Annotated in this window: 236 protein-coding genes, 4 tRNA genes and 1 pseudogene (1 of these 241 running past the window's edge); 124 read left to right on the top strand and 117 right to left on the bottom strand. The window is 69.6% G+C overall.

Features of this window, described 5'->3' with window-relative positions; genetic code table 11:
• Nucleotides 1-4: 4 nt before the first annotated feature.
• The 6 genes from G9C83_RS11780 (at nt 5) to G9C83_RS11805 (ending at nt 7,441) form a co-directional block, all read left to right on the top strand.
• Nucleotides 5-1,405 (top strand): aspartate aminotransferase family protein, encoded by a 1,401-nt coding sequence (locus G9C83_RS11780; protein ID WP_167246334.1) that lies wholly within the window; start codon nt 5-7, stop codon nt 1,403-1,405.
• Between the two features lies 1 nt (nt 1,406).
• The gene (locus G9C83_RS11785) at nt 1,407-2,411 is read left to right on the top strand and encodes an NrpR regulatory domain-containing protein (RefSeq protein ID WP_167246335.1); all 1,005 of its coding nucleotides are present in this window, start codon (nt 1,407-1,409) and stop codon (nt 2,409-2,411) included.
• 151 nt (nt 2,412-2,562) lie between these two features.
• The gene (locus G9C83_RS11790; RefSeq protein WP_167246336.1) at nt 2,563-3,681 is read left to right on the top strand and encodes a substrate-binding domain-containing protein; all 1,119 of its coding nucleotides are present in this window, start codon (nt 2,563-2,565) and stop codon (nt 3,679-3,681) included.
• Nucleotides 3,681-4,760 (top strand): ABC transporter ATP-binding protein, encoded by a 1,080-nt coding sequence (locus G9C83_RS11795; protein ID WP_167246337.1) that lies wholly within the window; start codon nt 3,681-3,683, stop codon nt 4,758-4,760. Before G9C83_RS11790 ends, G9C83_RS11795 begins: the two co-directional genes overlap by 1 nt.
• Nucleotides 4,761-6,620, top strand: coding sequence for an ABC transporter permease subunit (locus G9C83_RS11800; protein ID WP_167246338.1), 1,860 nt, complete (start codon nt 4,761-4,763; stop codon nt 6,618-6,620).
• Nucleotides 6,617-7,441, top strand: coding sequence for a nitrilase family protein (locus G9C83_RS11805; RefSeq protein ID WP_208288707.1), 825 nt, complete (start codon nt 6,617-6,619; stop codon nt 7,439-7,441). Before G9C83_RS11800 ends, G9C83_RS11805 begins: the two co-directional genes overlap by 4 nt.
• On the opposite strand, the gene G9C83_RS11810 is transcribed toward G9C83_RS11805, so the two are convergent.
• Nucleotides 7,438-8,475, bottom strand: coding sequence for an NrpR regulatory domain-containing protein (locus G9C83_RS11810; protein ID WP_167246339.1), 1,038 nt, complete (start codon nt 8,473-8,475; stop codon nt 7,438-7,440). The two genes, G9C83_RS11805 and G9C83_RS11810, sit on opposite strands and share 4 nt — an antisense overlap.
• Nucleotides 8,476-8,689: 214 nt before the next feature.
• Here G9C83_RS11810 and speB point away from each other — a divergent pair, with 214 nt between their 5' ends.
• From speB to G9C83_RS11825, 3 genes are all read left to right on the top strand, one after another.
• On the top strand, nt 8,690-9,697 hold the full coding sequence (speB, locus tag G9C83_RS11815) for an agmatinase (RefSeq protein ID WP_167246340.1): 1,008 nt from the start codon (nt 8,690-8,692) through the stop codon (nt 9,695-9,697).
• Nucleotides 9,698-9,779: 82 nt separating this feature from the next.
• On the top strand, nt 9,780-10,871 hold the full coding sequence (locus tag G9C83_RS11820; RefSeq protein WP_167247211.1) for a pyridoxal phosphate-dependent aminotransferase: 1,092 nt from the start codon (nt 9,780-9,782) through the stop codon (nt 10,869-10,871).
• A 2-nt stretch (nt 10,872-10,873) separates the two neighbouring features.
• Nucleotides 10,874-11,986, top strand: coding sequence for a class II histone deacetylase (locus G9C83_RS11825; RefSeq protein WP_167247213.1), 1,113 nt, complete (start codon nt 10,874-10,876; stop codon nt 11,984-11,986).
• A gap of 4 nt (nt 11,987-11,990) precedes the next feature.
• Here the strand turns inward: G9C83_RS11825 and G9C83_RS11830 are convergent, their stop codons facing one another.
• Nucleotides 11,991-12,632 (bottom strand): cyclase family protein, encoded by a 642-nt coding sequence (locus G9C83_RS11830; RefSeq protein WP_167246341.1) that lies wholly within the window; start codon nt 12,630-12,632, stop codon nt 11,991-11,993.
• A gap of 162 nt (nt 12,633-12,794) precedes the next feature.
• Between G9C83_RS11830 and G9C83_RS11835 the strand changes: the two genes are divergently transcribed.
• The 6 genes from G9C83_RS11835 to G9C83_RS11860 all read left to right on the top strand — a co-directional run bounded on the left by G9C83_RS11835 (nt 12,795) and on the right by G9C83_RS11860 (nt 21,996).
• A complete protein-coding gene (locus tag G9C83_RS11835) occupies nt 12,795-14,138 on the top strand; it encodes a sodium-dependent transporter (protein ID WP_167246342.1) in 1,344 nt (447 codons plus the stop codon).
• Between the two features lie 139 nt (nt 14,139-14,277).
• Nucleotides 14,278-15,711 carry a sodium-dependent transporter gene (locus tag G9C83_RS11840; protein ID WP_167246343.1) on the top strand — a complete coding sequence of 478 codons (1,434 nt, stop codon included), beginning with the start codon at nt 14,278-14,280 and terminating at the stop codon, nt 15,709-15,711.
• Nucleotides 15,712-15,792: 81 nt separating this feature from the next.
• Nucleotides 15,793-17,337, top strand: coding sequence for an acyl-CoA carboxylase subunit beta (locus G9C83_RS11845; RefSeq protein ID WP_167247215.1), 1,545 nt, complete (start codon nt 15,793-15,795; stop codon nt 17,335-17,337).
• A complete protein-coding gene (locus G9C83_RS11850) occupies nt 17,337-17,594 on the top strand; it encodes an acc operon protein (protein ID WP_167246344.1) in 258 nt (85 codons plus the stop codon). Before G9C83_RS11845 ends, G9C83_RS11850 begins: the two co-directional genes overlap by 1 nt.
• Nucleotides 17,595-17,743: 149 nt before the next feature.
• On the top strand, nt 17,744-19,576 hold the full coding sequence (locus G9C83_RS11855) for an acetyl-CoA carboxylase biotin carboxylase subunit (RefSeq protein ID WP_167246345.1): 1,833 nt from the start codon (nt 17,744-17,746) through the stop codon (nt 19,574-19,576).
• Nucleotides 19,577-19,914: 338 nt separating this feature from the next.
• Complete coding sequence (locus G9C83_RS11860; RefSeq protein ID WP_167246346.1) at nt 19,915-21,996, top strand: hypothetical protein; 2,082 nt, start codon at nt 19,915-19,917, stop codon at nt 21,994-21,996.
• Here G9C83_RS11860 and G9C83_RS16180 read toward each other — a convergent pair.
• A complete protein-coding gene (locus G9C83_RS16180) occupies nt 21,993-22,127 on the bottom strand; it encodes a hypothetical protein (protein WP_279587170.1) in 135 nt (44 codons plus the stop codon). The two genes, G9C83_RS11860 and G9C83_RS16180, sit on opposite strands and share 4 nt — an antisense overlap.
• Nucleotides 22,128-22,327: 200 nt before the next feature.
• Between G9C83_RS16180 and G9C83_RS11865 the strand changes: the two genes are divergently transcribed.
• Nucleotides 22,328-23,278 (top strand): biotin--[acetyl-CoA-carboxylase] ligase, encoded by a 951-nt coding sequence (locus G9C83_RS11865; protein WP_167246347.1) that lies wholly within the window; start codon nt 22,328-22,330, stop codon nt 23,276-23,278.
• Here G9C83_RS11865 and G9C83_RS11870 read toward each other — a convergent pair.
• From G9C83_RS11870 to G9C83_RS11880, 3 genes are all read right to left on the bottom strand, one after another.
• Nucleotides 23,275-23,718, bottom strand: coding sequence for a universal stress protein (locus G9C83_RS11870; protein ID WP_167246348.1), 444 nt, complete (start codon nt 23,716-23,718; stop codon nt 23,275-23,277). The genes G9C83_RS11865 and G9C83_RS11870 overlap by 4 nt on opposite strands.
• Before the next feature lie 70 nt (nt 23,719-23,788).
• Entirely contained in the window at nt 23,789-24,805 is a 1,017-nt protein-coding gene (locus G9C83_RS11875; RefSeq protein ID WP_167246349.1) for an amidohydrolase family protein, read from the bottom strand.
• A gap of 117 nt (nt 24,806-24,922) precedes the next feature.
• Nucleotides 24,923-26,149, bottom strand: a complete 1,227-nt coding sequence (locus G9C83_RS11880) for an HD domain-containing protein (protein ID WP_167246350.1) — start codon at nt 26,147-26,149, stop codon at nt 24,923-24,925.
• 123 nt (nt 26,150-26,272) lie between these two features.
• On the opposite strand from G9C83_RS11880, the gene G9C83_RS11885 reads away from it, so the two are divergent.
• The 11 genes from G9C83_RS11885 to G9C83_RS11935 all read left to right on the top strand — a co-directional run bounded on the left by G9C83_RS11885 (nt 26,273) and on the right by G9C83_RS11935 (nt 35,642).
• On the top strand, nt 26,273-27,055 hold the full coding sequence (locus G9C83_RS11885) for a hypothetical protein (RefSeq protein ID WP_167246351.1): 783 nt from the start codon (nt 26,273-26,275) through the stop codon (nt 27,053-27,055).
• 51 nt (nt 27,056-27,106) lie between these two features.
• Nucleotides 27,107-28,114, top strand: a complete 1,008-nt coding sequence (cofD, locus tag G9C83_RS11890) for a 2-phospho-L-lactate transferase (RefSeq protein ID WP_167246352.1) — start codon at nt 27,107-27,109, stop codon at nt 28,112-28,114.
• Nucleotides 28,114-28,845 (top strand): tRNA-dihydrouridine synthase, encoded by a 732-nt coding sequence (locus tag G9C83_RS11895; RefSeq protein WP_167246353.1) that lies wholly within the window; start codon nt 28,114-28,116, stop codon nt 28,843-28,845. Before cofD ends, G9C83_RS11895 begins: the two co-directional genes overlap by 1 nt.
• The gene (locus G9C83_RS11900; protein ID WP_167246354.1) at nt 28,842-29,678 is read left to right on the top strand and encodes a triphosphoribosyl-dephospho-CoA synthase; all 837 of its coding nucleotides are present in this window, start codon (nt 28,842-28,844) and stop codon (nt 29,676-29,678) included. Before G9C83_RS11895 ends, G9C83_RS11900 begins: the two co-directional genes overlap by 4 nt.
• Entirely contained in the window at nt 29,671-30,249 is a 579-nt protein-coding gene (locus G9C83_RS11905) for a DUF447 domain-containing protein (RefSeq protein ID WP_167246355.1), read from the top strand. The genes G9C83_RS11900 and G9C83_RS11905 overlap by 8 nt, the downstream gene beginning before the upstream one ends.
• A gap of 59 nt (nt 30,250-30,308) precedes the next feature.
• Nucleotides 30,309-31,169 (top strand): hypothetical protein, encoded by an 861-nt coding sequence (locus tag G9C83_RS11910; RefSeq protein WP_167246356.1) that lies wholly within the window; start codon nt 30,309-30,311, stop codon nt 31,167-31,169.
• Nucleotides 31,170-31,215: 46 nt separating this feature from the next.
• Nucleotides 31,216-32,058: a hypothetical protein gene (locus G9C83_RS11915; protein WP_167246357.1), complete on the top strand. Its 843-nt coding sequence runs from the start codon at nt 31,216-31,218 to the stop codon at nt 32,056-32,058.
• A 74-nt stretch (nt 32,059-32,132) separates the two neighbouring features.
• Complete coding sequence (locus G9C83_RS11920; RefSeq protein ID WP_167246358.1) at nt 32,133-33,119, top strand: deoxyhypusine synthase; 987 nt, start codon at nt 32,133-32,135, stop codon at nt 33,117-33,119.
• A gap of 395 nt (nt 33,120-33,514) precedes the next feature.
• Nucleotides 33,515-33,694 (top strand): 30S ribosomal protein S17e, encoded by a 180-nt coding sequence (locus G9C83_RS11925; RefSeq protein ID WP_167246359.1) that lies wholly within the window; start codon nt 33,515-33,517, stop codon nt 33,692-33,694.
• A 49-nt stretch (nt 33,695-33,743) separates the two neighbouring features.
• Nucleotides 33,744-34,775, top strand: coding sequence for an aspartate-semialdehyde dehydrogenase (asd, locus tag G9C83_RS11930; protein WP_167246360.1), 1,032 nt, complete (start codon nt 33,744-33,746; stop codon nt 34,773-34,775).
• Between the two features lie 45 nt (nt 34,776-34,820).
• Entirely contained in the window at nt 34,821-35,642 is an 822-nt protein-coding gene (locus tag G9C83_RS11935; protein WP_167246361.1) for a hypothetical protein, read from the top strand.
• On the opposite strand, the gene G9C83_RS11940 is transcribed toward G9C83_RS11935, so the two are convergent.
• Complete coding sequence (locus tag G9C83_RS11940) at nt 35,639-36,586, bottom strand: D-2-hydroxyacid dehydrogenase (protein WP_167246362.1); 948 nt, start codon at nt 36,584-36,586, stop codon at nt 35,639-35,641. The genes G9C83_RS11935 and G9C83_RS11940 overlap by 4 nt on opposite strands.
• Before the next feature lie 101 nt (nt 36,587-36,687).
• Between G9C83_RS11940 and G9C83_RS11945 the strand changes: the two genes are divergently transcribed.
• Nucleotides 36,688-36,915 (top strand): hypothetical protein, encoded by a 228-nt coding sequence (locus G9C83_RS11945; protein WP_167246363.1) that lies wholly within the window; start codon nt 36,688-36,690, stop codon nt 36,913-36,915.
• Nucleotides 36,916-37,720: 805 nt separating this feature from the next.
• Entirely contained in the window at nt 37,721-38,020 is a 300-nt protein-coding gene (locus G9C83_RS11955; RefSeq protein WP_167246364.1) for a DUF4242 domain-containing protein, read from the top strand.
• Between the two features lie 138 nt (nt 38,021-38,158).
• Here the strand turns inward: G9C83_RS11955 and G9C83_RS11960 are convergent, their stop codons facing one another.
• Nucleotides 38,159-38,758: a hypothetical protein gene (locus G9C83_RS11960; RefSeq protein WP_167246365.1), complete on the bottom strand. Its 600-nt coding sequence runs from the start codon at nt 38,756-38,758 to the stop codon at nt 38,159-38,161.
• A gap of 280 nt (nt 38,759-39,038) precedes the next feature.
• On the opposite strand from G9C83_RS11960, the gene G9C83_RS11965 reads away from it, so the two are divergent.
• Nucleotides 39,039-40,676: a SufS family cysteine desulfurase gene (locus tag G9C83_RS11965; RefSeq protein ID WP_167246366.1), complete on the top strand. Its 1,638-nt coding sequence runs from the start codon at nt 39,039-39,041 to the stop codon at nt 40,674-40,676.
• Between the two features lies 1 nt (nt 40,677).
• Here the strand turns inward: G9C83_RS11965 and G9C83_RS11970 are convergent, their stop codons facing one another.
• A complete protein-coding gene (locus tag G9C83_RS11970) occupies nt 40,678-41,964 on the bottom strand; it encodes a methyl-accepting chemotaxis protein (RefSeq protein ID WP_167246367.1) in 1,287 nt (428 codons plus the stop codon).
• A gap of 99 nt (nt 41,965-42,063) precedes the next feature.
• Between G9C83_RS11970 and hisD the strand changes: the two genes are divergently transcribed.
• Together hisD and G9C83_RS11980 are read left to right on the top strand one after the other, a co-directional pair.
• Nucleotides 42,064-43,338, top strand: coding sequence for a histidinol dehydrogenase (hisD, locus tag G9C83_RS11975; protein ID WP_167246368.1), 1,275 nt, complete (start codon nt 42,064-42,066; stop codon nt 43,336-43,338).
• A gap of 60 nt (nt 43,339-43,398) precedes the next feature.
• Nucleotides 43,399-43,764, top strand: a complete 366-nt coding sequence (locus G9C83_RS11980; RefSeq protein WP_167246369.1) for an iron-sulfur cluster assembly accessory protein — start codon at nt 43,399-43,401, stop codon at nt 43,762-43,764.
• Here G9C83_RS11980 and G9C83_RS11985 read toward each other — a convergent pair.
• The 3 genes from G9C83_RS11985 to G9C83_RS11995 are packed head-to-tail and all read right to left on the bottom strand — an operon-like array spanning nt 43,761 to nt 45,552.
• Nucleotides 43,761-43,961: a dodecin gene (locus G9C83_RS11985; RefSeq protein WP_167246370.1), complete on the bottom strand. Its 201-nt coding sequence runs from the start codon at nt 43,959-43,961 to the stop codon at nt 43,761-43,763. The genes G9C83_RS11980 and G9C83_RS11985 overlap by 4 nt on opposite strands.
• Nucleotides 43,962-44,021: 60 nt before the next feature.
• On the bottom strand, nt 44,022-44,951 hold the full coding sequence (locus G9C83_RS11990; protein ID WP_167246371.1) for a metal-dependent hydrolase: 930 nt from the start codon (nt 44,949-44,951) through the stop codon (nt 44,022-44,024).
• A gap of 55 nt (nt 44,952-45,006) precedes the next feature.
• Nucleotides 45,007-45,552, bottom strand: coding sequence for a mechanosensitive ion channel domain-containing protein (locus G9C83_RS11995; protein WP_167246372.1), 546 nt, complete (start codon nt 45,550-45,552; stop codon nt 45,007-45,009).
• 87 nt (nt 45,553-45,639) lie between these two features.
• Here G9C83_RS11995 and G9C83_RS12000 point away from each other — a divergent pair, with 87 nt between their 5' ends.
• Nucleotides 45,640-46,824: an alanine--glyoxylate aminotransferase family protein gene (locus tag G9C83_RS12000; protein ID WP_167246373.1), complete on the top strand. Its 1,185-nt coding sequence runs from the start codon at nt 45,640-45,642 to the stop codon at nt 46,822-46,824.
• A 13-nt stretch (nt 46,825-46,837) separates the two neighbouring features.
• Here G9C83_RS12000 and G9C83_RS12005 read toward each other — a convergent pair whose 3' ends face one another.
• Together G9C83_RS12005 and G9C83_RS12010 are read right to left on the bottom strand one after the other, a co-directional pair.
• The gene (locus G9C83_RS12005) at nt 46,838-47,143 is read right to left on the bottom strand and encodes a hypothetical protein (protein ID WP_167246374.1); all 306 of its coding nucleotides are present in this window, start codon (nt 47,141-47,143) and stop codon (nt 46,838-46,840) included.
• A 118-nt stretch (nt 47,144-47,261) separates the two neighbouring features.
• Complete coding sequence (locus G9C83_RS12010; RefSeq protein ID WP_167246375.1) at nt 47,262-47,498, bottom strand: DUF5816 domain-containing protein; 237 nt, start codon at nt 47,496-47,498, stop codon at nt 47,262-47,264.
• A 91-nt stretch (nt 47,499-47,589) separates the two neighbouring features.
• Between G9C83_RS12010 and G9C83_RS12015 the strand changes: the two genes are divergently transcribed.
• Genes G9C83_RS12015 through G9C83_RS12030 form a run of 4 tightly spaced genes read left to right on the top strand, consistent with a single transcriptional unit; the run spans nt 47,590 to nt 51,901 of the window.
• Nucleotides 47,590-48,936, top strand: a complete 1,347-nt coding sequence (locus G9C83_RS12015; RefSeq protein ID WP_167246376.1) for a 5'-nucleotidase C-terminal domain-containing protein — start codon at nt 47,590-47,592, stop codon at nt 48,934-48,936.
• Between the two features lie 40 nt (nt 48,937-48,976).
• Nucleotides 48,977-49,741 (top strand): PAC2 family protein, encoded by a 765-nt coding sequence (locus tag G9C83_RS12020; RefSeq protein WP_167246377.1) that lies wholly within the window; start codon nt 48,977-48,979, stop codon nt 49,739-49,741.
• A 59-nt stretch (nt 49,742-49,800) separates the two neighbouring features.
• Nucleotides 49,801-50,796 carry a hypothetical protein gene (locus G9C83_RS12025; protein WP_167246378.1) on the top strand — a complete coding sequence of 332 codons (996 nt, stop codon included), beginning with the start codon at nt 49,801-49,803 and terminating at the stop codon, nt 50,794-50,796.
• Nucleotides 50,797-50,845: 49 nt separating this feature from the next.
• On the top strand, nt 50,846-51,901 hold the full coding sequence (locus tag G9C83_RS12030) for a TrmB family transcriptional regulator (RefSeq protein ID WP_167246379.1): 1,056 nt from the start codon (nt 50,846-50,848) through the stop codon (nt 51,899-51,901).
• A 16-nt stretch (nt 51,902-51,917) separates the two neighbouring features.
• Here G9C83_RS12030 and G9C83_RS12035 read toward each other — a convergent pair whose 3' ends face one another.
• Together G9C83_RS12035 and G9C83_RS12040 are read right to left on the bottom strand one after the other, a co-directional pair.
• Nucleotides 51,918-52,769 carry a translation initiation factor eIF-2B gene (locus tag G9C83_RS12035; protein WP_167246380.1) on the bottom strand — a complete coding sequence of 284 codons (852 nt, stop codon included), beginning with the start codon at nt 52,767-52,769 and terminating at the stop codon, nt 51,918-51,920.
• A gap of 166 nt (nt 52,770-52,935) precedes the next feature.
• On the bottom strand, nt 52,936-53,091 hold the full coding sequence (locus G9C83_RS12040) for a hypothetical protein (protein ID WP_167246381.1): 156 nt from the start codon (nt 53,089-53,091) through the stop codon (nt 52,936-52,938).
• Nucleotides 53,092-53,186: 95 nt separating this feature from the next.
• On the opposite strand from G9C83_RS12040, the gene G9C83_RS12045 reads away from it, so the two are divergent.
• The 3 genes from G9C83_RS12045 (at nt 53,187) to G9C83_RS12055 (ending at nt 56,638) form a co-directional block, all read left to right on the top strand.
• Entirely contained in the window at nt 53,187-53,606 is a 420-nt protein-coding gene (locus tag G9C83_RS12045; RefSeq protein WP_167246382.1) for a hypothetical protein, read from the top strand.
• A gap of 90 nt (nt 53,607-53,696) precedes the next feature.
• A complete protein-coding gene (locus G9C83_RS12050) occupies nt 53,697-55,058 on the top strand; it encodes an NAD-dependent succinate-semialdehyde dehydrogenase (protein WP_167246383.1) in 1,362 nt (453 codons plus the stop codon).
• Nucleotides 55,058-56,638, top strand: coding sequence for an acetolactate synthase large subunit (locus G9C83_RS12055; RefSeq protein WP_167246384.1), 1,581 nt, complete (start codon nt 55,058-55,060; stop codon nt 56,636-56,638). The genes G9C83_RS12050 and G9C83_RS12055 overlap by 1 nt, the downstream gene beginning before the upstream one ends.
• A gap of 20 nt (nt 56,639-56,658) precedes the next feature.
• Here G9C83_RS12055 and G9C83_RS16285 read toward each other — a convergent pair whose 3' ends face one another.
• The 4 genes from G9C83_RS16285 to G9C83_RS12075 are packed head-to-tail and all read right to left on the bottom strand — an operon-like array spanning nt 56,659 to nt 60,633.
• Nucleotides 56,659-57,546 (bottom strand): DMT family transporter, encoded by an 888-nt coding sequence (locus tag G9C83_RS16285; RefSeq protein WP_167246385.1) that lies wholly within the window; start codon nt 57,544-57,546, stop codon nt 56,659-56,661.
• A 54-nt stretch (nt 57,547-57,600) separates the two neighbouring features.
• Complete coding sequence (locus G9C83_RS12065; protein WP_167246386.1) at nt 57,601-59,100, bottom strand: RtcB family protein; 1,500 nt, start codon at nt 59,098-59,100, stop codon at nt 57,601-57,603.
• A 45-nt stretch (nt 59,101-59,145) separates the two neighbouring features.
• Nucleotides 59,146-60,171 (bottom strand): DoxX family protein, encoded by a 1,026-nt coding sequence (locus G9C83_RS12070; protein WP_167246387.1) that lies wholly within the window; start codon nt 60,169-60,171, stop codon nt 59,146-59,148.
• Nucleotides 60,172-60,222: 51 nt separating this feature from the next.
• Complete coding sequence (locus G9C83_RS12075) at nt 60,223-60,633, bottom strand: archease (protein WP_167246388.1); 411 nt, start codon at nt 60,631-60,633, stop codon at nt 60,223-60,225.
• A 116-nt stretch (nt 60,634-60,749) separates the two neighbouring features.
• On the opposite strand from G9C83_RS12075, the gene G9C83_RS12080 reads away from it, so the two are divergent.
• From G9C83_RS12080 to G9C83_RS12100, 5 genes are all read left to right on the top strand, one after another.
• Nucleotides 60,750-61,229, top strand: coding sequence for an N-acetyltransferase (locus tag G9C83_RS12080; RefSeq protein WP_167246389.1), 480 nt, complete (start codon nt 60,750-60,752; stop codon nt 61,227-61,229).
• A gap of 432 nt (nt 61,230-61,661) precedes the next feature.
• Complete coding sequence (gene priS, locus G9C83_RS12085; protein WP_167246390.1) at nt 61,662-62,837, top strand: DNA primase small subunit PriS; 1,176 nt, start codon at nt 61,662-61,664, stop codon at nt 62,835-62,837.
• Nucleotides 62,834-63,709 carry a hypothetical protein gene (locus G9C83_RS12090; protein ID WP_167246391.1) on the top strand — a complete coding sequence of 292 codons (876 nt, stop codon included), beginning with the start codon at nt 62,834-62,836 and terminating at the stop codon, nt 63,707-63,709. The genes priS and G9C83_RS12090 overlap by 4 nt, the downstream gene beginning before the upstream one ends.
• Nucleotides 63,710-63,828: 119 nt before the next feature.
• Complete coding sequence (locus tag G9C83_RS12095) at nt 63,829-64,506, top strand: helix-turn-helix domain-containing protein (RefSeq protein ID WP_167246392.1); 678 nt, start codon at nt 63,829-63,831, stop codon at nt 64,504-64,506.
• Nucleotides 64,507-64,565: 59 nt separating this feature from the next.
• Entirely contained in the window at nt 64,566-64,991 is a 426-nt protein-coding gene (locus tag G9C83_RS12100) for a HalOD1 output domain-containing protein (RefSeq protein WP_167246393.1), read from the top strand.
• Nucleotides 64,992-65,146: 155 nt separating this feature from the next.
• On the opposite strand, the gene G9C83_RS12105 is transcribed toward G9C83_RS12100, so the two are convergent.
• Together G9C83_RS12105 and G9C83_RS12110 are read right to left on the bottom strand one after the other, a co-directional pair.
• Nucleotides 65,147-67,420, bottom strand: coding sequence for a CDC48 family AAA ATPase (locus G9C83_RS12105; RefSeq protein ID WP_167246394.1), 2,274 nt, complete (start codon nt 67,418-67,420; stop codon nt 65,147-65,149).
• Nucleotides 67,417-67,668: a hypothetical protein gene (locus G9C83_RS12110; RefSeq protein WP_167246395.1), complete on the bottom strand. Its 252-nt coding sequence runs from the start codon at nt 67,666-67,668 to the stop codon at nt 67,417-67,419. The genes G9C83_RS12105 and G9C83_RS12110 overlap by 4 nt, the downstream gene beginning before the upstream one ends.
• Nucleotides 67,669-67,807: 139 nt before the next feature.
• Between G9C83_RS12110 and G9C83_RS12115 the strand changes: the two genes are divergently transcribed.
• Nucleotides 67,808-68,596, top strand: a complete 789-nt coding sequence (locus tag G9C83_RS12115) for an alpha/beta hydrolase (protein ID WP_167246396.1) — start codon at nt 67,808-67,810, stop codon at nt 68,594-68,596.
• Between the two features lie 186 nt (nt 68,597-68,782).
• Here G9C83_RS12115 and panB read toward each other — a convergent pair whose 3' ends face one another.
• On the bottom strand, nt 68,783-69,595 hold the full coding sequence (gene panB, locus G9C83_RS12120) for a 3-methyl-2-oxobutanoate hydroxymethyltransferase (protein WP_167246397.1): 813 nt from the start codon (nt 69,593-69,595) through the stop codon (nt 68,783-68,785).
• Between the two features lie 91 nt (nt 69,596-69,686).
• On the opposite strand from panB, the gene G9C83_RS12125 reads away from it, so the two are divergent.
• The gene (locus G9C83_RS12125; protein WP_167247217.1) at nt 69,687-69,923 is read left to right on the top strand and encodes a DUF5822 domain-containing protein; all 237 of its coding nucleotides are present in this window, start codon (nt 69,687-69,689) and stop codon (nt 69,921-69,923) included.
• On the opposite strand, the gene G9C83_RS12130 is transcribed toward G9C83_RS12125, so the two are convergent.
• Genes G9C83_RS12130 through G9C83_RS12150 form a run of 5 tightly spaced genes read right to left on the bottom strand, consistent with a single transcriptional unit; the run spans nt 69,924 to nt 73,719 of the window.
• Complete coding sequence (locus G9C83_RS12130; protein ID WP_167246398.1) at nt 69,924-70,445, bottom strand: HAD-IA family hydrolase; 522 nt, start codon at nt 70,443-70,445, stop codon at nt 69,924-69,926.
• A 48-nt stretch (nt 70,446-70,493) separates the two neighbouring features.
• Nucleotides 70,494-70,778, bottom strand: coding sequence for a purine-nucleoside phosphorylase (locus G9C83_RS12135; protein WP_167246399.1), 285 nt, complete (start codon nt 70,776-70,778; stop codon nt 70,494-70,496).
• A 42-nt stretch (nt 70,779-70,820) separates the two neighbouring features.
• Complete coding sequence (locus G9C83_RS12140; RefSeq protein WP_167246400.1) at nt 70,821-71,945, bottom strand: acyl-CoA dehydrogenase family protein; 1,125 nt, start codon at nt 71,943-71,945, stop codon at nt 70,821-70,823.
• Nucleotides 71,946-71,990: 45 nt separating this feature from the next.
• A complete protein-coding gene (locus tag G9C83_RS12145; RefSeq protein WP_167246401.1) occupies nt 71,991-73,184 on the bottom strand; it encodes a DHHA1 domain-containing protein in 1,194 nt (397 codons plus the stop codon).
• A 40-nt stretch (nt 73,185-73,224) separates the two neighbouring features.
• Nucleotides 73,225-73,719, bottom strand: coding sequence for a multiprotein-bridging factor 1 family protein (locus tag G9C83_RS12150; RefSeq protein WP_167246402.1), 495 nt, complete (start codon nt 73,717-73,719; stop codon nt 73,225-73,227).
• An 85-nt stretch (nt 73,720-73,804) separates the two neighbouring features.
• Between G9C83_RS12150 and G9C83_RS12155 the strand changes: the two genes are divergently transcribed.
• The 5 genes from G9C83_RS12155 (at nt 73,805) to G9C83_RS12175 (ending at nt 77,112) form a co-directional block, all read left to right on the top strand.
• The gene (locus tag G9C83_RS12155) at nt 73,805-75,073 is read left to right on the top strand and encodes a hypothetical protein (protein WP_167246403.1); all 1,269 of its coding nucleotides are present in this window, start codon (nt 73,805-73,807) and stop codon (nt 75,071-75,073) included.
• 62 nt (nt 75,074-75,135) lie between these two features.
• Nucleotides 75,136-75,294 carry a hypothetical protein gene (locus tag G9C83_RS12160; RefSeq protein ID WP_167246404.1) on the top strand — a complete coding sequence of 53 codons (159 nt, stop codon included), beginning with the start codon at nt 75,136-75,138 and terminating at the stop codon, nt 75,292-75,294.
• Between the two features lie 109 nt (nt 75,295-75,403).
• The gene (locus G9C83_RS12165) at nt 75,404-75,859 is read left to right on the top strand and encodes a pyridoxamine 5'-phosphate oxidase family protein (protein ID WP_167246405.1); all 456 of its coding nucleotides are present in this window, start codon (nt 75,404-75,406) and stop codon (nt 75,857-75,859) included.
• A 98-nt stretch (nt 75,860-75,957) separates the two neighbouring features.
• Nucleotides 75,958-76,602, top strand: coding sequence for a helix-turn-helix domain-containing protein (locus tag G9C83_RS12170; RefSeq protein ID WP_167246406.1), 645 nt, complete (start codon nt 75,958-75,960; stop codon nt 76,600-76,602).
• Nucleotides 76,603-76,695: 93 nt separating this feature from the next.
• Nucleotides 76,696-77,112, top strand: coding sequence for a winged helix-turn-helix domain-containing protein (locus G9C83_RS12175; protein WP_167246407.1), 417 nt, complete (start codon nt 76,696-76,698; stop codon nt 77,110-77,112).
• A gap of 306 nt (nt 77,113-77,418) precedes the next feature.
• Here the strand turns inward: G9C83_RS12175 and G9C83_RS12180 are convergent.
• A tRNA-Leu gene (locus G9C83_RS12180) sits at nt 77,419-77,503 on the bottom strand.
• 121 nt (nt 77,504-77,624) lie between these two features.
• On the opposite strand from G9C83_RS12180, the gene G9C83_RS12185 reads away from it, so the two are divergent.
• Nucleotides 77,625-78,188 (top strand): DUF420 domain-containing protein, encoded by a 564-nt coding sequence (locus G9C83_RS12185; protein ID WP_167246408.1) that lies wholly within the window; start codon nt 77,625-77,627, stop codon nt 78,186-78,188.
• 14 nt (nt 78,189-78,202) lie between these two features.
• Here the strand turns inward: G9C83_RS12185 and purF are convergent, their stop codons facing one another.
• The 4 genes from purF to G9C83_RS12205 form a co-directional block, all read right to left on the bottom strand.
• Nucleotides 78,203-79,672, bottom strand: a complete 1,470-nt coding sequence (purF, locus tag G9C83_RS12190) for an amidophosphoribosyltransferase (RefSeq protein ID WP_167246409.1) — start codon at nt 79,670-79,672, stop codon at nt 78,203-78,205.
• A 231-nt stretch (nt 79,673-79,903) separates the two neighbouring features.
• The gene (locus tag G9C83_RS12195; protein WP_167246410.1) at nt 79,904-80,080 is read right to left on the bottom strand and encodes a 50S ribosomal protein L37e; all 177 of its coding nucleotides are present in this window, start codon (nt 80,078-80,080) and stop codon (nt 79,904-79,906) included.
• Nucleotides 80,077-80,259, bottom strand: a complete 183-nt coding sequence (locus G9C83_RS12200; protein WP_167246411.1) for an LSM domain-containing protein — start codon at nt 80,257-80,259, stop codon at nt 80,077-80,079. Before G9C83_RS12200 ends, G9C83_RS12195 begins: the two co-directional genes overlap by 4 nt.
• Before the next feature lie 85 nt (nt 80,260-80,344).
• Nucleotides 80,345-81,403, bottom strand: a complete 1,059-nt coding sequence (locus tag G9C83_RS12205) for a M20/M25/M40 family metallo-hydrolase (RefSeq protein WP_167246412.1) — start codon at nt 81,401-81,403, stop codon at nt 80,345-80,347.
• A 96-nt stretch (nt 81,404-81,499) separates the two neighbouring features.
• On the opposite strand from G9C83_RS12205, the gene G9C83_RS12210 reads away from it, so the two are divergent.
• Genes G9C83_RS12210 through G9C83_RS12220 form a run of 3 tightly spaced genes read left to right on the top strand, consistent with a single transcriptional unit; the run spans nt 81,500 to nt 83,030 of the window.
• The gene (locus tag G9C83_RS12210; protein ID WP_167246413.1) at nt 81,500-81,763 is read left to right on the top strand and encodes a hypothetical protein; all 264 of its coding nucleotides are present in this window, start codon (nt 81,500-81,502) and stop codon (nt 81,761-81,763) included.
• Nucleotides 81,764-81,805: 42 nt separating this feature from the next.
• Nucleotides 81,806-82,765: a zinc-dependent metalloprotease gene (locus G9C83_RS12215; RefSeq protein ID WP_167246414.1), complete on the top strand. Its 960-nt coding sequence runs from the start codon at nt 81,806-81,808 to the stop codon at nt 82,763-82,765.
• Between the two features lie 31 nt (nt 82,766-82,796).
• Nucleotides 82,797-83,030, top strand: a complete 234-nt coding sequence (locus tag G9C83_RS12220; RefSeq protein ID WP_167246415.1) for a glycine zipper 2TM domain-containing protein — start codon at nt 82,797-82,799, stop codon at nt 83,028-83,030.
• A gap of 101 nt (nt 83,031-83,131) precedes the next feature.
• Here G9C83_RS12220 and G9C83_RS12225 read toward each other — a convergent pair whose 3' ends face one another.
• Nucleotides 83,132-83,680 carry a hypothetical protein gene (locus tag G9C83_RS12225; protein ID WP_167246416.1) on the bottom strand — a complete coding sequence of 183 codons (549 nt, stop codon included), beginning with the start codon at nt 83,678-83,680 and terminating at the stop codon, nt 83,132-83,134.
• A gap of 182 nt (nt 83,681-83,862) precedes the next feature.
• On the opposite strand from G9C83_RS12225, the gene G9C83_RS12230 reads away from it, so the two are divergent.
• The 8 genes from G9C83_RS12230 to G9C83_RS12265 are packed head-to-tail and all read left to right on the top strand — an operon-like array spanning nt 83,863 to nt 89,946.
• Nucleotides 83,863-84,156: a 50S ribosomal protein L21e gene (locus G9C83_RS12230; protein WP_167246417.1), complete on the top strand. Its 294-nt coding sequence runs from the start codon at nt 83,863-83,865 to the stop codon at nt 84,154-84,156.
• A gap of 1 nt (nt 84,157) precedes the next feature.
• Complete coding sequence (locus tag G9C83_RS12235; RefSeq protein ID WP_167246418.1) at nt 84,158-84,517, top strand: RNA polymerase Rpb4 family protein; 360 nt, start codon at nt 84,158-84,160, stop codon at nt 84,515-84,517.
• A gap of 60 nt (nt 84,518-84,577) precedes the next feature.
• Nucleotides 84,578-85,147 (top strand): DUF655 domain-containing protein, encoded by a 570-nt coding sequence (locus tag G9C83_RS12240; RefSeq protein WP_167246419.1) that lies wholly within the window; start codon nt 84,578-84,580, stop codon nt 85,145-85,147.
• A gap of 51 nt (nt 85,148-85,198) precedes the next feature.
• On the top strand, nt 85,199-86,038 hold the full coding sequence (locus G9C83_RS12245) for a 16S ribosomal RNA methyltransferase A (RefSeq protein ID WP_167246420.1): 840 nt from the start codon (nt 85,199-85,201) through the stop codon (nt 86,036-86,038).
• The gene (locus tag G9C83_RS12250; protein ID WP_347877800.1) at nt 86,035-87,225 is read left to right on the top strand and encodes a mechanosensitive ion channel family protein; all 1,191 of its coding nucleotides are present in this window, start codon (nt 86,035-86,037) and stop codon (nt 87,223-87,225) included. Before G9C83_RS12245 ends, G9C83_RS12250 begins: the two co-directional genes overlap by 4 nt.
• Complete coding sequence (locus G9C83_RS12255) at nt 87,218-87,796, top strand: HemK2/MTQ2 family protein methyltransferase (RefSeq protein ID WP_167246421.1); 579 nt, start codon at nt 87,218-87,220, stop codon at nt 87,794-87,796. The genes G9C83_RS12250 and G9C83_RS12255 overlap by 8 nt, the downstream gene beginning before the upstream one ends.
• A 54-nt stretch (nt 87,797-87,850) precedes the next feature.
• Nucleotides 87,851-88,840 carry a 5-methyltetrahydropteroyltriglutamate--homocysteine methyltransferase gene (locus G9C83_RS12260; RefSeq protein ID WP_167246422.1) on the top strand — a complete coding sequence of 330 codons (990 nt, stop codon included), beginning with the start codon at nt 87,851-87,853 and terminating at the stop codon, nt 88,838-88,840.
• Nucleotides 88,837-89,946 (top strand): methionine synthase, encoded by a 1,110-nt coding sequence (locus tag G9C83_RS12265; protein WP_167246423.1) that lies wholly within the window; start codon nt 88,837-88,839, stop codon nt 89,944-89,946. Before G9C83_RS12260 ends, G9C83_RS12265 begins: the two co-directional genes overlap by 4 nt.
• On the opposite strand, the gene G9C83_RS12270 is transcribed toward G9C83_RS12265, so the two are convergent.
• Entirely contained in the window at nt 89,943-90,215 is a 273-nt protein-coding gene (locus G9C83_RS12270) for a hypothetical protein (RefSeq protein ID WP_167246424.1), read from the bottom strand. The genes G9C83_RS12265 and G9C83_RS12270 overlap by 4 nt on opposite strands.
• A gap of 172 nt (nt 90,216-90,387) precedes the next feature.
• Between G9C83_RS12270 and G9C83_RS12275 the strand changes: the two genes are divergently transcribed.
• Together G9C83_RS12275 and G9C83_RS12280 are read left to right on the top strand one after the other, a co-directional pair.
• Nucleotides 90,388-90,660 carry a hypothetical protein gene (locus G9C83_RS12275; RefSeq protein ID WP_243838030.1) on the top strand — a complete coding sequence of 91 codons (273 nt, stop codon included), beginning with the start codon at nt 90,388-90,390 and terminating at the stop codon, nt 90,658-90,660.
• 100 nt (nt 90,661-90,760) lie between these two features.
• A complete protein-coding gene (locus G9C83_RS12280) occupies nt 90,761-92,218 on the top strand; it encodes a sulfatase (RefSeq protein WP_167246425.1) in 1,458 nt (485 codons plus the stop codon).
• A gap of 102 nt (nt 92,219-92,320) precedes the next feature.
• Here G9C83_RS12280 and G9C83_RS12285 read toward each other — a convergent pair whose 3' ends face one another.
• The gene (locus tag G9C83_RS12285) at nt 92,321-92,674 is read right to left on the bottom strand and encodes a hypothetical protein (RefSeq protein ID WP_208288717.1); all 354 of its coding nucleotides are present in this window, start codon (nt 92,672-92,674) and stop codon (nt 92,321-92,323) included.
• Nucleotides 92,675-93,193: 519 nt separating this feature from the next.
• On the opposite strand from G9C83_RS12285, the gene G9C83_RS12290 reads away from it, so the two are divergent.
• Nucleotides 93,194-95,575: a bifunctional alpha,alpha-trehalose-phosphate synthase (UDP-forming)/trehalose-phosphatase gene (locus G9C83_RS12290; RefSeq protein ID WP_167246426.1), complete on the top strand. Its 2,382-nt coding sequence runs from the start codon at nt 93,194-93,196 to the stop codon at nt 95,573-95,575.
• Nucleotides 95,576-95,677: 102 nt separating this feature from the next.
• Here the strand turns inward: G9C83_RS12290 and ndk are convergent, their stop codons facing one another.
• The 4 genes from ndk to rpl7ae are packed head-to-tail and all read right to left on the bottom strand — an operon-like array spanning nt 95,678 to nt 96,935.
• Entirely contained in the window at nt 95,678-96,160 is a 483-nt protein-coding gene (gene ndk / locus G9C83_RS12295) for a nucleoside-diphosphate kinase (protein ID WP_167246427.1), read from the bottom strand.
• Entirely contained in the window at nt 96,157-96,339 is a 183-nt protein-coding gene (locus tag G9C83_RS12300; protein WP_167246428.1) for a 50S ribosomal protein L24e, read from the bottom strand. The genes ndk and G9C83_RS12300 overlap by 4 nt, the downstream gene beginning before the upstream one ends.
• Entirely contained in the window at nt 96,339-96,566 is a 228-nt protein-coding gene (locus G9C83_RS12305) for a 30S ribosomal protein S28e (protein ID WP_167246429.1), read from the bottom strand. Before G9C83_RS12305 ends, G9C83_RS12300 begins: the two co-directional genes overlap by 1 nt.
• A gap of 6 nt (nt 96,567-96,572) precedes the next feature.
• Nucleotides 96,573-96,935, bottom strand: a complete 363-nt coding sequence (gene rpl7ae / locus G9C83_RS12310; RefSeq protein WP_167246430.1) for a 50S ribosomal protein L7Ae — start codon at nt 96,933-96,935, stop codon at nt 96,573-96,575.
• Between the two features lie 204 nt (nt 96,936-97,139).
• On the opposite strand from rpl7ae, the gene tmcA reads away from it, so the two are divergent.
• Genes tmcA through G9C83_RS12325 form a run of 3 tightly spaced genes read left to right on the top strand, consistent with a single transcriptional unit; the run spans nt 97,140 to nt 101,159 of the window.
• Nucleotides 97,140-99,371: a tRNA(Met) cytidine acetyltransferase TmcA gene (gene tmcA, locus G9C83_RS12315; protein WP_167246431.1), complete on the top strand. Its 2,232-nt coding sequence runs from the start codon at nt 97,140-97,142 to the stop codon at nt 99,369-99,371.
• 48 nt (nt 99,372-99,419) lie between these two features.
• A complete protein-coding gene (locus G9C83_RS12320) occupies nt 99,420-100,640 on the top strand; it encodes an MFS transporter (protein WP_167246432.1) in 1,221 nt (406 codons plus the stop codon).
• 45 nt (nt 100,641-100,685) lie between these two features.
• Nucleotides 100,686-101,159, top strand: coding sequence for a DUF456 domain-containing protein (locus G9C83_RS12325; RefSeq protein ID WP_167246433.1), 474 nt, complete (start codon nt 100,686-100,688; stop codon nt 101,157-101,159).
• Here G9C83_RS12325 and G9C83_RS12330 read toward each other — a convergent pair.
• Together G9C83_RS12330 and G9C83_RS12335 are read right to left on the bottom strand one after the other, a co-directional pair.
• Nucleotides 101,156-102,913: a glutamate--tRNA ligase gene (locus G9C83_RS12330; RefSeq protein WP_167246434.1), complete on the bottom strand. Its 1,758-nt coding sequence runs from the start codon at nt 102,911-102,913 to the stop codon at nt 101,156-101,158. The genes G9C83_RS12325 and G9C83_RS12330 overlap by 4 nt on opposite strands.
• A gap of 49 nt (nt 102,914-102,962) precedes the next feature.
• A complete protein-coding gene (locus tag G9C83_RS12335; protein ID WP_167246435.1) occupies nt 102,963-103,319 on the bottom strand; it encodes a hypothetical protein in 357 nt (118 codons plus the stop codon).
• 169 nt (nt 103,320-103,488) lie between these two features.
• Between G9C83_RS12335 and G9C83_RS12340 the strand changes: the two genes are divergently transcribed.
• Complete coding sequence (locus tag G9C83_RS12340; protein ID WP_167246436.1) at nt 103,489-104,391, top strand: NAD(P)/FAD-dependent oxidoreductase; 903 nt, start codon at nt 103,489-103,491, stop codon at nt 104,389-104,391.
• A gap of 142 nt (nt 104,392-104,533) precedes the next feature.
• On the opposite strand, the gene G9C83_RS12345 is transcribed toward G9C83_RS12340, so the two are convergent.
• Together G9C83_RS12345 and G9C83_RS12350 are read right to left on the bottom strand one after the other, a co-directional pair.
• The gene (locus G9C83_RS12345; RefSeq protein ID WP_167246437.1) at nt 104,534-105,580 is read right to left on the bottom strand and encodes a polyprenyl synthetase family protein; all 1,047 of its coding nucleotides are present in this window, start codon (nt 105,578-105,580) and stop codon (nt 104,534-104,536) included.
• A complete protein-coding gene (locus G9C83_RS12350) occupies nt 105,581-106,927 on the bottom strand; it encodes a ribonuclease J (protein ID WP_167246438.1) in 1,347 nt (448 codons plus the stop codon). It lies immediately after the preceding gene.
• 226 nt (nt 106,928-107,153) lie between these two features.
• Here G9C83_RS12350 and G9C83_RS12355 point away from each other — a divergent pair, with 226 nt between their 5' ends.
• Nucleotides 107,154-107,339 (top strand): HVO_2922 family protein, encoded by a 186-nt coding sequence (locus G9C83_RS12355; protein ID WP_167246439.1) that lies wholly within the window; start codon nt 107,154-107,156, stop codon nt 107,337-107,339.
• Here the strand turns inward: G9C83_RS12355 and G9C83_RS12360 are convergent.
• Both G9C83_RS12360 and mvk read right to left on the bottom strand, forming a co-directional pair.
• Nucleotides 107,336-108,073: an isopentenyl phosphate kinase gene (locus G9C83_RS12360; protein ID WP_167246440.1), complete on the bottom strand. Its 738-nt coding sequence runs from the start codon at nt 108,071-108,073 to the stop codon at nt 107,336-107,338. The two genes, G9C83_RS12355 and G9C83_RS12360, sit on opposite strands and share 4 nt — an antisense overlap.
• Nucleotides 108,070-109,056: a mevalonate kinase gene (gene mvk, locus G9C83_RS12365; RefSeq protein ID WP_167246441.1), complete on the bottom strand. Its 987-nt coding sequence runs from the start codon at nt 109,054-109,056 to the stop codon at nt 108,070-108,072. The genes G9C83_RS12360 and mvk overlap by 4 nt, the downstream gene beginning before the upstream one ends.
• A 108-nt stretch (nt 109,057-109,164) precedes the next feature.
• On the opposite strand from mvk, the gene G9C83_RS12370 reads away from it, so the two are divergent.
• Nucleotides 109,165-109,665: a hypothetical protein gene (locus tag G9C83_RS12370; protein WP_167246442.1), complete on the top strand. Its 501-nt coding sequence runs from the start codon at nt 109,165-109,167 to the stop codon at nt 109,663-109,665.
• A 73-nt stretch (nt 109,666-109,738) separates the two neighbouring features.
• Nucleotides 109,739-110,554, top strand: a complete 816-nt coding sequence (locus G9C83_RS12375; protein WP_208288718.1) for a VOC family protein — start codon at nt 109,739-109,741, stop codon at nt 110,552-110,554.
• Nucleotides 110,555-110,612: 58 nt separating this feature from the next.
• Here the strand turns inward: G9C83_RS12375 and rpsB are convergent, their stop codons facing one another.
• From rpsB to moaA, 14 genes are all read right to left on the bottom strand, one after another.
• Nucleotides 110,613-111,359, bottom strand: a complete 747-nt coding sequence (gene rpsB / locus G9C83_RS12380) for a 30S ribosomal protein S2 (protein ID WP_167246444.1) — start codon at nt 111,357-111,359, stop codon at nt 110,613-110,615.
• Nucleotides 111,356-112,552 (bottom strand): phosphopyruvate hydratase, encoded by a 1,197-nt coding sequence (gene eno / locus G9C83_RS12385; protein WP_167246445.1) that lies wholly within the window; start codon nt 112,550-112,552, stop codon nt 111,356-111,358. The genes rpsB and eno overlap by 4 nt, the downstream gene beginning before the upstream one ends.
• Nucleotide 112,553: 1 nt before the next feature.
• Nucleotides 112,554-112,733, bottom strand: a complete 180-nt coding sequence (locus tag G9C83_RS12390) for a DNA-directed RNA polymerase subunit K (protein WP_167246446.1) — start codon at nt 112,731-112,733, stop codon at nt 112,554-112,556.
• Entirely contained in the window at nt 112,733-112,933 is a 201-nt protein-coding gene (locus tag G9C83_RS12395) for a DNA-directed RNA polymerase subunit N (protein WP_167246447.1), read from the bottom strand. The genes G9C83_RS12390 and G9C83_RS12395 overlap by 1 nt, the downstream gene beginning before the upstream one ends.
• A 12-nt stretch (nt 112,934-112,945) precedes the next feature.
• Nucleotides 112,946-113,344, bottom strand: a complete 399-nt coding sequence (locus G9C83_RS12400; RefSeq protein WP_167246448.1) for a 30S ribosomal protein S9 — start codon at nt 113,342-113,344, stop codon at nt 112,946-112,948.
• Entirely contained in the window at nt 113,338-113,775 is a 438-nt protein-coding gene (locus G9C83_RS12405) for a 50S ribosomal protein L13 (protein WP_167246449.1), read from the bottom strand. The genes G9C83_RS12400 and G9C83_RS12405 overlap by 7 nt, the downstream gene beginning before the upstream one ends.
• On the bottom strand, nt 113,772-114,125 hold the full coding sequence (locus G9C83_RS12410) for a 50S ribosomal protein L18e (RefSeq protein ID WP_167246450.1): 354 nt from the start codon (nt 114,123-114,125) through the stop codon (nt 113,772-113,774). The genes G9C83_RS12405 and G9C83_RS12410 overlap by 4 nt, the downstream gene beginning before the upstream one ends.
• 33 nt (nt 114,126-114,158) lie before the next feature.
• Nucleotides 114,159-114,243: transfer RNA gene (locus G9C83_RS12415), tRNA-Leu, on the bottom strand.
• Nucleotides 114,244-114,368: 125 nt separating this feature from the next.
• Complete coding sequence (locus G9C83_RS12420; RefSeq protein WP_167246451.1) at nt 114,369-115,112, bottom strand: DNA-directed RNA polymerase subunit D; 744 nt, start codon at nt 115,110-115,112, stop codon at nt 114,369-114,371.
• A gap of 2 nt (nt 115,113-115,114) precedes the next feature.
• On the bottom strand, nt 115,115-115,498 hold the full coding sequence (locus G9C83_RS12425) for a 30S ribosomal protein S11 (RefSeq protein WP_167246452.1): 384 nt from the start codon (nt 115,496-115,498) through the stop codon (nt 115,115-115,117).
• 6 nt (nt 115,499-115,504) lie between these two features.
• Nucleotides 115,505-116,017, bottom strand: coding sequence for a 30S ribosomal protein S4 (locus G9C83_RS12430; RefSeq protein ID WP_167246453.1), 513 nt, complete (start codon nt 116,015-116,017; stop codon nt 115,505-115,507).
• Nucleotides 116,017-116,523: a 30S ribosomal protein S13 gene (locus G9C83_RS12435; protein ID WP_167246454.1), complete on the bottom strand. Its 507-nt coding sequence runs from the start codon at nt 116,521-116,523 to the stop codon at nt 116,017-116,019. Before G9C83_RS12435 ends, G9C83_RS12430 begins: the two co-directional genes overlap by 1 nt.
• A gap of 22 nt (nt 116,524-116,545) precedes the next feature.
• Nucleotides 116,546-116,628 (bottom strand) — tRNA-Ser (locus G9C83_RS12440).
• Nucleotides 116,629-116,779: 151 nt separating this feature from the next.
• Nucleotides 116,780-117,742 carry a GTP 3',8-cyclase MoaA gene (moaA, locus tag G9C83_RS12445; protein ID WP_167246455.1) on the bottom strand — a complete coding sequence of 321 codons (963 nt, stop codon included), beginning with the start codon at nt 117,740-117,742 and terminating at the stop codon, nt 116,780-116,782.
• A 152-nt stretch (nt 117,743-117,894) separates the two neighbouring features.
• Here moaA and G9C83_RS12450 point away from each other — a divergent pair, with 152 nt between their 5' ends.
• Together G9C83_RS12450 and G9C83_RS12455 are read left to right on the top strand one after the other, a co-directional pair.
• The gene (locus G9C83_RS12450; protein ID WP_167246456.1) at nt 117,895-118,938 is read left to right on the top strand and encodes an Mrp/NBP35 family ATP-binding protein; all 1,044 of its coding nucleotides are present in this window, start codon (nt 117,895-117,897) and stop codon (nt 118,936-118,938) included.
• Nucleotides 118,939-118,947: 9 nt separating this feature from the next.
• Nucleotides 118,948-119,163: a hypothetical protein gene (locus tag G9C83_RS12455; protein ID WP_167246457.1), complete on the top strand. Its 216-nt coding sequence runs from the start codon at nt 118,948-118,950 to the stop codon at nt 119,161-119,163.
• Nucleotides 119,164-119,166: 3 nt separating this feature from the next.
• Here the strand turns inward: G9C83_RS12455 and G9C83_RS12460 are convergent, their stop codons facing one another.
• Nucleotides 119,167-120,099: a hypothetical protein gene (locus G9C83_RS12460; RefSeq protein ID WP_167246458.1), complete on the bottom strand. Its 933-nt coding sequence runs from the start codon at nt 120,097-120,099 to the stop codon at nt 119,167-119,169.
• Nucleotides 120,089-123,400 (bottom strand): PKD domain-containing protein, encoded by a 3,312-nt coding sequence (locus G9C83_RS12465; RefSeq protein WP_167246459.1) that lies wholly within the window; start codon nt 123,398-123,400, stop codon nt 120,089-120,091. The genes G9C83_RS12460 and G9C83_RS12465 overlap by 11 nt, the downstream gene beginning before the upstream one ends.
• 201 nt (nt 123,401-123,601) lie before the next feature.
• Here G9C83_RS12465 and G9C83_RS12470 point away from each other — a divergent pair, with 201 nt between their 5' ends.
• The 6 genes from G9C83_RS12470 to G9C83_RS12495 all read left to right on the top strand — a co-directional run bounded on the left by G9C83_RS12470 (nt 123,602) and on the right by G9C83_RS12495 (nt 129,038).
• The gene (locus tag G9C83_RS12470; RefSeq protein WP_167246460.1) at nt 123,602-125,485 is read left to right on the top strand and encodes a 2-oxoacid:acceptor oxidoreductase subunit alpha; all 1,884 of its coding nucleotides are present in this window, start codon (nt 123,602-123,604) and stop codon (nt 125,483-125,485) included.
• Between the two features lie 3 nt (nt 125,486-125,488).
• The gene (locus G9C83_RS12475) at nt 125,489-126,427 is read left to right on the top strand and encodes a thiamine pyrophosphate-dependent enzyme (protein ID WP_167246461.1); all 939 of its coding nucleotides are present in this window, start codon (nt 125,489-125,491) and stop codon (nt 126,425-126,427) included.
• A gap of 190 nt (nt 126,428-126,617) precedes the next feature.
• Nucleotides 126,618-127,046 carry an HTH-type transcriptional regulator LrpA1 gene (gene lrpA1 / locus G9C83_RS12480; RefSeq protein ID WP_167246462.1) on the top strand — a complete coding sequence of 143 codons (429 nt, stop codon included), beginning with the start codon at nt 126,618-126,620 and terminating at the stop codon, nt 127,044-127,046.
• Nucleotides 127,047-127,092: 46 nt separating this feature from the next.
• Nucleotides 127,093-127,569 (top strand): SRPBCC family protein, encoded by a 477-nt coding sequence (locus G9C83_RS12485; RefSeq protein ID WP_167246463.1) that lies wholly within the window; start codon nt 127,093-127,095, stop codon nt 127,567-127,569.
• A 31-nt stretch (nt 127,570-127,600) separates the two neighbouring features.
• Nucleotides 127,601-128,155 carry an FAD-dependent oxidoreductase gene (locus G9C83_RS12490; protein WP_167246464.1) on the top strand — a complete coding sequence of 185 codons (555 nt, stop codon included), beginning with the start codon at nt 127,601-127,603 and terminating at the stop codon, nt 128,153-128,155.
• A gap of 142 nt (nt 128,156-128,297) precedes the next feature.
• On the top strand, nt 128,298-129,038 hold the full coding sequence (locus tag G9C83_RS12495) for a histidine kinase (protein WP_167246465.1): 741 nt from the start codon (nt 128,298-128,300) through the stop codon (nt 129,036-129,038).
• Here G9C83_RS12495 and G9C83_RS12500 read toward each other — a convergent pair whose 3' ends face one another.
• From G9C83_RS12500 to G9C83_RS12510, 3 genes are read right to left on the bottom strand one after another with little or no spacing between them, the layout of a single operon-like run.
• The gene (locus G9C83_RS12500; RefSeq protein ID WP_167246466.1) at nt 129,039-129,437 is read right to left on the bottom strand and encodes a thioesterase family protein; all 399 of its coding nucleotides are present in this window, start codon (nt 129,435-129,437) and stop codon (nt 129,039-129,041) included. It lies immediately after the preceding gene.
• A 43-nt stretch (nt 129,438-129,480) separates the two neighbouring features.
• Entirely contained in the window at nt 129,481-131,295 is a 1,815-nt protein-coding gene (locus tag G9C83_RS12505) for a DEAD/DEAH box helicase (RefSeq protein WP_167246467.1), read from the bottom strand.
• Between the two features lie 45 nt (nt 131,296-131,340).
• A complete protein-coding gene (locus G9C83_RS12510; protein WP_167246468.1) occupies nt 131,341-133,275 on the bottom strand; it encodes an aldehyde ferredoxin oxidoreductase family protein in 1,935 nt (644 codons plus the stop codon).
• A gap of 187 nt (nt 133,276-133,462) precedes the next feature.
• Here G9C83_RS12510 and G9C83_RS12515 point away from each other — a divergent pair, with 187 nt between their 5' ends.
• From G9C83_RS12515 to G9C83_RS12525, 3 genes are read left to right on the top strand one after another with little or no spacing between them, the layout of a single operon-like run.
• The gene (locus tag G9C83_RS12515) at nt 133,463-133,849 is read left to right on the top strand and encodes a hypothetical protein (protein WP_167246469.1); all 387 of its coding nucleotides are present in this window, start codon (nt 133,463-133,465) and stop codon (nt 133,847-133,849) included.
• Entirely contained in the window at nt 133,846-134,130 is a 285-nt protein-coding gene (locus G9C83_RS12520) for a ubiquitin-like small modifier protein 1 (protein WP_167246470.1), read from the top strand. Before G9C83_RS12515 ends, G9C83_RS12520 begins: the two co-directional genes overlap by 4 nt.
• Nucleotides 134,127-134,393, top strand: a complete 267-nt coding sequence (locus G9C83_RS12525) for a hypothetical protein (protein WP_167246471.1) — start codon at nt 134,127-134,129, stop codon at nt 134,391-134,393. Before G9C83_RS12520 ends, G9C83_RS12525 begins: the two co-directional genes overlap by 4 nt.
• Here G9C83_RS12525 and G9C83_RS12530 read toward each other — a convergent pair.
• The gene (locus tag G9C83_RS12530) at nt 134,390-134,749 is read right to left on the bottom strand and encodes a hypothetical protein (protein ID WP_167246472.1); all 360 of its coding nucleotides are present in this window, start codon (nt 134,747-134,749) and stop codon (nt 134,390-134,392) included. The two genes, G9C83_RS12525 and G9C83_RS12530, sit on opposite strands and share 4 nt — an antisense overlap.
• Before the next feature lie 99 nt (nt 134,750-134,848).
• Here G9C83_RS12530 and G9C83_RS12535 point away from each other — a divergent pair, with 99 nt between their 5' ends.
• On the top strand, nt 134,849-135,250 hold the full coding sequence (locus tag G9C83_RS12535; RefSeq protein WP_167246473.1) for a MoaD/ThiS family protein: 402 nt from the start codon (nt 134,849-134,851) through the stop codon (nt 135,248-135,250).
• Here the strand turns inward: G9C83_RS12535 and msrB are convergent.
• Nucleotides 135,247-135,675: a peptide-methionine (R)-S-oxide reductase MsrB gene (gene msrB, locus G9C83_RS12540; RefSeq protein WP_167246474.1), complete on the bottom strand. Its 429-nt coding sequence runs from the start codon at nt 135,673-135,675 to the stop codon at nt 135,247-135,249. The genes G9C83_RS12535 and msrB overlap by 4 nt on opposite strands.
• A gap of 48 nt (nt 135,676-135,723) precedes the next feature.
• Nucleotides 135,724-136,359, bottom strand: a complete 636-nt coding sequence (locus tag G9C83_RS12545; protein WP_167246475.1) for a dienelactone hydrolase family protein — start codon at nt 136,357-136,359, stop codon at nt 135,724-135,726.
• A gap of 144 nt (nt 136,360-136,503) precedes the next feature.
• On the opposite strand from G9C83_RS12545, the gene G9C83_RS12550 reads away from it, so the two are divergent.
• Nucleotides 136,504-136,866: a helix-turn-helix domain-containing protein gene (locus tag G9C83_RS12550; protein WP_167246476.1), complete on the top strand. Its 363-nt coding sequence runs from the start codon at nt 136,504-136,506 to the stop codon at nt 136,864-136,866.
• Nucleotides 136,867-136,903: 37 nt separating this feature from the next.
• On the opposite strand, the gene G9C83_RS12555 is transcribed toward G9C83_RS12550, so the two are convergent.
• Entirely contained in the window at nt 136,904-138,418 is a 1,515-nt protein-coding gene (locus G9C83_RS12555) for a Na+/H+ antiporter NhaC family protein (RefSeq protein WP_167246477.1), read from the bottom strand.
• A 470-nt stretch (nt 138,419-138,888) separates the two neighbouring features.
• Between G9C83_RS12555 and G9C83_RS12560 the strand changes: the two genes are divergently transcribed.
• On the top strand, nt 138,889-139,272 hold the full coding sequence (locus tag G9C83_RS12560; RefSeq protein WP_167246478.1) for a DUF5820 family protein: 384 nt from the start codon (nt 138,889-138,891) through the stop codon (nt 139,270-139,272).
• On the opposite strand, the gene G9C83_RS12565 is transcribed toward G9C83_RS12560, so the two are convergent.
• Nucleotides 139,269-139,718: an AAA family ATPase gene (locus tag G9C83_RS12565; protein ID WP_167246479.1), complete on the bottom strand. Its 450-nt coding sequence runs from the start codon at nt 139,716-139,718 to the stop codon at nt 139,269-139,271. The two genes, G9C83_RS12560 and G9C83_RS12565, sit on opposite strands and share 4 nt — an antisense overlap.
• Before the next feature lie 452 nt (nt 139,719-140,170).
• Complete coding sequence (gene rqcH, locus G9C83_RS12570) at nt 140,171-142,294, bottom strand: ribosome rescue protein RqcH (protein ID WP_167246480.1); 2,124 nt, start codon at nt 142,292-142,294, stop codon at nt 140,171-140,173.
• Between the two features lie 212 nt (nt 142,295-142,506).
• Between rqcH and G9C83_RS12575 the strand changes: the two genes are divergently transcribed.
• Nucleotides 142,507-142,713 carry a hypothetical protein gene (locus G9C83_RS12575; RefSeq protein WP_167246481.1) on the top strand — a complete coding sequence of 69 codons (207 nt, stop codon included), beginning with the start codon at nt 142,507-142,509 and terminating at the stop codon, nt 142,711-142,713.
• A gap of 4 nt (nt 142,714-142,717) precedes the next feature.
• Here the strand turns inward: G9C83_RS12575 and G9C83_RS12580 are convergent, their stop codons facing one another.
• Nucleotides 142,718-143,524, bottom strand: a complete 807-nt coding sequence (locus tag G9C83_RS12580) for a ZIP family metal transporter (RefSeq protein WP_167246482.1) — start codon at nt 143,522-143,524, stop codon at nt 142,718-142,720.
• Between the two features lie 99 nt (nt 143,525-143,623).
• On the opposite strand from G9C83_RS12580, the gene surE reads away from it, so the two are divergent.
• A complete protein-coding gene (surE, locus tag G9C83_RS12585) occupies nt 143,624-144,400 on the top strand; it encodes a 5'/3'-nucleotidase SurE (protein ID WP_167246483.1) in 777 nt (258 codons plus the stop codon).
• 609 nt (nt 144,401-145,009) lie between these two features.
• On the opposite strand, the gene G9C83_RS12590 is transcribed toward surE, so the two are convergent.
• The 6 genes from G9C83_RS12590 to G9C83_RS12615 all read right to left on the bottom strand — a co-directional run bounded on the left by G9C83_RS12590 (nt 145,010) and on the right by G9C83_RS12615 (nt 151,000).
• Nucleotides 145,010-146,656, bottom strand: a complete 1,647-nt coding sequence (locus G9C83_RS12590; RefSeq protein WP_167246484.1) for a tRNA uridine(34) 5-carboxymethylaminomethyl modification radical SAM/GNAT enzyme Elp3 — start codon at nt 146,654-146,656, stop codon at nt 145,010-145,012.
• A gap of 43 nt (nt 146,657-146,699) precedes the next feature.
• Entirely contained in the window at nt 146,700-148,778 is a 2,079-nt protein-coding gene (locus G9C83_RS12595) for an OB-fold nucleic acid binding domain-containing protein (protein WP_167246485.1), read from the bottom strand.
• An 81-nt stretch (nt 148,779-148,859) separates the two neighbouring features.
• A complete protein-coding gene (locus tag G9C83_RS12600) occupies nt 148,860-149,123 on the bottom strand; it encodes a hypothetical protein (RefSeq protein WP_167246486.1) in 264 nt (87 codons plus the stop codon).
• Nucleotides 149,124-149,147: 24 nt separating this feature from the next.
• Complete coding sequence (locus G9C83_RS12605) at nt 149,148-149,786, bottom strand: YIP1 family protein (RefSeq protein WP_167246487.1); 639 nt, start codon at nt 149,784-149,786, stop codon at nt 149,148-149,150.
• 1 nt (nt 149,787) lies between these two features.
• A complete protein-coding gene (locus tag G9C83_RS12610) occupies nt 149,788-150,375 on the bottom strand; it encodes a thymidine kinase (protein WP_167246488.1) in 588 nt (195 codons plus the stop codon).
• A gap of 52 nt (nt 150,376-150,427) precedes the next feature.
• A complete protein-coding gene (locus tag G9C83_RS12615) occupies nt 150,428-151,000 on the bottom strand; it encodes an NAD(P)H-dependent oxidoreductase (protein WP_167246489.1) in 573 nt (190 codons plus the stop codon).
• Nucleotides 151,001-151,073: 73 nt separating this feature from the next.
• On the opposite strand from G9C83_RS12615, the gene G9C83_RS12620 reads away from it, so the two are divergent.
• Nucleotides 151,074-151,505 (top strand): universal stress protein, encoded by a 432-nt coding sequence (locus G9C83_RS12620; RefSeq protein WP_167246490.1) that lies wholly within the window; start codon nt 151,074-151,076, stop codon nt 151,503-151,505.
• Between the two features lie 25 nt (nt 151,506-151,530).
• Here G9C83_RS12620 and G9C83_RS12625 read toward each other — a convergent pair whose 3' ends face one another.
• Together G9C83_RS12625 and G9C83_RS12630 are read right to left on the bottom strand one after the other, a co-directional pair.
• Nucleotides 151,531-152,538: a sodium:calcium antiporter gene (locus G9C83_RS12625; protein WP_167246491.1), complete on the bottom strand. Its 1,008-nt coding sequence runs from the start codon at nt 152,536-152,538 to the stop codon at nt 151,531-151,533.
• 78 nt (nt 152,539-152,616) lie between these two features.
• Nucleotides 152,617-153,534 (bottom strand): A/G-specific adenine glycosylase, encoded by a 918-nt coding sequence (locus tag G9C83_RS12630; RefSeq protein ID WP_167246492.1) that lies wholly within the window; start codon nt 153,532-153,534, stop codon nt 152,617-152,619.
• 110 nt (nt 153,535-153,644) lie between these two features.
• On the opposite strand from G9C83_RS12630, the gene G9C83_RS12635 reads away from it, so the two are divergent.
• From G9C83_RS12635 to G9C83_RS12645, 3 genes are all read left to right on the top strand, one after another.
• Complete coding sequence (locus G9C83_RS12635) at nt 153,645-154,385, top strand: DUF6612 family protein (protein ID WP_167246493.1); 741 nt, start codon at nt 153,645-153,647, stop codon at nt 154,383-154,385.
• A gap of 50 nt (nt 154,386-154,435) precedes the next feature.
• On the top strand, nt 154,436-154,747 hold the full coding sequence (locus G9C83_RS12640) for a hypothetical protein (RefSeq protein ID WP_167246494.1): 312 nt from the start codon (nt 154,436-154,438) through the stop codon (nt 154,745-154,747).
• 69 nt (nt 154,748-154,816) lie between these two features.
• A complete protein-coding gene (locus tag G9C83_RS12645) occupies nt 154,817-155,233 on the top strand; it encodes a plastocyanin/azurin family copper-binding protein (RefSeq protein WP_167246495.1) in 417 nt (138 codons plus the stop codon).
• Between the two features lie 6 nt (nt 155,234-155,239).
• Here the strand turns inward: G9C83_RS12645 and G9C83_RS12650 are convergent, their stop codons facing one another.
• Nucleotides 155,240-156,616 carry an aspartate aminotransferase family protein gene (locus G9C83_RS12650; protein WP_167246496.1) on the bottom strand — a complete coding sequence of 459 codons (1,377 nt, stop codon included), beginning with the start codon at nt 156,614-156,616 and terminating at the stop codon, nt 155,240-155,242.
• Nucleotides 156,617-156,681: 65 nt separating this feature from the next.
• The gene (locus tag G9C83_RS12655; protein WP_347877801.1) at nt 156,682-157,986 is read right to left on the bottom strand and encodes a DUF4010 domain-containing protein; all 1,305 of its coding nucleotides are present in this window, start codon (nt 157,984-157,986) and stop codon (nt 156,682-156,684) included.
• A gap of 83 nt (nt 157,987-158,069) precedes the next feature.
• Here G9C83_RS12655 and G9C83_RS12660 point away from each other — a divergent pair, with 83 nt between their 5' ends.
• The gene (locus G9C83_RS12660) at nt 158,070-159,227 is read left to right on the top strand and encodes an AI-2E family transporter (RefSeq protein ID WP_167246497.1); all 1,158 of its coding nucleotides are present in this window, start codon (nt 158,070-158,072) and stop codon (nt 159,225-159,227) included.
• Nucleotide 159,228: 1 nt separating this feature from the next.
• On the opposite strand, the gene G9C83_RS12665 is transcribed toward G9C83_RS12660, so the two are convergent.
• Both G9C83_RS12665 and G9C83_RS12670 read right to left on the bottom strand, forming a co-directional pair.
• Nucleotides 159,229-159,477 (bottom strand): hypothetical protein, encoded by a 249-nt coding sequence (locus tag G9C83_RS12665; protein WP_167246498.1) that lies wholly within the window; start codon nt 159,475-159,477, stop codon nt 159,229-159,231.
• A 2-nt stretch (nt 159,478-159,479) separates the two neighbouring features.
• Nucleotides 159,480-159,758 carry a PadR family transcriptional regulator gene (locus tag G9C83_RS12670; protein ID WP_157502918.1) on the bottom strand — a complete coding sequence of 93 codons (279 nt, stop codon included), beginning with the start codon at nt 159,756-159,758 and terminating at the stop codon, nt 159,480-159,482.
• A gap of 165 nt (nt 159,759-159,923) precedes the next feature.
• Here G9C83_RS12670 and G9C83_RS12675 point away from each other — a divergent pair, with 165 nt between their 5' ends.
• Both G9C83_RS12675 and G9C83_RS12680 read left to right on the top strand, forming a co-directional pair.
• The gene (locus tag G9C83_RS12675) at nt 159,924-160,169 is read left to right on the top strand and encodes a hypothetical protein (protein WP_167246499.1); all 246 of its coding nucleotides are present in this window, start codon (nt 159,924-159,926) and stop codon (nt 160,167-160,169) included.
• Between the two features lie 59 nt (nt 160,170-160,228).
• Nucleotides 160,229-161,821, top strand: coding sequence for a DASS family sodium-coupled anion symporter (locus G9C83_RS12680; protein WP_167246500.1), 1,593 nt, complete (start codon nt 160,229-160,231; stop codon nt 161,819-161,821).
• Between the two features lie 233 nt (nt 161,822-162,054).
• Here G9C83_RS12680 and G9C83_RS12685 read toward each other — a convergent pair whose 3' ends face one another.
• From G9C83_RS12685 to G9C83_RS12695, 3 genes are all read right to left on the bottom strand, one after another.
• Nucleotides 162,055-162,201: a hypothetical protein gene (locus tag G9C83_RS12685; protein ID WP_167246501.1), complete on the bottom strand. Its 147-nt coding sequence runs from the start codon at nt 162,199-162,201 to the stop codon at nt 162,055-162,057.
• A 58-nt stretch (nt 162,202-162,259) separates the two neighbouring features.
• Nucleotides 162,260-163,081: an alpha/beta fold hydrolase gene (locus tag G9C83_RS12690; protein ID WP_167246502.1), complete on the bottom strand. Its 822-nt coding sequence runs from the start codon at nt 163,079-163,081 to the stop codon at nt 162,260-162,262.
• 176 nt (nt 163,082-163,257) lie between these two features.
• Nucleotides 163,258-163,671 carry a hypothetical protein gene (locus G9C83_RS12695; protein ID WP_167246503.1) on the bottom strand — a complete coding sequence of 138 codons (414 nt, stop codon included), beginning with the start codon at nt 163,669-163,671 and terminating at the stop codon, nt 163,258-163,260.
• A gap of 205 nt (nt 163,672-163,876) precedes the next feature.
• On the opposite strand from G9C83_RS12695, the gene G9C83_RS12700 reads away from it, so the two are divergent.
• On the top strand, nt 163,877-164,788 hold the full coding sequence (locus G9C83_RS12700; protein WP_167246504.1) for a glycosyltransferase: 912 nt from the start codon (nt 163,877-163,879) through the stop codon (nt 164,786-164,788).
• Nucleotides 164,789-164,790: 2 nt separating this feature from the next.
• Here the strand turns inward: G9C83_RS12700 and G9C83_RS12705 are convergent, their stop codons facing one another.
• The gene (locus tag G9C83_RS12705; RefSeq protein ID WP_167246505.1) at nt 164,791-166,086 is read right to left on the bottom strand and encodes an alpha/beta fold hydrolase; all 1,296 of its coding nucleotides are present in this window, start codon (nt 166,084-166,086) and stop codon (nt 164,791-164,793) included.
• A gap of 103 nt (nt 166,087-166,189) precedes the next feature.
• Here G9C83_RS12705 and G9C83_RS12710 point away from each other — a divergent pair, with 103 nt between their 5' ends.
• Nucleotides 166,190-166,903 (top strand): TFIIB-type zinc ribbon-containing protein, encoded by a 714-nt coding sequence (locus tag G9C83_RS12710; RefSeq protein WP_167246506.1) that lies wholly within the window; start codon nt 166,190-166,192, stop codon nt 166,901-166,903.
• A gap of 10 nt (nt 166,904-166,913) precedes the next feature.
• Here the strand turns inward: G9C83_RS12710 and G9C83_RS12715 are convergent, their stop codons facing one another.
• The 4 genes from G9C83_RS12715 to glyA all read right to left on the bottom strand — a co-directional run bounded on the left by G9C83_RS12715 (nt 166,914) and on the right by glyA (nt 170,313).
• A complete protein-coding gene (locus G9C83_RS12715; RefSeq protein WP_167246507.1) occupies nt 166,914-167,153 on the bottom strand; it encodes a hypothetical protein in 240 nt (79 codons plus the stop codon).
• Between the two features lie 60 nt (nt 167,154-167,213).
• Nucleotides 167,214-168,107, bottom strand: a complete 894-nt coding sequence (locus G9C83_RS12720) for a tetrahydrofolate dehydrogenase/cyclohydrolase catalytic domain-containing protein (RefSeq protein WP_167246508.1) — start codon at nt 168,105-168,107, stop codon at nt 167,214-167,216.
• 75 nt (nt 168,108-168,182) lie between these two features.
• Nucleotides 168,183-168,983, bottom strand: a complete 801-nt coding sequence (locus G9C83_RS12725) for a YihY/virulence factor BrkB family protein (protein ID WP_167246509.1) — start codon at nt 168,981-168,983, stop codon at nt 168,183-168,185.
• 82 nt (nt 168,984-169,065) lie between these two features.
• Complete coding sequence (glyA, locus tag G9C83_RS12730) at nt 169,066-170,313, bottom strand: serine hydroxymethyltransferase (RefSeq protein WP_167246510.1); 1,248 nt, start codon at nt 170,311-170,313, stop codon at nt 169,066-169,068.
• 104 nt (nt 170,314-170,417) lie between these two features.
• On the opposite strand from glyA, the gene G9C83_RS12735 reads away from it, so the two are divergent.
• From G9C83_RS12735 to G9C83_RS12745, 3 genes are all read left to right on the top strand, one after another.
• The gene (locus G9C83_RS12735) at nt 170,418-172,514 is read left to right on the top strand and encodes a hypothetical protein (protein ID WP_167246511.1); all 2,097 of its coding nucleotides are present in this window, start codon (nt 170,418-170,420) and stop codon (nt 172,512-172,514) included.
• Between the two features lie 75 nt (nt 172,515-172,589).
• Nucleotides 172,590-173,408, top strand: coding sequence for a DUF5821 family protein (locus tag G9C83_RS12740; RefSeq protein ID WP_167246512.1), 819 nt, complete (start codon nt 172,590-172,592; stop codon nt 173,406-173,408).
• 73 nt (nt 173,409-173,481) lie between these two features.
• Nucleotides 173,482-175,179 carry a YcaO-like family protein gene (locus tag G9C83_RS12745; protein WP_167246513.1) on the top strand — a complete coding sequence of 566 codons (1,698 nt, stop codon included), beginning with the start codon at nt 173,482-173,484 and terminating at the stop codon, nt 175,177-175,179.
• 219 nt (nt 175,180-175,398) lie between these two features.
• Here the strand turns inward: G9C83_RS12745 and G9C83_RS12750 are convergent, their stop codons facing one another.
• The 7 genes from G9C83_RS12750 to G9C83_RS12780 form a co-directional block, all read right to left on the bottom strand.
• Nucleotides 175,399-176,535, bottom strand: coding sequence for a DUF63 family protein (locus tag G9C83_RS12750; protein ID WP_167246514.1), 1,137 nt, complete (start codon nt 176,533-176,535; stop codon nt 175,399-175,401).
• Nucleotides 176,536-176,583: 48 nt separating this feature from the next.
• Nucleotides 176,584-177,033 carry an Lrp/AsnC family transcriptional regulator gene (locus G9C83_RS12755; RefSeq protein WP_167246515.1) on the bottom strand — a complete coding sequence of 150 codons (450 nt, stop codon included), beginning with the start codon at nt 177,031-177,033 and terminating at the stop codon, nt 176,584-176,586.
• Between the two features lie 51 nt (nt 177,034-177,084).
• Nucleotides 177,085-177,873, bottom strand: coding sequence for an inositol monophosphatase (locus tag G9C83_RS12760; protein WP_167246516.1), 789 nt, complete (start codon nt 177,871-177,873; stop codon nt 177,085-177,087).
• Between the two features lie 46 nt (nt 177,874-177,919).
• Nucleotides 177,920-178,294 (bottom strand): group 1 truncated hemoglobin, encoded by a 375-nt coding sequence (locus tag G9C83_RS12765; RefSeq protein ID WP_167246517.1) that lies wholly within the window; start codon nt 178,292-178,294, stop codon nt 177,920-177,922.
• Between the two features lie 122 nt (nt 178,295-178,416).
• Nucleotides 178,417-178,501 (bottom strand) — tRNA-Leu (locus tag G9C83_RS12770).
• Between the two features lie 58 nt (nt 178,502-178,559).
• Nucleotides 178,560-180,848, bottom strand: a complete 2,289-nt coding sequence (locus G9C83_RS12775) for a cbb3-type cytochrome c oxidase subunit I (RefSeq protein WP_167246518.1) — start codon at nt 180,846-180,848, stop codon at nt 178,560-178,562.
• A gap of 107 nt (nt 180,849-180,955) precedes the next feature.
• Nucleotides 180,956-182,101 (bottom strand): acyl-CoA dehydrogenase family protein, encoded by a 1,146-nt coding sequence (locus tag G9C83_RS12780; RefSeq protein ID WP_167246519.1) that lies wholly within the window; start codon nt 182,099-182,101, stop codon nt 180,956-180,958.
• Between the two features lie 108 nt (nt 182,102-182,209).
• Between G9C83_RS12780 and G9C83_RS12785 the strand changes: the two genes are divergently transcribed.
• On the top strand, nt 182,210-183,211 hold the full coding sequence (locus tag G9C83_RS12785; protein ID WP_167246520.1) for a pyridoxal-phosphate dependent enzyme: 1,002 nt from the start codon (nt 182,210-182,212) through the stop codon (nt 183,209-183,211).
• 68 nt (nt 183,212-183,279) lie between these two features.
• Nucleotides 183,280-183,882: a superoxide dismutase gene (gene sod, locus G9C83_RS12790; RefSeq protein ID WP_167246521.1), complete on the top strand. Its 603-nt coding sequence runs from the start codon at nt 183,280-183,282 to the stop codon at nt 183,880-183,882.
• Between the two features lie 178 nt (nt 183,883-184,060).
• Here sod and G9C83_RS12795 read toward each other — a convergent pair whose 3' ends face one another.
• From G9C83_RS12795 to G9C83_RS12805, 3 genes are read right to left on the bottom strand one after another with little or no spacing between them, the layout of a single operon-like run.
• The gene (locus tag G9C83_RS12795; RefSeq protein WP_167246522.1) at nt 184,061-184,288 is read right to left on the bottom strand and encodes a hypothetical protein; all 228 of its coding nucleotides are present in this window, start codon (nt 184,286-184,288) and stop codon (nt 184,061-184,063) included.
• Nucleotides 184,289-184,345: 57 nt separating this feature from the next.
• A complete protein-coding gene (locus G9C83_RS12800) occupies nt 184,346-185,368 on the bottom strand; it encodes a halocyanin domain-containing protein (protein WP_167246523.1) in 1,023 nt (340 codons plus the stop codon).
• A 9-nt stretch (nt 185,369-185,377) separates the two neighbouring features.
• Complete coding sequence (locus tag G9C83_RS12805; RefSeq protein WP_167246524.1) at nt 185,378-186,526, bottom strand: multicopper oxidase domain-containing protein; 1,149 nt, start codon at nt 186,524-186,526, stop codon at nt 185,378-185,380.
• A gap of 140 nt (nt 186,527-186,666) precedes the next feature.
• On the opposite strand from G9C83_RS12805, the gene G9C83_RS12810 reads away from it, so the two are divergent.
• Nucleotides 186,667-187,089 carry a helix-turn-helix domain-containing protein gene (locus G9C83_RS12810; protein WP_167246525.1) on the top strand — a complete coding sequence of 141 codons (423 nt, stop codon included), beginning with the start codon at nt 186,667-186,669 and terminating at the stop codon, nt 187,087-187,089.
• On the opposite strand, the gene G9C83_RS12815 is transcribed toward G9C83_RS12810, so the two are convergent.
• Nucleotides 187,044-188,123: a TIGR04053 family radical SAM/SPASM domain-containing protein gene (locus G9C83_RS12815; RefSeq protein ID WP_167246526.1), complete on the bottom strand. Its 1,080-nt coding sequence runs from the start codon at nt 188,121-188,123 to the stop codon at nt 187,044-187,046. The two genes, G9C83_RS12810 and G9C83_RS12815, sit on opposite strands and share 46 nt — an antisense overlap.
• 161 nt (nt 188,124-188,284) lie before the next feature.
• Here G9C83_RS12815 and G9C83_RS12820 point away from each other — a divergent pair, with 161 nt between their 5' ends.
• Nucleotides 188,285-188,536: an Htur_1727 family rSAM-partnered candidate RiPP gene (locus G9C83_RS12820; RefSeq protein WP_167246527.1), complete on the top strand. Its 252-nt coding sequence runs from the start codon at nt 188,285-188,287 to the stop codon at nt 188,534-188,536.
• Nucleotides 188,533-189,750, top strand: coding sequence for a TIGR04347 family pseudo-SAM/SPASM protein (locus G9C83_RS12825; RefSeq protein ID WP_167246528.1), 1,218 nt, complete (start codon nt 188,533-188,535; stop codon nt 189,748-189,750). Before G9C83_RS12820 ends, G9C83_RS12825 begins: the two co-directional genes overlap by 4 nt.
• Before the next feature lie 12 nt (nt 189,751-189,762).
• Here G9C83_RS12825 and G9C83_RS12830 read toward each other — a convergent pair whose 3' ends face one another.
• The 4 genes from G9C83_RS12830 to nirK all read right to left on the bottom strand — a co-directional run bounded on the left by G9C83_RS12830 (nt 189,763) and on the right by nirK (nt 191,940).
• Nucleotides 189,763-189,993: a DUF2249 domain-containing protein gene (locus G9C83_RS12830; protein ID WP_167246529.1), complete on the bottom strand. Its 231-nt coding sequence runs from the start codon at nt 189,991-189,993 to the stop codon at nt 189,763-189,765.
• Nucleotides 189,994-190,043: 50 nt separating this feature from the next.
• Nucleotides 190,044-190,214: a hypothetical protein gene (locus G9C83_RS12835; protein ID WP_167246530.1), complete on the bottom strand. Its 171-nt coding sequence runs from the start codon at nt 190,212-190,214 to the stop codon at nt 190,044-190,046.
• On the bottom strand, nt 190,214-190,741 hold the full coding sequence (locus G9C83_RS12840) for a hypothetical protein (RefSeq protein WP_167246531.1): 528 nt from the start codon (nt 190,739-190,741) through the stop codon (nt 190,214-190,216). The genes G9C83_RS12835 and G9C83_RS12840 overlap by 1 nt, the downstream gene beginning before the upstream one ends.
• Nucleotides 190,742-190,869: 128 nt before the next feature.
• Nucleotides 190,870-191,940: a copper-containing nitrite reductase gene (nirK, locus tag G9C83_RS12845; RefSeq protein WP_167246532.1), complete on the bottom strand. Its 1,071-nt coding sequence runs from the start codon at nt 191,938-191,940 to the stop codon at nt 190,870-190,872.
• 190 nt (nt 191,941-192,130) lie between these two features.
• Here nirK and G9C83_RS12850 point away from each other — a divergent pair, with 190 nt between their 5' ends.
• The gene (locus tag G9C83_RS12850; protein ID WP_167246533.1) at nt 192,131-192,442 is read left to right on the top strand and encodes a CGCGG family rSAM-modified RiPP protein; all 312 of its coding nucleotides are present in this window, start codon (nt 192,131-192,133) and stop codon (nt 192,440-192,442) included.
• Nucleotides 192,443-192,502: 60 nt separating this feature from the next.
• Nucleotides 192,503-193,387: a substrate-binding domain-containing protein gene (locus tag G9C83_RS12855; RefSeq protein ID WP_167246534.1), complete on the top strand. Its 885-nt coding sequence runs from the start codon at nt 192,503-192,505 to the stop codon at nt 193,385-193,387.
• Between the two features lie 6 nt (nt 193,388-193,393).
• On the opposite strand, the gene G9C83_RS12860 is transcribed toward G9C83_RS12855, so the two are convergent.
• Both G9C83_RS12860 and G9C83_RS12865 read right to left on the bottom strand, forming a co-directional pair.
• Nucleotides 193,394-194,716, bottom strand: a complete 1,323-nt coding sequence (locus tag G9C83_RS12860) for a hypothetical protein (RefSeq protein ID WP_167246535.1) — start codon at nt 194,714-194,716, stop codon at nt 193,394-193,396.
• Nucleotides 194,717-194,768: 52 nt separating this feature from the next.
• Complete coding sequence (locus G9C83_RS12865; protein WP_167246536.1) at nt 194,769-195,422, bottom strand: helix-turn-helix domain-containing protein; 654 nt, start codon at nt 195,420-195,422, stop codon at nt 194,769-194,771.
• A 95-nt stretch (nt 195,423-195,517) separates the two neighbouring features.
• Between G9C83_RS12865 and G9C83_RS12870 the strand changes: the two genes are divergently transcribed.
• Complete coding sequence (locus G9C83_RS12870; protein WP_167246537.1) at nt 195,518-195,796, top strand: DUF2249 domain-containing protein; 279 nt, start codon at nt 195,518-195,520, stop codon at nt 195,794-195,796.
• A 2-nt stretch (nt 195,797-195,798) separates the two neighbouring features.
• On the opposite strand, the gene G9C83_RS12875 is transcribed toward G9C83_RS12870, so the two are convergent.
• The gene (locus tag G9C83_RS12875; protein WP_167246538.1) at nt 195,799-196,251 is read right to left on the bottom strand and encodes a pyridoxamine 5'-phosphate oxidase family protein; all 453 of its coding nucleotides are present in this window, start codon (nt 196,249-196,251) and stop codon (nt 195,799-195,801) included.
• A gap of 180 nt (nt 196,252-196,431) precedes the next feature.
• Here G9C83_RS12875 and G9C83_RS12880 point away from each other — a divergent pair, with 180 nt between their 5' ends.
• Entirely contained in the window at nt 196,432-198,756 is a 2,325-nt protein-coding gene (locus G9C83_RS12880) for a cation-translocating P-type ATPase (RefSeq protein WP_167246539.1), read from the top strand.
• Between the two features lie 284 nt (nt 198,757-199,040).
• Nucleotides 199,041-199,295, top strand: coding sequence for a twin-arginine translocase TatA/TatE family subunit (locus tag G9C83_RS12885; protein WP_167246540.1), 255 nt, complete (start codon nt 199,041-199,043; stop codon nt 199,293-199,295).
• 117 nt (nt 199,296-199,412) lie between these two features.
• Here G9C83_RS12885 and fdhF read toward each other — a convergent pair whose 3' ends face one another.
• From fdhF to G9C83_RS12900, 3 genes are all read right to left on the bottom strand, one after another.
• Nucleotides 199,413-201,518, bottom strand: coding sequence for a formate dehydrogenase subunit alpha (fdhF, locus tag G9C83_RS12890; RefSeq protein ID WP_167246541.1), 2,106 nt, complete (start codon nt 201,516-201,518; stop codon nt 199,413-199,415).
• Between the two features lie 112 nt (nt 201,519-201,630).
• Nucleotides 201,631-202,158 carry a peptide-methionine (S)-S-oxide reductase MsrA gene (gene msrA / locus G9C83_RS12895; RefSeq protein WP_167246542.1) on the bottom strand — a complete coding sequence of 176 codons (528 nt, stop codon included), beginning with the start codon at nt 202,156-202,158 and terminating at the stop codon, nt 201,631-201,633.
• A gap of 55 nt (nt 202,159-202,213) precedes the next feature.
• On the bottom strand, nt 202,214-202,411 hold the full coding sequence (locus G9C83_RS12900; RefSeq protein ID WP_167246543.1) for a heavy metal-associated domain-containing protein: 198 nt from the start codon (nt 202,409-202,411) through the stop codon (nt 202,214-202,216).
• 128 nt (nt 202,412-202,539) lie between these two features.
• Here G9C83_RS12900 and G9C83_RS12905 point away from each other — a divergent pair, with 128 nt between their 5' ends.
• From G9C83_RS12905 to G9C83_RS12940, 8 genes and pseudogenes are all read left to right on the top strand, one after another.
• Nucleotides 202,540-203,130: an AsnC family transcriptional regulator gene (locus G9C83_RS12905; RefSeq protein ID WP_167246544.1), complete on the top strand. Its 591-nt coding sequence runs from the start codon at nt 202,540-202,542 to the stop codon at nt 203,128-203,130.
• Between the two features lie 31 nt (nt 203,131-203,161).
• The gene (locus G9C83_RS12910) at nt 203,162-203,368 is read left to right on the top strand and encodes a hypothetical protein (RefSeq protein ID WP_167246545.1); all 207 of its coding nucleotides are present in this window, start codon (nt 203,162-203,164) and stop codon (nt 203,366-203,368) included.
• 50 nt (nt 203,369-203,418) lie between these two features.
• Entirely contained in the window at nt 203,419-205,974 is a 2,556-nt protein-coding gene (locus G9C83_RS12915; protein ID WP_167246546.1) for a transglutaminase domain-containing protein, read from the top strand.
• Nucleotides 205,971-206,555, top strand: a complete 585-nt coding sequence (locus G9C83_RS12920) for a hypothetical protein (RefSeq protein ID WP_167246547.1) — start codon at nt 205,971-205,973, stop codon at nt 206,553-206,555. Before G9C83_RS12915 ends, G9C83_RS12920 begins: the two co-directional genes overlap by 4 nt.
• Nucleotides 206,552-207,910: a DUF58 domain-containing protein gene (locus G9C83_RS16290; RefSeq protein WP_167246548.1), complete on the top strand. Its 1,359-nt coding sequence runs from the start codon at nt 206,552-206,554 to the stop codon at nt 207,908-207,910. The genes G9C83_RS12920 and G9C83_RS16290 overlap by 4 nt, the downstream gene beginning before the upstream one ends.
• Nucleotides 207,907-209,421 carry a hypothetical protein gene (locus G9C83_RS12930; protein ID WP_167246549.1) on the top strand — a complete coding sequence of 505 codons (1,515 nt, stop codon included), beginning with the start codon at nt 207,907-207,909 and terminating at the stop codon, nt 209,419-209,421. Before G9C83_RS16290 ends, G9C83_RS12930 begins: the two co-directional genes overlap by 4 nt.
• 137 nt (nt 209,422-209,558) lie before the next feature.
• Nucleotides 209,559-209,930: pseudogene (locus G9C83_RS12935) on the top strand (DoxX family membrane protein); the annotation flags it as partial.
• Between the two features lie 112 nt (nt 209,931-210,042).
• Entirely contained in the window at nt 210,043-210,285 is a 243-nt protein-coding gene (locus G9C83_RS12940; protein ID WP_167246551.1) for a glutathione S-transferase N-terminal domain-containing protein, read from the top strand.
• On the opposite strand, the gene G9C83_RS12945 is transcribed toward G9C83_RS12940, so the two are convergent.
• Nucleotides 210,286-211,236 (bottom strand): MoxR family ATPase, encoded by a 951-nt coding sequence (locus G9C83_RS12945; protein ID WP_167246552.1) that lies wholly within the window; start codon nt 211,234-211,236, stop codon nt 210,286-210,288.
• Between the two features lie 208 nt (nt 211,237-211,444).
• On the opposite strand from G9C83_RS12945, the gene G9C83_RS12950 reads away from it, so the two are divergent.
• The 4 genes from G9C83_RS12950 to G9C83_RS12965 all read left to right on the top strand — a co-directional run bounded on the left by G9C83_RS12950 (nt 211,445) and on the right by G9C83_RS12965 (nt 214,527).
• Nucleotides 211,445-212,875: a sulfatase gene (locus G9C83_RS12950; protein ID WP_167246553.1), complete on the top strand. Its 1,431-nt coding sequence runs from the start codon at nt 211,445-211,447 to the stop codon at nt 212,873-212,875.
• Complete coding sequence (locus G9C83_RS12955; RefSeq protein WP_167246554.1) at nt 212,875-213,306, top strand: GtrA family protein; 432 nt, start codon at nt 212,875-212,877, stop codon at nt 213,304-213,306. The genes G9C83_RS12950 and G9C83_RS12955 overlap by 1 nt, the downstream gene beginning before the upstream one ends.
• Before the next feature lie 11 nt (nt 213,307-213,317).
• Nucleotides 213,318-213,848, top strand: coding sequence for a VTT domain-containing protein (locus G9C83_RS12960; RefSeq protein ID WP_243838073.1), 531 nt, complete (start codon nt 213,318-213,320; stop codon nt 213,846-213,848).
• A gap of 121 nt (nt 213,849-213,969) precedes the next feature.
• Nucleotides 213,970-214,527, top strand: coding sequence for a hypothetical protein (locus tag G9C83_RS12965; protein WP_167246555.1), 558 nt, complete (start codon nt 213,970-213,972; stop codon nt 214,525-214,527).
• A gap of 12 nt (nt 214,528-214,539) precedes the next feature.
• On the opposite strand, the gene G9C83_RS12970 is transcribed toward G9C83_RS12965, so the two are convergent.
• The 3 genes in view from G9C83_RS12970 to G9C83_RS12980 are tightly spaced (at most 32 nt apart) and all read right to left on the bottom strand, a layout consistent with a single transcriptional unit that may run on beyond the window.
• On the bottom strand, nt 214,540-214,962 hold the full coding sequence (locus G9C83_RS12970) for a GNAT family N-acetyltransferase (RefSeq protein ID WP_167246556.1): 423 nt from the start codon (nt 214,960-214,962) through the stop codon (nt 214,540-214,542).
• Between the two features lie 32 nt (nt 214,963-214,994).
• A complete protein-coding gene (locus G9C83_RS12975; protein ID WP_167246558.1) occupies nt 214,995-215,747 on the bottom strand; it encodes a TrmB family transcriptional regulator in 753 nt (250 codons plus the stop codon).
• Nucleotides 215,744-217,422: the 3' end of an MMPL family transporter gene (locus tag G9C83_RS12980; protein WP_167246560.1), read on the bottom strand. Its footprint extends 1,831 nt past the window's final position; the window shows 1,679 of its 3,510 coding nt (coding positions 1,832-3,510); its start codon lies beyond the right edge, outside the window; the stop codon is at nt 215,744-215,746. Before G9C83_RS12980 ends, G9C83_RS12975 begins: the two co-directional genes overlap by 4 nt.

Genomic DNA, 217,422 nt, shown 5'->3' on the forward strand with positions numbered 1-217,422 from the left:
CGGTATGAAACAGCAACCGCCCGGCGAGCTGACCCCCGAGGAACTGCTGGCGCGCGAACGCGAGCGCTACCGCGAGCGCACGCCGAACTCCGCGGCGATGGCCGACGACCTCCGAGAGGTCGTCCCCGCCGGCGTCTGCAGCACGTTTCGGGCGTACGACCCCCACCCCGTTCACGCCGAGCGCGCGGAGGGCGCGTCGCTGTACGACGTCGACGGCAACGAGTACCTCGACTTCGCGCTGAACAACGGCACGCAGCTCGTCGGGCACGCTCACCCCGACCTGAGCGACGCCGCAATCGACCAGATCGGCGACGGCACGCTGTACACGCGGCCGAGCGGGCTCATCGAGTACGCCGCGCAGCCGCTCATCGACCGCTGGGAGGCCATCGAGCGGGTGCGGTTCACGAACAGCGGGACCGAGGCCGTGATGCACGCCACGCGGCTCGCGCGGGCGTACACGGGCCGCGAGAAGCTAATTCGGATGGAGGGCGCGTACCACGGCGCCCACGACCCCGCGCTCGTGAGCAAGATGCCGCCCGTCGAGCAGGCGGGCCCGGCGGCCGACCCGAACCCGGTGAAAGAATCCCAGGGCATCCCCGAAGCGGTCCCCGAGGACGTGCTGCTCGCGCAGTACAACGACGCGGACAGCGTCGAGGCCCTGCTCCGCGAGCACGGCTCGGACGTCGCCGCGATTCTCGTCGAGCCGGCGTGCCTGAACCTCGGGCTCGTGGAACCGGAAGACAACTTCCTGGTCCGGCTGCGCGAGCTGGCCGACGAGTACAACGTCGTCCTGATCTTCGACGAGGTGAAGACCGGCGTGAAGCTCGCGCCCGGCGGCGGCGCCGAGTACTACGGCGTCCAGCCGGACCTCGTCGCGCTCGCGAAGGCTATCGGCGGCGGCTACCCGGTCGGCGCGTTCGGCGGCCGCGAGGACATCATGGAGCTCATCGCGGCGGACCTCCAGAAGGGCGTCGCGACGGGCGCGGCCCACTACGGGACGTACAACGGGAACCCGCTGGCGCTGCGCGCGGTCGGCGTGACGCTCCGCGAGGTTCTCGACGACGACGCCTACGCCCACGTCGAGGCGCTCAACGAGCGGCTCGCGGAAGGCTACCGCGAGGTCGCCGCGGACGCGGGCCTCGACGCGCAGGTGAAGACCGCGGGCTCGCAGGGGATGGTCCACTTCACCGACGAGCCGATTCGGACGTTCCGCGACTGGGAGCACGTCGACGAGACGCTCCACGAGGCGTACTGGGTGGGGATGGTCAACGAGGGCGTGTTCCCGCACCCCCACGACGCGTCCCAGCAGTGGACGCTGAGCGTCCAGCACGACGAGGGAGACGTGGACGCGCACGTCGAGGCGTTCGCGGAACTCGCGGACGACCTCGCCGCTGCGCAGGAGTGAAATGGTCGAGACCGACCAGCGGACGTACGACGTCCTCCGGCTGCTCGCCGAACACGAGCCCGTCGGGAGCGTCCACCTCACGGATCACCTCCGCGAGCGCGGGTACTCGCTGACCGAGCGGACCGTCCGGCTGACGCTCGCGGACCTCGACGACGCCGGCCTCACGGAGAAAGCCGGCGGGAAAGGACGCGTGCTGACGGACGCGGGACGCGCGGAGCTCGAACGCGGGGGGGTACGCGGCCGGGTCGAACACGTCCGCGAGCGACTCGCGGACCTCACGAGCCGGGTGACCTACGACCCCCGAGAGGACGCGGGCGACGTCGTCGTCGGCACCGTGCGCGTCCCCGAATCGGAGCGGGAGACCCTCGACGCGGTGCTGGCCGCGATCGACGAGTCGCCGATTTCGCCCGTCGTCGCGTCGGTCGAGTCGGTCGACGGCGGCGACGCGGTCGAGGCCGCGGTGCCGTCGAGCGTCACCGTCGACGGCGTGTTGCTGTCGGCGGGCATCGACAGCCACCCGGACACGCTCGGTCTGGTGGAGTACCACGCCGACCCGGCCCCCGAGTCGCTCCCGTACGACGACCCCGAGCCGGCTGAGCACGGCGGCGCGATCCGACGGTTCACGGACGTCATCGGGGACGAGCGCGCGACTCTCGACCTCGTGTCGCTGCTCATCGACGCCGGGCGGACGGACGTCGCGGGCGCGGTCGCGGGCGAGACGGGGCTGCTCGTCGCGGACAACCGCGAGGTGCCGCTCGCGCGCTACGACGCCACCCGCGACCTCGCGGCGGGGACGCGGGCGAACCTCGGCGGCGTCCTCGACCTGCGGCGGCCGCGGGAGTCCGGGCCGTTCCCGTGGGGGCAGCCGGGCTGGACGTTCGCGTCGCTGACGTACGCCGGCGCGGCGGAGTGTGTCATCGCGCGCTGCGTCGAAGCCGGCGTCGCCGCCGACTGGGAGACCCTCGCCGACGTCCGGCCGCGTTCGGAACTGTCCAGTCTCGGCTGACGCGCTGGACGTTTGTTCGCTTCGAGAGGGAATCGTCGCCGACTGTTCTTTACACGGTGCGATATGTGAACACAAACTGAGGATATGGGATGCGCCGGGTAGGAACACTTATGGTGCGTAATCTGTGATTGGGTGACACGGTGGCAAGTACATGCCAGGTACAAACTCTCACGGACGGCGGGACTTCCTTCGGACGACTACCGCGGCGGGTACCGTCGCGCTCAGCGGCCTCGCGGGCTGCGCAAGCATTCTCGGTGGCGGCGGCGGTGGCTCCAGCGGGCCACTGAACGTCGCCGTCTACGGCGGGGTCTTCCAGGAAGTCATGGAAGAACAGCTGTTCGAGCCGTTCCGCGAACAGGTCGACTACGAGGTGGAGTCCGAGGCGCAGCCGACCTCGGAGGAGGCGCTCACGCAGTACGAGAACGCCGTCTCCGCGGGCGAAGCACCCGTCGACGTCGCCATCATGGCGAACACCGGCGTCCTCCAGGGGATGAACTCCGACCTCTGGCACGTCTGGGACTCCGGGGACTTCGAGAACACCCAGTACATCCAGGACTCGCTGCTCCGCGAGTCCGACGACGGCCTCGTCAGCATCGGCGCGCTGTCGTGGTACATCAACCTCGTGCAGAACACCGACGTCATCGAGGACCCGGTCGACAGCTGGGAGGCCCTCTGGGACTCCCAGTACGAGGACCAGCTCGGACTGCTGACGTACGCGTCCAACTCCTTCCTGCTGGAGGTCACCGCGAACGTGCACTTCGACGGGAAGGACGTCCTGAACACCCGCGACGGCATCCTCGACGTCCTCGAGAAGCTCGAGGAGGTCAAGCCGCAGGCGAACTTCTGGTACGCCAACGAGGCGGAGTTCCAGCAGCGCCTCCGCGACGGCCAGGTGCCGGCGGGCATGCTGTACAACGACGTCACCCTCGTCATGCAGGACGAGGGCGCGCCCGTACAGACGAACTTCGTCGAGGAAGGCTCGATTCTGGACTCCGGGCACTGGGTGACGCTGGCTTCGACGGACCTCGCCGACGAGGCCCGCGAGTTCATCGACTTCGCCAGCCGACCGGAAATCCAGGACCGGGTCGCCGAGAACCTCTACACGAGCCCGACCATCGAACGCCAGCACTCCGGAATCGACGACGAGACCTACGAGACCATCGCGGGCCCCGGCCCGTCGGAGGCTATCGTGCCGAAGTACGAGCTCTACGTCGGCGACGACTCGGACTGGGTCAGCGAGCAGTGGAACGAGTTCATCATCAATAACTGATGAGCGGAATCTCACTCGTCGACATCACGAAGCGGTACGGCGACGAAGTCCTCGCCGTCGACGGCGTCAGCCTCGACATCGAGAGCGGCGAGTTCGTCACCCTCGTCGGTCCCTCCGGCTGCGGGAAGACGACGACCCTCCGCACCATCGCGGGCTTCGAGATGCCCACCAGTGGCACCGTCCGCATCGACGACAAGGACGTCACGGACGCGCCGCCGTACGAGCGCAACACCGGGATGGTGTTCCAGGACTTCGCGCTGTTCCCGCACATGACCGTCCACGAGAACGTCGCGTACGGCATGGAGGCCGACGGCGGCTACACGCAGGAGGAGATCGACGACCGGGTCGCGGAGATGCTGGAACTCGTCGAACTCCCGGACACCGGTGACCGCTACCCCGACCAGCTCTCGGGCGGCCAGCAGCAGCGCATCGCGCTCGCTCGCGCGCTCGCCCCGAAGCCGGACGCGCTCCTGCTCGACGAGCCGCTCGCGAGCCTCGACAAGAAGCTCCGCGAGCAGATGCAGGTGGAGCTCCGCCGCATCCAGCAGGAGATCGGCATCACGACCGTCTTCGTCACGCACAACCAGGAGGAGGCGCTGACGATGTCCGACCGGCTGGCCGTGATGAACGAGGGCCACTTCGAGCAAGTCGGGCCGCCGGGCGAGGTGTACGACGAGCCCGACACGCGGTTCGTCGCGGACTTCCTCGGCACCGCGAACATCTTCGACGGCGACGTCGTCGACGTGGACGGCGACTACGTCTCCGTGGACGTCGGCGACGCGACGATGCGGACGGTGTCGGGAGTCGACGTCGACGTCGGCGACAGCGTCTCCGTCGTCGTCCGGCCGGAGCGCTTCAAGTTCGGGGACGCGACGGCGGACGGCGGCGACGCCGAGAACACGTTCGAGGGTGAGATCACGTTCAAGCGCCACCTCGGCAGCAGCGTGGAGTTCCGCCTCGACACGGCGGCGGGCCGCGAACTCGTGGTCGTGCGCCGCAGCGGCAGCGAGGACCGCGAACCAGACGACAGCGTGGTGGTGTCGGTTGACGCCGACGACTGCCGGCTCGTGAACAGATAGATGGCGACTGAAACAACCGAGGACGCCACCGAGTCCGGGCGCGCCGGCCTGAAGGACCACGCGAAGTGGTACGTGCTGTCGTACCCGCTGACGTGGCTGGTGTTCGTGTTCCTCATCCCGCTGGGGCTGCTCGTCGTGTTCAGCTTCTGGGTGAACATCCCGGGCGGCACCTACGAGGTGGGGTTCACGCTGGAGAACTACCGGCGCTTCCTCACGACGTCGCTGTACCTCGAACAGCTCTGGCTGACCATCGAACTCGCGTTGATCACGGCGGTCGTGTCGCTGTTCCTGGGGTACCCGCTCGCGTACTTCCTCGCGAAGCTCGAGACGCCGTGGCTGCGCAGCGTCCTGCTCGTCACCATCGTCTCGTCGCTGTGGATCACGTACGTCATCAGGGCGTACGCGTGGCAGGTCATCCTCGCGTCCCGCGGCATCGTCAGTTCCATCGGCGTCGCCACCGGTCTGCTCGCCGAACACCAGTCGTTCTACCCCGGCTACTGGGGGCTGGTCGTCGGCATGGTGTACGTGTTCCTGCCGTTCATGGTGCTGACGCTGTACTCCAGTCTGCGGAACATCGACGGCGAGCTGCTGGAGGCGTCGAAGAACCTCGGCGCCGGCCCGGCGCGGACGTTCCGCCGCGTGACGCTGCCGCTGTCCCAGAACGGCATCGCCAGCGGCACCGCGCTCGTGTTCATCCTCGCGCTCGGGGCGTACGTGCTCCCGCGGCTGCTCGGCAGCACGGCCCAGCGCACGCTGCCCGTGCTCATCGAGCAGCAGATCATGGGCGAGAGCAACTACCCGTTCGGCGCGGCGATGAGCATCGGCCTGGTGTTCGTCGTGCTGGCGTTCCTGTGGGTGTTGCTGCGCGTGACCGACGTTTCGGCGGGCGGCCTCGGCGGCACCGACGACGTCATCGACGATGACGACGACGCCGGGTACGGCCCCGGCTCGGAGACACTCGCGTCGCAGGCGCTCGGCGTGCTCCGGAGCGCGGCGGCGGCCGTCGGCGTCACGGCCGCGGCGAGCGCCGTCGCGGGCGCCGTCAGCGACGCCGTGACGGCCGTCGACTCGAACACGCGGGAGGCGATCACGCGGGCGACGTTCCGCGCGTACGTCTTCCTCGTAATGTTGTTCGTCGCGGCGCCGCTGGGTATCATCGTCGCCGTGTCGTTCACGCCGTCGGAGTTCCTGACGTTCCCGCCGAGCGGCTTCAGCATGCGGTGGTACGTCGAGTTCTTCACTAACTCGTCGTGGACGCTCGCGCTCGTCAACAGCCTCTCCATCGCGGGGGCGGCGGCGCTGCTGGCGACGTCCATCGGCGGCATCCTCGCGTTCGCGCTCGACCGCTTCGACTACGGCGTCGACCGCGTGCTCGCGACGTTCGGCGTGCTCCCCATCCTGATCCCGCCGGTCATCATCGCGGTGGCGTTCCTCGTGTTCTTCCTGCAGCTCGGGCTCGCGGGGAACAGCGTGGCCATCATGGTCGCGCACGGCATCTTCTACGCGCCGTTCCCGTTCATCCTCATCTCCCAGGGGCTCGGCGAAATCGACCGCACCTACGAGGAGGCCGCGATGAACCTCGGCGCGTCCCCGGTGCGCACCATCCGCACCGTCACGTACCCGCTGCTGCGGACGAACGTGATCTCGGGCGCGCTGTTCGCGTTCATCCTCTCGCTGAACGAGTACATCATCGCGTGGCTGCTGTCGCTGTTCCTCGTGGACACCATCCCCATCGTGATCTTCAACCAGCTGCGGTACTCGTACCCGCCGACCATCGCGGCCGCGAGCACGGTGTTCATCCTGCTCACGGTCGTCGTGATGACCGCCATCGACCGGCTCTCCGGAGGGATCTGGGAGTGAGGTCGCCCGCCGGAGACGCCCGCGTCACGGTCGTCCAGACGGTCCCGGAGTTCGGCGCGGTCGAGGCGAACCGCGAGACGACCGTCGCGGCGGTCCGCGAGCACGCGGACTCGGACCTCGTCGTCCTCCCCGAACTCGCGACCAGCGGCTACGTCTTCGAGTCCCACGAGGAGGTCGCCGCGGCCGCCGAACCCGCGGACGGCCCGACCGCCCAGGCGTGGGCGGACGTCGCCGCGGAGACGGACACGTGGGTCGTCGGCGGCTTCCCCGAGGAAGACGGCGAGACGCGGTACAACAGCTCGCTGATCGTCTCTCCCGAGGGGGTCGAGGGCACGTACCGGAAGACCCACCTCTGGAACGAGGAGAAGCGGTGGTTCGAGCCCGGCGACGACGTGCCGGCGTTCGAGACGCCGTTCGGCCGGCTCGGCGTCCAGATCTGCAACGACATCTGGTTCCCGGAGCTGACGGTGACCCAGGCCCGAGACGGCGTGGACATCGTCGCGCTCCCGACCAACTGGGTGCCGGAGGTCTCGGACCGCCCGGCCGGCTGGACGATGGGCGTCCACCAGTCGGTCGCGGCCGCGAACGCGAACCGCGTGTTCGTCGCGGCCGCCGACCGCGCGGGCACCGAGCGCGGCGTCACGTTCGAAGGCCAGAGCGTGATTCTCGGGCCGGACGGCGTGCCGCTCGCCGGCCCGCTGCCGGATTCCGGGAGTCACGCCGCGACCGCGGACTGCGACCTCTCGCGGGCTCGCGAGAAGGCGCTGACCGAGCGCGACGACGCGCTCGGCGACCGGCGGCCGGACGTCTACGACACCTAGTCGTCGAGGGCGGCCGGTACGGACGCCTCGACGACCCCGAGCCTGTTTCTCGGCACCGTCCCGTACAGCGTCACCCAGTCGTCCGCGAGGCCGTACTCGTGGAGCGCGGTGAGCAGCAGCTCGCCGCTGCCGACGTACGTGATCGAGCCGAACGCCCACGTCAGGGTCGCGTTCGAGGCGTTCGCCTGCTCGCGCGGGCGGCGCAGGTCGACGGCGCCGCCGAGCTTCGCGCGCGTGGACAGCGTCAGGTCGCGCGCTTCCTCGTAGCGGTTGATGGGGAACTCGCGGTCGTCGCCGATGAGGAAGCCCGACTCGCCGTCCTCGAGGATGCTTCTGACGTCGCCGCGGCCGGCCTGGATGAGCAGTGAGATGACGTCGATGGACGAGCCCTCGCCGTTGATGACGTCGACGTAGCGCGTGATCTCGCCGCCGAGGTCGGCGGCGCTGGTCTCGCCGTCGGGGTCGTCCTCGCGGGACGGCTCGTACTCCAGGACGCCCGCCGTCGAGAGGTTCGCGTTGACGCCGTGCGCGAGCAGGACGCCGTCGAGGGTGATGCTCGACGGGGCGAGCAGCCGGTAGTCGCCGGGCTCGCTGTCGGCAGCCTCCTCGAGGGAGACGGGAATCGGGCCGAGCGGGAGCGATTCGAGGCGTTCGACGAGCGAGCGCGCGTCGTCGACGTGCTCCTCGTCGACGAACGCGCAGGACGCCACGAGCACGCCCGTGTCCTCGATGGGGTCGTAGCTCACGCGACTGGTGAGCGTCGCGATCTGGGCGCGGATCTGCTCCAGACGGCCGCTCACGTCGCCCTGTTCTAACTCCGTCCGGCCGCTGTCCGTGAGTCGGCGCCCCTTCCCGGGGACCTTCTCGGTGAGCCCCATGCTGTCGAGCTCGGAGAGCGTGAGCCGTATGGTGCGGTCTTTGATGTCGTAGCCGCGGAGCTGCATCAGCTCGACGAGCTGGATGCTGCCGATGGGACCGTGGCGGTCGACGAGGCGAAGCAGGTCGTAGGTCCGTCTGTCCAGGTCCGCGTCCATCCTTGGGACGGGGTACGCGGACGGCACACACCAAGGTTTGGTTTCTGTTGACACGGTCGCCCGCAGGCAATGTTTATGGTCCGCGCCGACCGACCTCCGATGGCACCTGATTGCCACATTGTGAAACAATGGCACTCGACACATCCTACCCGACAGTGGCTGTATCTCCCGGCGTCGACCGCGCTGCGCTCCGTCTCGACGAGGAGGCGAAGCGATGACGGCGCCCCAGGACCGCGCGTCGGCGTTCCGGGAGTCGACGCCCGGCGCCGGCGTCGAACTCGCGTACGCCGGCATCGACACGTTCCTCGACGGCGACCTCCGCGACGTCGACGACGTCGGTGACGTCGAGGCGGCCGTCTTCGGCGTCCCGTACGACGGCGCGGTGTCGAACCGCCCGGGCACGCGGTACGGCCCCGGCGCGATCCGCGAGGCGAGCAACTGGTGGGCGTACCTCTCGGCGTACAAGGGCGCGCTCACGAACATGCGGACCGGCGACCAGATCGACTTCGACGACTTCTCCGTGGCGGACGTCGGCGACGTGCCGCTGTTCCCGATGGACGCCGAGAAGACCGCCGAGAGCATCACCGCCCACGCTGCCACGGTGGCGTCCCAGACGTTCCCCGTCATGCTCGGCGGCGACCACTACTGCACGTTCCCGTCGTTCCGCGGGTTCGTCGAAGGCAGCGGCCACGACAGCGTCGGCTTCGTGCAGATCGACGCGCACACGGACACCGTCTCGGAGAGCCCGCTGTTCGGCACCGACTTCCACGGCTCCAGCACCGCGCGAATCGCGGACCTCCCCGCTGTCGACTACGACTCGGTCAGTCAGGTCGGCATCCGCGGCTACGAGTCCCCGGACTTCTTCGAGTTCGCCGACGAGAGCGGGCTGAACCTCTACACGATGGCGGACGTCGAGGACCGCGGCATCGCGCCCGTCGTGGAGGACGCAGTCGAGGCGGCCGCAGAGGACACCGACGCGGTGTACGTCACGTTCGACATCGACGCCGTCGACCCCGGGTTCGCGCCCGGCACCGGCACGCCGACGCCCGGCGGCCTGACGCCACACCAGGCGCTGGACACGATGGCGATTCTCGGCAGCCACGACGCCGTCGGCGCCGTCGACATGATGGAGGTGGCGCCCCGGTACGACTCCACGGAAGGCACCGAGCGCCTCGCCGCGTACCTGCTCGTGCGACTCCTCGAACAGAAGTTCGCCGTCTAACATGGTCGACGACTCACTGCGGCCGGCCCGCGACGTGGGCACCGACCGGCTGGACGTGGTCTCGGAGTCGGTCATCCGCGAGATGACCCGCGAGGCCCACCGCCACGGCGCCATCAACCTCTCGCAGGGCATCCCGGACGTCGACGAGGCGCCCGCCGAAATCAAGCAGGCGGCGAAGGACGCCATCGACGCGGAGAGCCAGTACACCATCACCTGGGGGCTCCCGGACCTCCGGGAGTCCATCTCGGAGCGGTACGCCGACTGGAAGGGCGTCGACTACGACCCGGAGACGGAGGTGACCGTCACCACGGGCACCAGCGAGGCGCTCGTCTCGACGATGCTCGCGCTCGCCGAGCCCGGCGACGAAGTCGTCTACTTCGAGCCGGTGTACGAGAGCTACATCCCCGCGGTGCGGTTCGCGGGCGCCGAGCCCGTCCCCATCGACATCACGGACACGCTCGAACTCCCCGAGGAGCGGCTCGAAGCCGCCGCCGAGGACGCCAGCATCCTCGTGTTGAACACGCCGATGAACCCCACGGGGAAGGTGTTCACCCGGGAGGAGCTCGAACGCATCGAGGAGATCGTCTTCGAGCACGACCTGCTCGTGGTGACGGACGAGATCTACGAGCACATCGTCTACGACGACGACTACCTCAGCCCCGTGGAGGTCGGCGACCTCGCGGCGCGCACGGTCGTCTGCACGGGGATGTCGAAGACGTTCAGCGTCACCGGCTGGCGCGTCGGCTTCTGTCTCGCGCCCGAGTACCTCTCCCGGGAGCTCCGGAAGGTCCACGACTACACCACCATCTGTGCGCCGACGCCGTTCCAGCGCGCGGGCGTGAAGGCGCTCTCGCTACCCGAGTCCTACTACACCGACCTCTCGGACTCCTACGAGGAGCGCCGGGACGTCCTCTGCGAGGGGCTCGAAGAAGCGGGCCTCGACCCGGTCGTCCCGGACGGCGCGTACTACGTGATGGCGCGGTACCCGACTGACGAGTCGGACGCGGAGTTCAGCCGCCGGCTCGTCCGCGAAGCCGGCGTCGCCGTCGTCCCCGGCAGCAGTTTCTACACGGACGAGGACGCCGAATCCGGCTGGGTGCGGTTCACGTTCTCCCGGGACGAGGAGACGATTCGGGAGGCCGTGAATCGGCTGCAGGAGAACCGCTGGTGGTGACGATGTCGGAGCTCCGCGTCTACTACGACGACGCCGCGCTCGCACACGTCGCGCCCGACGGCGAGTTCGACGCGCCGTGGACGGGCCGGCTCGCGGTGCGCGAGCCCCACCCCGACCGCCCGGAGCGCATCCGAAACGTCGTCTCCATCGTCCGAGCGGAACTCGACGACCACGCGACGTGGGCGGACGTCGACCCGGCGACGCGCGCGCAGATCGAGCGCGTCCACGACCCCGCGTACGTCGACGAGGTCCGCGACTGGGCGGCGGCCGGCGGCGGTCGGCTCACCCCGGAAACGGGCGGGAACGCGGAGTCGTACCGAGCCGCGAAAGTCTCCGCTGGCGGCGCCGTCGCGGCCGCGGAGCGCGCCGTCGACGCGGGCCTCCCGGAGGTCCCGTACGCGCTCGTCCGGCCGAGCGGCCACCACGCCCAGCGCGCGCAGAGCGACGGCTTCTGCTTCTTCAACAACGTCGCCGTCGCCGCCGCGCACCTGCTCGACACGGGCCGCGCCGAGCGCGTCGCCGTCCTCGACTGGGACGTCCACCACGCGAACGGCACGCAGGACATCTTCTACGAGCGCGAGGACGTGCTCGTCGTGAGCCTCCACGAGGACCACGACACGTGGAGCGAGGACACCCACCCCCAGACCTGCGACCTCACGGAACGCGGCGCGGGCGACGGCGACGGCTACACGGTGAACGTGCCGCTGCCGCCGGGAACTGGCGACGACGGGTACCGCTACGCGATGGACGCGCTCGTCGAACCCATCCTCGCGGCCTACGGCCCGGACGCGCTGCTCGTGAGCGCGGGCCAGGACGCGGGGACGATGGACCCGCTCGGCCGAAATACGGTGACGAAGGGCGGCTTCGAGGACCTCGGCGCGCAGGCGCGGGAGTTCGCCGCGGCGCACGCGGACGGCTCGCTCGCCGTCGTGCAGGAGGGCGGCTACCACCTCAGCCACCTCGCGTACGCGACGCTCGGCGTGCTCGAAGGCGTGCTCGGTCGCGAGACGGGCGTCGAGGACCCGTTCGCGTACATCGACGGCAACACGGCGGCCGCGGAGCGCGCGGTCGACGAGGCAATCGACGCCCACCGCGAGCACTGGCCGCTCGACTGAGGCGCTACGTCTCGCGGTCGACGCCGACCGCCCGCACGGGGGCGCCGTCGCTGGCGAGCGCGAGCGGGTACGCGCGGAGTTCGAACCGCTCGCCGACGCGACCGAGGTTCGTGAGGTTCTCCAGAATCAGCAGGTCGTCGCCGAGCAGCGCGTGGTGGGCCTGGAAGCCCGTCGGCTCGTCGTCGCGGGCGTTCGGCGACGGCGTCGGGTCGGGGTTGAGCGCGTCGACGGCGACGTCGAACCCGCGTCGACGGCAGGCCGCTGCCGCCTCTGGCGAGAGGTAGGGGTGGTCGAGGTAGCGGTCCGTGTTCCAGTGAGCGTCCCAGCCCGTCCAGAACGCCGCGAGGCCCGCGTCGGCGTCGGGGACGCGGGATTCGGGGATGGGGTCGCGCGCGCCGAGGTCGCGGCAGTCGACGCGCACGGCGTCGAAGGCGAACCGCTCCACGGGGAACGCGTCGAGGTCGCTGCCGCCCGGAATCACGTGCGACGGCGCGTCCACGTGAGTGCCGGTGTGGCTGCCGCACGCGACGGCGTCGACGTGGAAGCCGTCTTCCTCGTGGGTGGCGTGCTCGTCGACGGCGACCGCGGGGTCGCCCGGGAACGTCTGCATCCCGGTCTCGATTCGGTGACTCAGGTCGACCTGCACGTGGTAGTCGCGCGGGCGCCGCGCTGATAAGTCGTACGTTAGCAGGCATCACTACCACGTAGATGTATGTTGTACTACTGATGCATTATACCCTCAGCGCCGGAAACCGACGCGGAGACCGTACGGTTTTTAATTAGCGGCGTGGGTACGGCGTGGTAGACCATGGCAGAACGAGAGACCTGGACCACGAGAATCGGCTTCATCTTCGCCGCCGTCGGATCGGCGGTGGGGCTCGGGAACATCTGGTCGTTCCCGTTCCAGACGGGGTCGAACGGCGGGGCCGCGTTCCTCGTCGTCTACCTCGCGATCGTCTTCCTGTTCGGCTTCCCGGCGATGCTGATGGAGTTCGTCATCGGCCGCGGCAGCAACCAGAACCCCATCTCGGCGTTCCGCGAACTCGGCTTCGGTAGCTGGTCGTTCGCCGGCACGCTGGGCGTCCTCTCCTCGATGGTGACGCTCGCGTTCTACAGCGTCATCGGCGGCTGGGTGCTCAGCTACATCGCCGGTAGCGCCACCGGCGCGTACTTCGGCAACGCCGGTGGCTTCTTCGGCTCCGTGTCCGCCAGCCCGCTGGCCGTCGGCACGCACGCCATCTTCATGGGCATCACCATCGGCATCGTCGCGTTCGGCGTCGAGAACGGCATCGAGCGCGCGACCAAGTTCATGATTCCCGCCATCGTCGTGTTGCTCCTCGGCCTCGGCGTCTGGGGGACGACGCTCGACGGCGCCAGCGCGGCGTACACCTACTACCTGTCGCCCGACTTCGGCTACATCGCCGACAACCTCGCGTCCATCATCCCGTCCGCCGTCGGGCAGGCGTTCTTCACGCTGTCGCTCGGGTTCAGCGTGATGATAGCGTACGCTTCCTACCTCGGGCGCGACGACAGCCTCCCCGCGGACGGCGGCGCCATCGTCGTCATCAACACGCTCGTCGCGCTGCTCGCCGGGTTCGTCGTCTTCCCCGTGCTGTTCGCCAACGGCATCGACCCGGGCTCCGGCGGCATCCCGACCACGTTCGTCAGCCTCGCAACCGCGTTCGGCGAACTCCCCGGCGGTAAGCTTCTCGGCGTCGTGTTCTTCGTCGTGCTGCTGCTCGCCGCGCTGTCCAGCGCGATCAGCCTGCTGGAGACGCCGACGTCGTACATCGTCGACAAGTACGACTACGGCCGCAAGACCGTCGCGGGCGCGCTCGGCGGGTTCATCTTCCTGCTCGGCGTGCCGACCGCGCTGTCGACGAGCACCCTCAGCTGGTACAACGCCATCGTGTTCAGCCTGCTGCTGCCGTTGGTCGTGCTGCTGTTCTCGCTGTTCGTCGGCTGGATCGCGTACGGCCCCGCGACCGAGGAGCTCGGTCTCGGGAGCTCGTTCGGCGACGGCTTCACCACGCTGTGGCTGTGGTGGGTGCGCCTCGTTATCCCGGCCGGCATCGGCCTCACGCTCGTCCTGGGCGTCCAGGACCTCCTCGTGAAGGCGGGCGTCCTCGACGCCGCGATCATCCTCGCCTAGGAATCCTCACTCGGGGCCGGAGTTCGCCCCGAAATCGAAGTTCTATAACGGTCTATCAGGCTATTTTCGCGGCGAATATCGCGAGTTGACGGTTCCTCAGACGGAACTCTCAAATGCGGGGGGTTGCTACGCCCTCACAATGACACGTGAGTCCTGGCAGACCCGGCTCGGGTTCATCCTCGCGGCCGTCGGTTCGGCGGTCGGCCTCGGGAACCTCTGGCGGTTCCCGTGGATGACGAGCGAGAACGGCGGCGCGGCGTTCCTCGTCGTCTACCTCGGCATCATCCTGCTGGTCGGCGTCCCCGGCCTGCTGGCAGAGTTCGTCATCGGGCGGCGCTCCCGACGCAACCCCGTGGGCGCGCTCTCCGAGCTCTCGGAGTCGAAGTACTGGTCGGCGTTCGGGCACGTCTTCGTCGTCACCGCCGTCGTGTTGCTGTCGTTCTACAGCGTCGTCGGCGGGTGGATCGTCCGGTACTTCGCGGAGAGCTTCACGGGCGCGTACTTCGCCAACCCCGGCGCGCACTTCGAGGCCGTCAACTACGGACTCGAGGCGGTGGCGTTTCACCTCGTCTTCCTCGCCATCACCGCGTTCATCGTCCACCGGGGCGTCCGCAACGGCATCGAGACCGCGACGAAACTGATGATGCCCGCCATCGTCGTGCTGCTGGCCGGCCTCGCCGTCTGGGGCGTCACGCTCGACGGCGCCGCCGAGGGCGTCTCGTTCTTCCTCTCGCCGGACGTCGCGTACCTGCAAGCGAACTTCCTGGACATCCTCCCCGCGGCCGCGGGCCAGGCGCTGTTCACGCTGTCGCTGGGCGCCGGGACGATGCTCACGTACGCGTCCTACCTCGGCGAGGACCGCTCGCTGGCCGCCGACGGCGCCGCCATCGCGGTGCTCAACACGCTCGTCGGCGTGCTCGCGGGCGTCGCCGTCTTCCCCATCCTGTTCGCGCTCGGCGCGGGCGCGGGCGGCGGCGGCCCCGGCGCGCTGTTCGTCAGCCTCGCGGGCGCTCTCGAAGCGCTCCCGTACGGCCGGGTCGTCGGCGTCGTCTTCTTCGGCGTCGTGCTGCTCGCCGCGCTGTCATCGTCGATCTCGATGCTGGAGATTCCGGTCTCCTTCCTCGTCGACGAGTACGGCGTCTCGCGGCGCGCGGCGGTCGGCGGCCTCGTCGGCCTGTTCGCCGTCACCGGCAGCGTCTGCGCGCTCGACGCCGACATCTTCGGCGTCGTCGCCGGGCCGGTCGTCGACCTCCTGCTGACCGGCGGGCTGGTCGGCTTCCTGCTGTTCGCCGGCTGGGTGCTCGGCACGACCGCGACCGAGGAGCTCGGCCGCGGCGCCGGGTCGCTGACGCGCTCGCTGTCGACGCCGTGGCTGTACGCCGTCGGCGTCGCCATCCCCGTGTTCCTCATCTTCACGTTCGTCTCCGGGCTCGCCGACGCGCTCGGTGTCGCCGTCGCGCCGCTGTCGCTGCTCGGCGTCACCGTCGACCAGACGCAGGTGTTCCTCCTCGTCACCGCCGCGCTCGCCGTCGCCTCCTTCCTCGGGCTGCGCCGGTCCCAGTCCGTGCTGTAGGGACAGCGCGGCTCGCTGGTGGCTCGTCGTCTCGGAATCCTTTTGCCGCAGGTCGCGGAAACCACGCACAATCAGATGACGATGGAAGAGCGCATCGAGGAACTGCGCGAGAAGACCGAGCGTGCACTCCTCGGCGGCGGCGAGGACCGCATCGAGTCCCAGCACGAGAAGGGGAAGATGACCGCCCGGGAGCGCATCGACTACTTCCTCGACGACGGCACCTTCAACGAGTTCGACCAGCTGCGCACCCACCGCAGCCACAACTTCGGGATGGAGGAGAAACAGCTCCCCGGCGACGGCGTCGTGACGGGCTACGGCGAGGTCAACGGCCGCACCGTCTTCGTGTTCGCCCACGACTTCACCGTCTTCGGCGGCAGCCTCGGCGAGGTGTTCGCCGAGAAAGTCTGCAAGGTCATGGACAAGGCCATGGAGGTGGGCGCGCCCGTCGTCGGCCTGAACGACTCCGCGGGCGCCCGCATCCAGGAGGGCGTCGACTCGCTGGGCGGGTTCGCGGAGATCTTCACGCGCAACGAGAAGGCCAGCGGCGTCGTCCCCCAGATTTCGGCCATCATGGGGCCGTGCGCGGGCGGCGCGGTGTACTCGCCCGCCATCACGGACTTCATCTTCATGGTGAAAGACACCAGCCACATGTTCATCACGGGGCCGGACGTCATCGAGACGGTCACCGGCGAGGAGGTCGGCTTCGAGGAGCTCGGCGGCGCGACCACCCACTCTTCCGAATCCGGGGTCGCGCACTTCGCCTGCGACAGCGAGGAGGAGGCCCTCGACAACATCAAGCGCCTGCTCTCCTACCTCCCGCAGAACAACGTCGAGGACCCGCCCCGCGTGGAGCCCTACGACGACCCCGAGCGCCGCGACGACGCCCTCGAGAGCATCGTCCCCGACGAGCCCCGCAAGCCCTACGACATGACCGACGTCGTGGACAGCGTCGTCGACGAGAACTCCTTCTTCGAGGTCCAGGAGAACTACGCGAAGAACATGGTCGTCGGGTTCGCGCGCCTCGACGGCCGCTCGGTGGGCGTGGTCGCCAACCAGCCCCGCGTGAGCGCGGGCACCCTCGACATCGAGGCCTCCGAGAAGGCCAGCCGGTTCGTGCGCTTCTGCGACTCCTTCAACGTCCCCATCGTCACGTTCGTCGACGTCCCCGGGTTCATGCCGGGGACCGACCAGGAGCACAACGGCATCATCCGCCACGGAGCGAAGCTGCTGTACGCGTACTCCGAGGCGAGCGTGCCGCTGCTGACGGTCATCACGCGGAAGGCGTACGGCGGCGCCTACGACGTGATGGCCTCCAAGCACCTCGGCGCGGACGTCAACTACGCGTGGCCGACCGCCGAAATCGCCGTGATGGGGCCGAAGGGCGCCGTCAACGTCCTCTACCGCGAGGAGCTCGCGGACGCCGAAAATCCGGACGAGCTCCGCGAGCAGCTCATCGACGAGTACCGCGAGGAGTTCGCGAACCCGTACACGGCCGCCGACCGCGGCTACCTCGACGCCGTCATCGAGCCGACAGAGACCCGGCCGCGCCTGATTCAGGACCTGGAGATGCTCGCGAGCAAGCGCGAGGACACCCCCGAGAAGAAACACGGGAACATCCCGCTGTGATGGCCGTGACCGACCCCGACATCTCGATTCCCGACGACGCGACCGACGAGGAAGCCGCCGCCATCGCGGCCGCGGTGAGCGCGCACCTCGCGCGCCTCGAAGCCGAGGCCCCCGACGGCGACGACGAGGAGACGTGGGACGGGAAGAAGTGGGCGTTCGCCGGCCGCATCGCCGGCCTCGACGGCCACGGGCGCCGCGTCCCGGACGGCGCGCCGACGGACGCGTGGGCCGCCGCGGGCCGCCGCGACCGGTTCTGAGCGACGCGCTCGATGCTCCGAGTCTGACCGTTTGTCGACCGAGTGGGGCACACGGTAACGGATTCGAACCCGCTCGTTTCGTCTCCGAACGAACGAGCGGGTTCGAACCGAAGCTATGAGTAGGGCGTCCATAGAACGGATTGTCAGAGATGTTCGAGAAGGTCCTCGTCGCGAACCGCGGCGAAATCGCCGTCCGCGTGATGCGGGCGTGCGAGGAGCTCGGTATCGAGACAGTCGCGGTCTACAGCGACGCCGACAAGCACTCGGGTCACGTCCGGTACGCCGACGAGGCGTACAACGTCGGGCCCGCACGCGCCGCCGACTCGTACCTCGATCACGAGGCCATCATCGACGCCGCCCAGCAGGCGGACGCCGACGCCATCCATCCGGGCTACGGTTTCCTCGCGGAGAACGCCGAGTTCGCCGGGAAGGTCGAGGACACCGACGGCGTCATGTGGGTGGGGCCGTCGGCGGCCGCGATGGAGCAGCTCGGCGAGAAGACGAAGGCCCGCCAGACGATGCGGGACGCCGACGTCCCCATCGTCCCCGGGACCACCGAGCCCGCGGAGTCCGTCGACGAGGTCACGGCGTTCGGCGACGAGCACGGCTACCCCGTCGCCATCAAGGCGGAGGGCGGCGGCGGCGGCCGCGGGATGAAAATCGTGCGCAGCGCCGAGGAGGCCGAGGAGCAGTTCGAGTCCGCCCAGCGCGAGGGCGAGGCGTACTTCGACAACGCCAACGTCTACCTGGAGCGCTACCTGGAGAACCCCCGCCACATCGAAGTCCAGATCGTCGGCGACGAGCACGGGAACGTCCGGCACCTCGGCGAACGTGACTGCTCGCTGCAGCGCCGCCACCAGAAGGTCGTCGAGGAGGGTCCGAGCCCCGCGCTCACCGACGACCTCCGGGAGCGAATCGGGGAGGCCGCACGCCGCGGCGCCGACGCCGCCGGCTACACGAACGCTGGCACGTTCGAGTTCCTCGTGGAGGACGACCCCGACCGGGAGGCCGGCGAGCTGCTCGGCGAGGACGCGGACTTCTACTTCCTCGAAGTGAACACCCGGATTCAGGTCGAGCACACCGTCACGGAGGAGCTGACGGGCATCGATATCGTGAAGTACCAGCTCCGGGTCGCCGCCGGCGAGGAACTGGACTTCGCGCAGGACGACGTCGAACTCGACGGGCACGCCATCGAGTACCGCATCAACGCGGAGAACGCAGCAGACGAGTTCGCGCCCGCGACGGGCGGCCAGCTCGAGACGTACGACCCGCCGGGCGGTATCGGCGTGCGCGTCGACGACGCGCTCCGGCAGGGCGACGACCTCGTCACCGACTACGACTCGATGGTCGCGAAGCTCGTCGTCCACGGCAGCGACCGCGAGGAGACCATCGCGCGCTCGCAGCGCGCGCTCGCCGAGTACGACATCGAGGGCATCCCGACCATCGTGCCGTTCCACCGGCTGATGCTCACCGACGACGCGTTCGTCGGCGGCACGCACACGACGAAGTACCTCGACGAGCACCTCGACCCCGAGCGCATCGACGAGGCCCAGGAGCGGTGGGGCACGGAGCCCGCGGGCGGCGACGGCGACGAGGACGTCGTCGAGCGGGACTTCACCGTCGAGGTCAACGGCAAGCGCTTCGAGGTCAACCTCGAGGAGCGCGGCGCCGCGAAGCTCGCGACCGGCGGCGACGCCGGGAGCGGCGGCCAGCCCCCGCAGCCGGCGGGCGGGCGGGACGACGACGCCGGGACGGCCGTCGAGGGCAGCGGGGAGACCGTCGAGTCCGAGATGCAGGGGACGATTCTCTCCGTCGACGTCGACGAGGGCGACGAGGTCGAGCCCGGCGACGTGCTCGTGGTGCTGGAGGCGATGAAGATGGAGAACGACGTGGTCGCCTCCCGCGGCGGCACCGTCACTCAGGTCGCCGTCGAGGAAGGCGACAGCGTCGACATGGGCGACGTGCTCGTGGTGCTCGACTAGGCGCCCGAATTTTTATTGCCGGTGGTAACCCTGTGTGACACGATGACTGACGTGGCGGCGTCGTCGTGCGACGAGCCGCGAGCGCTCGTTGACGTATCACGGGACTATCGGGAGCGGCGCCGGGCGCTCGCGCCGCCGGCGTCCGCCTCGGAACGCGCCACCGGTCCGGTTAACCGTCCTGGCTGCGACTGTCGACTACCGCGACGCCCCACTACTGTCATGGCAAACACTACTCCCGCCAGCGACACGACTCGTCCGCGAGCACACGGCGTCCGCTCGCTGCGAGTGTTCGCAGCGAGGCTGCCGCGGGGCTCGCCGCGTCGGAGACGGATGCAGCGATGAGACCGGAGTTCACGCCGCTGGTCGACCCGGACGGCCTCCTCGTGCGCGACCCCATCGAGAACGCGCAGTTCGAACTGTACACCGACCGCGTCGTCGACCCCGTCGAGGCGGACACGGAGCAGTTCGTCCTGCCGGTCGACAGCGCCGTCACTGTCACCGCCGGCGAACTCGAAATCCCCCGACTGGTGAACGTCTTCCTGTGGGACGACACCGGGACGATGGTCGGGGAGTCGGTGAACCAGCAGCACACCGAACATCCGTCGAAGTGGTACTCGCTGGACTTGCCGCTCGGACCGATGAAACTCCAGCTCGTGGTCGAGAGCGGGTTCTCGGTTCGCCGCTCGGAGAACACGACGCACGTCGACTTCGGCGGAGTGGCCACGTTCCAGTTGGGTGTGCGGTCACACCACGAGTCGCCTGCCGGCTCGATAACCATCGGCGACAGCATCGAGGACGCGATGCACGCCGTCGCGCTCAGCAGCTCGGCGCTCAAAACCACGTCGCCCGAGCGGTCGTTCCCGACACTCCGCGGTCACCCGCCGCTCGTCGAGCGCGGCGACACCTTCGACGCGCCCGACGCGTTCGAACGTCCCGACACCGACGTCACTATCGAGATTCCGCGCGACTACGGTGACCTCTTCCGGGTGAGTTCGCTGGCGTACTACCTCGGCGCGGACATCAGGCCGGGCGAGGAGCGCGTCCTCGACGTGGACGGACACCGGTACGGCCTCGACACCGAACGGGGCTTCGAGGCGGAGGTGTCGAAACTCCTCAAGCACGTGTTCTTCCTCGACTGCGTGACGCGGACCGAGGGGTTCTACCAGGTCGACCTCCACGAGCGTGAGGCGGTCGAAGACGCGCTCTCGTTCGACCCCGCGGTGGTCTACGACGCGTCGTCCGCGGAGCGGCTCCGCGCGTACCTCGACGTCCCCTACGAGGTCACGATGCCCCACGTCCCGCAGTGGAAGCTCACCGCGGACATCGAGGCCGACCCCGACCACGTCGAGGCGGTGCCGTTCGTCGCGAACGAGCTCGCGACCGTCCGCATCCCGCAGGACGACGAGGAGCCGACCGTCCACGAGGAACCGGAGGAGTTGACGGAGTTCTACCGGGCGGACGGCCAGACGGTCCGGAGCTCCCCGGAGGCGGCGTCGCCGACGGACTGGTCGAACGTCGTCAAGCCCGAGGAGACCGACGCCATCGAGCACACGTGGGTCGCAGAGGGGTTCCCGCTCGGCGCGACCAAGACCCGCGTGGAGTCGTACCGCCGGCGGCTAGAGCGGCCGGCCCGCGAACAGGGTTCCATCAGCATCGACATCGTCTGCAACGAAGACGAGATGAACGAGGAGGACATCGTCGAGCAGTTCTACGGGACCCGAGACATCTTCGAGTTCGACATCACCGTCCACTACGACCTAACCGGCGAGGAGTTCGCGGACGTCCTCCGGAGTGACACGGACTTCCTGCACTACATCGGCCACGTCGACAGAGGCGGGTTCCAGTGTTCGGACGGCATGTTCGACGCGCGGACGCTGGAGGAAGTCAACGTCGACGCGTTCCTGCTGAACGCCTGCAAGTCCTACGAGCAGGGCGACGCGCTCGTCGAGCGCGGGAGCTACGGCGGCATCGTCACGCTCGCGAACATCAGCAACGACCCCGCGGTCCGCATCGGACGCGCGCTCGCTCGCCTACTGAACAGCGGTTTCACGCTGCAGGCGGGGCTGTCCGTCGCGCGGAACGTGACGCTGTTCGGCAGCAAGTACATCACCATCGGCGACGGCACGCTCCAGCTAGTGCAGAGCAAGGACGGGACGCCGGTCGCGACCGAACTCACGGAGACCGCGGACGGCTACGAGTTCACGATACGGGGCTACCCGACGCCCCGGTCGTCCATCGGGTCGCTGTACTTCCCCCACATCAAGGAGAACACCAAGCAGTACCTGAACTCCGGCGTCATCGACACGTTCGACGTCACGGCGAGCGACCTGCGCGAGTTCTTCAACCGTGGCGTGGTCCCCGTGCTGTTCGACGGCGAACTCACGTGGAGCGACGAACTACTGCAGAACGAACTCGACTAGGGGCCGCTCGTCGTGGTTCCGTGTGCTGCCGCCGCGGCGCCCGTCGTCGACAGGAACACCATCAGGCTGAACAGCACGCCGATCATCCGCGGGTTCTCCTCGAGGAACTGCGTGAACTTGCTGTCTGTCATCGTCTATCGATACCATTTCACGGTGACATATTCAATCTATTTGAAAATAACAGAGATAAAATATTAGTAATTAGGTCAGTGTAAATTCCCGCGGTGGTGGCGCGAGACCGAAGCGGCCGTTTCCAGCGACGTAAGCCCGGGTTTTCAGTGTTTCCCGAGAATGGCGAGGCTTTTGACGCCGCGGCGGGTAGTCGGCGGCGATGAACGAGACGCGCCGCGCGGTCCTGGACGCGCTCGCGGACGGCCCCGTGGCGGGGCCAGTGCTCGCCGAGACCCTCGGCATCTCGCGGACCGCGGTCTGGAAGCACGTCGAGGCGCTCCGCGACGCCGGCTTCGACGTCGACAGCGAACCAGACGGGTACGCGCTCGCGGGCGTCCCCGACTACGGCGCGGAAGCCGTCGAATTCGGGCTGGACGCGCCGTTCGACGTGGAGTACCACGACGCGCTCCCGAGCACGAACGACCGCGCGCGTGAACTCGCGGCCGACGGCGCCAGCGACGTCGTGGTGCTCGCTGACCGCCAGACGGGCGGACGCGGGCGGCGCGGCCGCGAGTGGTCGTCGCCGTCCGGCGGCGTCTGGATGAGCCTCGTGCTCCGGCCGGAGCTGCCACCCGCGCGCGTGCCGCTGGTGACGCTCGCCGCCGCCGTCGCCGTGACAGACGCCGCCCGCGAGGCGGGCGTGGACGCCGCCATCAAGTGGCCGAACGACTGCGTCGTCCCCCGCGAGGGCACCGAGCGCGGCGGCGACAAGCTCGCGGGCGTGCTCACGGAGATGGAGGGCGAGGCCAGCCGCGTCTCCTGGGTCGTCGTCGGCGTCGGCGTGAACGTGGACGTGAATCCGGGCGAACTCGTGGGGGACGCGACGAGCGTTCGCGCGGAGGGCGGCGACGCCGACCGCCGGGCGTTCGTCCAGCGCGCGCTCGAACGGTTCGACGCGCTCCGCGCCGACCCCGACGCCGTCCTCGACGCGTGGCGGGAGCGCGCGGCCACGCTCGGCGAGCGCGTGCGCGTCGAAACCGCGGACGGCGACGTCGTCGGCGACGCCGTCGACGTGACCGAGCACGGCGCGCTCGTCGTCGACACCGGGGACGCGAGACGCGTCGTCCACGCCGGCGACTGCCAGCACCTCCGGCCCGTCGACGGGGCCTAACTGGTCTCGACGCGCACCGTCAGCACCGGTACCGACGACGACCGCACGACCTTCTCCGTGACGCTGCCGAGCAGCAGCCGGTCGATGCCGCCGCGGCCGTGCGTCCCCATCACGACGAGGTCGCAGTCCTCGTCCTCGGCGTACCGGACGATTTCGCGGCTCGGGCTGCCGTCGACGAGCGCGCGCTCGATCGGGACGCCGGCCTCGACGGCAAGCTCCTCGACCTCGTCGAGGGCGGTGGCGCCCTCCTCGTTCATCATCGCGGCGACGCTCTCCCACGAGGACTCCATGGGGAGCCCGGAGAAGCTCGCGGAGTTGACGACGTACAGCGCGTGGACGGTCGCGTCGTGTTCGGTGGCGAGGTCGATGGCGTGCTCGACCGCCTGCCGTGTCTCCTCGCTGCCGTCGGTCGGCACGAGGATGCGCTCGTAGCGGCCCATGTGTGCTAGCAGTTGTCGGGGGGAGGGCTTAACTTTCGGGGAGGGTTCCCGGCAGGCAGAAAGCGACGGACTACGGAGTGACGACGCGTTTCACGTCGCTGGCGCCGGCGCGGCGCACGACCGCCCGGACGGGGTCGCGGACGCCCGCGAGGTTGTCCGAGTCGCCGTCCAGCACGAGCAGGCGGGCTTCGCGGCCGGCCTCGACGACGCCGTAGTTGCCGCCGATCACCTCGGCGCCCGCGCGAGTCGCCATCCGCAGCACCTCCGGCGCGGAGACGTCGAAGCACTTCGACGCGAACGCCATCTCGCGGAACATCGACGGGCTGTTCGTCATCACGTTGTCCGTCCCGAGCGCCACCGTCGTGCGGTCGAGCAGCTGCCGCACCGGCGGCGTGCCGACGTCCGTCACGAGGTTCGACCGCGGGCAGACCGCGACCGGGATGCCGTTGTCCTCGACGCGGTCGAGATGCAGGCCCTCGGCGTGAACCATGTGCACGAGCAGGTCGGGGTCGAGGTCGAGAGCGGGGTTGATGTCCCGGGCGTCGACCTCGCCGGCGTGGATGGCGAACGGCTTGCCGGCGTCCCGCGCGGCGTTGCGCTCGCGGCCGAACTCGCCGTCGGCCGCGCCGCTCGCGCCGAACCCGTCAGCGGCGTCGAGGACGTCCGCGGTCTCGCGGCCGAAGACGAACGGGTCGACGTCGACGCCGTCGGCGGCCTCGCGGAGCGCGTGCACGCCCTCGACGCCGCCCTCGCGGAACTCCAGCGTGACGGTGGTCCCGGTCTGGTGCATGAACCGGAGGCTGCGGCGCATCCCCGCGACGAGGTCCTCGCGGCTCGCCTCGCGCAGCAGCCGGTGTTTCAGGCCGTCCGGCGGCGCGACGAGCTCTTCGAGCGTGAGCCCGCGGCCCGCCTCCTTCGCGATGGAGTCGCCGAGGTGCGTGTGCGCGTTCACGAACGCCGGCAACACGATGTCCTCGGAGTCGGTGAGCTCCTCGTCGAGTCGGACGACTTCCCCGCCCTCGACGACGAGCGTGCCCTCCACGGGCTCGAAGTCCTCGCCCCAGAGGACGGTTCCGGAGAGTTCCATACCGGGTGGTGCGCCCGCGGCACCGTGAAGGTTACTCGACGCGCGCGGTTACGACATCGCTCGCGCATCGCTGCGCTCCGCGCTCGCCACAACGTGCTCTCCCGCTGGTCGAGCACGCTACTCGAACTCCGCCAGCGACGCGTACCGCCCGGGCGTGTTCACGTCGCTGACGAGCGCGCCGTCGACCTCGAGGCCGAGCACGCGCTCGGCCGCCTGCCCGACGGCTTCGACGTGCTCGTCGGGCGCGTAGACCCCGAGGCGCCACTGCTCGCGCTGGGCGACCTGGAGCGCGCGCACGAGCGTCGACTGCTCGTCGAGGCGCCGGACCTCGCCGCCGACGAGCACGCCGGTCGTGGACTCCCGCATCGACGGCTTCCCGGGGACGTCGACGATGACGGCGTCCGGGTCGACGTCGGCGCTCGCCGCGACCTCGCGCTCGAACTCCCGGATCTCGCCGTGGTCGGCGTCGAGGAGGCGGTCGGGGACGTCGCCCATCTCCGCCCAGACGGCGCGCTTGTAGAGGTCGCGGTCGGCGAGCCGGCGGCCGAACTCGCGGCTCGCGTCGTGGGTGCGCAGCGCCACCGAGAGCTCGTGGTCGTCCATTCGCCGGAGGGCTTCGGCGTCGATGCTGGTGGTGTCCAGCAGCGTCTCCGTGCCGCGCCGGAGCATCGACTTGCTGATGCGGGCGACGTGGTGGCTGTAGACAGTCGGATTCATCAGCGCGCGCGCCAGCAGCAGGGACTCGGCGGTCTGGACGTTCCCCTCGTCGAGCACGAGGTCGCCGTCGATGAACGTCAGCCCGCGCACGAGCCGGCCGTGGTCGATGGTGCCGTAGGGGACGCCGGTGTGGTGGGCGTCCCGTACGAGGTAGTCCATGCGGTCGACGTCCAGCTCGCCGGCGACGAGCTGCGCGAGCTCACCGTCGCCGCGGATCAGCGCGGCGACCTCCTCGGGGTCGACGCCGTACTCTCCGAGGACGCGGGCGACCTCGCCTTCGGTGACGAGCTCGTCGACGTCGTCGTGCTCCTTGCCGGTGCGGCGGGAGACGACATCCTCGACGTTGTGGCTGAACGGGCTGTGGCCGACGTCGTGGAGGATTGCGGCGGCTCGCACGCGCTCGGCGTTCGGGCCGGCGACGTCGAGGTGGTCGAGCGCGCGGTCGGCGAGGTGGTAGACGCCCAGCGAGTGCTCGAAGCGCGTGTGGTTCGCGGAGGGGTAGACGAGCGCGACGGTGCCCAGCTGCTTGATGCGGCGGAGCCGCTGGACGGGCGGGGTGTCCAGCAGGTCGGCGGCGACGCCCGCGACCTCGATGTGGTCGTGGACGCTGTCCTTGATGGTCGTCATTTATCGAGGGTTCGCCGTTCTCGCCTAAAAACCCGGGGACCGGCGGGATACGGCCCGTCACCCGACTCCGCGGGCGGTGTGCTCTTCGGTGGGGTTTTCACCTTCCTCGCCGAACCCGAAACCATGCGAAAACAGATTGCGGCCATCGCCGTCGCGGCGCTGCTCGTCTTCGCCGGCTGTTCGGCCGGCGGGGACGGCGGAGCGACGACGACCGCGGCGGAGACCACGGGCACGACGGGTGGCGACGCGAGTCCGGTGTACGAGTCACCGCTCGACGGGCAGACGGTCGCGGAGAACCACGAGGCCGTCGTTCGGGACGCGGGCACGTTCACGCTCGTCTCGACGTCGAACCAGACACAGGGCGAGCAGTCGTTCGTCGTGAACTCCACGACGGCCGTGGACCTCGAGTCCGGCGAGTACTTCTCCCGCCAGGAGGCACAGGGCCGGAGCGTCGAGGAGTACGGCTACGGCAACGACACGGCGTTCCGGAAGCTCTCCGTGGCGTCGGGCGAGACCCAGTACTCGGTCCCCCAGCAGACCCCGAACACCTCCCAGTTAGCGGGCAGCCAGATCGCGTCGTTCGTCGACGCGTTCTCGCTCTCGCACACCGGCACTGAGTCCGTCGACGGCACCGAGACGCACGTCTACGAGGCGTCCGGCGTCGAGGACCTCAACGACTCCGCGCCCGGCTTCTCCCAGATCGACGCGGACAACGTCACGGCCATCGACGCGCAGGTGTACGTCACCGACGACGGCCTCGTGAAGCGGTTCGCGTACTCGCTGTCCGTGTCGACCGAGCAGGGCAACGTGAGCCTCGGCGTCGACCAGCGCTACGCCGAGGTCGGCTCCACAACCGTCGAGCAGCCGGCGTGGCTCGACGACGCGCGCGAGAACACTTCGGCCTGATTCTCGACCGGTGACGCAAGCGTTTACCGGACTGCGGACCCACGACCAGTCATGACGACGTTCCTCGCCGGGGGGACCGGCACCCCCAAGCTCCTCGCGGGCGGCCGCGAGGTCTTCGACCCCGCCGACGCCACGGTCGTCGCGAACACGGGCGACGACGTGGAGCTCGGCGGCCTGCTCGTCTGCCCCGACGTCGACACCGTGCTCTTCGAGGCCGGCGGCGTGCTCGACCGCGAGACGTGGTGGGGTATCGACGGCGACGACGCGACGACCCACGACTACCTCACCGACCTCTCGGCGGCAGCGGGTATCGAGACCGGCCCGCGCTACCTCCCCGACGACCGCCAGACCGCGGGTCGCGACCTCGCGCGCTGGCGGCGCTTCTCCGCGGCCTCGGAGTTCATGTTCATCGGCGACCGCGACCGCGCGGTCCACGTCCTCCGCACCAGCCTCCTCGACGAGGGCGACTCGCTCACGGCGGTCACGCGCACGCTCGCGGACGCCTTCGACGTCACGGAAGACGTCGTGCCGATGAGCGAGGACCCGGTCGCGACCATCGTCCACACGCCCGACGGCCCCCTCCACTTCCAGGAGTTCTGGGTCGCGGAGGACGGCGAACCGACGGTCGAGGACGTGGAGTTCCGCGGCGCCGAGGACGCCGAACCGAGCGACGCCGCGCTCGACGCGCTCCGGGACGGCCCCGCCGTCGTCGGGCCGTCGAACCCCGTGACGAGCATCGGCCCGATGCTCGCGCTCGACGGCGTCCGCGAGGCGCTCGCCGACGCGACCGTGGTCGCCGTCTCGCCGTTCGTGGAGGACGAGGTGTTCTCCGGGCCCGCCGCGAAACTGATGGAGGCAGTCGGCTACGAGGCGTCGACGGCGGGCGTCGCGGACGCCTACCCGTTCGCCGACGCGTTCGTCCTCGACGACGAGGACGGCACGAATCTCGACAGGCCGGTCGTGCGCACGGACACCGAGATGAGCGGCGACGCGGACGCCGAGCGCGTCGCTCGCGCGTGCCGGCGGGCTATCGAGTGCGCGAGCGCGGAGGTGGCGTGATGTTCGCGCCGCGCGTCGCGCTCGCGAGTCTCAGCGGCGAGTCCGACGCCGAGTGGGCGAGAGCCTGCGCTCGGCCCGCCGGCGGGGCGTTCCTCGGCGGCATCGCCGTCGACGAGCCGACCCGCGAGGCCGCCCGCGAGATGGCGGGCCGCGACCGCAGAGAGTTCCTGCCCGACGACCCGGTCGCGTTCGTCGACGACGAGCTCACGGAGCTCGACGACCAGTTCCTGCGCGCGGGCGTGAACGTCCGCGCGGTCGACCTCGACCCGCTTCGCGAGGCTGCCGCAGTCTGTGCGGACCACGACGCGATACTGGAGGTGAACGCGCACTGCCGGCAGGACGAGATGTGCGCCGCCGGCGCCGGCGAGACGCTCCTTCGGGACACCGGCCGGGTCTGCGAGCAGGTCGAGACCGCGAGCGACGCGGGCGCGCCGGTCTCCGTGAAGGTGCGCGCGGAAGTCGCGGGCGTCCACCTGCCGACGCTCGCGAAGGCGATCGAGCGCGCCGGCGCGGACGCGATTCACGTCGACGCGATGGACTCGCGGCGCGTCGTCCGCGACGTCGCGGCGGCCACCGACCTGTTCGTCGTCGCGAACAACGGCGTGCGGGGCCGCGAGGACGTCTTCGAGTACTTCGCGTACGGCGCGGACGCGGTCAGCGTCGGGCGGCCGAGCCGCGACCCCGAGCGGGTCCGGTCGGTGTACGCCGCGGTCAAGGAGTGGTTCCTGTGACGCCCGCCGAGCACGCCGAACTCGCGCTGCTGCTGGAGGTCGCGGGCACGCCGAAGCCCGGGAACGTCGACCGCGAGCGCGACCTCGACGACCTCCGCTTCGAGCAGTTCCTCGCTGGCGCGGTCGGCGCCCGCGAGGGCCTCGAAGCCGCCGCGAACGGCCCCGTCGGCGAGGCGTTCGAGACGGCCGTCGCTGGGATGGCCGACGCCTCGGGGACGAACACGCAGTTCGGCTGCCTGCTCTTGCTGACGCCGCTCGTGCGCGCCGCGGCACGAAACGACCTCTCGCCGGAGGGCGTCAGCGACGTCGTCGAGGCGACGACCGTCGAGGACGCCGCGGCGTTCTACCGCGCGTTCGAGCACACGGACGTCGCCGTCCCGGACCCACCCGCGGGCGCCGACGCGCTGGACGTGCGCCGCGGCGCGGACGCAGTCTCCGCGCTCCGCGAGCGCGACCTCACGCTGCGCGACGTGCTGGAACTGAGCGCCGACCGCGACGCGAACGCGGCCGAGTGGGTCGAGGGCTTCCCGCGAGTGTTCCGCGCGGCCGCCCGCATCGAAGCCGCTCGCGGGCCGGTCGCGGACCGCGCGGCGTCGGCGTTCCTCGAACTGCTCGCCGAGGAGCCGGACACGCTCGTCGTCACCGAGCACGGCGAGGCCGTCGCCGAGGAACTCCAGGAGCGCGCGCTCGGCCTGCAAGCGGCGGACCGCGAGGAAGTCGCGGCGTTCGCCGACGACCTCGCGGAGCGCGGCGTCAACCCCGGAACGACCGCGGACCTCACCGCCGCCGCGCTGTTCGTCGCGCTCGAACGCGGGGTGGCGGTGGATGACTGAGTGGCCGGTCGCACTGCGCGGGACGACCGAGACGGTCGTGACGACCCGCGGACCGAACGACCTCTGGAACGTCGCTGCATTGGGCCTGCGGGCACCGGATGGAGGAAATCCCGCGACGGCGACGACGTGGGGGAACACGCGGACGCGCCGGAACCTCCACCGCGAGGGCGGCGGGTACGTCCAGTTCGTGCGCGACCCCGTGGTGTTCGTAGACGCCGCGCTCTCGATTCGCGAGGAGGCCGACCCCGTGCTCGACGCGGCGGACGCGTGGGCGGAAGTCGACACCGAGCACGTCGACACGGACGAGTCGGGCGGAACGCGCCGCGAGCACTGGGAACTCCACCCGGTCGAGACCGAGGTCGTCCGGGAGTCGCCCGCCGCGATAAATCGCGGCTTCAACGCGGTCGTGGAGGCGACCGTCGCGGCCTCGCGGCTGGACGTCGAGGCCTACGACACGGAGGCGCTGCGCGAGCGCCTGCGGTTCTTCGAGGAGGTCGCGCACACCTGCGGCGGCGACCGCGAGCACGAGGCGATCGAGCGAGTGCGCGAGCACGCCGACGCCGACTGGTAGGCGTCTGCGCGCGTCTGTGTGTGGAGAAGGTACTTACCGGACCCGGTGGAAGCCCGGGTATGCGACGACGCGCCCTCCTCGCTTCGAGTGCGACCCTCCTCGGCGGCGGGCTCGCCGGCTGTCTCGGCGACTCCGGCGGCGGCGAGCCGGCGACCGGAGCGCCGACGACCGACTCGACCACCGCAGAGCCGACGGAATCGACGACGTCGCAGACCACGTACGACGCGGGCGTCTCCGCGGCGTTCGAGCGCCTCCAGCCGAACGTCGTCGTGCTCGGCGTCGACTCCGTAGGCGTCCGACCGGACGGCTCCCAGTACGCGTTCTTCCACGTGGCGGTGGCGGACGGCGACGCGCCAGAGCGGTCCGCGTTCGAGTTCCGGTTCGACGGCGATAGCTACCCGCCGGGCGTCGACACGTCGGGCACGCTCTGGCGGGACAGCGAGGGCGACGACCGCTACACCGCCGCCCGCGGGGCCGGCTGGCTCGTCTTCGAGCTCCCGGAGACCGGGGACGCCGGCGACGCCGCGCTCGCGCTCGGTGGCGACGAGTGGAGCGTTGCTGAGCTGGTCCGCGAGCGCCTCGAAGCGCCGTCGCCGTCGTTGTCCCTGGATTGGGACGCGCCCGAGGAACAGCCCGCGGGTACGTCCACGCTCGGATTCACGGTGACTAACGACAGCGAGCGCGACACGTGGTTCGTCGGCGGCGTGAACGCCGTCGAGATTCGGGGGGCGCACGCGCCCGTCGCGGGCCTCGCGCGAGAGATTCCCGCCAGGGAGACGGTCTCGTGGGAGATAACCCACGAGAACGGGAAAGCGCCCGGCGACGACTCGGTCGGCGACGGGGAACCGGACGGCGAGTACCGACTCACGTGGGCGCAGGGAGAGCGGGAGCAGGAGGTGTACTTCGTCGCGGGCGAGTAGCCAGTTCGGCAGTCATCGTGAAGGGCGTGAAGCGCGTCTCTGTCGTATGGCGAACAACACGCTCGACGACCGCGACCGCGTGATTCTGGAGGCGCTCCACGACGGCCCGGCGGACGCCGAGTCGCTGGCGGACACCGCGAACGCGAGCGCCGAGGACCTCCAGGACCGGCTCTCTCGCCTCGCGGACAACGGACTGGTGGAGCGCGTCGAGGGCGGGTTCGCGCTCACGGACGGCGGCGAGCGGGTCCTCGCCGCCTCCCCCGCGGGCGTCCGCGACAACCGCATCGACACGCCCGACGACGTCGACGCCGAAATCGAGGCCCTCGATCTGCGCCCGGACCGCGCGGACGCCGTCCGCGACGCGTTCGCGTTCCTCCGCTACTGGGGCGAGGCCTCCGGGCGGGAGATCGTGGACGCCGTCCACACGGAGAGCCCCGCGGACTTCGACGACAGCGAGGCGTGGTGGGGGTTCGTCGCGGGACGGTTGGCCGAGCTGCCGCCCGTCGAGGCGCCCGGTTCCGGGGCGGAAACGTGGCGCTACGACGGCACGCCGGTCGTCGCCCAGCAGGGCGAGGACGGCAGGCTGATGCTCGGCTCCGAGGGGCAACACAGCAGCGCGAAGTACGCGCTCGAAGCGCTCCCTGTCGATGGCGACGAGCGCGGAGCGGTCCGCGCGGCGTTCGACCACCTCTCGCGTGAGGGCGAAGTCGAGGCCGCCGAACTCCGGGAGGCGGTCTTCCCCGACCACGACGCCGGCTACGATTCTGCCGAGGAGTGGTGGGCGTTCGTCGCAGAGCACCTCGCGTCGCTGCCCGGCGTCGAGCAGCGGGATAGGCACGACGGTAGTGGCGGTGCCGTCTGGGTGTACCGCGAGACTGACGACGAGTAGCGCGTCCGCGAGCGTCGAACTGCGGGTCGTCGGATGTCGGGACGTTCAAATCGCCGCGCCCACTACGCGGGAGCATGACCGACGACGACACCCGCGAGAACGTCCTCCCGGGGTCCGACGGCGAACTGGACACCGCGGACGTCCGCGGCTACGACTTCCGCGGCGACTTCGACTTCTTCGAGATGCTGGACGCGTACGCGACCACCGGCTTCCAGGCGACTCACCTCGCAGAGGGCGTCGACATCGTCCGCGACATGCAGGACGACGACGCCACCGTCTACCTGACGTTTACGTCGAACATCGTCTCCTCGGGGCTGCGGGAGGTGCTCGCGTACCTCGTCCGCGAGGGCCACGTCGACGTCATCATCACCACGTCGGGGTCGCTCACCGAGGACGTCATCAAGACCGCGAAACCGTTCAAGATGGGCGAGTGGGACGCCGACGAGGCCGCGCTCCGCGAGGAGGGTATCAACCGCCTCGGCAACATCTTCGTGCCCTCGGACCGCTACGTCTGGCTCGAAGAGTACCTCTACGACTTCTTCGACGACTTCTTCGCCGAGGAGAAGGTCCGCACGCCCACGGAGTTCGCGAAGGAGCTCGGCGAGACTCTCGACGACGAGGACTCCATCCTGAAGAACGCCGCCGACCAGGACGTCCCCGTGTTCTGTCCGGCGCTCACGGACGCCGAGATCGGGAACTTCCTCTACTACTACCGGCAGGGCTACGACTCCGAGGTCGGCATCGAGATCGTCGACGACTACGACACCCTCATCGAGGAAGGCCTGCTCGCGGATACGACGGGGCTCATCGCGGTCGGCGACGGCGTCCCCAAGCACCACGCCATCATGACGAACCTCTTCCGCGGCGGCGCCGAGTACGCCGTCTACGTCTCCACCGGCATGGAGGGCGACGGCTCGCTGTCGGGCGCTCCGCCCGAGGAAGCCGTCTCCTGGGGGAAGATCAAGGACGACTCCGAGACCAACTACACGCAGATCGAAGCCGAAGCCACGCTCGTCCTCCCGCTGCTGGTCGCCGGCGCGTTCGAGCGGGACTCGGAGTAGTTCTGTTCCGCGGGCGACGTAACGGCCTTCTGCTGTTCGTTCTCCTCGGAAGCCCCGAAGCTGTGGACTCGGGAGGCTCGCTGCGCGCTCCCTCCGGTCGCGTGCTTACTTCGCCTGCCTTCGTCCACAGCTTCGCCCCTTTCAGTCCGCCCGCTACCGGCTGACCGACCGGCTACGGGTGGACTGAAAGGGGCGGGCCGCTCGCGCTTGCGTGGTCGTCTCGGCGGCCGCTATCTGCGAGCGGAGCGAGCAGATATGCCGGCGAGCGACCGCGAGCGGCCCGGGGCTTTCGAGGTATCGAGACCGAACGTGTCCCCCGTACACCCAGTCCTCCGAAGTGTAGCTGCTGCTCGCGAAACGAATGCTTTTAACGCGAGGCGAATGAACGAATCCGTATGGCCATCAAGCCCGACTACGTCAAGAAGACGGGGAACATCCTCATGGAGCGGTACCCCGACGCGTTCAGCCGAGAGGACTTCGAGCACAACAAGGAAGCAGTCACGGAGCTGACGAACGTGGAGTCGAAGCCGGTCCGCAACCGCATCGCGGGCTACATCACGCACAAGCGAAACTAAATTTTCCACGACCCGAAGGGGTTTCACTACCCGGTCCTGAGGGGTGGGTATGACCTCTGTAGGCGTACTCGGAGCTACTGGCGCAGTCGGCCAGCGATTCATCCAGCTGCTCGACGGCCACCCCGAATTCGAACTCTCCGTCCTGACCGCGAGCCCGGACAGCGCGGGGGAGCGATACCGCGACGCGGCGAAGTGGCGACTCGACACGGCGATTCCCGAGGACGTGGCGGACGTCGAAGTCCGCGAGACCGACCCGGACGCGATTCCGAACGACACCGACCTGCTGTTCTCCGCGCTGCCGTCCAGCGTCGGCGAGCGCGTCGAGCCCGAGCTCTGCGAGGCGGGGTTCGTGGTGTCCTCGAATTCGAGCAACTCGCGGGCGGCCGACGACGTGCCGCTCGTTGTTCCCGAGGTGAACGCCGACCACCTCGACCTCATCGACGTGCAGCGCGACGAGCGCGGGTGGGACGGCGCGCTCGTGAAGAACCCGAACTGTTCGACGATCACGATGGTGCCGACGCTCGCGGCGCTGCGCCAGTTCGGCCTCGAACGCGTGCACGTCTCGACGCTGCAGGCCGTCTCCGGCGCGGGCTACTCCGGCGTGACGTCGATGGAGATCATCGACAACGCGGTCCCGCACATCGGCGGCGAGGAAGCGAAGATGGAGACCGAGTCCCGCAAGCTCCTCGGTGAGTTCACGGATTCGGAGGTGTCCTGGCACGACGCCAGCGTCTCAGCGTCGTGTAACCGCATTCCGACCCTCGATGGCCACCTGGAGAACGTCTTCGTGGAAACCCGCGACGAGCCGGCGCCCGAGGAGGTCGCCGAGGCCTTCGAGAACGCGCCGACGCTGGACCTGCCGAGCGCGCCCGACCAGCTCGTCCACGTCTTCGAGGAGCCCGACCGCCCGCAGCCGCGCCTCGACCGCATGCTCGGCGACGGGATGGCGGTCGCGGCGGGCGGCATCCAGGAGACCGACACGGGCATCCAGTACAACTGCCTCGCGCACAACACCATCCGGGGCGCAGCGGGCGCCAGCCTCCTCAACGGCGAACTGCTCGCCAGCGAGGGCTGGGTCTGAGACCGCGACACTCGTTTTAAGCCCCGCTCCCGCGAACCGTCGGTCGTGACTCGCGTCGAGTGGACGTACACCGCCGAGACGAGCCGGCTGCTGCGCGCGCTCGCGCTCGCCGCGTTCGGTGCCATCGGCGGTCTGTTCGTGCTCGTCGGCGCCCTCGCGACGTTCGTCGTCGCGAGCTCGCTGCTCGCGGGCGAGTTCGCCGTCCTCGCGGTCCTGCTGGCGTTCGGCCTGCTCGGCGCACGCCGGCTGGCGACCCACGCCGCGCTCGCGCGCAGCGAGCGCGGGCTCCCCGCGTTCCTCTCGGCCCGCGAACTGCTCGCGGCGAGCGTGGGGTGGGCCGTGTTTCTCGGCGCACTCCTCGCACTCGACGTGCCGTCCGAAATCGTCTACGCGTGCATCCTCGTCGCCGTGTTCGGCTGCCTCCCGGTCGCCGCGGCGCTCCGGAGCGAGGGGTACGCAGACACGAATGCGGGCGCGTTCGAGGTGAACGACCACGGGGGACCGCTGTCGGCCGTCGACCGCGTGAGCCGGTACGACCTCGGGCCCGTCGCCGTGCTCTGGATTCGCTACCACGACGGCGCGGGCGGCGCGTCGGCGCCGCGACTGCTCGGCGTGCCGGCCGAGCGCGCCGACAGCGCCCAGGCGGCGCTCGAATCGAGCGGCGCTGGCCCGCCCGAGCGCGACCGGAATCCGACGATAACGAGGACGCTGTACGCGTTCGCCGTCGGGTCGTTCGCGCTCGCCGCGGCGTTCGCGTACTTCGCTGCCAACGAGACGGGCGACGCCGCGTTCCTCGGCGGCTACGTCGCCGTGTTCGTCGCGCTCTTCGGTACGATGTTCGCGTGGCTCGGCTACGTCGAGGGCTAGGCGACGCGGTTGCGCAGCTCCTCGTCCGTATCGAGGCGCGGGACGTTCGTCGCGACGATGTCCGCGAGGCGATCCCAGTACTCGGGCGTCTGGCCGGCGTTGTGCGGCGTCACGACGACGTTCTCGAAGTTCCACAGCGGGTGGTCCTCGGGTAGCGGCTCGGGGTCGGTGACGTCGAGGGCCGCCCCGCGGATGTGTTCGCGGCGAATCGCCGACACCAGCGCGTCCTGGTCGACGACCGGGCCGCGAGCGACGTTCACGAGCACGCTCTCCGGCGGCAGCGTGTCGAAGGTCGCCTCGTCCACGAGGTTCCGCGTGGTGTCCGTCAGCGGGCACGCCAGCACGAGGTAGTCGGTGCGCGCGAACGCGCCGTGGAGCGCGTCGTCGTCGAATCCGACGACTTCGTCCGTGGGTCCGCCCTTCTCGGGCGTGTACCGCACGCCGATGGTGTCCACGTCGAACCCCTGGAGGCGCTCGACGACGGCCTCGCCGATGGCGCCGAGGCCGACCACGGTCACCGTCGAGCCTTTCAGCTCGTACGCCTGGTAGTGGCGGTACTCGCGGTGCCGCTGGCGTCGAATCCCCTCGTGGAGGCGGCGCGCGAACGTCAGCACGTACCCCAGCACTTGCTCGGAGGCGCTCGGCGCGTGCACGCCCGCGGCGTTCGTCACCGGGACGCCACGCGATTCGAATTCTTCGAGCGGCAGGTGCTCGTAGCCGGCGTACGCGCCCGCGAACAGCTCGATGTCCTCGGCTTCGGACAGCAGCGCCTCGTCGATGTCCACGCCTGTCACGACGCGGGCGTCCGCGACGAGTTCGCGCTCCTCGGCGGGCGTCCGCGCCACCGCGACGTCCTGGTCGGGGAGCCGGTCTCGCAGCGCGTCGGCGTACTCCGACATCCGGGTGCCGTGCGCGCCCGTGCGGAGGACTGTGATGTCTGGCATCGAGTCGGGCGTCGGCGGCGACCACCCTAAGCGTTGTGCGACAGCCGTCCTACTCGCCGGTTTACGAAGGGTTTTTGGCCGCTGTCAAGTATCCAGAGACGATGAGTGAGTCCGAGGGGCTGTCGTGCGCGGCGAAGCTCGCGCGCGTCGTCCTCGACAACTGCGGCCCGCTCTCACCGGCCGAAGTGGCCGAGGAGGCGCGCCTCTCCGAAGCCGACGCCGCCGACGCGCTCGCGGAGCTCGACGACGCCGACCTCGCGGAGTGCGTCTGCGGGCTCTGCGAGACCCGCGAACAGGTGTACGCGCTCACGGAGACCGCAGAGGCGTAACCCTCTTTCTGCGCGGCCGCCTACGACACGACGCGCGCCGTTTGTCCCCGGCCGAGTCTGTCCATCCGGACGCGATGACCGCTCGGAGAACCCCGGCGTGCGACAGTCGCGGTTCGGTATTCGGAGTGCTCAGCACTCCCGCCGCGCCGGTTTCACCGGCTCGGCAACTGGCGGCTCCGCAGAAGCCGCCCGCCCGCCACGAGGGTTTCCCGGCCGACGGGGCACGCCGCCCACGGATGAGGTCGGTCGTTAGTGTCGCGGGCGCACATTGAGCCTCTCAGCGTTCGCTGTGTCCGTTTCTGTGTGCAGCCAACCCCTTATTCGGCAGGTCGCACTAGCAGTAGCATGGCCAGTTCGACCAGAGACGGAGTGGACCACGCCGACGAAATCCGTCTGTGGCGCGAGGATGGCTGGTGGGTGGCGACAGGTCACTCGGTCGAACGGAACCATCACCGTTGCAGAGAACTCGGCAGGCGGGAACACGGTGAGCGTAGAACTGCCACGGTGACAGTTCGCCTCCGCGTCCGACACTATCTGGAAGATACAGCGATTGGCCAGCACGTCGTAGCCGAACGAGGGGAGCGGCGAGGCATCTCACCGATTGGTCGGTCTCGACGACGTTCGAAGCGGTCGGCCCCACGCTGTTCCCGGCTGGTTTGCCGCGCTATCGACCCCAGCTAGGTTTGCGCGAATCGGCCGTATGGAACCCGCGACTGTTTCGTGGTGGCGCTTGTGGCGTCTTGTCAGCGGATACACGGACGGTAATTTTATGTCGTTCGTCCATCAGTAACCCGGTGGCTGTTCCATGAGCGAACAAGATCTGGAGGACTTTCTCATCCTCCGTGAGCTCGATGAACCGATTACGGAAGAAGAGTTGGACGCAGCCGGTGAACAGTCCGGCGAAGCACTGCAAGAGCTCCGGGACGAAGGCGTCGGAATCAGATGGGTTGATTCGGAAGTGATGAAAACTGACGACGGCAAAGTGGCGGGAACATTCTGCCACTATCGAGCGGAAGATGAACAAGCAGTCCGCGAGCACGCCGACCGGGCGGGCCTTCCAGCGACCCGAATTGACCGGCGTGGCGACCCTCTTGACGGTGAATAACAGTCACCCCTCACGCCGGCTTCCGCGGGGGCCCCTCTCACCCGACGACATCACTCTCTCACGTCCAGTAGCTCTTCCGTAGTTAGCTCACCCCTCCAATCTGGTGTCGGGGAACACCGCGTTCGACAGTGCGAGGGGTTAGAACCCCCAGCGGAGGCCGGACATGGTGGCGACGATGACGACCATGAGGGCGAGTTCGACCAGACTCAACATGCCGTACTTCTTGTTCAGGGCGGCGAGTCGCTCGTGGTCGGTGTCGTCGGCGGCGATCTCGTCGAACATCCCGGCGGTGAACTTGTGCAGCGGGCCGAACCCGAGGGCGAGCAGCGCGACGGCGATGACGAGCGCCGCCCACAGGGACGGCGTCGGCGAGGACCACAGCCCCATCATGCTGGCGAGGCCGACGCCAGAACCGACCACGCCGACCGAAACCGGCTCCATCAGCAGATTCATCTTCGGGACGAACCCCTCGGCGAATTCGGCGTTCGCTTCCGCGGAGAGACTGCCCATGACCGGGCCGAGCACGACCGCCCCGAGCACTGCCGTCCCGAACCAGAACGCGCCGAGGAAGAGGTGGACGGTGAACATGATTCGAACGTCGCCCGAGAGATAGCCCAGGGCGGGGAGGACGAGGGGGACGGCGATGGCGCCGGCCGCGAACGGCCGGGACGCCGCAGCAGCCATCAGGCGGTACCGCTCGCGGGTGTTCGTCGGTCTGTGTGCGTTGCTCAGTGACATCCGATCACGCTCGTCATGACGCCAAATCAAAGTTATCACACAAAAAAGTGGTTGACACACAACTGGTCGTGAGTCTGGACGAACGAGGGACGAAACGACAGCGTCGCGTGTAAACGCAGTACTGTCTATCGGGCGCGGCCGGCACAGCCGCTCCCGTGGCCGCGGACACCTCGGGCGACTCGTCGCTGAGCCCCCTCGAGCACGCGTTCGACCGGATGGCGGGCCCGGAGCGCCTCGGGCCACCCACAGATTTATCGGCGAATTCCGCTTGTTCTCGGACATGAGCTTCGACGCCGAGGAGGTGCGGGCGGACTTCCCGATTCTCGACCGCGAGGTCGGGGACGGGCAGCCGCTGGTCTACCTCGACAACGCGGCGACCACGCAGACCCCCGACCGCGTGTCGTCGGTCGAGAAGGCGTACTACGACGAGTACAACGCGAACGTCCACCGCGGCATCCACACGCTCAGCCACGAGGCCTCGGTCGCCTACGAGGACGCCCACGACCGGCTCGCGGAGTTCGTGGGGGCGGACGGCCGCGAGGAGATGGTCTTCACGAAGAACGCCACGGAGGCCGTGAACCTCGTGGCGTACGGACTCGCGGACCGTCTCGGCCCCGAGGACGCCATCGTCACGACCGAGATGGAGCACCACGCGTCGCTCGTGACGTGGCAGCAGCTCGCCGAGCGCACGGGCGCGGACCTCCGGTACGTCGAGGTCGACGACGACGGCACGCTCGACGTGGAGCAGGCCAAAGACGTCGTCGACGGCGACGTCGAAATCGTCTCGGTCGCGCACGTCTCGAACGTCCTCGGCACCGTCAACCCCGTCCGCGAGCTCGCTGACCTCGCGCACGACGCGGGCGGCGTGGTCGTCGTGGACGGCGCCCAGTCGGTGCCCACGCGGCCCGTCGACGTCGAGGAACTGGGGGCGGACTTCCTCGCGTTCTCCGGACACAAGATGGCGGGCCCCACCGGTATCGGCTGTCTCTACGGCCGCGAGGAACTCCTGGAGGAGATGGAACCGTTCCTGTTCGGCGGGGAGATGATCCGCCACGTCACGTTCGACGAGTCGACGTGGAACGAGCTCCCGTGGAAGTTCGAAGCGGGCACGCCGCCCATCGCGGAGGGCATCGCGCTCGCGGAGGCCGCCGACTACCTCGACGAGCTCGGGATGGACGCGGTCCGCGAGCACGAGAACGAACTCGCGCAGTACCTCCTCCGCGAGCTCGCCGAGCGCGAGAACGCCGAGACGTACGGCCCGCCGCCGGGCGTCGAGCGCACCGGCCTCGTGGCGTTCAACGTCGACGGCGTCCACGGCCACGACCTCTCCGAACTCCTCGACGACCGCGGTATCGCGGTGCGCGCGGGCGACCACTGCACCCAGCCGCTGCACGACATCCTCGACGTCCCCGGCTCCGTGCGGGCGTCGTTCTACGTCTACAGCACCCGCCAGGACGTCGACGCGCTGCTGGACGCCACCGAGGACGCGCCCGCGCGTCGCGACGACCTGCTGGCCTCGGAGCGCTACCACGACAGCGTCCTCGACCACTTCAAGCGCCAGCCGAACGCGGGCGGGCTCGCGGACCCGACGTTCAGCAAGCACTCCGCGGAGACCAGCTGCGGCGACGACGGCGAGTTCCACGTCGACGTGGCCGGCGACGGCACCATCGCCGAGATCGGGTTCGTGAGCCAGTCGTGTGCGGTCTCCAGCGCGGTCGCGAGCATCCTCGCCGACGACCTCGAAGGGCGGCCCGTGGAAGCGCTAACGAACCTGGAGGGACGCATCGAGGAGCTCCTGGAGGGCCAGTACCCGGACATGCGCAAGGAGTGCGTGGTCGGCCCGGAGGACGTCATCCGCGAGGGCGCGACCGAGCACCTCGACGCCGCTCGCGGCGCGTCGGGGGCGGCGACGGACTGAACTACTCCTCGCCGAGCTCGCGCTCGGCCTCCCGGATCGCCTCCTCGATGTCCGCGAGCATCGCGGACTGCTGCTCGTGGGCGGCCGCGAGGCTCGCCGTCTCCTCGGCGACGTGGTCGGCGCGCTCCGCGACGTCGTCGACGACGGTCGCGATCTCCTCGGCGCTGGCTGCCTGGTCGTCGGTCGCGTTCGCGATCTCGTCCATCCCCTCCGTGGTCTCCCGGACGGCCGTCTCGATGGCGCGCTGGTTCTCCACGAGCGCCTCGGCGGCCTCGCGGGCGTCTTCGACGAGGTCGGTCGCCTCCGCGACGCTCTCGGTGGTCTCCCGGCTGTCCGCCTGGATGGCCGCGACCAGCGCCTCGATCTCCTCGACTTCGGACTGGGACTGCTCGGCGAGGTCCTTCACCTCGTCCGCGACGACGGCGAACCCGCTCCCGGCTTCGCCGGCGCGCGCGGCCTCGATGTTGGCGTTCAGCGCGAGCATGTTCGTCTGCTCGGCGATGTCCGTGATGACGTCCACCACGCGGTCGATCTCGTCGAGGTTCTCGCGGAGCTCGTCCGTGTTCCCCTCGACGACCTCCGCGGTCGCGGCGAACTCGTCGACGGCGTCGAGGACGTGCTCGGCGGCCTCCCGGGACTCGCGGGCGCGCTCGACGGCGTCCGCGCTCTGCTCGCGCACCTCGTCGACGCTCGCCGCGACCTCCTCGACGGTCGCGCTGAACGTCGACACCTCCCCGGCGACCTCGTCGAGGTCGTCGGCCTGCCCCGCCGCGAGCTCCTCGATATCCGCACTGGACTGGGCGACGTTGTCGCTGGCGGCCCGTAGCTCCTCGACGGCGCCCTCGACCTCCTCGGAGAGCGTCCGCTGGACGCGCTCGACGCGCTGGCGCTGCTCGACCACGTCGGTGACGAGCGTGAGCACTTCCACCGCGCCGACGACGCCGTCTTCGGGGTCGTGCAGCGGCGTCGCGGACGCCTGCGCGTGCAGCTCCCGGCCGCCCATCTCCGCGGACCGAACGTCGTCCTCGCGAATCGGCTCGCCGACCCGCATCACGACGTCCGCGAGCGTCTCGTCTTCGCCCTCCGTCCCGAACACCTCGATGGCGGGGACGCCGACCGCCTGCTCGCGGGGCAGCCCCGTCATCTCGGCGACGGCGTCGTTCCAGAGCACGATGGTGCCGTCGTCGTCGACGACGAACAGCGGCTCCGGGTAGTCGGCGAAGAACTGTTCGGTCAGCGGCTGCCAGCCGGCGGCGTCGCCGGCGAGCGCGTCGAGTGTTCCACCCATGGCCCGGTCTCGGAGGACCCGGGACAAAACTCCATCGGAGCGGCAGTGCGGCCCTGACGGGATGGAAACGCCTTTTCGCCGGCCGGCCCAACGGCGCGTATGGACTACGAAGCCGCCGCGGACCTCGGGCCGGACCGCCGCCGCGCGCTGTTCGAGCGCACGGCGGGCGTGGAGTCGGTCCGCTCGACGGTCCGGGACATCGTCGACCGGGTCCGCGAGGAGGGCGACGTGGCGCTGCGACAGTACGCCAGCGAGTTCGACGACGTGGAGCTCGGGAACGTCGACGTGACCGACGACGCCGAGCGCGCGTACGAGGGACTCGACGACGAGACGCGCGAGGCCATCGAGGCCGCCGCCGAGAACGTCCGGGAGTTCCACGAGGCCCAGCTCCCCGAGGACTGGCGCCGCGAGTTCTCCGACGGCCGCGAGCTCGGGCGGCGGTTCCGCCCCATCGACCGCGTCGGCGTGTACGCGCCCGGCGGCACCGCGGCGTACCCGTCGTCGGTGCTGATGGGCGTGATTCCGGCGAAGGTCGCGGGCGTCGAGCAGGTCGCGGTCGCGACGCCGCCCGCCGAGGAGATGAATCCGGTGACGCTGGCGGCGATGCACGTCGCGGGCGCCGACCGCGTGTACGCCTCCGGCGGCGCGCAGGCCGTCGCGGCGCTCGCGTACGGCACCGAGACCGTCGACCGCGTGCAGAAGGTCGTCGGCCCGGGCAACAAGTTCGTCACCGCGGCGAAGGCCGAAGTCCGCGGGGACGTCGAGATCGACTTCCTCGCCGGGCCCTCCGAACTGCTCGTCGTCGCCGACGAGACGGCCGAACCCGGGTACGTCGCGGCGGACCTGCTCGCGCAGGCCGAGCACGACCCCGAATCGAGCGTCGTCGCGATTACGGACGACGAGGCGACCGCCGACGCAATCTGCGAGGAAGTCGAGGCGCGCATCGACGACCGGGAGCGCGAGGACACGATTCGGGAGGCCCTCGGGGGCGACGCCAGCGGCGTGTTCGTCGCGCGCTCGATGAGCGAGGCGGTGCTGTTCGCCGAGGAGTACGCCGCCGAGCACCTCTCGATTCAGGCCGACGACGACGAGGCGCTGCTCGACCGCATCGACTCGGCGGGGTCGGTGTTCCTCGGGCCGTACGCGCCCGTCGCCGCGGGCGACTACGCGACCGGGACGAACCACGTGCTCCCGACGAACGGGAAGGCGAAGGTCGCGGGCGGGCTCTCAGTGGACACGTTCCTCCGCTCGACGACCGTCCAGCGCCTCGACGAGAGCGCGCTCGCGGACCTCCGGGAGACCGTGACGACGCTCGCGGACGCCGAAGGGCTGGACGCGCACGCCGCGAGCGTCGACGCCCGCTTCGAGGACTGAAACGCGCAACCCTGTGGTGTGGCACCACGCTTATGACTGCGCGACCCGAACGTCTTCGACATGAGCGCGACCGTCGAGAACGGGGAGGGAGACGCGGTGGTCACCGCCACCGAGGACGCGGCCGAGCAGGCACGCGACCTCATGGACGGTGAGGACATGGACGCCTCGGAAGCCGGCCTGCGACTGTACGTCCAGCAGGGCGGCTGCGCGGGGCTGTCCTACGGGATGCGTTTCGAGAACGAGCCCGAGCCCGAGGACCAGATCTTCGAGAGCAACGGCCTGCGGCTGTTCGTCGACCAGTCCAGTCTGAACTACATCGGCGGCAGCCAGCTCGACTTCGAGGGCGGGTTACAGGGCGCGGGCTTCCACGTCCAGAACCCGAACGTCGAGAGCGAGTGCGGCTGCGGCGAGTCCTTCCGGACTTAATCCTCTAGCTCGAACGCGACCTCGACCTCGACCTGGTACTGTCGGTTGTCGACGCTCGCTATCTCGACGCCCTGTTCGACGACTTCCGCCCACTTCACGTTGTCCAGGGTGTCGTCCGCGCGGTCGATCGCGTCGTCCGCGGCGGCGTCGAAGCTCTCCTCGCTCGTGCCGATGAGCCGTATCTTCTTGTATACCATCGTCCGACAGTTCTCCGGCTGCCCGGATAAAGTTACTCGCTAGGTACAGGTCCCGGACGCTTACGCGATGCCGGTGGCGTACGCGATCGCGTACGCGACGCCTGCGAGCGTGACGGCCGTCAGGCCGGTGAGGAGCGCGGTGGGCGCCGAGGGCAGCGTCAGCGAGCGCTGGCGGAGCTTCGGCGCGGGGACGGCGCCGACGAACCCCACGGCGACGACGCTGAACACGAACTGGTAGGAGGCGTCGACGGTCGGCGGCGGCAGCACGAGCACGGCGAGGGCGTACGCCGCGCCGACGGTCGCCCGCGAGTTCACGTGGTCGGTGAGCCGCCGACCGGTCAGCCAGAACGCGGCGACGACGCCGAGCCAGATCGCGAACAGCTCGACGCCGAACGCGCCGAGCAGGTGGAGCGTCGGGTCCGCGGACAGCGCGACGCGGCCGTCGAAGGCGTTGGCGCCGAGCGGGTAGAACAGCTCCGGGGGCTGGCCCGTGAGCAGGTCGCCGAACGGGTGGCTGACGAGGCCGAACAGCGCGACGGCGAACAGGCTCGTGCCGCGGACATCGTGCGCGTGGGCAGCGCGCGCGACGAGCCAGCCGCCCGCGGCGAACAGGCCGACGATGACTGCGGGGAGCGGGCCGGACGCAGCGGCGACGACGCCGACGAGCGTCGCGAGCGCGGCGGCCGCGGTCCGGCGGTGTGTGGGCGCGAGCGCGAACGCCGCGGCCGCCGGCACGGCCACCGCGAGCGAGTGCGTGACCGCGCGGTGGACGACGGTGGAGGCTCCCCAGAACGACTGCGCGACGGCCATCGGGCTGGTGGGGTCGACGGCGACCAGCCCGACGAGCGCGTACGCCATGTCGACGTCGGGGACAGCGGCGAACAGGCCGGCGGCGACGCCGAGCGCGAGCGCGCGCTCCCGGGACGCCCCCAGCCGGACCGCAGCGAGCGCGACGGCGCCGAACGCGAACGTCGCGTGCCCTACGAACATACGCTACGTACCGGGCGCGACGGCATAAACTCGCGGGTGAGGTGGTAGCACGCCCCTACTGGTCGGGCTTCTTGGTCCACTTCTTCTCGACGTCGGCGTTCGCGCGCACGATGGTGTCGCCCTCCGAGCGGAAGCGCGTCTTCCGGAGCTCGATGGCGGTGACGGTGCCGCTGACGTCGCCCGCGACGACCGTGTCGCCGGGGTTGAAGTCGGGGTCGCGGAGGAGGTAGATGCCGGCGACGGCGTCCGCGAGCATCCCGGAGAGCGCGTAGGAGACGCCGAGCGCGAGGAAGCCGGAGGCGGTACCGAGGGCGGCCGCGATTTCGGGGAGGCCGACCGCCGAGAGGAACCCGAGCAGCGCGCCGAACCACAGGACGATAGAGACGAGCGTGCCGCCGAGCTGGACGTAGATCGGCTGGTCGGCGTAGACGCGCCGCAGCACGACGCGGACGGCGGCCACGAGCGCGCGGATCAGAACCGCGGCGAGCGCGAGGAAGACGAGGCCGGTGAGCACGCGCGGAATCGCGGCGGCGACGTTCCCGACGAACTCGTCGACGGTGCTGTTCAGGAGGCCGGACAGCGACGACGGCGGCTCGGACATACCGGCCCAAGAGACGCCGGGTACGTAACTCCTGTCGCCGGTGCCGATTCCCGAACCTTCTTGCGCGCGCCCGTCTGCGAGTCGCACATGGACGCGCCAGACGTCGGAGAGTTGAATCCGCCGCAGCGAACGCTGATGGGTCCGGGGCCGAGCCCGGTCCACCCGCGCGTGCTGAAAGCGATGAGCACGCCGCTCGTGGGCCACCTCGACCCGTCGTTCGTCGACATCATGGACGAGACCCAGGAGCTGCTTCGGTACACGTTCCGCACGGACAACGAGTGGACGATTCCCGTCTCCGGGACGGGGTCGGCCGCGATGGAGGCCGCCATCGGCAACCTCACGGAACCCGGTGACACGTTCCTCGCGCCGACGAACGGCTACTTCGGCGACCGCATGGCGGAGATGGCGCGCCGCGCGGGCGGCGACGTCGTGCGCGTGGACGCGCCGTGGGGCGAGCCGCTCCAGCCCGAGGACGTGGAGGCGGCGTTCGACGAGCACCAGCCCGACGTCTTCGGGTTCGTGCACGCGGAGACGTCGACGGGCGCCAAGCAGACGAACGTCCCGGAGCTCACGGACATCGCCCACGAGCACGACGCGCTCGTCGTCGCGGACACCGTGACGAGCCTCGGCGGCGTCGAGTTGCGCGTCGACGAGTGGGGCATCGACGCGGCGTACTCCGGCCCGCAGAAGTGCCTGTCCTGTCCGCCGGGCGCGAGCCCGCTGACCCTGAACGACGACGCGATGGACAAAGTGCTCTCCCGGGAGGAGGACCCGCGGTCGTGGTACCTCGACCTCTCCCTGCTGGAGGGGTACTGGGGCGACGAGCGCGCGTACCACCACACGGCGCCCGTCTCGAACGTGTACGCGCTCCGCGAGGCGCTGCGGCTGGTCGCCGAGGAAGGCATCGAGTCCCGCTGGGAGCGCCACGAGCGCGTCGCGGGCGCGCTGAAGGCGGGCGTCGAGGCGATGGGGCTCGGCCTCAACCCCGAGGACGACTACTGGCTGCCGAGCCTGAACGCCGTCCGGGTGCCCGACGGCGTCGACGACGGCGACGTCATCGACTACGTGCTCGCGAACTACGACCTCGAGATCGCGTCCGGGCTCGGCGACCTGGAGGGCGACGTGTTCCGCATCGGCTGTATGGGCCACGGCGCCCGACCGGGGAACGTCACGCTCGTGGTCGCGGCGCTCGCGGACGCGTTCGAGGCGCTCGGCGCAGACGTGGACGCGGCCGCCGGGCTGGCGGCGACGCGCGGCGCGCTCAGAGAATGAACCGCGGGCGCCCCTACGCCGGCGGGGCGCGCGCTACTTCGTAGTCACCGTCCTCCTCGACGCCCATCACCGCCCACTCGTAGGGCGGGTCGAGCCGACGCAACTGCCGTTCGAGCGCGTCGGCGTTGTCGGCCCACGTGACGAAGCATCGATAGCCCGCCTCGTCGTCGGCGTCTACGTGGTCCGTGACGGCTGTCACGCGTATCTCCTTCCAGTCGCGCGTGGCGGAGAACTCCGCGCCGTCTCCTGCGAGGCTGTACCCGAGGTCGTCGAATATCGACCGGGCCTGCTCGTCGGGAGGGGTGGTAACAGTCCCCATGCAATCGTAGCTTCACCGGCCTAGGTAATAAGCTTTCCCGCCGTTCCCGAACGCGGGCAAAAGCAGAACGGCCGTGCGAAAACCCCCGATAGAGGGATGCGTACGACTAGCTCTCGGCCTATTCGTGGGCGGAGTCCCACTCGTCGGGCTTCGTGAAGTTCCCGCAGACGTTGCACTTGATGCGGCGCATCGAGTCCATCGCGACGTCCACGGACTCGCAGTTCGAGCAGAAGTAGCCGTAGCGTCGCTCCCGGTCCTCGGTACGGTAGACCACGTAGAACGTGCCCTCCTGGCCGCGCTGCCCCTCGTCCTCGGCGACGTACAGGGTTTCGTCGTCGCTCGCCACCGTGCGCATGTCTCCCAGTAGCCGACTCCCGCATTTAGCCCTGTCCGTCCGGCCGCCGCCATCGAAGCGCTCTTCCCCGCTGCGGGACTCCGGTCGCCCAATGGCGGTCCGGATTTTCCACTACTCCGATCTGGAGAACGTCTACGACACGCCCGCGCAGGCGGGCCGGCTGGCGTCCGTGCTCCGGAACCGGGGTGCGGCGCTGGCGGCCGGCTCCGGGGACAACACGGCGCCGGGCGTGCTCTCACTGGTGAGCGAGGGCCGGCAGGCCTTGGACCTCTACGACGCCGTCGAGCCCGACGTGGAGACGTTCGGCAACCACGACTTCGACTACGGCGCCGACGTCACGAGCGAGGTCGTCGCCGACTCCCCGCAGACGTGGGTGTCCGCGAACGTCTACCGGGACGGCGACCGCGTCGGCGGCGTCGACCCGTGGACGATTGTCGACGTGGGCGGCGCGCACGTCGGCTTCCTCGGCGTGCTCGACGACGCCACGCCGTCGCTGAACCCGATGGCGAGCGACCTCACCGTCACCGACCCCGTCGCGGCCACCCGGGAGGCCGCCGCCGAGCTCCGGGACGCGGGCGCGGACTACGTGGTCGTGCTCTCCCACCTCGGTCGCGGGGACGAGGAGCTCGCTGCCGCGACCGACGTGGACGCCGTGCTCGGCGGCCACATCCCCGCCGAGCGCGTCGAGCGCCTCGACGACACCCTGCTCACGCGACCCGGCTCCGGCGGCGAGGTCGTCCTCGAAGTCGACCTCGACGCGGGCGAGGTCACGCGTCACGTCGTCGCGGACGCCCCGATCTACGAGCCGGTCGCCGAGCGCCTCCGCGAGCGGATGGCCGAGACCGGCCTGAACGACACCGTCGGCCACGTCGCCGACCCGATGGAGCGCACGGAGTCGACGCTGTTCCGCGGGGAGTCCCGCATCGGGAACTTCGTCGCGGACGCCTACCGGTGGGCCGCGGGCGCGGACGTCGCGCTCCAGAACTCCGGCGGCGTCCGCGACGGCCCCGCCATCGAGGGCGACGTCACCGTCGCGGACCTCGTCAGCGTCGTGCCGTTCGAGGAACCCGTCTCCGTCGCCGAGCTCTCGGGCGCCGAACTGCTGGACGTGTTCCGCGGCGCGAAGGGCGGGTCGCTCGGGTTCGCGGAGCCGGACTGGTGGCACGCGCACGTCTCCGGCGCGGAACTCGCGTGGGACGACGCCGCCAGCGAACTCGCGGCGGCGCGCGTCGGCGGCGAGCCGGTCGACCCGGACGCCACGTACACGCTCGCGACCACGGACTACCTCTTCTACACGGACGACGAGTTCCCCGCGCTCGACGAGGCCCACCGCGTCGAGCGTCTCGACGTCCAGCACCAGGTGCTCGCGGAGTACGCGCGGAAGCGCGGCATCGACCCCGAAATCGAGGGGCGGGTCACGATGCACGCCGACGACTGACCGCGACAACGGATAAGGGGCTGGTCGCCGTCGTTCCCGTATGGCAGACGACGCCTCTCCGCCGGCTCCGAAGGCGCGCCGCGACCCCGAGTTCAGGTTCTCCCACGACGCGAACCCCAGCGACGCGCTCGTCTGCGGGTTCTCCGAGTTCGGGCTCGCCGGGCTCACGGCCGCGGACTTCCTCGTCGACCACCTCGAACTCGAACAGAGCGGTCACGTCGCCGTCGACGGCCTGCCCGCGATCACGCCGTTCGAGAACGGCACGCCCCGCCACCACACGCGCTTCTTCTCGAAGCCGGACGTCGACGTCACCGTCCTCGTCGGCGAACTGTTCGTCCCGGTGTCGGTGTCGGCCGCGCTCAGCGACGCGCTCTCGTCGTGGCTCGACGAGAACGGCGTCAGGGAGACCGCGGTGCTGTCGGGCGTCCCGGTCGCGCACGGCCCGGACGAGCACCGCACGTTCTACGTCGCGACCGACGACTACCGCGAAGCGCGGCTCACCGAGACGGACGTCCCGCCGATGGGCAACGGCTTCCTCGACGGCCTGAAGGCCGAACTGCTCGCGCAGGGCATCGACAGCGACCGCCGGGCGTGCGTGTTCACGACGCCCGTCCACGCGCAGGCGCCGGACGTCGAGGCCGCGATTCGACTCGTCGACGCCGTCAGCGGCGTCTACGACCTCGACGTCGACACCGGACCCCTGGAGGCGTTCGCCGAGGAAGTCGCCCAGCACTACGCGGAGCTGAGCGAGCGCGTCGAGCGCGCCGCCGACGAGGAGCGCCCCGACGACCGGATGTACATGTAGGGTGAAGCGCGCGCCGAACTCTCCACGAGACACTTTACGCCGGGCGTCCCACACCGCGTATGAAGCGCCGCGCCCTCCTCGGCACGCTCGCCTCGCTCGCACTCGCCGGCTGCACCAGCAGCGGCCCCGGCGAGCGCGTCACGGAGACGACGCGAACGACGACTCCGCCGACGACGGACGCGACCACGACCGAGCCGAGCGCGACGCCGCCGGAGATACGCGACCTCGGTGTCCCCGTCGACGACGCGGACTGCCCGTTCGACGGGGACGGCGTCGAGCGCGTCGTCTGCTACCCGGAACAGACGGACGTGCCGCTCTCGCTGACGCCCGACAGCGACGAACTCGACCTGCCGACCGACCAGACGACGTTCGCCCTCGAGAACGACACCGAGCACGCGTTCTCGTTGAACTTCTACGACTGGGGGCTGCACAAGCGCGTGGACGGCCGCTGGTACTACATCACGCCACAGGAGATTCCGGAGCCGCTGCACACGCTGCCCGCGGGCGAGACTCACGAGTGGACGTTCGCCGTAGATGACAGCGACGAGCCCTCCTCGGGGCCGGCCAGCGAGTCCGCGATCGACGTCGTGGGGCTCGGCGGCGGAGCGTACGCCTTCGAGACGTCGGGGTGGTTCGACTCCGGCGACCACGAGCATCGAGTCGGGCTCGGCGCGCGCTTCCGCGTGAAGGGCGCCCCACTCGAACTGACCGCGCCCGAGGGACTCTCCGGGGCCCGAGACGGCGACTCGGTCGTAGTCACGCGCGACGGCGAGGACGCCGAGCCGACCGAAGCGTTCGTCGTCGCGCGCGTCGGGGAGGCCGGCGTCCCGTTCGAGAAACAGATCCACCAGCACGTCGCCGAACAGCTCGTCCGGCCGGAACCGGGCCGGAGTCGGCCGCTACTCCGAGACGCGCTCGCGTTCTTCGAGGACGGCGTCGAGACAGTTCGCCTCGAGGAGGCCGGCGAGTTCGACCCGCCGTTCCCCCGCGACGAGCGCTACTACTTCGAGTACCGCGGCGCAATCTACGAGGCGGCGGTCGAATCTGTCGAGTAGCCGACCGACGACCGCAGGCTAAAAGACCGGGGTCACCGTGGGTGGCCGTATGAGCGACGAGAACCTCCGCGAGACCGTACAGCGAGTCGGCGCGGGGTTCGACCTCGGCGAGTACGAGATCGAGGCGTACCTCACGGTCCTCCGGCACGGCGAACTCACCGCCAGCGAGATCGCGGACCGAACCGACATCCCCCAGCCCCGGGTGTACGACACGGTGCGCAGCCTCGGCGACCGCGGGCTCGTCGAACTCCGGGAGTCCAGGCCGATGAAGGTCGTCGCCATCGACCCCGAGGAGGCGTTCGCGGACCTCCAGTCGCAGTTCGCGTCGATGGTCGCCGACCTCGAAGACGCCTACACCACGCCAGCCCGCGACACCGAAGCCGTCTCGCTGGTGAAGTCCCGGTCGACGATTCTCCGGTACTTCGCGGACGTCATCGAGAGCGCGGAGTTCGAGCTCGTCTGCTCGCTCACGCCGGGGCTGCTGGAGCGCTTCGCCGACGACCTCGCGGCCGCCCGCGACCGCGGCGTCAGCATCGACCTCGTAGTCGCGCCGGCCGGCGACGCGCCAAGCCCCGACGGGTTCGACTACGACCGCGTCGCGACGAACGCCCGCGCGCGCCGGGGCGTCACCACGCCCGTCATCGCGGTCGCCGACGGTCAGTACTCCGTCTACGCGACCCAGGGCGCGGTCCGGGACGACCCCGAGAAGTACGGCGTCATCTTCAACCGCTCCGCGCTCGGCTTCCTCGTCTCCGGGTTCTTCGGCACCGTCATCTGGTCGACCGCCAACGACGACCTCGCCGAGCGCGACGCCGCCGACATCGGCCTCCCGCGGACGTACGCGTCCATCCGGCGCTGCGTGAAGGACCTGCGCGCGCTCGACGGCGACGTGTACGCGACCGTCCGCGGCCGCGACGTGCTCACCGGCGACGCGCGCACCGACAGCGGCCGCGTCGTCGAAACGAAGTTCGTGGAGACCGAGGAAGTCGCGACGCTCGTCCTCGACACCGGCGACGGCGAGGTGGAGGTCGGCGGCCGCGTCGCCGCCTACGAGGACGTGGAAGCCCACGAAATCGCAATCGGGCGAGACAGCCCGCCGCAGTAAGCGCCAGCTCGCTCGTTCAGTACTCGCGGACGCCCTCGTCCGTGACGACGACGTCCAGCAGCCGCGTCGGGGTCGCGTCGTACGCCGGGTTCTTCACGTCGAAGCCCTCCGGCGGCTCGCGGATGACCTCGCTGGCGTCCCGGTAGTCGTTCTCGAAGCGGAACCCCTCGTCGACGAGCTTCGCGCTCGACCCCGTCACCGTCACCGGCGTCCCGGTGTCGGCCGCCGTCGCCACCAGCGGGTACGTCCCCACGCGGTTGTAGTACGTGTCCTCGACGATGCAGTCCATCCCCAGCAGCACGCGGTCGCACTCGCCGAGGTAGTACCCGGACGCGCCGTCCACGATGAGCGTCACGTCGATGCGGTCGATGGCCGCCAGCGTCCGCGCCGTCTTCCGACCGAGGTGCCGCGGCCGCGCCTCCGTCACGAACACCTCGAAGTGCTTGCCCTCCTGCGCCGCCGTCTCTAGGGCCTCCAGCACCGTCGACGAGTAGTCGTGCGTCAGCAGCGTCTGGCCGTCCTCGATGCGCTCGGCGGCCGCGGCCGCCGCCTCGTGCTTCCCCGACTCCACGCGCTCGACCACGTCGTCGATGGCCGCGGCCGTCACCTCCTTCGCCTCCGCGACCGACGCCGGCTCCGCGTCCCGCACGCGCTCCACGACCGCCCGCTGGGTCGTCACCAGCGACGCGTGCGACGGGCTCGCCCGCCGCAGCGCGTTGCTGTTCCGCTCCAGCGCCCGCACGTACTCCTCGACAGTCGGATAGTCGTTGTCGATGAGCTCCCGGAGCGCGCGAGCGGCCTTCACGGCGACGACCGAGGAGGAGTGCGTCCGCATCTCGCGAATCTCCTCGGCAGTCTCGTCTATCATACTGGATGCATCCACAGGTCAGTCCTAAGGTCTTCCGAAGTGAGCCCTCCTCCCTCTCGAGCGGCGCTGTGCGCCGCTCGCTCGGTCGTCGCCCTCACAGTCCACCAGGCCGTCGGCTGGCCGGTCGACCACTGTACTATCGGCTGATTGGGCGGCCATCGTACTATCAGCCGGTGCGGCGGCCACTGCACTCGGTGTAGTTGCGGTCCGCGGTGGTGGAGTCGACTTCTGGTCCGAGCGGTTCGTCCGGCGACGCCACCGGGCTGGCCAGCGGGAGCGCGAACAGCGATACGCCGAGGAGGACGCGGGGGGACGGACGCATGGTCGCGGGTGCACGACCCACGGCTCGACCGTTTTAATGGGAGGTGTCCGCCATGTTCCGCGGCCGATTTACGACTGCACGTCGAACACTCCAGTATGGTCGCCGTGTCGTACTACTGCCCGCGCTGTGGCGCCGTCGCCGAACTGGACCGCGACGCGTACCTCGCGGACAAGTCCGTGACGCCGTTCCCGCTGGAGGGGTGGACGTACGTCTCGCCGAGCGACGATTACGAGAGCGAGGGCGCGGACGGCGTGAAGTTCGTCTGCGGGCGCGATTCGGCGGACTGGTCGCATCCGCCGCGCGAGGCGGAGCGCGGCGAGGCCTCGACTGACGGAGCGCGGAGCGACGCGACCCGCGACGAACCGGGCTGCGGGGAGCCGTTCTACCTGAACTTCGTGCGCTACGAAGACGGCGAGGAGGTTAGCGGGCAGCCCGAGTCCGAGTTCGTGCAGCTCGCGGAGGGGATGGCCCCCAGCGGACCGCAGGGGCCGTCCGGACCGGAGTTCTCGCGGTAACGAGCCACCGAAACCGACGCCGGGCGGCGGAAGAAGGCACTGGCCTGCGCCAGCCCGGACGTTATGCGCAACCGTCACGTCTTGTTATCCATGGAGGCCGTCGACCCAGCGACCGGTGAGCGAATCGAGACGTACGACGACCACACCGAGCGCGACGTCGACGACGCGCTGGCGACGGCGACAGAGACGTTCGCGGAGTGGCGCGAGCGACCGATGCGCGAGCGCGAGGAACTGCTCGCAGCCGCGGGCGACGTGCTCCGGGAGAACACCGACGAGTACGCCGAGACCATCACCGAGGAGATGGGCAAACCCCTCGACCAGTCCGTCTCGGAGGTCCAGAAGTGCGCGACGGCCTGCGACCACTACGCGGAGAACGCGAGCGCGTACCTGCAGGCCGACGGCCACCCGAGCCCGCCCGGCGCGGACGTCCAGACGGTGTACGAGCCGCTCGGCCCCGTTCTCGCGGTGATGCCGTGGAACTTCCCGTTCTGGCAGGTGTTCCGGTTCGCCGCGCCGTACGTGACGGCGGGCAACGTCGGCCTGCTGAAGCACGCGTCGAACGTCCCGGGGTGTGCGCTCGCCATCGAGGACGTGTTCCGGGAGGCGGGCTACCCGGAGGGCGTCTTCCAGTCGCTCCTGATCTCCTCGGATCTCGTGGACGGCGTCATCGAGGACGACCGCGTACGCGCCGCGACGGTCACGGGCAGCGGCCCCGCCGGGCAGGCGGTCGCGTCCACCGCGGGCGAGAACGTCAAGAAGTCGGTGCTGGAACTGGGCGGTAGCGACCCGTTCGTCGTGCTCGACGACGCGGACGTCGCGGCGGCGGCCGAGACCGGCGCGTGGGCGCGCAACCAGAACGCCGGGCAGTCCTGCATCGCGGCGAAGCGCTTCGTCGTCCACGCGGACGTCTACGACGAGTTCGTCGAGGCGTTCGTCGAGGAGACGGAGGCGCTGACCGTCGGCGACCCGACCGACGACGACACCGACGTCGGCCCGCAGGCCCGCGAGGACCTCATGCAGGACCTCCACGAGCAGGTGGAGGCGAGCGTGAACGAGGGCGCGACCCTCGTCACGGGCGGCGAGCCGCTGGACCGCGAGGGATACTTCTACCCGCCGACCGTGCTCACGGACGTCCCGGAGGGCTGCCCCGCGGACGCCGAGGAGACGTTCGGCCCGGTCGCGGCCATCTGGGAGGTCGAGGACGAGTCGGCCGCGATCGAGAAGGCCAACGACACGCAGTTCGGGCTCGGCGCGAGTGTCTGGACGCGGGACCGCGAGCGCGGTGAACGCGTCGCACGGGCAGTCGACGCAGGCTGCGTCTACGTGAACCAGCTCGTGAAGTCCGACCCGCGCGTGCCGTTCGGCGGCGTCAAGGAGTCGGGCTACGGCCGCGAGCTCTCCGGAGCGGGCATCAAGGAGTTCGTCAACCGCAAGACGGTGTGGGTGGAGTGATGCGGGCGTCGGACCTCCTCGTCGAGTGCCTCGAACGCGAGGGCGTCGAGCACGTCTTCGGCGTGCCGGGCGAGGAGATGGAGGACCTGCTGTTCTCGCTACGCGATTCGGGGGTGTCGTTCGTCCCGGTGCGCCACGAGCAGGGCGCGGCATTCATGGCAGACGTCCACGGCCGGCTCACGGGCAACGCCGGGGTCTGCCTGTCGACGCTCGGGCCGGGCGCGACGAACCTCCTGACGGGGGTCGCGGACGCCCACCTCGACAAGAGCCCGCTGGTCGCGATAACCGCGCAGGGCGGGCTCGAACGACTCCACAAGGAGAGCCACCAGGCGCTCGACGTGGTCGGGCTGTTCGCGCCCGTCACGAAGTGGAACACCCAGCTCTCGGACCCGAACATCGTCCACGAGTCCGTGCGGAAGGCGTTCAAGCTCGCGCAGTACGAGAAGCCGGGCGCCACCCACCTCGAACTCCCGGAGGACGTCGCCGCCGAGGAGACGGAGACGCAGCCGCTCCCGCACCGCGAGCGCGTCGGCTACGGCGTCCCCGACGAGGCCTCGCTGGCGCGCGTCGAGGACCTGCTGGCAGCCGCCGAGCGACCGCTGCTCGTGGCCGGAAACGGCGCGGTCCGTACCGGTGCGGCGGCGGAGCTCCGCGACCTCGTCGCGGCCACCGACCTCCCGGTCGTCTCGACGTACAGCGGGAAGGGCGCTGTCTCGGACGCCGACGAGCACTCCCTGATGACCCTCGACTCGGGCGCGCACGAGGAAGCCAAGAGCGCGCTCGCCGAGGCCGACCTCGTGATTACAGTCGGCTACGACATCGCCGAGCACGACCCCGCGGAGTGGGGGCTCGGCGACGCCGGCGTCGTCCACGTGGACAGCGAGCCCGCGGAGGTCTACGAGGCGTACACGCCGGACGTCGAGGTGGTCGCGGACATCGGCGAGACGCTGTGCGCGCTCACGGAGTGGTTCGAGGCCGTCGACCGCACGTTCGACGCGGACTGGTTCGCCGACCGTCGCGAGCACATAGTGGAGGATGTCTCCGGCGAGCCCGCAGACGAGGCGCCGTTCACCGTCGAGGGCGTGCTGCCCGCGCTCCGGGGCGCGATGGCCGACGAGGACGTTCTGATATCGGACGTGGGAAGCCACAAGATGGCCATCGCGCAGAACTTCCCGACGTACGAGCCCAACACCTGCATCATCTCGAACGGGTTGGCGTCGATGGGCATCGCGGTCCCGGGCGGGCTCGCCGCGGACCTCGCGGTGGACGGGAACGTCGTCGCGGCGACCGGCGACGGCGGCTTCCTGATGAACGCCGCCGAGCTGGAGACCGCGACCCGCGTCGGCTGCGGGTACACCGTCGTCGTGTTCGTCGACGACGACTACGGCCTCATCTCCGAGAAACAGGAGGCGAACACCGGCGAGTCGTTCGGCACCGGACTAACGAACCCGGACCTCGTCGCGTTCGCCGAGAGCTTCGGCATCGACGGCTACCGACCCGAGACGGCCGACGAGCTCCGGGACGCGCTCGACGACGCCGTCGGCAGCGACATGGCGCTGATTGCGGTGTCCGTCGCGTAGGCGCGCGGACCGGCCGCTGCTCACTCCCTGTTGAGAATCACGACGGCGGCGAGCACCATCGCGCCGCCGGCCACGGTGACGACGGTGACGGGCTCGCCGAACAGGAGCGCGCCGAACGCGACCGTCGTCGGCGGCTCGACGGTGCTGACGATGCTGCTCCGACTCGCGCCGATCCGCTGTAGCCCCGCGAAGAACGCGAACACCGGGATCACGGTCGACAGTATCGCGATGCCCGCGACGACCGCCCACGCGGACGGTGTCGACGGCACCGCGAGCGTCCCGGTCGCGAGCCCGAAGCCCGCGAACGAGACGCCGGCCGCCGGGACGACGTGTGCGGTCAGCACGACGGGGTCCGTGTCGCGGAGCAGCTGGCGAGAGACCGTGATGTAGGCCGCGTAGGCGACGGACGCGCCGAGCACCACGAGGACGCCGGGGACGGACGCGCCCGCCGCGTTCGCGCCGACGGCGAGCGCGACGCCGCCCAGCGAGAGCGCGAGCGCGAGAACGGTCGTTCGAGTGATTCGCTCGCCGACGACCAGCAGCGCGAGCACGACGACGAACGCCGGGTACGTGTAGAGGACGATGGCGACCATCCCCGCGGTCATGAACTCCAGTCCGTAGAAGTAGAGGCCGTTCATCGCGGCGTACCCGAGCCCGCCGAGCGCGAGCCCCGCCGCGAGCGCTCGCCCGCGGAGCAGCCGCGCCCGGCCGGTCGCCGCGAGCAGCGCCCAGACGACGACCGACGCCACCGCGAACCGCCCGGCGAGCAGCGTCGGGACGGAGAGGCCGGCCTGCTGGGCGTACACGCCGAAGATGCCGAGCAGCCCGAAGCAGACCGCGGAGAGACAGACGAGGGCGACGCCGGCGGTGTCCTCGGAGACCGACGGGAGCCGCTCGTGGACGCGCACGGCCGTTCGTTTCGGGGCGGCGGTAATAACTCCCGGGACGAGCGAGCCGAGGCGCTACCCCTTGATGTTCGCGACCGGGAACGTGCGCACGACGAGGTCGCCGATGCCGAGCGCGTCGGAGACGCCCACGACCTCGTCGACGTCCTTGTAGACGCCGGGGGCCTCCTCCGCGATGGTTTCTCCCGATGCCGCCTTCACGTAGATCTCGTTGCGCTCGCGGAGGTCCGTCTGGACCTGCCCGCCGCCGTACTCGCGCTTGGCCTGCGTGCGGCTCATCAGCCGGCCGGCGCCGTGCGCGGTCGAGCCGAACGACCGCGCCATCGACTCCTCGCCGCCCTTCAGGACGTAGCTGCCCGCGCCCATGCTCCCGGGGATGATGATCGGCTGGCCGACGTCGCGGTACGCCGTCGGCACTTCGGGGTGGCCCGCGGGGAACGCCCGCGTCGCGCCCTTCCGGTGGACGTAGAGCTCGCGCTCGACGCGGCCGCCGTCGCCGTGGAGGCTGTAGCCGTCCTCAGTGACGTACACGTCGTGGGCCTCCTTCTTCGCGATGTTGTGCGCGACGTCGTACAGGAGATCCATCTCCAGGGCCTCCCACGACGTATCGAAGACGTCCGCGAACGTCTCGCGGACGGCGTGCGTGATGAGCTGGCGGTTCACCCACGCGAAGTTGATGGCCGCGCACATCGCGCCGTAGTAGTCGTCGGCGAGCTCCGAGCCCGCGGGCGCCGCCGCGAGGTCCTTGTCCGGGAGCTCCTCGGTGAGCTCCGGGTACTCCTGCTCGATGCGCCGGAGGTAGTCCGAGCACACCTGGTGGCCGAGCCCGCGGGACCCGCAGTGAATCAGGACGACGACCTGGTCCTCCCCGAGGCCGAACGACTCCGCGGTCTCGTCGTCGTAGACGTCGGTGACGCGCTGGATCTCGAGGAAGTGGTTGCCCGAGCCCAGCGACCCCATCTGGTTGGCGCCGCGGTCCTTGGCCTTCTTCGAGACGGCGGAGGGATCGGCGTCCGGGCGGCGCCCCTCGTCCTCGCAGTGCAGGCGGTCCTCGCGGACCGCGTACCCCTCCTCGACGCACCAGTCGACGCCGCGTTCGAGCGCGGCTTCGAGGTCGGTGTGCGACATCTCGTGGACGCCGCCGCCGCCCAGACCCGTCGGCACGGCGTCGAACAGCGCGTCCACGAGCTCCTCCTCGCGGCCGCGCACGTCCTCGTACGTGAGGTTCGTTTTCACCATCCTGACGCCGCAGTTGATGTCGAATCCCACGGCGCCGGGCGAGATGTAGCCGTCCTCGGCGTCGAACGCGGCGACGCCGCCCACGGGGAAGCCGTACCCCTGGTGGCCGTCGGGCATGCAGAGCGCGGGCGCGACCACGCCCGGCATGCACGCGACGTTCCGGAGCTGCTGGAGGGTCCTGTCGTTCTGGATGTCTTCGAGGAGCGTCTCGTTGGCGAACACGCGGGCGGGCACCCGCATCTCGTCGTCGCGTTCGAGCTCCCAGACGTCGTCCTCGACCTCCCGGAGCGTGACGCCGTCGGCGTCGAACGTGTTCATACTCGGTGATGGGCGTGGAACCCGGGAATACGTTTCGTCTGGCCGCTAGTCGGTGGTCGTCGCGAGCGGCGAGCGCTCCCGGACGTCCGCGAGGCGCTCGTCCAGCGAGAGCGGCCCGGCGCCCGTGACGAACAGCGCCGAGGACAGCCCGAACAGCGTGATGTGCGCGAGCACGGGGTCGTCCGGCAGGCCGAACAGCGTCGTCGTCAGCACGACGAACGCCACGGCGGCGGTGGCGCGCGTGAACAGTCCGAGCAAGAGGAACACGCCGACCGCGAGCTCCGTGAGACCCGCGCCGACGACCCACAGGCCGGCGTCGACCGGGACGACCGCCGTGAGGTCGTACTTCTCGACGACTTCCAGCGCCATCCCGGGGTTCGCGAGCTTCTCCCAGAACCCCAGCAGCGCGAAGTTGAACCCGACGCCGAGCCGCATGGCGGTCGGCGCGTACTGCTCGTACGGACCGACGACGTCGTTGAACTTCGAGACCAGCGGGTGCAGCGGGTCGAAGCGGCCGTAGAGGCTGCCGTCGGTGGCCGCGACTCGCTGGAGCAGGTGGTCGGCGCTGGGCTTCCCCGACCCCAGGAGGAGGATGCCGAGGAACCCGCCGACGTACTCGCTGGCGAGCACGAGCTCCGGGCGGACGGCGAGCCCGCCGAGGTACGCCAGCAGGCCGACGAGCGCGACCGTGCGGGTCGCCAGCCCGAACAGCAGCAGGAACCCGACCACGACCTGGAAGATCCGGGTCGGCGCGACCACGGACGGCGAGAAGAAGTAGCCCGCGAACCCCGCGCCGACCAGCGGCAGGCCGACCGCCAGCCGGAGCATCCACGGCAGGAACGTGTGGTAGCCCCGCAGCGTCTCGCGGAGCGCGCGCACGTCCGCCGCCGCCGGCCGGTACCGGAGGTAGCCCGCCATCGCGGCGACGACCGCGAGCGCGCCGCCCGTGAGGAGCGCGGCGTTCAGGGGGTTCGAGAGCACCGCCGCGAGGAACTCCAGCGCGCGTACCGTCGGCGCGCCGTCGACCACGTAGTCGACGTGGCCGGGAGCGCCACCGCTGCCTGTGTCCATAGCAGGGGACAGGAACCCCGAGTGCAAAAACCCCGGCACGTCCCGGCGGACTCAGACGTCGAAGACGACGTACGCGTGCCAGCCCGACTCCCGTTCCGAGAGGTCCATCTCGGAGTACGTCACGGCTTTCAGGTCGCGCGCGTGGACCTCGTCGAGCGGAACGCCGCGCGCGCTCCCCTCCGCGACCCACTCGCCGTCCGTTTCGCGCACGGTCGCCTCGTGGTCGACCGGGAGGACGCCGCGCACGTCCCGCTCGTAGATGAGCCGGTCGAGGAAGTCGTAGAGGAGGGCTTCCCGGCTCTCCGCGCGCTCCTCGAACGCGAACCGCTCGCCCGTCCCGGGGTCCTCGTCGGTCATCGCCGCCGCCATCCCGTCCGCGACGGCCGCGAACACCGCGCCGAGGCTCTCTCCAGTCGCCTCCACCGCCACGTCGGCGGTGTGTTCGCGTAACTCGAAGCTCATCCCGGATTCCCCCAAGTGGCCCTCAGCATCGTTCGCCGAGACGCCGACGACCCGGGAAAGCGTTACGGCGTCCGGCGACGGTGGAATTATATTCGCTGGCCTGCTACCCCCTTCCAGTGAGTGTCACGGTCGACGAGCGCGTGGTGCCCCCGGGCAGCGACGACCACCTCGACGCTGCCTGGGAGCTGAAAGAGCGAATCCGCGACAGCGAGAGCCTCCTCAAGCAGCGGCGGGGCTTCTTCGCGAACGCCTACCGCCGCTCGTCGGTCTACTGCTTCCTCGACGGCGACGACATGGTCGGGTTCGCCGCGGCGCGCTCGGACGGCTACATCCTCTTCCTCGCGGTCGCCCCCGAGTACCGCGGCGAGGGCTACGGCGAACGCCTCGTCGCCCGCGTCACCGAGGACGCCGGCAAAGCATCCTGTCACGCCCGCCAGAGCAACGACAGCGCCGTCGCGTTCTACGAACACCTCGGCTTCAGCGTCGAGCGCGAGATCGCGAACTACTACGAGGACGGCGAGGGCGCCTACTACCTCCGCCTCGGCGACCGCGCCCGAATTCGGGACCGGATTTCCGAGCTGTTGCGCGGTCGGTAGTACGCGGTTCTGACTGCGGAGTCTGGGTTTTGAGCAGTGACGACTTCGAGGATGTGAACACTTCGAAAGCCCCGGCGGGCTCGCTGCCTGCGGCTCGCTGCGCTGCGGTGCTTACTTCGCCTCGACTAGCGAGCCCGCCGCCCCTTTCAGTCCACCCGTGCTGGCTGACCAACCGGTAGCTGGATGGACTGAAAGGGGCGAGGCTGTAGACGAAGGCGCGCGACGTAAGCACCGCAGGAACGAGCAGAGCGAGTGACGAGGAGCACAGCGAGCGCACCGAGTCTACAGCCTCGAGGCTTTCCGGGGTATCGAAACCGACAGAGTACGTGATGCGGGACGTGTCGACGCGGTGCCGTTTCTAGGCCGAACTTACCACGAGCCACGAGAGAGACGACACGCATTTACCCGCGGTGGGCGTACGCGTTTCCCGCTATGGAGGAACGGACCCGCGCGTATCTCCGGGGGCGGTTCGGGGACTTCTACCGCCGCTCGGAGGTCGAGCTCCCGCCGCGCGCCGACGACCGCGAGTGGGGGTACATTCCGTGGACGTCGGGGCCGGACACGACGATGGTCCGGCACAAGTCCACGCTCGACCTGGGGAACACGTCGGCGTTCCTCGAACGGGAGCGACCCCGCCACGTCTACTTCTCGGCGGGGTTCTACGAGACGCCGGGTGCGGCGACGATGGAGCAGAAGAACTGGCAGGGGTCGGACCTCGTCTTCGACCTGGACGCCGACCACCTGCCGAGCGTGACGCTCGGCGAGGACACGTACGCGCAGATGCTCGCGAAGTGCAAGGACGCGCTCTACCGGCTGCTGGACTTCCTCGAACGGGACTTCGGGTTCGAGGACCTGACGGTGACGTTCTCCGGGGGCCGAGGGTACCACGTGCACGTCCGGGACGACGGCGTCCACGACCTCGAACGCGAGCAGCGCCGGGAGATCGTGGACTACGTGCGCGGGAACGAACTCGACCTCGACTCGCTCGTTCGCGAGGAGACCGTCGAGGGGCTCGGGCTGAAGAATCCGACGAACAAGCGCGTGCTGCCCGCTGACGGCGGCTGGGGGCGGCGGGTGACCGAGCGCCTCGGAGCGTTCGCGGACGACCTTCTCGAACGCGGCGAGGACGACGCCGTCGAGTACCTCTCCGGGATGGACGGCGTCGGCGAGAAGTCCGCACGCGCCATCTACAACGCCGTCGCGAACAACACGGAGGCGGTCAGGCGGGGGAACGTCGACGTGCACCCGGCGTTCCTCAAAGTCGCGCGGAAGCACGTCGAGGAGACCGTCGAGGCGGAGAACGCGCCCATCGACGAGCCCGTGACGACGGACACGAACCGCCTGATTCGGCTACCGGGGACGCTGCACGGCGGTAGCGGGCTGCGCGTGCGTCGGCTCACTCGGGAGCAGCTCGACGACTTCGACCCGCTCGCCGACGCCGTCCCCGAGACGTTCGTCGGCCACGACATCACCGTCGAAGTCGAGGGCGAGCACACGCTGGAGCTGCTCGGGGAAACGCTTACGGTACGACCGGGCGTCGTATCGGTCCCAGAGTACGCGGGCGTCTTCCTGATGGCCCGCGGGAACGCGGAGAAAGCCAAGCAATGAACCTCGAAGACCTGCGAGCGGCCCAGACGCGCGAGCGCGCGACCGACGGCCTCCAGGAGCTGCGGGACTCGTTCTACGGCGACGTCGCCGCGTACATCTCGGACCTCAAAGAGCAGCGTGAAGCGGCGGCGAGCGCGGCCGACGACCCGTTCGGCGACCCCGAGGTCCAGGAGCTGACGGACAAGATCGAGACCGCCGAGCAGGTCGCGGAGGCCATCTACGAGCGACGCATGGGCAAACTCGTGAAGCAGGCGAGCCTCGCTGCCGCGGGGATGCCCGACGACGCGGAGGGGCTCACGGACGAGGAGCGCGCGCTGTACGGCGACCTCGTCGAGCGCATCGAGGCGAACAAGAACCACGTCCTCGACGTCATCGCGGGGGACGCCGACCCCGAGAGTGACGACGAGCGCGCGGCGCCCGACAACGCGGAGAGCGCGCCGCTCGGGGACGCTCCGACCACCGAGACGCCGGCGCCGAACGACACGCCCGCCGATTCGTCCGCGGCGGCCGCGATGGGCGGGGGTCTGGACGCCGACGAGGAGTCGGAGCCCGCCGGCGCGGACTCCGAACCCGACCGCCAGCCCGCGGAGCCGGTGCCGCCGGAGGCAGTCGCGGAGGACCTGCAACGCGTCGCCGGCGACGAGGAGGAAGACGATGCTGGCGAGGAGGGAGCCACCGACAGCACGGACGCCGGCGGCGACGTGGACCGAACCCGGGTGCGCGTGACCGACGACGTCGGCGAGATTTTCGGCGTCGACGAGCGGCCGTACACGCTCGAAGCAGAGGACGTGGTGACGCTGCCCGAGGAGAACGCCGCGCCGCTCGTCGAGAAGGGCGCCGCCGAGGAGCTGGACGCCGGGAAGCGGGACTGATGCGTCGCTGCCGAGATCCGAACTGGTCGATACGGTGAACGTACGCGACACGTAACCGCCGTCGACCTGTATTCACCTGGTAACAATTCACTAAGTGCGCCTCTCCGTTAGTCGGAGCGATGGCCATCGAAGCGTCGTTCACGGTCCCGCGGGACGACTTCCCGATGGGTGTCGTCTTCGAGGAATTCGCCGACGCCACCGTCGAACTCGACAGGGTCGTGCCGACGACGGAGGCCGTCGTCCCCTACTTCTGGATTCGCGCCGACGACCTCCCGGACGCCGACGCGATCGCGGCGAGCCTGGCCGACGACGCCGGCATCAGCGACGCCCACGTCGTCGACGAGGTGGACGAACAGCTGTTCGTTCGCATCGACTGGAACCTCGACCACGAGAGCGTGCTGACCGCGATCGTCGACACGGACGTCACGCTGCTGTCCGGCGTCGGCACCGGCAGCCAGTGGACGTTCGAGGTCCGCGCGAGCGAGCAACGCGAGCTCTCGGAGTTCCAGACGTACTGCCGGCGGCGGGACATCCCTATCGACCTGACGCAACTGCACGCGCTCTCCCGATTGGAGGGCGACCACGAGTACGACCTGACGGAGGGACAGCAGGAGGCGTTAGAGCTTGCGTACTCCCGCGGGTACTTCGACTCGCCGCGGGAGGCAACGCAGGACGACCTCGCCGACGAACTCGGTATCAGCCGTCAGGCCGTGTCCTCGCGCCTGCAGCGAGGTATGCGACGCATACTCGCGAACACGCTCGTCGCTCCCGGCGGGCGGGGCTCCGGGAAACGGTAAAAAAGGTGTTGCGCGAGCAAAAATCACGCTCTAACGGCACGCTCCCTTTCGTCTGGTCGATGGCATCCTCTCAGGTAATTTCGCAGGGACTCGACATCGTCGACTCCATCGACGCGGTCCGGTTCGACACCACACACCACGTCTTCCGCGCGGACTACGACGCGTCCCGGGAATCCGTGGCGCTGGCGACCGTCGCGGTCGTCGCGACCGCCGAAGACCGCGACCCGGCGGACCTCGCGCCGCTCCAGTCGGCCATCGACACGGACGCCCTCGAATCGCTGTTCGCCGCATCCGACGACGTCTCGAACGGCTGCCGGCTGACCTTCGAGTACGAGGGGTTCGAAGTGACCGTCTTCAGCGGCGGCGTCATCGAGGCCGTCCCGATGGACGCGCCCAACCCCCGCCTCGACGCGGCTGCCGGCGTCGAACCGACGATAGAGGACGCCTCGCAGGCGAACACCGTCCCGGAGCACGCCGACGACTAGCGACCCGTCGACCGACAGAACGCGGTTTTGCTGCGCGCGAACGGCACACAGCGACGCGTCTCGGGGTTCGTGCGGACCCTCGTGCTGCAGCTACGCGTGAATCAGCAATCGCGAAAAAGCGCTAGCAGTGCGGCCGCGGCGGCAGTAGGACGGTCCTACTGGAACGCGCCGGGGACGTGTTCTTCTTCCTCGTCCGGGGTCGCAGCCTTCTCGAACTTCTCTTCGAGTTCCTCGTACTGCTCGCGGACCTCCTCGTCGACGCTCGGCGAGATGTCCGAGAGCGCCTCCTCGAAGTGCTCGGCGGTGACGCGGACGTTGCCGACGGAGTCGGCGGCCTCCTCGGCGTCGACGGAGTTGATGAACTCCCGGGTGGCGTTCATCGTCGCCTCGCGGACGAGCGCCTCGATGTCCGCGCCGACGAAGTTCTCCGTCTCCGCGGCGAGGTCGTCGAGGTCGACGTCGTCGGCCAGCGGCTTGTTCCGCGTGTGGACTTCGAGGATGGCGCGGCGCGCCTCCTCGTCCGGGACGGGCACGTGGACGTGGCGGTCCAGGCGGCCCGGCCGGAGCAGGGCGTTGTCGATGAGGTCGGGGCGGTTCGTGGTCGCGACGACCACGACGTCCTCGAGCTCCTCGATGCCGTCGAGCTCGGTGAGCAGCTGGCTGACGACGCGTTCGCCGACGCCGGAGTCACCCATGCCGCGGCCGCGTTCGCCCGCGATGGAGTCGATCTCGTCGAAGAACACCACGGTCGGCGCATTCGACCGCGCCTTCTCGAAGACCTCGCGGACGCCCTTCTCGGACTCCCCGACGTACTTGTTGAGGAGTTCCGGGCCCTTCACCGAGATGAAGTTCGAGTTCGCCTCGTTGGCGACGGCCTTCGCCATCAGCGTCTTCCCGGTGCCCGGCGGGCCGTACAGCAGCACGCCCTTCGCGGACTCGAGGTCCATGGACTCGAAGACCTCGGGGTAGTCGAGCGGCCACTGGATGGTCTCGCGGAGGCGTTCCTTGGTGTCTTCGAGGCCGCCGACCTGGTCCCACGTGACGTCCGGGACCTCGACGAAGACCTCGCGGAGCGCCGAGGGCTCGATGCCCTTCAGCGCGTTCTTGAAGTCCTTCTCGGTGACGCGGATGGACTCTAGGAGCTCGGCGTCGATCTCGTCGGATTCGAGGTCGATCTCCGGGCGGATGCGCCGGAGCGCGTTCATCGCGGCCTCCTTCGCGAGGCTCTCGATGTCCGCGCCGACGAAGCCGTGCGTGGACTCGGCGAACGCCTCGATGTCGACCTCGTCGGCGAGCGGCATGCCGCGGGTGTGGACCTGGAGGATCTCCTTGCGGCCGTCCTGGTCGGGGACGCCGATCTCGATCTCGCGGTCGAAGCGGCCGCCGCGCCGGAGCGCGGGGTCGATGGCGTCGACGCGGTTGGTCGCGGCGATGACGGTGACGTCGCCGCGCTCCTCGAGCCCGTCCATGAGGCTCAGGAGCTGGGCGACGACGCGGCGCTCGACGTCGCCCTGGGTCTCACCGCGCTTGGGCGCGATGGAGTCGATCTCGTCGATGAAGACGATGGCTGGCGCGTTCTCCTCGGCCTCGTCGAAGACCTCGCGGAGCTTCTCCTCGGACTCCCCGTAGTACTTCGACATGATCTCGGGGCCGGAGATGGTCTGGAAGTTCGCGTCGATCTCGTTGGCGACGGCCTTCGCGATGAGCGTCTTCCCGGTGCCCGGCGGGCCGTGGAGGAGGACGCCCTTCGGCGGCTCGATGCCGAGCTGTTGGAACAGCTCGGGGTGGCGCATCGGCAGCTCGATCATCTCCCGGACCTGTTCGAGTTCGCGGTCGAGGCCGCCGATGTCCTCGTAGGCGACGTTCGGCGTGCCGTCGCCGCCCTCGCCGCCGGGGCCGCCCGCGGCGATCTCCTCGGCGGGCTGCTCAGATACCTGGATGTCGGTGTCGTTGCTCACGACGACCGTCCCGTCGGGGTCGGTGTCGGCGATCTTGACGGGAATCTGCTGGCCGGAGACCGTGCTCATCCCGCCGAAGCCGAAGGAGATGGGGATGGTCTGGCCCGTGGTGACGGGGCGGCCGCTCAGGCGGTCGCGCACCATCGGCGTGATGTCGCCGCGAACGCGGAGGTTCTGGGGGAGCGCGACCGTGACGGCGGCCGCGGGCTTGATGTCCGCGGGCTCGACGGCGACGGCGTCGTCGATGCCGACGTCGGCCTGCTGGCGGAGGCGGCCGTCGATGCGGACGATGCCCTCGCCCTCGTCCTCGGGGTAGCCCGGCCAGACGCGCGCGACGGCGCGGCCCTGGTCGCTGTTGAGGACGACGTAGTCGCCGTTCTCGAGGTCGAGTTCGTCCATCGCCGCGCGGTCGATGGCGGCCAATCCGCGGCCTGCGTCCTTCTGCTTGAGCGGCTTGACCGTGAGTTTCATCGTTCCACCTCGACAGTGACGACGCCGTTGTTGATAAGCGCTTTCGCGACGGAGCCCTCGGGGACGTCGAACTCGTGCTGGACGGGCTCGCCGTCGTTCTCCACGACGACGACTACCGTGTCGTCGACGACGTCCACGGAGACGTCGTCGTCGCCGATGCCGAGGTCCGCGACGAGGACCGTCTCGTCGCCGTAGTCGAAGCGACGCGCCGGCGCGTCGAGTTGCTCGGTGAAGGTGTTCGGATTCATTTGACTAACCTAAAGTAATCCGTCTACACTTATAAACTCTTCGCCGATTGGTGGGGGACGGTACGGGGATAGCGCTACAGGTAGAATTGCGGTTCACACCGCCGTAGGTGTTTTGGCGCTGGTCGTCCTCGCCGGAACCATGCAGACGGTCACCCACGACGGTCGGACGACCGCCTACCGGGTCGAGGACCGCGGCGGCGACGGCGCGCCGGTGCTCTGCGTCCACGGCAGCGGCGGCACGCACGCGGTCTGGAAGTCACAGCTCGCGCGACTCTCCCGCGAGCGCCCGATCGCCGCCCTCGACCTCAGCGGCCACGGCGACAGCGACGACGTCGACACCGAACCCGGGCCGGAGACGCTCGACGCGTACGTCGCGGACGTGCGAGCCGTCGCCGACGAGGTGGGCGCGAGCGTCCTCGTCGGGAACAGTCTCGGCGGCGCTGTCGTCCTCACCGCCGTCCTCGACGGCGGCTTCGACGCGGACGCGCTCGTGCTCCCGGGCTCCGGCGCGAAGCTCGCTGTCCTCGACGAGCTCCGGGGCTGGCTCGCCGGTGAGGACGGCGGCTTCGCTCGTGCGGTCGAGTTCCTCCACCGCGAGGACATGCTGTTCCGCGACCCGAGCGAGCGCGAACTCGAGTTCTCCAAGGAGGCGATGCGCGAGGCCGGCCGCGGAGTCGTCGAACGCGACTTCCTCTCGTGTGACGACTTCGACGTCCGCGACCGACTCGGCGAAATCGAAGCGCCGACGCTCGCGCTCACGGGCGAACACGACCGTCTCACGCCCCCAGAGTACCACGAGTACGTCGCAGAACACGTGCAAGACGGGGCGTGGACGACCCTCCCCAACGCCGCCCACCTCTCGATGCTCGAAGCTCCCGACGCGTTCAACGGAGCGGTTTCGGGGTTCCTCGACGAGCGAGGGCTCTAGCAGGCCATATTTCGATACGAGCATTCGCGGCCCGAGCGGTTGGAAGAACCCGAGGGCCGCGATTCACCGAGCGCGGTGAGCGCTCGGGCCGACGACTGAGGGACGCGAAGCGGACTGAAGGAGGAGTGCTTTTAGTGCAGGTTTTGCCGAGGGGCGCCTGCGGCGCCCCGCAGCGCAAAACGTGCGTTAGTAGAGGTCGTCCACGTCGTCTTCGACGTGGCTGTGCTCGTCGGCCGGGAACTCCCCGCCCTCGACGGCGTCGACGTAGCCCTCGACGGCGTTCTCCATCTCCGACCTGACGTCGCCGAACTGCTCGGCGAACGGCGGGCTGCGCTCCGAGAGCCCGACGACGTCGTCCACGACGAGCACCTGGCCGTCGGTGTCCGGGCCGGCGCCGATGCCGATGGTCGGGATGTCGAGGGCGTCGGTGACGTCCGCGGCGACGTTCGCGGGGACGTGTTCGAGCACGAGCGAGAACGCGCCCGCCTCCTCGTGCTCGCGTGCGAGGTCGAGCATGCGCTCGGCGGTGCTCTGGTCGGTGCCCTGCCGGAAGTAGCCGCCGAGTTGGTTGACGTGCTGGGGAGTCAGCCCGAGGTGAGCCATCACGGGAATCCCGAGGTCCGTCAGCCGGTCGGTGAGTTCGACCGTGTGCGGGCCCGATTCCAGTTTCACGGCGTCGGCGTTCTCCTCTTTCAGCATTCGGCCGCAGTGCTCGACGCTCTCCGCTACGTCCTTCCCGAAGCTCAGGAACGGCATGTCTGCGACGACGACGGCGTCCTCGGCGGCTCGCGAGACGGCGCCCGTCGCGCTCGCGATCTCGTCGACGGTCACCGGGAGTGTGGTGTCGTAGCCGAGCTTCGCGTTCCCCAGGCTGTCCCCGACGAGAATCACGTCGACGCCCGCGTCGTCGACGACGCTCGCGGTCGGCGCGTCGTACGCGGTCAGCATCGTCAGCGGCTCCTCGCCCGCGTTTCTGCGGACGTCTCGGACGGTCGGCATACCTCGTGGTCTCTCTCGCGTCGTGTTAAACGTACGCGAACCGGCGCCGCACAACGGGGAAGTTATGGCGGGGGCCGCCGTGCTGTCGGCCGTGCCGGAGCTACAGGAGAAGACCGACCCCGAGGGGGTCGACTACGGCTGGGTGATGCAGACGACGTTCGTGCTCACGATCGTCGTCGGCGCGCCCGCCGTGGTCGCGCTCTCGCTGTTCTACACGCTCCCGTCGTGGGAGTCCCGCGTCTCGTTCGCGGTCCGCGTCGGCGCGGTCGTCTGGATGATCACCGCGCTGTCGACGTACTGGTACGCGCGGCGGAACGTCGAGGAGTGACTACACCCAGCGGAACGCCGCGCCAGCGCGTTCGGCGGTCACCTCGTCCGACGGCGAGTCACCGACGAACAGCGCGTCCTCGGGCGCGACGCCGAGCTCGTCCAGCACCCACGTCAGCGCGCGCGGGTCGGGCTTGCGCGCGGGCACCGTGTCACGGCCGGCGACCACGCGGAACGAGTCCAGCAATTCGTGGCGCTCCAGTGCGGTGCGACACGCCGCCTCGCAGTTCAGCGAGCAGACCGCTACGGGAACGTCCAGGGTCGCGAGCTCGTCTGCGCTCGACAGCCGCTCCGCGCGGGTCGCGCCGTCGCGCTCGTGGCTCGCGATGAGGTCGTCGACGTCGGCGCCGACGCCCGCGTCCTCCGCGGCGTCCAGCATCTCCCAGGTGTCGTGGGCCGCCGGGTCGACGCCGGCCTCGCGGAGCCGCTCGGCGACGTCGCGCTCGACCGCTTCCCAGTCGACGGGGAGCCGGACGAGCGTCCCGTCGAGGTCGTAGACCACAGCGTCGTAGTCGTCGGTCACGGCAGAAGGTTGTCCGCCCCGGGAGTTAGGGACTTCGGTGGTCGCGGGTCAACCGACGAACCCGAACCCCTCCTCGTCGAGTTCCGTGCTCACGTGCGCGCTGCCGCGGTCCGTGATCACGTAGTACTCGTCGGTGTCCGCGAACAGCCGCACGAGGTCGTCTTCCGCCAGCGCGGCGAGTTCGTCGGCCACTTCCGCGGTCGTCGGTTCGTCGTCCAGCGCCGCCGCGAGGTTCGTCGCGACCACGTCCGCGGTGACAGCGACCCCAGCCTGGTGGAGCACCCGCAGCACCGCCTCTGCGACCTCCCCGTGTCCGTTCGCTGCGTCTGTCATGTGCTCGTTGTCGGCGCGCTCGCCCAAAGGTCGTGGGGCCGTTCAGTCCAGCAGGCCGCGCGCGATGACTTCCTTCTGAATCTCGGAGGTGCCCTCGTAGATGGTCGTGATCTTCGAGTCGCGGTAGAAGCGCTCGACGTCGAAGTCCGTCGTGTAGCCGTAGCCGCCGTGGATCTGGACGGCCTCGCTAGTGACGTCGACGGCGGCCTCGCTCGCGAAGTACTTCGCCTTCGCCGCGGCGTCGCGGTGGTCCTCGCCCGCGTCGGCCTTCCGCGCGGCGTCCCGGGCGAGCAGCCGCGCCGCCTGCGTCTGCGTCTCCATGTCCGCGAGCTTGTGCCGAATCGTCTGTATCTCCGAGAGCTGCTGGTCGAACTGCTCGCGCTCGTCGGCGTACGCGACGGCGGCGTCGAGGCCCGCCTGCGCGAGCCCGACCGCCTGCGACGCGATGCCGATGCGGCCGCCCGTGAGGATGTGCAGCGCCGCCGACATCCCGCGGCCCTCCTCGGTGAGCCGGTACGCCGCGGGAATCCGGCAGTCGTCGAACAGCAGCGCGGTCGTGTCGCTGGCCCGCAACCCGAGCTTGTCCTCCTTCTTCCCGACCTCGACGCCCTCGGTGTCCTCGGGCACGAGGAACTGGGTTATCTTGTCGTCGTCGCCGTCGACCTTCGCGAACACGACCGCGACGCCCGAGCGCTGGCCGTTCGTGATCCACTGCTTCTTCCCGTTCAGCACGTACTCGTCGCCGTCGCGGACCGCCTCGGTCGTCATCTGCGCGGGGTTCGAGCCCGCCTCGGGCTCGGAGAGCGCGAACGCGCCCACGGGCCGGCCGTCGGCCATCTCCGGCAGCCACTCCTCCTTCTGGTCGTCGCTGCCGAACTCCGCGATACACGAGGTCGCGAGGCAGTGCACGGACAACGCGGTTGCGACCGACAGCGCGCCGTACGCCAGCTCCTCGTTGACGACGCTGTACGTCAGCGAGTCCACGTCGAGGCCGCCGTATGCCTCCGGCGTGGTCATCGCGGTCACGCCCAGGTCGCCGAGGCCGTCCCAGACGTCCTCGGGGAACTCCTGCTCGCGGTCCGCGTCGGCCGCCGTCGGGCGGATCTCTTCGGCCGCGAACTCCCTGACGGCGTCCCGCATCTGGCGCTGCTCGGCGGAGAGGTCCATACCCCGACTTCGCGTCTCGCCTGAAAAAAGATGAGTGATTCTCCGTTACGCGTCGCGGAGGTACTCGGCGACTGCGTCGGGGTCCGTGGAGAGCCCGCCGCCCTGCGCGAACGACGGTCGGCCGCCGCCACCGCCGCCGAACTCGCCGGTCACGTCGTCCACGACGTCGCCCGCGTCGGCCGCGTCCTCGCCCGCGGCCACCACGACGAACGTCCCGCCGTCGCCGCCCGCGACCGCGACGACCTCGTCTCCGCTCACGGTTTCCTTCGCGGCCTCGCCGACGTCGTTCGCGTCGAAGCCGTCGACGGTGCCGACGCGCCACGTCGCGCCGTCGCGCTCCACCGCGTCGAGGCCCGCCACGCGCGAGGTGAGGACTTCCTGCTTGAGGTCCGCGAGCTCGCTCTCCAGTTCGTCCGCGTCGCTCTGCAGGCGGGAGACGGCGTCGCCGAGTTCGTCCTCGGGGACGCCGAGCGCGGCCGCCGCGTCGAGGCTCGCACGGCGCACGCCCGCGCGCTCCTCGATTGCCGACGGGCCGACCGCGAACTCCACGCGCGTCAGTCCCTCGCCGGGGTTCGACCGCGAGAGCACGGAGACGGGACCGATTTCGCGCGTGTTGCGGACGTGCGTGCCGCCGCAGGCCGCGACGTCCCAGTCCTCGACGGTGACGATGCGGACGGCGTCGGCGTCGCTCATTACGCCCTCCTCGGTCTTCGTGTTGAACGCGACCTCCTCGCGGCTGCGCGCCTCCTCGGCCGGAATCTCCTCCCACGTCACGTCGTGGGCGTCCCAGACCGCGCGGTTCGTCAGCCGTTCGAGTTCGACGAGCACCTCGTCGTCGATGTCCGTGCTCGTCTCGAAGTCCACGCGAACCTTCTCCGCGGAGATGTCGAAACCGCCGTAGCCGAGGTCCTCCAGCAGGCGGCGGCCCGCGCCGTAGAGCACGTGGCTCGCGGTGTGCGCGCGGCGGCAGTACCGCCGGAACTCGGGGTCGACTTCCGCCTGTACCTCGTCGCCTTCCGCGAAGTCGGGCTCGGCGTCGAGGTAGTGGACGACGCCGTCGTCGGTGGACGCGACGTGTTCGACAGTGACGCCGCCGAGCGTGCCGCGGTCGGCGGGCTGGCCGCCGCCCTCCGGGTAGAAGTACGTCTCGTCGAGCGTCACCTCGTCGCCGTCCACGGCTGTCACCGTCGCCGCGAACGACGTGGCGTACGGTTCCTGCGGAGCGAGTGAGTCTGCCATACGCGTCGGCACTCGCTCCCGGTAGAAAAGCGAACTGCCGCTACTCGTCGCTGAGTTCGACGTCGAGGTACTCCTCGAGGGCCGCGATGACGGAGCCGCCGACGCTCGCCTGCGTCGCCCGGCCCTGTTCGACGGCGAGCAGGTCCGACTCGTCGATGTCGAGCTCCTCGGCGAGCTCCTCGCGCTGCAGACCGGCGTCCTGGCGGGCGCGGACGACGCGCTCGCCGTAGTCCGAGACGAGGTACGGGAGCTGGTCGCGCTCGTAGTCCGTCCCGTTCTCCTCCCAGTGACTGGAGTCGCCGGTCGCCCGGTCGAGCGCGCGCGCCGTGTTCTGGGCGGCCTGCTTCTTTCGCTGCTGGTCTTCGTCCGGCCCGTCGTCCGGGCTCTCGTCGTGGCTGCTCGCGCAGTCGGGGCAGACCGTGAGCTCCGCCCCCGCGACGTCCGCCGACCGCAGCGAGTCCGACGTCGACCCGCAGAGCTCGCAGGTCTGGCCGCCCCCGCCGCCGCTGGCGCCGCCGGTCGAGTACTTCGGCATACCTCGGCGTATGGAGGCGCCTACATTTTAATACCCCGCTTGCCGGCTGGATACGCCTAAGTACCCGGGGGACAACTCCCACCCCATGCCCGCCGACTTCGCCGACAGCGTCTACCTCGCCTCACTGTCCAGCGGGGACCTCGTCGACGCCTTCGGGGACGGCTACGAGACCGCCGCGGAGCCGCCGGCGGTGTCCGACCTCCTCCGCAGTCTCGCGGACACGCACGCGTGGGCGACCCGCGAGACGGACGTGCTCGCGACCCTCGACCGCGGCGACTACGTCTGTTTCCACCGCGAGTTCGGCCTGCGCTGCGTCGGCCAGGTGTGGGCGACCACCGCCGACAGCGACGAGGTCGCCCGGTACACGGACATCGAGACCCCCGCGGGCGAGTGGGGCGTCGTCACGCTGACGAACGTCCAGCCCGCCCTCGACCACGTCTCCCTGCTCTCGCTCGGGATGGACGACGCGCGCCGCAACGACTCCCTCTACCGGCTGAGCGACGACGTCGCCCGCGACCTCCGCGAGACGTACACGACGCCCGCGCGGCTCGTCGAGGACGCCGTCGCCGACCCGCTGTCCTTCGACGTGCCGCCCGGCGGCACGCCCGCCGACCGCCGCCCCGAAGCCGACTCGTTCGAACAGAACGCACCTCCCGTCACCGGCACCGAAACCGTCCTCGACGCCCACCTGGACGCGCTCGACGGCGTCCGCACCGCGGCGTGGCGCGTGCTCGGCCTCGCGGCGTTCCTGCTCGCCGCGACGCTCGCCGTCGTCGCGCGCTACCGGCCGCCCGACGGCTCCCGGCTCGTGCTCACGCCGCCCGTCAGCGCGGGCGTCGCCGCAGTGCTCGCGGGCGCGGCCATCGCGACCGGGGTCGCCGTCCACGCCGCCGTCGCGCCCCGGCCCGGGCTCTCGACGTTCACGCGCGAGCAGACCGCGGCCGTCCAGCGAGCCGGCGCGACCGAGTCCCGCGGGGACGCCGCCGCGCACGTCGCCGAGAAGGTGGCGGCGTTCTGCTCGCACCTCGACGCACGCACGCGCCGGCTCGGGCTCGCCGTCGCCGCCGCCACCGTCGCCGTCCTCGTCGGTTGCGTCTACGTCGCGTACGGCCTCGGCGCGCAGGTGTCGCCGTCCGTCGAGCCGCTGTCGCTCGTCGCGCTCGTCGGCTTCCCCGCGCTCGCCGTGCTCGCGGCGCTCGTCGCCGCCCGCCACCACGTCCGCGCGCTCCTCCCCGAGTCCGTCGGAGACGACGTGCCGTCGCTGTCCGTCACCGACCGCCTCGGCTCCGTCAGACGGCGCCTCTCTGGCCTCGCGGGCAGATTCTCCGGGATGGCGGACCGGCGGCGTCAGTAGTTCCCAGACGTTTGGAAACAGGGAGGTTCATTTACCGGGAGCGAGCATACGCTTAGGTAGCGATGAGCGCCAGTGAGGAGTTCACCTTCGTCTGCCCGAGCTGTGGGGAGTCCATGGAGGTCAACCCCGCGATGCGGGACGCCCTCGTGGAGAACGGGTGCGTCGTCTGCGGGGCCTCCGTCGGCACCGCGGCGTTCTCCCCCGTCGACACCCCCGAGTAGCGCCCGCGTTCGGCGCGCGACGCTCCTCACTGGCCGCGCGCCGTCTCTCCTGCCGCCGAACTCCAGATGAGCAAGTATAAAGATACGCCCGAACAAGCTCGGACTGTCTATGGCCCTGGAGAAGCAGACCGAGATGACGCCGTCGGACACCGACGCGCTCCTCGGCCGCCACGAGACCGGCGTACTCTCGCTCGCCCGCGACGACGACCCGTACGCGATCCCCATCTCGTACGGCTACGACGCCGACGAACGCAAGTTCTACCTCCGTCTGGTCTCCACGCCCGACAGCGAGAAGCGCCAGTTCCTCTCCTCGAACCCGGACGCCCGCCTCGTCGTCTACGAGGAGGACGAGCCCACCTACCAGAGCGTCGTCGTCACCGGCACGCTCACCGAGATTTCCCGCGACGAGATGACCGTCGAGCACGTCGAGCAGTACGGCGACGCCAAGCGCCCGCTGTTCGAGATTTGGGGCGAGTCCAAGCCCGACCTCGACATCAAGCTGTACGAGCTCCGCGCCGACAGCATCAGCGGTCGCCACATCGAGCTCTCCGACCGCCACGACTGAGTCTCCCGACCTGGGGCCACCGCTTCCCTCGTTCCCGCTTCTGCGCCAGTACGCCGAGACCCGCACGCTCAAGTACGGAGCCGGCCAACGCAAGCCCAATGTCTGGCGGGATTCGCGTCACTGTCGAGTTCCCCGCGCCGCCGGTCTGTCCGATCGCGGACCTCTCCGAGCGCGCGAACACCACCATCAGTGACGTCTCCACGAGCGTCGCGGCCCCCGACGCCAACTGCGTCACGGAGTTCCTCGTCGACGCCGACGCCGTCCCCGAGGACTACGGCGACCCCGTCTTCGAGTACGCCGACCGCCACCTCTACCGGGTCACCCACGACGCCGACGCGGACTGCCCCTGCGTCTGCCTCGGCGAGTTCGAGACGCCCGTCGACCGCTTCTTCGCGAACGCCGGCGACCTCGAAGTCGTCTTCCACGCGCGGGACTTCGAGGAGCTCCAGACCATCGTCGGCGAGTTCCGCGACCGCTACCCCGAGGTTGACATCCAGCGGCTCGTCCGCGCGCCCACCGGCGGCACCTCCCGTGATACCGTCTTCGTGGACCGCGGCACGCTCACCGAACGCCAGCTCGAAGCCCTCCAGACCGCCTACGACATGGGGTACTTCGAGAAGCCCCGCGGGGCCAACGCCACCGACGTCGCCGACGAACTCGACATCACGGCGTCGACGTTCACCGAGCACCTCGCCGCCGCCCAGCGCAAGCTCTTCGCGGACGTCCTCGAAGAAGACGCCTGAGTCCGGCTGCGAGCCGCTTCCCCGCCACCCTACTTAAACCCCCCTCGATACAGGGGTCGTACACTCCTCCCCCCGGAGTGCCTTCCAAGAAGTATGAGCCAGAGTTCGCTGCCCGCCGGCATCCGCACCGACCGCGACGACCCCACCACGCACACCGACGCCGACGACGTTCAGGACGTCCTCGACGCGCTCGACGACGCCGACTGCCGCGACATTCTGGAAGCCACCCGCGACGCCACGCTCACCGTCGGCGAGATCTCGGACGCCTGCGACCTCCCCCAGTCGACGGCCTACCGCAAGGTCGACATCCTCGCGGACGCCGGCCTCCTCGAGGAGTCCCTGCGCGTGCGCCGCTCCGGCAAGCACGTCAGCGAGTACGACTGCGGCGTCGAAGACGTCACGCTCTCCGTCGGCCAGAGCGGCGTCGCGCTCACCGTCGACCACGCCGACACCGGCGCCGACGCCACGTTCGCGAACTCCCTCGCCCAGACCGGCGTCGCCGACGACTGAACGACTCGCCGCGCCGTCGCCGACCAACGGTAACCCAGCCCGGCGGGGCGCCGACTTCCCGTGCGTCGAAACCGACCGCCACGACTGACTCTTCTCCACCGTGTTCGTCGCGCTCGATTTAGAACCGACCGACAGCGCCGCCGCTGTCGAGTGTGTTACGCGTCTTCACACAGCACCGTCGCTGTTCGGTGTCGGGTCAGCAGGATTGTGCGTGGGTGATGTCCCTTGCGAGGGAATCACCGTGCATCGCGTTGGCCTCGACGGCGGAGCCGTCTCGGCGTTCGGTGGACTCGTCCACCCTAGCGATGCGTGGGACCGGATTTGAACCGGCGAACCTCTACAGGACAGCGCCCTCAACGCTGCGCCTTTGACCTAGCTTGGCTACCCACGCTCGCTACGTGTGTTTGCAATTCACCGTATCCGCCGACCAATTAAAACCCCTACGATTTTGCGGCCGCCTGCGAGTCGCCGACACGGAAACCGCTATGGGGCGGGCGTTCGAATCGCCGCCCATGTCAGACGGGTTCGCGCGGCGGCACGTCGGGTCGCTGACCGCGGTGCTCTCGGTGGCGTCGCTCGCGCTCGTAATCGCCGCAGTCCGCGGGTTCGTGCCCGCGTCCGCGGTGCCGCACGCGCCCGAGGCGTTCCTCGAACTCCTCCCGACGCTGAACGCCGCGCTGAGCGCGGCCGCCATCGTCACAATCACCGTCGGCTGGCGCGCGATTCGTGACGGGAACGTCGACCGCCACCGCGCGGCGATGCTGGCGTCGACGCTGCTGTTCGCGCTGTTCCTCGCCTTCTACCTCTACCGCATCGTCGTCGAGGGCACGACCGAATTCGCCGGGCCGGAGGCCGTCTACACGTACGTCTACCTCCCCGTGCTCGTCATTCACATGGGGCTGGCGATGCTGGCGATTCCGCTCGTCTACTACGCGCTGCTGCTCGCTGGCACGCGGGACGTCCGCGAGATCCCGCGGACGAACCACGCCACAGTCGGCCGCGTCGCGGCGTCGCTGTGGCTGGTGTCGTTCGCGCTCGGTATCGTCGTCTACCTCCTGCTGTACGTCCTCTACTGAGCGAGAATCGCGCGTCAGTCGTCGGCTGGCGTCTCGACGGACCTGTCGACGTCGCGGTCGGCGGCCTCGCCGGGCACGTCGTAGGGGTACTCGCCGGTCACGCAGCCCGCACAGAGGTCGAGCTCGGACTTCCCGATGGCTTCCGTGACGGCGGAAAGCGAGAGGTACGAGAGGCTGTCCGCGCCGATCTCCTCGGCGATCTCCGCCGGGGTTCGGTCGGCGGCGATGAGCTCGTCGCGGGTCGCCATGTCGATGCCCATGTAGCAGGGCGCGCTGATCGGCGGCGCGCCGATTCGCACGTGGACTTCCTCCGCGCCGGCCTCCCGCAGCAGGTCGACGAGCTGGCTGCTCGTGGTGCCGCGCACGATGGAGTCGTCGATGACGGTGACGGTGCGGCCCTCGACGGTGGACTTGATGGGGTTGAGCTTCAGGCGGACGGCCTGCTCGCGGCCCTCCTGAGTGGGCATGATGAACGTGCGGCCGACGTACCGGTTCTTCATCAGGCCCTCCGCGAACTCCACGCCCGCGCCGTCGTCCTGTGCGGCCTCCGCGTACCCCGACGCGAACGCGCGCCCGGAGTCCGGGACCGGCATCACGACGTCCGTGTCGACGCCGGTCTCCGCCCAGACCTGGCGGCCGAGCTCGCGGCGCACCTCGTAGACGAGCTCCTCGTCGATGACCGAGTCCGGGCGCGCGAAGTAGACGTACTCGAAGAAGCAGTGGGCGGTGTGGTCGGTCTCCACGAGCTGGTGGGAGTCGAAGCCGCCGCCGTCCTCGTGGAGGACGATGAGCTCGCCCGGCCGGACGTCGCGGACGAGTTCGCCGCCGAGCGTGTCGATAGCCGCGGACTCGCTGGCGAGCACGTAGCCGTCGTCGAGTTCGCCGATGACGAGCGGGCGGTTTCCGAGCGGGTCCCGGAGCCCGAGGACGGTGTCGTCGTGCATGATGGTCAGCGAGTACGACCCGTGGATGCGGTTCATCGTCGTCTCGACGGCGTCGACGATGTCCGCGTCGAGGAGGTTCCGCGCGAGGTCGTGAGCGATGACCTCGGTGTCGCCGTCGCTGGTGAACGCGTGCCCGCTGCTCGCGAGGTCGTCGCGGATCTCGTCGGCGTTCACGAGGTTGCCGTTGTGGCTCAGCCCGAGCGCGCCGCCCTTGAACGAGACGGAGAACGGCTGCGCGCAGGACTTGTCGACGCTCCCCGCGGTCGGGTAGCGGACGTGGCCGATGCCCGCGCTCCCGACGAGGTCCTCGACGTCGGACTCGTCGAACGCCTCGCCGACGAGCCCCATGCTGACGTGCTGGTGCTGCTGGAAGCCGTCGTGGGTGACGATGCCCGCGGACTCCTGGCCGCGGTGCTGGAGCGCGTACAGCGCGTAGTACGTCGGGTAGGCGGCGTCGCGCTCCGTGAGGGAGACGCCGACGACGCCGCATTTCTCCGTGGGGTGGTCGAACTCGGAGCCGTCCTCGCGCCCGGAAGACATGGGCGTCCGTACCCCGCCGGGCAGGGTAAAACTTCCGCAACCGTGTGGAACTCGACGATCCACTAGTCAGTTGTATACACGAACGTGACCAGATAGGGCCGTGGACCGGCGCCCTCCGGGGGCGCGTGACGGCGGGCGTGTCGCTACACGGTCAGTCGGAACGAGACGAGAGAACGCAGCACGGTCGCAGCGCTACGCGATTTCGAGAACGGCGAGAGAACTACAGAGCCGTCAGTTGTCGCCGGTCTTCTCCTGCCAGCTGTAGCTCCGGCGCTTGGCCGTCTTGCCGAAGCCGCAGCTCGAACAGACCTTCTTCTTCGTGTGGTAGGACTTCTCGCCGCAGCGGCGGCACTTCGTGTGCGTCGTCGTGTTCTTCTTCCCTTGGCTCGGGGTCCCAGCTCCCGTCATGGTTTGATTGTGACGACGTTGTCGCCACGGATAATCGTTGTGTCTTCGCCCTCCAGCACGATGTTCATGTGCTGGTCGTAGCCCGTGAGGACGCCGGTGAACTCCTCGCCGTCCTTGAGTCGGACCGTGACGGTCTCCTCCAGTGACGCCTCGAGTACGTCGAGTGGTCGGCCGCTCATACACCAACGGCCGCGGGTCGCGTCTATAAGCGTACCGGACCGAGGCCGCAGGCGGCGAGTTCGCCCGCCCGGACCCCCGGCCGCGTCAGACGTCCACCGCGAACGACTCCCGGTCGACCTCGCGGACCGCGAACGCCGCCAGCAGGTCCGCGGTGTCCTCGACGTCCTCGGTGTCGACGACCTCCGCGGGCGTGTGCATGTACCGGTTCGGGATGCCGACCGCGGCCGTCGGGATGCCGCCGCGCTCCCGGAAGAACCGGTCCGCGTCCGTGCCCGTCGTCGTGGACATCGCCTCGACCTGCACGTCGATGTCCTCTGTGTGCCCGACCTCGCGGAGCGCGCGCACGACCTCGGGGTGGCTGGACCCGCCCCGGGTCACGGTCGGGCCGCCACCCAGTTCGACTTCGCTGGCGTGGCTGTTCGGGTACGCGGGATTGTCGGCGGCGTGTGTGACGTCCGCGACGAGCGCGACGTCCGGGTCGAGGTCGAACGCGACCATGCTCGCGCCCCGCGTGCCGAGCTCCTCCTGGACGGTGTTGACGGCGTACACCGTGCAGTCGGCGTCCCGCTCGGCCGCGCGTCGCAGCGCCTCAGCAGCGACCCACGAGCCCACGCGGTTGTCGAGCCCGCGTCCCGCGATGCGCGTCCCGGCGAGGTCGTGGACGCCCGCCGCGAGCGTCGCGGGGTCGCCGACCTCCACGAGCTCGCGGGCGTGTCCCTCGTCCTCGGCGCCGATGTCGACGTGCTGCTCGGTGACGTCGTCCGGGTCGTCCTCGCCGGCCTCGCGGAGGTGGACCGCGGTCTGGCCGACGACGCCGTTGACGGCGCCGTCGCCCGTGTGGACCTCGATCTGGGTGCCCTCCGTGACCGACCGGTCGACGCCGCCCAGCGGCCGCACGCGCAGGAAGCCGTCCTCGGTGATGGCGGTCACGACGAATCCGAGCTCGTCCGCGTGACCGGTGAACGCTACCTCGGTCTCGCCGCCCTCGTAGGCGGCGACCGCGTTGCCGTACGCGTCCGTGCGGACCTCGTCCGCGAACCCTTCGACGTAGTCAACCCACACCCGCTGGCCCGCCGTCTCGAACCCCGAGGGGCTGGGCGCGTCCAACAGCCGGCGCAGGAACGCCGCTCGCGTCTCGTCCATACGCCCGCTGGCGACGGCGCGGCCAAGAATCCTCCGGGACGCCGGCAGGAGCCAGCTGCCCAAACGGCTAAATGTGTTCTCGGCGAACTACCTCGTATGGGAATCCTCGAACTTCACTTCCACGACTCCAACTTCGACGTCTCGCCCTCCGTGGGCGGCAAAAGCGACAAGAAGAAAGCCGCCGAGAAGATGAGCTGGGGGAGCAGTAGCAGCGACGACACCGACGAGGAGTCCGAGTCCGGCGGGCCGGGCGTCGGCGCGCTCGTCGCCCTCGTCGTCCTCGTCGCCATCGCCGCGGTCGTCGGCATGAAGCGCCGCGGCGGCAGCGAGGAGAGCGAAGACGTCACGCTCGAAGCGTAATCCGGCAGAAGGGCTTTTGCGTTCCGTACCGGACTTTTCCTCATGACACTCATCGAGAGCGCGCGCCACGTCGCGGACGCCAGCGGCGACGGCGCCATCGACTGGACCGCCGTCGCCGACGCCGCGAAGGCAGCCACCGCGCCCGGCAGCCTCGACCTCTCGGAGGCGGAAGCCGAGGCGTACGCTGCCGACATCCGCGAGGCCCGCGCGCAGCTCCGGGACGTCTCCGGGCTGGAGTTCAACGTCCCCGACACCGTCGAGATCCAGAACCGCCACCACTGGGTGGACGCCAACGTCGAGACGTTCCGGCGCGCGTTCGAGCCGCTGAACGAGCGCGCGAGCTACCTCCCGGGGGTCGCGCGCTCGCTGAACACGGCGACCACCGCGGGCGCGCTCGCGTTCGTCTCCCGGCACGTCCTCGGGCAGTACGACCCGCTGCTCCTCGCCGACAACACCGACCACGCGCTCTACTTCGTCCACCCGAACGTCGTCCGGGTGGCGGACAGCCTCGACGTCGCGTTCCCGCGGTTCCGCCGCTGGATCGCGTTCCACGAGGTCACGCACGCCGCCGAGTTCGGCGCCGCCCCGTGGCTCGCCGACCACCTCGAAGAACGCCTCGAGGACGGTGTCGAAGCGCTCGGCGACGGCGACATCCGACGGGAGGCGTTCCAAGAGCTGAACGTCGCGATGACTGCCGTCGAGGGGTACGCGGAGCTGCTGATGGACGAGGCGTTCGACGGCGAGTACGCCGACCTGCGCGCGAAACTCGACGCCCGCCGGAAGGGCGGCAGCCCGCTGACGAAGCTCGTCAAGCGCGCGCTCGGCCTCCAGCTCAAGCGCGAGCAGTACGAGCGCGGCCGGCGGTTCTTCCAGGCGGTCGCCGCAGAACGCGGCGTCGCCGGCGCCGGCCGCGTCTGGGACGACCCCGAATTCCTCCCGACAGACGAGGAGCTCGACGCGCCCCGGCTGTGGCTCGCCCGCGTCCCCGAGCGCGCCGAGTAGATTTATCAGTCGTCGCGCCCAACTGTCGGGTATGAGTCGTCTCAAGCGAGTGTTCAGTCGTGCGAAGTACGCAGCAATCGGCGCAGCGGTCGGCGGAGCCCTCGGTGGCCTCGTGAGCCGGAACGCGGCCAGCACGGCTGCGGGCGTGGGTGGCCTCCTCGGCGCCATTCTCGGGGAGAAACGCGTCGACGTCGGCACGATCGTCGACGACGTGAAAGAGCGCAAGCCCGACGCCGACGTCGTCTCCGGCTCCGGCGACAACTAGCGGCTCCTCGGTCCTTCTCGCGACGACTGTCGGCTCCGTGAACAGTCACGGCTGCGCCTGTCGATCCAGATAGGGAGGAATCGCGGCGCTGTTCGCGTGCGCTACTGGAAGCCGCGCCCGACCCCGTCGTCATCGACGAGGTCGTCGAGCTCGGCGTCGAGCAGCTCTTCCGCGTCCGCGAACTCGTCGGCGAGGTCGTCCATCGCGTCCGGCCGGCCGTACGGGTCGTACTCCATCGGCCCGAACGCCGGGCTCTCCAGGGCGTCCATCACGTCGTCGAAGAAGTCCTCCGGGGTCGTCGGCGCGTCCGCGTGCGCCCGCACGACCTGCTCCAGCTCGCTCGCGCGGTCCTCCGCCTCGTCCTCGTCCTCGACGGGCTGCTGGACGGCGAACCGGCCCGAGTCGCCGTCCGGGAGGTAGTCCGCGAGCCCGCCGTCGACCTTCCGCGCGACCCGGGCGCCCACCCCGCGCACCTCGAAGGGGTTCTTCGCGTACGTCTTCAGGTGGTAGACGCCCCGCGACGGGTGCCCGAGGTAGAAATCCTCCCCGACGCCCGACGCCCGGTCGCCGGCGAGCGCGCGCCACTCGTCCGGGTCGGCGTTCGACTCCACCACGTCAGAGACGATGTCCTCCCAGTCCCGTACTCGCATTGCTCACGTCTAACGCACAGGCCGACTTGAGTGCGTCGCACGCCGAACGGCTGCTGACTGCTTCAGTTGCGTGGCTCACGGGTCGCTTCGCTCCCCGCTCGCATTAACGTGGCCTCACTCCGTTCGGCCACGCGCGTAACGTGCGTTTTATAACTTCGACGGGAGTAATCGGGCGTACGACTATGCCGAGCTCCAACGGACCCCTCAACAGCTCACGCGAGAAGCTCTCGAACGACCCGCGCGACCGCGGCACGTCCCCGCCCCAGCGCGCCATCGCCGAGTTCGACGAAGGACAGAAGGTCCACCTGAAGACCGACCCGAGCACGGCCGACGGCCGCTTCCACCCACGATTCGACGGGCTCACGGGCGAAGTCATCGGCAAGCAGGGCGACGCGTTCAAGGTCGAGATCAACGACAACGGCAAGGACAAGGTCGTCATCGCGTCGGCGTCGCACCTCCGCGCCCAGCAGGACTAGCATGACCATCTTCAAGGAAACGCTCGACGAGGAGTTCCTCACCGTCTCCGAGGCCAAGGAGCTGCTGGCCGACGTCGAGGCCGAGCGCGCCGCCGACGAGGACCGCGAACTCCGCTTCGAGCTCGCGCGCGCGGTCGAACACGTCAACCGGTTCGCCGTCCTCGAACCCGAGGAGTCCCGCGAGCTCGTCGACGAGCTGCTCGCGCTCGACCACCTCGACGACGAGGCCGTCGCGTACAAGATCGCGGACCTCCTCCCGCGGACGCGAACCGAACTCCGCGCCGTCTTCGCGCAGGAGCGGTACGCGCTCTCCGGCGACGAACTCGACGACGTTCTCGACGTCGTCGCGAAGTACGCCTGACTCGGCGACGGCCGGCCGCAGTGCCGACGTTTAAGTGTCGGCTGGGCGTACCGGTTGCACATGAGTGATACGTCTTCGACGGACGACGAGGAGTACGCCGTCGTCCTCGATTTCCTCGCGCACGGCCGCTCCGACAGCGGCCGCGGCTACGGCGACGGCCCGCTCGCGTACGCCGTCTCTACGGACCGGTTCGTGCTCTACGAGCTGAGCCTCGACCCGACCGCGGACATCTCGATTCTCGACCGCGTGCGCATCCGCCCGGACTTCGAGGACGGCGTCGAGCGCGGGCACGTCGTCGACTACGAGGACCTCTCGGACGGCGCGCGCTCGGAGCTCGACTACGTCGTCGAGGACGTCGTGGAAGCGAACGAGCAGCGCTTCGTGGACTTCTACAACGACGCCCAGCCCATCTCCCTGCGGCTCCACCAGCTCAACCTCCTGCCGGGCATCGGCGACAAGCTCCGGGACAACATCCTCGACGAGCGCAAGCGCGACGGCCCCTTCGAGAGCTTCGAGGACGTCGAGGAGCGCGTCGACGGCCTCCACAACCCCGAGGAGATCATCGTCGAGCGCATCATCGACGAGATGCGCGAGGACGACCTGAAGTACCGGAACTTCGTGGACTCGTAGGCCGGAGGACAGAAGGTAGCCTTTAGGGAACGCCGGCGGATACTCCCGCCAATGACTGACTCGCGGGACCCCGACGCGCTGATTCGTCGCGCTGGCCGCCCGAACCCCGACCGCGACCAGCACTTCCTCGTCGACGACCGCGTCCTCGACCGCATCCCGACGTACGCCGACGACTTCGACACCGCTCACGTCCTCGAAATCGGCGCGGGGACGGGCGCGCTCACCGACCGCCTGCTCGACCACGCCGACCGCGTGACGACCGTCGAGCGCGACCGGGAGTACGCGGCGTTCCTCCGGGAGGAGTTCGCCGACGAGATCGCCGCCGACCGCCTCGCCGTAGTCGAGGGCGACGCCCTCGACGTCGAGTTCCCGGAGTACACGTGCTGCGTCTCGAATTTACCCTACGGCGTCTCCAGCGAGGTGACGTTCCGGCTGCTGCCGGACGGCCGGCCCGCCGTCCTGATGTACCAGCTGGAGTTCGCCGAGCGGATGGCCGCCGACCCGGGGACGAGCGACTACGGCCGTCTCTCCGTGGCGACCCAGCACTACGCGGACGTGGAGGTCGTCGAGACCGTGCCGCCGGAGGCGTTCGAGCCCCAGCCCCGCGTGGAGAGCGCGGTGGTGCGGCTGACGCCCCGCGACCCCGACTACGAGGTCGCCGACGAGCAGTTCTTCTTCGACTTCGTGAAGGCGCTGTTCACGCAGCGCCGGAAGACCGTGCGCAACGCCATCCGGAACACGGTCCACATCTCGGGGCTCGACGACGGCGACGCGGTCGTGGACGCCGTCGACGAGGAGATTCTGGGCGAGCGGCCGGGCGACCTCTCGCCGGCGACGTTCGCGGCGCTGGCGAACGTCGCGCTCGGCATCCAGGAGGGTAGCGGAGCGTGACGACGACAACGTCGACGCCGCCGCCGTACGTCGACGTCGCTGTCGGCGGTCTCTCGACGGCCGAGCAGGTCGCCATCTCCCTGGTCACGGTCGCGGCGCTGCTCGGCGTCGTCCTGCTGTCCCGCCGGGAGTCCGCGCGCCGCGAGGGCCGGCGCTCCAGCCTGCTGGCGACGGTCGGCGCGACGGCGGCGCTGGTCGTCGCGACGGTCGTCATCGTCGTGGTGTGGGACGCGGAGACGACCGCGTGGGCGGCGCTGTCGGGATTCCAGGTGCAGGCCGCGATGTTCGTCCGGGCGTTCCTCACCGTGGTGTTCCTCGTGGCGGTGTACGTCGGCACGGGGTTCATCCACCGCGGCATCGAGCGCTTCCTCAAGCAGACGAAGGGCGTCACCGAACACCAGGCCGAGGTCACGTACCGCATCGTCCAGATCTCGGTGTACGTGCTCGCGGTCGTGGTCATCCTCGGGTTCTGGAACGTCAACCTCTCCGGACTGCTCATCGGGGCGGGGTTCGCGGGCATCGTGCTCGGCATGGCCGCCCGGCAGACGCTCGGGGCGGTGTTCGCGGGGCTGGTGTTGATGTTCTCGCGGCCGTTCGAGATCGGCGACTGGGTGAAGGTCGGGGACAAGGACGGCATCGTCACGGACATCACCATCGTGAACACGCGCTTGCAGACGTTCGACGGCGAGTACGTGATGCTGCCGAACGACTACGTCGGCGCGAACGAGGTGATAAACCGCTCGCGGAAGGGCCGCCTGCGCATCCACGTGGAAGTCGGGGTCGACTACACGAGCGACATCGACCGGGCGATGGACATCGCGAAGGAGGCGATGGGCGAGGTCGACGACATCCTCTCGGTGCCACGGCCGCAGGTCGTCCTGAAGGAGTTCGGGGACTCCGCGGTCCTCCTGGACCTGCGGTTCTGGATCGACAAACCGAGCGCGCGCCGGCGGTGGCGCGCCCAGACCGCGGTCATCGGCGCGGTGAAGTCCGCCTACGACGAGGCCGGCGTGAAGATTCCGTTCCCGCAGCGCGAGGTTTCGGGGCGCGCGGAGACGGGCGGGTTCCGCGTGAACGACCAGCCGTCGGTGGCGGGCGAGCCCGAGCACGCCGACCAGCCGGGGTCGGCCGTGCGACAGGACGACGAGGTCAGTGACGCCGACGAGGGGGACGAGACGGATGAGTGACCTCGCGGACCGCCGCGGCACGGAGACGACGGTGTACCAGCCGGCGGAGGACTCGCTGCTGCTGGCGGAGGCGGCCGTCGAGGAGGTCGACTCGCGAGCGCGCGCCCTGGAGGTCGGCACCGGCTCGGGGTACGTGGCGGCGACGGTCGCCGACGAGGTGGGCGCGCGCGTCGTCGGGTCGGACTTGAACCCGTACGCGTGCGCACAGGCTCGCGACCGCGGCGTGCCGGTGGTGCGCGCGGACCTCGTCTCGCCGTTCCGCGACGATGCCTTCGACGTGGTGCTGTTCAATCCGCCGTACCTGCCGCGGGACGAGGACGCCGAGCGGGACGACTGGATGGAGGTCGCGCTCTCGGGCGGGGAGACGGGCCGCGAGGTCGTGGAACCGTTCCTCGACGCCGTGGGCCGCGTGCTCGCGCCCGACGGCTTCGTCCTCCTGCTCGTGAGCACGCTGACGGGCGTGGAGGAAGTCGTGGAGTACGCGGGCGAACGCGGGTTCTCGGCGGCGGCGGTCCGCGAGGAGTCCCACTCCTTCGAGACGCTGACCGTCCTCAAGCTCTGGGATAACTGAAGAACATATTCCTGTACGACAAATATTAAACAGGGGCATGGCGTATCGGTCGGTATGGACCGCATCGCGACCACGCCCGGCCTGTTCCCGCTCCCCGACGACGCCAAGGAGGAGCTCGCGGACCTCAAGGGCCACCAGAAGCACGACCTCGTCAGCGGCGACGAGCGACCCGAAATCGAAGCCGCCTACGGCCGCGTCCGCGAGGAGCTCGTCGGCCTCCAGCGCGACGCCGACCTCGACCGCGTTGTCGAGGGCCAGGCCCGCTGGGACGACATGCTCGCCCACCCCCTGACCGTCCACGACAACGTCGAGACGGGCGGTATCGTCCGCTACTACGACAACAACAACTTCTACCGCGACCCGATCGTGGAGGGCGAACTGACGTTCTCCGGCGATCTCGCCGAAGACCTCGAAGCAGCGAGCGAGCTCACCGACGACCTGCAGGCGGTCGTCCCCGGCCCGTACTCGCTGTCCGAGCTCGCGACCGACGACTACTACGGCGGCGACGCGGAGTTCCTCGCCGCCGTCGCCGACTTCCTCGCGGGCGAAGTCGAGGCGTTCCCCGACGTCGAGACGGTCTTCGTGCTCGAACCGTCGCTGGTCACGGACCCGCCCGCGGAGGGCGAAGACGAGCGCGCGAGCGACGCCATCGACACCGTCGCGAACGCGGCGGACGCCGACGTCGTCGCGCACACGTACTGGGGCGCCCTCGAAGAGAAAGTCCACGCGCACCTCCTCGACGCGGGCGTCGACGCGGTCGGCTACGACTTCGTCACGAACCACGAGGACAACCTCTACAACGTCACCGAGTACGGCACCAAGGACTCGGTGGCGCTGGGCGTCATCGACGGTCAGAACACGCTCGTGGAGTCCCCGGAGACCATCCGCGAGCGCGTCGACTGGTTCCGCGAGTCCGTCCCGGACGCCATCGAGTTCGACGACGCGTACGTGACCGCGAACACGGGGCTGTTCTACCTGCCCGTGAACCGCTTCGAGCAGAAGGTGCAGGCGCTGGCCGACGCCACCCGGGAGGTGACGGCATGAGCTCGAACCGCGAGCAGTTCCGGCCCGACGACCACGACAGCGACCACTTCCTGCTGACGACCGTCGTCGGCTCGTACCCGAAGCCGAAGTGGCTCGACCGCGCGAAAGACCTCCACGAGGACAGCGTTGCGACGCAGTCGCAACGAGGCGGAGGCGGTGAAACCGCCGGAGTGGCGGACTTCGGCGACGAGGAGCTCGAAGAGGCCGAGGACGACGCCGCCCGCCTCATCACCGAGGAGCACGAGCGCGCCGGCCTCGACGTGGTCGTGGACGGCGAGATGCGGCGCAACGAGATGGTGGAGTTCTTCGCGGACCGCATCGAGGGCTACGAGTTCAACGGCCCCGTGAAGGTCTGGGGGCACAACTACTTCGACAAGCCGAGCGTCGTCAGCGACGTCTCCTACGACGAGACGTGGCTCGTCGACGAGTACGAGTTCACCGCGAGCGTCGCGGACAGCCCCGTGAAGGTCCCGATCACGGGCCCGTACACGCTCGCGAACTGGAGCTTCAACGAGGCCTACGACGACGACGAGGCCCTCGCCTACGACCTCGCGGACCTCGTCAACGAGGAGATCGAGAAGCTCGTGGACGCGGGCGCGCGCTACATCCAGATCGACGAGCCGGCGCTCGCGACCACCCCGGACGACCACGCCATCGTCGGCGAGTGCCTCGAACGCATCGTCGCGGACATCCCCGAGGACGTCCGCATCGGGCTGCACGTCTGTTACGGCGACTACTCGCGCATCTACCCCGAGATACTCGAGTTCCCCGTCGACGAGTTCGACCTCGAGCTCGCGAACGGCGACTACGACCAGCTCGACGTCTTCACCGAGTACGAGTTCACGAAGGACCTCGCGCTCGGCGTCGTCGACGCTCACGTCGCCGAGGTCGAGTCCGTCGAGGAGATCGAGGCGAACATCCGGAAGGGCCTGGAGGTCGTGCCGCCCGAGCGGCTCACGGTGAGCCCGGACTGCGGCGTGAAGCTCCTCCCGCGGGAGGTCGCCTACGAGAAGATGGCGAACCTCGTCGAAGCCGCGCGCAACGTCGAAGCGGATCTCGACACGGGTAACGTCGACGTGCCCGCTGCGTCGCCCGCCGACGACTAGACGGCTTCTCGCCGCAGGTCGTCGACGTGGTCTCGACAGACCACGTCCTGCATCACGGCGTCGCGTTCGGTCTGTGTCTCCGCGGCGACGACCGCGCTCGTGTCCTCGACGAGGTCGTAGCCGCCGGTAGCTCCGCAGTAGAGGCACTCGCCGCCGTCCGTGCCCGCGAAGTGCTCGGCGACGCACTGCTCGCAGACGGCCAGCGGTTCCACCCCGGCGGCGACGAGTCGGTACGCGGTCCCGGTCCTGTTGCAGACGACGCAGTCCATACGGTGGTCTCGCGCGCCGGCTACGAGAAACCCCGGGATGGGCGAACACGTGAACGAGGCGTCCGTTTCGACCGTTTCACGCCGGGTACGGTCGTCTTACGCAGAGATGGTCGGCGTTTCCCCGCACACCGGTCCAATTAACAAACACGGTGGACCGGCTTCGTGGAGACGCATGGCTAGCAAGATGCAATCGGACAAGAGCGAACAGGCCGCCAAGAAAACGGGCCGAGACCCGTTCGTCCTCGGGTCGATGATCTCGATTCCGCTGTCGTGGTACTACTTCTTCGTGAAGGGCGACCGCCAGCGTGGGCTCTTCGTCGGCCTGTGGGCGCCGACGCTGCTGGCAATCGGGAGCTACTTCCGGCAAGCCAGGATGAACGAGATGATGCAGGAGGGCCCGGGCGACATCGTCGGACGCGTCCAGCGGATGGTGCGCGAGCAGTAACGCGACCGCTGGCGCCCCTTTCTTCGAACGCCGAACCGCCTGTAGGCGACTGGACACAAGCGACGGCTTACTATCGGCGTCCAGTGCGAACTGGACTGCGATGGCCGCCAAGCCAAACGTCGTGGTGGTGGTCGCGGACACCACCCGAGTCGACGACGCGTACGATGCACAGGTCGCGCCGACGCTCGCGGACCTCGCGGAGTCGGGCACCCGGGCGACGCGGGCGTTCTCGGCGGCGCCGTGGACGCTCCCCTCGCACGCGTCGCTGCTCACGGGGACGCACACGTCGAGACACGGGGCGCACGCGGGCCACGAGCGCCTCGACAGCGAGCTCCCGATGCTCTCGGAGTGTTTCGCCGACGCGGGCTACGAGACCGCCTGCGTCTCCAGCAACACGTGGCTGAGCGCGGAGTCCGGCTTCGACCGCGGGTTCGACGCCTTCGAGCAGACGTGGCAGGTCGTCCAGTCCGGGAACGCGCTCGGCGGCCTCGTCGAGGAGACCGAGGAGCGCCGCGCCCGCGCGGTGGTCCGGGAGCTGTTCGACGGGAACCCGCTGGCGAACGCCGCGAACGCGGCCTACCGGTATCTCGTGCGGGACCGCTCGGACGACGGCGCCGCGCGCGCCACGGCGTGGATCACGGACTGGCTCGGCGAGCGCGACGGCGACCGACCGTTCTTCCTGCTGGCGAACTACCTCGAACCCCACTTGGAGTACCGGCCGCCGGAGCGCCTCGCCGAGCAGTTCCTGCCCGCGAACGCCACCTACGAGGAGGCGATGGACGTCCCCCAGGAGCCCTGGGCGTACCTCGCGGGCGACCTGTCGCTGTCGGACTCGGACCTCCAGTTGCTGCGCGCGCTCTACCGCGCGGAGGTGCGGTACGTCGACGAGCAGCTCGCGGCGCTGCGGGAGGCGCTCGCGGACGCCGGCGAACTGGAGGACACGATTTTCGTCGTGACCGCCGACCACGGGGAGAACATCGGCGACCACGGGCTGATGGACCACCAGTACTGTCTCTACGACACGCTCGTCCACGTGCCGCTGGTCGTCGACGGCGGGAGCTTCCACGGACGGGGGGAGCTGACTGACCTCGTCAGCCTCGTGGACCTCGCGCCGACGCTGCTCGACGAGGCGGGCGTCGACGCGCCCGCGGCCCGGGAGTCGTTCCAGGGGCAGTCGTTCCACCCGGACGCGGACGCCGACTCCCGGGAGTTCGTCGTCAGCGAGTACGTCGAGCCGCAGCCGTCGATGGACGCGCTCGAACGCAACGTCGAGGACTTGTCCGAGCACGTCTACCAGTACGACCGGTCGCTGCAGGCGATCCGCACCGAGGAGTACAAGCTCGTCCGCGGCTCGGACGGCTCCCGCGAGCTCTACGACGTCGGCGCGGACGTCGGGGAGACGGAGAACGTCGTCGGCGAGGCGTCGGCCGTCGCGGACGACCTGGAGTCGACGCTCGACGACTGGCTCGCGTCCTTCAAGCGCGCGGCGACCGACGAGTCCGTGACCATCTCGGAGGACAGAAAGGAGCGCCTGGAGCAGTTAGGATACCTCCAGTGAGTGCAGTCGTCGCTCGTGGGCGTGCTTACTCCGAGTAACAGCGGGCTACTGGGCGTCGGAGGCGATTACTCGTCGACGAGCGACGCGGTCGTCGCGGGAGTATCAGTCGGAGTTCGGGGCGGCGTCAACGTCGTCGTCACCGCTGGCGTGGGGCTGGGGGGTGCCGCCGAGCAGCTGCTTGATGCGGTGGCCGAACGGGAGGCCGGCCGCGAGGGACTCGTCCTCGGGGTTGCGGAACAGCGCGATGAGCGACCACATCGTGCACGCGGCGAAGGAGCCGAACGCGGAGAAGTGCATCCCGAGCGTGAAGAACGTCAGTGAGTAGACGCCGCCGATGAGCATCGACGGGATGCTCGTGGCACGGGGGACCCGGGAGGCCTTGTCCCGCAGCGTGGGGTAGAGAAACATTACGGAGGTCATGCTGCCGACGAGGAAGACGAAGTCTTGCCACATCATTGGTAGTTAGTGGTGGAGGGGGTGTCGTTGAGTTGGGCCATCTTGCTCACACCAGTACCAGGAACTGCAACGGTAAGTAAGGCTCGGTTACTGGCGTCTCAGGCCCAGTAGCGGCAGATTACGAGGAGAGGAGACGATTAACTCTCTCCTACGAGCAGAGGTTTTGGTTCCGCGAACGTGGCTACCCAATTCGGACCGGGTACTTACATCCGTATTATGATAGTAAGGCGTGCTCGCCGGCCGCGAGCCCCGCTGAGGGGGTGGCGTGTCGGCGGGCGCGCGCTCGGAGTAAGCGCGGCGTCTCGCCAGTAACCGCCACCATTCTGCGAGTAACTCCCTCCTAAACAGGTGTATTACGGCTCTAAACCCGTGAAATCGACTAAACGGACATGGTGGCTTATCCACCTCTCGTCCGTGTGTTTCGAGTAGGTACATGGCCGCAAACAGACGGGCGGACCAACCCGCTGACCGGCGACGTATCGGCGGTCGGGCAACCGCACCGGACGAGGTCGAGACGCCGTGACCGAACGCGACCACGCGGACGACACGAGCGACCGCGGGGCGGCCGGCAGCTCCACCGATTCCGTCGTGGACGCGCTCGCGGACTACGAACTGCTCATCGCGTCCAACCGCGAGCCGTACACGCACAGCTACGACGACGGCGAGGTGACCGTCTCTCAGCCCGCGGGCGGGCTCACCGCCGCCCTCGACCCGATCATGCAGGAACTCTCCGGAACGTGGGTGGCGTGGGGGAGCGGCGACGCGGACTTCGACGTGGCCGACGACGACCACCAGGTCGAGGTGCCGCCCGAGGACCCCTCGTACACGATTCAGCGGCTCGCCCTCAGTGACCGCGAGCTCGACGGCTACTACTACGGGTACAGCAATCAGGTGCTGTGGCCGCTGTGCCACAGCATGCCGACGCGCGCGAACTTCGACGACGAGTTCTGGCAGCACTACCGGCAGGTCAACGAGGCGTTCGCGGACGCCCTCGTCGCGAGCGCCGAGGACGACGAACCCGTCATCTGGTTCCAGGACTACCACCTCGCGCTGGCGCCCCGGCTCGTCCGCGAGCAGCTCCCGGGTGCGTTCCTCACGCAGTTCTGGCACATCCCGTGGCCGTCGTGGGAGACGTACCGCTCCTGCCCCCAGCACCGCGAGCTCCTCGAAGGGCTGCTCGCGAACGACCTGCTCGGATTCCACAGCGACACGTACTGCGAGTCGTTCTGCGAGTGCGTCGCCGAGGCGTTCGAGGACGCCACCGTGGACGTCGACCGGGGGCTCGTCACGTACGACGGCCACACGACGCGCGTCCAGCACTGCCCGCTCGGCATCGACGCCGAAGCGCACGCGGAGGCCGCGGCCGCCGACGACGCCGAAGCGTTCTGGACCGAGTTCCAGGCCGACCACGCGCTCGGCGAGAAAATCGCTGTCGGGGTCGACCGCCTCGACTACACGAAGGGCATCCTCCAGCGCCTGGACGCCCTGGAGTGGCTCTGGGAGCACCGCCCGGAGCGCCGCGGCGGGCTCACGTACGTCCAGAAGGGCAGCGAGTCCCGCACCCGGATCGACGAGTACCAGGAGCTCTGCGACGAGGTCGAGCGCCGCGTCGACGAGATCAACGATCGCTTCGCGACGGACGACTGGACGCCCATCGTCTACGTCGACGACCACTACTCGCGGGCGGGGCTGGCGGCGCTGTACCGCCACGCCGACATGGCGCTCGTGAGCCCGCTGCGGGACGGCATGAACCTCGTCGCGAAGGAGTACGTCGCCTCCCAGATCGACGACGACGGCGTGCTCGTGCTCTCGAAGTTCGCGGGCGCGGTGGAGTCGCTGGGCGAGGACGCGCTCGTCGTGAACCCGAACGACACGGCGGCGTTCGCGGCGACAATCGAGGCCGGACTGTCGATGCCCGAGCGGACGCGGCGCCGGCGGATGCGGGCGCTCAGGCAGTGCGTGCACAGCGAGGACACGGCCGAGTGGGTGCGCGACCAGTTCCGCGGCGTCGGCGACGAGCGCGAGGTCGTCACGCCGGAGACGCCGCGCTGGCAGTCCTCGCCGGTGTCGGTCTGGAGCCGCAAGCAGTGGCTGACTGACAGCCTCCGGTCGGCGGACGGCCTGTTCGTGATGACGGACTTCGACGGCACCGTCGCGGACATCGTCGACGACCCGGACAGCGCGGAGATGCGCGAGCGCGCTCGGGAGGCCCTGGAGACGATCGCCGCCCACCCGCGCGCGAGGGTCGCGGTCATCAGCGGGCGCGGGGTCGAAGACGTGCGCGAGCGCGCGGCCGTCGAGGACGCGCTGTACGCGGGCAACCACGGCCTCGAACTGCACGACGGCGACGAGCGCACTGTTCACTCCGGCGGCAAGCACGCGCGGGACGTACTCCCCGCAGTCAGCCATGCCGTCGAACAGGAGTTCGCGGAGGTCGACGGCGTGTTCGTCGAGGAGAAGGGCGTCACCTCCACGGTCCACTTCCGGCAGGCCGACGTCGACGGCGAGGACGTCTTCGAGGACATCGAGGCCCTCCTCGACGAGTACGACGACCAGGGCGCGCTTCGCGTGACGCGCGGCAAACAGATCGTCGAACTGCGCCCGGACGTCGACTGGGGGAAGGGCGCCGCCGTCGAACTGCTCGCCGAGCGGTTCTCGCCCGACGACGAGCAGTGGCTGACGGTGTACGTCGGCGACGACACCACCGACGAGGCCGCCTTCGAGGTCCTCGACGGACGCGGCATCGCGGTCGCCGTCGGGACGGACACGGACGCCACCGCGGCCCCCTACGTCGTCACCGACCCGAGCGAGGTGACCGACTTCTTCGGCTGGCTCGCCGGCGAGGGCCTCGCCAGCCTCGACGCCACCCGGCGCGAGGACCGCGTCGTCGAGCCGCGCTGACCGGCGTCGCACTCGCCTCGCTATTTCGCGTGCCGCTGTCGGAGCGAACGGCTACGCGGCGTAGTCGAAAGAGAAGTCGTCAGTAGACTGCTGTGCGGCGACTCAGTGGTCGCCGGCGTCTTCGTAGACCCACGTCGCGGTGTCGAGCTCCCAGTCGACGAGCTCGTCCTCGTCGAAGAACAGCTCGATCTCGCGCTCGTTTGCGCCCTCGTCCTCGTGGTCGCTGCCGTGGATGATGTTCTGGCCGAGGTCGTTGCCGTAGTCGCCGCGAATCGTGCCGGGTGCGGCTTCCTGCGGGTCGGTCGCGCCCATCATGCGGCGGACCTGGCGGGTCGCGTCTGCGCCCTCCCAGACCATCGCGAACACGGGGCCGGACGTGATGAACTCGACGAGGCCGTCGAAGAACGGCTTGTCCTCGTGCTCGCCGTAGTGCTCCTTCGCGAGCTCCTCGTCGATCTGCATGAACTTCCCGCCGACCATCTTCAGGCCCTTGTCCTCGAGGCGGGAGACGACGTCGCCGATGAGGCCGCGCTGGACGCCGTCGGGCTTGACCATCACGAACGTGCGCTCGTCGTGGTGGCTCATTCCTGCGTCCCCTCTTCCTCGGTCCACTCGACGTCGCGGGGCTCGCGGCCGAGGTCCGCGTTCTTCTCGCACTTCGCGGAGCAGAAGTGGGTTGTGCTGCCGTCGTTGTGGACGAACATCGTCCCCGTACCGGGTTCGATGTCGTCGCCACAGTAGTCACAGGTGCGTGTCTGGACCATTACTGACCACCGATGGAGTCGGCCTCGCGGGCGGTCTCCTTGAGCTGGAGGACGTCGCCCACGCGAGTCGGGCCGAGGACGTTTCGCGTGATGATGCGTCCCTGGTTGGACCCCTCCTGGATGCGGCACTTCACCTGCATCGCCTCGCCGTGCATCCCGGTCTTCCCGACGACCTCGATGACTTCGGCGGGCGTGGAGCCCTCTTCTTCGGTTTCCTCTGCACTCATGGGTGGTTACTGGAGGTCCTCGATCTTGGTCGAGATGTCCTCGACGTCGCCCTCGGCGTCGCCGGTGTCGACGACGGCCGCGGCGGCGCTGCCGACCTCGAGGCCGGCGGCGTTGCCGAGTTCGTCCTGGGTCTCGACGAAGACGACCTGGATGCCCTTCTCCTCGGCGAGTTCGGGGAGGTGCATCACGATCTCTTCGGGGGAGACGTCTTCGGCGACGAAGACGATGTCGGCGTTACCGCGCTCGACGGCCTTCGTCGTCTCGTTGGTTCCCTTCTTGACTGTACCCGTGTCGCGAGCCACTTCGAGCGCTTCGAGGGCTCGCTCCTGGAGGTCTGCTGGAACGTCGTAGTCTACGTACACTGGCATGTGTTGTTCACCTAGTTCCACGGACGGGCTTGCGCTCCCCTGCCGGAGTTCAATCCCTGACGGCTAGGAGCATCATCGACCCCCGTGGACTGTATCCTATATCTGGGGGACCCGAAGTTAAAAGCGCTTTCAAAGTGGGCCGCCGTGCGAGGCCGACGCAGGCGGGACGAAACGCCCTTCCCGCGGGTCGCCGAAACACGACCGATGGTCGAAGACGCCGCGCGAGCGCTCCTGTCAGAGGCGCGCTCGGCGAACGAGCGCCGCGTACTCGTCCTCGCGGGCGACCGCGAGGCCTGTCTCTCGGCGGCCGACGAGGTGCTCGACGCGCTCCCGGTTCCGCTCACGGGGACGACGCTGGTCTCCACGCGAGACGCGCTCGCGTGCGAGCAGGTCGGCCCGCGAAACGCCGACGAACTCCTCGGGACGACCCGCGACGCGGTCGTCTTCGACGCTCACGAGGACTGCCGGCCGAACGCGCTCGGGCGCGTCGTCGGCGCGGTCGACGGCGGCGGCCTCCTGGTCGTGCTCGCGCCGCCGCTCGACGAGTGGCCCGCGCGCCGGGACGCTTTCGACGAGGGGCTCGCGGTGCCGCCGTTCGGCGTCGCGGACGTGACGGGCCGCTTCCGTCGCCGGCTCGTCGAGACGCTACGCGCCCACTCCGGCATCGCTATCTACGACGCGGACGCCGACGAACTCGAACGCGACGGCCTGACAGAGCCCGCGCCCCGGCTCGCCGAACCGCTCCCGGAGCCGCCGGACGACCGAACGTTCCCGCGCGCGGCGTACGAGGCGTGTCTCACGGGCGACCAGGTGGACGCGCTCGCTTCGTTCGAGGCGCTGCTGGACCCGCCAGCCGCCGTCGTCGCGGAGGCCGACCGCGGGCGCGGGAAATCAAGCGCTGCCGGTCTCGCCGCCGCGTGTCTCGCGCGCGAAGGGCTCGACGTGCTCGTCACCGCGCCCGGTCGCCGCAGCGCCAGCGAGCTGTTCGCCCGCGCTCGCGAACTGCTCGCTAACCTGGACGCGCTCGCCAGCGACGACGATACTATCGAGACTGACGCGGGCGGCCGCATTCGATTCGCGAAGCCGCCGGAAGCCGCCAGCCTCCCCGGCGACCCGGACGCCGTCTTCGCCGACGAGGCCGCCGCGATTCCCGTGCGCCTGCTCGAATCGCTGCTGGACTGCGAGCGCCTCGCGTTCACGACGACCGTCCACGGCTACGAGGGCGCCGGCCGCGGGTTCGACGTGCGCTTCCGCGACCGGCTCGCCGACACCGACCACGACGTCGCGGACGCGACGCTCGCGGACCCGATTCGGTACGCCGCCGGCGACCCCGTCGAAGCGTGGGCGTTCCGCGCGCTCGGCCTCGACGCCCGGCCGGCCGTCGACCCGCTCGTCGCGGACGCGAGCACGGAGACCGTCTCCTACGAGGCGCTCGCGCCCGAGGACCTGCTCGCGGACGAACACCTCCTCCGGGAGACGTTCGGCCTGCTCGTGTACGCCCACTACCGCACCGAGCCCAACGACCTCGCGCGCCTGCTCGACGCACCGAACCTCGCCGTGCGTGCGCTCCTCGACGACGGCCACGTCGTCTCCGTCGCGCTGCTCGCGCGCGAGGGCGGCCTCGGCGCGGATCTGCGCGCGGCGATGTACGAGGGAGCGCGCGTGAAGGGGAACATGATTCCGGACGTGCTCACCAGTCAGCTCCGCGACGAGGACGCCGCGGTTCCCGTGGGCTACCGCGTGATGCGCATCGCCACCCACCACGCCGCCCGCTCGCGGGGGCTCGGCTCGCGGCTGCTCGGCGAGGTGCGCCGCGAGTTCGCGGACGACGCCGACTGGCTCGGCGTCGGCTACGGCGCCACCCCGGAGCTGCTGTCGTTCTGGCGCGCGAACGGCTACTCGACGGTCCACCTCTCGACCACGCGCAACGACACCAGCGGCGAGTACTCCGCGGTCATGCTCGACGCCCTCTCCCACCTCGGCGAGCGCCTCTACGACCGCCACGCCGAGTGGTTCGCCGACCGGATTCCCGGCGTTCTCGCGGACTCGCTGCGGGACCTCGACGTGGACGTCGCGCGCGCCGCCCTCCGCGCCTGCGACGTCGACCCCTCGCTTGACCTCTCGGACTCCGCGTGGCGCGTCGTCGCGGGTGCCGCCCACGGCCCCGGGATGTACAGCGTCGACCCCGCGCCGTTCCGCCGGCTCGCCCGCCACCACCTCGTCGCCGGGGACGCCGACATGCTCGCCGCGCGCGAGGAGCGCCTGCTCGTCGCGAAGCTCCTGCAGGCGCGGCCGTGGGACGACGTCGCCGACGAGCTCGGCTTCCACTCCACGAGCCAGGCGATGCGCGCGCTCGGCGACGCGTTCCGGCCGCTCGTCGAGACCTACGGAACTCGGGCCGCACGCGACGAGCTCCGGCGGTTCGCCGACGACTGAGCGCGTCGGTCGCCACACTGATAGCCGCGTTCCACGAACCACGAACCAGTGAAGCGCCCGCACTCCGTCGTGCTCGCGGTCGTCGCCAGCACGTTCTTCGTCGGCTTCGGGGGCGGCGTCGTCTTCCCGATTCTCCCGAACCTCGAGCGCGTGCTCGGCATTACGCCGTTCTTCGTGGGCCTCATCCTGAGCGCGAACCGGTTCACGCGCCTGCTCGCGAACGCGCCCGCGGGCTCGCTGGTCGACCGTGTCGGCACGCGCACGCCGCTCGTCGCGGGGCTGTTCGTCGAGGCCGTCGCGACGTTCGGCTACGTCGTCGCGTTCAACGCGCCGCTCCCCGAGGCGTGGTTCATCGCCGCGCGCGTGCTCTGGGGGCTCGGCAGCGCGCTCGTGTTCGCGACCGCGTACACCATCGCCGCGGATGTCAGCGACGAGGGCTCTCGCGGCACGAGCATGGGCGTCGTGCGCGGCGGCATCACGCTCGGGTTCCCCGCGGGGCTCGTGCTCGGCGGCGTGCTCAGCGACCTCTACGGCGTCACCGCGGCGTTCGTCGCCGCCGCCGCGTTCGCGCTGCTCGCGAGCCTCATCGCGTACGCCGTGGTCCCCGAGACCCACGTCTCCGAGCAGCGGACCGCGGTCCGGCCGTGGGAGATCGACACCGCGGTGCCGACGCTCGCGGTCGGGTTCGTGAACTTCGGGCTGTACTTCGCGTACCTCGGCGCGCTGTTCTCCACGCTCGTCCTGTTCGTCGACGCCATCGGCGTCGCCGTCTGGGGGTACGGCCCGCAGGGGATGTCCGGCCTCCTGATGGCGGTCACGGTGCTCGCGGCGTCCGGGTTCATGCTCGCCGGCGGCAAGCTCAGCGACCTCCGGGGCTCCCGGCTCCCGACGCTGCTGGCGTTCCTCGTCGTCTCGTTCGCCGGGTTCGTGCTCCTCGCGGCGGCCGAGACGCTGTGGACGCTCGTCGCCGCCTGCGTCTGCATCGGCGCCGGACAGGGCGGAACGAGCGGCCCGCTGATGGCCCTGCTCGGCGACCTGACGCCAGGCGACCGGATGGGGCGCGCGATGGGCACGAACAACGTCCTCGGCGACCTCGGCGGCGCGCTCGGCCCGCTGGTCACGCTTCCGCTCATCCGCATGGTCGGCTACGCGCCCATCTACGTCGCGTGCGCGCTGATTCCGCTGGTCGCGGGCGGCGTGCTCGTCGGCGGCGTCTACGCCAAGACCGGTAGCGTCCACCCGAGCACGGCCCAGCTCCGCGGCGACTGACCCGTCCGCCGACGGACACTAACCGCTCGCTCGCCAACGAGCGCTATGGACGTGCTCGTCGTCGTCGCGTTCGCGTTCCTCCTCGGCGGCGTCGCCGGGAGCGTGCTCCCACTCTTACCGAGCGGCGCGCTCTCGCTGGTCGGCGTCGCAATCTACTGGTGGGCGACCGGCCGCCCCGGTCTCCTGCTGGGCGCGGCGCTCGTCGGCCTCGCCGTCGTCGCCACGCTCGTCGACTGGCTCGCGGGCTTCGTCGGCGCGCGCGCCAGCGGCGTCGACACGCGGACGTCCGCGCTCGCCGGCGTCGTCGGCCTCCTCGCGATGTTCGCCGCCGGTCCCGTCGGCCTGCTCGTCGGCGTCGCTGCTACCGTCTTCGCAGTCGAGTTCCGGGAGACTCAGGACGTCGCCGAGAGCGGCCGGCGCGCTGGCTACGCCACCGTCGGGGTACTCGCGTCCGCCGCGATGCAGCTCGTGCTCACGGGCGCGATACTCGCCGCCGTCGCGTGGGTGCAGTTCGCCTAGGGGTGCGCGTAGTACGCGACCGACTCGGCGTCGTCGTGGCGGTCACAGCGCGCGAACCCGACGCGGACGAACTGGACGACCGTGTCCGGATCGACGTCGGCGAACCCGGGCTCGGCGTAGCCGGTGACGTCCCCCTCCGGGGTGCGCAGGCGGACCGCGACGTTGTCGTCGGCGGGCGCCCAGTGGACGACGTCGACGTCCTCCTCGCGCACGATGTCGATGTCCGCGTCGAGGAATTCGAAGCGCTCGCCGTCGTAGCGCACCGGGCCGTACCCCTTCAGCCAGACGCGCTCGCCGTCGGTGGGCAGGTCGCCCTCCTCGATTACGACGCCGCCCTCGACGGGAATCGAGCGCTCGCCACGGTCCTCGTGCTCGGGGTGGACCGGCGGGTGCGCACTGTCCGGGCCGCCCTCCACGGGGACCTCGACGGCGGCGAAGGACTCCTCGGCGCCGGACCCGCGCGGGTCGAAGCCGTCGCGAACGAAGAACTGCCGGGGCGCGTCGTCGTCGACGAGGTCGCGGTTGTTCGAGTAGACCGAGGACATCGCGAGGTCGACGTTGCTCGTCGAGGTGCCGAGTTCGACCATCGCGTCGACGATGGCCTCCCCGCGGATGCCGCGGCGCTGAACGCTCGGCAGGGTGGGGGCTCGCGGGTCGTCCCAGCCGTCGAGCTCGCCGTCGTCGATGAGCTCGCGGATCGTCGACGTGGACATCGAGACGTCGTACGCGTCGACCTGGACGTGGCCCCAGTGGATGACCTCGGGGTACTCCCAGCCGAAGTAGTCGTAGACGAACTGCTGGCGCTTCGCGGAGTCCTGGAGGTCGATACCGCGGACGATGTGCGTGACCCCGGTGAGGTGGTCGTCGACGCCCGACTGGAAGTCCAGCATCGGCCAGCAGCGGTACTGCTCGGCCTCCTCGCGGGGGTGCGGGGTGTCGATGATGCGGAACGCCACCCAGTCCCGGAGCGCGGGGTTCTTGTGCTCGATGTCGGTCTTCACGCGGAGCACCATCTCGCCGGAGTCGTACTCGCCGTCGACCATCGCCTCGAACTCCTCGCGGACGGTCTCGACGTCCTTCTCGCGGTGCGGGCACGGCTCCGCGTCGTTCTTCAGCTCGGAGAACTCCTCGCCCGGACAGCTACACGTGTACGCGCCGCCGAGGTCGATGAGGTCGCGGGCGTGCTCGTAGTACGTCTCCAGGCGGTCGCTGGCGCGGTACACCTCGGCGGGCTCGAAGCCGAGGTACTCGATTTCCTCGAGAATCTCGTCGTACGCCCACAAAAGCGGGCGCTTGGTCTCCGGGTCGGTGTCGTCGAAGCGCACGACGAACTCGCCGTCGTACTCCTCGGCGTACGTCCCGATGACCGCGGGCATCCGCGCGTGGCCGATGTGCCACGGGCCGTTCGGGTTCGGCGCGCAGCGCATCCGAATCTCGTCGTAGTCGTCGGCGTTCGGGAGGTCCGGCAGCACCTGGTCCTCGCCCTCGTCCTCGGCGTCGAGTTCCTCGACGCGCTCGGGCGCGAGTTCGGCGAGTCGCTCGCGTTTCTCGTCGCGGTCCATCGCGTTCACGTTCTCGATGACGGGCGCGACGACGCCGGGGATCTCGTCGCCGTGCGGTCGGAAGTCGGGGTTCTCGCCCATCAGCGGCCCCATGATGGCGCCGACTTGGGCGTCGCTGCCGTGCTTGAGCGCGTTGAACAGCGCCGCCGTCTCGGCTTCGCGGCGCACGCGCTCGCGGAGTTCGTCGTCCATTGTCCGTGTGTTACCCCGAGGGCGGCAAATCCGTTGGGATTCGCGGTCGCTACTCGGCCCGCTCGGGGTTCTCTGCGAGGTGGTAGGCGTCGTAGATGCCGTACACCCAGATGGCCAGCAGGAACGGGATGCCGACGAGGAAGACCGACAGCAGGCCGGCGACGAACGACCCGAACAGGAACAGGAGGCCGCGGCCGAGGTGCCCGAGGTAGATCTGTCCCGCGCCCGGAATCAGGAGGGACGCGACGGCCGCGATGCCGGCGTCGTTGTCGAAGCCGCTGCTCGGGGACCGTTGGCGGACGCCGCACTCCGGACAGATTTCGGCGTTCTCCCGGATGATCTCGCCGCACTCCCGGCAGTAGACTTCGTTCTCGCCGGGCGTGTCGCGCGCGTCGTCGGTGCTCATGTTCGAGACTGGGGCGGCGCGCGGCATAACAGTTGCTGCGGGTCCACGGGAGTCCCCCTCCCGATGCGTTTATATTTGATTAGGCTAGCCTAAAACACGTGCGACGGAGCCACCGAACCGGGCGACGGGAACGACACGCGAGGGCGGGACGAGCGAGCGGGGGCGCAGCGTGACTGCCGACGAAACAGACGGGCCGGACGACCGATGGGACGTCGCCATCGTCGGCGGCGGGCCGGCGGGCTGCTCGACGGGCGTCTTCACCGCCCGGTACGGCCTCGAAACCGTCGTCTTCGACCGCGGGCGGTCGTCGCTGCGGCAGTGCGCGCACCTCGAGAACTACCTCGGGTTCCCGGCGGGCATCGACGTGGAGACGTTCTACGCCCTCGCCCACGACCACGCCGAGGAAGCCGGCTGCCAGGTCGTCGAGGACCTCGTCGAATCCGTCGAGCGCGCCGACGACGGGTTCGTCCTCGAAACGCAGTCGGGAGAGCCGGTGCGCGCGAATCGCGTCGTCGCGGCCACACGCTACGACGCGGACTACCTCCGCCCGCTCGACGCCGACGACGAGATGTACGAGAGGCACGTCCACGACGGTGACGAGGAGGAGTACTTCGACCGCGCGTACGCCGACGGCGACGGCCGGACGCCAATCGACGGCCTGTACGTCGCTTCGCCGGTCGAGGAGGCGTCGAGACAGGCGATCACCGCGGCCGGCCACGGCGCGCTCGTCGGGAAGCACGTCGTCGGCGACGTCCGCCGCGAGCGCGGCTACCCCGAGGGACTGGCCGGGCGCGTCGACTGGCTGCGCCGCGAGGCCGCCCGCGACGACGAGTGGGGCGACCCCGACCGCTGGCGCGAGTACTTCGAGAACCACGTCCCCGACGACCACGACCTCGACGAGGACGAACTCGCGGAACTCCGCGAGCAGGAAGTCGAGGACCGCCTCGACAGGTACGTCACCGACGAGGCAATCGAGGACCGCCGCCGGCGCGCCCACGACCGCATCCTCGAACACCTCGACGATGACCGCATCCGGGCGTACCTCGACAAAACCGACGACGACTCCGCCTAGCGGCGGCTGTTTAGTTCGGCATGCGCGCGGCGAAGCCGCGCGTTTCACTCGCACGAGCGAAGCGAGTGCGAGGAGTTTTTAGCGTAGCTTTTTGCAAGCGGGGGTTCCCTGCGGGAACCCCCCGCAGTAAAAAGGTCCTCGTTTAGTACCCGCGTTCGACGAGGTACTCGGCGACCTGCCCGAGTCGCTGGCTGGCCTCGTTGTCCGGGAGGACGTCGAGGTGGCCTTTGGCTTCGTCGACGAGTTCGTCCGCGCGGTCGCGGGCGTACTCGATGCTGCCGACGTCGTGGAGTTCCTCGACGGCGTCCTCGATGTCTGCGTCGGTGACGTCCTCGGGGTCGTCGGCGTCGAGGAGGCTGTCGACGTCGACGCCGTGGTCGGCGGCGTGCAGCGTGATGACGGTCTTCTTGCCCTCGACGAGGTCCGACCCGCGCTGTTTGCCGAGCTCCTCGGAGGGGACGGTGAGGTCGAGGACGTCGTCGTGAATCTGGAACGCCTGCCCGGCTTTGACGCCGTAGTTGTACAGCGACTCGACGGTGTCCTCGTCGGCGCCGAGGAGGATGGCGGGCAGCGACGCGGCCGCGGCGTACAGCACCGCGGTCTTGAGCTCCACCATCTCCATGTACTCGTCGGGGAGGACGTCGCTGCGCGTCTCGAAGTCGACGTCGAGAGCCTGTCCTTCACAGATGTGCGTGCAGGTCTCGGCGAGCGTCCGCATCGCGCCCATGCCGCGGTCGGCGGGCGCGCCCGTCCGGAGCATGATCTCGAACGCCTTCGAGTAGAGCGTGTCGCCGGCGAGAATCGCGGTCTCCGTGTCGTACTCGCGGTGGACCGCGGGCACGCCGCGCCGCAGGTCGTCGTCGTCCATGATGTCGTCGTGGATGAGCGTGAACGACTGGATGACCTCGATGGAGACCGCGGACGCCATGATGTCCACGTGTTCGCCCGTCAGGTCCGGGAACTCGCGGTAGTCCGTGCTCCCCGGTTCGACGTCGGCCAGCGCCTCGGCGGTCAACAGCAGGACCGCCGGCCGCAGGCGCTTCCCGCCGGCTTCGAGGATGTAGCGGGCCGCCTCGTAGAGGCGCTCGGGTCGCTGCGCGGGGAGTTCCTCGTCGATGGCGGCGTTGACCTTCTCGCGGCGCTCGCGGACCGCGGCGAGCACCGCCTGTTCGCGGGCGTTCTGGGACATCTACTCGACGAGCTGGATGGTGTTGCCGTTCTGGGTGACGTGGAGGTCGCGGCCGACCTTGTACCCCTGGCTCTTCGCGAGGCTGACGTACGGCGCGAACCCCTTCATGTTCTGGTGGGCGGGGATGACGTGCTGGGGCTGGAGCGCGTCCAGCATCTGGTAGTGGCCTTCCTCGCGGAGGTGGCCGGAGACGTGGATGTCGTCGTAGATGCGCGCGCCCTGCATCCGGAGCAGCTGCTCGCTCTGGTAGCGCTGGCCCTCGTTGGTCGGCTCCGGGATGACGCTCGCGGAGAAGATGACCTTGTCGCCGTCCTCGATGTCGTAGGGAGTCTCGCCGCGGCCCATCCGGGTGAGCATCGCGCGGGGCTCGCCCTGGTGGCCGGTGACGATGGGGAGGAAGTTCTCCTTGCCCTCGTTCATCACGCGCTTGAACGCGCGGTCGACGGACTTCCGGTGGCCGAACATCCCGAGGTCGTCGGGGAAGTTCACGCGGCCCATGCGCTCGGCGGTGCCGGAGTACTGCTCCATCGAGCGGCCGAGCAGGATGGGCTCGCGGCCGATGTCCTTCGCGAACTCCACGAGCGAGGACACCCGGGAGACGTGACTGGAGAACGTCGTCGCGACGATGCCGCCGTCGTAGTCCTCGACGCTCTGCATCACGTCCTTGAGGTGGCGCCGCGCCGTGCTCTCGGAGGGCGTGCGGCCCTTCTTGCCGGCGTTGGTGCAGTCCTCGATGTAGCAGAGGACGCCCTCGTCCTGGCGGCCGATCTCCCGGAACCGGTCCATGTCGATGGGGTCCTCGAGGACCGGGCTGTGGTCCATGCGCTTGTCGAGGCCGTAGACGACCGCGCCCTCCGGCGTGTGGAGGACGGGGTTGATGGCGTCGATGATGGAGTGCGTGACGTGGACGAACTCGAGCTCGCAGCGCTCGCCGATGTCCATCGTCTCGCCGGCCTCCATCTCCACGAGGTCGTTGTCGACGCCGAACTTCTGCTCGCCCTCGATCTGGCCTTTCACGAGTTCGAGCGTGAACGGCGACGCGACGATGGGAGCGTCGTAGCGGTGCGCGAGCTTCGAGATGGCGCCGATGTGGTCGAGGTGGCCGTGCGTCGGCACGATGGCCTGGACGTCGCCCTCGAGGTCGCTCATCACGCGGTCGTCCGGGATGGCGCCCATGTCGATGAGGTCGAGGCTGTGCAGCTTCTCCGTCTCGACGTTGTCGTGAATCAGGACCTGCGAGAGGTTGAGGCCCATGTCGAAAATGACAATGTCGTCACCGGCTCGGACGGCAGTCATCTGCCGACCGACTTCTTCGTATCCGCCGATTGTTGCGATTTCGATTTCCATGGTTTTCGAGCACTGAAACCCGCTGTGGGGTGTCGTGTCTGAAACAGCCGCGGGCTGGCGACGACGGCCGCGGCGTCTTGCAGCCGTCGGCTACCGCCGCGTAAACGCCCGCGACGCTGCTCTTGAACGCCCTACGTCCCGCGGTGTTAAAAACGGCGGGGATTGCCGCGCCTTGCCTGTACTATCGGCCGAAACGGCCTTGTCGCTGGCCTGAGAGGAGCCGCACATGTCCGACGCGACGTTCCACGTCTACGAAGACGACGCCGGGCAGTACCGCTGGCGACTCGTCCACAGCAACGGCAACATCATCGCGGACAGCGGCGAGGGCTACGCCTCCAAGCAGAAAGCCGAGCAGGGGCTGCAGAGCGTCAAGAAGAACGCGCCGGACGCGGACGTGGAGGTCGAAGACTAACCGTCGATTCGCGTGCCGGCGTCCTCGCCGGCGAGGAACGCCGAGAGGGCGTCCGGCCCGAACACGAACGACGGCGCGCCGAGGTCCAGCAGCGCGCGGACCTTCGCGGCCATCCCGCCCGTGACGTCGGTGGCGTCGCTGCCGCCGAGCGCCGCCGCCACGTCCTCGTAGTCGGTGATCTCCCTGACGACGTCCCCGGACTCGTCGAGTACGCCCGGAACAGTCGAGCAGAGACCGACGCGGTCGGCGGCCAGTTCCCGCGCCGCGTGCGTGACGAGCTCGTCGCCGCTGACGATCGTCGCGCCCTCGCCCACCCGCGTGAGCACGTCGCCGTGGAGCACTGGCACGAACCCCTCCCCGAGCATCGCCGCGAGCTGTCCCGTCTCGAAACGGAGGTCGCCATCGCTCGTCCGGTGGCCGACGGAGAACGGGTGGACGGGCACGGCCGGGACGCCAGCCTCCGCGAGCGCTCCCACGACCGCGTCGTTGAGTTCCTCCATCGCGCCGGCGACGTCCCGGACCGCTTCCGCGTCTCGCTTCCCCTCGCTGCTGGAGATGCCGTGTTCGGCGGCGTGCGGGTGCCCGAAACTCCCGCCACCGTGGACGACGACGAGGTCTTCGAGGGTCGCGTCCCCGAGCGCGGCGGCGAGCCCCGCGAGGCGCTCGTCGGCGACGGTCTCGGGCTGGTCCTTCTCGGTGACGACGCTGCCGCCGAGCTTCACGACGACGGTCATTCGACGCGCACGCCCTCCGTCGCGAGTTCGGCGCGGAACGACTGCGCGCAGTCCGGCGTCAGCGACAGCGCCGTCTCCACGCCCTCGCCCTCGTCGAGCGCGACGATGCAGCCGCCGCCGCCCGCGCCCGTGAGCTTCGCGCCGAGCGCCCCCCCGTCCCGGGCCGCCCACACGAGGTTGTCCAGCGAGCGCGCGGAGACGCCGAGCGCCGACAGCAGCCCGTGGTTGAAGTCCATCAGGCGGCCGAGCGCGTCGAGGTCACCTGCTGCGAGCGCGTCCTCGCCCTCCCGCACGAGGTCGCCGATGGCCTCGACGGTGTCCGCCGCGAAGTCGTACTCCTCGCGGAGGCCCCGGACGCCCGCCACGAGCTCCCCGGTGTCGTGGCTCGCGCCGTCGTACCCGACGACGAACGGCAGGTCGGGCGCGTCGATGGTGCGGCAGTCGTCGCCCTCCACGCGGACCGCGCCGCCCATCGCCGAGCAGAACGTGTCCGCGCGGGACGCCTCGCCGTCCTGGACCGCGTGCTCGACGCGGTACGCGCGCTCTGCGACCGCTTCGGGGTCGAGGGCGACGCCGAGCTCTCGCGTGGCGGCGTCGATGCCCGCGACGGCGACCGCGGCGCTCGACCCGAGGCCGGCGCCCAGCGGAATCTCGCTCTCGATCTCCACGTCGAAGCCCGCGTCAGGCTCGCCGGCGGCGTCCCGCGCCTGCGCGAGCGCCTCCTCGACGTACCCCATCGCCGCCTCGACGAGCGACGCCGGCACGTCCACGTCCGGTTGCGCGTCGCTGCCAGTGCCGTACTCCACGGTGAACCCGTCCAGCGAGAGGTCCGGCGAGGACACCCGCACCCGGTCGTCGTCGCGCGCCGTCACGGTCACCCGCGCCCGCCGCTCGATGGCACACGGGACCGCGGGCTCGCCGTAGACGACGGCGTGCTCGCCGAAGAGGTAGACCTTCCCCGGCGCACTCGAAGTCGTAGTCATACCTCGGCGTGTGGCCCACGCCGTTACAGAAGTTCCGGAACGCCCCGGGGCGACAGTTGGGTGAGAGTTCGGCAAACAGCTATCTAGAAGTGTTACCAAGTAACGCACGTGCTCCGGAGACGCCTGCTCGCCGTCCTCGGCGCCGGCGCAGTCGGGACACTCGCCGGCTGTACGACCGGCGCCGACGGCGGCGGTGACGAGACGACGGAGGCGAACAGTTCGACCACCGTCGCGGTCGAATCGACCGACGACTACGGGGACGTACTGGTGGACGCCGAGGGAGTCAGCCTCTACGTCTTCGACGAAGACCCCGCCGGCGAATCGTCGTGCTACGACGACTGCGCGAGTACGTGGCCGCCGCTGACCGTCGACGGCGACCCCACGGCCGGGGCCGGCGTCGAGGCGGACCTCGGCACGACCGAGCGCGACGACGGCGGGACACAGGTGACGGCCGGCGGTCGGCCGCTGTACCACTACGCGAGCGACAGCGGGCCCGGCGACACGTCGGGACAGGGCGTCGGCGACGTGTGGTGGTTGGTCGCGCCTGACGGCTCGAAGATCAACGGCTCGTCGGCCGACGCGACGACGTCCGACGGCGGGCTCTACTGAACCGGCACGCCGGGCTATCAGCCCCGGCGAGCGTCGCCGCAAACTTTTGCGTGCGCACCGTCAACGTGGCGGTATGCGCCCCGTCATCGACCACGTGCCGTTCGCCGCCGCGGAGTTAGACGCCATCGTCGAGCGCTTCGAATCCGCCGGCTTCGACCCGACCTACGGCGGCGAACACCCCGACGCCGGCACGGAGATGGCGGCGCTCGTGCTGCCCGACGGCTCCTACCTCGAACTCGTCGCGCCCACCCGCGAGGATCCCGCGTGGTGGGGCGAGTTCTTCGAGCACGCCGACCCGCTCGGCGGGCCGACCGACTGGTGCGTCGAGACGGGCAGCGTCCACGCCGAGTGTCAGCGCGTCATCGAGCAGGACGTGGAAGTCCACGGCCCCTCCCACGGCAGCCGCGAGCGCCCGGACGGCACGCTCGTCGAGTGGGACAACGCCTTCCTCGGCCCGCAGGACGAGCACCTCCTGCCGTTCGTCGTCAGCGACCGCACGCCCCGCGAGTACCGCGTCCCCGACAGCGAACTGTACGGGTCACCGGTCTCGGGCATCTCGTGGGTCGTGCTCGCGACCGGCGACCTCGACGCCACCGCCGAGCGCTTCCAGCGGCTCTACCGCCTCCCGAACCCCGAGCGCGACTACGACGACACGTACGGCGAGCTCGCTCGCTTCCCCGGCCAGGACGTCGTGCTCTGCGAGCCGGACGGCGGGCGCGTCCGCGACCGCCTCGACAGATTCGGGCCGTGTCCGGCGACCGTGCTGTTGAGCGCGGACGTCGACGACGCCCGCCACCAGCACCCCCTCGACGGCGGCCGCGAGTGGTTCGGGAAGCGCGTTCGCTTCGTCGACGGCCTCGACGGCTACCTCGGCGTCGTCTCGCGGTAGCTACAGCCGTCGCTGGTCGGCGAAGCTCCGTGGAAAAGTACAACGTCGAGAAGCCGGGTTACAGTCCGTCCTCGAAGTCTTCGAGGGCGTACGTCGGCTCGGCGCCGCGGCGGTCCAGGGTCTCGTTGGCGAGCAGCCAGTAGACCACGGAGAGCGCGCGACGGCCCTTGTTGTTCGTCGGGACGACGAGGTCGACGTTGCTCGTCTGGTTGTTCGAGTCGCACATCGCGATCACGGGGATGCCGACCGTGATCGCCTCCTTGACGGCCTGCGCGTCACCGATGGGGTCGGTGACGACGAGGACGTCCGGCTCGATGTAGCCGTCGTACTGCGGGTTCGTCAGCGTCCCCGGGATGAAGCGGCCGGTCCGGGCGCGCGCGCCGACCGCTTCCGCGAACTTCTCCGCGGGGAAGCGACCGTACTGGCGGCTGGACGTGACCAGAATCTGCTCGGGGTCGTAGTTCTCCAGGAAGTCCGCGGCCGTGCGGATGCGATCGTCCGTCTTCGAGACGTCGAGCACGTAGAGGCCGTCGGTGCGGACGCGGTGGATGAACCGGTCCATGTCGTTGGTCTTCTGCTGGGTACCGATGTGGACGCCGGCGCCGAGGTAGTCCTCGACGGGGATGAGCAGGTCGGCCTCCTCGTCGGACATGACGTCCTCGGTGGCCGCCGCTCCCGGCTCCTCTTCGGTGGGCTGTTCGTCTGTCTGGGCGTCGCTCTCGGCGGCCTCGGCGGCAGACTCCGCTGCCTGCTCGTCCGGGGCGTCCTCGAGGTCGGCCTCTGTGTCGGATTCGTTCTCGCTCATGCTTCGTCCGCGATGCGGATGAGTTCGTTCAGCTTGGCGGTTCGCTCGCCGCCGACCGTCCCCGTCTTGATGTACGGGGCGTCGGCCGCCACGGCGAGGTGTGCGATGGTCGTGTCCTCGGTCTCGCCGCTGCGGTGGGAGACCACGGCCTCGTAGCCGTTCCGGGTCGCCAGCTCGATCGCGTCGAACGCGTCCGAGAGCGTCCCGATCTGGTTGGGCTTCACGAGGATGCTGTTCGCCGCGCCGACCTCGATGCCGTCGCGGAGGCGCTCGACGTTCGTCACGAAGAGGTCGTCCCCGCAGACGAGCGTCTCGTCGCCGACGCGCTCGGTCAGCGTCGCGAACGCCTCGAAGTCGTTCTCGTCGAGGGGGTCCTCGACGTACGCGAGGTCGTACTCCTCGACCAGCCCGGCGACGTACTCGATCTGCTCCTCCGTGGAGCGGACCTCGTCGCCGTAGACGTACTCGCCGTCCTCGTAGCGCTCGGCGGCCGCCATGTCGAGACCGAACGTGACGTCGAAGCCGAACTCCTCGGCGACGTCCCCGGTGGCCTCGTCGACGATTTCGAACGCCTCGGCGTCGTCGATAGACGGCGCCCACGCGCCCTCGTCGCCCTTCGCGGCGGCCTCGCCGCGTTCCTCGAGGAGTTCGCCCACGCGCTCGTGGACGGCGGCGTTCGCGAACACCGCCTGTCGGACGCTCGGCGCGCCGACCGGAGCGGCGAGGAACTCCTGAATCGCGGTCGCGTCCGCGGCATGTTCGCCGCCGCCGACGACGTTCCCGAGCGGCACCGGGAAGTTCCGACCGCGGAACGCGCCGCCGAGATGCTGGTACAGCGGCGCACCGAGCACGTCCGCGGCGGCCTTCGCGGCCGCCATGCTGACGGCGACGGCGCTGTTCGCGCCGACGTCGGAGAAGTCCTCCGTGCCGTCAGCCGCGTGGAGCGCGGCGTCGACGCCGCGCTGGTCGCCGGCGAACTCCCGGCCTTCGAGGCGGGGTGCGACGTGCTCGCGTGCCGCCGCGATGGCCTCCTCGACGGGGAGTTCGACGGCCTCGTGTTCGCCCGTGCTGGCGCCGGACGGCGCCGCCGCACGGCCGAACCCGCCGTCCTCGGTCACGACCTCCGCCTCCACGGTCTTGTTGCCGCGGGAGTCGAGAATCGGTCGGAACCGGACGGACTCGATGCGCGTCATCTCAGTTGTCCCTCCGAACGGTGAACGGGAGCGCCTTCTCGTCGTACTCCTCGGCCGCGATGAGGATGGGTTCCGTCTGGTCGGTGTCGACCAGCACGGGCGCCCCGTACGACACCTGCAGCGCTCGCGCACCGATGATGCGGGCCTTCTCGTACCGATTGAAGTGTTGTGTTTCGCTCATTACTGGTAGGGCGAGACCACGTCGACGAGGTCCTGGTGGGCGATGAGCATCCGGCGGCAGCAGTGCCGGTCCACGCCGAGGTCGTCCAGCACGTCAGCTGGGTCCTCGTCGCCGTCGTGGGTTTCGGCTCGCGCCTTGAACTCCTCCCAGTACTCGCCGACGACGTTACCGCAACTGAAACACCGGACTGGTACCATCATGGATGTATCACCTCAGCGGTAGGACTTCTGGTAGCGAGCGCGAGCGCCGGGGCCGCCCCACTTCTTGGATTCGGACTGCCGGACGTCGTTGACCAGCAGACTGCGGTCGAACTCCCGGTACGCGTCCCGGAGTTCCGCGTCGCTGTAGTGCTCGACGAGCCCGCGAGCGATGGCGGTGCGGACCGCGTCCGCCTGGCCCGCGAAGCCGCCGCCGGAGACGTCGATGTCGACGTCCACGTCGTCCCGGAGGTCGTCGCCCGCGATGCGGAACGGCTCCAGCATCTTCAGGCGCGCCATCTCCGGCTCGACGAGCTCGACGGGCTGGGAGTTGATTCGCACACGACCCTCTCCGTCGCTCACGGTCGCGCGAGCGACTGCCGTCTTCTTCTTGCCGGATGTGTTGGTTACCATGTGACGTTAGCACCGAGTTCCTCTGAGACCGCGCCGACGGTGACGAACCGGATCGTGGAGAGTCGGTCCAGCGACGTCCCCTCCACGACTTCGCCGTCCTCGTCGAACGGGTTGCCGACGTACACGCGGACGTTCTCGAACGCCTCGCGGCCGTCCTGCTGCTTGTACGGCAGCATGCCGCGGATGGCGCGCTTGACGATGCCGTCCGGGCGCTTCGGGTAGTACGGCCCGCTGTCGGAGCCGACCTCCGCGCGCTTGTTGTACGTCTCGAAGATGTCCTCCTCCGTACCGGTGATGACCGCCTGCTCGGCGTTCACCACGGCGACCGACTCGCCGTCGAGGGCGCGCTCGGCGACGTTGCTCGCCACGCGGCCCATGATGCAGTCCCGCGCGTCGACGACCACGTCGGCGTCGAATTCCGCGAGACTCATCGAATCACCCGCACGTCGGAGCCTTCGGGGTTCTGTTCGACTGCCTGTTCTAGGTGGACGGCCTCGCCGTCGGCGTGCTCGATCTTCGTCTCCGCGCTGCCGGAGAAATCCACGGCAGCGACGGTGACGGACTTGCGGAGCGCGCCGGACCCCAGCACCTTGCCGGGGACGACGACGGTCTCGTCCTCGTTCGCGTAACGTTCGATGCGACTCAGGTTCACCTCGGCGTGCGTGCGGCGCGGCTTCTCCAGCCGACCCGCGACGTCGTGCCAGACGTCCGCGCCCGAATCTCGGGCGACGGACTTCAGTTCGGCGATGAGACTGCTGAGTCTCGGACTTGTCTTACTCATGCTCGTACTCCTGGAAAGTTGTGAGAAGTCGAGTGCAGGGAGCAGGATTTGAACCTGCGAACCCCTACGGGACAGCGCCCTGAACGCTGCGCCTTTGGCCTAACTTGGCTATCCCTGCACGGCCGCGATGGCGCTTCGCTTCTCTGTAGCTCCCGACCCTTCTTACCGATTTCGATTGCCGGGCCCGAGGCTCCAGGGGCAGGAGTGGGCGTCGGCGCGGTAGTGTGGGTCGGAGCGATCATGTTACAGTTGGACTGCCTGTTCGAGTTCGTCCGCGCGGTCGACCAGGGAGTCGACCGCACGGAGCACCAGCTCGGTGACGGGCATCGAGCCGTCGGATTCGACGTGGAAGACGAACGCGCCGGGGACGTCCTCGACCTCGACCTCCTTGCCGGGGTACCGGTTCGAGAGGTCGTTGTCGAAGTCGTCGGTCGGCACGAGTTCGCCGTCCTCCTCGATGACGCCGCGGAGCATCTGTCGCTCCTCGTCGGCGTACTCGTCGACGTCGCCGACGACGTTCACGCGCTGGAGGTGCCGGTAGCCGACCGCGACGCCGCCCTGGTGTTTGGCGTGGTCGCGGCCGTAGCCGAGCTTCGCGTCGGCCTCCAGTTCGAGGCGCTGATCGTCTTTCAGCTCGATGATGGGGATGTTCGTGTCGGCGGCCTCGACCTCGGGGTCCTGACAGACCAGGTCCCCGGAGTACGCCGTCCCCGGGCCCTCGACGTCGAGCGCGAGCGTGACCGTGTCGCCCTCCGCGAAGTCCTCGGGCGTCGTCAGCGGGACGAGGCCGAGGCGCAGCGCGAGCTGTTCGTCGAACATCACGCTGGAGTTCTCGACGAATCGCACGCTGTCGATGGACAGCGTCGGCACGTCGGCCAGGATGGCGCGACGGATGCCGTTCGCGAACGCCGGCGTGATGTTGCGGACGACGAACCGGGCTTCCCGGTCGTCGCGGTCGATGAATTCGACGTCGAAGTCCGTGCTCATGCTTAGTACCCGCTGTTCTTCGGCGGACGCGTCCCGTCGTGGGGGACGGGCGTCACGTCCTCGATGCGACCGATCTCGAGACCGGCGCGAGCGAGCGCGCGGATGGCGGCCTGCGCGCCCGGACCCGGGCTGCGCTGGAGGTTGCCACCCGGGCCGCGCACGCGAACGTGCACCTTCTCGATGCCCTGGTCTAAGACGTCTTCGGCGAGCTGTTCGGCCATCTGCATCGCGGCGTACGGCGACGCCTCGTCACGGTTCTGCTTGACCACCGTGCCGCCGCTGGACTTTGCGAGCGTCTCGGCGCCCGTCTCGTCGGTGACGGTCATGATGGTGTTGTTGAACGAGGCGTGGATGTGCGCGATGCCCCATTTGGTGTCGTCAGCCATATTGTGTTACTCCTGTGCACCGGCGCGAGCCGGGTGCAGTTCGTCTGTGAGGTCGCTTCGTTCGTCGAACGTGATGGCGTCCTCCTCGGAGACCTCGACCGTGTAGGAGGGCTCCGTGACGCGGCTCCCGTCGACCGTGACGTGGCCGTGGGAGATGAACTGCCGGGCCTGCCCGACAGTGTTCGCGAGGCCCTCTCGGTAGACGACCGTCTGGAGGCGGCGTTCGAGGACGTCCGTCACGTCGAGCGACAGGACGTCGTCGAGGCTCTCCTGGTTGGAGAGCACGCCGATGCGCTGCAGGCGGGAGACGAACTCCTCGCCGCTGGCCTCCTCGGTCCGACCGAGCAGGCGGCGCGCCTCGCGGCGGAAGTTCCGCAGCTGAGACTGCGCCCGCCACAGCTCTTCTTTGTTCTTCAGGCCGTACCGGGAGAGCAGGTCGCTCTCCTCGGAGATGCGTTCGCCCTGGTAGGGGTGGTTCGGCGTCTCGTAGAACTTGGTGTTCTCACCGGGGAGCGCCATTATTCTTCCTCACCCGCTGCTTCTTCTGCCTGTTCTTCCTTGATAGCCTCGACGTTGACGCCGATGGTACCTTCCGTACGACCGGTGGACTTGGTGCGCTGACCGCGGACCTTCTGCCCGCGCTCGTGTCGGATGCCCTTGTAGGACCGAATCATCTGCATCCGGTTGATGTCCTGGTCGCGCGTCAGGTCGACGTCGTTGCCGGTGACGTGCTGAGTCTCGCCGGAGTAGAAGTCCTTCCGACGGTTCACGAGCCACTCCGGAGCGTGGTCCGCGAACTCGTTGACGGCCGTCTTGATGTCTTCGATGACGTCGTCATCGAGACGGCCAATCGTCGCGGTGCGGTCGACGTCCGCGTTCTCCGCGACGACTCGCGACACTCGTCGGCCGACGCCGTCGAGTTCCGCGAGCGCACGCTCGACGGTCTTGGTGCCGTCGAGGTCTGTCTGCCCGATGCGGACGAAGTACTGAATGTCCTCGTCCGCGTCTTGTTCTTCCGAACTCATGTTTTGGTGTTGTGTGGAAAGGCGTCGTGGCGGGGATTTGAACCCCGGAGGCTTACGCCACAGAGTTAGCAACCCTGCGCCTTGACCAGGCTAGGCTACCACGACACGCTTTCGGGTGTATCTTCGCCCTCTCGGACTCGGGACCCGGCGCCCCTACAGTGACTGCGTTCGTGAGAAATCGCGGCCCGTACTTAAACGTCACGAAAGGTGGCCCGGACGCCGTGCGGATGACTACCAGATACTGTCGCCGAACGCGTCAGACGACTTCGATGTACTCGTCGTTGACCTCCCAGCCGCCGTCGCCGTCCTCTACCATGTACTCGCCGTAGTACGGCACGCGGTTCTCGACGGTCTCCCGGAACGCCTCCCGGATCTCGGGCTTGGACATCTCGCCCATCGACCGCAGGTCGTCGTTCCGGTTCAGACACCCTTTCAGGTAGCCCTCGTGCGTGACGCGCACGCGGTGACAGTTCGCGCAGAACTCCTCGTTCCCCACGGGGTCGACGATTTCGACCATCCCACCGTTCACCCAGTACCGTCGCCGGTCGTGCATCTCGCGGTGCTCGACGCGGTCGGCGCGCTCCTCGAGCCAGCCGTGGACGTCGTCGATGTCCACCGCCCACTCCGGGTGGCCCGCGATTTCGGGCATGTACTCGATGAGCTGGAGCTGGAGCGCGTCGTTCTCGGCGACGTGGTCGACCATTTCCGGGACGTAGCCCGCCGTCTTGCGGAACACGACCATGTTGAGCTTCACCGGGTCGAGGCCCGCGTCCACGGCGGCCTCGACACCCTCCAGGACTTTCTCGTAGGCGCCGCTCTTCGTGAGCGCCTTGAAGTCCTCCGCGTCGAGGGCGTCCTGGGAGACGTTCACGCGCTCGAGGCCCGCGTCAACGAGGTCCGCCGCGCGCCCAGGCAGGAACGTGCCGTTCGTCGTCATCGACACCTCTATCGAGTCGGGCGTGCGCCGGATGATCTCCGCTAAGTCGTCGCGGAGCATCGGCTCCCCGCCCGTGAGCTTCACCTTCTCGACGCCGAACTCCTCGACCACTTCGAGGAACCGCACGACGTCGTCCGCGCTCATTTCGTGGTCGCGCGGGTCCATCGGGCCGCGTGTGTCCCCCAGTCCCTCGTTGTGACAGTAGACGCAGTCGAAGTTACAGCGATCCGTGAGGGAGACCCGGACGCCGGAGACCTCACGCCCGAACGAGTCCGAGAGCATGCGAGACTGTCGCACGTACAGACGCTTAAACTCGTGGGTGGAAGCGGCGATTTCGTAACCGTCTGTAGTTACGTTCCTGGCGCGGCGTGAGGTTCCGGCCGCACGTTCGTTCGACACAACCCTTATCGGCGCACCACCGCCTACTCGCGGCCATGAACGAAGACGACGTACGGGACCTCCTCCGCGACGTCGAGGACCCGTCGCTCGGCGACGACATCGTCTCACTCGGCCTCGTCAACGACCTCGACGTCGACGGGGACAAAGTCACAATCTCGCTCGCGCTCGGCGCGCCGTACTCTCCCACGGAGACGGACATCGCCGGCCGCGTCCGCGAAGTTCTCGAAGACGCCGGCCTCGAAACCGACCTCACCGCCGCCATCCCCGACCGCAGCGGCGGCGACGTCCTCCCCGGCGTCAAGAACGTCATCGCCGTCGCCTCCGGCAAGGGCGGCGTCGGCAAGTCCACCGTCGCGGTCAACCTCGCTGCCGGCCTCGCCGACCGCGGCGCGCGCGTCGGCCTCTTCGACGCCGACATCTACGGCCCCAACGTCCCCCGGATGGTCGACGCCGACGACCACCCCCGCGCCACCGAGAGCGACACCATCGTCCCGCCCGAGCGACACGGCATGAAACTCATGAGCATGGCGTTCATGGTCGGCGAAGACGACCCCGTCATCTGGCGCGGCCCCATGGTCCACAAGGTCCTCACGCAGCTCGTCGAGGACGTCGAGTGGGGGAACCTCGACTACCTCGTCGTCGACCTCCCCCCGGGCACCGGCGACACCCAGCTCACCATGCTCCAGACGGTCCCCCTCACCGGCGCCGTCGTCGTCACTACCCCGCAGGACGTCGCCGTCGACGACGCCCGCAAGGGCCTCCGCATGTTCGGCCGCCACGACACCACCGTCCTCGGCATCGCCGAGAACATGAGCGGGTTCGTCTGCCCCGACTGCGGCGGCACCCACGACATCTTCGGCAGCGGCGGCGGCAAGGACTTCGCCGACGAGAACGAACTCCCGTTCCTCGGCTCCATCCCCCTCGACCCCAGCGTCCGCCAGGGCGGCGACCAGGGCGCGCCGGTCGTCCTCGACGACGACAACCAGACCGGCGAAGCGCTCCGCGAATTCGTCGCCGAAACCGCCGACATGATCGGCCTCGTCCACCGCCGCAACGCCAGCGGGCCAGCCAAACACTGACGACTCCTCATGTCTGACTTCGACGACGCCGAGAAACGCGACGCGCTCCGCGAGGTCGCCGACGAACTCCGCGAGAACGACTCCGAGGAAGCCGAACGCGTCGCCGCCATCGTCCACCGCGTCAGCGACATCTACGACGACGGCGAGGATGTCGACGCCCAGCACGTCTACCTCAACATGCGGAACATCCTCCAGATCTCCGAGCAGGGCGGCATCGAGCGGTAGCCCCTATCTTCGCCGCCAGAGGACCGCTCCGACCAACGCCAAGACGACGAGCACCGCACCCGCACGCCGTTCCGTCGGGGATAGCGCTTCGTCGTCGACGTACCCCTCGCGGTACTGGCGCGCCGTCTCGTTGCTGTAACTGACGTCGGCCGTGCCGCCCGGCATTTGCTCGAAGTGGTCGTCCCACGCGTTCGCTGTCTCGTTCGGTTTCGCCATGAACTCCTTCTGGTCGAACTTTCCCTCCGGCTGGCCGGTGTCGTTGAACACCATCACCTTGCCTGCGACGACGTCGTCCGGGGCTTCGTCGAGCTCGAATCTGAACTCGCTCGAACTCCCGGGTTGCGGCGCGCCGATCTCGAACTCGCCCTGAGTTTCAAACGTCTCTGCGCGCACGTGGAGTGCGTACGCTCGCTCCCCCGGATTGTGGACGGTAGAGACGAGCTCTGTCGAGTTCTCGCTTCGAACTACCTGGACATCACTCACATACGGAGTTGGAACGTCGGGACTCGACGCGTTCAGGTGGTGTGTGAAATTGAACATGAACTCCCGTTCACTCGCAACTATACGTACTGAGTGGTTATCTTGAGTTGTGTCAAGATAACTGGTCACATTCTTCGATACAAATTTCGATTCTCCACCCTCTAACTCTGGCATCTCAGGACTAAATCCAACACCGTCAACCCATAGCCCAAATTCACTTGGGTACTTCATCCCTCCTTTATTTTCGACCCCAACACAGACGCGGTTAGCAGTCTCTAAAAAACTTACAAAGAACTCTACATGTAAGTTAAATTCTTTATCTATATCAACTGCTCTATGTTTCTTTGCATCCTCACACGGACTTTCAGATTGATCTGTCGGAACCGCAGTAGCGCTTGGAACGATAGCTAGAGAGAGTACAACGAGGACGACGAGGAAGACATTCTTACCGGCCATACTTTTCCTCTATTTTCTCCGTTAATATATCTTCAATTCTTTCTACACTAATAACTCCGTCTTCCGTGTGTTCGACTATCCGGGAGACCTCTCGGCTCTCCATCTCCGGCAACCGCTTCGTATCTTCACGTGTGACGTACTTCGTGAGCGTAACGTTCGCTCGGCCGACTGTCTCGACTACTGAGTCTCCGTCGTTGAGACTACCGACTTCCGCCGTCCTCGTTCCGGTCTGCTTACTGAGAACCCACTGCTGACTGGGCACGATGTCCGCGATTCGAACGTCACGAGAGTTAGCCGCACTCTCAGCCATGATTTCGCTGTGTACGGTTTTCCACGGCTGCCACTCGTACGAGGCTGGGTCGACGAGCGTGCGGTTCTCCGCCAAGTACACGTCTCGCATCTCCGAGCGTTCGTGTTCCACTTCGTACTCGTACTGGCGCTCGTACTCCGGTTCACGGACTGTCACGTGACGCATATCGCCCGTGTACTCGTGCGAATAGCTCCAAGGATGTGTTGACCAGTATGTCTCCTCGACGGTCCGACTTCGTGTGACTTCCTTCGTGCGGGTTACCGTATGCTCCTCAGTCACTGTCTCGGTCGTCTGATACGACATGCAGCCGAACATCCCGCACTTCTCTTTGTAGACGATTTTCGACTCCTCAGTCGTATACGTGTCCTCGTACGTTTCGGTCGTCTCGTAGGTCTCGGTCGTCTCGTACCGGAACTCCTTCTCCGTCCGGTACTTCCCGTCGCGGACGAGCTTCTGCCGCGTGTCCCCCGTGAAGGTTCCAGAACCGCCGCGGTTGGACCGCCACTCGTTCTCGGTCGTCGTCCACGTATATTTCTCAGTCGTCGTGCCGTCCGCCGACCACTCGGGATGCGTTTCTAGGAAGAACTCTCTACGTCCTCGCTCGTAGAACCGCATCTTGTCCACATCGTACTCGACGGGGTCGGTCTTTACGTACTTCTCCAACTGGAATTCGCGGCCTGCTTGATTCACCTGCTGGACGTGGTATCCAGAATCCACGAGGTCGTCTCGAACCCCCTCGTTAGCCGTTCTTCGAACGGTGTGTTCGGGTCGCTCGACGAGATACGACACCGACGTTGAGACGTCCGCTATCTCGCTGTACGCGGATGCGTACACCACGGGCTGCGGTACCGTCGTGGTGTACTCCATCTGCGGGTGAAGCGTGGGATACGACGACAGGTTAACCGGGCCATCACGGAACGCCTTCGCCGGAATTTCGACCGTCCAGTGGTGCCATCGCCCTCTGCCTTCCGGGTCTGGATCGGCGACTTCTCCTGGCCTCTCTTTGCTATTCACCCGATCGACTACGGACCCGTGTTCCGGGCGAACGCCGAACGAGAGTTTCTCTTTGTACGTCGCCCTCGACAGGTAGTAGCGTTCGGATTTCACCGAAACAGTAATAGTCTCGTTCGGATAGAACGGGCCACTTTCTTCGATCGTCGGGTCTTCGAGTTCCGGAGCGAACCAATCGAGTAGACCGGACGAGTTCGTCGTCTGCTGCTGACCGTCGACCAGTTGTAGCCACACGGTATTCGTCACCTCAATCCCGATTCGAGACTGATTTCGGCCCGCATCGACCCCGTACCAGTGGTACTCTAACGGAGAACCGTCGGGGTCGAAGGATTTCCGCGCGTCGAACACGATCCCCCGCAACCGATTGTGTTCCGTTTGCGGATCGATGGTCTCCATACGAATCTCCGGTGATGAGAGCGTGACCGGAACTGAATCGCTCGTTCGGTTGGTGTAATCATTTACGCGCCACCGAACCTCCGAGAAGCCGCTAATGTCTGCTATTCGCTCCCTGTATGACGACTTCTCGAGAATTAGGTAACCTTTCTCATCAACTGATTTCTTTAATTCTGAATTTTCCCCTGCTCCAGTCACGCGTATAATGGCCTCTATTTTCCCCGGCTCCACACCGTTCAAATCGACTTTCACGCGGTAGGTCGCCGTGTACCTCGACTCGTCGATGCGTGGGTGGTACTGGTCGAGTGGGCCGTCCCGAACGAAGCCTGCCGACACGACTTCTGGTGGTCCAGGTACCGCCACGGTTCGGATGGCGACGTCGGTCTGTCCGCGAGCGTCGCGAGCGCGTACCGTGATCGTGTGGTCGCCCGGTTCGAGTGAGTCGAGATACGTCTTCGCGGCCAGTTTGTCCCCGCCTTTACGGCCGTCGCGGCCGTCCGTGGCGAACGTCTCAACCTGCTCGCCGTCGACGTGCACCGTCACGGTCTGGAGGTTCTCGTAGTCGTCGGTGGCTTCGATGGTGACGGGGGCGACGCTGTTGTTCTCGACTTCGACAGTCGTCAGTTCGGGTGCGGGGTCCGCGACGACGGTCCGGGTCCCGTCCGAGAACGTGGCGACGTCGCCGTCTGTCGCGGCGTAGAGCTCGTGGACGCCGGGAGTGAACGAACGCGTAGTGGTGGTGCCGCGGGCGACCTGCCGTCCGTCCTGCATCCACACCCCGGACGCGTCGTTCGTGAGTTCGTACTCGGCAGTCAGATCACCGTGTCCCGTGATGACCTGCGGGCCATCGACGTCGGCGTTACTGCCTCCCGTCGCGGTGTCGTCGGTCGAGGTGCCCCCGTCAGTTGGGTCAGTGACGGTGATGGGGCTCTTCGCGGTGTCGCGCTGGTCGTCTTCGTCGACGGCGGCGACGGAGACGGTGTGCGTGCCCGTCGTCGGGAAGCGGACCGTTCGCGTGGTCGTCGTCGCGTCGCCGGAGACCGACTCCGTCGCGACGTGTTCGCCGTCGACGCTCCAGACGAGTCTGTCGAGCGGTGCGCTACCGGCGTCGGCGTCGACGGTGAACCGCGCCGGGTCGCCGATGGTCGTCTCTGTCGGTGACGCGAGCGACGCGGTTGGCGGATCGCCGGGTTTGACAGTGACGTAGAGAGTGTCCGTCGTCGTGGCGCCGTCGTCGTCGGTGACGGCGAGCGTGACGCGGTACGTGCCCGTGGCTTCGGCTGAGAACTGCGTCTGTTCGCAGTCGCTGCAAGTCGGTGTGGTGGCGTTCGTGACGTCACCGGACTCGGCGGCGACGGTCCAGTCGTAGCGCTCGATGGTGCCGTCGGGGTCGCGGGACCCGCCGGCGTCGAGGTAGACTGTGGTTCCGCGGGTAACCGTCTGGTCGAGGCCCGCGTCGGCGAGCGGCGCTTTGTTCGATGCGTCGACACCGGTCGACGCGGCTGTGCCTGGGGTCGTGACGGCCGCGAGGACGAGACACGCGGCGAACAACCAAGCTGCTTTCACGCTACTCTCAATTGAACCCACTATCTACTACATAAAATTTCATAGCTAAATTTCAAGTATTATAATCGGCGTGTCTGCCAGCGTTCTCCCCGCGACGACGCGGTTTTCCGCCGGTCTGCGGCAGTCCTTAATCATCTTTCCGTGATAATGGATGGCAAACGATTTAGTGTGGGTCAGTCCTACACCCTACTAACGGTCCGAGCACGGGCCAGAGGTTACACTATGACTGATGACGAACTCATTTGGCGAGTGGCGGGGGGTTCCGGCGACGGAATCGACTCCACGAGCCAGAACTTCGCGAAGGCGTTGATGCGTTCGGGCCTCGACGTCTTCACGCACCGGCACTACCCGTCCCGCATCCGCGGCGGCCACACGTACGTGGAGATTCGGGCCCGGGACGGCAACGTAACGTCCCGCGGGGACGGCTACAACTTCCTGCTCGCGCTCGGGGACTCGTTCGCGCGCAACCCCAGCGAGAACGCCGTCTACGGCGACGAGGAAGTGAAGCCGCTCGCGGAGAACCTCGACGACCTCCGCGAGGGCGGGGTCATCGTCTACGACGAGGGCCTGCTCGACGAGGCGGACATCCCGAACTTCGAGGAGCGCGCCGAGGAGAACAACTGGCACGTCTACCCGCTCGACCTCCGCGGCCTCGCGAAGGAGCACGGCCGCGAGGTCATGCGGAACACGGCCGGTGTCGGCGCCACCGCGGCGCTCGTCGACATGGACCTCGAGCACATCGAGGACCTGATGTCGGACGCGATGGGCGGCGACATCCTCGAGCAGAACCTCAAAGTCCTGCACGACGCCTACGAGCAGGTCAACGAGATCGACGACCACCCGGACCTGACGGTCCCGCAGGGCGAACACGACGAGGACCAGGTCCTCGTCTCCGGGAGCCACGGCGTGGCGTACGCGGCCATCGACGCTGGCTGCCGGTTCATCTCCGGCTACCCGATGACGCCGTGGACGGACGCCTTCACCATCATGAGCCAGACGCTCCCCGACATGGGGGGGATCTCGGAGCAGGTCGAAGACGAGATCGCCGCGGCGGCGCTCGCGGTCGGCGCGAGCCACGCGGGCGTGAAGTCGATGTCCGGGTCGTCCGGCGGCGGCTTCGCGCTGATGAGCGAGCCGCTGGGGCTCGCGGAGATGACGGAGACGCCGCTGGTCCTGCTCGAAGCGATGCGCGCGGGTCCCTCCACGGGGATGCCGACGAAGCCCGAGCAGTCTGACCTCGAGCACGTCCTGTACACGAGTCAGGGCGACAGCCACCGCGTAGCGTTCGGTCCGAGCGACCCGAAGGAGTGCTACGAGCAGACCCGGACGGCGTTCGAGATCGCCTACGAGTACCAGATTCCGGCGATCGTCGTCTACGACCAGAAGCTCTCCGGCGAGTACCGGAACGTGGACGCCTCGTTCTTCGACCGCGAGCCGAACCCGACGCTCGGGAGCACGCTCACGGAGGACGAGATCGCGGAGGCCGCCCACGACGCGACTGGGAAGTTCAAGCGCTTCCAGCACGACGTCGAGGACGGCGTCAGCCCGCGCTCGATTCCCGGCCAGAAGGGCGGACGCTTCCTCGCGACGGGCAACGAGCACTGGCCGACCGGCCACATCGCGGAGGACCCGGACAACCGGACCGCGCAGATGGACCGGCGCGTCCAGAAGGTCGACGCCATCCGCGACGACCTCGACGAGCGCGACCAGCAGGTCGTCTACGGCGACGAGGACGCGGACTTCGGCCTCATCGTCTGGGGCAGCCAGCAGGGCACCGTCGAGGAGGCGGTCCGGCGGCTGAACGACGACGGGAACAGCGTGAAGGCGCTGGGCGTCAGCGACCTCTCCCCGTTCCCGGCCGAGCGCGTCCGGGAGTTCGTCGAGAGCGTCGACGAGGCCATCGTCGTGGAGATGTCCGTGACGAAGCAGTTCCGCGGCCTCATCCAGAAGGAGGTCGGGGACTTCGGCGGGAAGCTCTCCAGCCTCCTGAAGTACAACGGCAATCCGTTCGAGCCCGCGGAGATCGTCGAAGCGGTCGAGCTCGAACAGAACGGCGGCGGCGAACCGACCGCCCAGACCACCCTCGAACCCGCGGCAGGTGACTAACCCATGAGCAAGGCATTCAGCGCGATCGGAGAGGATAGGGAGGTCGAACGGGACGAGTTCACGCCCGGCGTCGAGCCGCAGCCGACGTGGTGTCCGGGCTGTGGCGACTTCGGCGTCCTGAAGGCGCTGAAGGGCGCGATGGCGGAGCTCGGCAAGGACCCCGAGGAGGTCCTGCTGTGCACCGGCATCGGCTGCTCGGGGAAGCTCAACAGCTACTTCGAGAGCTACGGCTTCCACACGATTCACGGTCGCTCGCTGCCCGTGGCCCGCGCCGCGAAGCTCGCCAACGACGACCTCGAGGTCGTCGCGGCGGGCGGCGACGGCGACGGCTACGGCATCGGCGGGAACCACTTCACGCACACCGCCCGCGAGAACCACGACATGACCTACATCGTGTTCAACAACGAGATCTTCGGCCTGACGAAGGGCCAGACGTCCCCGACGTCGCCGAAGGGTCACAAGTCGAAGACTCAGCCTCACGGGAACGCGAAGGACCCGGTTCGGCCGCTCTCGATGAGCCTGTCGGCGGGCGCGTCCTACATCGCCCGCACGGCGGCCGTGAACCCGAACCAGGCCCAGGAGATCCTCGTCGAGGCCATGGAGCACGACGGCTTCTCGCACGTCGACTTCCTCACGCAGTGCCCGACGTGGAACAAGGACGCCAAGCAGTACGTCCCGTACGTCGACGTGCAGGACAGCGACGACTACGACTTCGACGTCACTGACCGTCGCGAGGCCGCCGACATGATGTACGAGACGGAGAACGCCCTCCACGAGGGCACCGTCCTCACCGGCCGGTACTACAAGGAGGAGGACCGGAACTCCTACCAGCAGGAGAAACGCTCTCGCGGCGACATGCCCGAAGAGCCGCTCGCCGAGCGGTACTTCGACGACGACTACGAGTGGGAGCGCTCGTACGACCTCATCGAACGCCACAAGTAACCTCTCGGCCCGCTAATCGCCCATTTTTGCGGTAGTGCCGTCGTCCCTCCCAGTAGTAACGCCGGCCGTGGGACGTCGAACAGCGACGCCGATACCAGGTCGTTTGCGCGCTCGACGTGTCGCTTCGCGAGCACGCCACGCGACTTTCCCGTTCGGAAGATATTTTTTCACAGGCGCCAAAATGAGGGGTGTGAGCACCGAATCGACGGAAGACCGAATCCTCGCCGCGCTCGAGGAGGACGCGCAGGCGTCGTACGCCGACATCGCCGCGCGCGCGGACGTCTCGAAGCCGACGGTCCGGAAGTACATCGACAAACTCGAAGACGAGGGCGTCATCGTCGGGTACTCCGCAGACGTCGACCCGAAGAAACTCTCCAGTCAGTCCATCTCGCTCGTTGGTATCGACGTCGCCTCCGAGCGGTACGTGGAGGCGACGCGGGCGCTGAAGGAACTGGACGCAGTCCACGCGCTGTACACCTCTAGCGGCGACCACATGCTGATGGCGGAGGTCCGCGCCGCGGACGGCGACGCGCTCGGCGAGGTCATCAGCGACGACATCCTCGGTATCGACGGCGTCACCGCCGCCCACCCGTCTTTCCTCCAGGAGCGTCTGAAGTAACGCCGCTCGCCGCCGGAGTTTTGCGCCGGCCGCCCCAAGCACTCGTATGGCGACTTTCGAGCGGGAGCTGCGGGTTCGCGCGCCGCTGTCCGAGGCCTGGGCGTTCCACTCCACCGAGGAGGGGTTGCTGGCGCTGACGCCGGCGTGGCTGAATCTCCGCGTCGAGCGCATCGAGCGCCCCGAGGGCGGCGGGGACAGCGACGTGCTGACGGAGGGCACGCGGATTCACGCGTCCGTCCGGCCGTTCGGCGTCGGGCCGCGGCAGGCGTGGGTATCGTACATCACGGAGCGCGAGGAGCGCGAGGACACCGCGTACTTCGTGGACGTGATGGAGGACGGGCCGTTCCCGGAGTGGGAGCACACGCACGCGCTGTACGCGGACGGCGAGCAGACGCTGCTGCGGGACCGCGTGAAGTACCGGACGCCCGCGGGCCGGCTCGGCGACGAGGCCGCACGCTTCGGGCTCGCGCCGATGTTCTGGTACCGCCACCGGAGAACCCGCGACATTCTCGACGGGCCGTAGCTTTATCGGTAGAGCGGGCGACTAGTGGCGTATGACAGACGTCATCGTCGCCGGCGGGGGTCCCGCCGGCCTGGGCGCCGCCCTGTTCACCGCGAAGAACGACCTCGACACCGTCGTCTTCGACACCGACGAGACGTGGATGCACAAGGCCCACCTCTACAACTACCTCGGCATCGAGTCCGTCGGGGGCACGGAGTTCGTGGAGGACAGCCGCGACCAGGTCGACGAGTTCGGCGTCGACCGCCGCCAGGGCGAGGAGGTCACGGGCGTCGAGCAGTCCGGTGACGGGTTCGCTGTGACGACCGACGACGACGAGTACGAGGCCGACTACGTCGTGCTCGCGACGGGCGCGAACCGCGAGCTCGCCGAGGACCTCGGCTGTGCGTTTACGGACGAGGACGTCGTCGACGTGGACGTCGACATGGAGACCAGCGTCGACGACGCGTACGCGACGGGCGCGATGGTGCGCGCCGAGGAGTGGCAGGCCATCATCGCCGCGGGCGACGGCGCGGCGGCCGCGCTCAACATCCTCTCGAAGGAGAAAGGCGAGCACTTCCACGACTTCGACGTGCCGGACGAGGAGTAACGAGCGTCGAGTCGCGGTCGCAGTCTGTTTTCCGTCGGTCCGTGAGTCCAGTCGCGAGTGTCGCGGTCCTCACGCGACTGATTCTCGGCGGAGTTCGCTCCGCCACGCGGATTTATGAGGTGTCGCCGATACGGTGACAGCGATGGCTGAGGACGCGCCCGCGCTGCCGGACATCGTCGACCAGGTCGACGAGCGCGCGCTCACGCTGACGCTGTACAACGTCGACGTGCCGCGGACCGCGCTCGGGGACGTCCAGTCGTACTTCGACGTGCAGTCCGTGGACCTGCGGCGGGCCGCGACCGACGACGGCGTCCCGCGGAATTTCGTCGTGCTCCACGACGACGCCGAGTACGTCGCGGCGGCGTCGTTCGGCGAGCTCTACCGGGTCGTCCGCCCGGACTCGCCGCTCGTGACCGTGGACGACCCCGGCGACATCGAGTACCCGGACTTGCTCCGACACGTCGACCAGTCCGTGTTCACGAACTACGGCCGCGACCGGATGGTCGTCGCGTCCCGGGAAATCGAGTCCAGCGCCCACCAGTTCGGCGGGCGGCTGCACGCGGGCTTCCAGCGGCTGTCGAACCTCCGCCCGCAGTACGGCCTCTACGAGCGCCTCGCCGCGGCCGGCGTGGAGACCCACATCTACGGCCGGCCGAACTGGGACGTACCGACGGACGCCCACCGGATCCACGCCTACGAGGACGGCGAAATCACGGACACCTGGTTCGTGGTGCTGGACGCCGACGCGGACGCGGACAAGCGCGCGCTGCTCGCGGAGGAACGCCAGGACGGCCAGTTCTTCGGCTTCTGGACGTTCGACGCGGACGTCGTCGACACGGTTCTCGCACGCCTCGAAGCGTTCCCGGCGACGGGCCCCGCGTAGTCAGGCCTCGGCGGCCGCGAACGCGTCCCGCCACGACTCGGGGACCGGCCGACTCTCGCCAGTCTCCTCGTCGATGGTGACCTGTACGGACTCGGCTTCGACGGCGACCGTCCCTTCGTCGCGGACCTCGTACGCCATCGTGAAACTCGACCCGCCGACGCCCGTGACGGCGACGGCGACCTCGACCTCGTCGGCGTGCGCGACCGGCTGGTAGAAGTCCACGTCGAGGTGCGCGACGACCATCGAGAGGTCCTCGAACTCGAAGTCCGCGTGCTCGGCGAAGTAGTCCACGCGGGCCTCCTCGAGGTACGTGACGTAGGCGGCGTTGTTCACGTGCCCGAGGGTGTCGTGGTCCTGGTAGCGCACGTCGACGGCGGTCGCGAACGGGAACTCGGTCATCGTCGGAAGTCCGCTCGCCGGCCGCTTGAAGCCCGCGATTCACTCAGTCCTCGCTGCCGACCGCCTGCTCGCTGCCGGACTCCGTGACGCGGACGCCCTTCGCGGCGAGGTGGCGCATCCGGCTGCGGGCGTCGTCCTCCTCCTCGGTGCCGCGGGTCGCGAGCACGAACAGCAGCGATTGACCGCCCGGACGCATCGTCCGGCCGGCGCGCTGGGCGCCCTGCCGGCGGCTGCCGCCGAGTCCGGACGCGACGATCGCGAGCTCGGCGTCCGGCAGGTCGATGCCCTCGTCGCCGATGCGGGAGACGACGAGCGTGTCCAGCGCGCCCGTGCGGAACCGGTCGAACAGCGCTTCGCGCTCGGCGTGGCGGGTCTCCCCGCTGACGAACGGCGCGTCGATGGCCTCGGAGAGGCGCTCGCCCTGTTCGAGGTAGTCGACGAACACGAGCGCCTGCTTGTCGCCGTGCTGGCGCAGCAAGTGCTCCACCTCCTCGTCTTTCGCGGGGTTCTCCGCGGCGAGGCGGCGGCGCGTGTGCCCGCTCTCGGCGGCGTACTCGTAGCGCGCGTCGTCGTCGCGCCACGGCACGTACCGAATCTCGACGGTGGGCTCCGCGACGTAGCCCGCGTCGAACAGTGCGTCCCAGTCCGTGCCGATGGGCGGCCCGATGAGCGTGTAGATGTCCGCCTCCTTGTCGTCCTCGCGGACGGGGGTCGCGGAGAGCCCGAGGCGGTGCTTGCTCTGGAGGTCCGCCGAGCGCCGGAACACCTCGCTCGGGATGTGGTGGGCCTCGTCGTAGACGATGAGACCCCACTCGCGGTCGTCGAAGACGTGGCGGTGGCGGTCCATCCCCGCGGTCTGGTAGGTCGCGATGGTGACGGGGCGGACTTCCTTCGTGCCGCCGTGGTACTCGCCGATCTGGTCGCGTTCGAGGCTGGTGTGCGCGAGCAGCTCCTCGCGCCACTGGCTCGCGAGCTCGCGGCTCGGCACCAGGATCAGCGTCTCGCCGCCGACGGCTTCGAGGACGCCCATCGCGGCGACGGTCTTCCCCGAGCCCGGCGGCCCGACGAGCACGCCCGAACTCGCGTCCACGAAGCGCTCCACCCAGTCGGTCTGGTAGTCCCGGAGGTCGAGGTCGAGGTCGACGTCCAGCGGCTCGCCGGTCTCGAGGTCGCGGTCGTCCTGCACGGGGTAGCCGGCCTCGTAGAGCGTGCGCTTCAGCTCCGCGACCTTGTTTTCGGCGACCCACGCCTCCGTGTCCGAGATCGGCGCGCGAATCACGTCGTCGCCGAGGTGCTGGTCGGCGACGTTCCCCAGCAGGCTCTCTGTCTTCGCTTCGAGGACGACGTAGCCGTCCTCGTGCGTGACGAGGCGGAACCGCGTCGCGCGCGTCCACTGCTCTTCCACCCAGTCTTTGAGGCCGGGGCAGTCCCGCGGCAGCACCTCGTCCATCGCCGCGAGCAAGTCGTCGAGGCTCTCGAACGGCGCCGCCCACACGTCCTCCTCGCGGACGACGTACCGGTAGCTCCCCGTCCGCGTGGTGTCCGCGAGGTGCGCGAACCGCGACAGCTGCGCGCGCGTGAACTGCGCGGGCTGGTCGACGACGATTTCCCTGCGGTCCGGGAACGGCACGACCCGCTCGCGGTCCGTGAGTTCCAGCCAGTCCCGCGGATACCACACGACGGGGTCGTTCTCCACGTCCGCGCGCTCCACGTCGCCCGCCTCGGCGAGCTCCGCGAGCGCGTCGGCGGCCTCAGCCTGCGTGCAGTCGAGCTCCCGGGCGACCTGCGCTGCGGTCGCGACCGGCCGACCCGCGGCTTCGAGGGCGTCGTGGAACGCCTCCTTGGAGATGTCGGTCACTACACCGGGGTAAGGCGCGCGCGAAAAAACGGGTTTCGAGTCCGATCAGTCGTCGGCGGACGCCGCGCCGCTCGCGGAGACGCCGGTGCCGGGACCGAGGTCGATGCCGAGCTCGTCGAGCTTCTCGTCGGGGACGACGCCGTCGACCCAGCCGCGGTCCTGGTAGTACTCGTCTTTCATCGCGTCGAGCTCGCAGAGCTCGCCCTCGATGCCGCCGCCCGCGGGTACCGCGTCCTCGGCGCCCTCCACGAAGCGGTCCGGGAGGGTGTCGTCGTCGCCGTCGAAGCCCGCGAGGTTGTTGTAGTAGCGTTCGAGGTTGTAGATGCGCTCGCCGGCTTCCAGGAGCTCGTCCTCGTCGACCGAGCGGCCGGTCATGCCGTTGTACTGGTCGATGTACTCGTCGACGCCCTCCGCGAACGCGTTGAACTTGCAGATGTCGAAGGAGTCCGAGATGGCGTGGAGGTCCTGGAAGGTCGCGGTGAGCTCGCCCTTGCCCTCCCAGTCGGTCGGGTCGACCTTCTCCGGGATGCCGAGAATCTCGGCTGCGGGCGTGTACCCGCGGAGGTGGCAGCCGCCGCGGTTCGAGGTGGCGTACCCGATGCCCATGCCTTTGAGGCCGCGCGGGTCGTACGCCGCGATGGCCTGGCCCTTGACGTCGAGGCGGCAGTCCTGAGCGTCGAGTGCCCCTGCGGCGCGCTTCTGGCCCTCCGCGAGCGTGTCCGCGAGGTCGCCGTCGCGCTCGCCGATCTTCTCGATCATCTCGGTCATCGCGTCGATGTCACCCCAGTCGATGCCGGCGTCGTCGTCGACGTAGCCCTTCTCGGTGGCTTCCATCGCGAACGCGAGCATGTTCCCGGTCTCGATGCTGTCGATGCCGATGTCGTTACACCGGTCCATCATGACCGCGATCATGTCGCGGTCGTCGTTCATGGAGTTCGGCCCGAGCGCCCACGCGGGCTCGTACTCGTAGGACTCCATGCGGACGTTGAGGTCCTGGCCCTTGTGGTGGACGTCGACTTCGACTTCCTTCTTGCAGGCGACCGGGCAGGAGTGACACGTCGGGTCGTCGACGAGGATGTTCTCCTCGACGTTCTCCCCGGAGACCTTCTCGGAGTCGATGTTCGGCTCGTCGGGCTCCGCTTCCGCCTCGGTGCTCGTGGAGGTGAAGCGGCCGTTCCGGGTGGGGAGGCCCTCCATCTCCTCGGTGAGGTTCATCAGGACGTTCGTCCCGTAGACGGAGAGCCCGCCCTCGTTGGGTGCGGTGACGTCGGACTCCTGGATCGCCTGCATCGCGGCCTTGTGGCCGTTCATGAACGTCTCGCGGTCGGCGGGCTTGGGCATCTCCGTGGAGGATTTGACGACGACCGCTTTGAGGTTCTTCGACCCCATGACGGCGCCCGTGCCGCCCCGGCCGGAGGCGCGGTCGTCCTCGTTGATGATGCAGCCGTACCGGACCTCGTTCTCGCCGCCCGGCCCGATGGCCATCGCGGAGAGGTTCTTGCCGTACGCGCCCTCGACTTCCTCCTCGAGGGTGTCGATGGTGTCGTGGATGCCCTCCCCCCAGAGGTGGCTGGCGTCCCGGAGTTCGAGTTCGCCGTCCTCGACGACCGCGTAGACGGGCTCGTCTGCTTTCCCCTCGAACAGGAGGCCGTCGAAGCCCGCCCACTTGAGGCGCGCACCGCTCCACCCCCCGTGGTGGGAGTCAGTGACGGTGTCCGTCAGCGGGGACTTCGTCACGACCGCGATGCGGCCGCTCATCGGCGTCTGCGTGCCCGTCAGCGGGCCGGTCATGAACGCGAGGAGGTTCTCCTCGGAGAGCGGCTCGACGTCCGGGCCGTTCTCGAAGACGTACTTCACGCCGAGGCCGCGCGCGCCGATGTACTTGCGCGCGTCCTCGTCGTCGATGCTCTCGTAGTCGACGTCGCCCGCGCCGAGGTCTACGCGCGCGACGTTGTCTCGGAATCCACCTAGGTCAGTCATAAGTTGTGTTCTATCGTTACATACGGACTGTTCCCCGATAGTGATTCCCACGTCGACGTAACTTATTTCGGTTACAATCGGGATTCTTCCGGGGTCGCTGTACCGGGGCCGACTGCCGCTCGGCCCCGCTCCGTCTCGGGGTTCCGGCGGCGGGAGCTTTATGCTCGTCGCCACGCCACGTGCCACCATGGAGACGGTGTCACTCGGCGTCCCGGAACCGATTCTCGACGCGCTGCCCGCCGACAGCGAGGACACGCGCAAGGACATGCAGCAGGCGGTCGCGGGCTGGGAGCGCCGGCTCAACGACGCCATCGAGTCGGCCGACTCCGAGGAGGAAGCGGTCTCGTACGTCGTCGACGCCGTCGAGCGCTTGGAGTCGCGCCTGGAGCGCTTCGACGAGTTCGTCCCGGAGCTCCGCGCGTGGGGGCAATCCCCGATCTACGCGATCTCGTGGCGGAACCTCTACGCCGAACTGATCGCTCAGCTCTACGACCACGACGAGCTCGGCGCGGCGCTGGACCGCGAGCGGAACCAGCGCCTCGTCGAGGACGGAATCAGGTTCGGGAACGCATGAACGTCGAACTGCGCTTCTTCGCGACGTTCCGGCAGGCCGTCGGCACGAAGGTCGTCGAGCGCGAGTACGACGACGGGACGACGGTCGGGGACGTGCTCCGCGAACTCGAAGCCGAGTACGACGGCCTCGACGGCCAGCTCGTGGAGAACGGCGGGCTCCGTCCGCACATCAACGTGCTGAAGAGCGGGCGCGAGGTGCTCCACCTCGACGGGATGGAGACAGAGCTCGCGGACGGCGACAGCCTCAGCATCTTCCCGCCGGTCGCGGGCGGCCGCCGATGAGGCGCCGCAAAGAGTTCCGCGGCATCTCCGTGCGCCTCGCGCGGAACTACCTGGAGAGCCTCGGCGGCACCGTCGTCGACGACGACACCGTGGAGGGCGACGGCTGGCGCGCGGAGCTCTCCGCGGAGAAGGTCGCAATCGGCCCGAGTCTCGAACTCACGGAGGTCACCGTGGACTTCGAGGCCGACGACGACTTCGGCGACGCGGCGTTCGAGCAGCTGATCGAGGACTTCTCGCAGAAGGCGATGCGCGCGGGCGGCTAGCGGTCGACGGTTTCGAGGCTGTCGATCAGTCGCCGGGAGAACTCGACTTCGGTGAGGTCGCCGTCAGCGAGCGCGACGAACCACGCTTCTTCGGCCCGCCAGCTCCCGAGCGGGTCGTCGTCGAGGTCCGTCACCGTGGCTTCGACGCTGCGCACGGGCCAGTCGCGTCGGTCGAACAGTTTCCGGAAGTCGTTGACGACGTCCCCGACCTGCTGGTGGGGAATCTCGCCGTTCGCGTCGGCGGCGGCGGACTGGTAGGTGAGGTGGTAGCCGTCGTCGTCGACGGCGACCTCCCGGAGGTAGCAGCCGTGGTTCGTGAGCCGGGATTCGAGCGCGAACTCGCTGTCCTCGTCCATCGTCGGCACGTCGTCGGGCAGCGGGATAGACGTTTTCCCCCAACTCGAGGCGAACACGTTCGGGGCGGTGTTTAGGCGTGCGGGCGCCGAACTACCGGTATGAGCGTCCAGGACCGCGAGGAGGCCGACGGACAGCGCGCCGAGACCACGGTGGAGGTCCGCGCGACCGGGCACGTCCGCCGCGAACTCGGCACGCACAGCATGGAGTTCACCTTCGAGGGCGACACCCTCGGGGAGTTCCTCGACGCGTTCTTCGACGAGTACGGCCTCGAAGAGATGCTGCTCGCGGAGACCGAGGAAGAGGAGACCGCGGCGACGTGGGCGAACTACCCCGGGGACCCGCCCGGCCGCTGGGAGCGCAACCCCGAGGGCGAGCGCACCCGGGCGTACGCTCGCGTGCTCGTCAACGGCCGCTTCAACGAACTCCTCGACGGGTTCTCCACCGAACTGGAGGACGGCGACCGCGTCGCGCTCACCTACCCGTTCTCGTACTGCTTCTAGCCCTCGGGCTCGAAGTCGAGCGCGACCGAGTTGATGCAGAAGCGCTCTCCCGTAGGCTCCGGGCCGTCCTCGAAGACGTGGCCGAGGTGGCCGCCGCAGGTCGCGCAGACGACCTCCGTGCGCTCCATCCCGCGGCTGTGGTCGGGCCGGCGCTCGACTGCGTCGCTGTCGGCGGCGTCCCAGAAGCTCGGCCACCCGCAGTGCGCGTCGAACTTCGTGTCCGCGTCGAACAGCACCTCGCCGCAGCCCGCACACCGGTACGTGCCGTCGTCGTCGCGGTCGACGTGCTCGCCCGAGTAGGGCCGCTCGGTGCCGGCCTCGCGGAGGACTTCGTACTCCTCGTCGCTGAGCCGCTCGCGCCACTCCGCCTCGCTCTCCGGGACGTCTCGGGCGTTCGCGCCGCCGGCTTCGGAGCTGTCACTCATACCAGCACGTAGGCACCGACGGCGGGTAAACGTACAGGTCGTCGCGGCTCAGAGGCTCCCGAGGATGTCGGCGGCGTGTTCGAGCTCGTCCTCGTTGACGGTGTGGCCCATGCCCTCGTAGATGCGCTCGGTGACGTCCGCGTTCATCGACTCGAAGACGTCGCGGGTCTCGTGGACGCGCTCCTCGGGGATGTGGGGGTCGCGGTCGCTGCACCCGAGGAAGACGGGGGTCTCGTCGAGGTCGCCGTCGTAGTCATGGGTCGTCCCCTCGGGGCCGTGCAGGCCGCCGGAGAACGCGACGAACCCGCCGAAGCGCTGGGGGTTGCGCGCGACGAACTCGCTGCCGAGACACGACCCCTGCGAGAACCCGAGGAGGGCGACGCGGTCGGCGGGCACGTGCTCGGTGACGTCCGCGAAGACGTCGCTCACGAGGCCGAGCGCGGAGCTCAGCCACGGTTCGTTCTCCTCGGTTGGTTCGAGGAAGCTGTTCGGGTACCAGGTCGCGCGGGCGGCCTGCGGCGCGACGAACGCGGTGCCCTCGCTCGGGAGGTCGTCGGCGAACCCGAGCATTCCCTGCGCTCGCGCGCCGCGGCCGTGCAGCAAAATTACGGCCCGCTCGGCGTCCGCGAGGGAGGGGCCGCGGTGCTCGACTGGCTGTCCGGCGTGGGGGTCGGCGTCGCTCATGCGGCCACGTACTCCACCCACACGTAAACCGTTCAGCTAACCTCGGAGCCATCCGGTGACGGACGCGTCACCGAGAGCGCAGTTTCACTGTGATACCTGATTCCAGCCGGAACCACTATGCGTGGGGGCTGCCTACGTGCTCGCATGGCAGACGAGCGATACAGCGAGGAGGCCTGCAGCGTCATCGACTCGCTGGAGCAGATCGGCTCCCAGTGGCGGCTCATCGTGCTCCACGACCTCCAGGAGGGAGAGAAGCGCTTCAACGAGCTGAAGCGCTCGACGGACGCCAGCTCGCGGACGCTCTCCCGCGTGCTCGACGACCTCCAGGAGATGGGGTTCGTCAACCGGCGCCTCGAAGAGGAGTCCCCGGTGGCGACGTACTACTCGCTGACCGCGAAGGGCGAGTCGCTGTTCCCGGTGTTCGACGCCATCGAGGAGTGGGCCGAGGAGTGGCTCGGCGACGAGGAGGACACCGCCGACGCCGTCACGTCGCTCGCCGACACCTGAACGCGTTCTCCATCCGTGACGCGGTCCGGACCCGGAGTCAGTCGCTGGGCTGCGGGGCGCCCGGGCCGGTGATATCGAACTCCGAGAACACGTACACGAGGCCGCCGAGCAGGATCACGCCGGCCGGCAGCAGGAGGTACGGCGTCACGGAGAGGTACCCCCAGACGAGGAACAGCGCGATGGCGACCACGAACGCCGTCGCGGCGTAGTAAATCTGGGTGCGGACGTGGTCGATGTGGTCGGCGCCCGTGAACGTCGAGGACAGCACGGTCGTGTCGCTGATCGGCGAGCAGTGGTCGCCGAAGATGGCTCCGGAGAACACCGCGCCGATGACGGGGCCGAGCGCGCCCATGCCGGAGACCTCGACCGCCAGCGGCACCGCGATGGGGGTGATGATTCCCATCGTCCCCCACGACGTCCCGGTGGTGAACGACGTGAACCCGGCGGCGACCGCGACCACGACCAACAGCAGTCCCGGCGTCACGAGCCCCTCCGCGACGGACGTGACGTACTGGCCGGTGCCCAGTTCCGTGGTCACGGTGCCGATAGACCACGCGAGTACGAGAATCGTGTTCGCGGTCATCATGATCTTCATCCCGTCGACGAACGTCTCGACGCTCTCGCCGAACGAGAGGATGCCGTGGCGGAGCCCGAAGTACCCCGCCGAGAGGACCATCCCGGCCGCGCCCCAGACCAGCGACAGCGCCCAGTTCGCGGCGCCGAGCACGCCCACGAGGTCGCCGCCCGCTCTCCCGGTCCAGTAGACGCCGACGAGCGTGACCGCGACCAGCATGACGATCGGGACGACGAACGACCGCACCATCGGCTTCGTCGTCTCGGGTTTGCCGAGGTCGCCCTCGATGTCCTGCATCGGCTGGGCGTCGTCGCGCAGCACCTTCCCGGTCGAACTCGCGCGCGCCTCGGCGGTCTTCATCTCGCCGAAGTCCCGCCCCGAGATGACGATGATGCCGACCATCAGGACGGCCAGCAGGCAGTAGAAGTTGAACGGGATCGAGCGCAGGAACGTCACGAACGCCGCGGGCGCCGTCTCGGAGATGCCGGCGGCGCTGTACCCCTCCTCTATCATCGACACCTGGAACGCGATCCAGTCCGAGAACATGAACGTCGCGACGGGCGCGGCCGTCGAGTCGACGACGTAGGAGAGCTTCTCGCGGCTGATGTCGTGGCTGTCGGTGACGTCGCGCATCGCCGTCCCGACGATGGCGGTGTTCGCGTAGTCGTTGAAGAACACCAGCATCCCGAGAACCCACGCCGCGACGCCGGCCTGCCGCCGGTTCTCCAGCCGCGAGGCGGCCCAGTCGCGGACGGCGAACGACCCGCCGAGCCGCCAGATGAACCCGACGCCGGCGCCCAGCAGGAACGTGAACACGAGGATGGACACGTGGAACTCCGTCGCGATGGACGCGATGATCCAGTCGAACGTCGTCCCGAGGCCGTGCCCGCCCGTGTAGATTATCGCGCCCGCCCACACCCCCACGAGCAGTCCCGGTATCGCGCGCCGTGACACGATGGCCGCGACGATGGCTAGCACTGGCGGTACCACCGAAAGTGCGCCATAGGTTGCCATATCTAGAGCTTTCTATGTATGTTTCCGTGAACGTTTCGGTGGTCTCGACGACTGCCGGGCCCGGCGCTGCGACCGTCCGCGGCGGGGCGCGGTCAGAACGACAGCAGCGCGGCGACCACGCGTCTCCCGGCTGTACTCGCCGCGGGGCTTGGAGACGCGTCGCGTCACCCCGAGTCGAGGCCCGGGGCGTCCGGTGCGCGAGTCGTGTGAGCGCCCTCGGCGACGCGATGGATAAGCCGAATCCCGGTGCGGAGTGAAAGTGAAACTCTCGATAGCTAGACCAGAAAGACTCGAAAACAAACGCTTCACGCCCGCAATCACAGCGACGGCGCTCCGTCTGACGCCGCTCCACTTTCACCCGCAGACGGGTAGCGGAACCGTGCTGGGTCGCACCGAACCGGCAGACCTTACGGCGCTCCCGGGCAAGCACGCCCATGAGCGCGTTCGACGACCTCCCCGACGGCTGGCGGGTGTGGAACGACGACGAGGGCGGCGCGATTCTCGTCTACCGGCCCGACGTCTTCGACACCCAGCAGTACCCGGCCGCCTGTCTCCCGACGATTCGCGTCACGCCGCGCCCGCCCACGCAGCGCAAGCGCCGCGCGAACTCCCAGTCCTCGGGCTGGTTCGTCTTCCTCCGCCTCGAACCCGAGGTGCGCGTGAAGGACGCCGACGCCCGATTCGACTCCCGGGAGGCCGCAGAAACGGGCGCGGTCGACCTCGCGGAGCGCTTCGCCGCGGGCGGCGTCGACCACCGCGGCGCCTACCAGATTCCCCGCGAGGACTACCTCGACGCGCTCGACGAACTCACGGGCTAAGCGCTCTCCGCGAGCCACTCCCGAACGCGTTCGTACGCGAGGTCCACCGCCTCCTCCATACGGAGAACGTCCGTGTCCACGACGAAGTCGGCGTCCGGCCGGTCGAACTCGTCGTAGATCACCTTCACCGCGCGTTCCGATACACCCTCTCGCTCGTGGTTCCGGCGGATGCAGGTGTCCCGGTCGGCGGTCACCAGAATCACGTACACGTCCGGGAACTCCCGGATTCGCTGTTGGTACTTCGACTCGTAGAACGTCCCGTCGAGCAGCCAGTTCGCGTCGGGCGCGTCCGCTACGCGCTCGAACAGCCGCTCGTAACGCGGCGACGACAGGTCGTCCGTGTGAACCACGCGGAAGTCAAGCCCATGGGCTTCCAGTCGTCGCTCCAGCCCCAGCGCCACCGTCGTCTTCCCCGCCGCGGGCGGCCCGCACACGACCAGTATCACGGCTAGGCTCTCGGTGGTTCGTCGGGTAGGTGTTCGGGTTAGGTCTCGTGCTCGTACGAGTGTGTGCGTCGGTCGTTGACGATGGTTTCTCGAAAGCCCCGAGGCTGTAGATTCGGTGCGCTCGCTGCGCGTCCCGTCACTCGCTGTGCTCATTCCTGCGGTGCTTGTTCCGGGAGAGCAAGCTCTCCCGACGTTCGCCTCACTGCGTTCGGCTCACCGTCGGCCGGGTTCGCCGAGCGAGCAGCCCCTTTCAGTCCCGCCCAGTACTGACTGACCAACCGGATCGGGTGGACTGAAAGGGGCGACGCGCTCGCGTTCACTTGTTCGCTCGCGACGCAAGCACCGAACGAAGTGAGGCGCGCAGCGAGCGAGCGGACGCGAGCGCGCCGGGGCTTTCTGGGCGTTCCCACTGCCTCACGCAGAGACAAAGCACTCCCCGAAAACAACGACTCCTAGTCCCGAATACGGCTGCCGCCCGGCGGCATGTACTTCTGAATCTCGTCGGGGCTGGCGACCTTCCGGACGAACGACTCGTCGGCGAAGCGCTCGCGGAGTTCGCGGTAGATGCGCTTGGCGGCGTCGCCCTGCGCGTACCGCCCGGGCTCCAGTTCCACCATCGTCTCGACGTCCTCGCGGACGGCGTCGATTGGGCCGCCGAGGACGCGCGTGTGCGGCTCGCAGGTGACGCCGACGCCCCACTCCGCGGCGAGGTCCCGGAAGTACGTGCGGTCGCCGCGAATCGCGAACCCGCCCTTCTCCAGGTACTCGCCGCTCTCGGGCGTCTTCGACACCTGGTCGGGCGACACCATGTAGGCGTCACCGGCGCCGCGGCCGTCCTTCCAGACCGAGGAACAGCAGACCGCGAACTGTGCGGCCTGCCGCTTGCTCTTCTCGGGCACTTCGATGTCCTTCGACGGTTCGCTCGGCGCCGAGGTCTTCAGCACGGTAACCGGGCCGCCGTGGGCCGAGGAGTGGAAGAACCGGTCGTAGCGGTCCATGTAGTTCTTCACGAGCTCCTCGTTCTGGTCGGCGTCCCGGCCGCCGATGACGAGGAAACCGTCCGACGTGCGGAACCAGCGGAACCGCTCGTACCACTGCTCCTGCTTGCGAATCGGAATCGACGAGCGGGAGAGCCAGTCGACGTCTTTCGCTTCCTCCTCGTCGTCGGGTTCGGCGGGCTCGTCCTCCCACTCGTCGCGGCGCTGTTTGGCGGCTTCGAGGTCCTCCCGGGTGTTCTCGATGGCCGCGCGGGCGCCCTCCTGTTTCTCCTCGATGCGCTTGGCCTCCTTGTAGTGCTCGTCGGCGTTCTTCTCGACGCCCGCTTCCGGGTCGAGCTCGATGGTGTGGTCGTCGATTTCGACGCGCACCGTTCCCTCGGACTCGTTCACGCCCGCGAACGCGTCCGCGCCGGTGACGTCGCCGGCGGCCTCGCGGAACGTCTCCGCGATCTCCTGCCAGCCGTGACCCGCCTCGCGGGCGTCACGCACCGTCGAGAGGAGGTCGTCGACGAGGTCGTAGTTCGCGTACAGCAGTTCGGCCTTCTCGCGTTCGGCGTCGGCCTGCTCGGCGAAGTCCTCGATGGCCTGCTCCTGCTGTTTGATGATGTGCTCGTGCTTCTGAATCTCCTGCTCGAAGTCCGGCTTCTGGGTGGTCTCCCCGCTCTCCTCCTCCTCGGTCGTGTCGAGGTTCGTGAAGTAGTCGTCGAGGGCGTCGTTGAACCGGTCGAACGCGTCCGACGGGAGGTCCGAGCGCTCGTCGAGCGCGAGCGGCGTCACGTCCACGCGCTGCCCGCGCGCCGCCTTCCCGTCCTCGTTCTCGCCCTCACCCGGCTCGAAGTAGACGCGCGGGTCGAGGTCGCCGGACTGGATCGCGTCCAGCAGCCGTTCGCTGGCGTCGTAGAGCGCGCGGAACTCCTCCTCGGTGGCGTCGTCGATATCCTTCGTCTTCTCGACGCCCGCCCGCGTGCAGAGCTCTTCGCCGTACAGCCCGCCGAAGTTCAGCTGGGTGGCGAGCGTGCGCACGAGGTCGGTGTCAGATTCGCGCATCTTCGCCGCGAACCCCTCGTAGTCCAGTTCGAGGGGGTTGACGCGCGCGCTCGGGAAGCCGTACTGGGAGCCCGGCGCGACCGTCCGGGACTGCAGGCGGACGGTGTCCAGGGAGTCCACGACCTCGCCGTTCTGGTCGACGACGGCGATGTTGCCGTCCCCGAACAGCTCCGCGACGATGGTGGTGTCCTGGTCCTCGCGGCGGAACTCGAACTCCAGAATCCGGTCGAAGCCGTGCTGGCGCACCTCGTGGAAGTCCGCGCCCGAGAGGCGGTTCCGCAGCATCTTCGCGAAGTTCGGGGGGCGGCCCGGCGCCGCCGGCACGTGCTCGGGCGCCGCGACGTGCGCGCGCTTCGTCTCCCCGACCTCTATCAGTAGTTCCACGCGGCCGCGGTCGAAGTCCCGCATCTTCAGGCGGAGGAGGTCGTCGCCGTAGAGGTAGGCCTTGTCGACTTTCGCCCCCTGGTAGCCGTTGAGTTCGGCAGTGAGGGCGACGAGGTCGACGCTCGTCAGCTCCCGCTTCTGGTCCATGCTCCCGTTCTTGACGGGGGGAACCCCTCTGCCTTACGGTATGGGTGGTGCGGCGAAGCCGGACCACCAGACGCGAACGCGGAGCGAAGCGATGCGCGAGCCGCGGGGCCGACCGCAGGGAGGCCACGTTACGACGCGCGCGGCGGTGGATTCTCCGACCCTGCGAGCGCGCCCTGGTGTTATCTCCCCCGTCGAGCAACCGACCAGCACCGATGAGCAAGCTCGCGCGGAAGTTCGACGCGCTGTCGTTCGAGAAACAGAGTATCGTGCTGGCGGCGGTGTTCGACCCGCTCGGGTTCGTCGCCGGCTACCTGCTCGGGCCGTCGGTCGGCGTCGAACCCATCGTGGGCGGCGCGCTCGGAGTCGTCGCGGCCAGCATCCCGACCTCGTTGCACGTGATGCGGCAGGCAGCGACCTGACGTGTCACGCCAGACTCACGTCGAGGTACAGCATCACGACCACGCCGAGCATCAGGCCGAGCGTGGCGGCGCGCTCGTGGCCGTTCGCGTGGGTCTCCGGAACGATCTCGTCGCTGATGACGAACAGCATCCCGCCCGCCGCGAACCCCATCGCGTACGGCAGAATCGCGCCCGACACCGAGACCGCCCACGCGCCCAGCAGCACCATCGGAATCTCCACGAGCCCCGCGCGAACCCCCGTGAGCGCGGCGTACGTCTTACGGTCGAACCCCGCGTTCACCGCGGCGACCGAGACCGCCAGCCCCTCCGGGATGTTCTGCATCCCGATGGCGAGCATCAGCGACAGCCCCTCGCCGACGTTCCCGCTCCCGAACCCGACGCCGACCGCCAGCCCCTCCGGCATGTTGTGGATGGTGATGGCGACGATGAACAGCAGCAGCGGCGCCAAATCCGCCTGCGAGACCGTCTGGTCGCTGCGCTCCCGGCCCGTGATGAGCACGTGCACGTGAGGCACCCAGCGGTCCGCGCGGTCCAGCAGCGCCACGCCCAGCGCGATGCCCACGATGACCTCGACGAGGCCGTTCTGGCCGCCGAGCTCGATGCCCGGTAGGATGAGGCTCGTGAAACTCGCCGCGAGCATCACCCCCGCCGCGAACCCCAGCGCGCCGTCCAGCGAGCGCTGAGAGGGGTCACGCCAGACGACCACGAGCAGCGCCCCGAACAGGTTCAAGCCCGCGATGACGAACCCCGCGACGAGCGCCTGCATCACGGGGTCGCTGCCCGCTACCCGCAGGAACCACGACTCCAGCATACTCGCTTCCTCGGGAGCCGCCGGCTTAAACCCGGGCGTTGACGCCCCGCCGTCGCCGAGACCGGAACGGCTACACGCCGCGAGCCAGTACCGCCCCCAATGACCGAGTCGCTGTCCGTGCTGCTCACCAACGACGACGGCATCGACGCCCCCGGCATCCGCGCGCTCCGCGACCGCCTCGCCGACGACGGGCACGACGTCACCGTCGTCGCGCCCGCCGACGAACAGTCCGGCACCGGCCAGACCCGGACGTTCGAGACCCTCGACTACGAGGAACGCGACGACGGCTACGCCGTCCACGGCACCCCCGCCGACTGCGTCGGCGTCGCCGTCGCCGCCCTCGACTTCACGCCAGACATCGTCGTTTCCGGCTGCAACGACGGCCCGAACCTCGGCGCGCACATCCTCGCGCGCTCCGGCACCGTCGGCGCCGCCATGGAAGCCTCCTTCCTCGGCCTCCCCGCGATCGCCGTCTCCATGTACGACTGGGAGTTCGACCCCGCCGGCGACTGGGAGCCCACGTACGACCAGTTCCACGTCCCCGCCGACGCCGCCGCCGACATCCTCCCCGACTTCGTCGCCGGCGACGTCCTCCCCACCGCCGACTACCTCTCTGTCAACGCCCCCGCCACTGAGTACGCCGACAACCCCGTCAAACGCGTCACCCGTCCCACCGAAGAGTACGAGCTCCAGGCCACCGTCACCGAGAACGGCGTCAACGTCGAAGACCGCTTCTGGGATCAGTTCCTCGACCGCGACGTCCCCGACCCCGCCGGCACCGACCGCCACGCCTGCGTCGACAACGAGATCAGCGTCACCCCGCTGACCGTTCCTCACTCGGTCGCCGACGGCGCCACGCCGGGCGGCCTCCTGTAACCACTTTTTGCTCTGCGTGGGGCGCCGGAGGCGCCCCACTCGGCAAAAACTTGGTGAAAAAGCACTCCTCCTTCACTCCGCGCCTGCGGCGCTCCGTTCGGTCGTCGGCCTCCGCTCCCTCGCTACGCTCGGTCGCGGAGTGAATCGCGCTCGCTCCGCTCGCGCGAATGTTCGTGCCGGCCGCGTAAGTTCAAGTAGTAGAACGGGACCAACCCCGCGCGTGACCTGAATTCCGTCGCGGGGCGCTCCGATCCGAGCAATCGGTACGCTGAGTGCGGCGACCGCCCCGCGAGAACGAGCCGCCTGTGGGCCCCTTACAGCCGCTTGCTGACGTACGGGCCGTCCTGCCGGTATCCCAGTTTCTGCTTGTAGTACTGGCGCGCGCCGATGCCACGACGACCTTTTGCGCTGCGTTCGGCGCAGTGCGCCTCACTCGGCAAAAGCTCGGCCAAAAGCACTCCTTACTCCCTCCGGTCGTTCGTCGGCCCGCTCGCTCACCCCGTTCGCTCGCGGTGAATCCGTCGTCTCGGGTCCGCCGCGAGAGCAAGCTCTCGCGTGCCGTCGTTCGCTTCGCTCACGAGGACTTCGAACCGCTTGGCGACCGAACGCTCACAGCCGCTTGCTGACGTACGGGCCGTCCTGCCGGTAACCCAGTTTCTGCTTGTAGTACTGGCGCGCGCCGATTCCCGAGATGACGCTAAGCTTCCCGAAGCCAGCGTCGGCGGCCATCTCCTCGGCGCGCTCCATGAGGCGCTGGCCGTAGCCCTGGTGCTGGTGCTGGCCGTCAGCCGTGTCGTCGCCGACGCCGACTTCGCCGCCGTAGACGTGGAGCTCGCGGAGCAGCGCCGCGTCCTCCAGTTCGTCCCGGACCGGGTCGTTCGGGAAGCGCAGGCGTGCGAAGCCGACGAGGAGGTCCTTCTCGAAGTCCTCGAAGCTGATGAAGTGCTCCGTGCCGCCCGCGGCGTCGTACGTCGTGACGTCGAGTTCGACGTTCTCCGGGTCCTCGTCGTTCATCCCGGCCTCCCGGCAGCGGATGCACTCGCAGGTGTAGCCGTGTTCGTCCATCTTCTCCCAGGCGAGCTGGCGGAGGTTCGACTTCCAGACACCCGCGTCGATGTGGTCCGCGGGGATGTCCCGCTGGACGCGCTGGAGGCGCGTGTACCGCGGAATCATGTCCATGATTTCCGCGACGAGCTCCGCGGCCTCCTCGTTTCGCAGCGGCTCGAACTCCTCGTTGCGCCACATGTCGTACGTGACGGTGTCGCGGACGACGAGCGTCGGGTAGATCTTGAGGTAGTCCGGCTTCCAGTTCTCGTCCTCGAACAGCCGCCGGAAGTCCTCCAGGCACATCTCCTTGCTCATGCCCGGCTGGCCCGGCATCATGTGGAAGCCGACCTTGAACGCGGCGTCCCGCAGCCGACGGTTCGCGTCGATGGACGCCTGCACGCCGTGCCCGCGGTGCATCTCGCGGTTGATGCGCTCGTAGGTCGTCTGGACGCCCACCTCCACCTTGGTGCCGCCGAGGTCGAGCATCCGACTCACCTGCTCGGGGTCACACCAGTCGGGCTTCGTCTCGAACGTCGTCCCGATGTTCCGGATGTCGCCGTGCTCGTTCTCCGCGATGACGTCTTCGAGGTAGGAGAACTCGTACTCCTCGGGGTCTTGCGCGAACGACTCCGTATCGGAGGGATTGGGTTCCTGCTCGGGGTCGAAGTCGTTGAGGGCTTCGAGCGCGCGCTTCGCGAACCACTCCTGGTAGTCGTGGCTGCGCGCGGTCATCGTCCCGCCCATCACGATGAGCTCGACCTTGTCGATCGGATGGCCGATCTCCCGGAGCTGGTGGAGCCGCAGCGTCACCTGGCCGTACGGGTCGTAGTCGTTCTGCACGCCGCGAGCGGCCGCGGGCTCGTGGCCCGTGTACGACTGACTCGACGAGAACTCGCTGGCGGGGCCGCCCGGACAGTACAGGCACTTGCCGTGCGGGCACATGTGCGGGCTCGTCATGATGGCGACCGGCGTCACGCCCGACGCGGTCCGCACGGGCTTGCGCTGGAGGACGTCTTCGAGGTCCTCGCGGCGGTCCTCCGGCGCGAAGTCCAGCAGGTCGGAGTGCTTGGGCACCTTCGACGCGGAGTGCTCCGAGCACACCTCGAGCTTCGCGCTCTCGACGTCGTCCTCGTCGACGTCCCCCTCGAGGATGCGTTCGACGAGCTCCTCGCAGGCGGCCTCGAATGCGGAATCGGCGTCCGCGCTCATTACTCCGTAGAAGCCCCCGAGCGCGAAAAAGCGTGTCGTTGCGTTACGCGAGCTGGTCGGCGATGGCGTCGACGACGGCGTCGACGACCGCTTCCTGCTCGCCGGAGAGGAACTCGATGCGGCCGTCGCGGGCGCCCCGCGGCTCGACGCCGGCGTCCGGGAGCTCGTCGGCGACCGTCTCGCCGGCCGCGCGCACGTCGACCGCGCCGTCGCTGCGGACGCGGATCTCGTCGCCGCTCACGCCGACGAGCACGTCCGCGCGGTCGCGGCGCCGGTAGAGCGCGTCGAGCAGCAGGTCGACCGGCGGGAAGTCGTACTGGTGGGTGTACGCGTCGACGTCCAGCGTCTCGAACGCGACGCCGTCCTGCCCGCGGACTTCGAGGTGGGGTTCGGCCGTCGCGAGCTCGGTGTCGAGGCGTTCGCGGAACTGCTCGGAGACGTGCTCGATGAGCGAGTCGTCGGCTTCCCCCCAGAGCAGGTCCGAGATGAGCTCGCGCTTGTCCTCGTAGGACTGGTAGAACGCCTCCAGCGCGATGGCGTCCCGGAGGTCGGCGAGCGTGTCCGCGCTGTAGTCGGTCTGCGACGCGAGGTCCGCGTACGCTCCCGGCGTGTCCGCCCAGTAGGCGACCGCGGGCAGGTGGTAGAGGTCTTCGCGGACGTCGCCGTTGACGAGCGCGGCGAGCTGGGAGCCGAGCGCGCCCGTGTTCACGGGCGGCTCGCCGGCGACCGTCGGGCTGACGAGTACGTCGGCGCCCGCGGCGTCGTCGGTGTAGCCGCCGTCGATGGCGACCGTGTCGGCGTCGTAGATGTCCAGGAGGTCGATGGCGTCCGTGGACTCGCTGGTGGAGCCGGCGCCGACGAGCACGAACAGCGGGTGTTTCTCGTCGTGGCGCTCGGCGGCTTCGAGCATGCTGGTGACGTCGCCGGTGGCGTCGTCGATGGTGTAGAAGGCGTCGTCGAGCGGGCGGCGGTCGACGTAGTGGTACTCGGCGTCCTCGCGAGCGTGCTCGCCGCGGATGAGCGGCAGAAGTGCGCGCTCGATGGCGGTACCGGCGACGTAGCCCTCGACGGTCGCGGTGTGGCGGACGATGACCGGGCGGGCTTCGACGACGGCGCGCCGAATCTCGGTGGCGGCGTCGACGAGGTCGTCGACGACGGCTTCGACGGCGTCGTCGTCGGCGAGCAGTTCGGTGTCCTCGGGCGTGGCGCGCTCGGTGAGCGCGTCCTCCATGCGGGCTTCGACGGCTTGCGCGTCCGCGCCGTCGAGTTCCACGAGGTCCTCGGTCTCGACCTGGAGTTCGCCGCGGCGGCGCTCGACTTCGCCCACGATGCGGGCGACCGCGCCGGCTTCGACGTCGGGGTAGGCGCGGACGCCGGCCTCGACGAACGCGGCGCAGTCGATGGCGCCGGTCTCGTCGGCGAGCTCGAACACCGTCGGGCCGCTGGTCTGGCGGACGCTCGCGAGTTCACCCTCGACGGCGACCGTCTCGTCGACGTGGTCGTCGAGGTTCGCGACGGCGACGCGTTCCACGTCCTCGTCGTCCTCCGTGTCGGACGCGTCGGCGAGTTCGGGCTCGTCGTCCGAGTCGTCGGGTTCGGCAGTTTCGGGCTCGCTGTCGGATTCCGTTTCCTGTTCTGTGGGCGCCGATTCGGTCTCGTCGCCGCGCTCGAACTCGGCGTCGTCCTCCGTGACCGGCGTACCGCCGTCGGCGGTGCTGGTCTCGCTGTCCTCGTCGTCGGGGAGCTCGGCGTTCGAGTCGGCGTCGGGGTCGTCGACGAGGTGGCCGCGGAAGTCGCGGTCGTCCTGTCGAATCGACCAGCCGAGGTCGACGTTGTCGTTGTCGTGGACGTCCGTGACCTGGACGTACACTTCGTCGCCGGCGTCCCACGCGAGGGATTCGAGGCGACCGGGGACTTCGCTGCGGTGGAGCAGGCCGGTGACGGAGTCACCGACGTCGACGAAGACGCCGAAGTCGGCGAAGCCGTCGATGGTTCCCTTGTAGTAGCGACCGCGCGTCAGTTCGTCCGGAGAGCTGCCGCGGAACTCGAAGGCGACGTCCTCCTCGTGGGTGTCACAGACACGGCCGTCCGTGGAGGAGCCGCAGATGATACACGTACCCATTTGCTTCGAGAAAGCGGGTGCTGCCGTAAACGATTATCGAAACGCCGCCCGGAACGCGCGCGCTGTGAGCCGTCGCCGCCGTCACTCGAAGACCGGGCTATCGGCTTCGAGCGCCTCGACGTCGGCGACGATGTCCCGGACGTCCTCGGGGAACAGCGCGACCTGCACTTCGTTGCCGTCGTCGTCCTCGAAGACGAGTTTCACGCGCTTGTCGCCGAACTCGCGGGCCTCGGCGGACTCGACGTCGAAGAGCTTGGCTTCGGCGGTCTTGTTCGAGGGACCGACGTTCTGGATGGCGCCGTCCGTGAGTTCCACCATGAACTCAGAGAGGTTGATGTTGAGCACGCGAGTGGGTTCGCGGGCGACGCACTAAACAGCGAGCACCGCGGCGGCGCGGCCGACCCACGGCATGACGTCCGCGGTCCGCGGGAACACCGCGGCGGTCGCGGCGAACCAGCCGAAGCCGGAGCCGTACGCGAGCACGCCGGGAACGAGCGCGGCGGCGAGGGCGCGCGGGAGCGACGTGTCGTGGACGATGCGCGTACCGAGGACGAGCAGCGCGAACGCCCACAGCCCGCAGACGAACGTCACCGCGGGCATCGAGACGCCGACGAACGCGCAGGGCGCGCTGGCGTACGCGAGCACCTGGACGGTCTCGCTGACGCCGCCGCGGTCGGGCGCGACGGCCGCGAGCGCGAGCGTCTCGACCGCGGAAAGCGCGTGCAGCGCCGCGGGCGCGACCAGGAGCACGGCGAGCGCGAGCGTGAGCGCGGCGGCGAGCCACGTCGGCGCGGGGAACGCCAGCGCGCGGCTCGGGTCGAGGAGGAGTCGCGTTCCCTGCACGACGAGGACGACGGCCATCGCGAACACGAGTCCGGGCGCCTGGTCGCCGGGCGAGACGGCTTCCTCGAAGAACGCCGCCGGGTTCACGAGCACCTGCGTGAACGACTTCGCGAGCCCGACCGGCCCGCGCTCGCGGCCGCCCTCCGGCTCGACCCACGTGGTCATCTCAGCCCCGCTCGACGACGTGGCAGTTCCGGCAGCGCGCCTCGTAGGACTCCTCCGCGCCGACCATGATTGTGGGGTCGTCGTAGTGGGCGGGCTCGCCCTCGATGAGCCGCTGGTTCCGGGTCGCGGGCTCGCCGCACTGCGTGCAGATGGCCCGGAACTTCTCGACGTACTCGGCGACCGCCATCAGCTGCGGGATGGGGTCGAAGGGCTCCCCGCGGAACGTCTGGTCGGTGCCGGAGACGACGACGCGGCGGCCGTCGCTCGCGAGGGTCTGGCAGACTTCGACGAGTTCGTCGGGGAAGAAGTTCGCCTCGTCGACGGCGACGACCTCCTCGCCGTTGAGGTGGCTGGGAATCTTCGAGACGCCCTCCGCGGTGGTGTCGACGACCCTCGCGTCCCACGTGCGGCCGGCGTGCGAGCCGAGCGTCGACTCGCCGTACCGGTCGTCGACGGCGGGCGTGAACGCGGCGACCTCCTGGCCGGCGATCTCCGCGCGCCGCAGCCGCCGCAGCAGCTCCTCCGTCTTCCCGGAGAACATCGACCCCGTGATGACCTCCACCCACCCGGAGTTCGTGATCGCGTGCATGCTCGGAACGGGGGCAGTCGGGCGGCAAAACGCTTGCTCATCTCGCGCGCCGTCACGCGCCCTCGTTCTGCTCGCTCTCGAAGGTGTGGGGCTCGGGCTCGATGTTCGCGTACCGGACGACGCGCTCGCCGAGCGTCGCCACCCGCTGTTCGAGCTTCTCGTCGGCGAGCTCGCCGCCCTCGACGCGCGAGGAGGCGTTCGGCACGGCGGCCTGGTACGGGAGCACCCACGCGTCGAGCGCGCGCAGCACCGACCGGAGGTGGTCGAGCGCCGTGATGGGGAAGCTGCCGCCGGCGACCGCGAGCAGGCCGACGGTCTTGCCCTCGAACTCGTCGAACCCGCAGTAGTCGACGGCGGTCTTCAGCGGCGACGCGTAGCTGCCGTGGTACATGGGCGTGGCGAGCACGACGGCGTCCGCGGCGCGGACGCGCGCGGTCAGTTCGGCTGCGTCGCCGGGGTCGTCGCGGTCCGGGTCGAAGACCGGGAGGTCGAGTTCGCGGAGGTCTACGAGGTCGGTGTCGGCGCCGAGGTCGGCGGCCTCGTCGAGCGCGCGGCGGAGCGCGATGCGGGAGACGCTGGCGTCCCGGAGGCTCCCGCAGACGCCGACGACGAGCGTGTCGCTCATGGGTCCGTAGTCGGTCCCAGCGGCCAAAAACCCACCCGCACATTCTTCCGGCGGGCCGCCATCAGGTCGACGCATGTACGACGACGTCTTGTTGCCGACCGACGGGAGCGACGCGGCGGACGCGGCGGTACCCCACGCCATCGAGCTCGCGGACCGCTACGGCGCCCGGCTGCACGTCCTCTACGTCGCGGACACCACGGAGTACAGCACCGTCACGTTCGAGAACGAGGTGGTCGACCCGCTCGAACAGGAAGGCCGCGACGTCGTCGACGAGGTCGTCGAGACGGCGTCCGCACATAACGTCGAGACGGTCGGCGCCGTACTGAAGGGCGGCGCGTACGAGACGATTCTCCAGTACGTCGAGGACGAGGGCGTCGACGTCGTGGTGATGGGGACGCACGGCCGCCGCGGCCTCGACCGCGCGCTCCTGGGGAGCGTCACCGAGCGCATCGTCCGCACCTCGGACGTGCCCGTGCTGACCGTCCGGGAGGACGACGAGGGGTAGCCGGCTGCGAGCGTTCTCACCGCGCTCAGATCCCTTGTATCGTCTCGATAGCGCCGAACGACTCCAGAATCATCCACGCGAGGAAGACGGCGTACAGCGCGAGGAAGCCGACGGCCTCGCGGTCGGTGAGTTCGAGGTGCGTCCGAGTGGTGACGACGAACACGAGCGTCGCGAGCGCCAGGAACCCCATCGTCGGCACCGCGACGCGGAAGTCGATGGTGGCGGTGCCCGCGAGGAGGACGCCGAGCGGGATGGCGACGAGGAGGTTGAACGTGTTGCTGCCGAGGACGTTCGTGATACTGGTGACGCTCTCGCCGTTCTTCGCGGCGCGGACGCTGACGATGGCGTCCGGGAGGCTGGTCGCGGCGGCGATGACGGTGACGCCCCAGAGGAACGTCGGGGTGTCGAATGCCGCGCCCAGCGAGAGCGCGGCGCGCACGATTGCTTCGACGCCGACCGCGATGGCGACTAGCGCGGCCGCGAGCACGGCCCACTCGCGGAGCGCGCTCACGTCGGGCGCGGGCTCCGGGACGTGCTCGGCGGCGTCCTGCTGGTGGAGGAAGACGTAGACGCCGTACGTGGCCAGCGGGACGAGCGCGAGCGGCGGCGTGAGGATGGCCGCCCGGTTCGTGCCGCCGGGGACGTAGGTCGCGCCGAGCGCGAACATCAAGAAGAGGACGAGAATAGAGATGATGTAGAACTGCGCGTCCTTGTGGACGATGTCCCGCGTGGTCGTCAGCTCCTCGCTGGAGAACGCCGACAGCGCCGGAATCACGAGGAGGTTGAAGATGGCGCTCCCGACGATGGCGCCGACGCCGAGCGAGAACTCGCCGTGGACGACCGTGCTGATGACGATGGAACTGATCTCCGGGAAGCTCGACCCGACCGCGACGACGATGGCGCCGTGGACGGCGACCGGGAGGCCGTAGTACTTGCTGAGGCGTTCGGCGGCGCGCTCGAAGGAGCCGCTCCCCTTCCAGATGACGGCGGTACCAGCTATCAGCAGCAGCAGCGGGACGAGGAGCGCGGCCATTGGGCGTACCGTACAGTCGACGCTCGGTTATGCGTTCCCCACTCGAAACGAGCGCGGGTCGGAGACGCGCTCCGCCCCTCACGTCGCGAGGCGCGCGACTGTCTCCTCGCCGCGGTCTTCGAGTTCGACGAGGCCGTCGTCGGCGAGGTCCACGAGTAAGTCCCGGAGCCACTCGCGGCCGGTGTCGCCGCCGTAGTCGACGCGCACCCGCGGGCCGAGCTCGTCGAGTTCGAGTTCGCCGTGCTCGCGGAGCGCGCCGACCGCGCGGCCGCGCTTCTGTCGGCGGCTCCCCTCGAACGTCGACTGCTCGGGGACGTCCGGCGCGGAGAAGTCACCGGAGGCGTACGCCGCACACCACTCCCGCCACGGGCAGTCGGCGGCGTCGCAGTCCGGCGACTTCCCGCAGGCCACGCCGCCTAACTCCATGATCGCGTTGTTCCAGACTTCGGACTCGCCGTCGGGCAGCAGTTCGTTCGCGGCCGCCTCGAAGGCCGCGTCGTCGTCCGGCACGTCGAACGCGCGGTAGAGCACGCGCTTGACGTTCGTGTCGACGACCGCGTCGCCGTTGTTGAACGCGAACGACGCGACGGCGTTGGCGGTGTACGGCCCGACGCCCATCAGCTCCGAGAGTTCGTCGGGCGTCTCCGGGAACTCGCCCTCATATTCGTTCTCGACCTGCCGGGCGGCCTCGTGGAGGTACTTCGCGCGGTTGTTGTACCCGAGGCTGTTCGCCGACCAGAACCCGACGACGTCCGCGCGGTCGGCGGCCGCGAGGTCCGCGGTGGTCGGCCACCGGTCGAGGAACGCGTGGAAGGCGTCCTCGACGCGGGAGAGCTGGGTCTGCTGGCTCATCACCTCGGAGACCAGGATCGCGTACGGGTCGGTGGTCTCCCGCCACGGGAACTCGCGGTGGCCGTCCTCGTACCACGCGACGAGCGCGTCCCGCACCGCGTCGACGTCGCTGGGGAGCGCGTACTCCCCGTCCCCCTCGGTCATGGGCGGGCGTAGTTCGGTCGCGCGCTTAGGGGTGCTGGTTCGAGCCGCCGCGTTGCAGCCGCAGAGAACGCCCGCGGCGGTTAAGTCCCGGTCCGCGAAACTACGGGACAATGCGACGAAACGTCCTCCACGCGGTGGCCGTGACCGCCCTGCTCGTGACCGCCGGCTGCACCGGTCTCTCGACGGGTGGCGACGGGACGCCGGACGCGGCCCAGCTACAGGACGACGCGGCGGCCGCGATGGCGGACGCCGAGACGTACCGGATGGAGATGCGGATGAACGTCTCCGCAGGCGGTCAGTCGATGACGATGACCCAGGACGCGGTCTTCGACCACGACACCGAGCGGGCGCGCGTGGACGCGACGTCGGCCGGGCGGTCGACGACGACGTACATCGACGGCACGACGGCGTACGTGAACGCCGGCGGCGTCTGGCGCACCCAGGACCTCTCGGAAGTGGAGCCGTGGAACGACAGCTCGGGCATCCGCCAGCAGCGGTCCGTGCTCCAATCCGCGAACGTCACCGTGAACGGGTCGGCGACCGTCGACGGGGTCGAGACGACCGTGCTCTCGGTCGAGCCCGAGACCGAGGAGCTCCAATCGCTCGTCACCCAGCGGACCGGGAGCCTCGACGCCGTCGAAGTCGAGGACGCGACCTACCGGATGTACGTCGCCAACGACACCCACCGGCTGCGGCAGGTCGAGATGAACCTGGAGATGACCGTCGGCGGGCAGTCCGCGGTCGCCGACGCCACCACGACCGTCTCCGAGTACGGCGAGCCGGTGAACGTCTCGGTGCCCGAGGCGGCCACCGAGCGGGAGCAGGCCGCGCTCGCGCCCGTCGCGGCGTAGTCCGCGGGGCAACGAAAAGGCGTATGCCGACGCCAGCACACGCCTCGGGTATGAGCCTCGACGACCTCGAAACCGACGTGGAGCTGGCGTACGACGACCTCGACTACGAGTTCCTCGACCGCGAGAGCCGCCAGGAGCTCGCGATGCTGGGCGCCGCCCTCGACGCGGACACCGACGAGCTGCTGCGGCGCGCGGTCCACCTGCTGTTCCAGTCGACGACGGAGTCCGGCCGGCTGGACTTCCACCTGCGGTCGACGTACGACGTGACGTACGACGAGTACCTCTCCGGGATGACGTTCGACGAGATGACGGGCGGCGCGGAGTTCCAGCAGCCCGACGACGACCGGCGCTACCAGTTCTGACGCGCTCGGAACGCGGCGACGCGGGCGGAATCCGGGCGAGTTAAACCCGGGACGCGCCGACTACCGGGCATGGGAGACCGAACGCGACGGACGCGACGCGACGTGCTGCGCGCGACCGCCGGCGCCGGCGCGGCGGCGGCGCTCGCCGGCTGTCTCGGTGGCGGCGACGGCGAGGACGACGTCGAAGCGCTGGACGCCCCGGAGGGGACCGAAGTCGTGGAAGTCGGCCCGGACGGCAACTACGTCTTCGACCCGGAGGAGCTCACGGTTTCGACGGGGACGACGGTGCGGTTCGTCTGGCTGTCCGCGACCCACAACGTCGCCGTCACGAGCCAGCCAGAGGACGCCGACTGGTCGGGCCACGACACCATCGAGGACCGCGGCTTCTCCTTCGAGCACACGTTCGAGGTCCCGGGCCGCTACGAGTACGTCTGCACGCCCCACCGCGGCCAGGGGATGACGGGCGCAGTCGTCGTCGAGGAGTAAGAGGAGTTACTGGACGTCGCCGCTGTGGCCGTCGGACGGCCCGGCGCGCGTGACCTTCGAGTCGTCGAGGGCGTCGAGGAAGACGTCCATCGCGACGTCGATTTCGCGCTCCGTGACGTCCAGGGGCGGCAGCAGCCGCACGGTCTTGTACCCGCAGCCGAGCAGCAACAGCCCGCGCTCCAGGCACGCCTTCACGACGGCCTCGCGGCGGTCCTTGGTGTCGAACTCGACGCCGAGCATCAGGCCGTTCCCGCGCACGTCGACGACGAATTCGGGCGCGTCGTCCGCGAGCACTTCCTCGACCTGCCGGCCGCGCTCGGTGACGTTGTCGAGGACGCCGTCGCTCGTGATGGCGTCGATAGTGGCGACGCCCTGCGCGGCCGCGAGCAGGTCGCCCGCGCCCCACGTCGAGGACAGCCGGCCGGTCTCGTCGGGGAAGAGGTCCTCGCTGGCGACGGTCGCGCCGACGCGCAGGCCCTTCGCGGACGTGATGACGTCGGGGTCGATGCCGGTGTGGTCGACGCCCCAGAGCTCGCCCGTGCGGCCGAGCCCGGACTGGATCTCGTCGGCGATGACGGGGATGTCGTGGGTCGCCTGAATCGCGGCGATGTCGTCGGCGAACTCGTCGCTCGGGACGCGGTAGCCGCCCTCGCCCTGCTGGGGTTCGAGGATGAGGTACGCGACCTCGTCGGGGTCGACGACGCCGCGCTCGGGGTGGAGCTTGTCGGCGACGACGTTCCCGCCGGGGCCGTTGGTCTTCCAGCCGCAGTCGCACTCGCCCTCGCAGGCGCAGTACGGCGCCGAGACCACGCCGCCGATCTCGGGGAAGCCGCGGCGCTGGACGGCCTTCGAGCGGTTGAGGGAGAGCGCGCCGAGCGTGCGCCCGTGGAACGCGCCGTCGAACGTGAACGCGCGGTGGCCGCCGTTCGCGTAACAGATCTTGATCGCGTTCTCGACGGCTTCGGCGCCCGTGTTCGAGAGGAAGGCGGTGTCGAGGCCGTACTCCTCGGTGAGGTCAGTGAGGCGGTGGAGGAGCTGCGTGGAGGTCGGCAGGTCGGCGTCCTCGGGCGGCCAGCCGCCGCTCGCGTAGAAGTCCTGCCCCGCGATCTTCGAGGGGTCGACGACGTCGAACTCCTCCAGGCGGTCCATGATTTTCGGGTTGTTGTACCCGAACGGGGCGGCGGCGACGTGGCTCGTGAAGTCCATCAGGACGTTGCCGTCGACGTCCCGGCAGAACGGCCCCTCGGCGTCCTCCGTGATGTCCCAGACGAACTCGTAGACGTACGTGCTGGGGGCCGCGTGCTCGTGGTGGTACTCGACCCACTGCTCGGCCTTCTCGCCCGGGAGGCTCCGGACGCTCGGCTCGGCGGTCTCCCTGTCCATGATACTGCTTGCCCGGGCGGCGAGTAAAAGCTATTCGTTACGGTTCAGGCAAGCTTCACCGCGCGTCAGAGCGCGAGGACGGCCGTCGCCACGGCGCCCGCGACCAGCAGCGCCGCGCTGTACCCGGCGACGCGGTACGCGAACGCCCGGTTGGAGCTGGTCGCGGTGAGCGCGACCTTCACGCCGATGGAGCTCGCGGTCGCCAGCAGTACGGCGACCGTCGCCGCGGTCTCGGAGATGGCGCCCGTGCGGTAGAGCACGATGGCGGACGTGGTCGCGCCCGCGCTCGACACCAGCCCCGAGATGAACGCGGTGGCGTAGAGGCCGGCGGAGCCGAACTGCACCTGCGCGAGCCCGCCCGCCACCACGACCACGAGGAACATCGCGCCGAACCCGAGCGCGTTCCGCATCGAGAACGGGCTCTCGAGCTCCATCTCGACGCTCGTGCTCCAGTCGGCGGTCACCACCGCGACGGCGATGCAGCCCACGACGATGACCACGAGCGGGACGGTCGCGGTCAGCAGGACGCCCGAAGAGACGGTGAACACGACGACGATGAGGAGGTTCCGGAGCGCCATCGCGGCGTTCGCGAGCAGCACGCCCGCGACCGCGTACGACGCCGCCTCAGAGCGCTGGCTGACGTGGTCGAGCATCGTCCCGACGACCGCCGTCGAGGACGCCAGCCCGCCGAAGAAGCCCGTGACGGCGATGCCGCGGCCGCCGTACGTCTTCACGACGACGTAGTTCACGATGCCGATGCCCGCGACGAACACCACCATCAGCCAGACGACGCGCGGCTCGATGTCGACGGCGTACGTCCCGGAGCCCAGCGAGACGGTGCCGGCCGGCAGCAGCGGGTAGACGACGAACGCCAGAATCGCGAACTCGAACGTCGAGCGCAGCTCCTCCCGGGAGAGGTCCCACGCGAACCCGTGGAGCTCGCGCTTGAACACCAGCAGGATGGAGCTGGTGACCGTGACGACGGTCGCCGGGAGCACCGCGCCGACCCCCACGAGCACACCGACGCCGTACGCCACCACCAGACTCACCGCGGTCGTCAGGTGGAGGCCCTCGTCCTCGTCGTTCATCCCCGAAACCATCAGGACGCTCGTGACCGCGATGACGAAGACGGCGCCGACCATCGAGAGGTACGGCGGGCACACGCCCGGCGCGCCGAAGCAGCGCTCCGTGTCCACCTCCGTGAAGATGGTGCCGAGGACGCTGACGAGCGCGAACGTCCGGATGCCGGCGGCCTTCTGGGCCCACTCGCGTTCGAGACCGATGAACAGCCCGAGCGCGACCGACAGCGCGATGCGAACCACGCGGCTGTCTACCGGCGCGTCCGTCAGCGGTTCGATGGCACCGAGCACTCTCCGGACTTCACCGCACGCGGTGAAAAGTCTCGGGGTCCCCGGGGAACCTTTCTTGGTCGTTCGCGTCGCCACTGTACGTAATGGACTTCGACGTCGACCGCGCACGCACCGGCTGGTGGGCGATAGCGGTCGCCCTCGCGGCCGCGCTGGCGTACACCGTCTACTCGTTCGTCGGGACGTTCGTGCTCGGCGTCTTCATCTACTACGCGACACGGCCGGTGTACCGCCGGCTGCACCAGTGGGTGCGACAGCCCACGGTCGCGGCAGTTATCGCGCTCGTGACGCTCGCGCTGCCCGCGATGCTGCTGGCGGCGTACACCACCGCGGTCGGCCTCCAGGAGCTCGACCAGTTCCTCACCGCCCAGGACGTCGACCTCGGACAGGTCGGCACGCTCATCGAGCCGTACCTCGACGTCTCCTCCATCGTCCAGGACCCGGAGGCGTTCCTGAACCAGCCCTCGGTGCAGGACGCGCTCCGCACGACGTCGACGAACGCCCTCGAGTACGTCGGCGTCCTCGGGACGCTGTTCATCCACCTGTTCGCGGTCATCATCATCGCGTTCTACCTGCTGCGGGACGACCACCGCCTCGGCGGCTGGTTCCAGCGGCGCTTCACGGACGGCAGCGGTGTCACGGAGGCGTACGCCCGCGCGGTCGACCACGACCTCTCGACGGTGTTCTTCGGGAACATCCTGTTCGCGTTCGCCACCGGCATCATCGCGGCCGTCTCCTACGGTACGATGAACGCGTTCTCGCCGGCGGACATCGCCATCCCCTACCCCGTGCTGCTCGGGCTCATCACGGGCATTGCGAGCCTGATTCCCGTCATCGGCATCAAGCTCGTGTGGATTCCGCTGGCGGGGTGGCTGGCGTTCGTCGCGTTCCAGAACGGCACGGGGTACGCGTTCGTCACCGTGTTCGTGCTCGTCGCCGCGGTCGTCGTCGACTTCATCCCGGACCTCTTGTTGCGGCCGTACGTCTCCGGGCGGAACCTCCACCTCGGCCTCGTGATTCTGTCGTACGTGTTCGGGCCGCTGCTGTGGGGCTGGTACGGCCTGTTCCTCGGGCCGCTCGTGCTCGTGTTCCTCGTCCACTTCGTCCGGCTCGTCCTCCCCGAGCTGCTGGCGGGCAGGGAGATAGAGCCCGCGGCCGTCGGCGGTAGCGTCTGGACGAACGGCCACGGCAGCGAACAGGCGTCGATATACGACTACGAGGAGGAGGACGAGGACGAGGAGTAGGTCAGCGCGCTTCGAGGCGCGTGCCGTCTCGCGGACAGTAGTCGAACTCGGGGTCGCGCGTGCGGAATCCGCACGTCGAGCACTCGTAGACCGGGGGTTCGGCGTCGTCGCCGCGCCGCCGGAACAACAGCGGAACCAGCGGGACCGCGAGGAAGAGCAGCGCGACGTCGAAGACGACCCACGCGACGACGCTGACGGCGAGACTCGCGAGCACGCCGGCGGCGGCAGTGGCGGTCCGCGAGGAGACCACGGCTACTCGAGGTCGACGTACTGCTGTTCCCACTCGCGGCGCGCGGCGATCTCGCGGCGCCCGCGGCGGGTGAGCGTGTAGTAGTTGGTGCGCTGGTCGAGCTGGCCCTTGTCGACGAGGCCCTTGTCGACGAGGGTGTCGAGGTTGGGGTAGAGCCGGCCGTGATGGATTTCCGACTCGTAGTACTCCTCGAGCTCTTCTTTGATGGCGAGTCCGTGTGGCTCGTCTAATCCGGCGACGACGTAGAGGAGGTCGCGCTGGAACCCTGTCAGGTCATACATATGTCCTGCACTCGTTATATCTTTCGTCTCAGAAAGCATAAGCATGGGGGATTGGCTCCCGGCTTTCCGGGAAGCCGCTATTATCTACCAAGCTGACATGTCGGCGACCGTGACTCCCAGGACGCTCCGAGAACATTTATGCAGGCCGACCGGACACACGCGAACATGGCCGGGAGAGACGCCGTCGACCTCGCCGACGTGTCCCCGACGGCGTGGCGGCTCCTCCGAGTTGCCGCGGGGTTCAGCCAGCGGGAGGTCGAGCGCGAGGTCGCCGGGCTCCGGCAGGCCCACGTCTCCATGCTCGAGGGCGGGAGCCGCGCGCTCTCCGGCGACCGCCGTCGGGAGCTGTTCGCGCTCTACGCCGCCGAACTGGACGACGGACAGGTGGCGGCGCTCGTCGAGCACTTCTGACGACGATAGACTGACTCCGTTAATAATTAAAGATAGGAGCGTAGAGAAGGCGTGTATCAATGATACAGGTAGACGTTCGCTCGGCTCGTGGCCGCCTCGCGGTGTTCGCGCTCGCGGTCGCGGTCACCGCCGCCATCGCGCTCGCACCGACGCCCGCCGACCTCGGGCTCGAAGGCAAGTACGCCATCGCCACCATGGCGTTCGCCGCCGTGCTCTGGGTGTCCGGCGCGCTCCCGCTGGCAGTCACCGCACTCTCGATCCCCGTCTTGCTCACGGGCTTCGGCGTCTTCGACACCCTCGACGGCGCGCTCGCGCCGTTCGCCGACCACCTCATCTTCCTGTTCGTCGCGGGGTTCATGCTCGCGAACGCGCTCCAGAAGTACGACATCGACCGCCGCATCGCGCTGTACATCATGGCGCGGATGGGCTCGAGCCCGCGGAAGCTCATCCTCGCGGTGATGATTGCGACGGCCATCCTCTCGATGTGGGTGTCGAACACCGCCACGGCCGCGATGATGACGCCCATCGCGGTCGGCGTGCTCGCCCAGGTCGTCGGCCGCGACGAACTCACCGAAGCCGGCGACGGCGACCCCACCACGAACATCCAGATCGCGACGCTGCTCGGCACCGCGTACGGCGCCAGCGTCGGCGGCGTCGGGACGCTCATCGGGACGCCGCCGAACGCCGTCGTCGCCGGCGTCCTCAACGACCAGCTCGGCTACGAAATCGGGTTCGCTGACTGGCTGCTCATCGGCCTCCCCATCGTCGCCGTCACGCTCCCCATCGTCTGGTACGTGCTCACGTTCCGGCTGTTCCCGCCGGAAGTCGACGACGTCAGCGACGCCCGCGAGCAGGCCCGCGAGTACCTCCGCGAGGAGGGCGAGCTGAGCACGCGCGGCCGTCGCGTCGCGTACATCTTCACCGCGACCGCCGGCCTGTGGGTGCTCGGCGGGCTCGGCGGCCCCGTCTGGTGGCTGTTCGAGACCGCCGGCCTCGACCCCGACACCGCGAATCTCCTCCACACCACGCTGTTCGGCGGCAGCGGCCCGACGCTGTTCGGCACCGAGGGCGGCTACCAGGGCCTGCTGTACTACGTCATGGTCGGGCTCTACGCCATCCCCGCGCTCGTGCCCGCCGACACCGCCGAGTGGGAGGACCTCGTCGACATCGACTGGGGGACCATCCTCCTGTTCGGTGGTGGCCTCTCGCTGGCGTCCGGGTTCGCGAACAGCGGCGCGACGCGCTGGATCGCGGAGGCCGTCTTCGGCTCGCTCACCGGGCTCCCCATCGTCGCCGTCGTCGCCGCGGTCGTCCTGCTGGTCATCTTCCTCACGGAGATGACGTCGAACACCGCCACCGCCACCATCATCGTGCCCGTGCTCGTCTCCATCGGCGGCGTCCTCGCCGCAACGCTCGGGCTGGCCGAGGAGTCCGCCGCCGTCTTCCTCTCGGTCAGCGGCGCCATCGCCGCGAGCTTCGCGTTCGCGCTCCCGGTCGCGACGCCGCCGAACGCCATCGTCTTCGGCTCCGGCTACCTCGAACAGGCGGACATGATGCGCGCGGGCGTCGTCCTCAACGTCCTGATGACCGCGGTGCTGACGCTGTTCATCTGGGCGCTGTTCCAGTTCGTCTGGCCGGCGTTCCTCTGGTAGCGCGGCCGCCTCTTTTCGCGCGCTTCGAGAACACTACCGAGAACTACGCGAGAACGACGGAACTGTCGCTACGAACACTGACGCAACGGAAAAGGATGCGGAGCCGGGAAAAGTCCGGCCCCGCAGCCGCCCTGAATTGGTCCCCGCTGACGCTTCGGCCCTCCAAAGCGAAGCGTCACCTGGTCCAAAACGGGCTACGATAATAAACCTATCCCCGCACGAAACTACTGCCGCTACATGTGTTCTTCCTCCAACACCCAGCCGAGCGCGCGCCGGTAGTACGTGAACATCTCGCGGACGCCCTCGTGGTTCATCTCCTCGGACTCGAGCTGTTCGACGAGGAACTCGTACTGCTCTCGGACCTCCTCCTCGCTGCGCATACGCGCCGTTGGTCGGCCAGCCGTATCAATGACAGCCACGGCTCGACCGCCGGAGCCGTCACGCCCGAACACCGTCGAGGAACGCCCCCAGTTCGGCCGTGAAGAACTCGGGGTTGTCGAGGTTCGAGGCGTGGCCGGCGTCGGGCACCTCGCGGACCTCGACGTTCGGAATCCCGGCCGCGAACGTCGCCGCGTGCCGCCGGACGAACGGCGGTTCGTGTTCGCCGTACAGTACCAGCGTTGGCGCGGCAATCGCCGCCAAGTCCACGGTCGTCTCGTGGAACGCCGCGACCGCGCGCACGACCTTCGCGAACTCCGCGGTCGTCAGCTTCGGTCCCGACGCCCGCAGCGCCTCGACTCGCTCGTAGTCGCCGCCGACTCTCGCTCCGTGGAGGCGCCGCTGGAGCCACACGAGCGCCCGTTCGACGCGCTCGTAGCCGACGAGGCGGACGAACGGCACCGTCGCGCGCAACAGCAGCGACCGCTGCACCCACTCGCCGCGGCCGCCGAGTTCGGGCGCGAACGTGTCCGCGAGCACCAGTCCCGAAATCTCGCCGGGGTGGGCGGCGGCGTACACCTGCGCGATGCAGCCGCCCATCGAGAGCCCGCAGACGACCGGCCGGTCGAGGTCGAGCGCGTCCACGAGCGCGCGCAGGTCTGCCGCGAACAGCCCCACGGAGTAGGTGCCGACCGGGGACCCGCCGGTGCGGCCGTGGCCCCGTACGTCGTACGTAATCACCTCGTAGTCCTCGGCGAGCGCCTCGACCTGCGGGTCCCACTGGGAGTGGTCGAGAATCGCGCCGTGGACGAAGACGACCTGCGGGCCGGAGCCGCGGCGCTCGTAGTACGTCTCCACGCCGTTGGTCTCGATCTCGGGCATACCCCGACTAGGCGTCCGAGAACGAAGAACCCGCCGCGGCGGCCCCCGGTCGAGCCGCGAGAGCCCGTGCCAGTCGGCGTTCACGAGCTTTTCCTCGCCGCTGCCGACCGCGTCGGTCTCCGGGTCGCGCGCGGCGATGGAGAGTGGCCGGCGGGTGGCCGCCCGCGGGCAAAAGCCTACGGCTCGACCACCCCCGTCGCCGTCTTCTCGGCGGTCAGCGGCTGCCTGCTCGCGAGGTCGACGTCGAACGCGGGGTGCTCGACGAGGTGCCACAGCACCATGTGGCGGCGGCCCGCGGTCAACCCCGACGCCGAGAGGTCTTCGGCGGTGAACTCCACGGGCAGGCGCTCGCAGAGCCGGGCGAGCTCGTCGAAGCAGTCGAACACCTTGCGGTTGCCCGACGAGTCCGCGCCCCGGCGCTCGACGACGTAGCCGCCGTCCGCGCGGTGGATGCCGACGGTGTTCACGAACGCCTCGCGGGCGGTCAGTGCGTCGTCCAGCGAGTCGCGCAGCTGGTCGGCGTCCTCGCGGGAGAGAAGCAGTTCCTCGCCGTCCACGACGACCGCGACGCGGTCGCCGCGCCGCCGCACCGAGAGGTCAGGCGAGCGGTCGGATTTCTCGACCAGCCACGTCGCCGTGGCTTACTCTATCCTCGGCCGGCGCCGTCAGATTCTGGCTCGGCATCGTGTCCGGCTGTTGCGGCCCGTCCCAGTTAACTCTCGCGGTGGGACAGACGCCGGCTGTCCGACCGCTCCCGCCCCGCCGCTTTTCACCGAGCTTCCGGAACACTGTGACATGCCCCCGCCGACGAGCGTGCTGCTGCCCACCGTGACCTGGGCGCCGGCCTGCGAGGAGGTGGCCGCCCAGCTGGCCCCCGAGGACGAACTGCTCGTGCTCTGCGACACCGCCGACGACCCGGTCGCAGGCCGCGAGGACCTTCCCGAGAACGTCGACGTGGTCCTCGCGGGCGAGCCCGAACGCTGCTCCGGGAAGGCGAACGCTATCGCCGCCGGCATGGAGGCCGCCGAGCACGACCGCATCGCGTGGACGGACGACGACTTCCACCACCCGCCGGACTGGCTCGCGACCCTGCACGCGGACTACGAGCGCCACGGCCCGGTCTCCGAGCTCCCCGTGTTCGTCGGCCGCGACCCGCTCGCGAGACTGCTCGAACCGCTCTACGCGGTCGGCGGCACGCTCGGCGTCTACCTCGGCGACCAGGCCTGGGCAGGCGCCGTCCTCTTCGAACGCGGCGACCTCGACGAGGCGACGTTCCTCGCGGACCTCCGGCGGACGGTCAGCGACGACGGCGTGCTCTCCGAGCACGTCGACGTCACTCCGCTGCGGCGCACCCGCCGCGTCGAAGTCGGGGGAACCATCCGCCGGACCCTCGAACGCCACGTCCGGTTCACGAAAATCGTCCACCGCCACGACCCCGGCGGCCACGTCTGGGGCGCGCTCGTGACGCTCGCGACGTTCGTCGCGTGCCTGCTCGTCCCGCTGTACGCCGCCGTCGGACTGACGGCGCTCGTCGCCGGCGTCTACGCCGCGTTCGGCATCCGTCGATGGACCGTCGTCATCGCGTATCCCGCGGCGCTCGCGGCGATTCCGTTCGGCGTGTACGCGCACGTCCGCCGGACGTTCGTCTGGGGCGGCCGGCGCTACCGCTGGCGCGGCAAGTACGACGTCGAAGTCGTCGACGACTGAGCCTACGCGTCCGCGACCGTCTCTACCCACTCCGCGATATCGCTGACGACGTACTCGGCGACGCTGTCGGCGAAGTGGAGGTGCGCCATCGTCGTCGGCTCGCGGCCTTCCTTGAAGTAGTGGCCGACGTCCTCGTAGAACTCGACGCGGCTGCCCTCCGGGAGGTCGAGCGCGCGCCACTTCTCGAGGCGCTCGGCGTGGAACGCCGCGATTTCGGGCTGGACGTCCTCGTCGACGCGGCCGGCCTTCGCGACGAACGTCGGCGCGTCGAGGCGTTCGGCCGTCTCCCCGGGGTGGTACTCCTGCACGCTCTCGAACCACCGACCGGGTTTGCCCATGAACTCCTCGTCCGGGCCGAGTTCGCCCGCCGCGACACGTCGGAACTCCTCCCGCTGGGCTTCGAGTTGCGCCTCCTGTTCCTCGTCGAGGTCGCCCTCCGGGTCCATGCCGTACCTGAGGAACGGCACCGAGACGTCCTCCGGGTCGAGTTCGTTGTCCGCGGCGCCGTCGAGAGAGACGACGCCCGCGACGCCGCCGTGTCGCTCCGCGATGCGCGGCGCGGCCATCCCGCCCTGGCTGTGGCCCGCGACGAACACGCTGTCCTCGTCCACCGGGTCGGCGGCCGCCAGTTCGTTTACAGCGGCCACAGCGTCGTCCACGACGACGGTGTCGAGCGTGTACTCCTCGGCGGGGACCTCGTGGTCGTGCAGACGCTTCTCGTAGCGGAGGACGGCGACGCCCTCGCTCGCCAGCCCCCACGCGAAGTCCTCGAGGATCCTCGTCGCGCCGCCGTCTGTGTCGTGGATACCAGCGCCGTGGACGAGCACGACGCCCGGGAACGGGTCGTCGCCGTCCGGGACCGCGAGGACGCCGCCGAGGTCCACGTCGTCGGCGTCGACGGTCACCTCGCTCTCGGTGAACGCGCCGCGGTCGGCGTACGCCGGCGACTCGTACTCGCTCGGGAGCGCGAAGTCCGTGACCGCGCCGTCCTCGACGCTCAGTTCGAGGACGTGCCTGCCGTCGGCGAACGCCAGTTCGACCGCGACCTCGTCGCCGTCGACGGTCACGCTGTCGACGCCCTCGAAGGCGCCGTACTGGCCGTAGAGGCCGTACCAGAACTGTTCGAGCGCGTCCTCCGCGTCGAGGTTGCCGGCCGCGAGCCCGTCCGGATAGGCGTCGACGACCGCCTCCCGGCCGTCCGCGGAGAGCGCGTCGGCGGCGTCCGCAAACGCCTCGTCGGCGAAGCGGACGGCGAACTCGCGCGCGGTGTCGCGTCGCGCGTCGCTTGCGGGGGCCATGCGCGGTGGTTTCTCGACGCGGCACAAATAGGTTGCCGGCCGGACACGTCGGCGGGCACGCGGAGACGCGGGAGTTTTTCCCGCCGCGGCGCAAGCTACGGGCATGGACGTGCGCGGCGAACGGGAGTGCAAGTCGTGCGGGACGCGGTGGTCGTACTACGAGACCGGGAGCGTGGAGTGTCCCGAGTGCGGCAGCGTGCGCAGCGTCGGCGTCGGCGAGCGGCGCACGCATACGGACGGGAACGCCGAACTCGACCTCTCGGGCGCGAAGCGCGCGGCCGCGGACGGCGACCTCCGCGGCGCGCTCGACCCCGCGGCCGACGCGTGCCGCGAGTACTGCCAGTCTCGGGGGTTCGTCTCCGGCGGCGACCTGCTGGAACTCGACGACACCTACCTCGCGGCCCAGGAGCTCCGGCGCGCGGCGGTCCTGCTCGGGGACGCGCTGCGCCTCGACGACGCCGCCGAGGAGTACGTGCTCGAACTGCTGAACGGCGCGGAGGACGGCCGGCGGCCCGCTCCCGAGCACGTCCCCGAGTCGCTGCGCGCGGTCCGCGGGCTCGGGTACGCGGCCGCGGTCGACCACTACCGGACGGACGTGCGGACGTACTGCGACGGCGAGGTCCCCGAACCCGAGCGCGGCCTGCTGGCGTCGCTGCGCGACCACGCCAAGCGCGTGGAGGCGCTCGACGGCGACGTCGCTCCCGCGGACGCGGAACGCCTCGTCGAAGCAGCGCGAGCGATCAGGGAGTCGCTGGTCGGGGACGACTCGGGCGCCGAGCGGGCGCGCACGCACCTCGACGCGCTCGTCGACGCGTGAGTGGGTCGGGCTACGACCGGACGACGTAGAGCGCGGCGCCGAGAACGCCGACGGTCACCGCGGAGACGACGACCTGCACGAGGCCGCCGCCGACGCTCGCGGTCGCACCGCCGGCCGCCGCCCCGCCCACCGCACCCGCGGCTACCGGCGCGAACACACAACAGAGACTGAGTGCGCCGCCGAGACCGAGCAGCGACCAGTTCGGGCCGTCGTCGACGTCCGCGTCGTCGGCATCCGTCGCGGGCGTCATTCGGATCGATCGACGGCGGCCGCGGGGTTGTAGCTTCGGGTCGTGGCGGGGCCGCTGGCGTCAGGGCAGTTCGACGTCGACACCGGTCTGCTCGCCGGCGGCCTTCACGGTGTTGTACAGCAGCATCGCGCGCGTCATCGGGCCGACGCCGCCGGGAACGGGCGTGATGGCGCTGGCCTTCTCCTTCGCGCTCTCGAACTCGACGTCGCCGACGAGCTCGTAGCCCTTCTCGTTGTCCGCGTCCACGCGGTTGATGCCGACGTCGATGACGACGGTGCCCTCCGAGAGCATCGAGCCGTCGACGAGTTCGGTGACGCCCGCGGCCGCGACCACGACGTCCGCGCGGCGCGTGTGCTCCGCGAGGTCGTCGGTGCGGCTGTGACAGACGGTCACGGTGGCGTTCCCGCCGTCGCTCTTCTGGACGAGGAGGTTCGCGAGCGGCTTCCCGACGATGTTCGAGCGGCCGACGACGACGACTTCCTCGCCCTCCGTGTCGACGCCCTCGCTCGCGAGGAGCTTCTGGATGCCGTGGGGCGTGCAGGGCTTGAAGCGGGCGTTGCCGGCGACGAGCTTCCCGACGTTCTCGGGGTGGAAGCCGTCCACGTCCTTCGCGGGGTCGACCGCGGAGAGCACTTGCTCGTCGGGGACGTGGTCGGGCGTCGGGGCCTGCACGAGGATGCCGTGGACGTCGTCGCGGGCGTTCAGGTCCGCGACCGTCTCGAACAGCTCCTCGGCGGGCGCGTCCGGGTCGATGCGGACGTCCTCGGCGGCGATGCCGATCTCCTCGCAGTCCCGCTGTTTCATCGAGACGTACGTCGCGCTGGCCTGCTTGTCGTTCATCAGGACGGTCGCGAGCCGCGGCGTGACGCCGGCGTCCGCGAGCGTCTCCACGCAAGCGGTGAGGTCGTCGCGGACGTCGGCGGCGACGGCGTTCCCGTCGATGACGCTGGTCATGCCAGCGACTCCGCGCTCGCCCGCCTTCAATTCGGCGGTTCGTGCATACACCCCGGACGTTTCGGCGGTATCTGTTCACGTTCGTGGTTTCCGTGGTCGCTCGGCGAGCACCGCGTTCGTCGCCGCGCCGACGAGCAACGCGAGACTGCCGACGTACAGCCACGTCAACACCAGCAGGACCGCGCCGACGGCGCCGAACAGCCGCACGGTCGGCGCGGCCATGGCGTACGCCCGGAGCACCAGCGCGGACAGCGTCCACACCGCCGCCGCGAACGCCGTCCCGGGGAGCGCGTCCCGGAACGACACGGCGTTCGGGAACACGAGGTACATCGGCAGGAACACCGCGACGAGCGCGACGAACAACACCAGCGGCCAGCCAACGGACACCACCACGGCCGACTGCAGGAACGCGAGCGCGATGCCCACCGCGAGCACGAGCAGGAGCGCGGCGAGCCACGTGAGAAAGACCACGACGACGTCCGCGATGCGCTCCAGCGGCGTGTGCCCGACGTCCTCGTAGACGTCCTCGAACACCTGCGAGACGGTGTGGCCGAGCGACAGCGAACTCCACGTCGCGACGGCGGTCGCGAGCGCGGTGAGCCGACCGAACCCCTGGCTCTCCTCGACCGCCTGCGCGACGACCAGTACGTTCCTCGGGGAGACGTTCGCGAGCACGGTGACGCGTTCGGCCGCCAGTCCGACGTAGCCGCTCGCTGACACCGCGAGCACGCCGAGCACGAGCATCGGTAGCAGGGCGGTGAACGTGTAGTACGCGACGCCCGCCGCAGTCACCGACAGCCCCTGCTCGCGGGAGAGCGCCACCACCGCAACGACCAGTTCGCGCGCGCTCCCGTCGAAGGCGCCACGGTAGGACATGCCCGAGGTACGACACACACCGAGAATAGTAGTCGTCGATTACGCGCGCCCTAGTCGGCGCGTGTGCGCCGCCCCGTTCGGCCTACTCGTACAGCGGGTGGTCGTGACAGAGGCTCTCGACGGTTGCGGCGACCTCCGCGTACACCTCGGCGTCGCCGAGGTTGTCGATTACCTTCGCGATGCAGTCCCCGACCGTCTCCATCGCCTCCTCGTCGAAGCCGCGGGTCGTCAGCGCGGGCGTCCCCGCGCGGATGCCCGACGGATTGAACGCCGAGCGCGTCTCGTCCGGCACGGTGTTGGCGTTCAGCACGATGCCGACCTCTTCGAGGGCCTCCTCGGCGTCGCCGCCGGAGACCTCGGGGTGGGAGTCCCGGAGGTCGACGAGCACGAGGTGGGTGTCGGTGCCGCCGGAGACCAGCGAGAACCCGTGGTCTTGCAGCGTCTCGCCGAGCACCTCGGCGTTGTGCACGACCTGCGCGGCGTACTCGTCGAAGGAGTCGTCGAGGGCCTCCTGGAAGCCGACCGCCTTCCCCGCGATGTTGTGCATCAGCGGGCCGCCCTGCGCGCCCGGGAATACCGCGGAGTCGACGTCGTCGGCGAACTCCTCGTCGCACATGATGATGCCGCCGCGGCCCGCGCGGATGGTCTTGTGCGTGCTGCCGGTCACGAAGTCCGCGACGCCGACCGGCGACGGGTGTTCGCCCGCCGCCACGAGGCCGGTGATGTGCGCGATGTCCGCCATGTGGTAGGCGTCGACCGCGTCCGCGGCTTCCTGGATGCGCTCCCACTCGACCTCCCGCGGGTACGCCGAGAATCCGGAGACGATGATGTCGGGTTCGAACTCCTCGGCGGTCTCGCGCAGCGAGTCGTAGTCCAGTCGACCTGTCTCGGCGTCGACCTCGTACTGCTCGACGTCGTAGAGCTGCCCCGCGAAGTTCGCGGGGTGTCCGTGGCTGAGGTGGCCGCCGTGCGTGAGGTCCAGCGAGAGAATCTTGTCGCCGGGTTCGAGCACGGAGAAGTAGACGCCCATGTTCGCCGACGAGCCGCTGTGGGGCTGGACGTTCGCGTGGTCGGCGCCGAACAGCTCCTTGGCCCGCTCGATGGCGAGCTCCTCGACGTCGTCGGCGAACTCGCAGCCGCCGTAGTAGCGCTCGCCTGGGTAGCCCTCGGCGTACTTGTTCGTGAGTTCGCTGCTCTGGGCCTGGAGGACGGCCTCGCTGGCGTGGTTCTCGCTGGCGATCATCGCCAGCGTCTCGTTCTGGCGGTGGCGCTCGCCGACCAGCGCGTCCGCGACTGCCGGGTCGACCTCCCGGACGTCGTCGTAGCTCATGTGTACACGGGCCGGTGCGCGCGGCATAAGTCTACCGAGGACGCCATAATTCAGTCCCGACTCTCGACAGAAATATAAGCCCGCTGGGAGTACTGAACCACCGCGTGATTCAGTGGGAGGAAACAGAAACCGGCGTGTCGGCGACTGACGCGGCCGGCAACGAGGTGTCGGTGCGGGCCCCCGACTGGCGGGCGACTGAGACCCCGCGGCCGCTCTCGTGGCCGGCGGACGCGACGACTGCCGGCGTCGCGACTCGTCTCTCCGTCCCCGCGGACGACGCGGCGCTGCTCGCCGGCGGCACCGGTGCCGAAGCCCTCACAGACGGCGAGCAGCGTCGCGTCGGCGACGGCGAGTACGTCGTCGAAGCTGGCGGCGACGTCGACGTGCTCGTCGGGTTCGACGGTCCCGCAGCTATCGAGTACGACGACGCCCTCACCGTGGCGTTCGACGGACCGACCCGCGTCTCCGTGGGGTTCCGGAGCGGCGTCGGCGCGCCGACGGACACCGTCACGGTTCCGAAGACGCTGGACGGCGTCGCGACCGCGATTACGCACGCGGCCGCCGCCCACCGCACGACGACCCCGGACAGGTCGGCGCGGGAGCAGCGCTGCCACCCGCCCCAGTTCGAGTTCGGGACCGCCGTCGACGTGCCCGAATCCGTGGCCGCGGAGACGCCCGAGACGGGCATCGAACTGCGCTTGCCGCGCTCGCTGGAGGACCTGTTCGTCGCGGCGCCGCTGGCGTACTACCTCGGCGCCGACGTCACCGTCGACGCCGGCGTGACGCCGCGGCTCCGGGCCCCGGACGCGGACGTGAGCCACACGCTCGACGCGCTCACCGTCGAAGTGCCGCAGGTGCTGGCGCGCGTCTTCTGGCTGGACTGTCTCGTCCGGACGGCCGTCCCGCACGAACGCCGCCGCGCGGTCCCGCAGCGCGACCTCGGCGGCACTCATCTCGTCGAGCACGACTCCCTCAACGAGCTCGGCATCGACCCCGTGGCAGCGTACGAGGCGTCGCCCGCGGAGCGGCTGGCGACGTACCTCGCCGCGCCGTTCGAGCGCGTCGCCGACGACCTCCCCGAGTGGCACCTCTCGATGCACGTCGCGCCGAGCCTCGACCACGTCCGGACGCTGCCGTTCCTCCTCGACCGGCTGGCGCTCGTCTACCCGCCGGAGACCGCCGCGCTGGAGAGCCAGGAGCTCCTGGAGCGCACGCTCGACGACTTCTACCGCGGGCCGCCCGGCCCGGTCGCGACCGTGGAGATGCTGAAGCCGAAACTCCGGGACGGCCGCTGGCAGGGCTGGCTCGCCGACGGCACCCCCATCGACGTGTTCAAGAGCCAGCCAGCGGCCTACCGCAACCACCTCGACTACCAGCGCGAGCCCACGGAAGAGCTGTCGGTCGCGGTGGTGCTCAACGACCGCAGCATGACCGGCGAGCACGAGGCGGTCGCGGACGTCTACGAGGCGCACGCCGAATCGCTGCCGATGGACGTCTCGTTCTTCGAGAACCTCACCCGCGACGAGCTAGCGGACGTGCTCGGCGACCACTACGAGTTCCTCCACTACATCGGTCACTGCGAGGTCGAGGGGCTGCGCTGTGCTGACGGCAACCTCGCGGTCGCGGACGTCCCGGAGACGAACGTCGAGACGTTCTTCCTGAACGCCTGTGGCTCCTACTACGAGGGCGTCGACCTCGTCGACCGCGGGAGCGTCGCTGGGGCGGTGACCCTCCGGAAGGTCCTCGACGAGCAGGCCGCGAAGGTCGGGACGGCGTTCGCGGAGCTGCTCGTCCACGGCTTTCCGTTCGAGACGGCGCTCCGGCTCGCGCGCCGTCGCATCCGGATGGGGAAAGACTACGCGGTGGTCGGCGACGGGATGCAGACGCTGTCCCGGACGGACGGCGACGACGTCCGCGTCGCGCACGTCGAGCGCAACGGGGACGCCTGCGAGGTGACCTACGAGCACGTCGCCGCGGACACCCACGGCTGCTGGTACGAGGTCGACGCCGACGTGGCGCCGGGGCCGCGGCTCTGCGGCAACCCGACCGAGTTCGAACTCCCGGAAGCGGAGCTTTCGGCGCTGCTCGCAGACGCCGACCACCCGGTCGTCGTGGACGGCGAGTTCTACTGGTCCGACGAGGCGGCCCGTCTCCTCGGCCCGGGTCGCCGTCCGCCCGAACCGGGCGAGAGTCGCCGGTAGGCGGCGTTTTCCGACGTTTTACTGACTCTACGTCCGGTAAAATTAAATACGTCGTCGACCTACACCCACGTATAGATGTCACAGAATCTACTGGGGACGAGCGTGGACGACGTCGTCCGAACCGTCCTCGACGCCGACCCCGGCGAGCTGTTCGTAGTGAACCCCGCCGGGGGGACCGTCGAGGAACTCGTCGACGTCGCCAACGCCTACGAGGGGGAGCTCCCGACGATCCGACTGCTCGGTGACGAGCGAACGCTCAAGGACGTCACCGACGACTTCATCGTCGCGAGCAACGCCGCGAACCTCGTGGAGGACGGCTCGCTCGAACTCCGCCTGCTCGGCGACGACACTCGCAGCTCGATGCTCGTCACCGAGGACCGCACGGTCGCGCTCCTGGAGGTCGGCGGCCTCGTCGGCGGTCTCACCACCGACGACGCGGAGTTCGCCGAGACCGCCTACGACGCCGTCACCGACGACTGGGCGGCCGCCGAGGAGTTCATGCTCCGCACGCCCGCCATCGACCGCGTCAGCCAGACGCTCGGCGAGAACATCAGCGCGGACGTCGAGGAGGACTTCGGCGACGTGCTGGCTTCCATGGAGACCGCGCGCGGCGACGGCGACGGCCTCGACGAGGTCACCGTCAGCCTGCTGGTCGCCGCGAAGAACCGCGTGCTCCTCTACGACATCAGCAAGTGGGGCGAGGACGTCGGTATCGCGTCGAAGGCGACGTTCTCCCGCACGAAGACGAAGCTCGAGGACCTCGGGCTCATCGACACGGAGAAGGTCCCCATCGACGTCGGTCGGCCGCGCCTGCGCCTCAAGCTCGCGGACGACCGCCTCGAGGACGCGCCGCCCGCCGAACTCGCGAACGTCGCCCAGTCGGTTCTCCCGTAGCGTCCCCCGCCGAATCCCGTACTGTTTTCCCCTCCACTCCCCACCCCGTAGCTATGCCACTGGAGGAGTCGCCGTGACCGTCGCCGTGGTCGGCGACGGCCCGGCCGTCGAAGCCGTCCGAGCCGCGCTCGCTGACGTCGACGCCGCCGTCGAAGCCACCGGCGTCGCGGGCGTCGCGGACGCGGAGTTCGCCGTCGTCGTCGGCGTCGCGGGCTCCGGCGGGTTCGGTACCGCGAACGAGCACGCCCGGGACGGAGGAACGCCGCTGCTCGCCGTCGAAGTGGGCGGGCTCGGCGGCCGCCCGCTCGCGGACGTCGACGCGGGCGTCTCGCTGCTCGCACCGGAGGGGCCGTGTTTCGAGTGTTTGGCGGCGCGCGTGACCGCGACGGGCCACGAACCGGCGGAATCGCCGAGCGCCGACCGGAGCGCCGTGCGGCTCGCGGGCGCGCACGCCGGCCGCCTCGCCGTGGACGCACTGCGCGGGAACGCCGCCCCCGGAACCGTCCTCGAACTTCCACACGCCGAGCGCACGCTCGCGCCCGTCCCGAACTGCTCGTGCGCAGACGACGGCCCCGCCAGTGACCTCCGGCTGGGCGACCAGGGGCGGTCGCTGGACGAAGCGCTCGCGGCCGCGGAGCCGCTGGTCGACGACCGCGTCGGCGTGCTCACGGCCGTCGGCGAGCGCGAGTCGTTCCCCGCGCCGTACTACCTCGCGGTCGGCACCGACACCTCGCCGTTCAGCGACGCGGAGGCGTCCACGAAGTCCGCTGGCGTCGCCGCCGACTGGAACGCCGCCTACATGAAGGCGGTCGGCGAGGGCTTCGAGCGGTACGCCGCGGGCGTCTACCGCGAAGCGGACTTCGAGACCGCGCCCGTCGACCACGAGGACGGCGTTCCGCCCGAGCGCTTCGTCCGCCCCGAGGACGCCGGCACCGAGGAGGAAATTCAGTGGATGCGCGGCGAACACCTCGCTTCCGGGGACTCGGCGCTGCTGCCCGCGGACCGCGTCGTCTTCCCGCCGCCCGAGAACCGCCCGGGGACGATCACGACGGGGCTCGGCCTCGGGAACTCCGGCGCCGGCGCGGCGCTGTCGGGCCTCTACGAGACCGTCGAGCGCGACGCCACGATGCTGTCGTGGTACTCCACGTTCGAGCCGCTCGGCCTCCAGGTCGAGGACCCGGGCTTCGCCGAGCTCGAACGCCGGGCTCGCGCGGAGGACCTCGACGTGACGGCGCTCCTCTGCACGCAGGACGTCGACGTGCCCGTCGTCGCGGTCGCGGTCCGCCGCGACGACTGGCCGCGGTTCGCGCTCGGCTCCGCCGCGGACCTCGACGCCGTCGCCGCCGCCCGCGACGCGCTCTGCGAAGCCCTCCAGAACTGGATGGAGCTCCGCGCGATGGGGCCCGAGCAGGCCGCCGACGAGGACGGCGCTATCGGCAAGTACGCCGACTTCCCGCGCGACGTCCGCGGGTTCGTCGACCCCGAGACCACCATCCCCGCCGGCGACGTCGGCCCCGACGACCCCCCGGAGGGAGCCGACGAACTCGACGCCGTGCTCGACGCGCTCGCCGACGCCGACCTCGACGCCTACGCCGCCCGCCTCACGACCCGTGACTTGGAGGACGCGGGCTTCGAGGCCGTGCGGGTGTTAGTGCCGGACGCCCAGCCGCTGTTCGTCGACCAGCCGTTCTTCGGCGAGCGAGCGCGCAAAATCCCGAGAGAGTTGGGCTTTCAGGCGCGGCTTGACAAGCCGTTCCACCCCTTCCCCTGAACCTTTTGCGCTGCGCTCGCGGCGCGTAGCGCCGCTCGCTCGGCAAAAGCTTCACCAAAAGCACTCCTCACTCCCTACGGTCGTTCGTCGGCCCGCGAGCCGGAGGCTCGCGGTGAACGGCGTCGCTCGGGTTCTCCGAACCGCTCGCTCGCCGATGCTCGTCGACTATGGGTGAATCAGCCGTACGCGTCCGGCGATCTAGCGCTGGAACAGTGGTTTTCAGATCCCGAACGTCGCGCGGAGCATGTCCCGGCTTCCCGGCCCGAGGCCGACGGCGAGGACGGCGACGAGCATGAGCGTGAAGTACCGGGGGGCTTCCTCGCGGAGTTGCGCGTCGAACAGCCAGAGGACGAACAGCGCGGCGACGATTTTGAGGACGAGGAACGGCCACGCGTCGCCCGTGTAGTGGATGACCGAGGCGGGGAGGACGCTCTGCGTGATGTCGACGACCGCGGCGTTGACCGGGTGCTTGGGGACGAGGTCGTACGCGAGCCCGAGTTCGTCGGCCCAGTCGAGGCCGATGACGTTGGCGACGCCGTCGACGGCGTGGCCCCAGAGGACGACGGCGCCCGCGAACTCGGTGCCGGAGGCGACGTCGGGGAGCCGCCGGCGGACGTAGTACCAGACGACCGCGGTGATGATCGTGGCGAACAGCAGCGTGAGCACCGTGAACTGCGGGAGGAGGGAGACGTAGTCGGTAGTGACGGCGAGGTAGACGAGGAAGCCGACGGTGGCGGCGAGGAGGACGGTGCCGGCTGCTGCGAGCGGGCGGATGTAGTCCTCGAAGACGCCGGTGCGCCGCGCGAGGTAGACGCACGCGACGAGCACCGCGAGCGTGATGGCGAACATCACGAAGTAGATGACGGGGCTGATGATGAGCGTGTTCACGGGGTAGGCGAGGAACTGCTCGACGCCCGTCGCGGCCGCGGCGGCGTCGTTGGCGTCCTCGACGACGCGGAGCGCGCCGCCGAGCAGTACGAACGGGAACAGCGCGTACAGGAGTTCGAGGCGCTCGCCGACGCGGAGGTTGTCGAGGAGGAACGTGACGCCGACCAGCGACGCGAGCAGCGTGACGGCGTACCCGACCTCGGAGACGAGCGTGTAGCCGGGGTACGCGACGGGTTCGGTCGCTCCAGAGCACGCCGTCGAGTTGTAGAGCAGGCGGACTGAGCCGCCGTTCCAGACGGCGCAGTTCGCGCCGTTGGCGTCCGCGACGACGGGACCCCAGAAGTAGTGCCAGACGAAGCCGCCGTAGACGGTGTCGGGGAACAGAATCGACCCACCGACGAGGGCGACGAGGGCGACGCCGACGGCCGCGGTCCAGGCGCGCTCGCGGTCGGTCTCGGGGAACGTCATATCGGAGACGGGGGCGGTGAGGGTTTCATGGTTGTGGTCTGCACTCGCCTACAGCGGGAGTTCGCGGGACTCGTACTCGGTGCCGAGGACGACCATCGTCTGGGAGCGCGCGAACCCCTCCATGTCCGCGATCTCCTCGAACATGAGCTCGCGGAGGTGGTCGGTGTTCTCGGCGTACACGCGCAAGATGATGTCCCACTCGCCGGTCGTGAGGTGGACCGCCTGGATCCCCTCGATGTCCGCGAGCCGGTCGAGGGCGTCCTGTTCGCGGCCCTGTTCGACGCTCAGGCCGACGACCGCCGAGGTGCCGAACCCGGCGGCCTTCGGGTCGACGTCGGCGTGGTAGCCGCGGATGACGCCGGCCTCCTCCATGCGGTTGACGCGGTCGTGGACGGTCGCGCTGGACATCTCTATCTCGCGGGCGATCTCGCTGAACGGCTTCCGCGCGTCCGACTGGAGCGCGCGCAGAATCTCGCGGTCCGTCTCGTCTAACTCCATACTCAGTCTGCTCGGCGGAGGCCACTATACGTTACTGCTCGAGCAGCCCGCTCACTCCTCGATCTCCCGGGCCGCTTCGAGAACGACGTCGTGGGCTTCGCCGTTCGACGCCACGAGCCCGTCGCAGCCGGGCTCCCAGCGGTCGCCGTGGACGTCCGTGACGACGCCGCCGGCCTGTCGAATCAGGTGGACGCCGGCGACGGAGTCCCACGCGTTCACGGTGACGTTCGTGATCGCGCCCTCGATCTGGCCGCTGGCGACCATCGAGAGGGTGGCCTGCGCGCAGCCGTACCGCCGCATGTCCGCGAAGCGCTCGACGATGGCCTCGCAGGCCGCGGCGTACTGGTCGCGCTCGTCGAAGCCCCACCAGATGGTCGGCACGACGGCGAACGTCTCCGGGTCCGAGCGGTGGCTGACGGAGACGGGGTCGCCGTTGCGCATCACTCCGCCGTCGCCCGCGACGTACGTGTCCCCGAGCGCGGGCAGCACGTTCGCGGCGGCGACCGCCTCGCCGTCTTTGACGGCCGCCACGGACGTCGCCCAGATCTGGACGTCCCGCACGAAGTTGTTCGTGCCGTCGATGGGGTCGACGACCCACGCCGCGCCCGTGTCGGGGACTTCCTTCAGTTCGTCCTCCTCCTCGCCGACGATGGCGTCCTCTGGGTGGGATTCGCGAATCACCTCGATGACGCGGCGCTGGGCGTCCCTGTCCGCTTGCGTGACGACGTCCGTCTTCCCGGACTTTATCTCCACGTCGATGCCCGTGCGGAACGCCTCGAAGGCCACCTCGCTGCCTGCGATCGCGGCGCGCTCGGCGACGCTCGCGCGGTCCTCGTCCATGGCCGGAGTGGCGGCCCGGGCGGTCAAAGAGGCGTCGGTTCCGGGGCTAGGGGTCGTCGGGGCGCGCGAGCAGGTCGCTCTCGTACTGGGCGACCGCCTGCACGACCGCGTCCGCGTCGTCCTCGGGGACGTCGAACTCGTCGAGGCTCTCGCGCAGCAACTCGACGGCGCGCTCGATGTGCTCGGGCGTGAACGGCACGTGCAGGTGCGCTTCGCGGACGGGCGCGGCGTCGTAGGTCTCCGGCCCGCCCGCGGCCTCGCAGAGGAAGGCCGTCTGCGTGCGGCGCAGCGTCGAGACGTCGGCGTCCGCGAAGAACGGCCCGAGGTCGTCGTCGGCCAGCAGGCGGTCGTAGAAGTCGTCGACGACCGCTCGAATCCCCTCGCGTCCGCCCAGTCGCTCGTACAGCGTCGACTCCGCCATACCAATCGGTGTCTGCACCCGAACCTAAAGGTAGCTGTCGTTCCCAGTCAGTTAGAGTAGTTTTGCGAGGGAAGTCCGCCTCGCGGACTTCCCGCATCCCGCGGCGCACGAGGCGCCGGCGATGCGAGGGAAGGGATTCGAACCCTCGAACTCCTACGAGAACGGATCTTGAGTCCGTCGCCGTTGGCCGAGCTTGGCTACCCTCGCACGCGTCGAGTGGTCGGCGTGTGACGGGTTTAGGCGTTGCGAATCGCCGGAGACGGGGTCAGTCGTCGTCGCTGCCGAGCACGCGGGTGGCGACCGCGCCGGTAGAGTCGCCGGTGGTAACGTCCCGGAGCAGGAAGCGCTTCTTGACGACGTCGTAGGCGAACACGACGGTGCCGAGGATGAGCAGCGTGTCCCCGGGGAAGCGCGCCCAGAACAGCAGCTGGACGAGGTCGCGGCCGTAGAACTCCATCGAGCGCGCGACCGCGTACCCCTCCGTGAACGCGGCCTCGAGCTGGAGGAAGCCGATGGGCAGCAGGGAGAGCCCGACCATCACGGCGAGGCCGGCGTTCCACAGCCAGAACGCCCACCAGAGGCGCTTGCCGTTCCACTCGGCGGGGTCGACGGAGAGCCGCAGCATGTACGTCGCCATGCCGAGCGCGAGCAGGCCGAACGCGCCGAACATCGCGGCGTGGGCGTGCGCGACCGTGAGGTAGGTGCCGTGCTCGTAGTAGTTGATGAGCGGGAGGTTGATGAAGAACCCGAGCACGCCGGCGCCGACGAAGTTCCACGCGCCGCTGGCGATGATGAACGCGAACGGGAGCTTGTAGTGGAACGTCTCGTCGCTGGCCGCGAGCGCGCGGTACTGCCCGAGCGCCTCGAAGAGGATGAGAATCAGCGGCACGAGTTCGAGCGTGGAGAACACGCTCCCGAACGGGATCCAGACGTCGGGCTGGCCGATCCACCAGTAGTGGTGGCTGACGCCGATGACGCCGCTGCCCATCACGAACAGCACTTGCAGGGCGACGGCTTTCTCCGCGGAGCGCTTGCGCAGCAAGCCCATGGAGACGAGCGTGATGCCGACGATGGCGACGATGAAGAACTCGAAGGCGCCCTCCACCCACATGTGGACGACCCACCACCGCCAGAACTCCGTCATCACGATGTTCGTGTCGGGCGTGTACAGCATGCCCGCGACGAACAGCAACCCGATGGAGCCGCCCGCGTACAGAATCATGTGCGCGAGCCCGAAGCGCTGCTCGCGGGCGAGCAGCGGCTTGAAGCCGCGGTACGCGAGGAACGCCCAGATGGCGAACCCGAGCAGCAGCCCGATCTGCCAGACGCGCCCGACTTCGACGTATTCGAGGCCCTCGTTGCCGAGCAGCCACCACAGCTGGCCGTCGAAGAAGCCCTGCGTCCCGAGGTAGATGCCGACGAACCCGCCGACGACGACCAGCAGGAGCGTGCCGAGCAGGCCGTTGATGGCGGACTCCTGGTGGTCGGGCTCGTGGCCGGTCAGGAGCCCGGGGAGGAACAGTCCGGCGCCGATCCACATCGTGGCGATCCAGAGGATGCCGAGGTCGAGGTGGTAGGTCTTGGCGATGGCGAAGGGCAGCCACTGGATGACGTCGACCCCCAGCGCTTCACCGATGCCGAAGAACGCGTCGCGCTCGACGTAGTAGTGCGCGAGCAGCGCTCCCAGCAACACCTGTCCGACGAACAGCAACGCGGCGACCGGGATGAACCGGGTGGCAGCGCGCTGGCTGGGGAGCAAGTCGACGTCCGCGGGGTCCGGGACTTCGATGCCCTCCGTGGAGGGCTCGGGGAGGTCGATGGAGTTGTACAGCCAGACCCCGAGGCCGGCGCCGCCGACGAGCAGCACCATCGCGATGGCGCTCCACACCATCGTCCCGCCGGTGGGCTCGTTGCCGGCGAGCGGGTTGTACGGCCAGTCGTTGGTGTAACTGTGGTCGGTGCCGGGGCGTTCGGCGTGGGAGACCAGCGCCGTCCACATCGCGAAGTCCGCGAACTTCCGGGCGTCGTCGGCGGACTCGACCATGCCCTCGGGGACGCCGCGTTCGGCGTCGCCCTCGTGGTAGCGCTCGACGTACACCTCGCGGACCTGCTCGTGGGCGTACGCTTCTGCGGCAGAGTACTGTGCCGTCTCACCGGACATCGAGCGGTCGAGGTCGGCGGTCACGCGGCTGTCGACGCCGGCCTGCTGTTCGGCGGTGAGGTCGGCGTAGGCTTCGCCGTAGCGCTCGTCGGCGTAGTACTCCCGCATGAACTGGGTCTTCAGTTCGAGCGCGTCGGCGGTGTAGTCCTCGCCGAAGTACGCGCCGTTGCCGAGAATCGACCCGTGGTTCATCAGCCCGTTCGACTGGAAGACGGCCTTGCCGTCCTGGATCGACTCGTGGGTGGCGGCCACGTCGCCGTTCGGCCCCACGATCTCGTCCGGGATGGGCGGCTGGTGCTGGTAGGAGTAGGCGGCACCGGCCCCCATGACGACGAGGTTCAGGACGAACACGGCCGCGAGTATCTTCGCGAGCGTGGACCTGGTGACGTCCATGTTTCGGCGTTCCAGGGAACGAATGAAAAGGCTACGGCGGATTCCGAGACGCTGGGCACGGAGCCGCTACATCCGGATATACCGGCGCTCGAAGATGTTCGTGTGGGCTATTCGAGGAGTTCGCGCGCGATGATGTTCTTCTGGATTTCGGTGGTGCCCTCGTAGATCTGGGTGATCTTGGCGTCGCGGTAGAAGCGCTCGACGTCGAAGTCGTTGACGTAGCCGGCGCCGCCGTGGATCTGGACCGCCTCGTCGGCGACCTCGACGGCCACCCGGGAGGCGAACTCCTTGGCCATCGACGCGAGCGCGGTGAGCTGGTCGTCGCGGTTCTCGACGCTCCACGCGGACTTCCGCGTGAGCGTGCGCGCGGCCTCCGTCTGCGTGTGCATCTCCGCGAGCTTGTGCTCGATGGCCTGGAAGTCGCTGATTGGGCGGCCGAACTGCTCGCGCTCCTGGGCGTAGTCGAGGGCGCGCTCGGCGGCGCCCTTCGCGATGCCGACGCCCTGCGCGGCGACCATCGTGCGCGTCTCGTCGAAGAACTGCATCAGCTGGAGGAAGCCGCCGCCCTCCGTGCCGACGAGGTTCTCCTCGGGGACGCGCACGTCGTCGAAGATGAGCTCCGCCGTGTCCGAGGCGCGGATCCCGAGCTTACCCGTGATCTTGTCGGCCTGGAAGCCGTCGCGGTCGGACTCGACGACGATCTGGCTGAAGCCGTTGTAGCGGCCGCTGGCGTCGGGGTCGGTCTGGCAGAGCACGACGTAGAAGTCGCCGACGCTGCCGTTCGTGATCCACATCTTGTTGCCGTTGATGACGAACTCGTCGCCGTCGCGCTCGGCGCGCGTGGAGACGCTGGAGACGTCGGACCCGGTGTCGGGTTCGCTGATGGCCGACCCCATGATGGCGTCGCCGGACGCGATGTCGGGCAGCCAGCGCTCCTTCTGGTCCTCCGTGCCGAACTCGATGATGGATTCGGCGCCGAAGCCCGCGCTCGCGACGCAGAGCCCGATGCCGGGGTCGGCGGCGAACAGCTCCTCGACGATGAGCGCGGATTCGAGCGCGGAGTAGCCCGCGCCGCCGTAGTCGAGGGGGATCGTGGGGCCGAGCAGGCCGGCCTTCGCCGCCTCGTCCATGACCTCGTAGGGGTACTTCTCTTCCTCGTCGTACTCGGAGGCCACCGGCCGGATCTCGTTGTCCGCGAACCGGCGGACCTCCTCCTGGATCGCCTGCTGCTCGTCGGTCAGTCCGAAGTCCATGGGGTAGTGTACCGAACACCGGGACAAAAACACTCGTAAACCCGTGACAATCCGCGCGGCGTTCTTCGCGGCCCCACGGCTTTTGCCGGTGCTCCGAGAAGCGCCGGCATGGTCGACGCGGACCTCGGCGAGGTCGGACGGACGCCGCTGGTGGAACTCGACGCGGGCGTGGCGCCGACCGTGTACGGGAAGGCCGAGTGGTTCAACTTCGCGTCGCTCGGGCACGGCGGCGGGTCGGTGAAGACTCGCATCGGGGCGGCGATGCTGGCGGCCGCGGCGGCGCGCGGCGACCTCGACGGCGACCGTACGATACTGGAGGCTTCGAGCGGGAACACGGGCGCTGCTGTCGCGCGCGTCGGCGCGGCGATGGGCCACGACGTGGAAATCGTCGTACCCGACGACGCGGGCCGCGGGAAGGTAGAGGCCATCCGGGACGCGGACGCGGAGTTGCGGTTCGTGGACGCCACCGAGGGATACGACGCGTTCGTGACGCGTTGCCGGGAGCTCGCCGCCGAGCGCCCCGGCGAGTACGTCTACCCGAACCAGTACGAGAACCGCGCGAATCCCGCGGTCCACGCGGGCACGACGGGCCCGGAAATCTGGGCGCAGACGGACGGCGAGGTGACGCGGTTCGTCGCGGGCGCGGGCACCGGCGGCACGCTCGTCGGTGTGAGCCGCGCGCTCCGGCCGCGGGGCGTTCGCGTCCACGGCTACGAGCCGCCCGCTACTGACCACGACGTCGCCGGCCTGAAGCACATGCACGACCCGGGCGCGTTCGTCCCGGAGACCTTCGAGGCGGACGCGCTGGACGCCCGCGAGTACGTCGACACCGAGACCGCCTACGAGTACGTCCGCCGGTTGCGGCGCCGTCACGCCGACCGCGAGATACGCGTTCGGGACTCCGGGCAGTGGTCCCACGAGTTCGTCCGGTCGGAGCTTCGGGTCGGCGGCGAGTTCCTCGTCGGCCCCTCGGCGGGCGGCGCGGTCGCGCTGGTCGACCGGCTGGCGTCCCGCGGCGCGATCGACGCCGGCGACGTGGTCGTCGTGCCGCTGCCGGACCGCGGCGACCGCTACCCGGAGCGGGAGCCGTACGCCGATTACGTCGAGTAGTCGGAAATCCAACTAAAACGCGCTTCGGGAAACCACCAAGAGGCAGGGCCACGTCGGGGTTAACTGGAATGACTGACTACGAACTCCCACCGCTGCCGTACGACTACGACGCTCTCGAACCGCACGTCTCCGAGCAGGTGCTGACGTGGCACCACGACACCCACCACCAGGGCTACGTCAACGGCTGGAACAGCGCCGAAGAGACGCTCGCCGAGAACCGCGAGGAGGGCGACTTCTCCTCCTCGGCCGGCGCCATCGGCAACGTCACGCACAACGGCTCCGGACACATCCTCCACGACCTCTTCTGGCAGTCGATGAGCCCCGAGGGCGGCGACGAGCCCGAGGGCGACCTCCGGGAGCGCATCGAGGAGGACTTCGGCTCCTACGAAGCGTGGGAGGGTGAGTTCCGCGCGGCCGCCTCCGCCGCCGGGGGCTGGGCGCTGCTCGTCTACGACAGCCACTCCGAACAGCTCCGCAACGTCGTCGTCGACAAGCACGACCAGGGCGCCCTCTGGGGCTCCCACCCGATTCTGGCCCTCGACGTCTGGGAGCACTCCTACTACTACGACTACGGCCCCGACCGCGGCGACTTCGTCGACAACTTCTTCGAGGTCGTCGACTGGGAGGAGCCGTCCGCGCGCTACGCGGACCTCGTCGAGAAGTTCGAGTAAGCGAACCTAACCGTCGGCCCTACTACTCGGCGTTCGGGCCGGTCGTCGGCCCGCCTCGAACGCTGTTATCGGATCTCCGTCCTGTTCGCGAAATATTCGTCAGCCGCCGGGTTCTCGCGCTCGTAGCCGGGGCCGTCACTGGTCGCGACGACGGCGACCCGGAGTCGTCCGCGTCGCGTCACCCCGTCAGTTCGACGAGCGACAACAGGAGGCTGGGGACGACGGCGAGCACGACGCCGACGACGAGGAGAATCGCGGGGAGCCACAGAAGTCCGAAGTCCGCGAGCAGCCACAGCCCCAGTCCCGCGAGTACGAGCACGGCGCCGAGCAGCCGGAACAACCAGACGAACACGCCTTCGAAGCCGGCGTCCGCCGCGAGTTCGACGACTTCGAGCACTTCGTCCATGGTGAAACAGTCGTCAGGGCGAGACCACTTATGAGCCGTGGCCAGCGCGGCCGGCGGTTACCGCCGGTTCGACGGCGACCCCGAGGAGTTCTTCGCGCGCAGCACGAACGGGGACAGCAGGCCGCCGACGAGCGCGCCCGCGAACGCGAGCACGCCGATGTCGGAGTTCGAGAGGCCGCTGCCGCCGCCGCTCTGGCTACCGCCGCCTCCGCCCCCGCCGCTGCCGACGACGACGGCGCCTTTCATCCCCATCGTCCGGTGGGGGTTGCAGTAGTACTTCGAGACGCCTTCCTCCTCGTAGGTCTGCGTGAACGTGAACCCGGACTCGTCGGTGAGTTCGCTCTCGTAGCTGCCGTCCTCGGCGACGACGTTGTGGGTGCCTGCCACCCACTCGAAGGTGACCTCCGTACCGGGGTCGACGCGGATGGCCGGCGGCGTGAAGCCGTACGGGCCGCCGTTCGCCTCCGACCCGACTTCGACCGTGACGGAGGATTCACCCGTGTGGTCGGCGACGCCGTCGAAGTTGTCGACGTTGTCGAACCAGCCGTCGAAGTCGACTTCCTCGGCGCCGCCGTCGGAGCCGGAGCCCTCCGAGGAGCCGCCGGATTCGAGGCCGACGTCGACGTCGCCGACGACGACGGCGCCTTTCATCCCCATCGAGCGGTGGGGCGTACACGCGTACCGGCTGACGCCCTCCTCGTCGAACGTCTGCGTGAACGTGAAGCCGCTCTCCCCGGTGAGCTCGCTCTCGTAGCTGCCGTCCTCGGCGGCGACGTTGTGGTTGCCCTCGACCCACTCCCACGTCACCTCGGTCCCGGGGTCGACGCGGATCGCTGCGGGCCCGAAGCCGTACGGGCCGTTGTTCGCCTCGACGCCGACCTCGACGGTCACGGAGTCCTCGCCGGTGTGGTCGGCGACGCCGTCGAAGTTGCTGACGTTGTCGAACCAGCCGCTGAGATCGCCGTCTTGCGCGAGGGCCGGACTGGTGAACGCGGCGCCCGTGGCCGCCGCCGCGCCCGCTGCCGCGGTCGTCTTCAGCACGCTGCGCCTCGTTACCGTGGGAGTGTTGTCTGGGTTCATCGTCCTGAGTTAGCCTTCGTAGCCCGCGTACTCCATCAGTTGGGCGAAGATGTCCGTGTCCATCGCCTCCCGGTAGACGATGCCGGTGAGCATCCCGCCGGGGTAGTACGAGCCGTTCATCACGTGGTTGACCTTGTGGCAGTGCATGAGGTAGATTCCGGGCTCGGCGTCCGCCTCGAACTCGATGGTGTGGCGCTCCGCGGGCGCGATGTTCGTGATGTCCATCTCGTGCTGGGCGGCCTCGGGAATCTGCCCGCCGTCCTTCGCGATGCGCCGGAAGCGGTGGTTGTGGATGTGCAGCGGGTGGTTCATGTAGCCGCCGTTGACGAAGTGGATGCGGACGGTGTCGCCCTGGTCGACGATGATGGGCGAGCCGTCCTCGGGGTGGAGGGTGCGCGGCGCCGCCTTCCCGTTGACCGTGAACACGTCGGGGCTGCGCGTGCGCGGACTGTACGAGACGTCTTCGCCGGCCATCTTCCGGTTGAGCCGGGAGTCCCAGTCCTTGACGGTCATGAAGTACTCCTTGTCCGCGGGCTCGTACCCTTCGGGGTCGACGCGGAAGATGCCGTACATCCCCATGTCGATGTGCCGGTGGGTCTGGTAGTGACAGTGGTAGACGTGGGTGCCCGGCACGTTCGCGGGAATCGTGTACGTGTGTTTCTCCCCGGCGTCGACGCGGATGCCGGTCGTCGTCGGGACGCCGTCGTCCATCCACGCCTTCTGCGTGCCGTGGAAGTGCAGCGTGTGCGGGCGCTTGCCGTCGGTGTTGTCGAGGGTGACCTCGATGTCCTCGCCCTCCTGCGTGCGGACGATGGGGCCGGGGACGCTCGGGTCGCCGTCCTCGGTCGCGAACGCCCACACGCGGGGGAACTCGACGGGGCCGCCCATGGTGTCGACGGGGTGGACGTCGTGGACGGCGGGGACGCTCTTCAGGGTCACCTGGTTGCCCTGCTCGGTGGCGTCGACGATCTCCGGCGGGCTGGTCTTCGGGAGGTCCGACTGGGACGCCTGCTGGTTGGCGGTGGTGTTCGTCACGGTGGAACCCTGCTCCGCGGGTGCGGTACAGCCTGCGAGGGCGGCGACACCGGTGCCGCTAGTCGCTGCGATAAATTCGCGCCGCGAGATGCCGGCGCCGGGGGCGCCAATACGGTCACTCATGGATACACCCGGCCCTATGGAGTGCCGGGATAAGCACGAGTCGCCGATTCCCGGGTCCGGGAAACTGTTCTCACTCCGCGGGAACGAGGCGAACGTGTTCGGCCGTCCGCCTACCCGCGTCGCGGCCCGACCTCAGCGTGATGCAGACGAACGAGCACGCCGACCAGACCGAGGCCGACGCGCGGCTCCGCGGCCCGTTCGAGGCCGTCGACGAACCCGACCCCGCGGCCGTCCTCGACGCGCTCACCGACCCGCTGTGCCGGCGCGTGCTGGGCTGCGCCCGCGAGCCGGTGAGCGCCAGCGAGGTCGCCGACGCCGCGGACCTCTCGCTGTCCTCGACGTACCGCAAGCTCCACGCGCTCTCCGACGCCGGCCTCCTCGAGACGCAGACGGAGCTCCGGGACGACGGCTACCACACCACCCGCTACCGGGCGACCCTCGAAGAAGCGACGATCCGACTCGGCGAGGAGGACGGCATCGACGTCGCGGTCGAACGCCGCGAAGCGGACGAGCAGCGTCAGTCGTCGGCGGCGCCGAGCCGGCTCGGCAGCGGCCCGTCGTAGTTCTCCGGGACGTGCGGACAGAGCGGGTCGCTACCCAGCGGGTCGCCGGTGACCGCGTACGCCCGCGACCGGCTGCCGCCGCAGACGTGGCGGAACGAGCACGCGCCGCACTTCCCCTGTAGCTCGTCCTTCTCGCGCAGCGACTCGAAGAGGTCGCTGTTCCGGTAGACGTCCACGACCGACTCCTCGCGGACGTTCCCCGCCGATTCGGGCAGGAACCCGGACGGATAGACGTCGCCCGTGTGGCTGACGAACGCGAACCCGTCGCCAGCGGTGATGCCGCCGCGGCGCTGCGGGCCGCTCCCGCCGCGGGCCTGGGCCTGCTGGGCGCGCACGCGCCGGAAGTGCGGCGCCTCGGTGGTCTTCACGCCGAACTCCTCCTCGCGGGACACGTCGTCGAGGAACTCCATCACGTCCTCCGCGCGCTCGGGCGAGATGGGGTCGAGGACGCGGCCGCGGCCGACCGGCACGAGGAAGAACACGCTCCACAGCACCGCGCCGAGCTCCCGCACGAGGTCACGGATGGCCGGCAGGTCGTCGACGGTCTGCGAACAGACCGTCGTGTTGACCTGCAGCGGCACACCCGCCTCGCGGGCATCTCGCGCGGCGCGGACGGTTTCCTCGAAGCTTCCAGTTTCTCCACGGAACGAATCGTGTGATTCCGGTGTTGCGCCGTCGATGCTGACGGCGAGCTGTTTCACGCCAGCGTCCGCGAGCGCCCGGACGGCCTCCGTCGAGAGCGAGCGCGTCCCGCTCGGAGTGACCGTCATGCGGAGGCCGATGTCCGTGCCGTACTCGACGAACTCGACGGTGTCCTCCCGTGCGAGCGGGTCGCCCCCGGACAGCACGACGAGCTGTCCGTCGCCGAAGCGGCGGACGTCCTCCAGCAGCGCCTTCCCCTCGGCGGTGGTGAGTTCGTCCGGGTGGCGGTCCGGCGTCGCGTCGGCCCGACAGTGCTCGCACGCGAGCTCGCACGCCTGCGTCACTTCCCAGATGAGCACGAACGGGCGCTCGTCGGTGTTTACTGGCGTCATCGTTGCAGGTGAGGCGGCGGGTGACAGGTGACAACCAACTCCGGCGCGACAGCGCCGCCTCACGTGGAGCGATGGCCGACGGTGACTTTGTTCGGCGGGGACGTTCCCAGTCGACGGGAACGTCCGTGGCCGCCTTTTGACCGGGGGCGTAAGTCGAGCGCATGGACTCCGAGGACAGAACGCGCGTGCTGGACGCGCCGCGGTCGGCGACCGGCCGCGAGTGGGAGGTGTTCGTGCGCGAGGACGCCGACGGCCCCCTGAAGCACGTCGGCAGCGTCACCGCGGGGGACGCCGACGCGGCCCACGACCGCGCGAGCGACCTGTTCGACTGGACGGCGCGGGACGTCTGGGTCTGCCCCGCCGATGAGACGCGCCGCTTCACCGCGCACACGCTGGGAGGTGAGTCGGCGTGATCTCCGTCAGCAAGCTGCTCTGTGGGCTAGACGCCGAGAGCGACGGCCTGCGGTACGACGCCGCCGACGACTCCAGCCGCGAGCAGATCACCGAGGAGAAACAGCAGCGCCCGGTGGTCGTCTGGAACCTCACGAAGCAGTGCAACCTCTACTGCTCGCACTGCTACGCGGCCGCCGACACCGAGACCGCGCCCGGCGAACTCTCCACCGCGGAGGGCAAGGACCTGCTCGACGACCTCGCCGACTTCGGCATCCCGGTCGTCCTCTTCTCGGGCGGGGAGCCGATGGTCCGCGACGACCTCGAGGAGCTCGTCGCGTACGCCAGCGACCGCGGCATCCGGCCCGTGCTCTCGACGAACGGCACGCTGATGACCGAGGAGCGCGCCGGAGCCCTGCGCGACGCCGGCCTGAAGTACGCGGGCGTCTCCGTGGACGGCCTCCCGGAGCGCAACGACGAGTTCCGCGGCGAGGAGGGCGCCTTCGACGCGGCCGTCCGCGGCATCGAGAACAGCCTCGACGCCGGCCTCAAGACCGGCCTTCGGTACACTATCACGGAAGCGAACGCGCCCGACCTGCCGGAGGTCGTCGACCTCCTGCACGACGTGGGCCTGGACCGCTTCTGCTTCTACCACCTCGACTACGGCGGCCGCGGCGCCGACATCTCGAACCTCGACCTCTCGCTCGCGGACACCCGCGAGGCCGTCCGCACCGTCTGTGACCTCACCCGCGAGTACCACGAGCAGGGCGAGGAGATCGAGACGCTGCTCGTCGGCAACTACGCCGACGCGGGCTTCCTCGTGGAGTACGCCCGAGAGGAACTCGGCGACGCGCAGGCCGACCGCATCCACCGCCACCTCGAAGCGAACGGCGGCGACCCGACCGGCGAGCGCATCGCGGACGTCGACTACCAGGGGAACGTCCACCTCACGCAGTTCTGGCAGGGGTACTCCCTGGGGAACGTCCGCGACCGCCCGTTCAGCGAGCTCTGGAGCGACGAGAACAACCCGCTCCTCTCCGGTCTCCGCGACCGCGGCGACCGTCTCACCGGGAAGTGCGCGGGCTGCCAGTACCAGTCCATCTGCCGCGGCGGCTCGCGGCTGCGTGCGCTCAGCGCGGGCGGCCCGTTCGACCCGGACCCGAAGTGCTACCTCACGGAAGCGGAACGCGGCGTCCCGGACGCGGCCGGCGGCTCCGGGGACGCGCACGCGGACTGAAGAGGGGTCTCCTTATTCGGGCGTGATGTAGACGCGCCACTCGTCGGCGGTGGCCTGCTCGGTCTCGTAGGCGAACCCGCGGTCTTCGAGGACGTTGTACAGCGGCTCCGGCTCGAAGCTGTTGACGAGCAGGAGCGTCTCGCCGTCGCCGAGCCCCTCCAGTGCTGCGACGATGTCGCTGAACGGTTCCCCGTCGATTTCCCGCGCGTCGAGGCGGGCGTCGGTGTCGGCAGTCGTCGCCATGTCTGTCGGTTCGGGGCACACCCGCCAACCGGTTTCCCCGAAGGTGTTCGTCACGCGACCGCGAGCCGCAGGCTCTCGACGGACTTCGCCGCGAAGAAACCGATTACGGCGGCGATCGGGACGGCGCCGGGGCCGTCGGCGAGGAACCCCAGCACCGCGGCGACGGCGACGGCCGCGACCTGGAGGCGGCGCGCGGCGACGACGCGGGCGACGGTGGTCATCAGAACGGTGCGCCGCTCGGCGACGCCTCCCCGGCGTCCTCGTCGGGCAGTTCCCCTGTCTCGCGGAACGAATCCGCGAGGTCGGCGAGCTCGTCGTTGATGTCCGCGGCGCGCTGGTGCATCGGGTCGACCTGCACGCGGACGATTTCGTAGTCGTGGCGGTCGCTGAGGCCGTTCCACGCGCGGAACGACCCCTTGGTGAGGGTGTGGCTCTGCGGGCAGAACGCGGTCGTCGGCGTGAACTCCGCGCGCAGCACGGACGGGTCGTCGGCGTCGACGGCGTACCGGTAGCCCGCGCTCTCGTGGCGCGTGTCGAGGTTGAGGTCCGCGAGGTTGTACCCGAAGGTCATGTCGTAGACGCCGCGCTCCTCGAACAGCTCGCGCGTGAGCCCGTGGAACTCGACGTGCTCGTCGCCGTCGAGGACGTCGTGCCCGGCGAGGAACGGGCCGGGTTCGGGGTTCACGTCGGGGTCGAACTCCCCCTCGGGGGCGAGCGCGTCGTCTGAGTGCGAGCCCAGGCCGTACATGTTTCACGAGACGGTCGCCGCACCGCTATGCGTAGCCCCGAACGTGTTCGTGTGTGGTCGACGAAAGAGACGGCGCGGCCGCGGGGACTGGCGGAACGGGGTGAGTGACCGGACTGGCGGTTATCGCGCTATTCGCTCGGGTCGGGGTCGAAGATCTCCTCGTCGGGCTCGCCGCCGACCTCGATCTCCGCGAGCAGTCCCTTGCGGGCGACCCGGGAGAGCGCGTGGTCGACGAGCTTGATGGTCTCCGGGACAGGGGTGTCCATCGTCCCGATCATGCAGCTTCCCGGCGGGACCTTCATCGTCTGGACGTACTCCTCGGGCGTCCCGAGCGCGCCGTCGCGGTGGGCCTGCGTCCAGACGTTCCCGATGGGGTGGAAGTTCGAGGAGACGTTCGGGCCGCCGTCCACGAGGTACACCCGGATCGTCTCGCCGGTCTCGGCCTGCATGCGGCCGTAGCGGTCCGGCGTGAACGGGTACTTCTCGCCGTTGAAGAGGACGTACGTCGGGTCCTCGTCGGCCATCGCGGCCATGTCGAACTGGTGGTGGCCCTCCTCGCCGACGTCCTTGTCGGTGTAGAGCTCGTGCTGGCCGAGGTAGAACTCGCGGTCGACCTCGGGCAGGCCGTCCTCGGGCTCGACGAGGATCATCCCGAACATCCCGCTGGAGATGTGGTAGTCCATGTTCGGGACGGCGCAGTGGTAGATGTACGCGCCGGGGTACATCGCGGTGAAGTCCACGTCGGCGGACTCCCCGGGCCCGATAGTGGTCGCTTCCGCGCCGCCGCCGGTGCCGTAGACGGCGTGGAAGTCGATGTTGTGCGGCATCGAGTTGCCGTCCGGGCTGTTGAGCGAGAACGAGATGGTGTCGCCGCGGCGGACCCGGATCATCGGGCCGGGAATCCGCCCGTCGAAGGTCATGTAGTTGAACGTGACCCCGGGCTCGATCTCCGCGGTGACCTCCGTCACGTCGAGCTCGACGTCGTGGTGCTGCGGCTCCGACCAGTCGACCGGGTCCGGGACGTCCGCGGGGTCGGCCGCGACGCGGTCGACGTCGGGCTGAGTCGTCTGAGCCGCGGCGTTCTGCTGGGGCTGTTCGGTGGCGGGGCTCTCACCGCTCGGAGCGGTGCAGCCCGCGACTGCGGCGGTTCCGCCGATTCCGAGTCCCTGAAGCACGCGCCGTCGGGTGGTGTCGAACATTGGTGGGCACCTCTTCACTCGGTAGTTGTGCCGGATACCCCTTCAAGCGGGTCTGCGTTTCCAGATTCCCGACGAACTTCCCGAATCGATTCGGTGGAGGGTATATAAAAGCGATTCGCGGGGCGTCACGGGCCGTTCGCCGAACGTGTTCGGGGCGCTGTTCATCCGCGTGCGCGGCGAAGCTACACGCATGGCATCAGTCTCTCACGAGGACGCCGAGGCGGTCGACGGCGTCCACCGAAACTCGTGGTCCGCGAACCTCGAACAGGACGAACACGCCGGCGACCGGGCGCTCGTCCTCGCAGAGGCCCGCGAGGCGGTCGAGTCCACGGCGACTGGCTACCACGTCAACCTCGTCACGCACGGCGACAACGGCCACCCCGAGGAGTACCTCTACGACGCGCTCGACGACGCGTTCGGCGACAGCGTCGCCTACGAGTACGTCGACCAGTGCGGCTGCGGCGGTCACGTCACCCGCGTTCGCGTCGTCGACGACCTGTGACTGCGTAACTGTTTTCACTCACCGCGCAACGTCTTTGTAACCTCGAATGGTTGTCCCTGCATGGACAGGCGGCGGTACCTCCAGGCACTCGGCGTCGGCAGCGCGCTGTCGGTCGCGGGCTGTCTCGGTGACTCCGGGTCCCCGGACACCCCGGTCGCCGGCCAGTCGCTGACGCTCGCGGCCGCGACGACGGTCCACGACAGCGGCTTGCTCGCCGACCTTTCGGCGGGCTTCGAGGACGCCTTTGGCAGCTCCGTCGCCGCCCTCACGCGTGGGACCGGCGCCGCGCTCCGCACCGCCAGCGACGGCGACTGCGACGCGGTGCTCGTGCACGCGCGCCCGCTCGAAGACGAGTTCCTGCGCGCCGGCCACGGCGTCAACCGCCGCGCCGTGATGGTCAACGACTTCCTCGTCGCCGGCCCGCCCGGCGACCCCGCGGGTGCGGCCGGCAGCGATCCGCTGGCGGCGTTCCGCGCGATTGCGGACGCGGGAGCGCCGTTCGTCTCGCGGGGCGACCGCTCGGGCACGCACGTCCGCGAGCGCCGCCTCTGGCGCGAGGCCGGCGTCGAGCCCGCGGGCGACTGGTACAGCGAGACCGGGCAGGGAATGGGGAGGACGCTGCTCACCGCGGCCGAGACGGACGCGTACACGCTCGTGGACCGCGGGACGTTCCTGAACACCGAGACAGGTCTCGTCGCGCACGTCGACCGCGGCGTCGACGACCCGCCCGAACTCCTGCGCAACGAGTACGCCGTCATCCCCGTGAATCCCGCGCGCCACGACGTCGCGTACGTGCTCGCGATGGCGTACGTCGGTTACCTCACCAGCCTCGGCCAGGACCGCATCGAGGCGTTCCGCGTCGACGGCGAGCGCGCGTTCCGGCCACTCGCCAGAACCCGGAATCCAGAATTCGAGCAGTACGCGCCCTCGGACTGGGCGCCGTAGCCCTCGTCAGTCCGCGTTCTCCGGCCGGCTGTGGAAGCGCTCGGGGAGCACCCGGCCGTGCCGGTAGACGACGTTCACCAGGTTCGCGGTGAACACGACGAAGCCGGCGGCGAGTGCGACGCCGCCCGCGACGGCCGCCGGCTCCGGGGCGACGCCGGCCTGCCCGAGAATCAGCGTGACGGCGCCGAGCGTGACGAGCGCGCCGTCGAGGGCGGCGAGGCGGTCGTCGTAGAGGTCGTCGATCATCGGCACGGGCTCGAAGCCGAGGCGGTCGCTGTACCGGTGGACCCAGACGATGAACGGGACGACGTGGTACAGCGACCCCATCACGACGAAGCCGACGACGCCGACGAACAGGAGGTGGGCGCCCGCAGTCGGCCCGAACAGGGCGTTCCGGGCGAGCGGCGCGGCGACCCACTCGCGGGCGGCCAGCGGGCTCCACGCGGCGAGCGCGACGGCGACGACTGCGTACCTGGTGAGCATCGGCGTGCGCTCGACCTGGCCCTCGTAGAGCTTCGCGGCGAGCAGCACGGCGAACGCGAACGCGCCCGCGGTCATCGCGAGGCCGCCCGCGACGGCGAGCGGGCGGACCGCGAACAGGCGGCCCGCTGCGAGCGCGACGACGCCCGCGGGGTAGGCGTACTGGACGTATGCGAGGTAGCGGTCGCGGCCCGCGAGTTCGGTCTGCGTGAACATCGTCGCGAGCTGGTAGAGCGCGCCGAAGACGGTGCCGAGGATGGCGCCGAACACCGCGAGCGTGGCGTGCGCGCCGACGACCTGCGGGCGCGTCACGCCCGCCACGGGGAGCACGGACGTCGAGAGGTCGAACGCGAGGACGAAGCCGAGCGCGGCGAGCACGACGAAGCACGCGAGCGCGAACGCGAAGTGGGCTTCCGTGGCGTCGAATTCGCGGACGGGCGGGAGCGTGCGGGCGAGGTTGTACGCGAACACCCAGATGCCGGCGACGAGCAGCCCGCCAAAGCCGTGAATCCAGTGGATGCTGGTGGCGAGGAACGCGCCCGCGAGGCCGGCGACGCCGACCGCCACGAGCGCGAGCGCGGCGTTCGCGAGCCGCCGGGAGTGGACGGGGACGTTCGACCAGACTGGCACGAACTGCGTCATCGCGCCCATGATGGTGAGACACACCCAGCCCGCGAGCAGGAGGTGGACGTGCGCGAGCCGCGCGAGTCCGGGCGCGGCGCCGAGGACGTTCGCGAGGCCGACGGCGCCGCCGGCGAGCAGGAACAGGAAGCCGACGAGGAAGTACCGCAGCGGCACCGTCATCGGCGGCTGCTGGTCGGTCGCGAGTCCGGCGGGGACGGCGCTCATGGTTGGAGTGAGGGCGTCACGGCGTGTGCGGGTTCTCCCGAACCTGTTCGGGTCACGCGAGGTCCTTGTCGGCGAACCGCGGGAGGTTGCTCGCGAACTGTTTTATCGCTGTTTCCTCGGCGCGGTGGAGCGTCTCGCTGAGCGTTGACTTCGCGGTGTCCAGGTCCTCCGCGAGGTCGGTGAGCGTGCACTCGCGGGGCGTGTCGTAGTAGCCGGCCTCGATGGCGGCGCCGAGCAGCTCCTGCTGGCGGGGCGTGAGCAGGCGCTCGGAGTCCCCGGACTCGTAGAGGTAGCCGACTTCGAAGTCCATCCCGAAGGCGTCGAGCTGGTCGCGCAGCGCGGAGAGCTTCGCGTGCGGCGCGACGACTTCGAGGGTGGCGCTGCCGTTCGACACTTCGAGAGGTGGCTCCAGCGGGAGGCCGGCCTCCTGGAGCGTCAGCAGGAGCAGCGGCTCGCTGGTCTCGAACTCCACGAGCACGGACTCGTCGTCGCGTTCGAGCGGCTCCATGTCCTCGACGCCGTCGGCCTCGTGCATCTCGCGGAGCACTTCGACGACGTCGGGCCCCGTGAGTTCGAGGAGCGCGACGCCGCGTTCGTCGTCGGGGAACGCCGCGAGCACGCGGAACAGCGTCTCGGGGTACCTCGTGGATATCTCGGAGATCCACACGGAGTCGGGCAGGTCGATGGTGAGTTGGGCGCGGGCCATGCGAAGATGTTCGCAGCTAACGGCTCCAGACGCAAGTAGTATTCCCGAACGTGTTCGGGAGAACGCTGTGGGCCGGCGAGGCCGTTCGTACAGACATGGCCACGACCACCGACTGGCACGCGCACCTCGCCGAGACCGACGTGCCGCTGGACCGCGAGCGCGAACTACTCGACGTCCGCCAGATGGGGCCGCCGAACCCGCTCGTCGAGACCCTGGAGACGCTCCCCGAGCTCGCCGACGACGTCGTGCTCGTACAGGTCAACGACCGCGCCCCCCAGCACCTCTACCCGAAGCTCGACGACCGCGGCTACGAGTACGCCACCGTCGAGGCCGACGACGCCGTCGTCACGGGCATCTGGGACCCCGACGCCTGAAGCTACGGACTCTGACGGCCGGACGCGTCGGTCGGCCGGAGCTCATACCACGCGGCGTCGAGTTCGGCGGGGTCGGCGTCGAAGACGCTCATCCCGATCGCGGTCGCCTGTTCGGCGTACGTGCGCCGCTCGTCGGCGCCCGGCCCGGGAATTTCGACGAGGCGGCCGTCCACGACGACGCTCGTCCAGTCGTCCGGCGAGTCGATGTCGTAGGCGACGAGGGTGGCTGGCGTCTCGTCGTCGAGGTCACGCGTGGCGCTGTCCGCCGTCGAGAGGAACTGAAACACGCAGCGGTCCGCTGCAGAGTCGTACCCGAACGAGACCGGGAACGACTGCCCGTCGCCGACGTGTAGCGTGAGCACGCCGTCCCCACGGGACCGGAGATACGCAGCGATTTCGTCGTCGCTCATCTGGACGTCTGGCCCGGAGACAGTGTGGGGAGGGGACTGAGACATATCGACGGTGGCCCGTACTCGGAGGGTGTGGTTAACGGCTGCCGTCGTTCCAGTCTTCTTGGAACGAACGCAACCGAGTCGGTTAACAACACGACGCGCTGGTTTTATTACAACCACCTATCTGATGCCGCCTGCCTAACAGCCGAATTAATAACTGGGCGTCGCCTAGGTCCGAGCGAGATGACCGACGACACGCCCCCCGCAGGCGGCGACACTGCCGCCCTGACCGCCCGACTGTCGGTCCCGGACATGGACTGTCCGTCCTGCGCCGGCAAGGTCGAGCACGCGCTGGAGGGCGTCGACGGCGTCACCGCCATCGACACCCAGCCGACGACCGGCCGCGCCGTCGTCAGCTACGACCGCGCCGAGACTGACGAGGCCGCGCTGGTCGCGGCCGTCGAATCCGCGGGCTACGAGGTGACCGGCCGGCCCGGCGAGAGCGAGGGCGAGGAGAGCGGCCCCGCGCGCTCCGGCTCCGTCTGGACGAGTCCGCGCGCGCTGAAGACGTGGGCGAGCGCCGTCCTGCTCGCCGCCGGCTTCCTCTTCGAGTTCCTGCTCGCGGGGTCGAACGCGAGCGTCGCGTCCGTGCTCGGCGCCGACGTGTTGCTGTCGGACGCGTTCTTCCTCGGCGCCATCGTCGTCGCGGGCCAGCCCATCGTCCGCGGCGGCTACTACTCGCTGAAGAGCCTCAATCTGGACATCGACCTGCTGATGTCGGTCGCCATCCTCGGCGCCGTCGCCGCCAGCGTCGCGTTCGGCGAGCGCCTCTACTTCGAGGCGGCGACGCTCGCGGTCCTGTTCAGCGTCTCCGAGCTCCTCGAATCGTACTCGATGGACCGCGCGCGCAGCTCGCTCGAAGAGCTCATGGAGCTCTCCCCGGACGAGGCGACGGTCCTGCGCGACGGACAGGAGGTCACGGTCCCCGTCGACGAGGTCCGGGTCGGCGACCGCGTGGTCGTCCGGCCGGGCGAGAAGATTCCGATGGACGGCGTGGTCGTCGACGGCGAGAGCGCAGTCAACCAGGCTCCGATTACGGGCGAGAGCGTCCCCGTGGACAAGACCGACGGCGACGACGTGTACGCCGGCACCATCAACGAGGCGGGCTACCTCGAAGTCCAGGTCACCGCGGAGGCTACCGAGAACACGCTCGCGCGCATCGTCGACCTCGTCGAGGACGCCCAGTCGAACCAGACCGAGCGCGAGCAGTTCGTCGAGCGCTTCGCCGCCTACTACACGCCGCTCGTCGTCGGCGCGGGCATCCTCGTCGGCGTCGTCCCGCCGCTGTTGTTCGGCGCGTCGTGGCCGACGTGGATTCTCCGCGGGCTCACGCTGTTCGTGCTCGCGTGCCCCTGCGCGTTCGTCATCTCGACGCCCGTCTCGGTGGTGTCGGGCGTCACGAGCGCGGCGAAGAACGGCGTGCTCGTGAAGGGCGGCAACCACCTCGAAGCGATGGGCGCCGTCGAGGCGGTCGCGCTCGACAAGACGGGGACGCTCACGAAGGGCGAACTCACGGTCACGGACGTCGTGCCGCTCGCGGACAACACCGAGGAGGACGTGCTGCGGTGCGCGCGCGGCCTCGAAGCCCGCAGCGAGCACCCCATCGGGGACGCCATCGTCGAGCACGCCGACGACCGCGGCGTCTCCGGCCGCGAGGTGTCGGACTTCGAGAGCGTCACCGGGAAGGGCGTCACCGCGGACCTCGGCGGTACCACGCACTACGCCGGCAAGCCCGGCTACTTCGCGGACCTCGGGTTCGACCTCTCGCACGTCCACGCGGCGACGGACGGCGGCGTCGTCACCCAGAAGTCCCGCGACCTCTGCGAGCGCAACGACTGCCTCGACCTCCTGGAGGACCTCGTGCCGCGCCTCCAGCGCGAGGGCAAGACCGTCGTGCTCGTCGGCACCGACGACGAACTGGAGGGCGTCATCGCGGTCGCCGACGAAGTCCGTCCCGAGGCCGCGGCCGCCGTCCAGCGCCTCCGCGAACTCGGCGTCGACCGCACCGTGATGCTCACCGGGGACAACGAGCGCACCGCCGGCGCCATCGCCGAGCAGGTCGGCGTCGACGAGTTCCGCGCGGAGCTGCTCCCCGAGCAGAAAGTCGAGGCCGTCGAGGACCTCACCGGCGAGTACGAGGCGGTCGCGATGGTCGGCGACGGCGTCAACGACGCGCCCGCGCTCGCCACCGCCACCGTCGGCGTCGCGATGGGCGCCGCCGGCACGGACACCGCCCTGGAGACCGCGGACATCGCGCTCATGGGCGACGACCTCACGCGCCTCCCGTACCTCTACGATCTCTCCGCGCGCACGAACGGCGTCATCCGCCAGAACGTCTGGTCGAGCCTCGCCGCGAAAGCCGTCCTCGCGGCGGGCGTCCCGCTCGGCCTGGTGCCCATCTGGGTCGCCGTCCTCGTCGGGGACGCCGGGATGACCACGGCGGTCACGGGGAACGCGATGCGGCTCTCCCGCGTGAAACCGGACCTCGACGCCGACGGCGAACAGTAGCCGTACTCGATAGCGCGACTGCTGTCGGTGTGTCGACGCCGCTGTCGTGTGCGCGCCGAGTCACAGTCGTCCACCGCCGGACGACGTCAGGGAGATTCTACGCTGGCGGCCACGACTCCCGACGCCGGTGTCCGGATTGCATCACACCTGCCCTGCCTGCGACGGGCCAGCGACCGGAGACGCGCCGACGTACTTCCCCGAGTTACCCGCGTCGCTACCGGGTTTGTTTGTGGTTGGCACCCCGTCCAAACATATACCCTCCCTACTCTCCTACTGGTACCCGTATGGATACACTTACCCCGCTGTTTCTCGGCGGTCTCGGTGGCGTCGAACTCGCCATCATCGCCGGAGTCATCATCCTCCTGTTCGGCGCACAGAAGCTGCCAGAGCTCGCGCGCTCGTCCGGGAAAGCGACCGGCGAATTCCAGAAGGGCCGCGCCGAAGTCGAGGACGAACTGAAGGAGATGACGTCACCGGGCGAGTCCGCGGACACCGACTCGGAGTCCGACTCCGGTTCCGGCCCACGGAAAGCCGACTGACGACCGGTAGCTCTCTTCTTCACGCGAACGGCACTGAACGCGCACCCGCGCGACACACGCCTGTCCGAAACCCCCGTTTTCACTCCCTCGCATCGGGGAACGACCGCCTACCGGCAGCTAGTCGTCCGCGGACGCGTCCGGACCCTCGGCGACCGTCACGTCGACGGCTGCGGCCTTGTACTCGGGAATCTTCGCGCGCTCGTCGAGCACGTCGTTCGTGAGCGCGTTCCCGGGCGCCGCCGCGAAGTGCGGCGTCGTCCACACCACGCCCTCCTTCGTCGCTTCGGTGACGTGCGCGGTCACCGTAATCTCGCCGCGGCGGGACCGAAGCGTCACGTCGTCGCCGTCCTCGATTCCGTACTGCTCGGCGTCCGCGGGGTGGACGTCCACGAAGTTCTCGGGGTGCTGGCGGTTCAGCGTCTCCGAGCGCCGGCTCATCGTCCCCGTGTTGTAGTGCTCTTCGAGGCGGGCGGTCGTCAGCACGAGCGGGTACTCCTCGTCCGGCGTCTCCCGCGGGGGCTGGTGTCGCACGCCCTCGATCTGCCCGAGCCCGCTGGGCGTGTCGAAGGAGTCCGCGTAGAGGAACTGGTCGCCCTCGTCGCCGGGCTTGTAGCACGGCCACTGAATGCCCTCCTCGCCGAGTTCGTCGTAGGTCATGCCGTGGTAGATGGGGCAGACTTCGCGGAGCTCCTCGAAGACCGCCTCGGGGCCGTCGAAGTCGAAGCCCTCGTCCTCGCCGAACAACCGGGTACCGACCTCGGTGATGATGTCGAGGTCGTGGCGGGTGTTCTCGTGGACTTTCTCGACGCCGCGCATCCGCTGGACGCGGCGGTCGGTGTTCGTGACGGTGCCGCCGCGCTCGGCCCACGTCGTCGCCGGCAGCACGACGTCCGCGTACTCGACGGTCTCCGTGGGGAAGATGTCTTGCACGACGACGAACTCCGTCTCGTCGAGGAGGTCGGCGACCCGGTCGGCGTTCGGCTCGCTCATCACGGGGTTCTCGCCCATGATGTAGAGGCCGTGGACGGTGTCCCCGATGCTGTGCGTGATTTCGACGTTCGTCAGCCCGGGCTCGGCGGGAATCTCGAACCCCCAGACGTCTTCGACGCTCTCTCGGGCTTCGTCGTCGTCGACGGGCTGGTAGCCCGGGAGGACGTTCGGCATCGCGCCCACGTCGCTGGCGCCCTGGACGTTGTTCTGTCCGCGGAGCGGATTCACGCCCGTGCCGGGCCGGCCGAGGTTCCCGGTGGCGAGCGCGAGGTTGATCTCGTTCTGGACGTTGTCGACGCCGCAGGCGTGCTGGCTCATCCCCATCCCCGTGAAGATGGCGGCGTTGTCCGCCGTCGCGTACACCTCGGCCGCGCGCTCGATGTCTTCGAGGGGGACGCCGCACTCCTCGGCGGCCGCCTCCTTGTCGAATCCGTCCAGGGTCTCGCGGAGGTCCTCGATGCCCTCCGTCCGCTCGGCGACGAACTCCTCGTCCACCCAGCCCTCGTCCAGTACGGTCTTCAGGACGACGTTCAACAGCGGGATGTCGGTGCCCGGCTTCAGCTGGAGGTGCATGTGGCGGTCCGAGTCCGCAATGTCGAACGACTCCGTGGTCTTGTTCGCGTGCGGGTCGACCTGGATGACGGTCGCGCCGTCCAGCACCGCCTGCCGGAAGTACTGGCTGTTCGCGATCGGGTGTTGCTCGCCCGGGTTCGCGCCCTGAATCCAGAACACGTCGGCCTCGTCCCGGAGGTCGGCCATGCTGTTGGTCATCGCGCCCGCGCCGAGGCTCCCGCGGAGCGCGTACACCGTCGACGCGTGGCACATCCGCGTGCAGTTGTCGACGTTGTTCGTGCCGAACCGGCGCGCGAGCTTCTGGAGGAGGTAGTTCTCCTCGTTCATCACCTTCGACGACGAGTAAAAGCCCATCCCGTCCGGGCCGTGCTCGTCGCGGATGCCCTCCATCTCCGCGACCACCCGCGACAGCGCCTCGTCCCACGTCGCCTCCCGGAGCTCGCCGTCCTCCCGAATCATGGGCTCGGTCAAGCGGTCCTCGTGGGCGACCACTTCCGTGGCGGCGCCGCCCTTGATGCAGACGCGGCCCTCGTTGACCGGGGCGTCGCCCCACGGCGCGAACCGCACGTCGTCCGGCTCCTCGCCCTGCCGGACGGCGATGCCGCAGCCCACGCCGCAGTACGGGCAGATGGTCTTCGTCGGCTCCTCGTCAGTCGACACGGCGTCCCCCCTCCGTGGTCGCGCCCGCTGCCTGTGGACTCATACCAAGAACTGGGTCGGGCAGCGGCAAGAAACTTTCCGCGATGCCGAGCCGGCGGGAAGCCGGCGCCCGCTACTGGACCTTCCCGGCGAACTCCTCGCGGACCTTCGCCACCTTCGGCGCGACGTTCACCGAGCAGTACGCCTGGTTCGGGTGCTTCTCGAAGTAGTTCTGGTGTTTGTCCTCCGCGCGGTAGAACGCCTCCAGCGGCTCGATCTCGGTGACAACGCTGTCCTCGTACTCGTCGTCCAGCCGGTCCACGAACGCCTCCGTCGTTTCGCGCTGGTCGTCGTCGTGGTAGAGGACGATGGAGCGGTACTGCTCGCCGACGTCGGGCCCCTGGCGGTTCAGCGTCGTGGGGTCGTGGACCTTGAAGAACACTTCGAGGAGGTCCTCGTACGCGAGCTCGTCGGTGTCGTACTCGACCTGGACGACCTCCGCGTGGCCGGTCGTGCCGTTGCAGACCTCGCGGTAGGAGGGGTCTTCGACGTGGCCGCCCGCGTACCCCGAAGTGACGTCCTCGACGCCGGCGAGCTGCTCGAACGCCGCTTCCACGCACCAGAAACACCCGCCGCCGAACGTCGCTGTCTCCGTCGCCATACCTCCGTGTTGGCGCGGGCGCCAGTTAACAGGCCCGGCCCCGGCACGCCGCCGCTCAGGCGGACGCCTCGTAGCCGGCGTCCTCGACCGCCGCCACGAGGGCGTCCGTCTCCGCGTCGCCCTCGACGGTCGCGGCGCTGTCCTCGCGGTCCGCGCTCGCGGACTCGACGCCTTCGACGCCCTCCAGGGCGTCCTCGACGGTCTCCTCGCAGCCGCCACAGCTCATGCCTTCGACGGTGATGGTCTGAGACATGCGAGAAGATACGGGCTGCTGTCCTAATGCAGTTACGCCTCACGGCGTTCGGCTCGCGAGCCGTCTCGGTTTGGATTCGAGCGCCGTTCTGGGGAACGGCTTTGTGTTTCCGTATCTGAGTCCCCCGTATGCACGACCTCGACGAGACCGACCGCCGCATCCTCGAACTGCTCGCGTCGGACGCCCGCCTGCCGTACAGCGACATCGCCGACGAAGTCGGGCTGTCCGCGCCCGCGGTCTCGGACCGCATCGCGGGCCTCCGGGACAGCGGCGTCATCGAGCGGTTCACCGTGGACATCGACCGCTCGCGGCTCCGCGAGGGCGCGAACGTCCTCGTGGAGCTCTCGGTCCCGCCCGGCGAGGGCGACGCCGTCCGGGAGGCCGTCGGGGGTGCGGACGCCGTCGAGCACGTGTTCGTCACCGCTAGCGGGGACGTCGTCTGCTCGGCGCGCCTCCCCGTGGAGGACGTCCGCGCGTGGGTGACCGAGACGGTCGGCACCGAACGCCTCACCGAATACGACGTGACGCTGCTCGCTGACGCGGAGTGGCGGCCGAGCGTCGGCGGCGACGAGTTCGCGATGGCGTGCGCGGAGTGCGGCAACACCGTCACCAGCGAGGGCGCGACCGCGCGCATCGACGGCGACCGCTACCACTTCTGCTGTTCGTCCTGCCAGGCGCGCTTCGAGGAGCGCTACGACCGCCACGAAACCGAAGCCTAACGGCTAAGCGCCCCGAGCAGCGACTGGGTGTGTGTCCCGGAACGCGTTCGTCTCACGCTCGCTGCTGCTGTTCGCGCTCGTCGCCGCGAGCTTCGTCGTCCTCGGGTTCAGCCGGCTCGTGCTCCCGTACCGGACGGCCCGGCTCCTGGCCGCGCCGCTGTTCTTCGCGAGCGCCGCGCTGGCAGTTCTGCTGTTCGGGCAGGCCGTCCTCGCGGCGCTCGGGCTCCGAGAAGACTGACGGCGCACCCTCCGAATCATATACGTGCCGTGGCGGCGAACGGACGCACGATGAGCGACGCCCCCGACGGTCCCGACGCCCGCCGCGCCCTCCTCGCAGTCGTCTGCGCGGTCGGCCTCGTCGCCGCCTCCGCGGCCGCCCCCGCGCTCGCCGCGCAAGCGCCGCTCGGCGGCCTCGACTCCCCGCCCGCGCCCAGCGAGGTGCCCGACCTCCTCCGCGGCCTCCCCGGCCTCGACCAGCTGCTCGCCGACGCGAACCAGCAGCCCCAACTCGACAGTGAGACGTCGGCGTTCGGCGCGCTGTCGCCGGGGTCCTCGACGGACGTCGGCGGCGCGATGTCGCTCGACCAGCGGGAGAACGCCGACGAACCGCACTTCGTCGCGGAAAGCGACGAGTCCCAGTACTGGCGGACCGAGGCGTACACGACGTACACCGGCGCTGGCTGGGAGCGCGAGAACGTCAACCGCGTCCAGCCGCCGCGGCCCGCGGAGACGCGGCCGACCGAGTGGAGCGAGGTCACGCTCCGCCAGCCCGCGAGTTCGCTGCCGACGCCGTGGCGGCCGGTCGACCTCACGTGCGGGGACGACGGCTGCGGCGCGACCGTCTCGCTGTCCCAGACCGGCGGCATCGACGCGAACCCGGCGTTCCCCGAGGACCAGACGTACCAGGTGCAGAGCGTCGAGCCGCTGGACGCGCCGAGCGCGCTGCGAGAGGTGCGCGTCGCGGGCAGCGTCGTCGACACCGAGTACACGACCGTCGAGACGACCGACCGCGTCCGCGAGCGCGCCGCCGAGGTAGTCGGCGACGCAGACAACCGCTACGATGCCGCCGAGCGCATCGAGCGGCACCTCGAATCCGAGAAGACGTACTCGCTGACCGACGTCCCCGAGCCCGGCGACAGCATCACCGACCAGTTCCTCTTCGAGCAGACGGCCGGCTACTGCGAGTACTACGCGACCGCGATGACGACGATGCTGCGCACGCAGGACGTGCCCGCGCGCTACGTCGTCGGCTACGCGGGCGGCGACTACGTCGGCGACGGCAAGTACCTCGTCCGCGGCGCGGACGCCCACGCGTGGGTGGAAGTGTACTTCGAGGACGTCGGCTGGGTGCGCTTCGACCCGACGCCCGGCGACGCCCGCGAGAGCGCTCGCGACGACCTCCACGAGGACCAGCGCGACTTCGAGGTCTCGTTGAACCGGACCGCCGTGCCGGGCGAGGACGTCACCGCGACCGTGACGACCGCGGGCGTCCCCGCACAGAACGTCGCGCTCGTCGTGAACGGCGACCGCGTCGGTCAGACGGACACCGACGGCGAGGTGGCGTTCACGGTGCCGTACACCGAGGAGCTGACCGTCGAGGTGGAGACGACGGTGAACGTCACCGACACAGCCGACCTCTCGACGGCGGGCGGTGGCGACCGCGCGTCCAGCGTCCCACCGCCGTCGTTCGCCCAGCAGGACGGAGACGACGACAACAGCACCGCGCAGACGTTCGACGTGAACGCCGACGTCCGGTTCACGTTCGACGGCGACGTCGAACCCGGCACGGAGCGCGCGCTCTCGGTCACCGTCGCGGGCCGCCCGTTCCCGGACGCCGCGGTCAGCGTCAGCGGCGTCGAGCAGGGCCGCACGGACGAGGACGGCGAGATAACCGTCAGCGTCCCGGAGGACGCCAGCGGCGTGCTCGACGTGACGGCGTCCCGGGACGACCTCAGCGAGACGACGACGTACCCCGTGGACGCGCTCTCGGTCGCGGTGTCGCCGTCGCTGGTCGCGCCGCTGCCGTCCGCGGACGCCTCCGCGCGCGTCACGTCCGGCGGCGAGCCGATCGCGGGAGCCGCGGTCACAGTCGCCGGCGAGCACGTCGGCCAGACGAACGCGGACGGAACGGTACAGTTCGAGATGCCGCTGTCGCGCGCGCCGCCCGTCGCCGCCGCGACCAGCGACAAGCACGTCACGACGTACGTCGACTGGGTGCTGCCGTCCGCCGCTCTCGCCGTGCTCCTCGTCGTCGGCGCGCTCGCCGGTCTCGCCAGCGTGGCGCGCAGCAGAGGGGTGACCCTCGACGCGATCGCGAGCGCGCTCGTCGCCGCCGCGCGCGGCGTCGTCTCGTACGCGGTCGGCGCGCTCGTCAGTCTCGCGGACGCCCTCGACGACCTCGCGGGGGAAGCCCGAGCGGCGATGGCGGACGGCTGGCGCGGCGTCCTCGCGTGGCTCGCGGGGCTCCCGGGCCGCGTTCACCTGCCCGATCTCGGCGGATTAGCGGAGCGCGGTGCGGCAGCCGTCGGCGCTGGCAGCCAGGGAGACCCACGCGCCGCAGGTGCCAGCGCCACCGCTCCGGAGGACGGTGACAGCGACGGCCTGCAGTCGGTGTGGCGGCGGTTCGTCGCGGTCGTCGGCGTCCAGCGCTGGGAGACGAAGACGCCCGCGGAGGTCGCCCGCGAGGCCGTCTCCCGGGGGTTCCCGTCGGGGCCCGTGTACGCGCTCACGGCCGCGTTCCGGGACGCCGCGTACGGCGGCCGGCCGGAGTCGTCGCGGCTCGACCGCGCGCGGGAAGCGCTCGCAGACGTTCGAGAGGACGACGAGACGGAGGAGAAACAGTGACCTCGGTCGTCCGCTCGCTGCTGGCGGCAGCCGGCGTCGCGGCCGTCGCTCTCGCGGTCGCGCTGGTCCTCGGGCTCGCGCCGGCGTCGCTGGCGGACGCGGCGAACGGCGTGAACGCGACGCTCGCGACGGGTGTCGTCGGCGCCGCCCTCGTCGGGTACGCGCTCCGGCGGCGCCGGCAGACAGAGCCGGCAGCGGAGCCGCGAGCGCTCGCGGACGCGGGCGGCGGCCCGACCGCGGCCGACCCCGGGCAGCCGATAGACGGCGCGCTCGACAGGGTCGCGGACGAGGACGTCGCGCTCACCGGCGAGCTGCGGACGCGAGTCCGCGAGCGCGCCAGGGAGACGGCCGTTCGCGCGGTCGCGCGGAAGCGCGGCGTCGAGGACGCAGCCGCGGCGGTCGCGGCCGGCGAGTGGACCGACGACCGGGTCGCCGCGGCGTTCCTCGGCGACGAGCGCGCGCCCCGATACCCGCTCCGCGAGCGCCTGCGCGGCTGGATTCACCCCGAACGTGCGTTCCAGCGGCGCGTCGAGCGCGCGGCGAACGCGGCCCACGAGCTCGCCACGGAGGGGTCGCGGTGAGCCAGTCGCGGTTCACGGGCGGGCTGCTCGCCGCGCTCGTGCTCGCCGGCGCGGGCGTCGCGAGCGGCCGGTCGGCGCTACTCGTCGCGGGCGTCGTCCCGCTCGTGTTCGTGCTGTACGGTGCGCTCTCGGTCCCGCGGCGCGGCGACGCGGTGCGCGTCACCCGGGAGCTCTCGACAGAGTCGCCGCTGCCCGGCGACAGGGTCGACGTCGAACTCACGGTGGAGAACGCGAGCGGCGGCGCGCTCCCGGACGTCCGCGTCGCCGACGGCGTCCCCGAGGACCTGCGCGTGGTCGAAGGGACGCCGGACGCCGCGCTCGCGCTCCCGGAGGGCGGGTCGGCGACCGTCGAGTACACGGTGGTCGCGGACCGCGGCCAGTTCCCCTTCGACGAGCCGAGCGTGCGCGTCCGCGGCGCGAGCTCGACGAACGCCCGCACGGTCGACGCGCCCGCGGACGGCGACGCGGCCATCGACTGCCGGGTGAGCGTCGCCGACGTGCCGCTGCGCCGACAGACGACCGCGCACGCTGGAACGTTGCCGACGGACTCCGGCGGCCCCGGCATCGAGTTCCACTCGACCCGCGAGTACCAGCCTGGCGACCCCGCGAGCCGCATCAACTGGCGGCGCTACGCGAAGACCGGCGAGCTCTCCACGGTGAACTACCGCGAGCGACGCGCCGCCGCGGTCGTGCTCGCCGTGGACGCCCGCGAGGTCGCCCGCGCGACCGCGCACTCCGCCACGCCGTCGGGCGCGTCGCTGTCCGCGTACGCCGCCGCGCGCGCCGTCGAGCCGCTGGAAACCGCCGGCCACCGCGTCGGTCTCGCGGTGTTCGGCATCGACGACCCCGTCACCGGCGGTGCGGACCCCGCGTGGGTGCCGCCCGGCACGGGCGACGCCCACCACGCCCGCGTCGCGACGGTCCTCGACGCCGCGGTCGAGCAGCGGGGCTGCGAGGGAGGCGGTGAATCCGACGTGGAGTCGACGGCGGCGTCCGCTGCGCCGGAGGCCGCGGCCGACGGCGGGAAGTCGCTGGACGGCGAAGACGGCCGAATCGAACGATTCGCGAGGCGCGTCCCGCCGGGTACACAGGTCGTCGTCTGCTCGCCCGCGCTCGACGACTTCCCGGTGGCGCTCGCGCGCCGACTCGCTGCCGACGGCCACCGCCTCACGGCGGTCAGCCCGGACGTCACGGCGACGGACACGCCCGGCCGGACGCTCGCCGCGGCCGACCGCGCGCTCGCGCTCGCGGACCTCCGAGCGGCCGGGACACGGGTCGTGGACTGGACGCCGGAGGAACCGCTCGCGAGCGCCGTCGCCCGCGCGACCACCACGGTTCGGGAGGGGCAGCGATGAGCGCCGCGACCGTCCGCCGGCCGACGCTCGTCGCGGGGCTCGCGATGGTCGCGGTTGTCGCGTTCGCGGTCAACGACGCGCGGGCGTCCTACGGCTCGCTGGCGTTCCTGGCGGCCGCCGGCGGCGGCGTGCTCGCGGTCGCGACCGGGCTGGCGTCCCGCGAGGAGCCGATAGCGGTGTTCGCGGCGTCCGTGCTCGCGCCCGCCGGCGGCGTCGCCGTCCTCGCCGCGGCCGGGCTCTCTGCCGCGGACTTCCCGCTGCTCGCGGACGTCCTCGACCCGGCCGTCGTCGTCGCCATCGCGGCCGCGGGGTTCGGCGCGACCGCGGCGTTCACGGGCGGGGTCGGCGGCGGTGCGATCGGCCGCGCGTTCTCCGTGGTGGTCGTGACGACCGTGCTCCCGTTCCTCGGCGCCGTCGTCGCCATCGTCGGACGCGTCCGGAGCGACGCGGGTATCCTCGGCGAACTCGGGGACGTCGCGGGCGCGCTCGTAGGCCTGGCCACCACGCCGACCGGCAGCGACGTCGACGTAGTCGTCTTCTTCGTGCTGGTCGCGGCGACGGCGCGCGCGCTCGCCGCAGGGGTCGAGGCCGCGCCGGTCGTCGAACTCGCACCGCGAGACGAGCGCGCGGCGGTGTCGCGGGCGACCCGGTACGCTGTCGTCGTCTGTCTGTCCGTCTGGCGGCTGTTCGCCCTGAGCTGGGCGGTCGTGTTCGTCGCGTACGCCGCCGGCATCGCGGACCGCGTCCTCTCGGGTGTTCCCGACGGCCTCGTCTCGCTGGTCGGGGCCGTCGCGTCGTCGGGCGCGGTGCGCACGCTGCTGCTCGCCGCAATCGCCGTCTCCGTGCTCGTCGTCTCCGTGCTGTGGCTCGCACGGCTCGCGACCGGGGACCACCGCGAGAGCCTTCGCCGGGTCGCGCCGGCCGTCGGCGGCGGCGTGCTCGCCGTCGTCGTGGGCGTCGTGTTCGCGGAGCGCGTCGTCGCGGAAGCGCGGGCCGCGCTCCCTGAACAGGCGCATTCGAGCTTCGACGGGGTCGTCGCGACGTTCGGCGAGCCAGCGCTCGCGCTCGCGGGCCTGCTCGCACCGCTCGCGGCGCTGTCGGCGCTCTTGCTGGCGTTCGCAGGCCTCGGCTGGGTTCGCGCGATCCCCCAGCGCAGCGCGCCAGCCGCGGTCGCCGCCGGCGCGCTCGTGGTCGCTGCGGCCGCGGCCGGGATGCAGGACGCCCCCCGGGAGTTCGTGTTCGCGCTCGTCGCCGCGGGGATGGTGGCGTGGGACGTCGGCGAGTACGGCGTCGGCCTCGCCGCGGAGCTCGACCGTCGCGCGCCCACCGTTCGGGCGGAAGTCGTCCACGTCGGCGCCGCCGTCGCCGTCGGCGTGGTCGCGTACTACGCCGCGATGCTCGTCGACGGGGTGGCGGCGGGGATGCGCGTGGCGAACGTCGGCGTCGCGCTCGTCGCACTCGTCGCCGCCGGCGTCGGCCTCGCGGCGCTCGTGGGCGCGCTCGCCGAGTGAGCGCGCCGCCGGCAGTGTCGGCCGACAGGTGAACACGGCAGGCACGGAACTGGTAACTACCGCGCACGCAAGCGACGTGACGGCAGAGGCTTCCACGGAATAGACAGTTAACCGGGCGGCCGGCGGACGTTCCACCGATGCCCGACACAGACTCCAAGCCCCCGCTGCTCAGCCGCCTGCTGTTCGCGAGCGGGCTCGTGACCCTCGCGCTGCGCAACCTCAACGACCTCGAAGGGCGGATCGCGTACGCGGACGCCAAGGGCGTCCCGTTCGCGGAGCGGCTCGTCCCGGCGGCGAGCGGCCTCCTCCTCGGCGGCAGCCTCGGCATCGGTCTCTGGAAGCTCCCGCGCCTCGCCGCGGGCAGCGTGGCCGCGTTCCTCGTCGGCGTCACGCCGCTGATGCACGACTTCTGGGCGGCCGACGAGGAGTCCCGCGACGAGGAGGTCACGTCGTTCCTCCAGAACGTCACGCTGCTCGGCGCCGCCGTCGCGTTCTACAACCGCGCGAGCGGCGGCGAACGGGAAGTTATCACGATCGAGACGGGGGCCGAAGCGGACAGTTCGGGTCGCAAACTGGCGGACCTCCTGTAGCTATAACAGCGCCCCCGCCCATCTCTGGCGTATGCGAACATTGTACGTCCAGCCGTTCTGCCCGTACTGCCGGAAAGTGAAGCGTGCACTGGACGACCTCGGCCTCGACTACGAGACCGAGCGCGTCTCCTTCTTCAAGTTCCGGCGGGACGAAGTTCGAGAAATCAGCGGCCAGTCCCAGGTGCCCGTGATCGTCGATCCCGAGAACGCCGTCGACGGCATGAACGAGAGCGGTGATATCGTCGACTACCTCTACGAGACGTACGGGGAGTGACTACGAGACGGCGGGGACTTCGACCGTGTCGAGGACGTCCCGCACGACGTCCTCGGGGGCGACACTTTCGACGGTCGCCTGCCCGGTGAGCACGAGGCGGTGGACGAGCACGGGGCGGGCGACCCGCTTGACGTCCTCCGGCGTGACGTAGTCCCGGCCCTGGATGACGGCGCGGGAGCGCGCCACCTCGAAGAGCCGCTGGGTGCCACGCGGGCTGACGCCGACCTCGACGCGGTCGTCCTCGCGGGTGGCGCGGCCGACGTCGACGACGTAGTCGCGGACGCCGTCGCTGACCGAGACGGTTTCGGGGACGCCCTGCAGGTCGGCGAGCGCGTCGTCCGGGACGACCTGCGAGACGCCGGGCGTCGTGGTCTCGCGGTCGGCGCGGCGGTCGATGAGTTCGCGCTCGCCGGCGCGGTCCGGGTAGCCGATGGCGGCCTTCACGGCGAAGCGGTCGCGCTGGGCCTCCGGCAGCCGGAACGTCCCCTCCTGTTCGACGGGGTTCTGGGTCGCGATGACGAAAAAGGGCTCGGGGAGCTGGTGGGTCTCGCCGTCCACGCTCACCTGGCCTTCCTCCATCGCTTCGAGGAGGGCGGCCTGCGTCTTCGGCGGCGCGCGGTTGATCTCGTCCGCGAGCACCACGTTCGCGAACACGGGGCCGGGGTTGAACTCGAAGGATTCGGTGCGGGCGTCGTAGACGTGCGAGCCGGTGATGTCGGAGGGGAGGAGGTCGGGCGTGAACTGGACGCGCGTGAACCCGAGGCCGAGCGCGTCCGCGAGGCTGCGCGCGGTCAGCGTCTTCCCCGTGCCGGGGACGTCCTCCAGGAGGACGTGGCCGCGGGCGAGCGCCCCCGCGAGGACCGTTTCGAGGAACTCGCGGTCCGTGACGACCGCCTCGCTGACCGCGTCTATCACGTCGGTGCACGTCCGGGCGGCGGTGTCGACGTCCATTCAAGAGTGGCGTCGCTGGCGCCGTCCTTGTAGTTGTCGTCTGGTTCCGGTGAGGGCTGCCGCTACGCACCGGGCAGTTAATACTCCGCCAGCCCGTCGAATGGGACGAACGAGCGAAACGCCTACACCGTTCCCGCCGAGAGGGGCAGGCATTGGTGGCGCTCGCGGCGGCCGCCGTCGCGAGCAGGCGAACGGGGGCACCTACAGCATGGAATCTGACACAGACATCTCGAACGTCGTACTCGTGACCGTCGACTCGCTCCGGGCCGACGCCATCGGCGCGTACGACGCACAGCGACACACGCCGGTGATGGACCGCATCGCCGAACGAGGCACTGTTTTCGAGCGCGCGTTCGCGAACGGCAACTGGACGCCGTTCTCGTTCCCGTCGATGCTCTCCTCCCGGCCGGTGTTCTCCGACTCCGACGAGGTCGGCATCAGCGAGTCGCCGACGCTGGCCTCGGCGCTCTCCGAGGCGGGCGTCGCCACGGGCGGGTTCAACGCAGCGAACGGCTTCCTGACCTCCCACTGGGGCTACGACGAGGGGTTCGACGAGTTCGAGCCGTTCGTCGCGAGCGTCGGGTCGAGCATCTACAGCCGCTATCTGGCCACGCACCCGACGGTGGAGGCGTGGCTGCAGCTCGCGACGTCGCCGCTGCGCCGCGCGGGGTCGTGGCTGCGCGGGGATGCCGACGACCGGCCGTTCCTCGACACGTCGCGGATGTTCGACGTCGAACACGCCTCGACGGAGTTCATCGAAGACGCCGACGAGCCGTTCTTCCTCTGGGTGCACTACATGGACGCGCACACGCCGTACGTTCCCGCGCCGCGGTACATCCGCGAAGTGTCCTCGAACGTGCTCGGCACGCACCGGATGCTGCTCGCGCACACCCGCACGGGCCTCGGCTGGGAGGTCGGCGACCGCACGCTCGCGGACCTCCGCACGCTCTACCAGGCCGCGGTCCGGCAGGTCGACGCGAGCGTCGGCCGGCTGCTCGACACCCTCGACGAGGAGGGCGTCGCCGACGAGACCGCGGTCGTGCTCGCGGGCGACCACGGCGAGGAGTTCCAAGATCACGGCCACCTCGCGCACTACCCGAAGCTCTACGACGAGCTGATTCGCGTGCCGTTCGTCGTCGACGTCCCGGGCGCCGAATCGCGGCGCGTCGAACAGCAGGTCGCGCTCGACTCGATCCCGCCGACCGTCACCGACCTCATGGGCGTCGACGCCGACGCGGACTGGCGGGGCGACTCGCTCGCGCCCACAGTCCTCGACGGCGAGGAGCCCGACGACGAGCCCGTCGTGTCGGTGACCGTGCGCGGCGAGTCGGTGACCGCCCAGCCCATCCCGCGCTCGCTGGACGACGGCGACCTGCTCGTCAGCGTCCGCGACCGGGACTGGACGTACGTCGAGAACGTCGACACCGGCGCGACCGAGCTCTACCACCGGCCCTCGGACCCCGGCCAGCAGGACGACCGCTCCGACGACCCCACCCCCGAGGAGCAGGCCCTCGTCGACCGGTTCGCGCCGCTCGTCGACGAGCACGCCAGCGCCATCCGCGACCGCAACGGGGCGACGACCGAACGCGACGTCGACGAGGACCTCGGCGCGCGACTCGAAGCCCTCGGCTACAAGTGATGGTCCGCCGCTACCTGCGAGCGCTCGTCGAGGGACCGTTCGCGATACAGCTGCGGCGCTTCGCCGCCGTCGGCGCGTTCACCGCGGGCATCCAGATGGTGCTGCTGTGGCTGTTCGTCGACATCGGGCGCGTGAACTACCTCATCGGCGCCGTCATCGCCATCGAGATCACCATCGTGCTGTCGTACGTGCTGAACAACGCGTGGACGTTCCAGCAGTACCGGAACACGGGCACCGTCGACTACTTCGTCGGGCTCGTGAAGACGAACCTCATCCGCGGGTCGGCGATTCCGCTGCAGGTCGGCGTGCTGTTCGCGCTCGTGGAGTGGCGCGCGCTCCCGTACCTGTTCGCGAACGCGTTCGCCATCCTCGTCAGCGGGCTCTACCGGTACGTCCTCGACGCGAAGTGGACGTGGGGGCAGAAAGCGTGAACGCCGCGACGCTGCTCGGCGTGCCGCTCGCGGTGCTGTCCGTGGAGGCGGTCGTGGAGTCCGCGACCGGCTGGCCCGGGATGGGCGTCGTCTTCGGGTACTCGTTCCTCATCGCGTTCGCGCTCCCGGGGCCGAGCGAGGTCGTGCTCGCCGCCCCGATCGACATCGGGCTCTCCTCGACCGGGAACCTCGCGAGCATCATGCTCGTGAGCGCCGCCGGGAAGGCCGCGGGCAGCGTGTTCGCGTTCCACATCGGCCAGGAAGTCAAGAGCTCGGGGCCGGTCGTCCGGTGGCTGCGGCGCTCGCGCTGGAACGTCCTGGAGTGGTCGGAGAACCGCTCCGTCGAACTCGCGAAGCGGTTCGGCCACGCCGGCCTCGCGGTCGCGCTGTCGGTGCCGTTCTTCCCGGACACCATCTCCATTTACGCGTTCGCCGTCCTCGAAGAGGACTACCCGCGGTTCGCGCTCGCGACGTTCGTCGGTAGCCTCGGCCGCCTGGTCGTCACGATCGGCGTGTTCAGCGGCCTCGCCGCCGTGTTCTAGCAGGCGTCGCTGCGGAGTTCTCCGTGCAGTTCGGCTTCTGCGATCGGGCCTGTGGCCACCGGACTCCCCGAATCGGGTAGCTCCCTGAAAGCACTTTACAGAGCCGCCGATACCAATTCGTATGAAACGGCGGGCAGTACTCGCGGCGGTCACGTCCGTCGCCGGAATCGCGGCCTCCGCTGGGTGTCTCGGCACGGACAGTACCCCCGGGACTGGGGCGGGGACCACTCCGGCAGCGACGGAGACCACAGACGCGTCGCGAACGACGTCGATACGCACGACGGACCGTCTGCCCGAGGACTGCCGGCCGCTGCCGGACATCGACGGGCTGCCCGCTCGCCCGGAGCCTCTCTCGGAGGACAGCGCCAGGACGTACGCGAGGGAGTTCGAACAGGCGTACGCGGCCGCCACTATCGACGAGGACGAGGAGCTGGCGTCACTCGTCGTCGAGCGCGTCTCCAGCGAGTCGGGGTACTACGCGGTCGAGCTACTCGGCGAGACGGAATCGACGACACAACCGACGACCGATGGGGCGACGCAGACGGAGCGGCCCGTGGACGCACGCGAGTACAGGGTGCAGTATCTGGTTTCGGAGCGTCGCCTGGTCCGTGAACGCCGCGGGATTGCCGGCGGGACGGTCATCTCGCAGCGCTGTTGGACGACAGGAGACTCCGCATAGCCCCGCTAATTCCTAGAGCCGCTTGCGCATCGCGACGTGCGGGATGCCCGCTTCCTCGAACTCCTCGCCCTCGCGGACGTAGCCGCGGTCGTCGTAGAAGCCCGCCGCGGGCAGTTGGGCGTGGAGGTAGAGTTCGTCGTAGCGCTCGCTCGCGACGGCTTCGAGTTCGTCCATCAGCGCCGCGCCCCAGCCCTCGCCGCGGCGGGCGTCGAGGACCGCGACGCGCTCGACTTTCCCCACGCCGTCGTCGTACTCGCGGAGGCGCGCGGCCCCCACGGGCTCGTCGCCGTCGTACGCGACGAAGTGGGTGGCTTCGTCCTCGTGATCGTCCACTTCGAGGTCTTCGGGGACGCCCTGCTCGTCGACGAACACGGCGTACCTGACGTCGAGGGCGTCCTCGTAGCGGGCGTCGGTGTCGGCTCGCACGACCGGCATACTCGCCGGTGGGGCGGCGAGCCGGAAAACCCCTACTGCTCGCCGGCGACGTCCGCGACGAACTCCTCGAGCAGCGACGACAGCATCCCCGCGAAGCCGGTCTCGCGGCTCCAGAACGCGGTCTCGGTGCCGTCGTCGCCCGCGACGCTGATCAGCACCGCGACGTCGTCGACCATCACGACGCGCTCGGCGCCCATGTCCGGCGTCGGCTGGTGGGCGACCGAGACGGCGCGCGCGCCGAGGTCGCGGGCGACCGCGGTGACGTCCTCGTTCTCGCTGACGACCGTGACGTCGACGCCCGCCTCCGCCGCGGACGCGAGCGCGTCCCGGAGCGCGGGCTCCATCTGCCCGATCTCGTCGGTGCCGTAGACGACGTGGTCCTCCGCAGAGCCGACGAGCTGGGCCGCCCGCGAGACCACGTTCGACTGCCCGCGGACCGTCCAGATGGCCTCGCTCTCCTCGGTCGCCCCGTACTCCTCGCGGACGGACTCGAGGTAGTCGAAGGCCGCGTCGCTCTCCGAGCGGAGCTGCCGGTAGAGCCGCTCGCGGGCCTCCTCGACGCCGACCGGCCGGTACCGAGTCGGGTTCGACTGCTCGACGTCGACGAGCCCGCGGCCTTCGAGGTCCTCGGCGGCGCCGTACACCTGCGAGCGCGGGACGTCCGCGATGTCCGCGACCTCGCTGGCGGTGCCCGCGCCGAGCTTCTGGAGCGCGACGAACACCCGGGCCTCGTAGGTGGTGAGCCCGAGGCGCTTGAGCGCGCTCACGGCGTCGGCGTCGTTCATCGCGCCTCCCGGCGGTCGCGCGCCCACTCGCGGACGACGCGGTCGTACTGGTCGGCGGTCAGTTCGCCGTCCTCGAACGCCGCGCTCGCCTCCGCGAGGTCGCTATCTGTGACTTCGGCCTGCGCGAACACGCGCTCGAAGATGTCCGCGACCACGGCCGCGCCGTCGTCGCCTTCCAGCTCGTGTTCCTCGCCGGCAGCGAGCACGCGCCCGCTGATCGCGACCTCGGAGCCGTCCGGCGCGGTCTCCGAGACACGGAGGTCGTAGGTCGCCGTGGCCGGCTCGCCGTCGAGGCGCCACGCGACGTAGACGGTGTCGTCGTCGGCGACCGCCTGCACGGGCTCGGGGTCGGCGTCGAGGCCCGTGACGGTGCCGCCGCGGACCGTCTCCGAGACCACGACCCGGCCCGTCTTCGGGGGGACGTCGACGGCCGCGGTGAGTTCGCCGCCGGGCTGGACGAGGTCGCGGTCGAGCGAGCGCGTGACCGTCTCGCCCGCGCCGTTGGCGACCGCCGCGTCGCCCGCGGTGGATGCGGCCGCGTCGCCCGTCGGCTCGTCGCCGAAGTCCGCCCAGTCGGGGCCGAGGTACTTCGTCCAGATGACGAGCAGCGTCGGCAACACCAGCACCGCCGCGAGGAACGCGTAGACGATGGTGAGCCCCGTGATGACGCCGAACTGCTGGAGCGGCGGCAGGATGGCGAACACGAGCACGCCGAACCCGCCGACGGTGGTCGCCGCGCTCCCGAGGAGCGCGCCGCCGGTCCCGGTGACCGCGGTCCGCATCGCCTCCCAGACCGTGTCGGTGCGCTCCAGTTCCTGCATGTAGCGCTCGCTGAGGTGGATGCTGTACGCCACCCCGAGCCCGACAGTGAGGCTCGTGATCATCCCCGTGAGCACGTTGAACGGGATGTCCATGAGGAACATCGTCCCCAGGATCCAGGCGACGCTCAACACCACGGGCAGCAGCGTGACCGCGCCGAGGGTCGCGCTCCCGTCCGTGAGCCGGTAGGTCGCCATCAGGAACGCGAACACCGCGACGAGCGTGACGAGCAGGCTCTGGATGACCGTCTCCAGGAGCTGGTCCTGGACGATCTTGTTCAGGATGGCGCTGCCGGTCGCGGTGGCTTCGAGGCCGCCGCCGTCGGCGACGTCCGCGACCGAGCGCATCTCCTCGGTGATGTCGTCGCCGGAGGCGTCGCCCTGCACCGCGACGACGAGCCGGACGGCCTCGTAGTCGCCGTCCTCGTCCTGGTAGACGTACTCGCCGGCCTGGTCGGGCGCGGTCTCGTAGAGCGCGTCGTAGACCGCCTCGACGTTCTGGTCGGGGACGCCGTCGCCGTCAGTGTCCGCCGTCTGGAACGTCTCGTTGAACGACTCGTTCTCCGCGGCGACCTGCTCCATCGTGGACAGCGGGCCCTGGACGTCTGGGTCGCCGTTGGAGAGGACGTACGTGACGTTCTCCTCGGCGGCCGCGTCTCTGGCCTCTTGCACCTGTTCGAGGGCGTCGTCGCTGGCGACATCACCCTCGATTAGAATCTGCGCCTGGGAACTCTCCGGGGAGAACCGCTCGTTGACGTACTCCAGGTTCGCCTTCGCGGTGTACTCGCCCGGCGCGAACGGCTCCGGGAGGTCCTTCTGCCACTCCGCGGGGTCCTCCGCGAGGAAGTCCTGCTGCT

Source organism: Halobacterium sp. R2-5 (genome assembly GCF_011734195.1).
Classification (GTDB): Archaea; Halobacteriota; Halobacteria; order Halobacteriales; family Halobacteriaceae; genus Halobacterium.

Bases quoted from the DNA above. Each gene is read 5' to 3' on its own strand.
- G9C83_RS11780 (WP_167246334.1), top strand. From the start codon at position 5: ATGAAACAGCAACCGCCCGGCGAGCTGACCCCCGAGGAACTGCTGGCG.
- G9C83_RS11785 (WP_167246335.1), top strand. From the start codon at position 1,407: ATGGTCGAGACCGACCAGCGGACGTACGACGTCCTCCGGCTGCTCGCC.
- G9C83_RS11790 (WP_167246336.1), top strand. From the start codon at position 2,563: ATGCCAGGTACAAACTCTCACGGACGGCGGGACTTCCTTCGGACGACT.
- G9C83_RS11795 (WP_167246337.1), top strand. From the start codon at position 3,681: ATGAGCGGAATCTCACTCGTCGACATCACGAAGCGGTACGGCGACGAA.
- G9C83_RS11800 (WP_167246338.1), top strand. From the start codon at position 4,761: ATGGCGACTGAAACAACCGAGGACGCCACCGAGTCCGGGCGCGCCGGC.
- G9C83_RS11810 (WP_167246339.1), bottom strand. From the start codon at position 8,475: ATGGACGCGGACCTGGACAGACGGACCTACGACCTGCTTCGCCTCGTC.
- speB (WP_167246340.1), top strand. From the start codon at position 8,690: ATGACGGCGCCCCAGGACCGCGCGTCGGCGTTCCGGGAGTCGACGCCC.
- G9C83_RS11820 (WP_167247211.1), top strand. From the start codon at position 9,780: ATGACCCGCGAGGCCCACCGCCACGGCGCCATCAACCTCTCGCAGGGC.
- G9C83_RS11825 (WP_167247213.1), top strand. From the start codon at position 10,874: ATGTCGGAGCTCCGCGTCTACTACGACGACGCCGCGCTCGCACACGTC.
- G9C83_RS11835 (WP_167246342.1), top strand. From the start codon at position 12,795: ATGGCAGAACGAGAGACCTGGACCACGAGAATCGGCTTCATCTTCGCC.
- G9C83_RS11840 (WP_167246343.1), top strand. From the start codon at position 14,278: ATGACACGTGAGTCCTGGCAGACCCGGCTCGGGTTCATCCTCGCGGCC.
- G9C83_RS11845 (WP_167247215.1), top strand. From the start codon at position 15,793: ATGGAAGAGCGCATCGAGGAACTGCGCGAGAAGACCGAGCGTGCACTC.
- G9C83_RS11850 (WP_167246344.1), top strand. From the start codon at position 17,337: ATGGCCGTGACCGACCCCGACATCTCGATTCCCGACGACGCGACCGAC.
- G9C83_RS11855 (WP_167246345.1), top strand. From the start codon at position 17,744: ATGTTCGAGAAGGTCCTCGTCGCGAACCGCGGCGAAATCGCCGTCCGC.
- G9C83_RS11860 (WP_167246346.1), top strand. From the start codon at position 19,915: ATGAGACCGGAGTTCACGCCGCTGGTCGACCCGGACGGCCTCCTCGTG.
- G9C83_RS16180 (WP_279587170.1), bottom strand. From the start codon at position 22,127: ATGACAGACAGCAAGTTCACGCAGTTCCTCGAGGAGAACCCGCGGATG.
- G9C83_RS11865 (WP_167246347.1), top strand. From the start codon at position 22,328: ATGAACGAGACGCGCCGCGCGGTCCTGGACGCGCTCGCGGACGGCCCC.
- G9C83_RS11870 (WP_167246348.1), bottom strand. From the start codon at position 23,718: ATGGGCCGCTACGAGCGCATCCTCGTGCCGACCGACGGCAGCGAGGAG.
- G9C83_RS11875 (WP_167246349.1), bottom strand. From the start codon at position 24,805: ATGGAACTCTCCGGAACCGTCCTCTGGGGCGAGGACTTCGAGCCCGTG.
- G9C83_RS11880 (WP_167246350.1), bottom strand. From the start codon at position 26,149: ATGACGACCATCAAGGACAGCGTCCACGACCACATCGAGGTCGCGGGC.
- G9C83_RS11885 (WP_167246351.1), top strand. From the start codon at position 26,273: ATGCGAAAACAGATTGCGGCCATCGCCGTCGCGGCGCTGCTCGTCTTC.
- cofD (WP_167246352.1), top strand. From the start codon at position 27,107: ATGACGACGTTCCTCGCCGGGGGGACCGGCACCCCCAAGCTCCTCGCG.
- G9C83_RS11895 (WP_167246353.1), top strand. From the start codon at position 28,114: ATGTTCGCGCCGCGCGTCGCGCTCGCGAGTCTCAGCGGCGAGTCCGAC.
- G9C83_RS11905 (WP_167246355.1), top strand. From the start codon at position 29,671: ATGACTGAGTGGCCGGTCGCACTGCGCGGGACGACCGAGACGGTCGTG.
- G9C83_RS11910 (WP_167246356.1), top strand. From the start codon at position 30,309: ATGCGACGACGCGCCCTCCTCGCTTCGAGTGCGACCCTCCTCGGCGGC.
- G9C83_RS11915 (WP_167246357.1), top strand. From the start codon at position 31,216: ATGGCGAACAACACGCTCGACGACCGCGACCGCGTGATTCTGGAGGCG.
- G9C83_RS11920 (WP_167246358.1), top strand. From the start codon at position 32,133: ATGACCGACGACGACACCCGCGAGAACGTCCTCCCGGGGTCCGACGGC.
- G9C83_RS11925 (WP_167246359.1), top strand. From the start codon at position 33,515: ATGGCCATCAAGCCCGACTACGTCAAGAAGACGGGGAACATCCTCATG.
- asd (WP_167246360.1), top strand. From the start codon at position 33,744: ATGACCTCTGTAGGCGTACTCGGAGCTACTGGCGCAGTCGGCCAGCGA.
- G9C83_RS11940 (WP_167246362.1), bottom strand. From the start codon at position 36,586: ATGCCAGACATCACAGTCCTCCGCACGGGCGCGCACGGCACCCGGATG.
- G9C83_RS11945 (WP_167246363.1), top strand. From the start codon at position 36,688: ATGAGTGAGTCCGAGGGGCTGTCGTGCGCGGCGAAGCTCGCGCGCGTC.
- G9C83_RS11955 (WP_167246364.1), top strand. From the start codon at position 37,721: ATGAGCGAACAAGATCTGGAGGACTTTCTCATCCTCCGTGAGCTCGAT.
- G9C83_RS11960 (WP_167246365.1), bottom strand. From the start codon at position 38,758: ATGTCACTGAGCAACGCACACAGACCGACGAACACCCGCGAGCGGTAC.
- G9C83_RS11965 (WP_167246366.1), top strand. From the start codon at position 39,039: ATGAGCTTCGACGCCGAGGAGGTGCGGGCGGACTTCCCGATTCTCGAC.
- G9C83_RS11970 (WP_167246367.1), bottom strand. From the start codon at position 41,964: ATGGGTGGAACACTCGACGCGCTCGCCGGCGACGCCGCCGGCTGGCAG.
- hisD (WP_167246368.1), top strand. From the start codon at position 42,064: ATGGACTACGAAGCCGCCGCGGACCTCGGGCCGGACCGCCGCCGCGCG.
- G9C83_RS11980 (WP_167246369.1), top strand. From the start codon at position 43,399: ATGAGCGCGACCGTCGAGAACGGGGAGGGAGACGCGGTGGTCACCGCC.
- G9C83_RS11985 (WP_167246370.1), bottom strand. From the start codon at position 43,961: ATGGTATACAAGAAGATACGGCTCATCGGCACGAGCGAGGAGAGCTTC.
- G9C83_RS11990 (WP_167246371.1), bottom strand. From the start codon at position 44,951: ATGTTCGTAGGGCACGCGACGTTCGCGTTCGGCGCCGTCGCGCTCGCT.
- G9C83_RS11995 (WP_167246372.1), bottom strand. From the start codon at position 45,552: ATGTCCGAGCCGCCGTCGTCGCTGTCCGGCCTCCTGAACAGCACCGTC.
- G9C83_RS12000 (WP_167246373.1), top strand. From the start codon at position 45,640: ATGGACGCGCCAGACGTCGGAGAGTTGAATCCGCCGCAGCGAACGCTG.
- G9C83_RS12005 (WP_167246374.1), bottom strand. From the start codon at position 47,143: ATGGGGACTGTTACCACCCCTCCCGACGAGCAGGCCCGGTCGATATTC.
- G9C83_RS12010 (WP_167246375.1), bottom strand. From the start codon at position 47,498: ATGCGCACGGTGGCGAGCGACGACGAAACCCTGTACGTCGCCGAGGAC.
- G9C83_RS12015 (WP_167246376.1), top strand. From the start codon at position 47,590: ATGGCGGTCCGGATTTTCCACTACTCCGATCTGGAGAACGTCTACGAC.
- G9C83_RS12020 (WP_167246377.1), top strand. From the start codon at position 48,977: ATGGCAGACGACGCCTCTCCGCCGGCTCCGAAGGCGCGCCGCGACCCC.
- G9C83_RS12025 (WP_167246378.1), top strand. From the start codon at position 49,801: ATGAAGCGCCGCGCCCTCCTCGGCACGCTCGCCTCGCTCGCACTCGCC.
- G9C83_RS12030 (WP_167246379.1), top strand. From the start codon at position 50,846: ATGAGCGACGAGAACCTCCGCGAGACCGTACAGCGAGTCGGCGCGGGG.
- G9C83_RS12035 (WP_167246380.1), bottom strand. From the start codon at position 52,769: ATGATAGACGAGACTGCCGAGGAGATTCGCGAGATGCGGACGCACTCC.
- G9C83_RS12040 (WP_167246381.1), bottom strand. From the start codon at position 53,091: ATGCGTCCGTCCCCCCGCGTCCTCCTCGGCGTATCGCTGTTCGCGCTC.
- G9C83_RS12045 (WP_167246382.1), top strand. From the start codon at position 53,187: ATGGTCGCCGTGTCGTACTACTGCCCGCGCTGTGGCGCCGTCGCCGAA.
- G9C83_RS12050 (WP_167246383.1), top strand. From the start codon at position 53,697: ATGGAGGCCGTCGACCCAGCGACCGGTGAGCGAATCGAGACGTACGAC.
- G9C83_RS12055 (WP_167246384.1), top strand. From the start codon at position 55,058: ATGCGGGCGTCGGACCTCCTCGTCGAGTGCCTCGAACGCGAGGGCGTC.
- G9C83_RS12065 (WP_167246386.1), bottom strand. From the start codon at position 59,100: ATGAACACGTTCGACGCCGACGGCGTCACGCTCCGGGAGGTCGAGGAC.
- G9C83_RS12070 (WP_167246387.1), bottom strand. From the start codon at position 60,171: ATGGACACAGGCAGCGGTGGCGCTCCCGGCCACGTCGACTACGTGGTC.
- G9C83_RS12075 (WP_167246388.1), bottom strand. From the start codon at position 60,633: ATGAGCTTCGAGTTACGCGAACACACCGCCGACGTGGCGGTGGAGGCG.
- priS (WP_167246390.1), top strand. From the start codon at position 61,662: ATGGAGGAACGGACCCGCGCGTATCTCCGGGGGCGGTTCGGGGACTTC.
- G9C83_RS12090 (WP_167246391.1), top strand. From the start codon at position 62,834: ATGAACCTCGAAGACCTGCGAGCGGCCCAGACGCGCGAGCGCGCGACC.
- G9C83_RS12095 (WP_167246392.1), top strand. From the start codon at position 63,829: ATGGCCATCGAAGCGTCGTTCACGGTCCCGCGGGACGACTTCCCGATG.
- G9C83_RS12100 (WP_167246393.1), top strand. From the start codon at position 64,566: ATGGCATCCTCTCAGGTAATTTCGCAGGGACTCGACATCGTCGACTCC.
- G9C83_RS12105 (WP_167246394.1), bottom strand. From the start codon at position 67,420: ATGAAACTCACGGTCAAGCCGCTCAAGCAGAAGGACGCAGGCCGCGGA.
- G9C83_RS12110 (WP_167246395.1), bottom strand. From the start codon at position 67,668: ATGAATCCGAACACCTTCACCGAGCAACTCGACGCGCCGGCGCGTCGC.
- G9C83_RS12115 (WP_167246396.1), top strand. From the start codon at position 67,808: ATGCAGACGGTCACCCACGACGGTCGGACGACCGCCTACCGGGTCGAG.
- panB (WP_167246397.1), bottom strand. From the start codon at position 69,595: ATGCCGACCGTCCGAGACGTCCGCAGAAACGCGGGCGAGGAGCCGCTG.
- G9C83_RS12135 (WP_167246399.1), bottom strand. From the start codon at position 70,778: ATGACAGACGCAGCGAACGGACACGGGGAGGTCGCAGAGGCGGTGCTG.
- G9C83_RS12140 (WP_167246400.1), bottom strand. From the start codon at position 71,945: ATGGACCTCTCCGCCGAGCAGCGCCAGATGCGGGACGCCGTCAGGGAG.
- G9C83_RS12145 (WP_167246401.1), bottom strand. From the start codon at position 73,184: ATGGCAGACTCACTCGCTCCGCAGGAACCGTACGCCACGTCGTTCGCG.
- G9C83_RS12150 (WP_167246402.1), bottom strand. From the start codon at position 73,719: ATGCCGAAGTACTCGACCGGCGGCGCCAGCGGCGGCGGGGGCGGCCAG.
- G9C83_RS12155 (WP_167246403.1), top strand. From the start codon at position 73,805: ATGCCCGCCGACTTCGCCGACAGCGTCTACCTCGCCTCACTGTCCAGC.
- G9C83_RS12160 (WP_167246404.1), top strand. From the start codon at position 75,136: ATGAGCGCCAGTGAGGAGTTCACCTTCGTCTGCCCGAGCTGTGGGGAG.
- G9C83_RS12165 (WP_167246405.1), top strand. From the start codon at position 75,404: ATGGCCCTGGAGAAGCAGACCGAGATGACGCCGTCGGACACCGACGCG.
- G9C83_RS12170 (WP_167246406.1), top strand. From the start codon at position 75,958: ATGTCTGGCGGGATTCGCGTCACTGTCGAGTTCCCCGCGCCGCCGGTC.
- G9C83_RS12175 (WP_167246407.1), top strand. From the start codon at position 76,696: ATGAGCCAGAGTTCGCTGCCCGCCGGCATCCGCACCGACCGCGACGAC.
- G9C83_RS12185 (WP_167246408.1), top strand. From the start codon at position 77,625: ATGTCAGACGGGTTCGCGCGGCGGCACGTCGGGTCGCTGACCGCGGTG.
- purF (WP_167246409.1), bottom strand. From the start codon at position 79,672: ATGTCTTCCGGGCGCGAGGACGGCTCCGAGTTCGACCACCCCACGGAG.
- G9C83_RS12195 (WP_167246410.1), bottom strand. From the start codon at position 80,080: ATGACGGGAGCTGGGACCCCGAGCCAAGGGAAGAAGAACACGACGACG.
- G9C83_RS12200 (WP_167246411.1), bottom strand. From the start codon at position 80,259: ATGAGCGGCCGACCACTCGACGTACTCGAGGCGTCACTGGAGGAGACC.
- G9C83_RS12205 (WP_167246412.1), bottom strand. From the start codon at position 81,403: ATGGACGAGACGCGAGCGGCGTTCCTGCGCCGGCTGTTGGACGCGCCC.
- G9C83_RS12210 (WP_167246413.1), top strand. From the start codon at position 81,500: ATGGGAATCCTCGAACTTCACTTCCACGACTCCAACTTCGACGTCTCG.
- G9C83_RS12215 (WP_167246414.1), top strand. From the start codon at position 81,806: ATGACACTCATCGAGAGCGCGCGCCACGTCGCGGACGCCAGCGGCGAC.
- G9C83_RS12220 (WP_167246415.1), top strand. From the start codon at position 82,797: ATGAGTCGTCTCAAGCGAGTGTTCAGTCGTGCGAAGTACGCAGCAATC.
- G9C83_RS12225 (WP_167246416.1), bottom strand. From the start codon at position 83,680: ATGCGAGTACGGGACTGGGAGGACATCGTCTCTGACGTGGTGGAGTCG.
- G9C83_RS12230 (WP_167246417.1), top strand. From the start codon at position 83,863: ATGCCGAGCTCCAACGGACCCCTCAACAGCTCACGCGAGAAGCTCTCG.
- G9C83_RS12235 (WP_167246418.1), top strand. From the start codon at position 84,158: ATGACCATCTTCAAGGAAACGCTCGACGAGGAGTTCCTCACCGTCTCC.
- G9C83_RS12240 (WP_167246419.1), top strand. From the start codon at position 84,578: ATGAGTGATACGTCTTCGACGGACGACGAGGAGTACGCCGTCGTCCTC.
- G9C83_RS12245 (WP_167246420.1), top strand. From the start codon at position 85,199: ATGACTGACTCGCGGGACCCCGACGCGCTGATTCGTCGCGCTGGCCGC.
- G9C83_RS12255 (WP_167246421.1), top strand. From the start codon at position 87,218: ATGAGTGACCTCGCGGACCGCCGCGGCACGGAGACGACGGTGTACCAG.
- G9C83_RS12260 (WP_167246422.1), top strand. From the start codon at position 87,851: ATGGACCGCATCGCGACCACGCCCGGCCTGTTCCCGCTCCCCGACGAC.
- G9C83_RS12265 (WP_167246423.1), top strand. From the start codon at position 88,837: ATGAGCTCGAACCGCGAGCAGTTCCGGCCCGACGACCACGACAGCGAC.
- G9C83_RS12270 (WP_167246424.1), bottom strand. From the start codon at position 90,215: ATGGACTGCGTCGTCTGCAACAGGACCGGGACCGCGTACCGACTCGTC.
- G9C83_RS12275 (WP_243838030.1), top strand. From the start codon at position 90,388: ATGGCTAGCAAGATGCAATCGGACAAGAGCGAACAGGCCGCCAAGAAA.
- G9C83_RS12280 (WP_167246425.1), top strand. From the start codon at position 90,761: ATGGCCGCCAAGCCAAACGTCGTGGTGGTGGTCGCGGACACCACCCGA.
- G9C83_RS12285 (WP_208288717.1), bottom strand. From the start codon at position 92,674: ATGATGTGGCAAGACTTCGTCTTCCTCGTCGGCAGCATGACCTCCGTA.
- ndk (WP_167246427.1), bottom strand. From the start codon at position 96,160: ATGAGCCACCACGACGAGCGCACGTTCGTGATGGTCAAGCCCGACGGC.
- G9C83_RS12300 (WP_167246428.1), bottom strand. From the start codon at position 96,339: ATGGTCCAGACACGCACCTGTGACTACTGTGGCGACGACATCGAACCC.
- G9C83_RS12305 (WP_167246429.1), bottom strand. From the start codon at position 96,566: ATGAGTGCAGAGGAAACCGAAGAAGAGGGCTCCACGCCCGCCGAAGTC.
- rpl7ae (WP_167246430.1), bottom strand. From the start codon at position 96,935: ATGCCAGTGTACGTAGACTACGACGTTCCAGCAGACCTCCAGGAGCGA.
- tmcA (WP_167246431.1), top strand. From the start codon at position 97,140: ATGGTCGAAGACGCCGCGCGAGCGCTCCTGTCAGAGGCGCGCTCGGCG.
- G9C83_RS12325 (WP_167246433.1), top strand. From the start codon at position 100,686: ATGGACGTGCTCGTCGTCGTCGCGTTCGCGTTCCTCCTCGGCGGCGTC.
- G9C83_RS12330 (WP_167246434.1), bottom strand. From the start codon at position 102,913: ATGGACGACGAACTCCGCGAGCGCGTGCGCCGCGAAGCCGAGACGGCG.
- G9C83_RS12335 (WP_167246435.1), bottom strand. From the start codon at position 103,319: ATGAGCACCGACGACGCGCGCGACACGCCCGGCGAGAACGAAGTCTAC.
- G9C83_RS12345 (WP_167246437.1), bottom strand. From the start codon at position 105,580: ATGTCCCAGAACGCCCGCGAACAGGCGGTGCTCGCCGCGGTCCGCGAG.
- G9C83_RS12350 (WP_167246438.1), bottom strand. From the start codon at position 106,927: ATGGAAATCGAAATCGCAACAATCGGCGGATACGAAGAAGTCGGTCGG.
- G9C83_RS12355 (WP_167246439.1), top strand. From the start codon at position 107,154: ATGTCCGACGCGACGTTCCACGTCTACGAAGACGACGCCGGGCAGTAC.
- G9C83_RS12360 (WP_167246440.1), bottom strand. From the start codon at position 108,073: ATGACCGTCGTCGTGAAGCTCGGCGGCAGCGTCGTCACCGAGAAGGAC.
- mvk (WP_167246441.1), bottom strand. From the start codon at position 109,056: ATGACTACGACTTCGAGTGCGCCGGGGAAGGTCTACCTCTTCGGCGAG.
- G9C83_RS12375 (WP_208288718.1), top strand. From the start codon at position 109,739: ATGCGCCCCGTCATCGACCACGTGCCGTTCGCCGCCGCGGAGTTAGAC.
- rpsB (WP_167246444.1), bottom strand. From the start codon at position 111,359: ATGAGCGAGAACGAATCCGACACAGAGGCCGACCTCGAGGACGCCCCG.
- eno (WP_167246445.1), bottom strand. From the start codon at position 112,552: ATGACGCGCATCGAGTCCGTCCGGTTCCGACCGATTCTCGACTCCCGC.
- G9C83_RS12390 (WP_167246446.1), bottom strand. From the start codon at position 112,733: ATGAGCGAAACACAACACTTCAATCGGTACGAGAAGGCCCGCATCATC.
- G9C83_RS12395 (WP_167246447.1), bottom strand. From the start codon at position 112,933: ATGATGGTACCAGTCCGGTGTTTCAGTTGCGGTAACGTCGTCGGCGAG.
- G9C83_RS12400 (WP_167246448.1), bottom strand. From the start codon at position 113,344: ATGGTAACCAACACATCCGGCAAGAAGAAGACGGCAGTCGCTCGCGCG.
- G9C83_RS12405 (WP_167246449.1), bottom strand. From the start codon at position 113,775: ATGAGTCTCGCGGAATTCGACGCCGACGTGGTCGTCGACGCGCGGGAC.
- G9C83_RS12410 (WP_167246450.1), bottom strand. From the start codon at position 114,125: ATGAGTAAGACAAGTCCGAGACTCAGCAGTCTCATCGCCGAACTGAAG.
- G9C83_RS12420 (WP_167246451.1), bottom strand. From the start codon at position 115,112: ATGAGCACGGACTTCGACGTCGAATTCATCGACCGCGACGACCGGGAA.
- G9C83_RS12425 (WP_167246452.1), bottom strand. From the start codon at position 115,498: ATGGCTGACGACACCAAATGGGGCATCGCGCACATCCACGCCTCGTTC.
- G9C83_RS12430 (WP_167246453.1), bottom strand. From the start codon at position 116,017: ATGGCGCTCCCCGGTGAGAACACCAAGTTCTACGAGACGCCGAACCAC.
- G9C83_RS12435 (WP_167246454.1), bottom strand. From the start codon at position 116,523: ATGAGTTCGGAAGAACAAGACGCGGACGAGGACATTCAGTACTTCGTC.
- moaA (WP_167246455.1), bottom strand. From the start codon at position 117,742: ATGCTCTCGGACTCGTTCGGGCGTGAGGTCTCCGGCGTCCGGGTCTCC.
- G9C83_RS12450 (WP_167246456.1), top strand. From the start codon at position 117,895: ATGAACGAAGACGACGTACGGGACCTCCTCCGCGACGTCGAGGACCCG.
- G9C83_RS12455 (WP_167246457.1), top strand. From the start codon at position 118,948: ATGTCTGACTTCGACGACGCCGAGAAACGCGACGCGCTCCGCGAGGTC.
- G9C83_RS12460 (WP_167246458.1), bottom strand. From the start codon at position 120,099: ATGGCCGGTAAGAATGTCTTCCTCGTCGTCCTCGTTGTACTCTCTCTA.
- G9C83_RS12470 (WP_167246460.1), top strand. From the start codon at position 123,602: ATGACTGATGACGAACTCATTTGGCGAGTGGCGGGGGGTTCCGGCGAC.
- G9C83_RS12475 (WP_167246461.1), top strand. From the start codon at position 125,489: ATGAGCAAGGCATTCAGCGCGATCGGAGAGGATAGGGAGGTCGAACGG.
- G9C83_RS12485 (WP_167246463.1), top strand. From the start codon at position 127,093: ATGGCGACTTTCGAGCGGGAGCTGCGGGTTCGCGCGCCGCTGTCCGAG.
- G9C83_RS12490 (WP_167246464.1), top strand. From the start codon at position 127,601: ATGACAGACGTCATCGTCGCCGGCGGGGGTCCCGCCGGCCTGGGCGCC.
- G9C83_RS12495 (WP_167246465.1), top strand. From the start codon at position 128,298: ATGGCTGAGGACGCGCCCGCGCTGCCGGACATCGTCGACCAGGTCGAC.
- G9C83_RS12500 (WP_167246466.1), bottom strand. From the start codon at position 129,437: ATGACCGAGTTCCCGTTCGCGACCGCCGTCGACGTGCGCTACCAGGAC.
- G9C83_RS12510 (WP_167246468.1), bottom strand. From the start codon at position 133,275: ATGACTGACCTAGGTGGATTCCGAGACAACGTCGCGCGCGTAGACCTC.
- G9C83_RS12515 (WP_167246469.1), top strand. From the start codon at position 133,463: ATGGAGACGGTGTCACTCGGCGTCCCGGAACCGATTCTCGACGCGCTG.
- G9C83_RS12520 (WP_167246470.1), top strand. From the start codon at position 133,846: ATGAACGTCGAACTGCGCTTCTTCGCGACGTTCCGGCAGGCCGTCGGC.
- G9C83_RS12525 (WP_167246471.1), top strand. From the start codon at position 134,127: ATGAGGCGCCGCAAAGAGTTCCGCGGCATCTCCGTGCGCCTCGCGCGG.
- G9C83_RS12530 (WP_167246472.1), bottom strand. From the start codon at position 134,749: ATGGACGAGGACAGCGAGTTCGCGCTCGAATCCCGGCTCACGAACCAC.
- G9C83_RS12535 (WP_167246473.1), top strand. From the start codon at position 134,849: ATGAGCGTCCAGGACCGCGAGGAGGCCGACGGACAGCGCGCCGAGACC.
- msrB (WP_167246474.1), bottom strand. From the start codon at position 135,675: ATGAGTGACAGCTCCGAAGCCGGCGGCGCGAACGCCCGAGACGTCCCG.
- G9C83_RS12545 (WP_167246475.1), bottom strand. From the start codon at position 136,359: ATGAGCGACGCCGACCCCCACGCCGGACAGCCAGTCGAGCACCGCGGC.
- G9C83_RS12550 (WP_167246476.1), top strand. From the start codon at position 136,504: ATGGCAGACGAGCGATACAGCGAGGAGGCCTGCAGCGTCATCGACTCG.
- G9C83_RS12560 (WP_167246478.1), top strand. From the start codon at position 138,889: ATGAGCGCGTTCGACGACCTCCCCGACGGCTGGCGGGTGTGGAACGAC.
- rqcH (WP_167246480.1), bottom strand. From the start codon at position 142,294: ATGGACCAGAAGCGGGAGCTGACGAGCGTCGACCTCGTCGCCCTCACT.
- G9C83_RS12575 (WP_167246481.1), top strand. From the start codon at position 142,507: ATGAGCAAGCTCGCGCGGAAGTTCGACGCGCTGTCGTTCGAGAAACAG.
- G9C83_RS12580 (WP_167246482.1), bottom strand. From the start codon at position 143,524: ATGCTGGAGTCGTGGTTCCTGCGGGTAGCGGGCAGCGACCCCGTGATG.
- surE (WP_167246483.1), top strand. From the start codon at position 143,624: ATGACCGAGTCGCTGTCCGTGCTGCTCACCAACGACGACGGCATCGAC.
- G9C83_RS12590 (WP_167246484.1), bottom strand. From the start codon at position 146,656: ATGAGCGCGGACGCCGATTCCGCATTCGAGGCCGCCTGCGAGGAGCTC.
- G9C83_RS12595 (WP_167246485.1), bottom strand. From the start codon at position 148,778: ATGGGTACGTGTATCATCTGCGGCTCCTCCACGGACGGCCGTGTCTGT.
- G9C83_RS12605 (WP_167246487.1), bottom strand. From the start codon at position 149,786: ATGACCACGTGGGTCGAGCCGGAGGGCGGCCGCGAGCGCGGGCCGGTC.
- G9C83_RS12610 (WP_167246488.1), bottom strand. From the start codon at position 150,375: ATGCACGCGATCACGAACTCCGGGTGGGTGGAGGTCATCACGGGGTCG.
- G9C83_RS12615 (WP_167246489.1), bottom strand. From the start codon at position 151,000: ATGAGCGACACGCTCGTCGTCGGCGTCTGCGGGAGCCTCCGGGACGCC.
- G9C83_RS12620 (WP_167246490.1), top strand. From the start codon at position 151,074: ATGTACGACGACGTCTTGTTGCCGACCGACGGGAGCGACGCGGCGGAC.
- G9C83_RS12625 (WP_167246491.1), bottom strand. From the start codon at position 152,538: ATGGCCGCGCTCCTCGTCCCGCTGCTGCTGCTGATAGCTGGTACCGCC.
- G9C83_RS12630 (WP_167246492.1), bottom strand. From the start codon at position 153,534: ATGACCGAGGGGGACGGGGAGTACGCGCTCCCCAGCGACGTCGACGCG.
- G9C83_RS12635 (WP_167246493.1), top strand. From the start codon at position 153,645: ATGCGACGAAACGTCCTCCACGCGGTGGCCGTGACCGCCCTGCTCGTG.
- G9C83_RS12640 (WP_167246494.1), top strand. From the start codon at position 154,436: ATGAGCCTCGACGACCTCGAAACCGACGTGGAGCTGGCGTACGACGAC.
- G9C83_RS12645 (WP_167246495.1), top strand. From the start codon at position 154,817: ATGGGAGACCGAACGCGACGGACGCGACGCGACGTGCTGCGCGCGACC.
- G9C83_RS12650 (WP_167246496.1), bottom strand. From the start codon at position 156,616: ATGGACAGGGAGACCGCCGAGCCGAGCGTCCGGAGCCTCCCGGGCGAG.
- G9C83_RS12660 (WP_167246497.1), top strand. From the start codon at position 158,070: ATGGACTTCGACGTCGACCGCGCACGCACCGGCTGGTGGGCGATAGCG.
- G9C83_RS12670 (WP_157502918.1), bottom strand. From the start codon at position 159,758: ATGTATGACCTGACAGGGTTCCAGCGCGACCTCCTCTACGTCGTCGCC.
- G9C83_RS12675 (WP_167246499.1), top strand. From the start codon at position 159,924: ATGGCCGGGAGAGACGCCGTCGACCTCGCCGACGTGTCCCCGACGGCG.
- G9C83_RS12680 (WP_167246500.1), top strand. From the start codon at position 160,229: ATGATACAGGTAGACGTTCGCTCGGCTCGTGGCCGCCTCGCGGTGTTC.
- G9C83_RS12685 (WP_167246501.1), bottom strand. From the start codon at position 162,201: ATGCGCAGCGAGGAGGAGGTCCGAGAGCAGTACGAGTTCCTCGTCGAA.
- G9C83_RS12690 (WP_167246502.1), bottom strand. From the start codon at position 163,081: ATGCCCGAGATCGAGACCAACGGCGTGGAGACGTACTACGAGCGCCGC.
- G9C83_RS12700 (WP_167246504.1), top strand. From the start codon at position 163,877: ATGCCCCCGCCGACGAGCGTGCTGCTGCCCACCGTGACCTGGGCGCCG.
- G9C83_RS12705 (WP_167246505.1), bottom strand. From the start codon at position 166,086: ATGGCCCCCGCAAGCGACGCGCGACGCGACACCGCGCGCGAGTTCGCC.
- G9C83_RS12710 (WP_167246506.1), top strand. From the start codon at position 166,190: ATGGACGTGCGCGGCGAACGGGAGTGCAAGTCGTGCGGGACGCGGTGG.
- G9C83_RS12715 (WP_167246507.1), bottom strand. From the start codon at position 167,153: ATGACGCCCGCGACGGATGCCGACGACGCGGACGTCGACGACGGCCCG.
- G9C83_RS12720 (WP_167246508.1), bottom strand. From the start codon at position 168,107: ATGACCAGCGTCATCGACGGGAACGCCGTCGCCGCCGACGTCCGCGAC.
- G9C83_RS12725 (WP_167246509.1), bottom strand. From the start codon at position 168,983: ATGTCCTACCGTGGCGCCTTCGACGGGAGCGCGCGCGAACTGGTCGTT.
- glyA (WP_167246510.1), bottom strand. From the start codon at position 170,313: ATGAGCTACGACGACGTCCGGGAGGTCGACCCGGCAGTCGCGGACGCG.
- G9C83_RS12740 (WP_167246512.1), top strand. From the start codon at position 172,590: ATGTCACAGAATCTACTGGGGACGAGCGTGGACGACGTCGTCCGAACC.
- G9C83_RS12750 (WP_167246514.1), bottom strand. From the start codon at position 176,535: ATGACGTTCCCCGAGACCGACCGCGAGCGCGCCTGGACCGCGGCCGTC.
- G9C83_RS12755 (WP_167246515.1), bottom strand. From the start codon at position 177,033: ATGGAGTTAGACGAGACGGACCGCGAGATTCTGCGCGCGCTCCAGTCG.
- G9C83_RS12760 (WP_167246516.1), bottom strand. From the start codon at position 177,873: ATGGACGAGGACCGCGCGAGCGTCGCCGAGCGCGCCGCGATCGCAGGC.
- G9C83_RS12765 (WP_167246517.1), bottom strand. From the start codon at position 178,294: ATGGCGGAGTCGACGCTGTACGAGCGACTGGGCGGACGCGAGGGGATT.
- G9C83_RS12775 (WP_167246518.1), bottom strand. From the start codon at position 180,848: ATGGACGTCACCAGGTCCACGCTCGCGAAGATACTCGCGGCCGTGTTC.
- G9C83_RS12780 (WP_167246519.1), bottom strand. From the start codon at position 182,101: ATGGACTTCGGACTGACCGACGAGCAGCAGGCGATCCAGGAGGAGGTC.
- G9C83_RS12785 (WP_167246520.1), top strand. From the start codon at position 182,210: ATGGTCGACGCGGACCTCGGCGAGGTCGGACGGACGCCGCTGGTGGAA.
- sod (WP_167246521.1), top strand. From the start codon at position 183,280: ATGACTGACTACGAACTCCCACCGCTGCCGTACGACTACGACGCTCTC.
- G9C83_RS12795 (WP_167246522.1), bottom strand. From the start codon at position 184,288: ATGGACGAAGTGCTCGAAGTCGTCGAACTCGCGGCGGACGCCGGCTTC.
- G9C83_RS12800 (WP_167246523.1), bottom strand. From the start codon at position 185,368: ATGAACCCAGACAACACTCCCACGGTAACGAGGCGCAGCGTGCTGAAG.
- G9C83_RS12805 (WP_167246524.1), bottom strand. From the start codon at position 186,526: ATGAGTGACCGTATTGGCGCCCCCGGCGCCGGCATCTCGCGGCGCGAA.
- G9C83_RS12810 (WP_167246525.1), top strand. From the start codon at position 186,667: ATGCAGACGAACGAGCACGCCGACCAGACCGAGGCCGACGCGCGGCTC.
- G9C83_RS12815 (WP_167246526.1), bottom strand. From the start codon at position 188,123: ATGACGCCAGTAAACACCGACGAGCGCCCGTTCGTGCTCATCTGGGAA.
- G9C83_RS12820 (WP_167246527.1), top strand. From the start codon at position 188,285: ATGGACTCCGAGGACAGAACGCGCGTGCTGGACGCGCCGCGGTCGGCG.
- G9C83_RS12830 (WP_167246529.1), bottom strand. From the start codon at position 189,993: ATGGCGACGACTGCCGACACCGACGCCCGCCTCGACGCGCGGGAAATC.
- G9C83_RS12835 (WP_167246530.1), bottom strand. From the start codon at position 190,214: ATGACCACCGTCGCCCGCGTCGTCGCCGCGCGCCGCCTCCAGGTCGCG.
- G9C83_RS12840 (WP_167246531.1), bottom strand. From the start codon at position 190,741: ATGTACGGCCTGGGCTCGCACTCAGACGACGCGCTCGCCCCCGAGGGG.
- nirK (WP_167246532.1), bottom strand. From the start codon at position 191,940: ATGTTCGACACCACCCGACGGCGCGTGCTTCAGGGACTCGGAATCGGC.
- G9C83_RS12850 (WP_167246533.1), top strand. From the start codon at position 192,131: ATGGCATCAGTCTCTCACGAGGACGCCGAGGCGGTCGACGGCGTCCAC.
- G9C83_RS12855 (WP_167246534.1), top strand. From the start codon at position 192,503: ATGGACAGGCGGCGGTACCTCCAGGCACTCGGCGTCGGCAGCGCGCTG.
- G9C83_RS12860 (WP_167246535.1), bottom strand. From the start codon at position 194,716: ATGAGCGCCGTCCCCGCCGGACTCGCGACCGACCAGCAGCCGCCGATG.
- G9C83_RS12865 (WP_167246536.1), bottom strand. From the start codon at position 195,422: ATGGCCCGCGCCCAACTCACCATCGACCTGCCCGACTCCGTGTGGATC.
- G9C83_RS12870 (WP_167246537.1), top strand. From the start codon at position 195,518: ATGGCCACGACCACCGACTGGCACGCGCACCTCGCCGAGACCGACGTG.
- G9C83_RS12875 (WP_167246538.1), bottom strand. From the start codon at position 196,251: ATGTCTCAGTCCCCTCCCCACACTGTCTCCGGGCCAGACGTCCAGATG.
- G9C83_RS12880 (WP_167246539.1), top strand. From the start codon at position 196,432: ATGACCGACGACACGCCCCCCGCAGGCGGCGACACTGCCGCCCTGACC.
- G9C83_RS12885 (WP_167246540.1), top strand. From the start codon at position 199,041: ATGGATACACTTACCCCGCTGTTTCTCGGCGGTCTCGGTGGCGTCGAA.
- msrA (WP_167246542.1), bottom strand. From the start codon at position 202,158: ATGGCGACGGAGACAGCGACGTTCGGCGGCGGGTGTTTCTGGTGCGTG.
- G9C83_RS12900 (WP_167246543.1), bottom strand. From the start codon at position 202,411: ATGTCTCAGACCATCACCGTCGAAGGCATGAGCTGTGGCGGCTGCGAG.
- G9C83_RS12905 (WP_167246544.1), top strand. From the start codon at position 202,540: ATGCACGACCTCGACGAGACCGACCGCCGCATCCTCGAACTGCTCGCG.
- G9C83_RS12915 (WP_167246546.1), top strand. From the start codon at position 203,419: ATGAGCGACGCCCCCGACGGTCCCGACGCCCGCCGCGCCCTCCTCGCA.
- G9C83_RS12930 (WP_167246549.1), top strand. From the start codon at position 207,907: ATGAGCGCCGCGACCGTCCGCCGGCCGACGCTCGTCGCGGGGCTCGCG.
- G9C83_RS12940 (WP_167246551.1), top strand. From the start codon at position 210,043: ATGCGAACATTGTACGTCCAGCCGTTCTGCCCGTACTGCCGGAAAGTG.
- G9C83_RS12945 (WP_167246552.1), bottom strand. From the start codon at position 211,236: ATGGACGTCGACACCGCCGCCCGGACGTGCACCGACGTGATAGACGCG.
- G9C83_RS12950 (WP_167246553.1), top strand. From the start codon at position 211,445: ATGGAATCTGACACAGACATCTCGAACGTCGTACTCGTGACCGTCGAC.
- G9C83_RS12955 (WP_167246554.1), top strand. From the start codon at position 212,875: ATGGTCCGCCGCTACCTGCGAGCGCTCGTCGAGGGACCGTTCGCGATA.
- G9C83_RS12965 (WP_167246555.1), top strand. From the start codon at position 213,970: ATGAAACGGCGGGCAGTACTCGCGGCGGTCACGTCCGTCGCCGGAATC.
- G9C83_RS12970 (WP_167246556.1), bottom strand. From the start codon at position 214,962: ATGCCGGTCGTGCGAGCCGACACCGACGCCCGCTACGAGGACGCCCTC.
- G9C83_RS12975 (WP_167246558.1), bottom strand. From the start codon at position 215,747: ATGAACGACGCCGACGCCGTGAGCGCGCTCAAGCGCCTCGGGCTCACC.